This window comes from Bacillus sp. FSL R9-9834 (genome assembly GCF_038006905.1).
Lineage (GTDB): Bacteria > Bacillota > Bacilli > Bacillales > Bacillaceae_G > Bacillus_A > Bacillus_A pacificus.
Map to the genome: position 1 here is coordinate 4437547 of NZ_JBBOWD010000001.1, position 230686 is coordinate 4668232.

Here is a 230686-nt window from a genome sequence, read left to right on the forward strand (position 1 = left end):
ACTTCTTTGCTTTCGCTGAAATTTGAGGTGGGGGTCTTACTGCCCATTAAAGCGGGATAAAGAAGGAGGGCTTTAGCGCCACTCCTTCTTTTCGTTCTAACATATAATTTCTTATTTACAAATCTCACGTAAATCAGCAAATAGACGATCCGCTTCTTCCCAAGAAGATGCTTTTGCACCAGAAGCCATCGGATGTCCTCCACCGTTATATTGCATTGCTAATTTATTTATAACTGGTCCTTTTGAACGAAGGCGAACACGAATCACATCGTCTTCCTCTAAAAATAGAACCCATGCCTTTAATCCATCAATATTACCAAGTGCTCCAACAACGCCAGATGCCTCAGAAGGAAGTACATCAAACTTTTCTAATACTTCTTTCGTTAATTTAATGTAAGCTGCTCCTTCTTCTACCATCGTAAAGTTTTGTAAAATATAACCGTTTAAACGAGCGATTTTTTCTTTTGTTTTATACATTTCATTGTATAAATCTGTGAATTTCACATCCATATCAACAAGCTCACTTACGTAACGAAGTGTTTTCGCTGTTGTATTCGGGAATAAGAAACGACCTGTATCCCCAACAATACCTGCTAAAATAAGACGAGCTGCTTCTTTCGTTATTTGTAATCCTTTATCTTTTCCATAATTATAAAACTCATAAATCATTTCGCTTGTAGAACTCGCTGTCGTATCTACCCACGTAATGTCTCCGTATGGATCTTCATTTGGATGATGATCAATTTTGATTAACATCTTCCCTTTTGTATAGCGTTGATCGTCAACACGTTCTTGATTTGCTGTATCACAAACGATAACAAGCGCATTTTCGTATACACTATCTTCAATCTCATCCATTACTCGTAAATATGCTAATGACGGTTCATTGTACCCAACCGTATAAATATTTTTCTCTGGAAACGATTCTTGTAGAATTGTACTAAGACCGCCTTGTGAACCTAACGCATCTGGATCCGGACGCACATGGCGATGAATAATAATTGTATCAAACTCTTTAATTGCTCCTAAAATTTGCTCATGCATATGTATAATCTCCTTTTTATTCAACTTCTTCACTTCAACGTGCAGTAAAAGCCCAATAAATGTAGGCTAATCATTAGCCCGCGGAAACATCCCCACACTAATGAAAGTCTCACTTTATTCTCCATTATAACGGAAAGTATTTCATACATGCGAACAATTGCTTTATAATAAAAGTTAGAAAGTTTAGATATTTCTTTTTTCTCCACTATTATTTTTCATAAAACGATGGGAGTGTGCATGATGCCAGTATTAGTCTTCTGTATTATCGTCTCATTTATGTTGTATCTCTTCTACAAAACAAAATACTTTCGTACAAACCGCCCAATGGAGAAAGGTTGGCTCTCAGGAAAATCCGCAATGGCACTCGGTTCATTCGTCTTATTCTTCGGGATAAACCAATTCTTTTTAGAACTTTCAACCGCTCGTATTATCGTTGGTGTTTTATTTGTTCTATTTGGTAGTGCAAGTGTATTTAATGGATTTCGCCAATATAAACATTTCTTACCATTAGCAGTTGAAGAAGCCGAAGTCTATGAAACAACGTAAAAAAGCATCAACATTGTGATGCTTTTTTACGTCCCCTAACTTTCAAAATCATATATGCTACAAACGTAGAAGGGATATTGAATGGGTTGCCTTGCACATGAAGGTGTAATTGTTCTTCCCCAAAAGACATTTTTTCATATAGCTCTCGCTGAGATAATCCTGTTTTTTTCTTTTTTTCATGTAAACCTTGTAAGTATAAATATTGAATTGGTATCATCACAACGAAGTAAAATAGTGCGATACTACCAAAAAAGAGTACTGTTGATGACATAATGTATACCACCTTCCAGAAATCCATTTTCTTACAATATAATTATACCATAGTCTAAAATTTAAATGAATTAATATTCTGTTTTTTTATCAGACAATTGTCTCACCGCATAATTCCTCTTCCGCATACTGAATATATCGGCGAATGAAATGATCAGGATTCTTTTTAATAGGTTCAATATCAAGTCTTAATGGTATTTTCCCTGCCATATAAAAGATTCTTGAAGCAGCTCCAAGTCGAATGGCTGATTCTGAAATATTTTCCCCATATCCCATCATGAAGTTTCCCCATGCCTCTTCTAACTGTCCCGAAGCAATTAAATGCAATCTAGGAACACCAATATCAAACTCTTTATACCCAAATCCACATTCATCAAAATCGAGTAAATACCAATCCTCTTTGTCTACAAGAATATTTCCAAAATGCATATCTCCGTGAACAAATTGTTTTTCTCCCAATTGAATTGAGTTTGTAAGTTCTTGTATTCTTTCTGCAATTCTCAAGCATTTATTTTTATCCTCATAAGATAAAAAAGAAGCATGTAATAAACATTGTAAAGGCTCATGAATCATCTTTTTCTCGCTATATATAGGTCTTTCATACCCCCTCCAAGTTTGCGGCACACTTTTAAGCACTCCATTTGTTTTTTCATGAAACTTTCGCATGAATGATCCAAGTTTTTCATAATCTTTATCCTTTGGTTCTATAATTTCATTTCCATTTATAAACCTAAAGACAACAAAATACTGGATACTTCCCTCATCTTTCATAACAGGTGTGACCCAGTCACCATCTTTATTTACAACTACTTCTGGTACTAACATTTGTTTTTGTATTGCTATTAACCAATGTATTTCAGCTTCTATTTGCTCGGCTGTATAACGACCTTCTCTATACTGCCTCACTACAAATTTATTTTTGTCCGATTCAAATATATATGTTTGATTTTCTCCCCCATGCAACAATGAAACTTTCGTAAAACTATTTAAATTATATTGCTTACATAACCATTTTTTAGTGTGAAAATCCATTCCTATCCCCCTAGTTCGTATAGTGAAGCATAGTAATAATTAATAGCTTAAACTTTCTTATCGAGTAATCACCAATTTTCTATCCGTACCGATACATATCCTGCTATTTTTTTACTTCTCTACCCGAGCCCTTACGTAGCTTAAATAATAAATTCAAAACAAAATAAAACAAAATAAAGTTAAAGAAAAAGCCTAAGGGATGAAACGAAATTTCCCATCCGCCATAATAAACAAATGTTTCAGCTGGTACACCAAAGTATAGAAAATCGCCCTTATTTTCTCCAGCTGTAGAGATAAAGGAACAAACAATAGCGAAAATCAAACTTACTACATACAATTTCTTTTTCTTTATATCCATTCTTCTATGTGTTAACACATGAAAAGTTATTGCAAATACTACCCCTAAAAAGAGAATTATTACTCCCATTCGACACCTCCACAATTATTGTTCAAGCATCTTCAAACGATTGCGTGCACATACTTATGAATATGAAACAGAACGCGATAGATTCGATTGCAAACTAAATTTACAAACTCCCTATTGTAGTATTGTAGCGTTCTAAAAAAAATGGAACAAACCAAAGCGGCTTGCTCCATCTTCTTATTTATCAATTAACTGCACCATAAGCAATGCTTTTCCAACAACATTACCTTCATGATGTACTTCTACATCAACCTTACCAAATTTACGTCCAATTTCTAATACTTTCGGATGAACGGATACAACATTGTCAATTTGAACTGGTTTTACGAAATAGATTGTTAAATTCTCAACAATTAAATCACTCTTCTTTTGCGCACGAATAACGCGATTCGTTGCTTCCGTCACAATCGTTGCGAATACACCGTAAGATAGCGTTCCGATTGAATTCGTCATTTGCGGTGTCACTGAAAATTGATATAAGTGTTCATTTTTCGCTTCTTTCGGCGTCATAAATTGATTCGTTACAATATCATCGATTGTTTCGCCGACTTGCGGTTGACGCTGAATCATTTGCAACGCCTGAAGTACATCTTGACGGCTAATAATACCTTGCAACTTATTTCCTTCATCAACAACAGGAAGTAACTCAATACCTTCCCATACCATCATACGCGCCGCAGCTGCGACAGACATTTTTCCATTTACCGTAATCGGATGCTTTGTCATCACTTTATCAATTGGTGTTTCTTTCGCTACACCGATCATATCTTTTGAAGTTACAATACCTAATACCTTTTTATTTTCATCAACAATCGGATATCTTCCGTGCATCGTCTCTTCGTTATACGCATGCCATTGCTGCACTGTATCATCTGGCTTTAAATATAACGTTTCTTCAATTGGCGTTAAAATATCTTCAACGAGTACAATTTCTTTCTTAATAAGCTGATCGTAAATCGCACGGTTAATTAATGTTGCAACTGTAAATGTATCGTAACTACTTGAAATAATCGGCAGTTTTAATTCATCTGCTAATTTCTTCACATGATCTTCCGTATCAAATCCGCCCGTAATTAACACCGCAGCTCCAGTTTCTAACGCTAGTTGATGTGCGTTCGTACGATTACCGACAATAAGTAAGTTTCCAGCTTCTGTATAGCGCATCATCGCTTCTAATTTCATTGCTCCGATTACGAATTTATTTAACGTTTTATGTAGTCCTTCTCTGCCTCCAAGTACTTGACCATCGACAATGTTAACGACTTCTGCATATGTCAGCTTTTCAATATTTTCTTTCTTCTTTTGTTCAATTCGAATTGTTCCGACACGTTCAATCGTACTAACATACCCTTTATTTTCTGCATCTTTAATTGCACGATAAGCTGTACCTTCACTTACACTCAAATCTTTTGCAATTTGCCTTACAGAAATTTTATGCCCTACTGGCAGGCTATTAATATGTTCTAAAATTTGGTTATGCTTGGTAGCCAAATGGTTTCACCATACTTTCTTTTCCCTAAATTCTTCATGTGTTGTATTTTCAGTATACTATATTTTCAAAACTGTTACACTCTCTCTTTATATATCTGTACTATTTTTTTTATAACAAAATACGCCTTACATTACACCACCGCTTCCATTACAACAATGTAATGGTATTGTCATCTCGTTCGATAGTTTGTCCAGCCGCTTCCATATACAATGAAGACAAGAAATAAAACAAAGGAGCGGATACATGATGAAAAAATTATTAGAAGTTGTAGGTGCTGTATTTTTAGCTTTCGTAGACGGGAAAAAAGTTGCAATGGAATTGAATGAAACACCTGAACAGCCACTTCCAAAAAGAAAAGAATCATCAAAACAAGTACAACCTTTACAAGCTGTTCTACACACGTAAAAAACCCTTCACTTGTCTTTTCAAATGAAGGGTTTCTTTTCTATAGTGTAATACTTTCTCCAGCTTCTAATACTTTCCCTGTACAATTTTGTAGCTTTTCTACAAATTGATATGGATCTTGTTCAATTACTGGGAACGTATTGTAATGCATCGGTACAACAGTTTTCGCCTGAACCCATTTTGCTGCTAAAACAGCATCTTCTGGTCCCATTGTGAAATTATCACCAATTGGTAAAAATGCTACATCAATGTTATTTAATTCCCCAATTAATTTCATATCAGAGAATAGAGCGGTATCCCCTGCATGGTACAAAGTCTTCTCTTCTGCTGTAAATAAAATACCCGCTGGCATACCTGTATATGTAATCGTCTTATTTTCTTCATCAATATAACTAGAGCCGTGGAATGCTTGTGTAAACTTCACTTTTCCGAAGTCAAATTCATGTGAACCACCAATATGCATCGGATGTGTTTTTACACCTTGCCAACTTAAAAATGTCGCTAGTTCAAATGGTGCCACTACAACTGCATTATTTTTCTTCGCAAGCTCTACTGTATCTCCAACATGATCACCATGTCCATGCGATAAAAGAATCGCATCTACTTTTACATCTTCAGCCTTTAAATCTGTTTTCGGATTTCCTGTTAAAAACGGATCAATTAAAATTACTTTTCCATTCGTTTCAATCTTTACAACTGAATGCCCATGATAAGATACTTTCATTATTACATTCCTCCCCTTATTACATTCTCACTTTTTATTCTACATGATTTTTCAATTCCCTGTCTTTTCTAACATCGATTTACTTGTCATAACGCTTTCTTCCGAGTTAAAGTTATAGTTGTAATTAAATATCTCGGGGGTGCCAATCGATGAATGCTAGATTAGAAAATTTAATGCAATGGCTAAAAGAAAAAAACGTTGAAGCTGCGTTCTTAACTTCTACACCGAACGTCTTCTACATGACAAACTTCCACTGTGAACCACACGAAAGACTTCTTGGTATGTTTGTATTCCAAGAGAAAGAACCTATTTTAATTTGCCCTAAAATGGAAGAAGGCCAAGCACGTAACGCTGGCTGGGCACATGAAATTATCGGTTTTACTGATACTGACAGACCATGGGATATGATTGCAAAAGCAATTAAAGACCGCGGTATCAATGCAAATGCAGTTGCAATTGAAAAAGAACATTTAAACGTAGAGCGCTACGAAGAATTAACAAAACTATTCCCAAATGCAGCTTTCACGTCAGCTGAGGAAAAAGTTCGTGAACTTCGTTTAATTAAAGACGAAAAAGAACTTTCTATTTTACGCGAAGCAGCTAAAATGGCAGACTATGCTGTTGAAGTTGGTGTAAATGCAATTAAAGAAGATCGTAGCGAACTAGAAGTATTAGCAATTATTGAACACGAATTAAAAACAGAAGGCATACATAAAATGTCATTTGATACGATGGTATTAGCAGGTGCAAACTCTGCCCTTCCACACGGTATTCCAGGTGCAAACAAAATGAAACGCGGCGATTTCGTACTATTTGATTTAGGCGTAATCATTGATGGTTATTGCTCTGACATTACACGTACAGTAGCATTCGGTGACATTTCTGAAGAACAAACTCGCATTTATAACACTGTACTTGCTGGACAACTACAAGCAGTTGAAGCATGTAAACCAGGTGTTACACTTGGCGCAATCGACAACGCTGCTCGTTCTGTTATCGCAGATGCAGGTTACGGCGACTTCTTCCCGCACCGCCTTGGTCACGGACTTGGAATTAGCGTGCACGAATACCCAGATGTAAAAGCTGGTAACGAATCTCCATTAAAAGAAGGTATGGTCTTCACAATCGAGCCAGGTATTTACGTACCAAACGTAGGTGGCGTTCGTATTGAAGATGATATTTACATCACAAAAGACGGATCAGAAATTTTAACGAAATTCCCGAAAGAATTACAATTTGTAAAATAACAAAAAGGCAGCTTGAGTGCTGCCTTTTTCTATTTCCGCTTTAAAACCATCTTCTCCTCATACTTATCATCCCATTTAATCACAATCTCTATCGGTTCATCTTTAGATAGAGGCGCGCAACTTACACAAGAAGATTTCATTTCAACCCTTGCTCCTTTATGAACTTCTGACGTTTGTGTCATTGTACGAAACGCTTCATTAATAGAAATCTCCAAATTTTTGAATTCTGTATTTCCATCTCCGCCCTTATACTGAAATGTAAACATTCCATCTTCACTGTCATCCTTAATATACCCTTTATATTGCCCCGTCCAATTCTTGCTCTCACTAGAAAAAGTAACATACGAAATCGAACAACTTCCTAAAAAGAAAATACTAATAAAAAAGAATAATGCTCTCTTCATCATGCCCCTCCATTCAAATGCACTTATTTATCCCGCATTAACGGGCAGTAAGATCCCGGATTGGTTCAACTAATAATCAGTTTGGGATGCCCCCACTGATTAAAGTTTCACTTTATTGTCTATTTCTTCCTCTTATTATGCTGTAAGGATACAGATTTTTCTAAAATAGGAGATTTATATGTTACAACAACAGTTAGAAGAACTTCGTAATAATAATTACGTAATGGATAATACAATTAACATGGATTCTTTAAATTCCAAAATGCTTAAACATATCGGTGTTACTGATAGCTATTTAAGAGACAAACTTATTTACTCTACTTTTTATCATTTCATCAAAAAGGAATACCTTTTACACACGCAATTACAGAAACTACTATTAGCCCTTCATGAATTAGTGGCTCAATTACCCGTCAAAAAACAAACATTACATATTGAATCATACGAGTTTCTATACGGAAATATAAAATCTTTCTTACGCAGCTTATTTTTCAGACTGCGCAAGCTTTCTATATGTGAAGAAACTGAATGTGAAGTTGAAAAATTGCTACAAGAACTTCCAAAATATTATAAAAAAAAGAAGGCCACTTAAAAAGTGCCTTCTTCTATTTCACTAATATTTAATTGAAATTTCACGATCCAAACTGAGAAAAGGTGGACAAGAAGCGCAAACGCCATACATGCTCCGCTTAAAAAAGTTAGTATAGGATGCGAATACACGTGCCCTAATCCATAAGATATTGCCACGAAAAACATTGTTATGTAAATATAAATTGCTCCATGTATTTGCCTCATATAAACCTCCTTTTCACATAGTATACCATAAATTTTCTGATTATTCACATTAATAGACTGTAATTAATATTTCTCAACTGTTACACCTCTAACAGCAGCCTTAATATATGGTGCTCCTTGTAAACTTTGTAAATCCTCTGTTTTTCCTGTTACGACTACACCGTATATTGGTAGGTCTTTTGGTTTTGTGTTTTTTATTTCTTTATAGTTTGTCCTAAAAGATTCGTGATATCCCCTTTTATTTTCACTTAAAGATATCTAAATACAGCTTTCTAAATGTTTATTATAATAAAAAGCACATCTATTTTGATGTGCTCTACGCATATACTTTAGTAACATATGAATCATTTTTTGAAACAAAAACTCCCACTCATCTCTCCTCACACTATAGTTATGACTTAGTCGCCATAATAATTGAACGAGGATAAAACCCCAGCTTTTCATAAAACGATACAGCTTCATTTCCGTACACTACTGTTAATTCAATTTCATCTATCTTCTTCGCTTTAAACCATTCCACTGCACTATTCATTAATTTCAAACCAAATCCGTTTCTTCGGTATTTTTCATCAACGAATAAAACTTCAATCTTCCCACTTGCTCTTTTACTATACGCTATACAAAATCCTAATATATCATCTGTTTCCGACTCAACTAATAATTCAATTCTATATTCTCCGTACTTTGAATTTTGTTTATAATTTTCAATACGTTCCTCAAATGTCATTCTTGGATAATCACCAGAAAAATATTTTGATTTATTGTTATGATATTCATGCAATTTATTTAAAGGTTCTCTTACTATTTCTATTTCATCGAGAGTGATATATTTATTATTAATTCTCATCCTACAGCATCTCCAATAATATATATTCCAACCAAAAAGATGACCATGTTACGGTTACAAAATACCAATCTATTATTTCATCGCATCCTTCACAACTTCTTGAATCATAACGACTTCTGTTTTCATATCAACAGCGGGTGCTTCTTCATCAATACATTCATACCAAAATTCCAAATGCTTTTTATCAATTTCATGATGAGAATTTTCGACAAGAGCCCCGCCTTCTCCTTGCACAGAATACCAATATAAGTACTCTTCTCCATCTCTTATTTCCCGGAAAATTGTCTCAACGTACATCTTTTCGTCGTTTAATGTCAAAAGTACTTCTTTCATATTGTCATTAAGAAGCTGCATCCATTCATCTACACGATGACTTTTACCAGGCTTTACTTTAAATCTCGTTAATTCCACATTCATTTTTATTCCCCCGTTTTCTTCCGTACAAATAATCTATATTCTATTGGATTATGAAAACTTAATTTGCTAGCTAATTTTCGCGAAGAAATATTGTCTACATAACAATCCCAGCACGGTGTAATATCATTTTGCATGCAATGTTCAATGAACCGTGTTGCAACAGCTTGGGCTAATCCTTTCCCTTGATATGCTTTATGCGTCACAATATCAATTTCAGCGAATCCATTCCCACTAAATATTGAAACACATTCCGCTACAATCATTCCCTCTTGTTCTATACAAAATCCAAAACCACCGTTTAAAAATGTTTCTTTTGATCCCCAATATTCTTTGTAATACTCCTCTGTAAATTCACTGCTTCGTTCTATATCTCTTCTATCAATACGCTTCACTTCATATGTATTTTTGTTACAATCTCGTTTTCTCCCTTCAAAGGTTACACTTTGAAATTTCATTCGCGGAATGTTCCGAAGTACATGACTAAAACGCTCTTCTATCATCATTTCCCACTCGTCACTCGAAGTAAACAATGTAAATCTCTTCTCTGTTTTTTCAATAGACGTTTTTATATACGAAAATAAATCTTCGTTATAATTTTGATCATCCGTATGACCAAATACATAATAAATGCCATTCGCTGTACGAATTAGTCCTGCTGTTAACTTCTCGTTTACAAAAACCTCACCATCTATCATTTGATCACATACCGCATAAGCAAACGTCGTCGTTTTTGTATGACTTTCTAAAATCGGAAGGATTTTTCTATACTCGGCTACAGATAATTTTTTCATAATTGCTCCACTTTAATCGTATCCGCCTCTATATTTTCAAAACAAAGATTTACCGTTCTCTTTAATGCTCTCGTTCTATGAATCGTACATGCCGGAATTAAAATAGAATCATTCGGCTTTAATACCGCTGTTTCTCCATCTTCAAAATCAATAAGTAATTCTCCCTCTAACACAATAAATAATTCATCCGAATTAGAATGATAGTGCCAATCATATTCACCAGTAAATACAGCGATTCGTAAGCAATGACTATTCACATTTGAAACGACGAAGTTTTTATGTTGATCTTGAATGTCTTTTGTTAATTCTAATAAATTCACAGTCTCCATATTTCGTCCCACCCTCTCATTAATCGTTCTTCTGAAAAAACTAATTTAATCTCCACCGCCTCCGCAATCTCCTCCGCCATCACTTGAGCTACTACAATCACTGCTACTGTAGTCACCGAATCCACTTGATGAACTTGAGGCGTATGAAGATTTTTTGCTCATTTTTCTTTGCCTATCTTTCTTACTTTCATGACTAGGCCATACTTTATTAAATAATATAAAGAATAAGATTCCTTCTACTATAACAAGTGTAACGCCAAAAATACCTTCAATAAAATTAGGGGTGATCCCCAAACTTTTAACCATTCCGCATAAAAACACACAAAAAATTACGTACAAGAACATACAAATATACCGAAATGTTTTCTCTATCATAATGACTATTTTTTTAGAAAGAGGTATGTTCTGTTCCTGTTTTTTCTTTATATACTTTTGTCTCTTTGCTTGCTTTTTCCTCCTCTTTTTACTTCCCACCCAATCCCCTCTTTTGACTTTTATTTTTCATTTAATTCCAAATTATCACAAAAAATAACATTATAACAAGCTATATTTCACGTAAAGTTTTATTTACTTTTTGTAAAGTTTTATTTACTTATTACCTAAAAATGGATATAATAAATGTAACAAATTTACAAAAAGGAGACTTTGTATATTTGATTAAAAATAAGGTAAAACAATTCCGCGTCGTTAGAGACATCACCCAAGAACAATTAGCTTCCTCTGTTCAAATCACTAGACAATCCCTCATCGCTATCGAAAAAAACAAATACAACCCAAGTTTAGAATTAGCATTGAAATTATGTGAGTTTTTCAACTGTAAAGTAGAAGATTTATTTCAATTAGATAAAACTGGGGAGGAAAAAGAATGAAAAATACTTTTAATCAAAAGTTCATTTCGCATCTTACCATTTTGCTGTTAGGTTCAGCTCTTCTTTATTTCAATAGTAATGACGAAGAAAAGATTAGTTCTGTCCTTTTATTCGCTGGCGTATATATACTCTTCTCTTTGATAATATTCGTAGTGAAACGAATATTCTTTAAGAAAAAAAAGAACGATGCAGAGAAATATCCCTTACCCGAAATGGATGAAAGAATCGAGAAGATGAGTTTAAAACTTATGGCACAAATTTTCGGTCTCTCTCATTTAGTCGGATCTGCGATACTATTTATTTTATATATCACTGACAAAAACTCGATGATACGAGTTGAGTATGCCTTATATTACTTGTTCGGCATTCTTTTCTTTACAATGATGTTCGGATTGAAAATTGTAAAGAAACTAGACAATTAGCCTCAATAAAAAGCCCCTCCTTGCGTAAGGAGGGGCTTACATGTATTTCTATTATGATAAAGCAGGAGCTTTTTCAAGTAGCTCTTTCGCATCAGCGTATTGTAAGCCGTGAGCTTCTGCAACTGCTTCGAATGTTACATATCCATCTAATGTGTTAATACCTTTTAATAATGCAGTGTTGCCTAGGCAAGCTTCTTTGTAGCCTTTGTTCGCAATTTGTACTGCATATGGTACTGTTACGTTTGTTAATGCAAGAGTTGATGTACGTGGAACCGCACCTGGCATATTAGCAACTGCATAATGAACAACGCCATGTTTTTCGTAAGTCGGGTTGTCATGAGTTGTAATACGGTCAGTTGTTTCAAAAATACCACCTTGGTCAATCGCGATATCTACAACGACAGAACCTGGTTCCATTGATTGAATCATTTCTTCTGTTACAAGTTTTGGCGCTTTTGCACCTGGGATTAATACTGCACCAATAACAAGGTCAGATTCTTTTACAGCTTCTGCGATGTTGTATGGATTAGACATTAACGTTTTTACTTGGTTACCGAAAATGTCATCTAATTGACGAAGACGTTCTGCACTTAAGTCGATGATTGTTACATCTGCACCTAAACCTACTGCAATCTTCGCTGCGTTTGTACCAGCTTGACCACCGCCGATAATTGTTACTTTGCCGCGTTTTACCCCTGGAACGCCTGCCAGTAAAATACCTTTACCACCTTTGTTTTTTTCAAGGAATTGTGCACCAATTTGTGCAGACATACGACCAGCTACTTCACTCATAGGTGCAAGTAATGGCAGTGAACGATTGTCTAATTGTACTGTTTCGTATGCAATTGATACAACTTTGTTATCAATTAATGCTTTCGTTAATTCTGGTTCTGGAGCTAAGTGTAAGTATGTGAATAAAATTAAACCTTCACGGAAATAGCCGTATTCACTTGCAACTGGCTCTTTTACCTTCATAACCATATCTTGATTCCATGCTTCTTCAGCAGTTTCAACAAGTTTTGCACCAGCTTGTACGTATTCTTCATCCGTAAAGCCAGATCCTAAACCTGCTCCTTTTTGAACAAAAACTTCATGACCATTTTGTACTAAATGTACTGCTCCCGCTGGCGTCATTGCCACGCGGTTTTCATTGTTTTTAATTTCTGTTGGAATACCGATACGCATGATTAGTTCCCCCTTGAGTTATGAAATGACCCCTGAATCATTTTTTAAAGCGCTTTCTACGCTCTTATATTTTAACATAATATCTCAATATTTGACAAAAAATAATACAAGTTTTCCGATAGATTTAATCTTACATGAAAGGACAGTATTATCCGCACCTCTTTGCATACAGGATAAACTGTCCAATCATTCGAAACTTCACTTTATTTTTCTCTATCGATGTCTATGAATAACATCTACTGCACCAGTCACTTCAATAATTGTACCGGTAATCATATCGGAATCGTCCTCACATAAAAACGAAATCGTTCTTGCGATATCTTCGCCTGTTCCAGATCTACCAATTGGTGTGTTACGTTCTTTCAACTGACGTGCTTCTTGAATTGTCGCTTCTTTCATATCACCAATAATATCACCAGGACATACCATATTTGCAGTAATTCCATATTCTGCTTCTTCGTAAGCAACTGTTTTCGTTAATGAAACAAGTCCTACTTTCGCTGCGGCAAAAGCTGAACGATAAATCCATCCCGGTGCGCTATCTGCCCCTTGGAATCCGTAATTAATAATACGGCCAAAGTTCTGTTTTCTCATAACTGGAACGACAAGTTTCAACAAATGAAATACCGCTGTTAAATTACCCTGAATCATTTCATTCCATTCATCTTCTTCATAATCGACTAACTTTTTTCGTTCAAATACATATGGACCAGCATTATTAATTAAGAAATCAATTTTGCCAAAACGGCTTATCGCTTCTTCTACTATTTTATGTAAATCTTCCTTTTTCGTGACATCCGCTTGCACGAATTGTAGACGCTCTTCCATATTTTTATATGTTTCTTTCATCTTTTCCATAGCCGTGATATCGCTATGATATGTTACTGTTACTGAATAGCCTTTAGCCAATAATTTTTCTGTTACTTGCTTTCCTAAACCTTTCGTACCGGCTGTAATGAGCGCGTGTCTCACAAAACGGCCCCCTTTTAAATTGCTATAGTTCATATGTAACAAGTTCTCGCGCCAATTACAACTAAAATGAATCAAAACAGAGTTTTCGAAATTCTGTAACGTTTCCGACAAGCACATTACCAAAATTTGTTTTATAATAAAGTTGTAAACGGTAATAAAAATGATTGGGAGGAATTTACTATGAATAATACATATACAAATATTTTAATCGCGGTGGATGGTTCTAAAGAAGCAGAAAAAGCCTTTAAAAAAGCAATTCAAGTCGCAAAACGCAACAATGCAACATTAACTATTGCTCATATCGTTGATGTAAAAGCATACTCAGCAGTAGAAGCTTATAGCCGTGCAATTGCTGAACGTGCAAATCTATTTGCAGAAGACTTATTAGAAGACTACAAAAAAACTGCGCTTGAAGCTGGCCTTGAAAAAATTGAAACTGTATTAGAATTTGGTAATCCTAAATCAAAAATTTCAAAAGAAATTGCTCCAAATCATAAAGTAGATTTAATTATGTGTGGTGCAACTGGTTTAAATGCTGTTGAGCGTTTCCTAATTGGTAGCGTCTCTGAACATATTATTCGCTATGCGAAATGCGATGTCCTTGTTGTTCGTGGTGATGAGGAGCAAGGTGAGCTTTAATTTATAAAAATAAATAGGGTAGATAAGAGGCTTCCTCTTATCTACCCTATTTTCATTTACACTTTAAGAATTCTGTAATCTGGATTATGCTGTTCCCAGCCTCCTTGTGTATTTACACTCGTATCGCCATCACCATCTACCCATATTGTTCTCCCGTCAGGTAAAACTCTTTCATGGGGTGTTACATGATGAGTATTCGGGTTTTCCTCCGCTGCATATTCTACATCCATTGCTTCTGGAGCTGATGCTTGTGCTACACTATCGCCTTCTACTCCGTCGGCGATTCCATCCACACCATCAATTATATCAATAACTCCAACTGAGAAGACGCCTACAGCTGCAACCTTCGCTAATTCTTTTCCTGCTTCTATCGCTTTATCAGTATCTCCCTCCCGTATCGCTTGCACCGTTTCAACTCCCTTTTCTGAAACATGTACAATACCTTTCCCAATTGTCGTTGCCGTATCTTGAACCGTTCCCAGTATTTCTTTGTATCCTCGCTTCGCTTGCTGTTTATCATCTGTAATGAGACCGCCTATAGCATCATACGTCCCATCAGCAAGATTCCCAACGATTTCTCCAGTTTTAACCGTAGCTTTATTAACCCCTTTTCCAACATCCTTTATGAAATTACTGTTCGTAACTTCGCCTACTACTTCTATCGCACCGCCCACTACTTCAGCTGCAGCTTTAGACACTGCTCCAGTTACTGATTTTATTAAACCCATACCGCATCCCCTTTTTTAAATAAATCATTATATAATATTATTACAATTATAATTATATAGCTGTAGTCTATATAACTACAACTTATTTCACATACTTCACTATAAATACAAGACAAACTAGCACACTAATAGCTACTGCCAACACATAAGGCGGAAGAAACTTCAAAGACCACAATGCCATCATAATCGTAGCTACTGTTAAATAAGATTGCCTTGCATCTTCTGTCATTTTTTTACGAAGGCAGAATACATACAAATAACCAATTGGCGGCGTAATAAAGCAAAGAACATATATGATTTTAGATTTCAAATACCATTTTTGTTCCCCTAGTTTCTTTATATCTTCTTCTATTCTCTTATGCTCTTGTTCTCTCGCTTCTTCTACAAGCGGATCTTCCTCTTCTCCTCGCTTTTCTTTCATATAAGGAAGAAAGTGCATGAAAAAATAGTATGCAAATACGAACGCTCCAAAGCCAATATTTAATCTTTCTAATGGAACATGCTCACTAAAAAAGACAGCAGTAAGCGCTAAGGATAAACAGTACGTCATCATCCAAAATGAACGTTTTCTCTTTTTTCGTTCTATCTCTTTTTTATCATGTACATGTTTTCTTTTCGAAAGCCATATCGAAATACAGCAATCTACTACAAATAGAATACAGATAAATATCCCAACGTGTACTGTCTCTACATCCTCAAATGAAAAGATATTTGGGAATGCACTGTGTAATACAATTAATGTGTACAAAATTAAACCTATAAAATAAATACGTCTCATTTTCCATCCCTTTCTTATTTCCTAACATTAGGTTAACATACATTTTTTAGAAATAGACGGACAAAATATATATGTTTAAAAAAGGAGGATGCTATATGGATGATTCTGAACGTATTATTTTAGATGTGAATGGAAAAGAAATCGAAATGTTAGATACGATTCGTACTCATTTTAAAGAGAAACATGGTGTGGAACTAAGTAACGGTGCATTGCTTAGAGATTTGATGGATATTGAGTATATTCGAATTACGGAAGATCGGCATAAGTATGATTAATTTTAGGCTATAAAAATTACAAAAGAAGGTACACTTCCCTCTACTAAGGTTAGCGTACCTTCTTTCTTATCAATCAACTTCCCACAAACTCTCCAACTAACCCCTTCGCCTTCTCCAAAGCCTTTTCAATTTGTTCAAACCCAGTCCCGCCAGCACTGTTACGGCGCTTTACAGCCGCATACGGTGACAGCACTTCATACAAATCTTCTTCAAATAACGAGCTCATTTCTTTATACGTTGCAAGTGGTACATCTACTAAATAAATTCCTTTTTGTGTGCAGTGCAGCACTAGCTTTCCAACAATTTCATGAGCTTGACGGAACGGTAGTCCTTTGTTTGCTAAGTAGTCGGCAATTTCTGTTGCGTTAGAGAAATCTTGCGTTACAGCTTGCCCCATTTTTTCTTTGTTTACAGTCATTGTCTCTAGCATGCCTGCCATAATATGAAGGCATCCTTCTACTGTTTTTACTGTATCAAACATTCCTTCTTTATCTTCTTGCAAGTCTTTATTGTAAGCGAGCGGTAATCCTTTCATTACTGTAAGTAAACTAAATAAATTACCGTATACTCTGCCTGTTTTACCACGGATTAGTTCCGCCATATCTGGATTTTTCTTTTGCGGCATAATGCTGCTTCCCGTTGCGTATTGATCGCTCATTTCAATAAATTGAAACTCTTGGCTACTCCATAAAATAAGTTCTTCGCAAAAGCGTGATAAGTGCATCATAAGCATAGAGGAGTTACTTAGGAACTCCAGTATGAAATCACGATCGCTTACTGCGTCTAAACTATTTTCATACATTCCATTAAATCCAAGAAGCTCCGCACTATATTCTCGGTCAATTGGGAATGTCGTTCCTGCTAACGCTCCTGCTCCTAATGGGGAAATGTTAATACGCTTTAATGAATCTTCATAACGATTCACATCACGCTCTAACATCCAAAAATAAGCGAGAATATGATGCGCAAATGAAATTGGCTGGGCACGCTGCAAGTGCGTATAACCAGGCATAATTGTTTCAATATTATTTTCTGCTTGATGAACAAGAACAGTTTGCAATTGTTTTGTAGCTTTTATAATATGTTCTACTTTTTCTTTTAAATATAAATGCATATCTGTCGCTACTTGATCGTTACGACTTCGGCCAGTATGAAGTTTCCCGCCTACTTCACCGATTTTTTCAATTAACATCTTTTCGATATTTAAATGAATGTCTTCCGCTTCAACGGAAAAATGCAATTTATTTTGTTTCGCTTCTTCTAATAAATATTGAAGACCTATCTTTATTTTCTCTGCTTCTTCTTTCGTAACGATGCCTTGCTTTGCTAGCATCGTTACGTGTGCAATACTTCCGTTTATATCTTGATTTACTAATTGTTGATCGAAGGAGATGGATGCTCCGAACTCTTCAACCCACGCTTCCGCTTCTTCTGTAAAACGTCCGCCCCAAAGTTTGCTCACGCTTCCACCTTCTTTTGATTCACTTGGCTGTATACTTTCGTCGGTAAACCGAATAATGAAATGAATCCAACTGCTGCATCATGATTAAATTCATCCTGAGCAGTATACGTTGCTAATTTTTCATCGTATAAAGAGTACTCAGATTTACGTCCTTCTACAATCGCATGGCCTTTAAATAATTTCACACGCACCATGCCTGTTACATTCTTTTGCGTTTCTTGTAAGAAAGCATTCAGCGCTTGTTTTAAAGGCGAGAACCATAAACCGTTATAAATAAGTTCTGTTATTTTCTGCTCAATCATCGGTTTAAAGTGAGCTACTTCTTTTACGAGTGTTAAATCTTCCAGTTCCTTGTGCGCCGTAATTAATGTCATCGCTGCTGGGCATTCGTATACTTCACGCGATTTAATACCAACAAGGCGATTTTCTACGTGATCGATACGTCCAACACCATGTTTTCCAGCAAGTGCATTTAACGTTTTAATAAGTTCTGAAAGTGGGTATGCAGTACCATTTAAAGTCGTCGGTACGCCTGCTTCAAAGCCGATTTCTACAAACTCTGGTTTATTCGGTGTATCTTCTAATGCTAATGTCATCTCATATGCATCTTCTGGCGGCGCTGCCCATGGATCTTCTAAAATGCCACATTCATTGCTACGTCCCCATAAATTTTGATCGATTGAAAACGGGCTATCTAAATTAATCGGAATTGGTACATCGTTTTCTTTTGCATAGGCAATTTCTTCTTCACGTGACCATTTCCATTCACGTACAGGCGCAATCACTTCTAAGTAAGGATTTAACGCTTGAATAGAAACTTCAAAACGAACTTGATCATTCCCTTTCCCTGTACATCCGTGTGCCACTGCAGTCGCACCTTCTTGTTCTGCAATTTCCACTAATTTCTTCGCGATAAGTGGGCGTGATAACGCTGAAACGAGAGGGTATTTCCCTTCGTATAACGTGTGCGCTTGCATCGCCATCAATGCATATTCATTTGCAAATTCTTCTTGAACATCAATCATATATGATTTAATTGCACCTACTGAAAGTGCCTTTTCTTTTACAAATGCTAAGTCTTTACCTTCCCCTAAGTCTAAACAAAGCGCGATAATATCATAATTCTTCTCTTGTAACCATTTAATTGCAACGGAAGTATCAAGACCTCCGGAATATGCTAATACAACTTTTTTCTTCTCCATTTTGCATCCCCCTAAAGAATAAATATTCATTTTACTTTATAATAATTCACACTTTAACACCTTTTACAAAATGTATCAAGAGTCATTTTCAAATTTTTTCAAACAATTTCGTCGAACTTCTTTCTGTTTTTTTGTACAATATAAGCAGGAAAACGGGGGTGAACTTATGGAAAAGTATTTCTTATACGATGAACATCTCGGAATTGAAATTCCGCATTTACAAGAAGACTGGGAAGATATCCCCGAAAAAATGCAACATGCGATTTTATTAAAATGGGAACAAGTTCGCGGAAAGATTCCTGATCGTATAAAAGAACTCGAACATTATATTAATGCAAAACAGCATCATTTAAATAACGAAGAAGACTTCGAAATTTCTTGCAAACTGAATTCAGAAATTGCCGATCTCGCTTCCATCATTAATGACCTTTGGCTTTGGTATCGACTCACTCAAAATGTATCTGAGGGGAAAGCACACCAATAAAAAAAGCATGCCCCTCAATTACTTTGGGTCATGCTTTTTTGTCGTAACACGATTTACAATATATTTCTTGTGCTGTTTTTGCCAAACACACATCAAATGGACCAACTAATATACTTCTTTCTTTCGGCAACTTTACAAAAGCAACAAGCTCTTCTTCATATTGAATCTTTTTCTGACATGAAACGCATATTAACTCTTTTCTTTTAAACATGTCTTTTAGCATATTCTCACTCTCCTCTTCATCTATCTATATTAATATACTCTCATAATAGCTAAAACTTGTAAAAAAATGACACATTCCAAAGTGAACGATTCATATACTATGTACAAAAGGAGGCCTTACACTTATGCGCGCTTTCGTTATTATCGCTTTAACTTTTTTAAGTGTGATTAGCTGGGATGCGTTTTTTAAAGATAAAAAGGATACAACTGAATAAAACCCATTTTTCTTACTTATTGGACAACCCGTTAAAAACTGTCCAATTCTGCGAAATAACTTAGGCTTTTCTACAAAAATATTTAAACATAACAATTTTTGTAGATTTCCTCCGGTTATTGTCGGTTTCCATCCGCATACATTTTTTGAAAGTATGATATAATAATATAAATCTTGAAGGAAGGGATTTTGATATCATGATCGCTCGAAGGAGCATGTGGCATCGTATTGACGAATCATACACGTAGCGTATTTTCCAGCTCAGATACTTTAGTCTAGCGAAAAAAATACGAGAGTGGGGAAATTATGATTGCCCGAAGGATAATTTGGCAAAAAAAAGACTCTTCTTACACATAGCGTTTTGTTTAGGGCTTAATTGTTACTAGCTAAACAAAACAAAGAAGAGCAGGATTGCTAAATGAAGAATCCTACTCCACGTTTTGTTTAGTCGTTTTAAGACTTAAACTAAAACGAAAGTAGGGAGAATTGATGGACGAGAGGATTATTCGTTATTTCTTCAGCGACATATAGCGTAGTTAGTTTTTTCGTAAACTAACTGAAGCTACATGTGAGCTCGTAGTTAGTTTACAACACAAAAAAGGACTACTAACTACGGAAAGAAGGAATAACGATGAGGAACATCCAAAGTCGACAAATTATTAAAGAAGTTTTTATGGTTTTAATCGGTTCATTTATTTTAGCAGCAGCGCTATATCACATTCACTTCCAAAACCACTTAACAGAAGGTGGCTTTGTAGGTATCGCACTATTCATCCAAAATTTTTATGATATTTCACCATCTATTTCAACTGTAATGATGGATATCCCAATTATTCTACTATGCGCTTCATTGTTAGGTAGAAAAATGGTTGGCTATTCATTCTTAGGTTCAATTTCATTCGGAGTATTTTATTCTCTTATGGAAAATTATTCTCCATTTACGGTCGATTTATCAAACAATTTATTTATAGCTGCAGTAGTTGGCGGTGCGTTAGCTGGTATTGGACTCGGTTTTATATTGCGATTTGGCGGTGCAACCGGTGGAGACGATATTTTAACAATTGTATTAAGTAAAAAAACACGTTTTACAATTGGGCAAATTTTCTTCGTCTTTGACGCGATTGTTCTTGCGCTTTCATTATATTATTTAAATTGGACAGAAATTGCTTTTACTATTCTTTCGATTGCCGTACAGGCAAAAACATTGGATTTAATTTATTATCCAAAAACAGAAAAAGCAGAAGAAAAGCAGCCAGTATCTATTCCAATGTCCAAAAAGCATGCAACAAATTAAAAAAGCGAAAGGCTTCGGCCTCTCGCTTTTTTTATGCTCTTTTTTCCTTCTCGACTATGTGGCGCACTTGATAAAATCTATTTGCAAATTCAGTAACGTTTCTTGTTAAACGATAATTCACTGTAGACCCGATTGCCATTCCAATTACCGGAATACCTTGGAATAATTTACGACGAAGAGCATAAATCGAAAATGTTTTCAAAATTTGTTTTAAAATAATTTCAGTCGAAGCTGGTTGTAACACCGCTTCATCTCCTTCGTAGAAGAAGGAATCTTCTTGTTCTAGCTCTTGCAGTAAATTGTACCATGCGTATTGCTGAAGTCTTCCTGGTAGTAATGACGCATGAAATACTTTTAACGCAAGCATCATTTCATACGGCTTGTTCACATCATGCCCAAATGACGTTGCAATAAGTTGGACAGCCTTCACATTTAACGCAATCATAACCGGAAAATCAGCTGTTAATAATAATAAACCTCCAGCACCCGTTGCTCCGCCTTGTACGAATGAATATAGGCGATGGCGTGCTGTTTGCTGCTCTGCTATGTATGTTAATTGGTCAATAGATAATGCTTTTAAATCCTCTAGTTGCTCAATCGATTCATCAAATAATCTCGATGTTCCTAAAATACGATTACGCGCATCTAACTGTGATTGTGAACTTTGAATCAATGCATGCAAATGAAAGAGCCATCCATCTGCTTTCGTAAAGAAATCTTTTCGTTTTTTCTCAGGTAGTTTCGCAATTGTAGTATGTACCCATTTATCAAACAGTTTTTGAAAATCAGTCGCTTCTTGCTCAACTAATTGCGATTCCCATTCTTTTATATTGTCTAAAATGGCTTGTTCTCGCTTCGATCGCATCGTAACAACCACCTCGTTCGATTTTTTTCTATTGTAACATATTTCTGCTTATTCTTTGCAAATATGCTTGTCTATCTTTATTCACATACCATTTTTAGTGACATAAAATATTAACAAAAAGGATGAGATAAATCACATGAATCTATCCGATATAAAAAAAGAATATCATGCAGTATTCAGTTTAGGACAAAACTGCTGGCCTGCTTGGGCATTATATCAATTCAAATTATCACCATTTTTTGGCGTTATTGATTTTATGCTAAGCCCATCATTAGAAAAAGTGAATATATTATTACAAAATCGATTTGACCGTTTTTTACAGTTAGAAAACTTATCCTTCATCTCATTTTGGGATGATGGTGCGAAATTAAGACTCCGTGACACCCTATATGAAATCGACTCCTGCCACGACTTTAAAACAGATGTAAACACACCAACTTCTTGGCCTTCTTATACAGAAATCAAACTAAATTATGAGCATCGTATTACTCGTTTTCTAAATACAATTGAAACGGCACAATCCATATTGTTTATTCGAACTGGAGGAACATACGAAGAAGCACGTTCCTTAGAACATATTTTATCTCAAATCGTTACACATACATTCTCTGTCCTATTACTCATTCCTGAAGATGTACCAACTGTTACGGAAGAAGATTGGGGATTGCAAAATATTTGCGTTATAAAATGTCCTATTATGGATGTATTTCAGTACAATGAAGCATTTTGGAATGACTTATTTAATGGCATCGTAATTCGACCACATTCTTAAATACACGACACTTTTATTACGCAATACATTATAATCATCCTTATACAAAATAAAGTGAAACTTTAATCAGTGGGGGTTTTGTTCATCCCCCACTGATTATCAGCCCTCACCAATCGGACTTTTACGGACAGTTGATCCCCCACCTAACTTCTTTGCTTCCGCTGAATTTTGAGGTGGGGGTCTTACTGCCCGTTAAAGCGGGATAAATAAGGAGTGATTGTATATGTATCCACGTGCAAAAGCTTTCGGTCTTGCTATACATGACAGTCGCCTTCTTGTACAAGAATATCATACAGGCGATGAAACATATTACCGGCCTCTTGGCGGTTCAATTGAACTTGGTGAAAAATCAGCACATACCGTTATTCGTGAATTTCAAGAAGAGCTTCATACAGAAGTGGAAATCACCGATTATTTAGGTTGCTTAGAAAATATCTTTCATCTTGATGGAGAAATTGCTCATGAAATCATTCAACTATATTCTTTACGCTTATTAGACACATCACTATATGGAATGGAAAAAGTGAAGATACAAGATGAGCAAACAGTGTCATATGCGAAATGGATTCCCATTACAGCATTCATTCAGGAGAAAAAAGCACTATATCCAGATGGAATTTTAAACTATATTCAAAGGAAAAAAGACGAAATCCTATAGGATCTCGTCTTTTTTCTTTTCATATATTAACCAATGTTTCCAAGACGTAGTACGTCACGAGCGATCATAACTTCTTCGTCAGTTGGAATTACAATAATTTTTACTGGAGAATGTGGGAAGTTGATGAATGCTTCCTCACCGAATACGTTATTGCGTTTTGCATCGAAGTATACGCCCATGTATTCAAGGCCTTCTAATACGCGTTCACGAATAATCGCACTGTTTTCACCTACACCAGCTGTGAAGATGATTGCGTCTACACCTTTCATACGAGCAGTGTAAGAACCGATGTATTTGTGGATACGGCTTACGAATACATCAAGTGCTACTTTCGCACGGTGATCGCCTTCTTCTTCTTTCGCAATGATGTCACGTAGGTCACTAGAGTAACCAGTAAGACCTAACATACCACTCTTCTTGTTCAATACGTTAACTACTTCTTCTACTGTTTGGCCTGTTTTTTCCATGATGTATGGAATTAACGCAGGGTCAATGTTACCAGAACGTGTACCCATTGTTACACCAGCAAGTGGAGTGAAGCCCATAGAAGTATCGATAGATTTACCGCCTTCTACTGCTGCGATACTTGCACCGTTACCTAAGTGACAAGAAAGTAAGCTTAAGCTTTCAAGTGGACGACCTAATAGCTCAGCTGCACGCTCAGTTACATATTTATGAGAAGTTCCGTGGAAACCGTATTTACGGATACCGAATTTTTCATAGTACTCATATGGTAAGCTGTATAGGAATGCAGATTCCGGCATTGTTTGGTGGAATGCTGTATCGAATACTGCTACTGCTGGTACGTTTGGTAATACTTCTTGGAATGCTTTAATACCAACAACGTTTGCTGGGTTGTGAAGTGGTGCTAAATCGCTTAATTCTTCGATATCAGCTAATACTTCATCAGTAATTAGAACAGAGTCAGCAAATTTTTCGCCGCCGTGAACAACACGGTGACCGATACCGCCAATCTCGTCTAGAGATTTAACGATTCCGTTTTCAGTTAATTTTTTAAGAAGCATATTAACTGCTACTGCGTGATCTGGAATGTTTGTAATTTCTTTTTGTTTTTCGCCATCTACAGTAATAGTGAAGATACTATCTTCTAAACCGATACGTTCTACTAAACCTTTTGTTAATACTGTTTCACTTGGCATTTCAAATAATTGGAATTTTAAGGAAGAGCTTCCTGCGTTAATCGCGATGATTTTTGACATCTAGTCTTTCGCCCCTTTTTCTCTTGGTAGTTGTGTGGATGTTTCCACAAACCGCTCGATTTTATCTGATCAAATTTACTAAATATGAAAACGTTTCATCATTAGCAAATTTTATACTCACGATTTTAATTTAAACATCGTACGACATATATTTCAAGTGAAAAAATTGTAACACCAAGAAAAAAAATATATTACAGATTTCAAAAAAATTCAGTTAAATCTTGTATATATTTAAAAATATGACATATCATATAAAACTGTACTACATGAATTACTAACCCTGTTACATATACCTGGCCTTATTTATGCGTTGCAAACCAAGTATTTAATTGGTCCATAATGTCCTCCATCGCCTTCATGTTGGAGAATTTAGGTAACTCCACTAATAACGCCTGTTTTGGCATCGTTACACTAGGGCCTTTCTTTTGGAGAACAAATATACTTTTTGCATTTTTCTCGTTTTTAAACATGGAAACAGGTAGCTGTAATAACCCCTGAATAAAGCATGTTTCTTTAATAAATGCATGCAATTTTGGTGCTTGATCACTTTCAAAAATGAAGTTCGGTACTAGGAAGAATAAGTATCCGCCTTCTTTCGTATGCTTCACACTTTGTTCAATAAATAGGTGGTGGGCATATGACATTCCTTCATCTGCTTTTAACTTATATTCACTTGCACCGATTTCATTTGGATAGTAACCAACCGGTAAGTCTGAAACGACTGCATCAACTGGATCGATATAAAGCGGTGCTAGTCCATCTTGATGGAAGAATTCGATTGCATGCTTTTGTAAATTCGCATTTACTAAAGCAAGTTTAATTAGCACTTCGTCCACTTCTACACCAAATCCACTCATCGTAATGTTTTCTTGAGCACTATTGAAAACTGTCGTCATCAAGTTACCCGTTCCAATTGCAGGGTCTAACACAGTAATTTCATTTTGACCCTTCATAAATTTATGGAATAAGTAGCTCATGAACATACCAACTGCATCAGGCGTCATTTCGTGATTCGCTTGTACGCCTTCTTTCATTCCTTTTAAGATGGCTAACTGAAATGCTTTACGAATTTCTTCACCTTTATATGTTTCTTCATTAAACGTACTATATTCACGATCCAGCCTTTCAATTGCTGATTCTGATAATTCCTCTTGTAAAATCGCTCCTTCAAACAAGTTATCCCCTGTTTCTACAAGCGCCTCTAAATATGTTACATCTAATTCTTTACGTAAAACTACCGCAGAAGAATCAAAAATAGAAAATAAAGTTTCTACTGTCTGACTCACGTACATTCCTCCTTCTCTCTTTTACACATAACTTATATCATACCATAATCTGATTTTTTCCCAAAAGAAAAAGCGACCTCTTTTTAAGAGCTCCCTTTTTAGTGATGTATGATGTAACGTCTTCTCTCGTATATCGATTCCATATAGCAATATATGAGAGAAGACGACCTCTTACAAAGAGGTCATCTTCGTTCACATTATTTTGCAGCTTTTGCTGCTTCTAATGCTGCTTCATAGTTTGGATGGCTTGTACCTTCGCTTACGTATTCTACGTAAACTACTTTGTCGTTGCTATCTACTACGAATACCGCACGAGCAAGTAAACGAAGCTCTTTCATTACTAAGCCGTAAGCTTCACCGAATGAAAGGTCACGGTGGTCAGAAAGTGTAACAACATTTTCTAAACCGTTTGCTGCACACCAGCGTTTTTGAGCAAATGGTAAGTCAACGCTAATTGTTAATACTTTCGCGTTTTCAATACCTGCTGCATCTTGGTTAAAACGACGTGTTTGTGCATCACACACACCTGTGTCGATTGAAGGTACAACACTAATTAATTTCACTTCACCTTTGTATGTTTCTAAACTTACTGGAGATAAGTCATTTGCTAACACTTGGAAGTTTGGCGCTTGATCGCCAACTTTAACTTCTGTTCCAACTAAAGTCATTGGGTTACCTTTAAAAGTTACGTTTGCCACTTGAAAATCCTCCCTTATTTAAACAAAATATGTACAATGTAAATGATAGTTTGTCCCTATCGATAATGCAAATAAAATCGCTTTATTTACAAAAAAATTAAAGAAGCTAATCCATTGATTAGCTTCTTTATTCGTTAAATTTGAAATTCCGGATCGTCTTCTTTTCGTTTATCCATCATTTCTTTCACTTTATCAACAGCTTGTGGCGCTAATTCAATTATTTTATCGATGACGTGTGTTTGCTTATCTAAATGTAACACTTTTACGCCTTCTCCATTTATAACGAGAAAAGCAACAGGATTAATAGAAACTCCTCCACCACTTCCCCCGCCAAATGGATGACGGCCTGAATGTTCTATTTTACCAAATTCACTTCCACCTGCAGCAAATCCGAAGCTAACTTTTGAAACGGTAAGAATTACACTTCCATCTGCCGCTTTAATTGGATCGCCTACAATTGTATTTACATCAGTCATTTGTTTTAAATGCTGCATTGCAGTTGTCATTAAACCTTGAATTGGATGGTCCATTCTATATCCCCCCTTATGCTTGAACAGAGTTTTCAGTCGTACCAGATCTTTGTTTTCTCATAAACGCGATTAATTTAATACCTGTTTTTATAGCACGGAATATACGAAAGGATGCTGTTAATTCACATCTTGACGCAAACCCTTTCCCTTGAAAAACAGGAGTAATTTCAAATTCTGGTACGTCGACAATATGCATATATTGTCCTACAACTCCAGCAGCCATTCCTTTTGTCCCCCATGCATATCCGGTAACAATTCCAGTACTAGCTGCATCACCTGCACCAATTTGCGTGTGCCATCTCCAACCATTGATTTTCACTCGTTTGAGAAAATCTTTAACGATAGTATGAACTTCTTGAAGCTTTTTTATCAGTTCCCCGATGCTATCAAGTTGTGCCATAATTTTATTATCGAGCCCGCCATCCTCTTCAGCTTTTTCGATTTTTTGCCCTGTTTTCTTCTGTTGCTTCTCAATTCTTTCCAACACATCAAATGTATAGCGAATCATCCATATTTTCACTTGAAACAAACATTGCTTTTCCATTTCTGAATATAAAAATGTCACTTTAAGCTTTATTTTCGACAATAGTATAAGCAAAATAAAAAGGAGAAGAATTATTATTCCAATTACGAACCACTTCATACGTATCATCCTTTCACTCCGTACCCATTATCGACAACTTTATTCATCATTAAACAGAGTTTCATAAGATTGAATATAAAAATTTTTCTAAAAATAAAAAGGTATTTTGACAATTTATATCGAAATATATTATTTGAACATATCATCAGGGAACGGACTCTAATGATATGTAGCACGAAGCATAGAAAATTTAACTGCAGTGGAGGGATACATAATGGCAGATCGTCGCAATTTATTTTTCTTTTATGGTGATGACAAAGCAAAGCTCGTTGAAAAAATGAAACCAATCTATCGTATTTTAGAAGAGAATGGATTTACCATATTAGATCATCCAAAAAATGCAAACGCTATCGTCAGTGTTGGAGATGATGCAACTTTCTTACAAGCCGTTCGTAAAACTGGTTTTAGGGAAGATTGTTTATACGCAGGGATTTCTACGAAAGATGAAATTTCATTCTACTGCGATTTCCATATTGATCACGTTGATATAGCCCTTCAAGAAATTACAAAAAATGAAATTGAAGTGCGAAAATATCCAACAATTGAGGTAGATGTGGATGGCAGCACATCCTTCCATTGTTTAAATGAGTTCTCATTACGTTCTAGCATTATTAAAACGTTCGTTGTAGACGTTCACGTTGATAATTTATATTTCGAAACATTTAGAGGTGACGGTTTAGTTGTTTCTACCCCAACAGGAAGTACAGCTTATAATAAATCGTTACGTGGTGCAGTTGTTGACCCGCTTATCCCTTGCTTCCAAGCAAGTGAATTAGCATCTTTAAATAACAACACATACCGCACGCTCGGTTCACCGTTCATTTTAAATCACGAACGTACATTAACTTTAAAACTAAGACCAGACGGTAACGATTATCCTGTTATCGGTATGGATAATGAAGCGCTTAGCATTAAACAAGTGGAAAAAGCTGTTGTACGCTTAAGCGATAAACAAATTAAAACAGTTAAATTAAAAAACAACTCTTTCTGGGAAAAAGTACAGAGAACGTTTTTATAGTATTAAAATAACCGTAGAATTATGGTGGCCCATAATTCTACGGTTATTTATTTACCTCGATTGGCGCGAACAACAACTTCTCGCTATCCGGCCGTTATTCTTGTCAGTTTTTGTCGGTAAGTCGATATATTTCGAGTTACCGTCGATATATTCCGATAATCGCTCATATATTTTTACGCATCTTTTCTATAGACGACTTTGCCATCTATTACGGTCATCTCTGCTTGTACTTCTTTTATTTCTTCTGCCTCTATTTCAAAAATATTGCGGTCTAATATCGTAAAGTCCGCTTCATATCCTTTTGTAATTTGCCCTCGCTTCTCTTCTTTTCCAATTGCATAGGCACTTCCTGTTGTAAATAAAGAGACAGCCTCATATGCCGTTAACCTTTCCTCTGGCATATAGCACACATCGTCAATAAAACTTCTACGTGTAACAGCGCTATATATGCCTAGAAACGGATTCACTTGCTCAATCGGAGCATCCGAGCCCCCGTTACAGTGTAATCCCGCTTCCAGTAACGTCTTCCAAGCGTACGCATAACGAAGACGATGCTCGCCTAGTTTTTCAATGACTGATGGAAAATCCGATGAAACAAAGACTGGCTGTATATCAATAATGGCTTGTAATTTTTTCATTCTTTCAATCAACTCTTCACGAGCTAACTGACAATGAATAATGCGGTCACGTAATCCTTCTGCTGGCGGATATAATTCAAGTGCATCAATGACATATTCAAGCGATAAGTCGCCGATAGTATGAATCGCAACTGGCATATGTAAATCTCGTGCTTTCTTCACTAATTCCGCAAGTTCTTCACGTGAGAAAATCGCAACCCCATTCGTTTCCTTCGCATCTTCATACGGTTCACTTAATAATGCTGTTCTTCCGCCAAAAGAACCGTCAGAAAAAATTTTCATTGCCCCAAATTCAATATAATGCTCATTTTCATATTCCTTTCGTTCCTGTGCTACTTCATGATGAACGAGTAAATGTGCTTTAAATGGCATTTCCTTTATAACATGAGAAAACGCATTGTGCGTTTTTCTAAAACCACCGTAATAATTCAAATCTTCCGTATGCCCACCAACGAGACCATATTGCCAGCAATCTTTAATCGCTGTTTGCAGAGCTCTTTGTAAATAGGCTTCATCAATTTCAGGCTGCACATGTTTAATTAACTCTTGTCCTTGTTCATATAAAAGCCCTGTTAACATATTTGATGAATCACGGCCAATTTTTCCGCCTTTTGGATCTTCTGTCGCTTCTGTTATATTCGCTTCTTGCAGTATGTATGAATTCACCCATGTAACGTGACGACAAACTCGCTTTAATAAAATCGGATGGTCTTTCGAAATTTCATCTAAATCACGCGCGTGAACATCTTTCGTATCTGTAAAGTTATTCTCATTCCATCCTTCTCCAATAATCCAAGAACCTTTTGGGGCTTCTTCTACGCGCTTCTGAACGTGAGTAAGCACTTCGCTATACGATGTGCAATTTGATAAATCTAGACGAAGTAATCTCTCCCCGTGACCAATAAGATGCATATGGCTATCAACGAGACCTGGAATCATTGTTTTGCCTTTTAAATCGTGCAATGTAACCGCAGCATATCGGCTTTCTAACTCTTCTTTACTTCCAACATCAACGATCATACCCTTTTCAACGTAAACAGCGTCCACTTTTTCATTTTCTTCTCTCATCGTGTAAATGGTGCCGCCGTACCAAATTTCTCCCATATATCCCATCTCCTTTGTTTTATTGTATAAAAAAAAGCACCATTTCAAAACATGGTGCTTTTCTAAACATTACTTTTGTTCAGTAGTAGACGTTGTAATTTGCCATTCAATATTAAATTTATCTTTTACTTGTCCGTATGCTGGGCTCCAGAATGTTTCTTGAAGTGGCATAATAACTTCGCCACCCTCTTGTAACTTATTGAATACTTCTTTCGCTTTTTCCGCGTTACTAATTTGAATTGCAATTGTTACTTGAGATCCAATTGCATGCCCTTGACCTGGGAATGTATCAGAAATCATAAGATCCGTATTACCAACTTTTAAAGTAGCGTGTAAAACGCGTTCTTTCGCTTCAGCTGGAACCGGGTATTCTGGATTTTCAGGCATATCACCAAACGTTTGCATGACTTCTACTTTTGCATCTAACGCCTCTTTATAAAACTGTACAGCTTCTTGCCCACTACCATCTAAAACTAAGTACGGATTAATACCTAAAATCATACGGACACCTCTTCTTTTTAATTTACAAAACCGAACTTACGTTCGTTTTTATAATATCATATGCTTAATACTTCATTCAACTATTTTTTCACTATTTTCAAAATTATTTTGACGGAATCTCCATCTCTTGTTTTCTAAGTTCAATACGGCGAATTTTTCCGGAAATCGTTTTTGGTAGTTCGTCTACAAATTCAATTTTGCGAGGGTATTTATATGGTGCAGTAAGTTCTTTGACGTGTTGTTGAAGTATTGGAATTAATGTTTCTTCGCTCTTTTCTATATTCTCTCTTAATACGATAAATGCCTTCACGACACTTCCGCGAATTTCATCAGGACTTGCGACAACTGCACATTCTCTTACGTAAGGATGCTTTACGAGCGCATCTTCTACTTCAAACGGCCCGATTGTATAACCAGAGCTAATAATAATATCATCACCGCGCCCTTCAAACCAGAAATAGCCTTCTTCATCTTTCTTCGCTTTATCACCAGTAATATAATAATCACCGCGGAATTGCATCGCTGTACGCTCATCGTCTTTGTAATATTGTTTAAAGAGGGCTGGCGTTTCAATGTGAACTGCAATATCACCAACCTCGCCTACTTTAACCGGAATACCTTCCTCATTTACGATATCAACGTGGTTGCCTGGCGTTGGTTTTCCCATTGATCCTGGTCTAATATCCATCCCTTTCATTACACCAACAAGCAATGTATTTTCCGTTTGCCCATAGCCATCTCTCACTGTAATATGAAAGTGCTTTTGGAACGTTTCAATGACTTCTCTATTTAACGGCTCACCTGCGGATACAGCGCTATGTAACGCTTCTAAATTGTACTCGCTTAAATTTTCTACCTTTGCCATTAATCTATACTCAGTCGGCGTACAACAAAGCACATTCACCTTATTATCGTCTAATAAATTTAAATACGTTTTCGGTTCAAACTTACCGTGGTATACAAATCCTGTTGCCCCTGAGCCTAGAGTTGCTAAAAACGGGCTCCAAATCCACTTTTGCCAGCCTGGACTAGCCGTCGCCCATACAACATCATTCTCTTCAATTCCGAGCCAATTTGGAGCGCTCGTACGTAAATGAGCGTATGCCCACGCATGCGTATGCACAACACCTTTTGGATTTCCTGTCGTTCCTGACGTGTAAGATAAAAAGACCATATCTTCTTTATCTGTCTTCGCCATTTCTAACATATCACTCTCTTTTTCTAACGCTGTTTTTAAGTTAATCCATCCATCTACTGACTGCTCGCTCAGAACGAATTTTTGAAGAGAATCCATCGCTTCTATATCATCAAACTGTCCAATATAGGGCTCATAACTTACGATTGCTTTTACTTCCCCGTGTCCAATGCGGTATTCGATATCCTTTTTACGTAACATTTCTGAACTCGGAATTACGACAAATCCTGCTTTAATCGCAGCGATATACGTCATGTATGCTTCAATTAAGCGAGGCATCATAATGAGGAGCTTGTCCCCTTTTTGCAGACCACTCTTTATAAAAGCGTTTCCAATTTTATTTGCACCTTTCATTAACTCAGCGTATGTAACTTCTCGTCGATTCCCTTTATCATCTTGCCAAATTAAAGCAAGCTTCTCTTTATCACCTGTATATTTCTCTATTTCAGAAACTAAATTATAAGACGGCGGTGCCAACAATTCTTCTCTCTTCATAAACATCCTCCTTTTTCTTTATGCCTCCCTTATATAATAAAGAATTTTCTGTAAATTTTGAACCCTCTTCTTTTGACAAATTTTTCAGTTCTGTCGAATTGGTAAATGAAATTATATCGAGAGTTTTTCAAATACATCGACTTACCGACAAATGGCGACACAACATAAAAAAGAAAGAGCGGGAGAACCCGCTCTTTCTAAGCCATCTTATATGAGATTATTTTTGGAAACCGCCTAATTGTTGCTCAGCTAGTGAAACTAGACGTTTAGTGATTTCACCACCAACAGAACCGTTAGCGCGAGCTGTTGCATCAGCTCCAAGTTGAACACCAAACTCTTGAGCGATTTCGTATTTCATTTGGTCTAATGCTGATTCAGCACCAGGAACCGCTAATTTATTTGTGCTACGTGACATGTTATATCACCTCCTTGTGAGTATAGAGTGTGATAAATAACATGACTTCATACACGGTTTATATATGGTAATTTATGGTTTTAGAAAAGTTCTTCGAATTTTTCTTCTTCCGCCACTACTTCTACCGTTTGCAATACCACTGTTTCTTTGTTTGCTACAGCTTCATCGATTAATGGTGTGAAATCGTATTTCGCTTCAAAACGATTCGCTTTTTCACGCTTCGGCTTCGTCGCTGGGCTTGCTGGTGTAAATACTGTACAGCAATCTTCGTATGGACGAATCGAAATATCATATGTGCCGATTTCTTCAGCGATTTTAATAATCTCTAATTTATCCATCGTAATAAGCGGACGAATAACTGGATAGTTCGTTACTTCGTTAATCGTATGCATACTATCTAATGTTTGACTTGCTACTTGTCCAAGACTTTCACCAGTCGTGATTGCTAGCGCGTTACGCTCCTCTGCGATACGCTCTGTAATACGCATCATCATACGGCGCATAACTGTCATTGAATAGCTAGATGGGATTTCTTTATTAATTGTTTTTTGCACTTCTGTAAATGGAACAAGGTGAAGCGTTACACGTTTACAGTATTTCGTTAACTCTTGTGCTAAATCGATTACTTTTTGTTTCGCGCGCTCACTTGTGAAAGGTGGGCTATGGAAGTGAACTGCTTCCACAGATACGCCGCGTTTCATCGTTAAGTACGCTGCTACTGGGCTATCGATACCACCAGAAAGAAGTACCATTACTTTTCCGCCAACGCCAACTGGTAAACCGCCAGCTCCCATACGCTCATCGCACATAATATAGCTATAACCACTGCGAATTTCTACACGTACATTTACATCTGGATTATGAACATCTACAGTAATATCTTCTGTATTTTCTAGAATGTGTCCACCAATCTCAGGTAATAATTCCATTGTTCTCATTGGGAAATGCTTATAAGAACGGTGTACAGTAATTTTAAATGTTTTCACATCGCCTTTTACTTGTAAGAAAGCTGCTAATGCACCTTTTTTAATATCTTCTAATTCTGATGGTACTTTCATCGCTAAGTTAAACTTATGAATACCAAATACATCTTTTAATCTTTCAGATACCGCTTCATGATCTTCGCCATTTAATTGGATATACATACGGTCATGTGTTGCATCGATTTTAATATTCGGGAATTTTTTCAGTTTAAACTTCACGTTATCTTTTAATGTGCTTACAAATTTAGAACGGTTTTTACCTTTAGTCGTCATCTCTCCATAACGAACTAAAATATATTCATATGTCATCATATTCCTTTACCTCATCACTTCATATAATTTTGGCATCGTCTCTTTCACAATACCTTCAAATTGCTTTACTTCTTCCATCGTGTTTTCTGGCGCCAAACTAATGCGAATAGCACTTGCAGCAGCGGCATGCGGTACTCCCATTGACACTAACACTCTGCTCACTTCATTTGCTTTTGAAGAACAAGCAGATTTCGTTGATACATATACACCGTGCTCTTCTAAAGCATGAACGACCACTTCTGGTTTTAAACCTACAAATGATACATTTAAAATGTGCGGTGCTGCATATGCAAGCGACGTATTAATCGTTACATCTTCCATTTCTTTAAAGAAACGAACAAGCTCTGCTTGTAAACTTTGCAAATGAGCTACCTTTTCTTTCACTTGCTCCATTGTCATGCGAAGTGCTTTCACCATCGCTACAATGCCAGGTAAGTTCTCTGTACCAGAGCGATACTTCAGCTCTTGTTGACCACCTGATAAAATTGGATCTAACCTTACGCCATCACGTACATAAAGAAGACCCGTTCCTTTTACACTGTGGAATTTATGTCCAGATATTGAGCAAAGATCAATATGAGAAGCGTATAAATTAAGCGGTACTTTTCCTATCCCTTGTACATGGTCCACATGAAATCTTATTTTCGGATAATTCGATAATAACGTTCCAATTTCAGCAACAGGCTGAATTGCTCCAGTCTCGTTGTTCACGTGAATAATTGACACAAGAATCGTATCTTCACGAAGCGCTCGTTTTACATCCTCTACCGATACAACACCATGCTCATTAACCGGTAAATATGTTACATCAAAACCGAGATCTTCTAATTGTTTATATGCTTCAAACACAGACGCGTGTTCAATATTTGTTGTAATGATATGTTTACCGCGCGAACGATTCCTCATCGCTATTCCTTTAATCGCAAGGTTATTCCCTTCCGTTCCACCTGATGTGAAAATAATTTCAGAAGGCTTAACGCGAAGAAGCTGCGCTGCAATTGTTCTTGATTGTGTTAATAGACGCTCTGCCTCTCCTCCAAGCGAATGAATAGAAGAAGGATTCCCAAAATATTTCCCCGCAACCGTTACGTACGATTGAAGAGCTTCTGGATATGGCTTTGTCGTCGCACTATTATCAAAATAGATCATCGTTCTTCCCCTTTCAGCGCTGTCACATCATATAATCATATCACAAATACGTGTCATTACGCTAAGACTACTCAAAGGATCCGTTATATTTTAAAACGAATAACCTTACTGTATTCCGCTCTTCATTATAGCAACATCGCCTGCAAAATTACACAAAAAAACAAACCCTTATGAAAGGGTTTGTTCATTGTCTACATATTCAGCTATTTTTTGAACAACGCCAGGCTCAAGTTGCTCTAGTACAGAAGCCGCTTGTTCTAAAGCTGCATCGTATTGATATTCACGGAATAATTTCTCCGCATAATTTAAGCTCTCTGCAAGGTTTTCATCATGACTGCGGTAACGATTACCGTATTGAATTAATTTTTCAACTAAATACGCTTGTCCAATTAACTCTTCTGTCATTTCAGCAACACCATTAACAGTTGTGTAAGCTTCTTCTAAACTGCTATTTACAGCATTCATATTTAACGGCTTCACTTCTAATTGCTCATATACAGCTTGCATTGCCATTTGTCCTCTTTTTAAATCTTCCATAATGCTCTCTGGAAGACCTGGCAAATTCGACTTTTGCATAAAGCGTTTCGTTTCGAAAATAGTATTTCGCATTTCTTGTAACTTCTCACGTGCTTCAAATTCTTCTTTGCGCATCGTTTGCAGCATTTCTTTATATTCTGCATGAAGCACTTTTAATGTTTCACATTGCTCATAAATCTCTTCTAGTTCCTCACGAATAATAGAGAAGGCAATATCTTGTTCCGCAACGCGTAATTGCAGCATTTCAAAACGTTTCATTAAAATGTGCATTTGCTTTTCAATTACTTTTTGAGACTCAATGTCCTTATCTTGCAACTGATAGCTTTGTTTCACAAGCTGTGTTTCTGCTTTTGTTTCAATCGTTTCAGTGCGAATTTCTTCTAAGTCTTCATAAACAGAAAGTGTTTTTTGCTCCACATAATGTCTCGCATGTACTTCTTGTTCTAGTTGATCATAGAAGCTATCTAAACTCGTTTTTAAGTTTTCTACTTTTTCAGCCGCTTCCGTTATGTGAAGCTCCTGTATATCCATTAAACATATTTGTAGTTGTTTCTTCATATCGCGAACTTCTTTAGGGATTTCCAAATACTCTAATACATAACCTTGTCTTACCATATCATTATGTCCGTGTAATAAATCTTCCAGCTGAACTGGTAACGTCGCTTGACACTCTACCAATAAATCTGGAATTTGGTGAATAATGATTTCTAAATCTGCTAAACCTTCTTCCAAACTAATAACAATTTCTCTCGCTTTTAAATAGTCACCATTATTTGTTGCTTCTTCAAAGGTTTTAAATTTCTCAGATTCAACGTCTAGCATCTCTTCAATTTTCTGCTCTGCTGCTCCATACATATGTCTATGAGCAAGAACACTCTTCTTCATACTACGATATGTATCACGTAACCCTTCGATTTCCGAGCTATTTTTTTCATGGCTTTCTAACAATTGCTGTAATTCATTTAAAATGTCTGTAATACGATTATCAGCGTCATCTAAACCACTTATGGATTCATTCATCGCATGCTTTGCTTTTCGGAAGGAGAATTGCGAGGCGAATTTTCGCGCTTGCGCTAAATCTTTTTCAGCTTTCGGAATGGTTGTTGATACAATTTCATCCCATTCTTCACGCCATTTACCAAACAGTTCTTCTGTTTGACCCGTCATATTTAAATCTTTCACCCGTTTTAGTTCATCTGCCACAGGTTTATCTTTTATCTCTTGTTTCCACTGCTCAAGTGCTTCAATATCTTTATATGAACGATTTCTTATCACAAGCTCTATCATGAGCAGCACTAGAATAGAGCTTACTACAATGATAACGATCGTCAGGATAGAATCCATGCAAAAAAGCCTCCTAGTTATATCTCTTTTTTTGTCCGTTCCGTTTATGAAATGGAAGGCATTATGTATAAAAAGGGAATTCCCCTATATTTAACAACTAACAATGTACTAATCATACCATGTAATGGTTTGTTTTTGACCTAGTTTTTTTTAAAATTTCATGTTTCTTTCAATGCAATTGTAATCTTTCTCAATATTCCGTTTGGATTACCTCTCATCATCAAATGAATGCAGCAAAGGGCCTTCTTCCATATGAGATGCGAAATATATTTTACGTACAAGTGGCGGTTCAATAGAAATCGCATGCACATTTCCTTGCCTTACCGCTTGCTCTACTGATATTTCTGGAAGTAATGTGATGCCAAGTCCGGCACTGACCATCGCAAGCATCGGTTCTGCATAAGAAGTTTCAAATGCAATAATCGGTTTCGCACCTATCCCTTGAAACAGATTCGTAATCATTTTTCTAACATCACAGATTTCTGGGTATACGATTAACTTTTCATTTTGCAAATCTTCCATTCGAATTACTGTTTTCTCTTTATAAAGATGATCACTTGAAACGACACACACAATTTTTTCTTCTCGTATTTCTTTTATACACGTAGCACCTTCTACTACTGAATCGATGAACATCGCTTCAATCTTCCGTTCTTTAAAAAGTCCTATCAGTACTTTCGTATGCTCAATTTTCCATTCTATTTCGAACCCGTCACCTAATGTATCTTTACATTTTGATATGTAATGTGCTGCTAAACTTGGCAATATGCCTATTGAAATGTTCCTCTTCTCTTGAAATTTCTTCATTTCGGCTTTCACTTCATGTATGTGTTCCAAAATCGGTAACATTCTTTTTATAAATAACTCTCCAGCCTCTGTTAACTCCACTCCTTGCGCGGAACGCTTCAGTAAAGTAACTTCTAAATCGGCCTCTAACCTTTGAATTTGTTTACTAAGCGCCGGCTGAGAAATATGTAAAATTTTACTCGCCTTTGATAAACTTCGCGTATTTTTCACTTCAATAAACGATCGTACTGCCTCTAAATCCATCGTACACACCTCTAACAAAAAGTTATAACTGTCATAAAAAATCGATATTTCCTTCTATAAACAATTACTCTTTATACTTATTTCATCAACTTACTATAACGAAATGTAAAGGGGAAAGATACTCTTGAACAAAAAACAAATGCTACTCGGATCCCTCCTATGCTTACTTGCCGTAACGGCTTGGGGATTTATGTTTCCTGTCATGGCAAACGCCTTACAGTTTATCGATCCGTTCTTCTTCACAACGATTCGCTATGGATCAGCAGCTATTATTTTTCTTATTCTGTTATTACTTACCGAAGGGACAAAGTCACTCCGCTTAGAAAAGAAAACACTTTCGTTACTTTTTTACGGAACAGTCGGTTTCGCAGGATATGGTTTTCTCGTTTTCTACGGACAACAACTTGCCGGACCGTCTGGAGCCATCCATGCCGCGATGATTCAGTCTCTTATGCCACTCATCGCTTTATTATTGCAGTGGATAACTAAAAACAAACGCCCACAAAACTACACTTTCCTTTGTATGTTCGTTGCACTTATCGGTGTTATGCTTGTCATTTCAAAAGGAAATATTCACTTATTATTTGGAGCTGCCAGTCACCTCTCAACAAATATACTTATGCTGTGCGGCGTTACTTGCTGGGTCATTTATACAAACGGTGGTGCTAGTTTTCAATCTTGGTCACCACTTAGGTATACGACGTTAACTTGTTTATTTGGCTCAATTTCACTCATCACTATCGTCACTTTTTTAACTTATACAAACGTTGTCACTGTACCTTCACTATCTACAATTATGAACGTTCGTTTTGAACTCTTATATATGTCTATTATTGCAGGCGTTATCGCAGTATTTTGCTGGAACGCAGGAAATCGCTATATTTCATCTATTAACGGCATATTATTTATGAATTTAGTTCCTGTGCTTGCACTTATCGGTTCCATCTTTCAAGGTTATACAGTCGACAAAATTGAAATTGCCGGAGCTTCATTAACAATTATCGCGCTATTATGCAACAATTTATGGCAAAGAAAAGAAAGCACAGAAATCCCCACCTCCGTTCGTTAGGTGGGGATTTCTCACATATGAACAGCTCTTGGCCATTCCTGATACATATTCGTTATACATAATGTTTGTTCCATCCATTGTTCAATTTCTTTCGTGTACATTTCTAAGAAAAAGGTCTCAGATGGAAAAGAATGCAGCACTTCTGATATATATTGCGGATATAAAAACGGCATATTCATCATGCCTTTTAATTGCGTCATAAACATTGTAAAAGATACCTTCTTAAACTCTTGTTTCATTTGTCCTTGTCTAATTACTTGCTCTATATAATATCTTTCTTTAGAAAAATAAACGGTCATCACTTCGCGAATTAATGTCGTATCAAGCGACAGCTCTCGGTAAAAGAAACGTGTCAGCTCCCTATTATCAAATTGATATCGTAAAATCCCGCGCACCATTTGTACCATCACATCTTTAGCCGACAAATACTCCCTCTGTTCAAAGGACGTTTCAATCACATGAATATACCCTTCTAAAAAATTAGTAATAAGCTGCTCTAATAGGCCTTGCTTTCCAGCAAAATAATATGAAATATTCGCTACATTCACATCCGCTCGCTTTGCAATGTCTCGCACCGACGTTCCATCATACCCTTTCGTGTTAAACAACGATATTGCCGCATCAATTACTTTTTGTTTCGTCTGTTTCATGCGCTCACTTCCTCTCACTGAACAGCTATAGTGTAAATTTCTTGACTTTTAAGACAAATTCCTTTAATTTTCTATCGACAAAGTCATGTGAAATACATCGTATTTTGCTAATATTTTACACATCTCGATAAAAAAGGAGCTGTTTCCATGTTTACTAAAGAAAGTTATGCAGGATCTCGCGTGCAGCAATATGAGACAGTAATAAAACAACTGGATGCATTATTAACTGGCGAATCAAACGTAGTCGCAAACTTATCAAATGCGTCCGCATTATTAAACCAATTTTTAGATCGCGTTAATTGGGTTGGCTTTTACGTAACAGAAGGAAATCAGCTTGTTCTTGGACCATTCCAAGGAATGCCTGCTTGCGTGCGCATTCCATTTGGACGAGGCGTTTGCGGCGTTGCAGCTGAAACAAAAACAACGCAGCTTGTAGCAGACGTCCACCAATTCCCAGGGCATATCGCTTGCGACAGTGCTTCAAATTCAGAAATTGTCGTACCGATTATTAAGGATGGGAATGTCATTGGTGTACTTGATATTGATAGTCCTGAAAAAAATCGTTTCGACGAAGTAGATCAGCGCTATTTAGAAAAGTTTGTGGAAACACTCCTAAAACATATGTAACAAAAAAGAGCCAGTTATCGATTAAGTACATGACGTACAAAACCGATAGCTGGCTCTTTTTTTATTGATTACTAACAGTAGATATTTTCTTTAACGCTTGCTCTAAATCAGAAACGATATCCTCCCAAGATTCTAAACCGACAGATAAACGTATTAAATTATCATAAATGCCCATTTCTTGTCTTAACGCAGCTGGAATCGCAGCGTGCGTCATCGTTGCCGGATGCTGAATTAACGTTTCTGTATCTCCTAAACTTACCGCAATTGTAATAAAGTGAAGGTCATTAATAAACGCCTGCGTCTCTTCTTTCCCACCTTTAATTGAAAAAGATATAACGCCGCCCCCACGTTTCATTTGGCGAGATGCTAACTCTCCTTCTGGGTACCAAACACCTTCTACCGCATCATGATTTTTTAGAAACGATACAATTTTTTCTGCATTATCACAATGGCGGTCCATTCTTACCGCTAGTGTCTTTAATCCGCGTAACAATAACCACGCATCAAACGGCGCCATAATACCGCCGATATCTTTTCGCATCGGGCGAATCTTTTCAGCTAACGCTTTCGTTTTACAAATTGTTACACCCGCTACAACGTCACCGTGACCCCCAATATATTTTGTCGCACTATGAACAACGGCGTCACAACCAAGTTCAAGAGGTCTTTGTAAATAAGGTGAACAAAACGTATTGTCAACAATGACAAGTAAACCATTTCGCTTCGCAACCCGAATCACTTGTTTTAAATCAATTAATTTCATTGTCGGATTAATCGGTGTTTCAACGAAAATAAGCTTTGTATTTGGGCGAATTTTATTTTCCATATCAGCCTCTGTCTCCATATCACAAAACGAATGCGTAATCATAAATTTTTCTTCCAACACTTCCAAAAAGCCGTACGTGCATCCGTATAATCCATTTGAACAAATAATATGATCTCCAGCTTTTAGAAAACCAATTAAAGTTGCGGAAATAGCTGCCATACCGGATCCGAAAGCAAGCGCTTCTTCTCCTCCTTCTAACACCGCCATACGTTCTTCAAATAATTTCACAGTTGGATTTCCAAGTCTTGAGTAAATATAAGATGGATCCACTCCCGCAAAACTCGCTTCTCCTTGCTGCGCAGTCTCAAATGTAAATGTAGACGTTTGAAATAAAGGCGGTGTTAAACTTCCTTTATGTTCCTCTGATGTATAACCGTGATGAATTAACGCTGTCTCCATATGCTTCTTTTTCATAAAAACATCCCCTTTTATGTTTTTATTGCCGCATATTCACCAACAAAAATTTGATGAACGTTTTTACTACATTTTATGTAAGCGTTTTATTTGTGTTTCTATCTCTTCTTTTATATCGTTTTAAATTCCTTCTTGTTTATTTCCAAAATTTATATGCATAAAACAAAAACGTACTCGCTTGACGAAACTCTGGGTAAAAGATATAATAGCGTTTGTGTAAAATAAAAAGGCAGCCTTGTAATGTGAGTTTATCGTTTGTATTTTGTTCCTCTGCGGAGGTGTATCTCGTAACTCCCTGCTGCTGGAGCGAAGGTACATGAAAACAAAATGCCCGTAAATATCGATTACGTCTGTTTTTATTTTACGTAAATAAAAACATTTTAAAGGAGGAGTCAACTATGGCTCGTTATACAGGTCCAGCTTGGAAACTGTCTCGTCGTCTTGGAATCTCTCTAAGCGGCACAGGAAAAGAATTAGAAAAACGCCCTTACGCACCAGGTCCTCACGGTCCTAACCAACGTAAGAAACTTTCAGAATACGGTTTACAATTACAAGAGAAACAAAAACTTCGTCACATGTACGGCATGACTGAGCGTCAATTCCGTCGCACATTTGACCAAGCAGGTAAAATGCCTGGTAAGCACGGCGAAAACTTCATGATCCTTCTTGAAGCTCGTCTTGACAACTTAGTTTACCGTATGGGCTTAGCTCGCACTCGTCGTGCAGCTCGCCAATTAGTAAACCACGGTCACATCATGGTTGATGGCGCTCGCGTAGATATCCCATCTTACCGTGTAAAACCTGGTCAAACTATCAGCGTTCGCGAAAAATCTAACAACCTTGTTGTTGTTAAAGAAGCGATCGAAGTTAACAACTTCGTACCAGAATACTTAACTTTCGATGCTGACAAATTAGAAGCTACTTACACTCGTCACGCTGAGCGTGCTGAGTTACCAGCTGAAATCAACGAAGCATTAATCGTAGAGTTCTACTCTCGTTAATCTCGGTGCTCTGAAAAGAGTCGTATTAAAAGCCTTAGGAACCTTGTTTATCAAGGGGCCTGGGCTTTTTTTATTGAATATAACCGATTATATGTATAGAAACAGACTAATGTAATAAAATAAAAAAGAACTGCAAGTCTATAGTTAATAAAACTTAACCCTCTCTCTAGAATTTCATTTGTTTTTTATCCACATTAATAAAAACCTCTCCCTTCTTCTAACACTTAAAAACACTACATTCTATCCCATAACTTATTTTTCTTTGCTGTACTCTCCTTTTGTTAACATTATTTTTACAACGTATTTATTTGTACATAATCTATATCTTCCCTTTTTCTATTTACATTCAACCTTAAAAACCTCTTCATCACCCGAGCATCTGAATAAGATTAAAAAAACTTAATGAACAATTATCTCTTTAACTGCCGAATTATTAGAATATTCCATTTACAATCCCTTCCTTAAATTGGTATTATTTTCTTGTAAGAGGAGGGAAAGTTCATGTCTTTAAATATGTATCTCGGTGAAGTACAAGCTCAAACAGAAAGTATGAACTCTTTCTGTAGCACTACTATTCAAGGTATGGAACAAATTATTCATTCTATTGACGCTTTTGCATTGGATACTGTTCTACAAGGACAAACATATAGCAGTGCAAAAGCATATTTCTTACAAACCTTTCGTCCGTTAGCACAAGGAATCATTTACTTATGCGAAGAATTAATCCGTCAAAATGATGCTTTTCCAAGAGACTTTCAATCACAGGTAGCTTCTACAGATGTTATCGAACAGGAGATATTAGAACAAATTCGAGAAATTGACCGAATGATAGCAAGTACGGAAACAATCAATCAAGCTATGCCAATCTCGGGCATGGATGCTATAGTAAATCTATTTGCTGACATGAGGCGTAAACTGCAAGAAAAGCTAGAGCACCTATATGAATTTAATCAAACATCTAGTGATAACTATATTACAGCGATTCAATTAGCCGCTAGTATCACGACAGGTTTAGCTGAAGTACAAAGCGGAAAAGGTTTTAGTCCCGTCAGTGGTACATTTAGTACACAAAGGTTGAATATGGAATGGATAGCCTCTATTCAAAAAATTGCAGAGGAAAGAGTTCAAGAAGCCGAAATAAAAAAAGAAATTGAAGAAAAAATGGCTTTGCAGGAACAAGAAGCTAATAGACCGTGGTACCAAAAAACAGCTATTGGCGCTTGGGAATTCTTCCAAGGAATTTGTAATTCAGCTGCTGAAAACTTTACAGGCGTAGAATTACCAATGGGCAATGAATTAGAAAACAAAACAACCTTTCAAGTCGGAAATCTTGTGGGGAATTTTGTATCAGGGGTAGGATCTATTTTTGAAATTTTGGGCGGTATAGCTATTGTAACAGGATCAAATGTTGGAACCGTATTGTTAGAAGGAGTAACTTTCGGGGCAGCATCACCAATTGTTATCCCAGCTGATTTAGCTCTTACAACCGCTGGAGCAGGTGTTGCTACACATGGTACCTTTGTATGGTATAATACCGTTCAAAATAGTATCGATACTTTGCAAAGGTTTCAGTCTTCTTCTGGGGGTTCCTCTAAAAATCTTTTAAAAGATGGTAAGTTTGTCGAATCTGATTTAGAATTAAAATATGCGGAATATTGCGTTAGAAAAGCAAAAGACGGTAAAGTACCTAAAGATAGATTGAACTGGAAAGAAGCAAGTGATTATTGGACAAAAGATTCACCTATGGCAAGAGGAAATAAGTTTAATAAAACTGCTCAAAAAAACGAATGGTATCCACATGATGAGATTCAACTAAGTAACGGTAAAAGATTAGATTCATATAATCCACGTAAAGGGGAAATCATTTCTAGAAAAGCAACAGATTTAGAAGATATTGATATTAAAACTTTTGAGAAGTATTTAAAAGAAATGAAGGATAAATATGCTATTGGCACTAAGATTCGTTCAAATAAGTATAGAGAAATAGATGGGCAATTACTAAAAGGAAAACATATTTTAGAAATTCCAGTATCTAATAAAAATTTCAGAAAAATAGATGAATATATAAAGCGAGCAAAAGACAAATATGATATCGAGATTAGATTTAGGGAGGAATAATTAATGACATATTCATTGAAACCAGAAATACAGGAAGTACTTGAGAAAATTAATTTTACCGAGAGATACAAGTCCTTATCAAAACAATTTCCAGATAGAGAAAATACATTTGAAAACTATGAAAATGAAAAAGCAATTGAAGTATTTGAGTCTCTTGGCTATAAAGCTCGTTTTATGAAAAAAGAAAACTTTTTTAGAGTAGGAGAAGTAAAAAACAAAGATATCTATACTTTCAGGTTCAATATTAGCTTGAAATATGGACTCGTTGAATTTATTTGGGAGGCATGGCACACTGGTGAAGTTAGAACTGGAACATCTTGGGCTATGTTTGTAGACGTATTATCCAATGATACAGAAAAAATACTTCGTCCATGCTTCCACAGTTACGATGAACTCAAAGAAATCATGAAAATTGCCTTTGAAATGTACGAAGATTTTAAACAAGAATTAATTCCTATTTATTCATGATTTCACCTTAAAGATATATGAAGTAATGACCCAAAAACAAGGATAGACTTAATATTTTAGGGGGAATAACTTTTGCCTTATTCATTACAACCTGAAATACAATCCAGTCTTGCAAAAATTGATTTTATTAAGAGATATAAAGCATTATCAGAAAAATTTTCTGATAGAGAAAATATATTTGAAAACTATGAAAATGAAAAAGCAATTGAAGTATTTGAGTCTCTTGGCTATAAAGCCCGTTTTATGAAAAAAGAAAACTTTTTTATTGTTGGTGAAGTAAAGAACAAGGATTTCTATACTTTCAGATTCAATATCAGCTTAAAATATGGGCTTGTTGAGTTCATTTGGTCTGCAAGGTATAATGGTGAAGTTAGAGTTGGGAATTCATGGGATATGTTTGTAAAAGTATTATCCAATGGTTCTGAAAGATTGCCGGCAGTATGCTTCCACAGTTACGATGAACTCAAAGAAATCATGAAAATTGCCTTTGAAATGTACGAAGATTTTAAGCGAGAATTAATTCCTATTTATTCATAATGTAAAAAGCTACCGAAGACAACTAAAACAGTTATTTCGAGTAGCTTTTATTTATATATATTAAAGTTATTTATTTTCCTCTTTCTGAACATATACATAAGCATCTTTCTGCTCTTTATGTACATCCACCTTCGAATTCTCTGCAAGCTGACCCGCGTTTAGCAAAGAAAAAATAATGAGCGCTTCTAGTGACATTTCGTTTTACCACTCCTTTCTAGTTGTTATACATTTATCATACCGCTTACATGTGATTTCCGTATGAACTCGAAAAGGAGATTACAACAAAATGGTTACAAGTATATGAATGCACGCTATAATAACCATAAAATAGGAGGTTGATTCATTTTGACAATAAACCAAATGGTTCAGTTAGGCAGTGCATGTATGTTGTTTATTACTTCCGCGCTTATTAATTGGTATCAAGGAAGTAATTTAATAGATGATCCTGATGAATGGAAATATAGCGCTAAGTTTACGAATTACTTCAAAGGCACCGTTTCAAATTACGAAGATATTTATCAAATCGATTTCTTTATATATGCAGCAAAATTTTATCCAACAGCATTTATCGTTATGTTAGTTAGTTTACTTTATATGCTCATATTAGTTCTTTATATTCTATTTAAAAGAAAAGATCCGGCGATTTAAATCCATACATAAAAACCCCGAATCATAAAGTGAAACTTTAATCAGTGGGGGTTTTCTTCATCCCCCACTGATTATTAGTTGAACCAATCGGGCTTTTATGAGCAGTTGATCCCCCACCTAACTTCTTTGCTTTCGCTGCATTTTGAGGTGGGGGTCTTACTGCCCATTAAAGCGGGATAAACTTTTCAGTTTACAATTCGGGGCACTATTTGTTTTACATTCGTTTCGGATTAGTAACGAATTAAGAAATATTTCTTTTTACCGCGGCGAATGATTGTGAATTTACCTTCGATGCGGTCTTTTTCTGTTACAACGTAGTCTAATGCTTGTGTACGCTCACCGTTTACGTAGATTGCGCCGTTCGTTACATCTTCACGCGCTTGACGTTTTGATGGAGAGATTTTGCTTTCTACAAGTAAGTCGATTAATACTGTATCTTCTGCAGTACGTTCTACAGATGGTACGTCTTTGAAGCCTTGCTCGATTTCGCTTGCAGTCAGTTCTGCTACAGAACCGCTGAATAATGCAGCTGAAATTTTAATCGCTTGCTCTAATGCTTCTTCGCCGTGAACAAGTTTTGTCATTTCCGCACCTAATGCTTTTTGTGCTGCACGTTTTTCTGGTGCTTCAGCTACTTGTTTCTCAAGCTCAAGAATTTCTTCATGAGATAAGAATGTGAAGTATTTTAAGTATTTAACAACGTCGCGGTCATCTGTGTTAATCCAGAATTGGTAGAACTCGTAAGGAGTTGTTTTCTCTGGGTCTAACCAAATTGCGCCGCCTTCTGTTTTACCAAACTTCGTACCGTCAGATTTCGTAACAAGTGGAATTGTTAAACCGAATGCTTTCGCATCTTCTTCTGATTTACGGATTAATTCAAGACCAGCTGTAATGTTACCCCATTGGTCACTACCACCGATTTGTAGGCGGCAATTATGGTGTTGGTATAAGTTTAAGAAGTCGTATGATTGTAAAATCATGTAACTAAACTCAGTAAATGAAATACCAGTCTCTAAACGAGATGCTACTGTATCTTTTGCTAACATATAGTTTAAACCGAAGTTTTTACCGATATCGCGTAAGAATGAAATGACATCTAAGTTACCAAGCCAGTCATAGTTGTTAGCCATTGTTGCTGGGTTTTCCACGTTTTCGAACTCTAAGAAGTTTGAAAGTTGGTTTTTAATGCTTTCTGTGTAGTAAGCAACTGTATCTTTCGTATTTAATGTACGCTCTGCTTTTTTACCACTTGGATCACCGATCATACCAGTACCACCGCCAACAAGTGCGATTGGTTGGTGACCAGCTAATTGGAAACGACGTAACATTAATACTGGTAACATATGACCGATGTGTAAGCTATCCGCTGTCGGGTCGAAACCACAGTATAATTTAACGCTTTCTTTTTCTAATAATTGCTCAAGGCCCTCAGCATCTGTTTGCTGATTAATTAGACCGCGAAATTCAAGATCTTGTAAAATACCCATATCCTACATACTCTCCTTTAAGTTCATTACTGGCGTGAAGGTTGAAAACATAAAAAAATCGCCCCTTCAAATAAGGGACGATTTTGATTATCGCGTTACCACCCTAGTTGCAGACCAAAAAAGCCTACCACCTTATTTACATAACGGCTTAGCACCGTCTCTTCCCTTTTGAATACAATTCAATCGAAAAAAGATGCTCTAGGGGCGTAATTCGCGATCATCTATGTGCTGATTTTCACCGGCCATCAGCTCTCTAAAACAGGGAAATGATCACTACTTCTCCCTTTCCACGCTCAATTATTCATATACTTTTCTTTATACCATCATTTATATAGGCGTGTCAAATAAGGGTCGGATTTCTCTTCTTGCCAATCCTTTATAACGCCATAAAGAGGAATTTATTAGACATACAAAAAGCCTCCCTCATCTATTCTTTCATAAATGTATACAGACGAGGAAGGTACTTCGTTCAAATATTATTTTAGTTTTTTAACTATAATCTTTTATGCAAGCCAATCTTTTTTTAATAGTACATAATGGTTTTCCAAAAATAGTTCATTGTATTTAAGGAATAAGCGTTTCACTTGTTTCTCTAATTTAAAGCCTATTTGTTCCATAGACCTGCATGAATTGATATTATTATCCCAAGCCTGTGCATGAACCTCATCTACGTCTAAAGTTAAAAATATGTAATTATATATTAAGTTTCTCGCTTCTCGATTGACCCCTGTACGCCAATACTTACGCGCAATCCGCTGAGCTTCCGAAGTTACAATTAATTTTTTATTTTCATTCATTATTGGCATAGAAATCCAATAGGTTCCTATCATTTCCTTTGATTGTTTCATTACGATTGCCCAAGCCATAATATCTTTTAAATTTTTATAAGTATGTAACAAGTCCTTAATTTCATTATTATCTTTTGGAGTCACATTCCCTGTCCAATGGTGCATATCTGGATCTTTCATTACCTCATACCACTGTTTGTAATCTTTTTCCGGTTCCACAGAGCGTAAGCATACTATGTTTCCTTCTAAAACAGGTATCTTCATCTCCATTCCCCCTTTATTATTTACAAAAAGAAAGGCCTGAACATTATTTCGTTCAGACCTTTCTCTCTTAATCTTCCATCGTTGATAAGTCACCTGTTGGTAAGTTTAACTCCCACGCTTTTAATACGCGGCGCATAATTTTACCGCTTCTCGTTTTCGGTAATTTATCTCTAAATTCAATTTGTCTTGGCGCTGCATGAGCTGCTAGACCTTTCTTTACAAATTGACGAATTTCTTCTTTTAATTCTTCAGATGGTTCGTAACCTGCACGAAGCGCGATAAATGCTTTAATAATTTCGCCGCGCACCGGATCAGGAATACCGATTACACCAGCTTCTGCAACGGCAGCATGCTCGATTAATTTGCTTTCTACTTCAAATGGTCCAACGCGCTCACCTGACGTCATAATTACATCGTCAATACGCCCTTGGAACCAGAAGTATCCATCTTCATCCATGTATGCAGAGTCACCTGATACGTACCAATCTCCTGGCATAAAGTAAGATTCATACTTTTGTTTGTTATTCCAAATTCCACGCATCATCGCTGGCCAACCTTTACCAATTGCTAAGTTACCCATTGTGTATGGAGGCACTTCATTTCCTTCATTATCAACAATCGCTGCTTTTACACCTGGAATTGGTTTACCCATTGAACCTGGACGGATTTCCATACAAGGGTAGTTACAAATAACTTGTCCACCTGTTTCTGTCATCCACCACGTATCATGAATACGAAGTCCAAATGCGTTCATACCCCATCGAATTACTTCTGGATTTAACGGTTCACCAACGCTTAACACGTGGCGCACTTGTGATAAATCGTATTTTTTAATTGCATCTTGTCCAGCACCCATTAACATACGGAAAGCTGTTGGTGCGCTATACCAAACTGTTACGCCGTAATCTTGCAGTGCTTCATACCAAGCCTCTGGACTAAAGCGTCCGCCTAAAATAACATTTGATGCTCCGACTAACCACGGTGCGAAAATACCGTAAGCTGTACCAGTTACCCAGCCTGGGTCAGCTGTGCACCAATATACATCGTCTTCTTTTAAATCTAATACCCATTTCGCCGTTTGATAGTGCTGAACCATTGCGTTTTGCGCATGGAGCACACCTTTTGGCTTACCAGTAGAACCAGACGTATAATGTAGAATCAAACCGTCTTCACGGCCTAACCATTCAATATGTAATTCTTTTGAAGCTTGTTCAAATAAAGGATTGAACGCTACCGTCTTACCGCCTTCTTCTACATGATCTCCAACAAGGAAAACTGTTTTTAAAGCTGGTAAATCATTTAATGGTACACGCTCTAACAATTCAGGCGTTGTAATTAACACTTTTGCTTCGCTATCTTCTAAACGATCGCGAACTGCGCCTTCCATAAACGCTTCAAATAGCGGTCCAACGATTGCCCCTAATTTCACTGCACCAAGAAGGGCAAAATATAACTCTGGGGAACGCGGCATAAAAATAAAAACGCGATCGCCTTTTTCTACATCGCCATAATTTTTTAGGACGTTTCCTGCTTTATTAGAAAAATCCTTCATTTCCTTAAATGTATATTTCTCTTTTCGCGATCCATCTTGATAATAAAGGGCTACTTTATTCTTTCGATCGGATTTCGCATGCTTATCAATTGCCTCATACGCCATATTTACTCGGCCTGTTTCATTCCAAGTAAAGTTTTTATTAACCTCTTCCCAGTTAAAATTTGCGTATGCCTCATCATAATTCGGCAAATTATTTTCTCCTTTAATGACAGGAAGCGTTTCTACTTTCATACTTTACATCCCCCTCCTATGTATTCTATTATCTATTATAATGACATTATTTAAAATTTTCAGTATATTTGTTGATTTTTAGACAAATTTTTAATGACAAATTTCGATTCACATCGCATATATTATAAAGTACGATATGAATAGATTCACAAACCCTCAAGGTGGTGAGCAATACATTGATTCATAAAAAAATATATAATGCTAGAAACTTAAAAACAGCGAAAGGCACTTTAATTATTGAAGGGCCTGTCTCTACACATAACTTAGAAATGTATGAGTTTCATCCAGACTTAATTGCGTTTCGTCCTGCCGAGCAGCAATATAAAGCAATTGTCGAAATTTCTAAATTGCCAGAAGCTCGTCTCATTATTGCTAGACATGACCAAACGATTGTTGGGTATGTTACATACTTGTATCCTGATCCACTTGAACGATGGTCAGAAGGAAAAATGGAAAACTTAATTGAACTCGGGGCAATTGAAGTTGTCCCAGCCTTCCGTGGTTGCGCTGTCGGAAAAAACTTATTAGAAGTTTCCATGATGGACGATTATATGGAAGATTACATTATATTGACGACTGAATATTATTGGCACTGGGATTTAAAACAAACAGGCTTAAATGTTTGGGAGTACCGAAAAGTAATGGAAAAGATGATGAATGCTGGCGGGTTACAATGGATGGCTACAGATGATCCTGAAATTTGTTCACATCCTGCTAACTGTTTAATGGTCCGCATCGGTAAACGCGTTGATACAGATTCTATTCAAGCATTTGATCGTCTACGTTTTCACAATCGTTTTATGTACTAATAAAGGGGGCAACTGGAATGATTGTAGAAGAAATTATGAATCAAGATGTAGTGACATTACATCCAAACGATACAATCGAAACAGCAATCCGAACGATACGTACGAAAGGCATTCGGCACATTCCAATTGTCGATCAAAATAATCATGTCGTAGGCATTATTTCTGATCGGGATGTAAGAGATGCAAGTCCGTCTATTTTAGATGAACAAGTTTCACTCGATATGCTGAAGCAACCGCTTGAACTGATTATGAAACATCCTGTTATGACTTGCCATCCTCTCGATTTCGTTGAGGAAATTGCTACTTTATTTTTTGAAAATAAAATTGGCTGTCTTCCTGTTACAAAGGCTGGAAAGTTAGTCGGAATCATTTCTGAATCAACTGTACTGCATACGTTAGTGAAATTAACAGGGGCACATCAACCGAGTTCACAAATTGAAATTCAAGTAAAAAATGAACCTGGTATTCTTGGAAAAGTCGTTGCTATTTTTAGCGATTTACAAATCAATATCGTGAGCGTTCTCGTCTACCCAGCAAAAGATGAGAATGATAAAGTACTCGTTTTCCGCATTCAAACGATGAATCCGCTAAAAGTGATTGATGCACTTGAGGCAGAAGGCTACCGCGTATTATGGCCAAACATTATGGGGATGCAAGCATGAGTAGCGCGTTTATTTATTCGGATGACTTTCGGGGCTATTCATTTAGCCCTGATCATCCTTTTAACCAACTGCGCGTCACACTTACGTATGATTTATTACAAAAGGGTGGTTTCATCTCTCCTTCTCAAATCATCTCACCAAGGATGGCTACAGATGAAGAGATCGCCTACGTTCATACAGAAGAGTACATAAATGCGGTAAAACGTGCTGGAGAAGGTAAGTTAGAAAAATCAATTGCGATGACATATGGACTCGGAACAGAAGATACGCCGATGTTTCCAAATATGCACGAAGCAAGCGCATTACTCGTTGGTGGTACGTTAACAGCTGTCGATGCTGTTCTTTCCGGGAAAGTAAAACACGCGCTTAACTTAGGAGGCGGCTTACATCATGGCTTCCGCGGCAAAGCATCTGGATTTTGTATTTATAACGATAGCTCCATCGCAATGAAATATATTCAAAAGAAATACGGTTTACGCGTTTTATATATTGATACAGATGCTCATCACGGTGATGGTGTACAGTGGTCTTTTTATGACGATCCTAACGTATGCACCATTTCACTACATGAAACTGGTCGATATTTATTCCCTGGAACTGGAGCTGTAAATGAACGCGGACAAGGTAATGGCTACAGTTATTCTTTTAACGTTCCACTCGATGCTTTTACAGAGGACGAATCTTTCTTAGATTCCTATCGAACTGTCGTAAAAGAAGTGGCCGCATACTTTAAACCGGATATTATTTTAACGCAAAATGGCGCTGACGCACATTACTACGATCCACTTACACACCTTTGCGCAACGATGAATATTTACCGTGAAATACCGAAGCTCGCTCGCGAAATCGCTAACGAATATTGCGAAGGTCGTTGGATTGCTGTCGGCGGCGGTGGCTATGACCATTGGCGCGTCGTCCCAAGAGCTTGGGCACTCATTTGGCTCGAAATGAACAACATCCAAAACATCTCAGGTTATCTCCCTCCAGAATGGATTGAAGCTTGGAAAGGACAAGCAGAAACAGAACTTCCCCTCACATGGGAAGATCCAGACAACATGTATAAACCTATCCCCCGCAAACCAGAAATTGAAGAAAAGAATGCATTAACTGTAGCGAAATCCCTTGAAATTATTCGGAATAATATGACAAAATCTTTGTACTAAACGAAAAGGAGGCTCGTTTTTGAATAGCCTCCTTTTATTTATAGCTTGCTATTATTGGCGTTTTTTGTCGGTAAGTCGATATATTTTAATAATCGCTGATATATTTCAAGTTGCGCCGATATATTCTAATAATCGCTGATATATTTTTATGTACTAACGGACTTTATAAGGAAAGGTCGTGATATTATGTGGACACAACAAATGATCCACACGAAACGCGGCACATTCGAGCTTTTTACTAAAGGCAGTGGCGAACCGCTTTGCATTACACATCACTATTCACAATTTAATGAAACTGGTGATTACTTTGCGGATGTTTTCACTTCTACGCATCGTGTATTGCTCATTAATTTACGAGATGCTGGTAACTCCGCAAAAGCCAATTCAGAAAAAGAATTAAGTATGATTGAAACCATTCACGATTTAGAAGCTATACGAGAAGCTTTACAACTTCCAACATGGCATTTCGCTGGTCATTCAACAGGTGGTATGCTTGGACTTTTATATGCAATTACCTATCCAAAATCCTTACAATCGTTAGTACTCGTTGGAGCCGCAGCAAGCAACTACACCGAAACACCTTTTTGCATTTATCATCCAGAACATCCACAATTTCATTATATGCAACATCTCATCGAAAACTTAAAAAGCCCTCACCTTACAAATGAAGAACGGAAAGAACTATCTACTGAGAGAACAAAATTATCATTGCATAAACCAGAAAACTACAACTCTTATTTTTGTAAACCAATCCAAAAAACAATGTCTGCTAGCCGAATGAATGCTTTTTCTCACGAATATCCAGCATTTAATTTACGAGAACATTTACCTTCTATGAAAACAAAGACGCTTATTATATGCGGAAGATACGATGTGCAGTGCCCGATTCAGTATTCTATCGAGATGCATGAGGGCATACGTAATTCTATTTTTGTGACATTTGAAGAGAGTAACCATTATCCCTTTTTGGAAGAAGCTGCTCAGTTTACTTCTACTACTCGAACATTTTATAAATTGTTACATTAGTACCGTTATTATTAAGGAAAGCTCACAGTCTCTGTAAGACTATGAGCTTTTTTCAAAAGAAGTATTTCAACTAGTAACAATTAAAAGAAGAACACACAAAACCACTAAACCTAAATCAATAAATACTGCCTTTTTATCTCCTTCTTTTAAACTTATTAGAAAACTAGAAATGATTTTAATTATAAAAAAGACCATCATAAATAACCCACCGAAATGATTATTTGTAGGGTCTTCATCATAAAACATTTGTATTGCACCGATAATTAATAAAATAAGTATGATATTAGTTCCGATTTTTAAAGCCTTGTGTGATTTATTATCTTTTAATATATCCCCCAAAATGTTGCACGCCCTCTCAAACTATCTTGTGTGTTGGCACAGATGTTTTATCCCCTTTTACATTTTAACATAAATTACCTTATATATACTTTTACTTACAGCTATAGACATGCACGGCAATGATAATGTTCCCTCCATTGCAACGTGCTCATAACTTTGAAGAGATAGAAAAGATTTTGCTAGAAGGACATAAGTAAAAAGCTAATTTTTGCCTTCCTCCCCCGCTCTATGCTACATTTAACCCGTTATATCAATATGAATAGGGTGGGATTACATATGAACAAACCTAAAATTGGGATGATTGGACTTGGAAGTATCGCACAAAAAGCCTATCTTCCAACACTTACAAAAGAAACAGATTGGAATTTTGTAGGGGCTTTTACACCTAATGCAGAGAAAAGGAAACAAGTTTGCCAGCAATACCGCATACAAGACTTCCATTCTATTGAAACGTTAGCTTCAGAATGCAATGCAATCTTCGTTCATAGTTCAACTGCATCGCATTATGAAATCGTTTCTGAACTTCTGAAAAAAGGAATCGATGTTTATGTTGATAAGCCGCTAGCTGCTACAGTAGAACAAGCTGAGAAACTAGTTGAATTGAGCGAAAAGTATAACCGAAAGTTAATGGTTGGATTTAATCGCCGCTTCGTTCCTATGTATGTTGCGGCAAAAGAGCAAGCTCATAATATTTCATGGATTCGAATTGAAAAGCATCGTACAAATAAAGTCGGGCCATATACGTACGACTTTACGATGTTAGATGATTACTTACATATTGTAGATACTGCTCGCTGGTTAGCTAACGATGAGCTTAACGTCGTTCATAATATGATGCAAATCAATGAAAAGAATGAACTTCTTTACGGACATCATACATATACAACTGTAAATGGAATGTTACTTTCTACCGCAATGCACCGCCATGCCGGTACAAATTTAGAACAAATTGAACTTGTCACAGCAGGAAAAATCATTCGCGTAAAAAACATGAACACATTTGAAGTTGAGCAAGAAAATGCAGTTTCTCAAATTGGCTCCCCATCATGGGACACGACGTTAAAACAACGTGGTTTTGAAGATGCTGTTCATCATTTTATTGCATGTGTACAAGGAGATACAAAGCCTGTTGTAGATGGATTAGAAGGATTAAAAACGCAGCAAATGTTGCAATCTCTTCTGAATGATGTAAACAAAAATTAAAACGGATACATTTTTCAGAATTTACTTTCATTCCCATTTCCCCTTTATTTCTCACGCAAATTTCTATAGAATATGTTGATAGGAATTATAAATTTCATAATGAATCGTGGAAAGGATGGGATTAACACATGTGGAACGAGTTTAAAAAGTTCGCTTTCAAAGGGAATGTCGTTGATTTAGCTGTCGGGGTTGTAATCGGTGCGGCATTCGGTAAAATCGTTAGTTCTTTAGTAAAAGATATTATTACACCATTACTTGGTATGGTATTAGGTGGCGTTGACTTTACAAGTTTACACTTTGGATACGGTAAATCTGCTGTTATGTATGGTAACTTCATCCAAACAATTTTTGATTTCTTAATTATTGCAGCTTCTATCTTTATGTTTGTTAAAGTGTTCAACAAACTAACATCTAAAAAAGAAGAAGAAAAAGAGGAAGAAATTCCAGAACCAACAAAAGAAGAAGTTCTTCTTAGCGAAATTCGCGACTTATTAAAACAACAAAATTCTTCTAAAGATAGAGCATAATTGAACGGATAAAAAGGCATGCCCCTTAGGGACATGCCTTTTCTATATGCTATAACGTTTCCGAATTCATATGAATAAATAAAATAATACCAGCAACCATAAGTACCATAATACTACTTGCAAATAGTGTAATACCGATAAACATTAAACTTGTGCTCATGTCCGCCGATACACTTTCAATAAAAATAGAAATTACATACGTGATAAGGGCAATTCCTGCAAGAATACTTCCTGGAACAAATCGCTTTAAACCATTTTGTTTTAACGTCATATATGCAAAAATAGCAGTCATACAAAGCGTAATTATCCAAAGAACGATCATCTCTTCTCCCCCCTCACAAGCCTTTTCTTTCTATTATACATGACATTGCCCTATAATAGTTAAATTTGCACTTATGTGACATATAACAAGGAATTATACAGTCATATAGAGAAGTCTCCCAAATAAGCTATAGAACTCGGGAGGATTTCAATTGGAAGAAGATATTGTAGGATATTTTAAACAAGTAGAGAAATTTGATTATATTACAATTGACTTAGACAAAAAGTTTTTTTATATGGAAATTGTACAACTAGAAACAAATATAACTTTGCTAAAAATATCACTTAACTTAGAAAAAGATGAAACTATTATTGCTGGCAATGTGAAACAATATGATCCTTCTAGGTTAGAACAATTCATACAAAGCTTTAAACACACTGCCCAAACATGCCTTGCACATAATTTACGAAGTCCTGAAGAACTTTTTGCATTTTGGAAAAAGAATTAATCTCCCTTTCGTTAAAAAAAAATGGTTATTTTTTCTATTAATTGATATAATTATCATATACAAATATTCTTTATAAGGGAGTGTTCATAATGATCTGGATTTCACTAATCGTATTAGCCTATTTCATCATTCTCGTCCCAATACAGTATAACTACATTAAAATACTCAAAGAAAAACAGAAGAAAATGAATATGTCACAAAACGAACTATATGACAACATGTCTTATGAAGAATCCCAAATACATTACCATTATCAAAGTAACGTATTTACAATACCCGCTTCGCTTGTCGCAAGTATTATTTATAAAGTGAAACATGCAGCATAATATGTACGCTGTAAAATTATTGTTTGAATCTGTTCATTCTGGTGAGCCTGATCCTCCAAAAATTGATGAGGATTATGAAAAAAAAGGATTGTGATACACTTTTTGAAGAAAGTATTATTCTTGTTAAGGCACACAGCTTGGAAGAGGCCCATGCACTAGGTGAACAAATCGCTATACATTCTGAGCATACGTACGATAATATGTACGGTGAGCAAATAACGTGGACGTTTCGAAAAGTATTGCATGTGTTTGAATTAGACGATACACCATTTGAAACGGGAAAAGAATTATACGCAAGATTTTTACAAGTTAAGAAAAATGAAACAGTGGATACAGTCTTACAAAAATACTATCCTGAATACGAATAAAAGCTCACAGCAATCGCTGTGAGCTTTTTTTATACTTACTTCGTTGAATCTCTAAATTGGATACGGTGAGGTAAGATAACAGTGTGATCTTCCACTTTTTCTTTGTTCATATACTTTGTTAATAGACGCATTGCTACTGCACCGATATCATACATCGGTTGTACAACTGTTGAAAGTTGTGGACGAACCATTAATGCAAGGCGTGTATTATCGAAACCAAGTACTTCTACATCAGTTGGTACATTTAATCCAGCATCTTGTGCTGCGTGAATTACACCTAGTGCCATTTCGTCAGAAGATACGAAGATCGCTGTTGGCTTTTCATCAAGGCCCCAAAGCTTTTCGAATGCTTCGATACCTGAATCATATGTGTAATCTCCATCGATTACAAGATTTTCATCATATGAAATACCTGCTTCTTCTAAAGCTTTTTTATAACCTTGTAACTTCTTCGCGCTTCCCGCTTTATCAATGAAAGGACCAGAGACGAAACCGATACGCTTATGTCCTTGTTCAATAAAGTGCTTCATTGCGTCGTAAGCCGCTTGTGTATAATCAATGTTTACTGATGGCGTTTCATTTTGCTCATCAAATGACGCTGCTAATACGATTGGTACTGGAGACTTTTTAAATTCTTCAACGTGAATATCTGTAATATCTTCACCCATGAAAACAATTCCGTCCACTTGTTTTCCAAGCATCGTATTTAATAAATGGAACTCTTTCTCTTTGTTTTGGTCAGAGTTACTTAAAATGATGTTATATTTGTACATTGTTGCGATATCTTCAATTCCACGAGCAAGTTCTGCATAAAACGTATTTGAGATATCAGGAATAATAACACCTACTGTAGTTGTCTTTTTACTTGCTAGTCCACGTGCTACCGCATTTGGGCGGTATCCTAAACGATCAATTGCTTCTAATACTTTCTTTCTTGTTGTAGGCTTTACATTTGGATTACCGTTCACAACGCGTGATACGGTAGCCATTGAAACGTTCGCTTCACGCGCTACATCATATATTGTTACGTTCATCTCATCGCACACTCCTTCTATTTTTGTTATCTATTTTTATGTATCGGTTACTTGAATGAAAAAAAGACATCAACTCTATTTGCAGATGCCACCAATCGTCCCGAGTTCTTCCTTTTACTAATGATACGATAAAAACGCAGGCTCATACAATATTTTCCCGCAAAAGTTTCGAAAAAATTCGCTTCTTTTCTCGTATTTTCGTATTTTTTATGAAAAAAAGGGCATTTTTTGTAAAAATATAGATGTTTCATAAGTAGAAACCTTATTTTAAGCAGTACGATAGTACATGAAATTTATATCAGCGATTTTTTAAATATATCGACCGCAACTCGAAATATATCAGCGATTTTCCAAATATATCGACCGCAACTTAAAATATATCAGCGATTTTCCAAATATATCGACTTACCAACAAAAATCGACAATGATAGGCATGTGACGCGCTGGACCTAGAATTACTCCACAATTGGCAATAGAAGATCACATCCCCCTGTAGAATACGTTACATCGACAATGCAAGGGGTAAATAGGTTTCTTTCTTTGAAATCAGTACAGCAGAAATATGAAGCATATTACGCGTCGCTCCGTCCCATCGTCCCCTTTCATTTACAGTAAAAAAAGACAGTTTAAACACTGTCTTTTTTTACAAGAAGGAAACAAACGGTTTATCGCTGTTTTTCTCTTTTATAACAATTGCCTCAATTTTATTCTCGGACTTTATCTGCAATTGTACTTTTGCATCTTTTGGTAATTGGTCTAACATACTTTGAGCGGCGAGTTGAGTAAGAGCCATTAATTCTGTTTTACCGTTATATTTAATAACAATATCCATATTTAATGTATCCATTTGATTTTTCTTATAAGAAACTTTAGCATTTACTGGGATAAAGTCTCCAGGAGAAAAACCTTTCATTGCCTCAGCAAATTTATTTATTTTTTCATTATCTTCTCCATGCGCTTGTGTAAATTCGTCAGAAGGATATGAATACGCTTTTTCTTCAATCGCATTCCAATTTCCAAGGTTCGTATCATTCTTTTGAACGGTAGCACTAGCAATATACGTGCCATTTTTTAAAGAACTTGTACTTTCTTGCTTAAAGATAGCAAACGTAATTGGGGATTTATTATACTTGCCATTTTTATGAATAGCTTCTATAAGTTGTCCAGCCACTTCAGTTCCTTTAGAAAGCGCTTCTTCATTTGATACACTTGACGACATTGCTAACCCAATCACAACGCCAGATAAACTTAATTCATTTGAATTCTGCTTCCCGAAATAGTCTTGTTCTATAATATTTGTCAAAACGGGTGCTTCTACTTTTGCGACTAGTTCATCAACTAACTTCTCAGGAACATACTGATTTAATTGAAGCACATGGTTTTCTGTATCAAATTGCTCTTTTGCAATATTCATTAAACCATTTTCATACTCTGCTAAATCTAATTTAGAATTTGTTTTTACATTAGCTGTATTTATAACCTTTTGTTCTTTTAAAGGAATTACAGTTCTATAATAATCTTTAGAAACAGCAGTTCTCGGAATCATGCTTTTTTCTTTCGTATCTTTCTGTATAACTTCATCCTTCTTACTAATCGTATCATTACTACAAGCTCCTAGTAATAAACTTACGACTGCGAAAGATAATGCCATTTTCTTCATTACTTAAAACCTACTTTCAACAATCTAGTTATTTAGTTTGAACTATTAACAGTTTACCATTAAATATATTTCAACAAAAACAAAAAAAAGAAGCAAGCACCTTAAACTGTACCCTATAGAATAGACACTTAAAAAAAGTCTATTCTATAGGGTATTTCTTGTATAATGAGAGAAAAATGAGAATCGGAGAAATTTCAAAATGACGAAAAAATTGCTTACAGAAAAGGAAATTCAAATATTATCAAAAAATCGATACGTAAAATCGGTAAGCCAAAAAGGAATTACCTATACCGATGAATTCAAGCGTATTTTTATTAAGGAAAATGAACAGGGTAAACCACCTCGTATTATTTTTGAAGAATGTGGTTTTGATATAGATATCATCGGTCTACAACGTATTGTGTCATCAGGAAATAGATGGCGTACGTCCTATAAGCAAAACGGTGTATGGGGCTTAAGAGACACACGTAAGGAAAACTCAGGAAGAAAGTCAGAAAGAGAACTTACATTAGAGGAGAAATATGCACGTTTGGAAGCGGAACGAAACTTATTAAAAGCTGAAAATGAACTGTTAAAAAAGATCAAATTTATGGAAGGGAGGATGGGAAAGAAATAACGTTACACGCTAGTCAAAAGTACCTATTAATTCGTTCTATCATTGAAAAATACCGCCTGAAAAATATGGTGAGATATTTGTGTCAGGTCGCAGGCGTTTCACGTTCTGGATACTATAATTATTTTTTAGCCATTTCTCAAAGTCGGCGAGAGAAAAGAATACATCAAGATGAAATAGTGAAAGAGATTATATTAAAGGCATTTCGATTTAAAAACCGAAAAAAGGGGGCTCGTCAGATCAAAATGACATTGGCGGGTCAATTTCAAGTTGTCTACAATTTGAAACGCATCCGTAGAATCATGAAAAAATATGGGATAATCTGTCCTATTCGTAGAGAAAATCCCTATAAAAAAATGTTGAAAGCGACGAAAGAACACTTCGTGGTACCCAATCGATTAAAACGCGAATTTAGGCAAGGTGTACCGGGAAAGGTACTTCTTACAGATATCACATACCTGTTTTATGGTAAGAATCAAAAAGGATATTTATCTACTATTCTAGACGGGTCTACGAATGAAGTTTTGGCGTATCATGTTTCAGAACGACTTACCTTAGATATCGCAACGACGACGCTGCACAAACTAAAGAAGAATAAGAAGGTACGATTAACGCAAGATGCCTATATTCATTCTGATCAAGGTGCTCATTACACAAGTCCTACCTATCAAAAATTAGTCAAAAAATTAAAGCTGGGACAATCTATGTCAAGGCGAGGAAACTGTTGGGATAATGCCCCACAAGAATCTTTTTTCGGGCACTTTAAAGATGAAGCACACATCAAAACTTGTACATCTTTCACACAGTTAAAACAAGAAATTAAAGACTATATGAAATACTATAATCAGCACAGATATCAGTGGAATTTAAAGAAGATGACTCCTGTCGAATACAGAAACCATCTTCTTGATGCCGCCTAACTTTTTTTAAAATGTCCTTTACAAAGGGTACAGATTACCTTTCGCTTGCTTCTTTTTACTTAATATTCTCTTCTAAAGCGTCTTTTTTAATGTTCCAATGAGACGTATTCCATACTACCATCCCATCTTTTATGTATAACACTTGCGGAGATTCATGTTTCATGCTGTACTGTTCTGCAACACGATTCGAAACATCTCTCGCATCTTGTACGTATAAGTAATACGCTGGTACCGCTCTTTCTTCACTACAATAAGCTTGAAATTCTGTATAGGCACCATGACTAATCGGGCATGTCGTACTATGTTTAAAAAGAACATAAGGCTCGTTTTTTTCTATTAATACTTCGAGCTCTTCAATTGTTTCAAGTTTTGTCATATTCATTACGATTCACCTCTCATACGAAGTCTAGAGCGCTTCTCTTTCTTTTCAGCTTTTTTCTCAAGTCTTTCTAATTTACGCTCTTCTTTTTCAACCTTTTTCTCTTGTCTTGTCGCACGATAATGATTGTATACTTCAATTGCTGCACTACTCCACTGTACAACTTGCGCTACTTTATCTGCATTATTTTCAATTTCGTCCGTAACAGACTCTGATACATTACGAAGTTTCGTATTTAAGGAATGGATTGTCGTTCCAATTCCATCTACACCCGATACTACTTTATTTAATGATTGTGACTTCTGTTGAATGTCATCAGCTAACGCATTTGTTTTATGTAATAATTGCTCCGTCTCTACGCTAATTCCTTGCATTTGCTTTTCTAAACCTTCTAACGTGCTTGCAACGTTTTCTAACGTCTTCTGAACCGATAACAACGTTCTGCATACATACACTACTAATACAGCGAAAGCAACCGCGATAATAGCCGCACTTACATATAAAAGAACTTGCATTTCATCACTTCCTTTATCTTTTTCATACTTTCTCCTATTATACAATCATTTTCCGTTTCGTTCTAATCCCTATCTTTTCATTAGAATTTTCATACTTATTCGTTAACTTTAACATAAATGATTCAACAAATTCCACTAAGTAGGTTACAATAGGAGAGGATACATAATTAGTAGGGAGGCTTTACATATGAAAGATCCACGTATTGAAAAGTTAGCATACAATTTAATTAACTACTCTATTCGCTTACAAAAAGGCGAAAAAGTATTAATTGAAAACTTTGGCTTACAAAAAGAACTTGTAACTGCACTTGTAAAAGAAGCATATGCAGCTGGTGGTTTCCCATTCGTTTCTTTAAAAGATCATCAAGTAGATCGCTCTTTATTAATGGGTGCTACTGAAGAACATTTTGAACAAATCGCTGCGTATGAAGCAAGCGTAATGAAGGATATGGACGCTTATATCGGTCTTCGCTCTGGCGATAACATTAACGAACAAGCTGACGTGCCAAGTGAAAGAATGCAAATTCATGGTCAAACAGTTGGTAAGAAAGTTCATAGAGACATTCGCGTTCCAAAAACACGCTGGGTTGTTCTTCGCTACCCAAATGCTTCTATGGCGCAGCTTGCTAAAATGAGCACAGAAGCTTTCGAAGACTTCTACTTCGAAGTTTGTAACTTAGACTACGGTAAAATGGATAAGGCGATGAATAGCCTTGTTACATTAATGAATAAAACAGATAAAGTGCGCCTAACTGGTCCTGGAACTGACTTAACATTCTCTATTAAAGACATTCCAGCAATTAAATGCTCAGGTCATTTAAACATTCCAGACGGTGAAGTATACTCTGCACCAGTTCGTGATTCTGTTAACGGTACAGTTTCTTACAACACGCCATCTCCTTACAACGGTTATACATTTGAAAATGTACAACTTAAGTTCGAGAACGGCCAAATCGTTGAAGCAACTGCAAACGATACAGAGCGCATTAACAAAATCTTCGATACAGACGAAGGCGCACGCTACGTTGGTGAGTTCGCAATTGGCGTAAACCCATACATCTTACATCCAATGGGAGACATCCTATTCGATGAAAAAATCGATGGCAGCTTCCACTTCACTCCTGGACAAGCTTACGACGATGCATGGAACGGCAATAACTCGAACATTCACTGGGATTTAGTGTGCATCCAACGTCCTGAATACGGCGGTGGCGAAATTTACTTCGACGACGTACTAATCCGTAAAGACGGACGATTCGTTGTACCTGAATTAGAAGCTTTAAACCCAGAGAACTTAAAATAATGAAAAACGCTCGGGATTTTTTCCGAGCGTTTTTTTAATACTTTAATAAGTCTTTCGCCACATCTTCTGGCACTTTAAAACTCATTTTCTTATTTTTCATTTCAACTTCAACATACGGGACATCTTTATATACTGTCATCGTACCAATTTCATGTAATTCCTTTTTATCTTTACTCGACTCCGATAATTTTGTTGTACCTTCTTGATACATTTTAAATGTTTTCCCTTGCGGAGTATCTAAAGGAGCTGACTGCATTTCCCACTTATCCATTTTCATGACTTCAAACAGCTTTTCAATTTCTTTCTTATCGGTAATTACTTTCTTTTCACTTGAATCAGTAAGTGATTCAATTTCAACTTTTTGTGCCTTTTCTAAGTTTAGATCCGTCTTTTCCTTCTTCGTACTACATCCTAGTAAAAGAACGGATGCGGTTAGCAGAAGTACAAATAACATAAGGACTTTTTTCATTTCTAATCCTCCTAACTATATAGAGCTACTTTTCTCCCTTTTCGTTTGCTGAAAATGAAAATAATATAAAAGCGCCACTGCGATCGTACCTATTAATATTGGTACATATAAAGGCAGATCCCATTTCATATATACTCTAGTGCAACCAACAAGCACAAATAATATTTCTAAACAAAACAAAGGTTTTACATATTTCATTTCTTCCCTACCATTTCTATTTTCACATTTGGATTCTCTTTCTCAATAAGCGCCAAAAATTCATTCATATGTTGCGGCATCGCAACCATATGTACTTTGTATGCATTGGTCGTAATTTCAAGAGATTTCCCAACTTGACGAATGATTCTTATCTCTTTTAATACGATATCGTCATTTAAAATACCGTACTTTAATACACCATTTTCTACTTTATGCTGTTTAATAAACACTTCCCAAACGAGTGGTACATTAACAAGGAAGCATAAACTCATCCCAATTAACGCTGTCATCCACTGCTCTTTATTTGTGACAATCATGACAAGTGGATACACAAACATAAAAGCTAACGTGAGACAAACGAAAATGACTACTGACTTACTTCTTCGAATCGGAAAATTCATATACGCACCCCCCAACCTAAATTATACCACTTTTTCCATTTTAGTTCATAAAAAAAAGGCCATTTCTACATGACCTTCTTAAACAATATATCTATAAAATTTCTTATCCACCTGCAACACTGGAAAACTTTTTGGCAACTCATCTATACTCACACTTTCAAAACCATTCTTTTCATAAAAGCGATGCGCCGCTAAAAATTTCACTGTCGTTCCTAAGTAAATATCCTTCAGCTTTTTATTCTCAGCCCACAAAATTGCTGTTTGGAGCAACTTATGTGATGCACCCCACTCTTTTCCGCGAAATTCTTTTTTTACGAACATTTTTCTTAACGCTATTTGATGATTCCCAATATCTAATAAAGCTACTGTTCCAACTACTTTACCATCATAAATTGCTACCCAAAAGTTGCCATGATTCCTTTGATAAAATGTTTCTATTTCAAGCAGGTCCGGCTGCTCTTCTTTCGTAATGGGGACATTGTACTCTTTTTTCTGAATATGAACGATAAGATCTACTACTTCATCTTGAAACGTACTTTCATACGGAATAATGCGTATCTTCTCGTTCATCGAATCTCCTTCCACTCTGAAGCTAGTAAACTATATACTGCGAGATCATGAAAATGATCGTATAACCATTCTTCATCTCTTAAAACACCATCTAACTTAAACCCTAAACGTTCTGGAATAGCGCGACTTTTCACATTTTCAATACCGCATCTAATTTCCATTTTATTTAATTTTAAATTCTCAAATGCATAGTGAAGTACAGCCTTCACGCTACGCGTCATAATACCTTTCCCACCAGCATCTTCTGCAAGATAATATCCGAGACTTGCCGCTTTCTTCCCCCAGCTCACTGGATGAATACCTACCATCCCAACGAGCTTTCCTTTATAACGTATGCCACTTTCAAAACCGTCTCCCTCTGCAAACTTCTTTAACCACATCGGACAAATCTCATTATAAGCATCAGCAGATTTCGTCCCATCTACCCAAGGAAGCCATCTTCTTAAATGGTTACGGTTTTGATCTATTAATTGATATAATTCCTCTTTATGATGCTTCTCTAATAATTGTAATTCGATTTCGTCGTCTACCCGGAGTGTGAACATGTTTTTTAGCTCCCCTTTTTATTTTTCTTATTATTCTAACACTTCTAAATAGAAAATGCCCATCTAATATATCAACGATTTTTAAAATATATCGACGATTCGACAAGGGATATCGACTTACCGACTAAATTCGACAACATTACTACACCCTACAACACAACAAAAAAAGACGCACAGCTAAGCTATGCGTCTTTTCTATTACTTCTCTGCAACTTGAACTTCTTTTACGTAAGCTGCTTCGAATTTTTGGATGTCTCCTGCGCCCATGAAAATGAGAACGCCGTTTTTATGTTTCTTTAATACATCCGTTGTTGTATCTGTAATTAATTCTGCACCGTCAATACGCTTTTGCAGATCTTCGATTGTTAATTCACCTTTGTTTTCGCGCGCTGATCCGAAAATATCACATAAGTATACTTGGTCAGCTTTGCTTAGGCTTTCCGCGAACTCATCTAAGAACTTTTCTGTACGTGAGAATGTGTGTGGCTGGAATACAGCGACAATTTCACGCTCTGGATGTTTTTGACGAGCTGCTTCAATCGTTGCATTAATTTCTGTCGGATGGTGTGCATAGTCATCAATAATAACTTGCTCTCCCATTGGCTTTTCATTAAAGCGACGTTTTACGCCTTCAAAAGTTGTTAGCTGATGCTTAACTGCCTCTACATCAACGTTTTCATAATGGCAAAGTGCGATTACTGCTAATGCATTTAATACGCTGTGGTTGCCGTATCCTGTAATTTTGAACGTGTCATAGTACGTATTACGAACGAATACATCGAAAATAGTACCATCTGTTCTCTTTTGAATGTTACGTGCTTGGAAATCATTATCTTCTCCAAATCCATAGAAAATAACAGGTACTTTCGCTTGAATTTTTTGAAGTTCTTCATCATCTCCACATGCAATAATGCCTTTTTTCACTTGCAATGCCATCTCTTGGAATGCACTGAATACATCATTGATATCTGTGAAATAATCCGGATGATCAAAATCAATGTTTGTCATAATCGCATAGTCTGGATTGTAAGACAAGAAATGACGACGATACTCACAAGCTTCAAATACAAAATACTTACTATTTTCTACCCCATGCCCTGTTCCATCTCCAATAAGGTAAGATGTAGGGTGTGCACCTTGCATTACATGGGCTAACAAACCAGTTGTTGATGTTTTTCCATGTGCACCAGTTACAGCAACACTTGTGTATTGATTCATAAGGTCACCTAAGAAGTGATGGTAACGATGTACTGGGATATTTAATTCTTTTGCTGCTACGATTTCTTCATGCGTATCAGGAAATGCATTTCCTGCAATAATCACTTGTCCTTCTTTTACATTACTTTTATCAAAAGGAAGAATCGAGATACTACGCTTTTCCAACGCTGTTTGTGTAAAGAAACGCTTTTCATAATCAGACCCTTGAACAGTATGCTTCATGTCATGAAGAATTTGCGCTAATGAACTCATTCCTGTTCCTTTAATTCCTACAAAATGGTAAACTGTCATCTTAAAGAACCTCCAACATTTCGAACTAATACAACGGCCTATCTATAAGACAGTATATGAATCTTTTCTTATTTTGGTAATCATCATACATTTTTGATGTAGTGAAGTTATTCTTCCCTTCACTTATCAGGATAAACTCGTACGTACTTCTTTTTTATGTCCATAACAAATCCATTATAGCAAAAAAGAAGCCGCTATACTATGATAACAGAAAAACTGATAGGGTCAATCACCTATCAGTTTTTCTCTCTTTTACATATCTTCTCTTTTTTCTAATTGAACACGCTCTAAACGTGGGTTTGGACGATATTTACGACCAGCTTTCGCTTCTGGTTTTCCATTTAATTCTACGTTATCACCAGTAAAGCCAATATTCATTTTTAATAAGCTACTTCCTACTCCGTATATATCAACAGGTACGTTTTGAGCTTCAAATTCACGAATACGCTTCTCATCAAATCCACCAGTTACAACGATGTCTACATGCTGGAATCCTTCTTCATCAAGTGCTTTACGAAGTGCGAATACGAGCGATGGATTTACACCACGTGGATCAAATGTTCCAAGTACTTCTGGGTGGCGAATGAAGTATTGATCAATCATCGTACGGGACGTATCTACACGTACACCTTTTAATGTTGATCCAAATTCACGCGCTACGCGAAGTGCATCTGTAATAACATCATTGTTGTAATCAATTAATACAACTAATTCGTCTTCTGGGAATTTCTTATGATATGCTTTTGCTGCTTCCACAACATCACCATTAAACATTTGAATTAATGCGTGAGGCATCGTCCCCATACCACTTTTGCCCCACCATTCATTCATCGCATGCGTCGCTTGTGCGCTCATACCTCCGATGTATGCTGCATAACCGTCACCAGCTTGTTGTGTATAATGATCATCACGATCTCCCATGAAAATAACTGGTTTTTCTTTATCTACGCTACGCGCAGCTTGGACAACGTTATATACGTTTGTCGCAACCGATGTACGACGAGCTAAAATCCCATCAATGACACCTTCTAAAAATCCGAAATTTTCATAAGGACCATGAATTGTTAACACTGTTTCAAATGGACTAATTTTATCGCCATCTTTTAAAGAGTTAATCTCAAGTTCCTCAGGATTTTTAGCGAATGTTTGTAGCAATGCAATGACTTCGTCTGTTCCGCAAAGAACTGCATTTTCCTTTTGGAAAAATTGCATCGTTACAACACTTTTCGGGCGAAATTCTTCGATGATTTCTCTAGTCTTTAAAAAGTAAACGGCAGAGAACCAACCTTCTCCAACGCGTTCGTCAAATTTAAATGTTTTATTTGTTAGTCTATTTATTTCACCTTTTAATTTTAATTCAATTTCTTTCATGTCGCTTTACTCCCTACTTTACTATCCAACATTTTCTCTTAGTATACAGCAAAACCGTTTACTATACATTTGTTTCCTGCATAGCGGCAAATTCATCCTCAGAAATAAGGACATCTCTTGGCTTCGTACCTCTACCTTCAGAAATAATTCCTTGCGATTCCATCTCTTCAATGAGACGTGCCGCGCGATTATAACCGATGCGGAATTTTCGCTGTACAGAAGATGTGGACGCTCCCCCTTGTTCTACAACAAATTGACATGCATCAAGGAACAATTCGTCTTCCGACTCAGCTTGTTCTGTTTTCGCTAATAAATCCTCTTGCTTAAATAAGTAATTCGGTTTCATTTGCTTTTTCACATGATCAACTGTCTTTTCAATCTCATCATCCGATACATATACACCTTGTACACGAACTGGCTTAGATGTACCGTTCCCTAAGAATAACATATCACCACGGCCAAGTAATTTCTCCGCGCCCCCAATATCAATAATCGTACGCGAATCAACTTGAGATGATACAGTAAACGCAATACGCGTTGGAATGTTTGACTTAATTAAACCTGTAATAACATCTACAGATGGACGCTGCGTCGCTACTAATAAATGAATACCACAAGCACGTGCCTTTTGCGCAATACGACAAATTGCTTCCTCAACATCACCAGGTGCTACCATCATTAAGTCGGCTAACTCGTCAATGACAATAACGATATAAGGCAATGTCTCTCCCGGAATTTCTCGCTCACTTACAATCGTATTGTAACGAGTTAAATCACGAGCTCCTGCGTGCGCAAATAATTCATAACGGCGCTCCATTTCTTCAACTGCCCATTTTAATGCAGCTGTCGCTGCTTTTACATCCGTAATAACAGGTGCTACAAGATGTGGAACAGAATTGTATGGTGCAAGCTCAACCATCTTCGGATCGATTAACATTAACTTCACTTCATGCGGTTTCGCTTTATATAAAATGCTCGTTAAAATGGCGTTAATACACACACTTTTACCAGAACCTGTTGCACCCGCAATAAGTCCGTGTGGCATTTTTCGAATATCCGTTACAATTGGATCACCTGAAATATCAAGTCCAAGCGCAACTGTAAGCGGTGATTCGCTCTTTGTAAACACAGGACTTCTTAAAATTTCACGAAGAAATACTGGCTTGCTTTCTTTATTTGGAACTTCGATTCCAATCGCACTCTTCCCTGGAATCGGTGCTTCAATACGAATATCTTTTGCCGCTAAACTTAGCTTAATATCATCACTTAAGTTTGTAATTTTATTTACTTTCACACCTGGATCTGGCTGTACCTCAAAACGAGTTACTGCTGGACCTTGCGATACATTAATAACATGTGCGCCAACGTGGAAATTATTAAACGTTGTATCTAATAATTCTTTCTGTTCTTCCAACCATTCCGTATTATCTAACGCTGCTTGCTGCGGAATCGATAGCAATGTTAACGACGGAATCGTATACGTCGGTGGTGTTTGCAATACATTTCGCACATCATTCTCTCTTTGATTTACAACATATGCTTTCTCTTCTACTTCCGTACTTGAAATTGGCTTTTGTACTTGTTGAGATTCTGCTACCACTTGCTGCACTGGACGTTCTTCTACTTGTGGTTCTACTACTTGCTGCACTAGTTTCTCTTCCACTTGTGGTTCTACCACCACTTGCTGCATTGGTTGTTCTTCCACTTGTGGTTCTACTACTACTTGTTGCATTGGTTGTTCTTCTGTTTGTGGCTCTACTACTACTTGTTGCATTGGTTGTTCTTCCACTTGTGGTTCTCCTGCCACTTGCTGCATTGGTTGTTCTTCTACTTGGTGTACAGGCTTATTCTCTACTCGTTCTTTCATAGAAGGTTGCATTGCATTCGTTCTAGCTGCATGTCTTTCCACTAATCGCGCTCTATCTTGTTTCAACATAACAACATTGAATGGTACGTGACGCTTTTTCTCACGTTTAGGTTCTTCTTTTTGTACAACTGGTGGCTCTTCTGCGACCGGTGTTTCCTCTGCAACTGGTTGTTCTTCTTCAATCACTGTTTCTTCCACAACTGGTTGTTCTTCTTCAATCACTGTTTCTTCCACAACTGGTTGTTCTTCTACGACCGGTGTTTCTTCTGCAACTGATTGTTCTTCTTCAATCGCTGCTTCTTCTGCAATTAAAACGTCCGCAAAGCTTTGAACATCTTTTTTCGTTTGTTCATCAGCTTCAGCAACATGTATGAATTCATTCTTTTGTTCAATTGCTTCATTTAACACCATTTCTTGCTGCGTTTCCTCAAGTACTACAGGTTCGGCTTCTTCTGGTGCTTTTGTTTCCGCAATTACTTCCACTTCTTCTGACTCTTCTGCTTCCGCAATTACTTCTACTTCTTCTGACTCTTCTGTTTCCGCAATTACTTCCACTTCTTCTGACTCTTCTGTTTCTGCAATTACTTCCACTTCTTCTGATTCTTCTGTTTCTGCAATTACTTCCACTTCTTCTGACTCTTCTGTTTCCGCAATTACTTCCACTTCTTCTGATTCTTCCGCTTCCGCAATTACTTCCACTTCTTCTGACTCTTCTGTTTCTGCAATTACTTCCACTTCTTCTGACTCTTCTGTTTCTGCAATTACTTCCACTTCTTCTGATTCTTCTGCTTCCGCAATTACTTCCACTTCTTCTGATTCTTCTGTTTCTGTAATTACGTCTACCTCTTCAAATTCTTCTGGTATTTCCACAATGATTGTTTCTTCAAGCTTTTCTTCTGCTTTGACAATCACTGATTCTTCTGGAGCTTGCTTTCCTACTTCAATAGTAGGTTGGTCTATTTCTGTATTACGTTTCATTTCTTCTGATAATATTGTATCCTCGTGCTCTACTTTAGAAGCTAATGATTCTGTTTGTAGAACATTTTCTACCACTACATCTTTTTCTTGCTTCGCATCTTCCATACGCTCAGCAATTGTTTCATGAAGTAATTCAGCCGCTGGAACTTCCTGCGGTGCACTCATTTCTTGAGCCACTTCTTTTTCTTCTACTATAGGCTCTTGGCGTTCGATTTCATAACCGTTTTTCTCTAGCCATTGATCGACAACTGACTTTTCTTCCTTTTTACTCTGTTGATCTTGCTCTTCAACTCTTTCATGACTGGAAGAAGTCGGTGCTTGCCCTTCTGAGAAATGAGATAATGTATATCCTTTTTTCTCTAGCCATGCATCAACGACTGATTTGCCCTCTACAGATATTTCAAGGTCTTCTCTTTCCTTTACTTCCTCCTGCTTTTCTTCCTTTTTCTCTACTGAAGGACGATTATATCCGTAAATTGGCGAAATCATTTCTGTTGGACGAAATGGTCTACGGTTACTTTCTTGCGCTGGTGTAGATGCTTTCTTTACGACAGGCTCTCGCTCCGGTTCATATTGCATTTCCGGCTCTTCATATGTAGAAACTACCTTCTCCACATACTGTCGTCTGCTTCTTTCCACTTTAATTCCTCTTTGAATAGGCGACTCTTTATATGTTACAGCTTGAACAGGTTGTTCTTCAAAACGCCCTGTTTCTATAACATCCTCTTCATCGAACCCATTATCCGGTACTAATGGAAAACGGCATTTACCTGCATTCCTACTTGCCATTTGTGCTTCTCTTGCTTCGGTGTAGTGGTTTACACGAGGAATTTTCGGCTGACTTTCAACTTGCTTTTGTACTTCTTTATTCATCGCTGTTTGTTCTTCCTCTTTGTTAAACAGCTTTTTCATCCAATCTAACATGCTTACCACTCTTTCTACTAAATAGTAACATCCTTTATTGTATCAGCATTCGGCAAAAAGTGCAGGTAAAATTAAGCATGTCATATTTATCCATAATATTCTAATTTACGAGTGTTTTCATATAGAAAAACGCATTCTTACATGTAAGAATGCGTTTAAGCTTTACTCTTCCGATATTCATCTACACTATCCGTTACACTTTGCACCGGTCTCAAAGTTTTTTATAATTGTTTTATAATCTCATCCATATTTCCAATATAAACTGGATGCCATTTTTCTGTACCACGTTCTGCAGTATAAACCGGATAAGCGTCATCATCTATATTTACGAAAACTGGATCGCCCATATCCGTTTCATATCCAATTGTAATCCATCCTTCTTGCCACTTTCCGTTTTCTTCACTAATTAATGAATTTTTATGTTTATCATATCGATAACCGATTTGTCCTTTTTCTAATTCATTTTCACTAAACAAATATATCTCATAAGTACCTAACTCGATATCTTGCTGTTTTGAAGTTTCAATTCGTTTCAGAAGTTCTGCGATTTTTGGTTGTTGTTTCATGCGTCTATCCCCTTCTTTTTTTCTAAATTTTAACTATTTTGTTTATAAAACACAATATAGATTTTAAGAAAAAAGGTGACATCCTTATGAATATGAACGATTTTCTACATATATCTATCACAACTCACAATATATCAAAGATTCAATAGAAAAGAGAGGCTGCCCAAAAGGACAACCTCTCTTTTCTTATACCAATTAAAATTTAAACTCTTGTCCAACTTCAAAGCTATCTTCTAATACAAGAATACCTTTTTCTTGTGGAGCATCTGGAAGCTCTAATTCACGTGCTGAACAAATCATTCCAGCAGAAGGAACTCCGCGAAGCTCAGCTGGCTTGATTAACATACCGCTTGGCATTACAGCGCCGATTTTTGCAACGACAACTTTTTGTCCTGCATCAACGTTTGGTGCACCACATACGATTTGTAATGTTTCTGTACCGATTTCTACTTTACAGATGTTTAACTTATCAGCATTTGGATGCTTTTCTTTTTCAACTACATAGCCTACAACAAATTTTGGAGAAAGATCTGCTTCTACTGTTTCTTCAAAGCCGTTCTTCGCTAAAATTTCATTGATTTTTTCTACAAGCTCTTTCGTTAATGTAAGGTTACCTGTTTCTTTTACTTCTAAGTAAGAAGATGCATTAAAAATGTTGAATCCTGCTGTTTCGTTGCTTTCACGGTCATATACGCGTGCAACATCTCCTTTGCGATCAAAAGTACGGTTCTCTAAAGTAATATCTTGTAAGGCAACAATTAGAGTGTCACCAATTCCTTCAAGGTTGTAAAAAACGTTCACTTCGTTCATCCTTTCTCTTTTCCATCTGTCTTCTTCCGATTCTTCGCTAAAATAAAGATTGGTTCAAAGTCCCCATCTTCATATACGAATGAAAGTGATGTAATCGGAACATGCCCTTCGGCAAAAAATTTCATTGTCATTTGTGCAATAATATCATAACCGATTTCGTTGACGATATCAGCAATAATTAACACATCTTGGTGAGGAACAGCAACAACCATGTCACCAGAAATCTTTTCGCGCATCGATTGTAGTAACGATTCGTTTAAAATACGAGTCGCATCATACCCATCATTTGTGTTTAAAAAGTAGAATGTATTACCTGCTACTGTGTCTTGTTTAAATTCATAACCTAATGAGCGAGCGTTGAATAATGCCATTTCACGCACTTGTTGCTCTGTAAGCCCTAATTTTTGTAATAAACGCTCGTCAATGAGACGATATGTTTTATTCGAATCTAGCGCATAGTAAATACGTGTTTCCGCCGTATGATCCGTCATAATAAACGGATTTCCTTCTTCTGCTTGTTTCGGGAAAGAAGTAGAGCGAATAACAGGTAAAATTTTCGCCGCGCTATTTTCTTCCTTATGCATCGCAATTAACGCTTCTTGTACGTAATAGGCAACCTCTTCAATCGCCTTTTCTTTATTCACTTCCCATTTTGCTACAACTCCTGGAAGCGATACGTTAATACCTTTTTTTGAGTCTTTCTGTTCTATACGTAGAACTTCTTTCTCACTATCATACTGAAAGTCCCATTCCGGGCGAGATAATCTCTTCATTAACTCGTCTTTCATCTTTTTACTTGTCATCTTCATCTCTTTTTCCTCCCTTCCAAAAAAATAACCTCCCCCGCGAAGGTAGAGGTTGTTTTACAATTCAATTGGCAAATTGCCTTATTTTAAACCTTCAATGAACTCTTCGATTTGTTCTTGTGTTTTACGATCTTTGTTTACATAGCGACCTGTTTCTTCACCTTTATTGTACGCTACAAAGCTCGGAATGCCAAATACGTCTAATTTTACGCATAGATCAATAAACTCATCACGATCTACATAGTAAAATGAGAAATCACTATATTTCTCTTCTACTTCTGGCATAAATGGATCTACGAAGCGGCAGTCTGGACACCATTCTGCTGAGAACATAAAGATTACATTCTCTTCATTTTTTAACTCTTGGAATTGCTCCATGCTTTCTAATGATTTCATCTATATTTCCTCCTCTAACGAGTGCATTTTTTCATGTTATAATCTTTCTTTTATACTACCATACATCGCGCACGGTGCAAGGTTTATGCTTGCTTTTCATCATACTTATATTGCCCAACAAGTAACTTAACAACGTGTACAAATAATTCCGTACGGTCCACATAATCATCCGTAAAAATACCGATCGCACCTTCATGACTACGAATATCTTTTCTCTGTACAAACTCTTCCATCACTTCACTTAACTCCTTACCACCTTCAAGAGGTGCTAAAAAATCATCTGGTAACGTAATACGTGCCCCGCCGGCAACGAATGTTTTACCATCACTTGTTGCTAGCGCGCCCCAATTACACATAAATAAACCGTGCTCTGTTTTCATTACGCCGCCTTCTAGTCCAATGCCAATTTGAGCTTCCCCTTCCTCTAGTGCTTGCTTCGCTCTATTGATCGCTCCTTGCATCGTCTCTTCATCTGAAAATGGCTGGTTTGCTACCCCTGAAGGAACAGAAAGAGATGTAATTGTAGCACCTTTCCAAACCTTCTCCACAGCTCCAACCTTCGTTTTATTCTTAGATCCAACTACTACTTTCATTTCATTCACCTCTATAAAAATTTATCATTTTCCCTTAATCAAATTGTTCTTTATACACGAATGCACGGCCACCACACATCGCTTGTTTGTCTCTTCACTCTAAAAAGAAGAGTTTTTCTCACAACATTGCGGACCTCGAACCAAAAAGCAACCTTACTCTCACTTCCTACCCGGGGTTTTAATCCCCCGTGCAAGAATCAATTAAGCACTAACCGCTACCATACATCGCTCGAGCATCTATTCAACCTAAAAAAAGAAGGGTTTTTCGCCCTTCTTCTCTACGCGTTATTCTTAATTGTCTCTAACGTCGTTTTATCCGTTGCTCTTACAAGCTTCGTAATTAGCTCTTTTGCTGCCGCATAATCATCCACATGTAAAATAGAAGCATGTGTATGAATGTAACGTGCGCAAACACCAATTACTGCTGATGGGATACCTGAGTTACTTGTATGTACACGGCCCGCATCTGTACCACCTTGCGAAATAAAGTATTGGTACGGAATGTTATGTGTTTCTGCTGTATCTAAAATGAATTCGCGCATTCCTCTATGCGTTACCATCGTACGGTCATAAATACGAAGAAGAGCACCTTTTCCTAATTGACCGAACTGTGTTTTGTCACCAGATGCATCGTTAGCTGGGCTTGCATCAAGCGCATAGAAAATGTCTGGTTGAATCATATTTGCAGCAGTTTGTGCACCGCGAAGACCAACTTCTTCTTGTACAGTCGCACCAGAGTATAATGTGTTTGGTAATGTTTCGTCTTTTAATTCTTTTAATAATTCGATTGCAAGGCCACATCCGTAACGGTTGTCCCAAGCTTTCGCCATAATTTTCTTTTCGTTTGCCATCGGCGTAAACGGGCAGATTGGCACGATTTGTTGTCCTGGTTTTACACCAATCTCAATCGCATCTTCATAGCTATCTGCGCCTATATCAATTAACATATTTTTTATATCCATCGGTTTTGCACGTTGCGCGTCACTTAATAAATGAGGAGGAATAGAACCAACAACCCCAATAACAGGGCCATTCTTCGTCATAACTTGAACGCGCTGAGCTAATAGTACTTGGCTCCACCAGCCGCCTAAAGTTTGAAAACGAAGCATTCCGTTTTTCGTAATTTGCGTAACCATGAAACCTACTTCATCCATATGACCTGCTACAAGAACACGCGGGCCAGTTTCATCCCCTTTTTTCAGACCAAATACGCTACCTAAACCGTCTTGTACAATTTCATCTGCATATTTGCTTAATTCTTGCTTCATAAAACGGCGTACATCATGTTCGAAACCTGATGCACCTTGTAATTCTGTTAACGTACGAAATAATTGTAATGTCTCTTTATTCACGAAGTCCCCTTCTTTCAAACCTTAGTAGAATACCTCTTTTATTGTAACGAAATTTTCGAAATGTTTCTAGTTTCTTCTTTTTTAGCTGTATTTGCTTTATAATTATTATCGGTACACTATTTTTATTTTATAGAATTGAGGTGAATATATGAGCTGGAAAGGTTTAGTAGCAGGTCTTGGCGTTGGGTTCGCAGCTGGTTATTTCGTTGCAAACAAAGTACAAGAACAATCCCATATTTCTTCAGAAAAAGCATTGAAAATGGTAAAACAAGCATTAAGTCATAAAGGTGAAATTACTGGCTCTTGGGTACATATGGTTCCAGAGACATTTGAAAAATATGATGTCGCATACGAAGTGTATCGCGGCGGTCTTACAACGATGTTAAATGATATACAAGAACGATTTGAATTTTTAGTTGATGCTAAAACAGGTACTGTTTTAGAGGTTATAGCAGCATAAACAGGAGGGTTCCCATTAGGTGAACCTCTTATTTTTTAATCGTGGATAGTAATTGAAATTATATCGGCGATTTTTCGAATATATCGACTGCAACTCCAAATATATCAGCGATTTTTCAAATATATCGACCGTAACTCAAATTATATCAGCGATTTTTCAAATATATCGACTTACCGACAAAAAACGACAACAAAAATGAGACTGCTCCAACAGACTGCTGGAACACCCTCCCATTTTTATGCTTCTATACCCGTTTTTCGTTCTATTTTTTCTACGATATGACCTTCCTCATTCCACTTTACTGCGCGATAATACGCGTCATGATAAAAAGTGAACCAAGCATCGTTTTCAGCACCATACTTCATCCACTTTTGCTTATTTTCAATGGATGTCATCGGATAATCATCATACGCCATTACCCATAATACATTTTGATGGGCGTGCGTCGGCAATAAGTCTGCTAAATGCAGCATTGTTTCTCCTTTGCTTTCTAAAGCGATAACTGCATGTCCATCACTATGACCGCCTGTATGTGCCATTTTTATTTCATCTGTAATTTCTATTTCTTGCTGAAACGTAATAACTTGGTCTACAATCGGCTCCCAATTTTCCTTCCAATATGTATTACGGGATCTAATATTTGGATTCCTCATTTCATTCCACTCTGTTTCGCTTACGTAAACTTTCGCATTCGGAAAAGCTGGCACAAGGTGATCCCCTTCCCATTTTGTTAAGCCGGATGCATGATCAAAATGAAGATGCGTCATTAAAACGTAGTGGATATCCTCAGGCTTTAATCCTAGTTTTTCTAATGACTCATAAACCGATGATTCTTCTGTTACACCTTGGTTTCGCTTCATTTTCTCACTCAATTTACCGTTTCCTATTCCGGAATCAATGAGCATGTTGCCATCTTTCGTTTGTAAAAGTAACGGATCTGTTCGTAAATAAATATGATTTGTATCATTATGTTTATATTTACGTGACCAAAGTACTTTCGGCACAACGCCAAACATTGCTCCTCCGTCTAAATGTGTGTTCCCACCTTTTAGCCACGTCACTTTTATATCTCCAACTTGTAACTGTTCCATTTTTCATCCCCCTTTTCTTTTAATACTAACATAAAATTCTGATTATTTTAGATACAAAAAACCTATGCATTACTGCATAGGCTCTGTACGATATTTTGCTTCTACTCGGTAAATACGATGACCTTTACTAGAGAATTTCTCTTCGTACTCAGTCATAATGTTACCTTCAAAGTCGCTGTTATGAAGATCTAAGCTTAAGTAAGTTAGTAACATACCATACTCCGCCATACTCATAAGAGAATATTCAAATAAACCTTGGTTATCTGTTTTGAAATGAATTTCTCCGCCTTCTACTAACACTTCTTCATAATTGCGTAAAAACGTTTTGTACGTTAAACGACGCTTCGTATGACGTTTCTTTGGCCATGGATCTGAGAAGTTTAAATAAACGCGATCAATCTCACCTTTTGCAAAGAAAACTGTTAAATCTTCAGCATCTTTATTAATTAACTTTAAGTTCGGTAATTCTTCTTCAATTAATTTATCCAGTGCATCTACAACAACACTTGTGAATTTTTCAATTCCAATATAATTAATATGTGGATTCGCTTTTGCCATATCATACATAAAGCGGCCACGACCTGTACCTACTTCGATGTGAATGGGTTGCTCATTTCCAAATACTTCTTTCCAGTTACCAGCGCGCTCCTCTGGGTTGCCGATTACGATATGTGAATACTCATTAATTCGATCCATTGCATATGGTTTATGTCTTAAACGCATAGATGTTTCCCTCTCTTTACATAGCTATTTTAAAGGAATAATTCCTTCTTTCTGTTTTTAATCAATCTACCAAACAAAAAACCAAGTACGTACGAGCACTCGGTCCGTTTCTTTCAAGTATAAGATGTACCATTTTGATAAAAACTACATACAGCATTAAACATTCCATGACGAAACAGCTTTTTCTCTTACTTTTCTAAGAAGAGAAAAACAATCGAAAGGATGATCCGTTCATGCCAATTAATCAACAACATCAATTAGAAGTGCTGAAAGATATTTTAGTCAATCACCAAAGTGATTGTTGCGGGACAGTTTCTGAATGCGAGCAATTAGAGCGTCTCATTCAATCGTTACTCGCAAACGATAATATAAGTAGTGACGCTAAAGCAATGCTAAACGATGTATATTCTTATAGTCAATCGGGTAAATCTTCCTCTAATTTGGACAACCACATTTCCAATAATCAAGAACAACTTACTCAGTGGATTGCTGGAATGGACAATTTTTCTTAAGTATTACTCTGAAGCAAGTAGTTGCTGTAAATATTGATGCCAATATTCAGCTTCTGCTTGCTGCTTTTTTGTTGTATGCCATTGAATAGACAAAATCGTTTGTGCTATCACATACCATCTCATACGTTTAAGCAACGATTCATCCATTTCAATATCATAGTAACCGAGCCACTCACTCCATTCTTGGCGCGGAATGTACCAATATAATAACATACCGAGGTCTAGAGCTGGGTCAGCAATTACAGCTCCATCCCAATCAATTAAAAACAACTCATCTTCATCCGACAATAGCCAATTGTTATGGTTTACATCACAATGGCATACAACGAATTCATTGTATTCAATATCTTTTAATGAATCCATTAAATATTGAAGACCTTGCTGAATTGTTTCCTCATCCCTTATATCTCCTCTTAAGACAAGTTGCAGCTGTTGTAATAACTCTTGTGCGTGAAGCGGCTGCTTCCCAAGTCTTTGAATCATCTGCACGAGTGCTTTAGAGGAGTGTATTTTCTTCAAAAGTTTCGCAACACGTTCTAGTTTCATATCCTCTGGCTCTAGCTTCTGTCCCGGAAGCCATTTTTGAGCAGAAATTACATCACCGTTCGTTACCCTTCTTGTCCAAAGTAATTTTGGAACAATTCCTTCTGCTGACAATACCGCTAAAAAGGGCGATGTATTCCGCTTTAAAAATAACTTCTGTTGTCCGTTTTGCGCAATATATGCATCGCCCGTTACTCCACCAGCCGGTACAAGACTCCACTCTTTTCCTAATAATTGTTCCAACCATTCCATATTCATTACCCGTTAACAAATCCTTATCTTTTATAGTTATGAAAAGAAAAACCGCAACATTTCTACACATGTTGTGGATTCATATATATTTTACTGTAAATGAAAAGAAAACTTGGCATAAGCCAAAAACTCTCTATTTTATTTTACAAAACCAGCCATAGAATGACAACTTATCAAAATCGTCACCTTTGTCAATTCTACATTTATTACATTCTCATCGTCAAGTAGCGATTTGTCACATTATCGTCAATATATACGTGCTAATCGGAGCGAGCCTAAGTTCCTTTCCTCTAAATGAAGAAATTGGCTCTATTTTAGCTTGCTTTTCGTTTACTAACACATGCCACGTTTCTTCTTTCGGAAGTTGCACCGTTTTCGCTTCTAAACTGCTATTAAATAAAACAACAATTTCTTTCCACGGTCCAAACGACTCTACATGCTCTAAATGATATGCAAGTACTTCTGGAGATGTTTGCAAAAAAGTCATGTGCTTTTTTATAAGGTCTGCATTTTGTAACCGGAATGCTCCGTGCTCTTTACGAATCGCAATTAAACCTTTTATATAGTTAACGGTCTCTATCTCTTTCTCTTTTCGATCCCAATCTAATTGATTAATTTCATCATTTGCATTATAACTATTTTCATTTCCTTGCTTCGTACGATAAAATTCTTGCCCAGCATGTAAGAAAGGGATGCCTTGCGACAGAATCACCATTGCAGTTGCTAGCACGTGACGTTTTTTCAAAACCTCTTCCGACTCTTCATTACTGCGCATGAGTTTATCCCACATCGTCATATTGTCATGGCATTCTACATAGTTTATGCTTTGCACAGGCTCTAGAAACAAACCTGTTTCTTTCATACTCAAAAGGCTTCCTGATGCAATATATTGCAAATGATTACAGTCTACATACCCACCAAATGCAAAACCACGTTTATTTATATGAAAGGTACTCCCTTTTATCCCATCACGAAATTGATCATTAAATTGCGCAATATGCGGCATTTTCTTTGCATTATTTAACGTTGCCTTTTCCTCTGGAGGAAGTGGTGTTTGTAGATCCCATCCTTCTCCTAATAGCAGTGCATCTCGCTTTATATTTCGCACTTCTTTTTCTATTATATTTATTGTATCAACATCTAAAATTCCCATTAAGTCGAACCGGAATCCATCAACATTGTACTCCGTAAGCCAATATAAAATAGACTCTACAATGAATTTCCTCATCATTTTCCGTTCAGATGCTATGTCATTTCCGACTCCCGTCCCATTAGAAGGCATACCATTTTCACCATGACGAAAATAATATCCTGGGACAAGCTTTTCAAATGATGAGAGCTCTCTTTCATACACATGATTATATACAACATCTATAATCACCCTAATGCCATGCTCATGAAATGTTTCAATCAGCTGTTTACACTCTACGATCCTGTTATACGGGTCAGAGGGATTTGTAGCATAAAATCCCGTTGGCGCATTGTAATATAATGGATTGTAACCCCAATTATAGGCAGAAGAAGGGTTTGCCTCATCTACACCACCGAAACAATATAAAGGTAATAGTTCAACATGTGTAACACCCAAATCTTTTATATGAGACAAACCTGTTAACGTCCCATTTCGCCCTGTCGTTCCTTCTTCCATTAGTCCCTTATATGTTCCTTTTTTACTCACTCCACTGCCCGGATGAATAGTAGCATCACGAATATGCAGTTCATACAATATGGCATCTGTCATTGCTTGTAATGGTGGTAATTGCCCTCGCTTTGCTACATTCGTCTTTTCCAAATCAATAACAACGCCGTACTTCCCATTTACAGTCACTGATTTTGCATAAGGATCCACAGCTTCGTTCCATATTAAATTAATACAAACAAGAAATGTATACTTTTCCCCGGCTAAATCGCCTTGCAATGTATGAGCCCAAACTCCATTTTCTTCTCTGTACATTTCGTAATCTGTATATTCTTTATCACTTTTATAAATTCTTACTTTCGCAAGCCTCGCAGTTGGAGCCCATACTTTAAATGTAGTTGCTTCCTTTTGGTGTACTGCCCCTAAATCTGTACCTTCGTAATAATACTTCTCATCGAAAATCGCTGTTCTTATGACAGCACCTATTTGTAAATCTGTTTCTTCATTCCGTTCATCTCGTACTGTATAATACTTCCCCACATCTAGCGGCTCTTCTATAAAGCACTCATACTTCGTTGCATCAGGAAGCGCAATTGTATGAGCAATCGGTAAATCTTTCACGTTACTTCCTTCTTGCAAACGAAATGTCCGACTTGTTCCATACGCATGTGGGAGCAAAATTGTAATTTTATTCATTTCATCTAAATAGGCATCAAATGGACGTTTTACTTTCAACATAAAAAAATCACCATCATTCTTAAAGTTAAAATGAAACGAGCTGCAAATGATAAGGCTTTTCTTATCAGCGAAGCCCTATACAGTAACACATTGTTCTTTATAGTATATTCACCTGTATAAAAAACGTTTTCATACATTCTATTTTTGTAATTTTATTTCAGCAATTGCTTTATATTTCGGTGTCTCCTTTACGTGAGATTCGTATAAAGTAATCGTATCCGCTTGAAATGATATTTCAGGCACTTCCTTTATATGTTCTAAATCAAACTTTTCTTCTCCTACCCATTTACGTGCAACAGTAATATGCGGATGATATGGGCGCGTTTCTAAAGAAAATCCATTCTCTTCACACATAACGTGTACTTGCTTTTGCAATTGAAACAAATCTTGATTTTCGCTTACCTTTGCCCAAAAAATACGCGGCCTGTCTTCCATACCAAACGTTGAAAACCCTTGTAATGTGAACGATAGTTCTTTCATTTCTATAAGTGTTTGTAATCCATTCTTTATTCCTTCTAATTGTTCCTCTGTCGCACTACCTAAAAACGAAAGGGTAATATGATAGTCTTCTTTATGTACCCATGAACGAAATGGTAATTCCTCTTGCATTTCCTCTTTATAGTTAGACAGCACTTCTTTTATATGATTTGGTAACGTAATTGCGACAAAATAATGCAGTTCCATGTACATCTTCTCCTTCTTTCTATTGTTGCTTTTCTTTCTTATCTCATTCCATTAACTTCCCTACAAGTCTAACCAAGTTCAGGTCGCGTTAATAAAGTGAAACTTTAATCAGCCCTCACCAATCGGACTTTTATGGGCAGTTGATCCCCCCACCTAAATTCTTTGCTTTCGCTGAATTTTGAGATGGGGGTCTTACTGCCCATTAAAGCGGGATAGATGAAATGATATCGACATTTCGACAAGGAACATCTGCTTACCAACAAACGGCACGTAATAGAAAACCGTCCCAAAGTATGTATCGGGACGGTCTTTTATTATTTATATATCCATTACTTTGCTAATTCATAAATTGCTTGTGCGTAAATTGCTGTTGCCTTTAATAAGTCTTCAATTTCAATATACTCATCTTTTTGATGTGCAAGTTCTTCTTTTCCAGGGAACAATGGGCCAAATGCAACACCAGCTTTTAACGAACGAGCGTAAGTACCACCGCCAATTGCTAATAGTTCTGCTTTTTCACCTGTTTGTTCTTCATATACGCGCTGCAACGTACGAATTAATACGTGGTCTTTATCAACGTGATGCGGACGAGAGTTTGAATAATCAGCCACTTCAAATCCATGAGTACCCACATATTCTTTTAACTTTGTAATCATTTCTTCAAAGTTAGTCGTAACTGGGTAACGTACGTTTAATCCTAAATTACCACCATTCTCTTTCGTATAAGAAAGGCGACCAACATTCACTGTTAACGGACCACTAACCTCATCTTTATAAGCGATAGTAGCCTTTTCACCATAAATATCACCAATAAATGTTTCTGCTACAAATGTTGCAAACGAAGCCCCTTTTCCATCAAGAGCAACTTTCGTTAAGAAGTTTGCCAGTAATAAACCTGCATTCTCGCCCTTCTCTGGAGTAGATCCGTGAGCTGAAACCCCTTTAATTTGCAACGTTACTGTATTACCTTCTACAATTGCTTCACCTATTTTTTTAGCAGTTTGTAAATACTCTTCATATGCTACTGTAAGTGCACTTACATCCTCTCCTGTAACAACCGCTTCTGCAAAATCAGGAACCATATTTAAACGGCGACCTGACTCAAATGAAACAAGTTCATATGTACCTTTCTTCTCTTCACTACCATTTTGCACAACTTGTATATCAGAAATTCCTTTTTCTGCATTAATAATTGGAAAGTCCGCGTCTGGCGCAAAACCGATTGTTGGCATTTCTTCGTTTTTAAAGTAGTGATCTACACATTTCCAATTACTTTCCTCATCTGTTCCTAAAATCATACGAACGCGTTTTGAAAGAGGTAATCCTAATTCTTTCAAAATTTTCATCGCATAGTAAGCTGCCATCGTTGGGCCTTTATCGTCAATTGCACCACGTGCAAAAATCTTTCCATCACGAATATCTGCACTATATGCAGGAGTCGTCCAGCCATCGCCTTCTGGTACAACGTCAACGTGACAAAGAATACCTACTAATTCTTCTCCTTGTCCCATTTCAAGATGACCTGCATACCCTTCTAAATTTTTAGAAGTAAAACCTTCCGTTTCTCCTTTATGTAACATGAAAGATAAAGCTTTTTCTACACCTTCACCGAATGGTGCGCCCTCTTTCGCCGATTCTTCTTCCCATACACTTTTAATTTGTAAAAATTGTTGCGTATCACGAATTAAATCATCTTTTCGTTTTGCAACTTCTTCTGTCCAATTAATTGCTGACATCACGCATCCATCCTTCACTATATTGTTTCTTTCATCATAACAAACCGAAATCTCTTATGCCATATACGAAAACCAAATACCGAACAATTGTAATATTTCAGATATTTCTCATTAGTTTTTCTTTTATTTTTCTAAAAAAAATTGCAGGAATTTGGCGTTTTACGTAGAATTTTATGTGTTAGTTGACTGACCATATATACAATGTCAACTACCAATATTTTTCTATATGAATATTTGTTAAATTTCTGTAAAATTTAAGTAGATTAAAGCATGAATTTTATCATGTAGAGTACAATGGTAGTAACGACCTTCTTTCCTGAATGGGGTCAAAAAAACTAGTAGAGGAGTGGTTTTCTCTTGAAACCTACAACTACTCGTATGCTAACACGCATTAAATCAATTTATATGTACATCAATGAAAACGGAACGGTAACGACGAAAGACCTTGTAGATGAGTTCGGGATCACACCGCGAACGATACAACGTGATCTAAATGTGTTGCAGTTTAATGAACTCGTGTATAGCCCTTGCCGCGGTAAGTGGACAACAACAGGAAAGAAAGTGAGAATGACCTCATAACGAAAAATAATTGTATGTAAATAAATACATACCCCTTTCTAACTCATTAGAAAGGGGTCTTTTCTGCGCCTAAAAATAGTACTATTTCTCAGTATCTACTTGATATGTTTTTAACATCTCTACTTCTTCATCTGTTAGCTCTCGATATTGTCCAAGTTCTAGCTCTTCATCTAACACTAACGGCCCCATCTCTGTTCTCTTTAGGTAGACTACTTTTTTCCCTACCGCTTCAAACATACGCTTCACTTGATGGAATTTTCCTTCTGTAATGACAAGCTCGATTTCAGAAATATCATCGCTTTTTAATATTGTAAGTGCACCTGGCTTTGTTTCATAGCCATCATCTAAAATAACACCTTTAGCAAACTCTTTTACATCCTCTTCTGTTACTACGCCTGCAACGTGTGCATAATATTTTTTCGGCACATGCTTTTTCGGAGATAACAATTGATGTGATAACTTCCCGTCATTTGTTATTAATAAGAAACCTTCTGTATCAATATCAAGTCTTCCCACTGGGAACGGATTAAAAATCGCATCTTCTAACTCTAATAAATCTATTACCGTTTCATGATTATCATCTTCTGTCGCTGAAATAACGCCTTGTGGTTTATGCATCATTAAGTAAACAAACTCTTTATATTCCACAACTTCACCGTGAATCATAACTTCTTGTTCTTCTACATTTACATGAACCTTTGCATCTTTCACTGATATGCCATCAATTTTTACAACGCCGTCTTTCAATAATTTCTTTACTTCTTTTCTACTTCCATATCCCATATTTGCTAATAATTTATCTAATCTCACGTTCTTCACCTTCTTTATTTATCATAGAAAAGGGGACGTAATTACGCCCCTTTTGATTTCAACTTTATTTTGAATCTATTGCCAAGTTTATGTTGGATTTTCTCTAACGCTTCTCCGCCGAATACTCTTTCAAGTACTCCTGTGCGAATTGCTAACAATCCGTAAACAAGACCACCAATACTTGCACAAATCGCAACCGTAATAAGAGCGCCCATTCGGCCATCCGGTGAAATCATGAAGGATAGAATCCATTGTGATAATTTCACAGTAACGACCATTACAAGTGTTAATACTGCAATTTGGAATGTTCTCTTATATACAACACCGAATGAATAGTGTGCGTATTTTTTAATTTGTTGATTTGTGTACCAAACAGAGACTAGGAAACCAACAGCTGTTGCTAGAATCGCCCCTACTGTACCGAAATAACGAATAAAGATTACGTTACATACAAATTTCAAAATAACACCCATTATCAGTGCGATAATCGCATGCTTTTGTTGGTTAATACCTTGCAGAATTGCCGCTGTTACTGTAAATAAAGCAAATAACAACGCAACCGGTGCATACCACATTAATACTTGTCCACCTAATGGATCTGAATCGTAAAATGCAGTATAAATCGGATAGGCAAGTGATGAAATACCGACAACCGCTGGCAATGTTAAGAACATATTTGCCTGGAATGTTTGTGTAATCTGTAACTTTAAATAACGGTATTGCTTTTCAGTAAATGATTTTGTAATCGCTGGTACGAGCGTTAAACTAAACGCTGTCGCAAGTGATACAGGAATCATAATTAATTTATGCGTCCACATTGTGAAAATACCGAGCGCTCGCTCTGCAATATCTCCTTGACCAATCGCTTGCATAATTGAGTTAAATGTCAATGTATCGATTTGTTGATATAAAGGAATTGTTAACCCAATTACAACGTAAGGAATCGCATATGCAAATAATTCTTTAAATAATTGAACAGTACTCACTGTCGATTCTGGTGCAGTTTGTTCAATTAAATATTGATCCAAATGTTTTTTACGTTTTAGCCAGTACCAAATGAGTACACCGAGCGCTCCAACTGCTGAAACGAATGCAGCAAATGTCGCTACCCCAACTGCTGTTGCAACTGTACCGCCAAGTACTTTAATAACGATAAAACTACCCGCTAATAAAAAGACGATACGAATAATTTGTTCAATAATTTGCGAGACAGTAGTTGGTCCCATCGATTGGTGACCTTGGAAATAACCACGAATTAAACTCGCTGCCGGTACAACAATAAGCGCAAAACTTACAAGACGAATAATCGTCGTAACTTCTCCTATATTACTGTGTACACTTTGTTTACCAAGCATTGCTTCTGCAAACAACGGCGCCGTCATGTACAGTACTAGGAATGAAAGAACTCCTGTTACTATCATCATAACCATTCCCGAGCGGAACATTCTCCGGCTCGTTTTATAATCGCCAAGCGCATTATATTTGGAAACGAATTTTGAAACAGCAAGCGGCACCCCTGCCGTTGCAATACTTAAAAAGATCGTATATGGAATGTATCCATATGTATAGAGCGTTCCGCCTTCTGTCCCTACTAATGCATGAAACGGAAAGACGTAAATCATGCCTAAGAACTTCACTAAAAATGTCCCTAACGTAACGATAAGCGTTCCGCGCAGAAATTTCGAATCGGACATACAAAAATCCTCCTACATCTACATAAAGTGAAACTTTAATAAATTGAACTATTCGAGCATTCGAGAACTATTAGACTTCCCCTAACTCATAAGGTTTTAGTCCTATGGCCCACAAATAGCAGGATAGTGCTGAACTCTAACTTTTGTATTGTACCACAATTCTCTCCTTAAGCAGTACTTCACTCTATTTTTCTTTTAAGGGAAAACATGCTATTCTTTTAGGCAGGAAATGTAGAAAATGAGGTCGATATATTATGCATTATGATGTTATTGTCATCGGCGGCGGGCCTTCTGGGCTAATGGCTGCAATCGGTGCTGCAGAAGAAGGCGCAAGCGTCTTACTTCTTGATAAAGGAAATAAACTAGGGCGTAAACTTGCGATTTCAGGTGGTGGCCGTTGTAACGTAACGAATCGTCTACCACTTGATGAGATCGTTAAACATATACCAGGAAATGGCCGCTTCTTATACAGCGCTTTTTCTATTTTTAATAATGAAGATATTATTACATTCTTCGAAAATCTTGGTGTAAAACTGAAAGAAGAGGATCATGGCCGCATGTTCCCTGTTTCAAATAAAGCGCAATCGGTAGTAGACGCACTTTTAACACGATTAAAAGATTTAGGTGTAAAGATCCGCACGAATACACCTGTTGAAACGATTGAATATGAAAATGGTCAAACGAAAGCAGTCGTACTAAAGACTGGCGAAGTGCTAGAAACAAATCACGTCGTTATCGCTGTTGGCGGAAAATCTGTTCCTCAGACTGGTTCTACTGGCGACGGATATGCTTGGGCTAAAAAAGCTGGTCATACAATTACAGAATTATTCCCAACAGAAGTACCAATCCTTTCAAACGAACCATTTATTCGAGACCGTTCACTGCAAGGCCTCGCTTTACGAGATGTAAACTTAAGCGTATTAAACCCGAAAGGAAAAGCTATCATTTCTCACAAAATGGACATGCTCTTCACTCATTTCGGCCTATCTGGTCCTGCTGCCCTTCGCTGTAGTCAATTCGTTGTAAAAGCACTGAAGAAGTTCAAAACGAATACAGTGCAAATGAGCATCGATGCATTGCCAGAAGAAAATAGTGAACAACTATTCCAGCGCATGCTAAAACAAATGAAAGAAGATCCAAAAAAAGGAATTAAAAACGTGTTAAAAGGTTATGTTCCTGAACGTTACTTCCTATTCTTATTAGAAAAAAATGAAATTGATGGCAGCGAGCAAGCTGGACAAGTTTCTCATGAGAAAATTCGTGCACTTGTGAAAGACTTTAAAGAATTTACTGTAAATGTAAATGGTACGCAGTCCATTGAAAAAGCATTCGTTACTGGCGGCGGTGTATCCGTTAAAGAAATTAATCCGAAAGAAATGTCGTCTAAATTCACAAACGGCTTATATTTCTGCGGAGAAGTTCTTGATATTCACGGTTATACTGGTGGCTATAATATTACATCTGCTCTCGTTACTGGTAGAATTGCCGGAACGACAGCTGGAGAAAACGCGAAAATGAAGTATTAAAAAAAGAAACAGGGATTCCTGTTTCTTTTTTATAGGTACATGAAATTATATCAGCGATTCTACTACTTATATCGGCGATTTTTCAAATATATCAGCGATTCTGCAACTTATATCGGCGATTTTTCAAATATATCGACTTACCGACAAAAAACGACAAATATCCCCTCCCCTTAACTTCCCATTGCTTTTTTGTTGCTTTATTTACCTTAGTACCTTTATATTTTATATTGTTGAATATTTGAAAAAGGGTAAGGGGAAAACATATGAGAAAAAAAGTCATGATGTCTTTAATGCTAATGACGTTTCTTTCTGCGGTAGAAGGAACGATTGTTAGTACAGCAATCCCTCGTATAACGAGTGATTTATCCGGCGTTGAACTTGTTAGCTGGGTTTACGCAATTTACATGCTTGCCACAGCGGTTTCAACTCCAATATACGGAAAGCTCGCTGATTTATTCGGCCGTAAAAAGGTTTTACTTATCGGAGCTACAATCTTTTTAATCGGTTCTGCACTTTGCGGTGTCGTTACATCGATGGAACAATTAATCTTCTTCCGCGCGCTTCAAGGTATCGGTGCTGGTGCTGTTATGCCGATCACAATGACGATTATTGGAGACTTATATAGCGAAGCGAAAGACCGCGCGAAAGCACAAGGCTGGATGAGTGCCGTTTGGGGTGTATCTGGTGTTATCGGACCGTTAGTAGGTGGATTTTTAGTTGATTCTCTTTCTTGGCGTTATATTTTCTTCTTAAACGTTCCATTTGGAATTATTGCCTGCTTAATGATTGCCATTTACTACAAAGAATCTATTAAGCCTGCTAAACACCATATCGACTATCTTGGTGCAACAGTCTTCTCATTAAGTACGATTGCTCTACTATACGCGTTATTAACAGGTAGCAGTAAGCAAAACTGGGGAGACATAACAATTATCGGCCTATTAATCTTCGCCGTCGTTTCATTCCTTATTTTCTTATTCATCGAGAAAAAATCTCCGGAACCATTAATTCCGCTAGCACTTTTCTCTAACCGTACATTATCTACGATTAATATATTAACGCTTATTGCTGGCGCAATGATTATTAGTATTACAATGTACCTTCCAATTTGGAGCCAAGGAGTATTAGGAAAAAATGCGACAGAAGCTGGACTTATTTTAATGCCAATCCCTGTTATGTGGACATTTGGCGCTATTTTCTCTGGTAACTTAGTAGGAAAATTAAAAACGAAACAAATCATTTTACTTGGGGCTAGCATTTTATCAGTCGCTACATTCTTATTATTTACATTATCAACAAACTCACCATCGTTCCTTATTTATGTGGCAGTCGGATTATTCGGCTTAGGAATGGGGCTTGTGACACCGATTTACATGGTAACAATTCAAGCAGCCGTACCAGCTCATACACGCGGAACAGCCGTTGGTTTAAACACATTTATTAATACATTTAGCCAAACGTTAGGTGCGGCAATATTCGGTACAATCTTCAATACGATGATTCACGCACGTGGTATTAAAAACCTTGATCTTGTATCTGGCGGACATGGAGGTACTACAACAAACGTAGTAACCGAATCGCAATCCGCATTAGCATCAAGTGTACACGTCATTTATATGAGTACTTTTGTATTGGCAGTATGTACATTAATTATCGCTTGGCTTTTATTAAAGCCCGCTATACAAACGAGTGAGCAATAAAAGAGGATGACCATTTCGGTCATCCTCTTTTTACTCCTCATTCTCCACAATATGTTTCAACATGGACAATTTATTATCCCAAAAACGTTCATAATACGAGAGCCACTGTTGTAATTCCTCTAATGGTTCTGGATGCAAGCGATATATTTTCTCTCTTCCGCTTTTTCTTCCGCTTACTAAATTCGCTTCTGAAAGAATATGAAGGTGCTTTACAACCGCAGTACGACTCATCGGAAAATGATCCGTTATTTTGGAAATCGGTAACTCTTTATCACTTAATAACCGTATTACTTCTCGGCGGGTTGGATCAGCAATTGCTTGAAACACATCATATTTCGCTGCTGATGAGGACACTTAGCCTTCGACAACCTTTTTCAGTTTTTCATTTACAATCGCTACCCAGCCTCCGCTCATTCTGTCGCGAATAATAGAGCTCTTCGCATTCGCTTTCGGAAGAATTTCATCAGGGTGTTTCCAGCCGCCGTGAATTAACGTAAATTCTGTTTTATTATCTCCTAGGTCTTTCAGATGAAATGAAACAACCCAGCCATCTGTATCCCATGAGAAAGATAGGTGATTTGGCTCATCGATTTCTAATACTTTACATGGTGATGGTCCAAATGGTGATTGTACATGAAATTCATGTCCTACCTCTAATACGAAATCATTTGGCATAAACCATGAGGCAATCCCTTCTGCAGTTGATACTACATTCCACACCTTTTGAATAGACGCGTTAAAAACGATCGTTTGTTTAATGTCAGTTAATGTATTTTGTTGTTCCATTTTCATTTTCATTCTCCTTTATTCGGCAATCAAATATAACACCTTTTGGTTACACTTCGATAATATAACACCTTTTAGTTTCATGTCAACGCTAACTCTTTTTTACTGTTGAGAAATTCTCAACATTTTTTCAACAGGACAAACACCCTCTGAGCATTCCCTCATAATATACTCACAAAGGCAATAAAAAATAAAAACTTTTCTCAATATGAAACTCCATCATTCATCTTGAAAGAAGCGCCTTACGTATATCATGCGTATTTCGTCTCTCCTCCTTCCCTCAGGGACACTACGCGAGATATGAAAAATCAGAAGGAATATGCCCACCATTTGAGTAGGTAGTTATTTCTCTTCTCCTCAACATTTCCTCAGGAGCGAAATGACTACCGACTCACTTTTTCAAACAAAAATAAAAAGGGGATGAAAGCTATGTTCTATTGCATTAACTGCTCTGACATTCACCATGAAAAACATCCGAATGATAAAGTATTCAAAAACGGTTTTTATATTGATCCATTTTTAGGTGATCGTTATCACCTTGGTATGTGTAAAGATGCCCAAAATCATCAGACAGGGGAGCCTCTTTTAACTACAAAGCAATTAGGCACAACCCAATCTATTATGAACGTATTACCGACACATGTTGTCCCAACATAAAGCATAAAAAAGAGCTGGCTCACCCAGCTCTTTTTTATGCTTTATAAACGATCATTGCTGAAAAACAATAAATTTGGTTTTCGTCATCATTAATAGAAACACCGACTTGGTACTTAATATCTACAAAGTTACTATCATCAATCTTTTTCAAAAAAACATTTACAGCGTCTTCTAAGTCTTTTTCGTGACTTTCATCAAACACTTTCACACGAATCATGTTAACACCATCCTAGATCGCAGCCCTCCGCCGCTTGATTATTGCCACGGTGCGTATCTATGATGCGATAAAACTTTCCGTCTTCATATATATATCCGTCTTCTAACACATATTGTTTACCTTCAGTATAGACATAAAACTTACCTATCATAAATTTACTCGTATATAATTCCAAATAATCTGGCCTAAATTTAGCTACAACTTTATTTGTAATATCAATTTTTATTGTGCGCCCCACCTTCTCTCCCTCCTTTGCAAAGAACGGATTTAGGTATATTGTATTAGCGATTTTACATTTTATGCTTAAAAATAAGTGGATATGCCTCCTTTCTCCGCCTGTACTATTTTTCTAACAAAATCATCAATAAGTAAAAGCAAAAAAATATATATAAAAGGAACTTTTACTTATTGACTCAAATATAATTATTATGGTATTATATAAAATTTGACATTTTCATTCACTTATGCTATCATTAAAGATGGTTACCACATATGGAGGTGGATGATTTGTTTCAAATTGGTGATAAAATCGTTTATCCAATGAACGGCGCAGGAGTCATCGAAGCCATTGAAGAGAAAGAAATATTAGGAACAACACGTCAATATTGTGTAATACGTATCATTAGTAAAGATATGCAAGTAATGCTTCCGATGGATCAATTACAAAAATCAGGTATTCGTTATATCGTAGATAAAGGTACGTTAGATGATATACTTCTTGAATTTCAAAACGGGGAATCAGATACATCACTTTCCTGGAAACAAAGATATACAATGAATATGGAAAAAATGAAAAACGGCAATCTGCAAGATAGTGCAGAAGTTGTTCGAGATTTACTTCGCCGCAATAAAGAGAGAGCTTTAAATGCGAGCGAAAAACAAATGCTAGATAACGCCCGAAAAATGATGATTAGTGAAGTTGCACTCGTACAAAATGTTTCTGAACATCAAGCAACAGAATATCTTCAAGACACTATTAATCACTAAATTTAAAATAGCTGGCCGCTATTTTTTTGTGTAAAAAAAGGACGAAGAGTTTTATCTCTTCGTCCTTTTCTATTACCCACGCCCAGCTTGAAACGATGGATATAACGTCATTCCACCATCTGCAAATAGCGTAATTCCAGTTACATAACTCGCCTCTGAGGAAGCCAGCCACGTTGCTACCGCTGCAATTTCTTCTGGTTTTCCAATATAGCCCATCGGTATCATACTTTCTACGTCAGCACGTTTTTTAGGATCAGCAAACTTTTCTGCATTAATCGGCGTATTAATTGCACCTGGTCCTATATTATTTACTCGAATACCTTTTGGCGCATATTCCATCGCTAACGTTTCTGTCATCAGTTTCATACCGCCCTTACTTGCTGCATAGTGCACGAACAAGGGCCACGGAATTTTCTCATGAACACTAGACATATTAATGACAGACCCTTTAATATCATGTTCTACAAAATATTTAATCGCTTCTCGGCTTCCTAAAAAAGCACCTGTTAAATTTGTGTTAATTACCCGATTCCAATCTTCAAGCGGCATTTCATGCGATGGTACCGCATTTTCTATCCCGGCATTATTAATCATAACGTCAAGCGTACCAAACTCTTTTACAGCAGATTGAATGAGATTCACCACATCTGATTCGACTGTTACATCACCTTTTACAGCAATCGCTTCTCCGCCTACCTTTTTAATTTCTTCTAACACATCATTCGCTTCTGATTCTCGTGAGCGATAGTTAATTACTACTTTTGCTTTCTCCGCAGCAAACCTTACTCCTATCGCTCTTCCAAGACCAGTTGCTGATCCTGTAATAACGACAACCTTTCCTGCTAAATCACTATACATTCCAATACCTCCTTTAACTTTTTGCTATACCTAACATAATTCCGGCTGCAATAATAAAAACGATACCGACAACAATCCCTGTTAATTGGCGTTTCGTTTTTCTTTCACCTAATATAAGAATCCCGCCAAGCGTCGAAATAATAATTCCCATTTGCGATAGCGAAAAACTTGTTGCCACTCCGACACGCGGTTGCGAAATGAATAAAAACATATTTCCAGCTGCCCAAATTAATCCTGGAATAATATTTCGTATTGCATATTTATTAAATGGATGATGTTTAAACGTAAGCAAAATCCCTCCTAACACCATACCAACTGCTTGTGGCAACAAAGCTGACCAACCATCTACGTTAAACAGTCTAATCACTACTACGTAAACTAAATAACCGACTGTTGAAATCAATAAAATGATAATGCCCCTTTTAAAATTCCCCGCTTGCTCTGCATTCTTTTCTTCTTCACTTTGAAGCGATGTTAAAATAACACCGATAATAATACAAACGAGAGCCAATACACCAAGGACGACTGATATTGTTGTGGACCACTCATGAAATACGATGACTCCAAATAAAGTTGTCGCAACTAATTGAAGTCCTGTTGAAATGGGCATCGTCCTTGAAACGCCCATTAAATCAATACTTTTTAATTGATTCGCCTGACCAAGCGCCCAAAATAAACCTGATACAATCCCAACTCCGATAACAGTAGGAGTCAATACTGGTTTCATAAAAATATAAACAACAATTGAGAAAATAAGTGCGCCAAACGTTGTTCCGAGCGTTTGGCTATAAGGCCCTCCGCCCAGTTTCACGTTAAATAGCACAATACTTCCCCAAAATATAGCTGGTAAAATCGCTAAAAATATATCCATCGCTCATTACCTTTCTTTACTAAATGTCATAGGTTATCACTCTGAATCAGTAGAGTGAGCTTTTATTTTTTCTTTTTGACGTTCACAAACCTTTTCTGCAATAGCACCAGAAACATTCTTTTCCCGCTCCACTTTCTTTATCTTTACGTGATCTAAATGATCCTCCAAAGTAAGTGTAACTTTATCATTCGGCGGATTATGCGCACCTTGGAACGTAAGAAATTGTAGCGTAATTTCAAATCTAGGAACGAACTCACCGTTCTTGCCGAGACGCTTTATATTTATAACTGAAGCACATTCATATTGATCTTCTGTCACTTGCCTAATAACTGAATAGTACCTATTCGATAGTGCACTCTCTAAAAGTTGTTCTCTTGATTCTTTTGCGAAAGAATCACTTGGAGAAGAGAAAAAAGCCACACATAGCATTGTTATAACTGCACATATTTTTTTCATAGTTCCCTCCTTGTTCTATACATTAGTGTTCTCAAAACTGCCATAAAAAAACGACTTTCCCTATGTAGGAAAGTCGTTTTAATAAATCCAATATTAACCACCGCTCACTGGTGGGATAAGTGCAACAACATCACCAGATTGAATCGTATCATCTTCATTTGCATATTCTTCATTAATCGCAACCATAATTGGTGTCGATACTAGCACATGATATTCAGTTGCAACAATATCTTTTAACTCTGCAACCGTAATATTTTCTTTCTCTATTTGTAATTCACTTCTTCCTGCTTCTTCTTGCAAGTTCGCAAATAACAATACTCGAATCATACTTATAACTCCTTCCCAGGCTCTCCCGCCGGATATGGCGTTTTTTCTAATTGATCGCCAATCCAAGAGTCTCCATCTTCCCAAAACTCTTTTTTCCAAATCGGAACAATTTGTTTTATGCGTTCCATAATATATTCATTTGCTTCATAAGCCGCTTTACGATGCGGCGTTGAAACAGCCACAACAACCGCGATATCAGAAATTTGCAGTGTACCGATGCGATGTGTAATCGCAACGTGTGTACCTGGCCATTTCTCTTTCACTTCTAATCCGATTTTCTCTAGCATCTTTTCTGCCATCGTTTTATAAGCGACATATTCTAAGTATAATGTACGACGCCCTTTCGTAAACTCTCTAACCGTTCCAATAAATGTTGTAACAGCACCACATTCGCGGCGAATTACTCTCTTCGCTACCTCTTCAATGGAGATTTCTGTATCAATTACTTCATAATACGTATTTGTCATTTCGCACTGCTACTAAAAATATAGACAAATGTATATTCTTAGAGTATTCCTGCTTCTACGTGCCCTGCCTCGCTAATCACTCTTGCTACTACAGTTTGCTGTGACACTCCACAGGCGTAAATTCCGATGTAGCCCACCGTACATATATACAATCTATTTACGTTAGTATTGTATATTTTTTTGCTTGTAAAAGGTTGATTGACGCATTCAAATCTCTATCCATTACATTTCCACAATCACATGTATATACTCGGTCAGACAGCTTTAAATCCGACTTTTTTTGACCGCAACATGAACATATTTTAGAAGATGGATAGAATCTGTCCACTTGCCGTAGTTCAATTCCATATTCCCTACATTTCGTTGATAACCATGTTTTAAAAGCATAAAAACATTGTTGCGCTACAGCTTTAGATAGATGTTTGTTCTTCATCATACCTTTCACATTCAAATCTTCTACTGTAATAAACGTTGGCTTGGTTTTCACCACATCATTTACAATAGACTTTACATACGCTAATCGAATATTTGCTAGCCTAGCATGTAGTTTTTGCACCCTAAGAATATTTTTGTTTATATTCGCTCTTTTATTAGTAACAGGTTGTTCACCTCTCTTTCTTATATTTTCAAATTTGCGTGATAAAGAGCGTTGTTCACGTTTTAACCGTTTTTCTATCTTTTTTACTTGTACTGTTCTATTTATATTTTTGTGAGTTTTTCCATCGCTACGTACAGCGAAGTCTTTAATTCCCAAATCAATTCCTATACCTACTGCATTGAGAATTGAATTTGGTTTTACCTCTTTCACTTCACAGAGTATAGAAACATAGTATCTTCTTCCTTTTGGGTTTCGGTAAGCAGTTAAAGCACCTTGATTGTCCCACCTTCGTAATGTCTTAACAGAAACATTAAGAAGCATTTCTGAAAATTCTTTCGGTTTATATTGTTTCATAAGTACTTTTTTATTATATATGCCTACTTTTGTCTATGTTTTTGTTTACTGTTTCTTTCTCCTTACCGTTTGTACAAACCAATCTATATACAAATCTTCTTCTGTTATATGAAATACTTTATATTCTTCTCGTAAGTGTGCAGGAGCATCATACCACGTAATAACCGCTACTATATTTTCTACTTTATGTAAAAGTTCAACGTCTTCTTCAGAACGAAGTAACACCACTTTCGGATAGCTCTCTTTTTTATAGCCCTCGATTACAATTGTATCTACTTCAAAAAACTCATATAGGCGAATAATTTCTTGCAAAGACCATTCTTCTCTTAATGACGACATGGAAAGTAATCCAGCGCCTTCTACACTACTTACGATCGCACCGGCCTTTCGGTGCCTTTCACTATCTTTTTGCGCTACTTCTGGAAAACCTCCGTGTCCGTGATGTTTAATGGTAGCAACTTTTATTTCACTTTCGGCTAATGCATGCACCAATTTCTCAACAAGTGTTGTTTTCCCACTATTTTGATACCCTACTATTTGTAAGATTGAAGGGGCTTTGCCCATGGCCAATCACATCCCTCAGCGTGCTCTAACAATAATACAGAAACTTTCATCCCTGCCTCAAAGCCTCTCGTTCCTCCAGGTAACACAATAAAAGCATTCGCATCTGCAAGTGAAGATACCGCACTCGATTTATCTAAACCGACCGGCATCGCTTGTAATGCCCCGTCCACGATTGTCACCTTTGCTCTTACAAAACGAGTAAACGGATTCGGCTTTGGAAAATCCTTTTGTAAAATAGCATCTGCTCTATATACGTGAGGTTCTTTCGCATACAAATATGTTTTTATAACCGGATGCACAAATAGCTCAAATCCTACGTAACAAGCTGACGGATTCCCTGATAAACCGAAAAGTAACTTTCCATCAACTTCAGCTACGGTCGTTACACTTCCTGGTCTCATCGCTATTTTATTAAAGAGTACATTCGCTTGTAATCTTTCATAAATAGCTGGCAAGTAGTCATAATCTCCTACCGACACACCGCCTGTCGTAATTAAAATATCAACTTCATCCATCGCTGATTGAACAGCTGTAAAACATGCATCTAACTCGTCGGCAAGTTGGCCATAATACCGAACTTTACCTCCGGCTTTCATAATTTGAGCAGCAATCATATAAGAGTTACTATTTCTAATTTTCCCCGGCTGTAACGACTCATGTACTTCTAACAATTCACTTCCTGTCGTCACAATACCAACAACAGGCTGTTTTACAACTTTCACAGTACTATATCCAAACGTCGCTAATAAGGCCGCAACACCTGGATTAATTGCAACACCTTTCTGAACGAGAACTTGATTTTGCTTTATATCTTCTCCTTTAAATGACACATTGTCACCACTATGAAACGGACGCTTTAACTTCATATATGTTTTTCCGTCCTTCTCAAAACCTTCCGTCAGCTCTAGCATTACGACTGCATTACAATCTGCTGGAATAGCTGCTCCTGTCATAATACGAACCGCCTGAAAAGATCCTACTGCATCTAGAAAAACAGACCCCGCTCCAATTTCTCCTATTACTTCAAACTCAATTGCATTCTCTTGATTTGCTTCTTTCGTATCTTCCGCTCGAATTGCGAAACCATCGTAAGGAGAACGATCAAAATGAGGAACGTCATGATCAGAGACAACATCCTCCCCAAGAATTCTCCCGTAACTTTCCGTAATAGAAATCTCTTCTACTTCACCAATTTTCGCGTATTCCATTACTCTCTCTACTGCCTCAGCAACTTGAATCGGAATTCGTTTTTCTACCATCGTTTCTCACCCCATATTTGCAATTTTTTTTATCTCGATTAAACTTTATATATTAAATAGAAATTACTTCAAGGAGGAATTCCATGTCTTCATTCACACACTTTAATGACCAAGGACGCGCGAAAATGGTTGATATAAGCGACAAAAAAGCAACCGTTCGAACAGCAATTGCGTGCTCTAGCATTGTCGTTACAAAAGAAATTTACGATAAAATCTCTCATAATGAAATTGGGAAAGGTGACGTATTAGCAGTTGCACAAATCGCTGGTATTATGGCTGCAAAACGCACTTCTGACATTATCCCAATGTGCCATCCTTTATTATTAAAAGGTGTTGACGTTTCTTTCGATTGGAAACAATCCGATGAACAATATCGATTACTGATTGAAGTAAAAGTTAAAACAGAAGGTAGCACCGGTGTTGAGATGGAAGCTTTAACAGCTGCTTCCGCTACCGCTCTTACTGTGTACGATATGTGTAAAGCTGTTGATAAAGGTATGATTATTGGCGAAACGTACTTACTTGAAAAAACAGGCGGAAAAAGTGGAGATTATGCGAGAAAGTCTTAACCTTCTTCCTGTTGAACCTAAAGGACTTCCCTTTAGGTTCAACCTATATATCTTGCATATAAACGTTTTGCTACATTTATATCATTCGTCCCATGAATAAAAGCTCTGCCATCTGTAAATAAAACGAAACGAAATTCCTCTACTAGAAAAGATACTAAATACGGAGTAGCCTTTACATCCACACTTCTTTGTAAGCGCTTTTTAATTTCTTCTAAATTAAATTCATTCCGCACACCTGGACGGATTTGTACTGTATTTCGTCCACATAACACTTCTGTTTTCGTTTGTGCTTCAAATGTTAAACTCGGATATGTACGTAATCTTCCGCAAGATAAACACGTTTCTTTTTTCTGCCTATTCACTTTAAATGCCATCTGTTGATTATTCCAGAGATCAAACGATAACATCGTTTCGCGAAGTGCCCCATAGTCTTCTACTAATATTTTCAGCGCTTCCGTTATTTGATGCGCAACTACTAATTGTACTGCCGGCTGTATAATACCAGCCGTATCACATGTTGCTCCGCTCGCCGGATGCTCCATTAAACAGCGGAAACACGGTGTTTTTCCTGGTAAAATTGTATACGTTACTCCGTAGCTCCCAACGCAACCACCATATATCCACGGAATATTATACTTTTGTGAAATATCATTAATAAGAAGACGCGTTTCAAAATTATCTGTCGCATCTAATATTAAATCTACACCCTTCACTAGCTCTTCCATTTCTTGCACTGTTACATCCGTCACAACCGGATTTATTTCCACCTCAGAATTAATCGCTTTTAAATGCTCTGCCGCTGCTACCGCCTTCGGTTTATACTGCGTTGCGTCTTCTTCTGTATATAATTGTTGCCTTTGTAAATTGCTCCACTCTACATAATCACGATCCGCAATTGTTATTTTTCCAACACCTGCTCTAACAATCGCTTCTGCATTTGCTGCGCCAAGAGCTCCCGCACCAATAATAAGCACATGCTTCTCTCTAATTTTTCTCTGTCCTTCTTCTCCAACACCAGAAAATAATATTTGCCTTGAATATCGCTCCTGCATACGATAGCCTCCTTTCTTATCCTCCTATATAAGACATTTCAATTTTCGGACGATTTTTTGCACTTTCTTCCGTCCGTTCATCCGAATACCTATCTTTTCTATTCATCCATACATCTTGTATAACGCTTACTAACTCCTCATCTGAAAGATTTCCTCTAAGAAGTTCCCTTAGGTCGAGTCCCTCTGTCGCAAATAAGCAAGTATAAAACTTTCCATCTGCTGAAATTCTCGCTCTTGTACAAGAGGAACAAAAGGACTCAGAAACAGAAGTAATAAAACCGACTTCAGTATTTGTTCCAACGTAACGATATCGCTTCGCAACTTCACCAAAATAATGTGCTTCAACTGGCTCAAGCGGATACACGCGATGAATCATCTCAATTAACTCTCGTTTCGTAACGACTTGATCAAAGTTCCATCCATTTGTACTACCAACATCCATAAACTCAATAAACCTAAGCGAGATTCCTTGCTCTTTAAAATACGCAGCCATCGGAAGTACTTGATGATCATTCATCCCTTTTTTCACAACCATATTTACCTTTACATCAAGCCCGGCCTCTTTTGCAGCCATAATTCCCTTTATAACAGGTTTCGTATTAATATTCCGGCCATTAATAGCCTTAAATACATCATCATCTATTGCATCCAAACTAACATTTACTCTATGTAATCCAGCTTCTTTTAATACTTTTGCTTGCTTCGTTAAATGAATTGCATTGGTCGTTAACCCTATATCTAATAGCCCGTCAATTTTCATGAGACGTGCAATAAGTTTTGTTAAATCTTTACGAAGTAGTGGCTCGCCACCAGTAAGTCTAATTTTTCGTACACCGATACTAACAAATAATCTTGCCAATCGCTCAATTTCATCAAACGTCAGTAAAAACTCATCTTTCAAAAAAGCATAATCTGGCCCAAACACTTCCGCTGGCATACAATATGTACATCTAAAATTGCAACGATCAATGACAGATATACGTAAATCTTGAAGCGGGCGTCCAAAAAAATCTGTAACCATCTCCTGCATCGCCACCCTCCCTTTCTGCCAAATTTCTCTCTTTTCATTCTATTATAATATATTTTCGAACTGCGATGTTTTTGCTCTAACAAATAAAAAGCCTTGAAGCATAAAAGTTTCAAGGCTCTCCTCTTATCAACTTAAGCGAATAATTGTCAATACAGCCCCCGGTGTAGTCGTTGACAATGTCGCAATAGCAATTAAACCAAATAGCTGCAAACTTATAGTCGCTCCTGCTGGAATACTTGCAATAACCGTAGCGCTAAACGCAGTTGTAGCTACTGCTGGTGAATTAACAGTTCCAGACAAAGCAGCTCCATTAACAATTATTTGCGAACTTACTAATAGCGAAGCAGTTATATTAATTGTATATGAAATATAGTAATTGCCTGCATTTGCAACTGTAAATACCGTATTAGCACCATTTACAGTAATTCCTGGTCCAATATTTTGGTTATTTGGTAAAGGAACATTCGTCCCACCTAAAACAACCGATATAGCTGTTCCCGATGTATTATTAGCAAAAGCATACGTAGCCGTGGTACTAACTCCAGTCGTTCCAGTACTTCCCGTGGCTCCGGTACTTCCTGTCGGGCCGGTGCTTCCCGTTGACCCTGTATTTCCTGTTGCTCCGGTACTTCCCGTGGCTCCGGTTACTCCCGTTGATCCTGTGCTTCCTGTTGGGCCCGTATTTCCGGTGACTCCGGTACTTCCTGTTGCTCCCGTACTTCCCGTTGCTCCCGTACTTCCCGTTGCTCCCGTACTTCCCGTTGCTCCCGTACTTCCCGTTGCTCCCGTACTTCCCGTTGCTCCCGTACTTCCCGTTGCTCCCGTACTTCCCGTTGCTCCCGTACTTCCCGTTGCTCCCGTACTTCCTGTTGGGCCTGTGCTTCCCGTTGATCCTGTTACTCCCGTTGATCCTGTGCTTCCTGTTGGACCCGTATTTCCGGTGACTCCGGTACTTCCTGTTACTCCCGTGCTTCCCGTTGGACCAGTGTCTCCTGTTGGTCCTGTATTTCCCGTTGATCCTGTACTTCCCGTTGGGCCCGTATCTCCCGTGGCTCCGGTTACTCCCGTGGCTCCGGTACTTCCTGTCGGGCCGGTGCTTCCCGTTGACCCTGTATTTCCTGTTGCTCCGGTACTTCCCGTGGCTCCGGTTACTCCCGTTGATCCTGTGCTTCCTGTTGGGCCCGTATTTCCGGTGACTCCGGTACTTCCTGTTGCTCCCGTACTTCCCGTTGCTCCCGTACTTCCCGTTGCTCCCGTACTTCCCGTTGCTCCCGTACTTCCCGTTGCTCCCGTACTTCCCGTTGCTCCCGTACTTCCCGTTGCTCCCGTACTTCCCGTTGCTCCCGTACTTCCCGTTGCTCCCGTACTTCCCGTTGCTCCCGTACTTCCCGTTGCTCCCGTACTTCCCGTTGCTCCCGTACTTCCTGTTGGGCCTGTGCTTCCCGTGGCTCCGGTTACTCCCGTTGATCCTGTGCTTCCTGTTGGACCCGTATTTCCGGTGACTCCGGTACTTCCTGTTACTCCGTGCTTCCCGTTGGACCAGTGTCTCCTGTTGGTCCTGTATTTCCCGTTGATCCTGTACTTCCCGTTGGGCCCGTATCTCCCGTGGCTCCGGTTACTCCCGTGGCTCCGGTACTTCCTGTCGGGCCTGTGCTTCCCGTTGATCCTGTTACTCCCGTTGATCCTGTGCTTCCGGTCGGGCCCGTATTTCCGGTGGCTCCGGTACTTCCGGTTACTCCTGTTACCCCGGTATTTCCTGTTGCTCCCGTACTTCCCGTTGGACCAGTGTCTCCTGTTGGTCCGGTACTTCCCGTAGATCCAGTACTTCCGGTTGGACCCGTATCTCCCGTTGCCCCTGTATTTCCTGTCGCTCCCGTACTTCCCGTTACTCCTGTATTTCCGGTTGGGCCTGTTACTCCCGTTGCTCCCGTACTTCCTGTCGGGCCCGTATCTCCTGTTGCTCCAGTATTTCCTGTTGGACCTGTTACTCCCGTTGAACCCGTGCTTCCAGTCGGACCAGTGTTCCCGGTTGGTCCGGTACTTCCCGTTGGTCCTGTACTTCCCGTTACTCCTGTGCTTCCTGTTGCTCCTGTACTTCCGGTTGGACCCGTATCTCCCGTTGATCCCGTATCTCCCGTTGATCCCGTGTTTCCTGTTGGGCCTGTGCTTCCCGTTGCTCCTGTTACTCCCGTTGCTCCCGTACTTCCTGTTGGACCAGTGTTCCCCGTAGATCCGGTACTTCCGGTTGGACCCGTATCCCCCGTTGCCCCTGTATTTCCTGTCGCTCCCGTACTTCCCGTTACTCCTGTATTTCCGGTTGGGCCTGTTACTCCCGTTGCTCCCGTACTTCCTGTTGGGCCTGTGCTTCCCGTTGCTCCTGTTACTCCCGTTGATCCTGTGCTTCCGGTCGGGCCCGTATTTCCGGTGGCTCCGGTACTTCCGGTTACTCCTGTTACCCCGGTATTTCCTGTTGCTCCAGTATTTCCTGTTGGACCTGTTACTCCCGTTGAACCCGTGCTTCCAGTCGGACCAGTGTTCCCGGTTGGTCCGGTACTTCCCGTTGGTCCTGTACTTCCCGTTACTCCTGTGCTTCCTGTTGCTCCTGTACTTCCGGTTGGACCCGTATCTCCCGTTGATCCCGTATCTCCCGTTGATCCCGTGTTTCCTGTTGGGCCTGTGCTTCCCGTTGCTCCTGTTACTCCCGTTGCTCCCGTACTTCCTGTTGGACCAGTGTTCCCCGTAGATCCGGTACTTCCGGTTGGACCCGTATCCCCCGTTGCCCCTGTATTTCCTGTCGCTCCCGTACTTCCCGTTACTCCTGTATTTCCGGTTGGGCCTGTTACTCCCGTTGCTCCCGTACTTCCTGTTGGGCCTGTGCTTCCCGTTGCTCCTGTTACTCCCGTTGATCCTGTGCTTCCGGTCGGGCCCGTATTTCCGGTGGCTCCGGTACTTCCGGTTACTCCTGTTACCCCGGTATTTCCTGTTGCTCCCGTACTTCCCGTTGGACCAGTGTCTCCTGTTGGTCCGGTACTTCCGGTTGGACCCGTATCTCCCGTTGAACCAGTATTTCCTGTCGCTCCCGTACTTCCTGTTGCTCCCGTACTTCCTGTCGGACCAGTGTTCCCGGTTGGTCCTGTACTTCCCGTTACTCCTGTGCTTCCTGTCGGGCCCGTATCTCCCGTTGCTCCCGTGTTTCCTGTTACTCCTGTACTTCCGGTTGGTCCTGTACTCCCCGTTGCCCCAGTATTTCCGGTTGGTCCTGTACTTCCCGTTACTCCTGTGCTTCCCGTTGCTCCTGTTGCTCCGGTACTTCCCGTTGAACCCGTGCTCCCTGTTGATCCCGTACTTCCCGTTGGACCTGTGTTCCCCGTCGATCCGGTACTTCCGGTTGGACCCGTATCTCCCGTTGCTCCCGTGTTTCCTGTTGGGCCTGTGCTTCCCGTTGCTCCTGTTGCTCCGGTACTTCCTGTCGGGCCCGTTACTCCGGTACTTCCTGTCGGGCCCGTTACTCCGGTACTCCCCGTCGGCCCCGTCGTCCCTGTCATTCCAGTTGGCACTGGAGGAAAAGTAGGACCAACAAGATCTGGTGATAACTTAAAATTAGAATGTATCGACCTTTTTATTTTTAAATTTTCATCATTTCCTTCCACTACTCCCACCACCTTCAACAGCAAAATACAATTACAAAATATGCTTCACATAAAGTGAAACTTTAATCACCCTCACCAATCGAACTTTAATAGGCAACCCGACCCCCACCTAACTTCTTTGCTTCCGCTGAATTTTGAGTGGGAATCTTACTGCCCATTAAAGTGGGATAAAAAATCACCTTCTATTTGAATTGTATTTTCCAAAGAGGTTTCCAATACTATTTTTCAAACAATTACTCTGCTTTTCATGCTACATAAGCTCTTCTTACAAATAAAAAACTCCCCTATGATTTTAGGGGAGTCCAGCAACTGAATCCATATTATCTGTATTAGGGACAGCTTGTGCTATACCCGATGCATTTACACTTTGCCCCATATTTGTTCCTGTTACAGTACCAGCAGGGGTGCCTCTTGTATATGTTGTCGTCACCGAATCACCCGGCTGTAAACAAAGCTTCGTTTCCGTCCCTATTACTGTAACAACGTCAATCCAAGTGCATCCCATTGAACCACTATAGGATTTCGAAGCAGTAAATGACGTATCACTCAAATTATCACCCGTAAATATATTCCCAGTGTTATTCACAATAACAAACTCTTTTATATGTGCTGGCATACTAACACTCTACCTTTCCTTTATTAACCCAATGTACGTGTACTCGTTGATAATGGTGGAAGAAATACTGATGTTCGAATCACCTCTGGTGGCTGCCTTTTTCCATTTAAAAAAATAGCCGCACTTGATCCTCCAGCACCCGCATAAGCTTTCGATACAGCAAAAGGCGCGATATTATAACAGTCGCCAACATTAACGGCTCCTGTATTGTTAATAATTTTCACTTTACGCATATTAATCCCCATTTACCTATCCCCCTTTTGTACACTGTATGCAAAAGAAAAAAACTTGAAACAGACTCGTTTCAAGTTTTTTAAACTACTTATTTCGTTTCTCCTTCATATTGAAGCATGCCGCCTACCATGTTCACTGTTTTAAATCCTTGCTCATTTAAATAATGGCATACATTTTCACTGCGCATTCCCGAACGACAAATAAAGATATATTCATTCTCTTTATCAAAGAAATCTACTTTATTTGGGATATCGCCCATTTTAATATGTACAGCTTCTGGAATTTTTCCTGCCGCTACTTCTTCATCTTCCCTTACGTCTACTAAAAATAACGTTTCTCCTTTTTCTAAACGCTCTTGCACCTCTTCTGTAGTAATTGTTTTAACTTCTGTCATATGTTGTTCCTCCTTATATAAAATAAAACCTTTATTTTCTTTTTTAACGAACATTCTCTATCAATTTTAGCACGCGAAAGAAAGAACGCAAAGAATCGAAAAACTATTTCTCAATTTTCTCGCAAAACTTATTCTTTACAAACATAACCCTTGCATTGTATCCTCAATATACTTGTTTTATGAAAGGAGCCAATGAAAATGACACTTTTCCTTTTCATTATGGGCATCATTTTCTTAATCGCTGCAATTATTGCACTTAGTATGAAAAATAATAGAAAGATAAAATCACCACAAGAAATGTCATTCTTATTTCTATTGCTTAGTATCGCATTCTTCGGTATAGCAATTGCCACATATATTTTTCGCCTACAAATCATGTAAAAAAAGGTGCCTACTACATACATTGCACCTTTTTCACATCATTTATTTTCTACACAAAACTAGACACTTTCCGATTTAAAAATTCATAAACTTTCTTTTCAAATAAATGAATATCAAATGCTCCCGCCATATGTCCATTTATACTTTCTATCTCATACACTTCCGCATACTTCCCTTGTTTTTGCAACATGTCTACCATTTTGTAATTATAACGTGACGGCTGAAGCAAATCTTGTTTACACGGAATCATAAGTACATTTGCTTCTATATTAGACAGTGCCTCTTCTAAAGACGAAAATCCATGCGCAATATCATGTAATAAAACTGCTTTCGCGGTATACATCCATGAATTTGCATCAACTAAAGCTATACTTCTATTTGTCACTTTGTTAATTTCTTTCTCAAATGATGTTAATGCAGAAAATGTTTCATAAGGCTCTTTCTCTATACTATTACGAGGAAATGTCGTTTCGTAAAAATGCTCGTCAAACGCGTTCATAAACATCATTCTATTTGCTAAATGAAGCCCCTTCATTGGCTGCTCTTCTCCATATTTTCCGCCCTTCCAACTTGGATCCAGCTCGATAGCCTCAATTGCATTTTGCGCTACATTTACCGACGTAATAATTGGATTTTGCGGGTTCGTAATAACACCAATCATCCGCTCTACCATATGAGGATAATGAACAGCCCATTGCTGCGCAATCATCCCGCCAGCTGACGGCCCCATTACAGCATGTAGCCTTGCGATTCCCATATCTTTTATTAACTCATATTGCATACGAGCTACATCAAGAAATGTAAAAACCGGAAAATCCATCGCATATTCATCTCCAGTTTTTGGATTAATCGATTTCGGTCCCGTTGTAATTACATACGGGTTCTTCACCTGCACATTACAAAGATTATCAGTACAGATAACAAAGTATTTATTTGTATCAATTGCTTTTCCCGGTCCAATTAAACCGTCCCACCAGCCAGACTCCTCATCATGCGCTGTATATTTTCCTGCTGCGTGACTAGTTGCACTAAAATAATGACAAACCAAAATCGCATTTGACCTTTCTCTATTTAAAGTACCATAAGTCTCATACCCCATTTGAACAGGAATTGTCCTACCATTTTCAAATGTAAACTCCTTTAAAATAAATTTCTCCTTTTTTACAATTTGCACAGACTCGCCCTCTTCTCGTCATAGTATGTACTGCTTACTAAAGGATTTTTTCTATGCAAACCAATCTCCTCCTTCTTTTCATAAATAAATGAATAATATACAAAATTAGCCACAAAATAGCACTATATTACACAATTAAAGAGGGCATACATATGATTTGGAATTGGCTACGTAAGAAAAAAAAATCAAATACAACAGAGAAAAACGAAACAGATAACTCGGAGCAACACGCTAACAATCAAGAGGGTGATAACAAAAAACTGACTAGAAGTATGAAGCATAATAAAGATAACAATGGCGAGCAAAAAAAAGAGGGACATAAGGAGTCTTCTCAAGGTCCGCAACAACATACTAAGCAAAATGAATCCAATCAGGATCAACAACAACGCTCTAAGCAAGATCATTCGGATCAAGAGAAACAGCAACACTCTGAACAAGATGACCGTGATCAAAATAAACAACAACACGCTAAGCAAAACGACTCAAATCAGGATAAACAGCAAAGTTCTAAACAAGACGCATCTTCTCAAGATCAACAGCAAGATTCTAAACAAGATGACTCGAATCAAGATAAACAACAAAACTCTAAACAAGACAACTCTGATCAAGGTAAACAGCAAAACTCTAAACAAGACAACTCTGACCAAGGTAAACAGCAAAACTCTAAACAAGACAACTCTGACCAAGGTAAACAGCAAAACTCTAAACAAGACAACTCAACTCAGGGTAAACAGCAAGATTCTAAACAAAACTACTCAGATCAAGATAAACAACAAAACTCTAAACAAGACAACTCAACTCAGGGTAAACAGCAAGATTCTAAACAAGACTACTCAGATCAAGATAAACAACAAAACTCTAAACAAGACAACTCTGATCAGGATAAACAACAAAGCTCTAAACAAGACAACTCCGATCAAGGTAAACAGCAAAATTCTAAAGGTAATAGTATTTATGATTTTTCGAAACCAGAAAAAGATCGTATTCATTCTCTACAAGATTTAATAGAGAAACTCAAAAAGTCTAGTGATTTCGTTAATTATCACACATCTGACGATGAAACGATGCCTTATTGGATTTCTTACTATCGTCCTTCTCTTGATGGTGAGAAATTGCAAAAGTATTTAATGCCTACTCTTTTAGAACGACCTAATGCTTCACTAGAAGAGCTGAAAGAGCATATTCCGATGAGCGGCATTACAATTACGAACGATTTACAAAAAATTGAGGACATGGTGTTAAAGGGGCATGCGATCGTTCAAGTAAATCAACAAGATCAAAAATGTATGCTCGCAAATATTGCAATTGATAATTATCGTGCACCAACTCCTCCTTTAAACGAATCGACTGTTATTGGTCCGCAAGAAGGTTTTGTAGAGGATATTGATACAAATATTAATTTAGTTCGAAAACGTCTTCCTGTTTTGGATTTACAAACAAAAGAGATGATTGTTGGTGAGTTTTCCAAAACAAAAGTTGTCATGATGTATTTAGACAACCTTGCTGAAAAAGATAATGTTGATTTTCTAGAAGAGTCATTACGCGCTCTTGAATATGATCAAATTAATGATAGTGCTTATATACAAGAATTAATGGGTGAAAAATCGATTTTTCCTCTCTATATCAATACAGAACGCACTGATAGAGTTACAAAAGCACTAATCGATGGGAAAATCGCTATTTTTGTTGATGGTTCTCCAAGTGTTTTACTAACACCTGTATCCTATTTCGATTTTTTCATTTCACCAGAAGACTACAACGTCTCTTGGCTATACGCTACATTTTCAAGAATTTTACGACTTATCGCCGTTCTATTCTCAATATGCGCTACACCGTTATACGTTGCAATTTTAAATTATCATTATGAACTCATTCCGAGTGATTTACTTGAAACTTTAATTTTATCAAGAGCACAAGTACCATTCCCACCTTTAATTGAAGCACTCTTTTTAGAACTAGCAATCGACTTACTGAGAGAAGCTGGCGCGAGGTTACCGATGAAAGTTGGTCAAACGCTTGGGATTGTAGGCGGTATCGTAATCGGACAAGCATCTGTACAAGCTGGTTTAACGAGTAATATTTTATTAATTATCGTTGCTTTATCAGCACTCGCTTCCTTTATTACACCTATTTATAAAATGGGTAATGCGGTTCGATTACTACGTTTCCCGTTTCTCATATTTGCAGAAATAGGTGGTCTCTTCGGGATTTCTCTTGGATTTATCTTTTTATTTACCCATCTATTTAGACTTACTTCTTTACGCAAGCCGTACGCTTTGTTCTACCCAACAAGACAACAATCTGTTAAAGATTCTTGGATTCGTTTCCCTTTAACAATGATTGATACACGTGATGTACAAGCAAGACCACAACATGTAAAAAAAGCAGCAAAAGGCATTTCAACAAAACATAGATCAGACTTTGATGATTAAGAAATGAGGTGCATTCGATGAGTAAAGTTCAAGAAAAATATCAAATATCTCCTATCTTCGTTTTCTTCTTAATTCACGGTGCACAGTTCGGTGCTGGCGTTCTCGGTTTCGCTCGAATCACCGCAAAGGCCGCTGGTTACGACGGATGGATGGGCGTTGTAATCACAGGGCTCTGTATCCATCTTCTTATATGGATGATGTATTTTTTATTAAAAGAAACAAATGGAAATTTAATTGATTTACAAAGGCAAACGTTTGGAAAGTGGATAGGGAATGTCTTTAATATCATCTTTGCAGCTTATTTTTTAATCGTCAGTATTTCGGTTATTCGAACGTATGTTGAAATTATTCAAGTATGGATGTTTCCTACTGCTTCCACCTTTATGTTAACACTCTTTTTGTGCTTAGTTAGCTATTACATTATCTCTTCTGGATTTCGTGTAATTACCGGTATTTGCGTCATCTCTGTTGGTGGTACATTAGGATATTTATTTCTAAGCTTATTCGTTTTGAAATATTCACATTGGGATAATTTACTCCCTATATTCACCCATTCTTTTTCAGACATTTTAAAAACCGCTCAAGTGTCAATCTACAGTATGACCGGTTTTGAGATTTACCTCATGGTGTATCCATTTGTGAAAAAGCCTATGCAATCTCATAAATACGCTCAGCTCGGAGCACTATTTTCAAATCTTCTATATGTATTTAGCACCCTTTTAGCCTTTGCATTTTTTAGTGAAAAACAATTGTTAAAAACGATATGGCCGCAACTTTCTATGACTCAAGTCATTCAATTACCGTTTATAGAAAGACTCGAATATATTGCAATTTCAGGCTATGCACTCGTTATTATTTCAAGTTTTATCCTCCCCTTATGGGCGTCAATGAGAGCAACTCACGAAATATTCCGCGTAAAGCAAAGAGGTGTTTTAATCGCTTTTATCTTTATCACGCTCATTGTTTCGCAACTTTTAACAAACAGACACGATATTAATAACTTTATTAGTAATGCATCGAAGGTTAGTTTTTGGCTCATTTATGTATACATCCCAATTCTATTTATTATTGTGTGGGTGAAAAGAAAATGGAAAAAATCAAAAGCACAAGTAAATTAATACTTATTTCTTGTATAACACTCTTCAGTCTAACTGGGTGTTTACAAAAAAATATTATCGATGATGTACAACTTATTCAAGGAACAGTATTTGATGTTGCAAAAGATAAAAAAGTAAAAGTGACATTCGTTTGTCCCATTCAGAAAAAAGGAAATAAAGTTCAAGTTTTTGAAGGCACCGCAAATGCGGGAAAACAAGTAAAAGCAGACACATCGTTAGAGTCTTCTCAACCGTTTGCTAGTGGGCAAATGCGTGTCGCTCTATATACGATAAAACTTGCCAAAACAGGAATGTCTACTTCATTCGATACATTACTTCGAGATGTAAACATAGGGAACGCTTTATATGTTGGTTTATTAGAGGGGAATGGTACTGAACTTTTAAAAGGCAAATATTCGACTTCATACAACGTTGCAATTTATATAAAAAAGTTGTTAGAACATAATATGGAGACCGGTCCTTTACCAACAGATAATCTGCATGTAGGAGCATTCCGTTATTATCAAGAAGGGCAAGACTACTATATTCCCATTCTAAAGAAGCATGGTGATAAAATAAAAATCAACGGAATTGGTCTTTTTAAAAAGGATAAATATATCGGGAAAATCGCAGAAAAAGATATGTTCATCTTTAAAGGACTATTAGAGAAACATAAATTAGATTCACATGAATTCAAAACGGATTCCGCGTACGTAATGATTAATAATATTCGTTCTGTTCCAACTTACGATATAAAAATTAAAAACGGGAAGCCTTCTTTCTTCATTCACGTTCATCTTGATGCACGTATTCAAGAACTATCGAAGCAAATTAACTTAGAAAATAACAAGAACACAAAAAACATTGAAAAAAACATCCAAAAACAATTAGATAAACAAGCTGCTAAATTAATTAAGCAGTTTAAATCTTTAGGCGTTGATCCTCTCGGGCTAGGAGCTAAATATAAGCAACATTATCGCCCATTCAAATTAGAAAAATGGAGACAGCTGTACAAAGATGTCCCTGTCACTGTAAAATACACCGTAAATATTACAAATTCTGGTGTAATTGAATGAGAAATGATTGAACTCCTCTCTCCAGCATGATACAACGGAAAGAGGAGTTTTTATTTTAGATAGAGAGAGAAGATATTTATGGGGGAGCTTATGTCTAAAAAATTAGTAAAGCCTATTTTAAATGGTATTTTATTTCTCGGCGTCTTTTTATTTGCTCATACATATTTAAAAAATGTTTCCTTCACACGTTATTTACTTGTCGTTATACCAATGTTACTCGTTGGTATATTTGGCATCGATCTTATTTTATCCATTTTAATTAAGAAAGAAGAATAACAGGCGAGCATCTTATTTTCTATAAGATGTTCTTTTCATTTCATAATCACCTTATGTTACAATGAGATTCGGCACTAAGCGAGAAAGGATGAAACAACATGACAAACGAAAAAGGTCTAGATAAAGGGTACGAACTTGTTGCGAAAATGCATGAAGTATTCGGACATCCTGTGACAAATACTCCAACAAAATTAACAGAAGAACGCGCAAAAATCCGTGCGAGTTTTATGCAAGAAGAGCTAGAAGAATTTCTAGAAGCAACGACTGTTGAAGATCAATACGATGCACTGATTGACCTTATTTACTTTGCATTCGGCACGTTTGCCGAAATGGGCGTACGTCCTGATAAAGGATTCGAAATTGTAAATAATGCAAACATGGCAAAACTATTCCCTGATGGGAAACCAAGATTCCGCGAAGGCGACGGCAAAATTCTAAAACCTGAAGGCTGGCAAGCACCAGAGCCACAACTTCGTGCTGAAATCGAACGTCAACGCCAAGAAGCTGAAAAAAACTGCTAGGATTTCCTAGCAGTTTTTTATTATGTCTTTTTTTCTGCAATTCATTAATGACCCACGTGTCCAGCATGCCCTGCTGCTCCACCAATGCTAGCTGCTCCTGCCGCTGCCCCTGCTCCTCCTGCCCCAATTCCACCTGTCCAAGGAGAAGATTGTTGTTGTTGATACTGTTGATACTGTTGATATTGTTGATGTTGTTGATGTTGTTGGTGTTGTTGACCTTGATGACCATGTTGGCCATGATGACCGTGCTGACCTTGATGGTGATGCTGGCCATGGTGACCGTGTTGGCCTTGGTGGTGATGCTGGCCATGGTGACCGTGTTGGCCTTGGTGGTGATGATGACCATGGTGACCGTGTTGGCCTTGGTGATGACCATGGTGACCGTGTTGGTGGCCTTGATGTGTTTGATAAAGAACAGCTTGCGGATGAATGTGGTGTTGACCGTGGTGATGTACTTGTTGTTGGTGATGATGTACATGGTGGCCGTGTTGGCCTTGGTGATGACCATGATGACCGTGCTGACCTTGGTGATGGTGATGACCATGATGACCGTGCTGACCTTGGTGATGGTGATGACCATGATGGCCGTGCTGACCTTGGTGGTGATGATGACCATGATGACCGTGGTGATGGTGATGTACATGATGACCATGAACAGCTTGCGGATAACCACCTACTCCGCCTGCCACAACACCTACTCCCGGTACCGGAAATCCTGTTTGTACCCCTCCAACGAAAGATGGGAATGTAGTTGGTACCCCTACTGGAATTCCTGTCTGTACGCCAGCTACTGATGTTGGAAAGCCTCCTGTTACTGTAGGCATTCCAGCCCCTGATGTCGAAAAGCCCCCCATTAATGTAGGCATTCCAGTTTGCATACCAGCTACCGATGTCGGAAAACCTCCTGCTCCTCCGCCCATCCAGCTCGGAATACCACCGTATCCTTGTTGGCCAGCTCCTCCCATTAACATCATTTGTTCATAACTATCCGAACCACCTCCGAAAAAACCATGTGGTGCATTATTGTCCATCCCTTTCATTCCTTTCACCTCTTCTACTCAATTTAGCCTACCTTTTTTATCATATTTCCTATAGAAAAATAGGTGTTTGTCTGTATGGGAATTCCGCTCCTTTTTCTTCATTCATGGTAAAATTAATTAACTGAATATTTTTTCTAGGGGGTATTTCCATTGAAGAACGTAACAAAAGCTTCTATCGATGATTTAGATTCAATCGTACATATAGATATTGATGTAATCGGAAATGATAGTAGACGAAATTATATTAAGCACTCTATTGATGAGGGACGATGCGTCATCGTAAAAGAAGATAATTCTATTTCCGGTTTTCTAACATACGATACAAATTTCTTTGATTGTACTTTCCTCTCATTAATCATCGTTTCGCCAACAAAAAGAAGGCGAGGCTATGCAAGCTCGTTACTCTCATATATGCTAAGTCATTCTCCTACTCAAAAAATATTTTCTTCAACGAACGAATCAAATGAAAGTATGCAAAAAGTTTTTAATGCGAACGGTTTTATACGTAGTGGAATAGTTGAAAACTTAGATGAAGGGGATCCTGAAATTATTTTCTACACAAAAAAGCTCAGAGCATAAGCGCTCTGAGCTTTTCTTTCATACATTAGTTTGCAACAACGTTAACAAGTTTTCCAGGAACTACAATTACTTTACGAACTGTTTTCCCTTCAATTTGGTCCTTAATTGCTTCAAGTGCAAGTTGTTCCATTTCTTCTTTTGATGCGTCTTTACTCATTGTTAGTTTTGCGCGAACTTTACCCATAACTTGAACAACGATTTCAACTTCATCTTCTACAAGTTTAGACTCATCAAATGTTGGCCAGCTTGCATATGTGATTGTTTCATTGTATCCAAGTTTGCTCCATAGCTCTTCCCCGATGTGAGGTGCAACTGGTGCAATCATTTTTACGAAACCTTCTACATATTCTTTCGGAAGTGTTTCAGCTTTGTATGCATCGTTGATGAATACCATCATTTGAGAAATCGCTGTGTTGAAGCGAAGCTCTGCATAGTCTTCTGTTACTTTCTTCACTGTTTGGTGGTAAGCTTTTTCAAGCTCTTTATTTGGTGCATCAGTAATTTTCTCACTTAATTCACCGTTATCTTGAACGAATAGACGCCATACGCGGTCTAGGAAACGACGAGCTCCGTCAAGACCATTTTCAGACCAAGCGATTGAAGCATCTAATGGTCCCATGAACATTTCGTATAGACGAAGTGTATCTGCACCGTGGCTTGCTACGATATCATCAGGGTTTACAACGTTACCTTTTGATTTACTCATTTTCTCGTTGTTTTCACCTAGAATCATACCTTGGTTGAATAATTGTTGGAACGGCTCTTTCGTTGGAACTACACCGATATCGTATAATACTTTATGCCAGAAACGAGCATATAGTAAGTGAAGTACAGCGTGCTCTGCTCCGCCGATATAAATATCAACTGGAAGCCATTGTTTTACTTTTTCAGGATCTACAAGTGCTTCGCTATTGTTTGGATCGATGTAGCGTAGGTAGTACCAGCAGCTACCAGCCCATTGTGGCATTGTGTTCGTTTCACGACGACCTTTTTTACCAGTCTCAGGATCAACAACATTTACCCACTCGTCAATGTTAGCAAGTGGTGATTCACCTGTACCTGAAGGACGGATGTTGTCTGTTTTCGGAAGAACTAATGGTAATTCTTCTTCTTTTACAGCTGTCATTGTGCCATCTTCCCAGTGAATAACTGGAATTGGCTCACCCCAGTAACGTTGACGGCTGAATAACCAGTCACGTAGACGGTATGTTACTTTTTGATTTCCTGCGCTCGTTACTTCAAGCCATTCAATCATTTTTGCGATTGCTTCTTCTTTATTTAAACCATCAAGGAATGCTGAGTTTACGTGTTCACCATCACCTGTGTATGCTTCTTTCGTAATGTCTCCGCCTTTTACAACTTCCTTCATCGGAAGATTGAACGTTGATGCGAATTCATAGTCACGCTCATCATGAGCTGGAACTGCCATTACAGCACCTGTTCCGTAAGTTGCAAGAACGTAATCAGCGATCCAGATTGGTAATTTCTCACCATTTACTGGGTTAACTGCGTAAGCACCAGTGAATACACCAGTTTTCTCTTTCGCAAGTTCTGTACGCTCTAAATCACTCTTCATTTTTACTGAATTAATGTAAGCTTCTACAGCTTCTTTTTGTTCAGCAGTTGTAATATCAGCAACAAGTGCATGTTCCGGAGCAAGTACACAGTAGCTTGCACCGAATAGTGTATCAGGACGCGTTGTGAAAACTGTGAACTTCTCGTCTGTACCATCGATATTGAAGTGTACTTCGGCACCTTCAGAACGACCGATCCAGTTACGTTGCATATCTTTTAAGCTTTCTGGCCAATCAAGCTCATCTAGATCTTCTAATAGACGATCTCCGTAAGCTGTAATTTTTAACATCCACTGTCTCATCGGACGACGCTCAACTGGATGTCCACCGCGCTCACTCTTACCGTCAATGATTTCTTCGTTTGCAAGTACTGTACCAAGTGCTGGGCACCAGTTTACAGGTACTTCATCAACGTAAGCTAAGCCTTTTTCAAATAGTTTTAGGAAGATCCATTGTGTCCACTTGTAGTAGTTTGGATCTGTTGTATTTACTTCACGGTCCCAATCGTAAGAGAAACCTAATGATTTAATTTGGTTACGGAATGTATTAATATTATGCTCTGTAAATTCAGCTGGGCTGTTTCCAGTATCAAGTGCATATTGCTCTGCTGGAAGACCGAATGCATCCCATCCCATTGGATGAAGAACGTTATATCCTTGCATACGCTTCATACGAGATAAAATATCTGTTGCTGTATAACCTTCTGGATGTCCTACGTGTAAGCCTGCACCTGATGGATATGGGAACATATCTAGTGCATAAAATTTTGGTTTTTCTGTCTCATCTGGCGTACGGAATGTTTTATTCTCTTCCCAGTACCCTTGCCACTTCTTCTCAATTTCTTGATGATTAAAGCTCATGAGATACCCTCCTTGAAATTCTATTTATTTTCACCGCCCAAAATACAAAAAACCTCTCATCCCTAGAAAGGGACGAGAGGTTATAGATTCCCGCGGTACCACCCTAAATTAATGTACAAATATACATTCGCTTAGATCCGTAACGTGGATTAACGGCAATTGCTACTATTAGTTTCACAACTGCAACTCAAAGGCGAGTTCATAACGAAACGTGGATTGACTTGCACCGACCGTCAACTCTCTAAACCAGCTTCTATTACTACTACTCCTTCTCACTGTTATTACACATATGAGTTAATTTGAACTACCCTCCACTCAGTATCTCTAAAGAGCTTACTTAAAGCGGGGCTTCTCGGTTAATCGTTACTTTTAATAACTAACGAATTCGTCTTAAGACAGCCGAGCTATCTCCCTTGTTCTAAAGGTTGTTTTATTTAAATATATTCTAAAACATGTGAACATGTTCCGTCAAACTAAACTGCAATTTTTTCTTCAACTGTTTCTTCTACTTTTACTCGTTTATCATAAATACTCGTTGCGATAAGCGCTACTACAAGCATTACCATGATTGCTATAAACAATACTTCCATATTGTATAAATCCACAATTGCTCCGCCAACGACCGGCCCGAACATTTTCCCTACAGTCGCCGCACTATTTACAACACCTTGATAAAATCCTAACTTATCTTTTGGCGCAAGTATATTTGCAATCGTTGGAACTGCTGGCCATACGAATAACTCACCTATTGTTAATGTTACCATCGCAACGAGGAACATCGTAAATTGCTGCGCTTGACTTAAAATAATGAATGAAGCCGCAAAAATGATGATTCCGATCATAATTTGTTGTTTTAAAGAACGCTTCATCCAGCGAATTAGCATACTAACTAGCGGCTGCGCACAAACGATCATCGCTCCGTTTATCGTCCATAATAAACTATAGTGACGAAGGCTAATGTTTAATTCTTGCATATGTGTTGCAATCGCTCCTTGCCACTGTACGTATGTAACCCAGCATAAAGCATATGCTACACATACGATAAGAAGTGCTTTGAATCCAGGTGTAAGCGACCAACCTTTTTTCGTTTCCACTTCTTTTTGTACTCCTGGCTCTTTCTTGTCTTCCATACCACGGAATCCAATAAAAGCAATTAAGAAGAAAACAAAGTATAAAATAAAGTTCGCTAAGAAAATATAATCAAAACGATACGATGCAACTAATCCACCACACGCTGTTCCAATCGCAATACCAACGTTTTGTCCAACATACATCGCATTAAATGCTCGTCTTCCGCCCTCTGGCCAAACCGTACCAACCATCGCATACATCGATGGGAAGACCATTCCAGAACCAAAACCGATTAACGCTAGCCACACAACGTATAAAGGCCAACCGTGGAAGAACACAAGACCTAAAATCGATACGAGTGTAATGACAATCCCTACTAAAGTTGATTTATAACCGCCCCATTTATCAAATAAAACACCGCCGAGCAAGTTTCCGATTACACCAGTAAGCGAGTTGATCATTAGTACCATTCCGGCCACAGATAAAGATTTTCCTAGGTGATCATGCAAATAAATTGTATTAAAAGGCCATAAAAAAGAAGCACCCGTGACATTAATAATCATCCCAGCTACTAATAGCCATACTTTCCTTGGCATAGTCTCCCCTCCTATTCTATTTTTTCGTTCATCTATAACAGTAAAATTGTAGTCGTTTTTAAATAGGAAGGCAACTGATTAATAGTTGATGAAATTCAGATAATGGTTTGTCGGTAAATGAAATTATATTGATTGCTGTTTGAAAATATATCGGCGATTTTGGAAATATATCAGCGATTATTAAGATATATCGACGATTCTCGAAATATATCAGCGATTATTAAAATATATCGACTTACCGACAAAAAACGACAACAGCAACACTATATAAAGAGGCTGCATGAAGTTCATGCAGCCTCTTTATACTATCCAACTTCCTTTTCTCGCTTTGCACGTTCTTTCGCACTCCATTTAAACACCTTATCTAGTAGCGAGTATATTCTCCCAGACTCTTTCGTTACTAACGGTCCTAACGATGCCAATATTAAAACATATAAAGCAGAGAACGGTTTAATCGCTGCCATTAAGCCACCGGCAATGCCGATATTCGCTACAATAATAGAAAATTCCCCGCGTGACACGAGTGTTAAACCTATATTCGTAGAAGCCTTATGGGATAACCCGGCTTTACGTCCTGCAATCATTCCAGCAGTAAAATTGCCGATTAGAGTAATGAAAACTGCTCCTAATGCCAACCAGACTGCTCCTCCAAGCGAAAAAGGATCTATGCTTAAACCGAAGCTGAAAAAGAATATGGCTCCAAAGAAATCACGGAATGGGACGACAAGCTTCTCAATTCGATCGCTATGCTCTGTTTCAGAAAAGACGAGTCCTAACAATAACGCTCCAATTGCCTCAGCGACATGAATCGTTTCTGAAAATCCTGCTACGAAGAATAAAATAGCGAATATTACGATAATAAAAATTTCATTTGAGGAAATATCTAATATTTTATTTAAAAACGGCGTAGCTTTTCTAGCGATTACAAAGAATAGTAGCATATACCCTACTGCGATTAACACCGATGTAAGAGCACCTACAAATGATGTGGCACCACCGAGTACTAACCCTGAAACGACCGATAAATATACAGCTAAAAAAATATCATCAAACATGATGATTCCTAATATTAATTCAGTCTCTTTATTACCAGATCTTCTTAAATCAACAATTACTTTTGCAACAATTGCACTCGATGAAATTGTAATGATTCCAGCAATAATTAACGTCTCTAATAAGGGGAAGCCCATAACATATCCATAAAGCAAACCTAATATGAAATTAAGTGATATGTGGACAGTCCCCCCAAAAGCAATTGATTTTCCTGATTTAATTAATTTTTTTATTGAGAATTCTAAGCCTAAATAGAATAGGAGGAATATGACGCCAACACGGCCGAGGAAGGAAATAACTTCTCCGCTTTCAATAAACCTTAAATCGATAAGTCCTAAATCGGGGGCATGAGGCCCCACTAACATACCGAGTATAATGAGAAACGGAATAATCGAGAACTTTAACTTCGCAGCGAGGATAGCTGCAAAAGCTACTAATACTAACGCAGTTCCAACTTCAAAGATTAAAGTATCCATCGATTATGAATCACCTCCTGATGAAAGCAATTCATTAATAATTCTTTTCACTTCATGTCTTTCACCCGATAACACGAGCATATCGCCAGCTTCAATAATAGAGTCTGGACCTGGATTAAAGAATTTCTTCATATTCTTTTTTAAAATAGCAATAATCGTTACGTTATATTTTTTTCTGACATGTAAGCTACCAATTGTTTTTTGTACGACTGGTGCATGATTCTCCACCTTAAACCATTCAATTGATAATCCTTCAAAAGCCATCTCAATTGTGTCTAACGCTTGCGGTCTATATACCATTCCGCCTAATATAGCTGCAATTTGTCTCGCTTCAGAATCACGAAGAGAAATGCTTGAAATACTCTCATCATGATCCGCATCAAAATGATACATTTCTCTTCGGCCATCATCATGAATAACGATAACCATTTTTTCATTACCTTTTGTTATAACTTCAAATTTACAGCCAATGCCCGGTAATTCACTCTCTCTAATATTCATAATTTCCGCCTCCTAAAGTTTTTAGTTACGGCTTTTACAAATCTACATCAATCTCTGTTTTAAATTCTTCATCTTTTGAGATTCCCAAATACTTTAATGTCTCTGAAGGTGTCGCGTGATGGAAATGCTTTTGCAATAGCGCAATTGCTATTCCCCTTTTGTACGCGTGAAATCCAAATGTTTTTCTCATTGAGTTCGTTCCAATTTTTCCAACAATCCCAACCGCTTCAGCAGCATTATGAATTACACGATACGCTTGTTGACGCGTAATTGAATTTTTCGTTTTATTAGATTGAAATACGTAGTTTTCTCTTTTCACATCAATAGATTGTACGTACTCTAAAAGTGCTTCTTTTACTTTTGTATTTAAATAAATATCTTGTTTAAACTTTTCATCTTTCACAGGAAGAGAATAAAACTCTTTAACAGTTCCATCTTCATTTAATATCTCTTCAAATTTCATACTAAGTAGCTCAGTAATCTTTAATCCAGTGTTAATTCCAATAACAAATAAAAGATAATCTCGCTGAGAGTGCTCTTTTAAATACTTTTTCATAGCCTCAATTTGGCTTATATCTTTTAATGCCTCTACAACTTCCATACATGTATTCTCCTCATCTTATGAACGGTAATTTTCTCATCATGTTGTCCATTTTACCTTATCACGCTATGAGATTTCCATGTATTATCCATTATTTTTACAATATACTTTTAGGTTTGGAAATTTATAATTGTGCAAATACAGTAGGGGTAGGAATAATAGGGGGGATAAAAGTTCAGCCTCTTTCTACAGATCGGATTCCTCCTTTCATTTTCCAGCTGCTTCTACTTTTATATTATGTTACTTACTTACATTATATTATATATTTCAGTAACATTGAAGTGTTTTTTCTGAAAATAATAAAAACCGAGCGTTTTTGCTCGGTTTTTATTATTAATCTTCTTTCGGAAGAACAATTCCTTTATACAATTGAACTGTAATGAAGTAATAAATCGCATAAATAACTACGAAAATTACGATTGGTACCCAAATACGGAAGTACGGATCAACTAAAATAAATCCGAAAATATTCATACCAACTAATACGTGAGCGATACCTACAATCGCTGGGAATAGGAAGACTAAGAATAACTCTTTATAAATGGATTTTGTTAATAATTCACGGCGCACACCGATTTTACGAAGCATTTGATAACGTGTAATATCTTTTGATGCACCAGAAAGAATTTTAAACATTAGGCAGCTTGCCATCATTGCTAAGAACGCAATTCCAAGGAAGAATCCCATAAATACTGTCCCGCTCGCAAGACCATAGAACATGTCATACATTTGATATTTACTATTCATTTGTTCAGCTTTTACATTTTTATATTTATCTAGCTGCAACTCGTCAAGTTTTTTCCATTCTTTTGTGTATGCTACGAAATCATCTGTTTTTCCAGTAAATACAATTCCTTCTTTACCGTTTACAGTATCGTACATTTTTTGATCTACAATTTTAACGGCATGATCTTTGTATATATAGTATGGTTGAATTGTTCTAAATACCTCTTCCCATTCTTCAGGCATTGCTTTTTCATTTTGATCTTGCACTGCTCCTGCTACTGTACCTACTGGAGCTTCTCCTGAAACTTCTTTATATTTACCGAAACTTTCCTTCCCTACACCATCTCGAATGAATGGTTTATGTTTCTCTAAATCTTCTTTTACATAATAAATATATTTGTCGTCTACTTTATAACGATACTCAGTTTTATTTTTAAATGATATACCATCTAAAATTTTCTTCTCTTCAGCTGTAGGATTATGAATAATCGAATCATAAATTTCAAATCCATCAACCGTTTTTATAACGTTATTTTTAAATGCCATACCACCTGAAATTGCACCGGCTCCAAGAGCAACTAACATTGCTACTGTTGCAAGTACCTTTGTTAAACTATTAATACGGAAGTTTAATTGTGCAAATGTAAAAGCGTTAAGTCCCTTTTCACTACGCTTTTTATTACTTTTTAACTTTTTAATAATGACTGGAAGAAGTGAGCCAAATAGCATGTAAGTACCAGCTGTTGTTGTAATTAATGCAATAAGGATTCCCATTTCTCTTAACGTTTCCATATTTATCATCGATGCATATCCAATACCTAATAAAATAACCGCAAGGAATGCAACTACACCTGTCATTTTTCCTTTTACCGCAACACGTTCTGTTTGTGCATCTGCATGTACAAGTTGCAATACAGAAATACGTGATAACTTAATACTATTCATAATTGCTGATAATACAAATAGTGCGAAGAAGAAGATACAAGTAACAGTCATTGATGGAAGGTAAAATGCTTTATAGCCTTCACCAGCAAATTCTAATTGTTTCATTAATAACTGACCGATACCTTCTGCAAGTCCTACACCAACTGTAATACCGATCGCAAGAGACGCAGCGCCTAATACGATTGTTTCGATAAACATAAGTAATGTAACTTTATGCTTTTTTGCTCCTAACATCATATACATACCAAACTCTTTTTGACGAAGAGATAATAAGAAAGAGTTCGCATATAAAATATAGAAGAACGTTATAATAGCAAGTAAAAATGAACCTGCCTGGAATACAAATCCAATTGATTGAATAACTGAGTTAGATTCAATAAACGCTTTATTTAGAGCTAACGTTTGAAACATATAAAAAATTGAAATCGACATGACAAGGCCGACAAGTAAGACGATGTAATCTTTCAGCTTACTTTTCAGTCCTGACATGGAAAGTTTAAATAACATACTGGAGCCTCCTTTCTTACGCTTTTTGTGTGCCTAAGTCTGCAAGCACATCTAAAATCTCTTTATAAAATTCTTCACGTGTACCACCGCGGTGAATTTCTTTATATAGCTCACCATCTTGAATGAATAAAATACGCTGACAGTAACTTGCACTGTACGGATCATGTGTAACCATCATAATGGATACACCTTGATCTTTATTTAAGTTTGTCATCGCATCAAGTAAACTCGTTGCATTTTTAGAATCAAGCGCTCCTGTTGGCTCGTCCCCTAAAATAATTGCAGGTTCATGCACTAATGCACGCGCCGCTGCTGAACGTTGTTTCTGTCCACCAGATACTTCAGATGGATACTTTTGAAGAATTGCTGAAATGCCTAACATATCTGCTACCTTTTCTACTTTTGGCCCAATATTTCGCGACGAGACACCTTGAAGAGAAAGTGGAAGTGCAATGTTTTCGTAAATAGATAAGTTCTCTAATAAGTTAAAGTCTTGGAAGATGAATCCTAATTTTTGTGAACGGAAATCTGAAAGCTCACCTTGCTTCATTTGTGTAATATCCGTTCCTGCAATTTCAACAACGCCGCCCGTTGCTTTATCTAGCGTTGAAATTACATTTAATAATGTCGTTTTACCAGAACCAGATGGTCCCATAATCCCAACAAACTCACCCTCTTGAATTGAGAATGATACACCTTTTAATGCATGTGATTGATTCTCACCTTTTTTACCGTACACTTTTTGAACGTTTTTCACGTCTACAACTGGTTTCGTCATATATATCCTCCTACGCTTGTTTTTCCATTACCTATTTTGCGCCTTTTGGAGATGAACTGCTATTTGTTAACATTACAATTACCTTACACTTTTGTAATATAACAAAGGTGTACTTGTAAGCTTGGCTATTAATACTAGTGACATATTGAATCGATAAATGAAATTATATCGGCGATTTTTCAAATATATCGACGATTCTCCTACTTTTATCGGCGATTTTCAAAATATATCGACTTATCGACAAAAGCTGACAATAAAAATAAGCTGCTCCACAAAAGGAACAGCCCACTTCTCTCTTTATCCCACTTTATTTCTTTAAAGGTGTTACCGTCCAATACGTAATAACACGCCAAATCCATTCTAATGGACCCATTTTAAAGATTTTCATCCAAATCACACTACACACAATTTGAATTGCATAAATTGCGATACATACATATAACGTCTGCATGTACGTTAAGTTACCTGCAAAGTTAAATACACTTCCTGCGATTAAAATCATTGCAGTTTGTCCAATATAATTCGTTAAAGCCATACGACCATAATATTTCAGTGGCGCTAACAATGTTTGAACTGGTTTTAATTGAAGTAGTAAAATTAATGCTCCAACATAGAAAGCTGAAATAATTGGTCCAACTGTAATACCAATTTTTAAAAATTGGCTTGCAGCATCCATTGTTCCGTCTTCAGTTTCCATTATCCCATTTATAAATGGTTCAGCAGGAACGTGCCCATATTGATACCATACAGCTATTACGCTTAAAACAAACATAATACCTGTAAAAATAGCGACTTTCTTTATGTTCTGCGTAAGATTTTCAAATACACGATATTGTCCTGCAGCAAGCCCTAATAAAATTAAGCCAAGTGGTAATAATTCTTTAACTCCCATTACACTAAAAGCTATTGTCAAAATAAGACCAATGACTAAGTTCACTTGTTTTTTCGCCTTATAAAACGGTAAAACGATTAACCCGCAAATTGCGTATAACGCTAGTGCTTCTCCAGGCTGAAACATTTGATGAATCAAACCGAAAATAAATAGTGCAACTAAACGGCGGAAAAATAAAACATATCCATTTTTCCCCTTTGCAATTGCTCTAGAGATAAAGATATAGAATCCCACTCCAAATAAGAATGAGAAGATTGAGAAGAAACGCCCTTCTACAAATAAGTATAGAAATCTTTGATAACTCGCATCTACTGTATTAGGATCCGGGATTTTAATGTTAAGTAGTGCAAGAATATTTACTAAAATAATCCCCAGTAATGCGAAGCCACGAATGTAATCTAACTCATCAATTCGTTTGTTTGTCATATTGTTCCCCATAAAGCAACTCCTTGTCCAAAATTTAATCCTCCCCTACTCTACTGGAAATGTAGTCTTACAACTATCGACAAACCTTACAAAAATCTTACATTATTGTCATATAGCAAAAATAAAACCAGGTCATATTGCGACCTGGTTTACTCTGATTGTTTCGATTTTTGAGGTTGTCCTTTTTTACTATTACGCTGCTTCACTTGCACAATCGGATCAAGTTCATTTGAAAACTCAGCGTTATGTCCATTTTGCGTTTTTTGTTCTGGATTATTTTGATCTGAACGTTTCGCCATTACATTCACTCCTTATTAGTGCGGTGTAATAATCATTTGATGTTGCAATTGGCGAATTGCCATACGTGCTCTATTTAATTGCTCACGTTGCTCATCATTCGCATGTTGTTGCATCGTTTGTAAATCGTTATATGCTTGTTCTAATTGTAACTGCGCATCTGAATACTCCATCGTATTATAATGCTCTTGTCTCATACCAAGATTTAGTTGTTCTTTCGCATATTCCACAGCTTGTTCCGCTTGTGTAATATACGATTCAAGTGATTGACGCTCTGCCATAATTGTCCCTCCTTGCTTCAATTCCCCTTTAGTGTGTCCCTTCCATATGAACCTTATGAGTATGTTATAATGGATTTTGTTTCATTTTGACTCGGCTTAGGAGGGAAAGTAATGAAGGTTCAAAACCCTTTTCCATATACAAACGACAATAAACGTTATCATACGTGGAATTACCATTTACGAAATGAATTTGGTGAAAAAATCTTTAAAGTTTCATTAGATGCTGGCTTCGATTGTCCGAACCGTGACGGTACAGTTGCTTATGGCGGTTGTACATTTTGCAGTGCTGCTGGATCTGGTGACTTCGCTGGCGATCGCCGCGATGATGTTATAACGCAATATCATGAAATGAAAGAAAAAATGCGCTCAAAGTGGAAAGATGGAAAATGTATCGCTTATTTTCAGGCTTACACAAATACACATGCACCACTTGAAGTATTAAAAGAAAAATTCGAACCGCTTCTAGCTGAAAAAGACGTTGTCGGTCTTTCTATCGCAACTCGTCCAGATTGTTTACCAGACGATGTCGTTGAATATTTAGCGGACTTAAATAAACGCACATATCTTTGGGTTGAACTCGGATTACAAACTGTTCATGAACGTACTGCAAATCTTATTAATCGTGCTCACGATTATCCGTCTTATGTGGAAGGCGTAAATAAATTACGTAAGCACGGCATTCGAGTTTGTTCTCATATTATTAACGGTCTTCCTCTTGAAGATTACGACATGATGATGGAAACAGCTCGTGAAGTAGCGAAGCTTGATGTACAAGGAATTAAAATCCACTTACTTCACTTATTAAAAGGAACGCCAATGGTGAAGCAATATGAAAAAGGACAACTAGAATTCCTTTCTCTTGAGGATTACGTAAGTCTCGTTGTTGACCAACTTGAAATAATTCCAGAGGACGTAATTGTGCACCGCATCACAGGTGACGGTCCACCTGATTTAATGATTGGTCCAATGTGGAGCTTAAATAAATGGGAAGTATTAAATTCCATCGATGCAGAATTTGTACGCCGCGGAAGCTGGCAAGGAAAATATGCAAATGAGGAGAAACAAAAATGAAATTAGAACGTGTATTACCGTTTGCTCGCACTCTCTTGCAAACGGCAGTAAAAGAAGGCGATTACGCTGTAGATGCAACTTTAGGAAACGGTCATGACACTTGCTTCCTAGCTGAAATCGTTGGCGATAACGGAAAAGTATTTGGATTTGATATTCAAAAAGAAGCAATTGAAAGCTCGACGACTCGTCTAAAAGAAAAAGAACTTTTCGAACGCACTGTTTTAGTTCACGATAGTCACGATACACTTCTATCCGTATTACCAGAAGATGCAAAAGGAAAAGTAACAGGCGCAATTTTCAACTTAGGTTATCTTCCAGGCGGAGACAAGCATATCGTTACAAAACCGAACTCAACAATTTCAGCGATCGGACAATTACTAGAAGTAATGGCCCCTGAAGGAATCATCGTCCTTGTTATTTACCACGGACATCCAGAAGGACAAGTAGAACGCGACGCTGTTCTCAAATTTGCCGAAGAATTAGACCAAAAACAAGCACACGTACTGCGCTACGGCTTCATTAACCAACAAAATAACCCGCCATTTATTGTGGCGATTGAGAAGCGCTAAATATATCGACGATTCGACACACTACATCGACTTATCGACAAAACATAACAAAAAAAGACGTGCACTTATTGCACGTCTTTTTGTTATTCTCCTATATAATGGATATATACACTGTATAGGAGGATAGAACTTTGCTAGTAGAACTAAGGGGAATTCAAAAGAAGTACGGCAAATCACTTATACTAGACAACATTGATTTATCCATTCCAGAAGGAGAAGCACTCGCCATTGTTGGCGGGAACGGGACTGGAAAAAGTACTCTACTCAAAATAATTGCAGGCTTTATTTCACATACGGCAGGGACAATTCAAAGGAAAGAACATATACAAATCGGTTATGTACCTGAACATTTTCCTGAAGGGATTCGTTTTACATTAGAAGATTATCTATATCATCTCGGTCACATTCACGGTTTATCAACAAAATATGTAAAAGATAAAATCCCGCTGCTTCTTGAAAGGTTTCATTTACTTCATGCAAGGCATTCCGTTGTACGAAACTTTTCAAAAGGTATGAAACAAAAAACAGGCATTATGCAAGCGTTACTTACGGACGTACATTTATTAATTTTAGACGAACCGCTTTCTGGGCTCGATCCTAACTCTCAGCAAGAATTAGAACATATTTTACTCTCATTAAAACAACAAGGTATATCCGTGCTATTTACATGTCACGAAAAACAACTATTAGAAAACTTCGCTGATAGAATTGTGACGTTAGCAAATCATACAATCACAGAAAATATCTCTGCACAAAAAGGAGCAGAACAAGTCTATATTGAAGCAATTGTTCACGAAACATTTTCAGCGATAGAACTACAAAAACAATCCGGTTTTATACACGTTGCACACAATTCAAATCAAAACCTTATTCAATTGCACATCGAAAAAGAATATACAAATGACATACTTCAGTTTTTATTACATAAAAAAGCATCTATCACACTGCTACAACCTAACTTTTAAATCGAAAGAAGGTTTATTATGTTTGCTCTTATTCGTTATCACTTTCTCGACTATACAAAATCGTATAAGTACGTCCCTCCTATTGCGATGTACTTCATGAGCTTACTTTTTGTATATGCATATAAACCGACTCCTATTGTACCGACATACTTAGAAACAGCTCTCGCGCTTTATTTATTATCTGCCTGGATTACGGTCACGATTTTTCATACCGAAGATCCTGTACAAGAGCAAATCACTATTTCACATACAAATAACATTTCCGCATTATACGTTGGGAAATATATTACGGCTCTTCTCATTTGTACTGTATTATCTTTTATATCCGTAATCTATCCCATTATTTTGCAAATGTTTAATGAAAAAATGACAGTTTCTTTATTTTTAGTCGGATTTCTCGCTCATATGTCTTTCTCTATACTAGGAATTTCAATCGCAACATTATTTACTAGAAATACGATTCAAAAAGCAGGCACTGCTTGGCTTAGCCTTACATTTATATTGCTTATAACGATTGCATCTATCCGGTTTAAAAAAGAGTTACTATGGTTTTTACCACCTGTCGAAAGCTTTCTCATGCTTGGACAATACAAATATAATATACTGACTCACACGCTATGGCTCACAGCTTGGGCTATCGTATATTCATTTTTATTATTTACCTTATTTCTGTTTATCGTTCGCAAAAAACGTTTTTAATTACATATTAAAGGAGACAAAACAATGATCGGAATACTAGCAGGAATGGGACCAAAATCAACTGGGCCATTCGTCGATACAGTTGTAGCAAAGTGCCAAACAATATACGGAGCAAAGCATGATATGGACTTTCCTCATATGATGATTTACTCGTGCCCAACACCGTTTTATATGGATCGCCCTATTGATCACGAAGCGATGAAAAAAGCGATTATTAAAGGCGCACAAAAACTTGAAAGTACTGGCGTAGACTTTATCGCTATGCCGTGTAATACAGCGCATCTTTATTTTGAAGAATTACAGCAATCTCTTTCTATCCCGATTTTAAATATAGTCGATGAAACGTTACAAGCAATTCCTAAAAACGTAAAAAGAGTCGCTCTTCTTGCAACGGAAGCAACTGTTCAAGCTGGGATTTACCAAGATAGGATTACAAAACGTGATATAGAGTACATTCATCATGAAACATGGCAGGAAATGATTAATCAAATCATTACTTATATTAAATCTGGAGAGGTTGAAGAAGCTCGCGAATTGTGGAATGCGCTCGTTTTACAATTGAGAGAGGTAGTTGATACGGCAATTATCGCATGTACCGATTTGAATGTGGTGGCGAGTGAGGATTTTGTTGATTCTTCTCAATGTCTTGCGAAAGCGGTTGTTAGGATGTATGTAGGAAATATAAGGAGGCCCCAGTGAATATACCTTTTGAAATGGGATACACATTTGACGAAAACCTTAGAGAAAAACCTATATCCCTTGCTGAAATGAAGCAAGGGATTGTATTTTTGAAAGAACATTTACATAAAGAATCGTTATACGGAAAAAACTGCGGATTAATCGGTGTTTATGAACGAATCGTTGGCAACCTTTCTGACAGTAAGTATTACTTACAGGAGGCCATTGAATATTACACACAAACAGACAACATCCAAGGGATTTTTATTAACAAACTTCGTCTCGCACATACATATCATTGGGAACAAAATTTCCATACGGCAAATACACTTTTTACCGAGCTTCAACATATGTTGCCGAACGTTCCTACTTATAAAGACTTCTTCTACCAACATTATGGAAAAAGCAAATTAGATGAGGGTGACTTCCACACCGCGCTTACTTATTTTCAAAAAGCGCTTCAAATCAGGCTACAAAAAGGAGATGAAGAGCTAATTCATTCAACTACACTTTGCATAGAACATTGTATGTCTCGCCAATAAAAATCCTTAAAAACTTTTAACTTTCTTCACAATTCTTTCAAAGTAATCACACTTAATCTCGCTATATTAAATAAGTAGTTATTCATATAGGGAAGGTTAGGGGAACTGAAAGTATGAAAGTAAATCGTTCGCTTCATTACATTTTTTGGCGTTGGCATTTTTATGCTGGGCTTTTTATTACACCGCTTCTTATTACGTTGTCACTGAGCGGAATTGGGTATTTATTTCGGGAAGAGGTTGAGGATTTCATCTATAAAGATTTATATTTTGGGAAGAGTGCTCAAACAGAATCTATTTCGATGGCTGATTCTATTTCCTTAACAGAGAAAAAATATCCACATTATAGTGTGGCGAAAATTAGTGAGTTTAATGGGGATTACAATACGAGACTTACGATTGCAAATGAGTATACTGGACAACAAAAGTATGTGTATTTAGATAGTAATAATCAAATTGTCGGAGATCAAAACGCAAGTGAAACGTTTGCCAATGTCATGCGAGAATTACATAGTTCTCTTTTAGTTGGTGGCACTGTTGTCAACTATACTGTAGAACTTGCGGCATGTTGGACAATCTTCTTAATTGCTACTGGGCTCTATATGAGTATACGCCAATTCAAAAACACACCGGCATCCAATAAGCGAGAAAAAGCAAAACGACGTCATTCTATTATCGGTATTATATTTACAATTCCTCTCGTTTTGTTAGTTGCATCTGGATTGCCATGGTCAGGATTTATGGGTAACCAAATTTATAAAATTGCATCGTCGAATGAATCGATTGGATATCCAAAGTTGTATATGGCACCGCCTGAATCAAAGGTAAAAGAATTGCCGTGGGCAACTAGAAAAGAAGCTCCCCCTGAATCGAATTCGAATGAGCCAAAAGCAATTTCAGTTGATACATTACAAAAAGGAATTGAAATAAAGAAGCCATACGTTATTTCACTACCAACTGATCCGAAAGGTGTATTCACCGTTTCGAAATCAAGCGGTTCTGGTATTACGGGCATGGATGTGGCACCAAATGAAGAAATAACAGCTTACTTTGATCAATATAGCGGAGAACTTATTTCCAAAACGGACTATCGTGATTATGGCTTATTTGCACAATGGTTCACTTACGGTATCCCGCTTCACGAAGGTCATTTATTCGGATGGCCCAATAAAATATTATGCTTACTAACGACATTATCTTTATTACTTCTCATTTATTACGGAGTAAAAATGTGGTTAGCAAGAAAACCGAAAGGAAAATTAGCAGCACCGCCAAAGCAAAGAGATAAGAAAAGCATAATCGTTTTCTTTATCATAATGGTTATACTAGGCGCTGTCATGCCTTTATTTGGACTATCTGTGTTAGTTATTTTTACGATTGAACTTCTTATATATGTATTTTCAAAAATACGCTCATAATGAAAAAGCATTTGTACTACCGTGTACAAATGCTTTTTATTTACTATTTTCTTTTTTTCTACCACTTATTAAAAAGACAATATCTACTATAATAATCAATGCAATAATAACTTGGGCTACATAATCCATCATAGTAGGACCACTTGGCCTATTCATCATCATATACATTCCAGTTACAAATGAAACGGAAAGTAGCACGAGTAATGTTATTTCAATATGGTCATATAGCTTTTGAAACAATTGCTTCATTTCGCCACCACCTTTACCATATTATAACAAAAAACCACTCTACATGAGTGGTTTTCTTCATCACTGCGCTGTTTTCTTTCGGTACATCTTCCCGTTCCAATAGAAGAATCTTGAAGTGAGGCCCCCGTATTTTACAATGCGCCGTGCCATTTTGTGCATATTCTTTTGTGCTGATACTTTTTGATCTGATAAATAAATACCAAGTAATCCTCGGCTTATAAGGCGATGAAACTTCGCATGAGGCAAATCACCAATGCTTTTCTCTGCTTCTTCTACAAAATGTTTCATACGATCTAATATAGCTTGCTCGTTTTCGTAATAACTACAGAAATTTAAATCTCCACCTATACGGTCTTCTTCCTGATCAATGAAATAATCAAGTAAAATATGAAGTCCTTGTACGTAAGGGAAATATCCTTGTCTAATTTTCGCAATATCTTCATCATGTAATTCATCATGAAAAGCATATGCGACAAGACAGAAGATTCCAAGTGTAGAACCGGCACATGCTGAAAATTCAAACCAACTCATCTCCGGTAAGTTTTCTTTATGCGCTTCAAACCACGTTTGTAATCGTGGTTCTCTTTCTTCTAATTTTACATGTTTATGAATTTGCAAATCACAATAATAACAAGCAAGTTCATGAAGAATAGGAGCAATTTTGTCATAGTGCTTCGTTTTCTTTAAAACATCTTGGCATGTTTCAACAAGTTCGTCTAAATAACCACCATCATCTTGATCATCACGATAGCGATAATAATTACCGCCACCTTCTACTTCAGGTGATAATGCCATTAACATAGATTCATGCAACGCGGCAAAATCATTTGGATCAAGTGATGTACTGCGATCACATAAATTATCTAAATAGTCGCTGATCGTTTGATACGCTACGATAAAACGAATACATTCCTCTCGGTGTTCATTTGCTAATAGCGCTAAAATACCACCGCCTTCGCAATGAAACGTTTTATGCTCAATACTTGCGATTGCCTGACTATGAAGCTCATCATTCGGAATATGGTAGGCACGCTCTTTCCACATCGCTAGCTCATGGTGTACAACCGGAAACACATCACGGTATACTTTCGCCATGAGCGTTATGGGATTACTCGGTACGTTCACTTCTTCCTTCATCTCCTCTATTCAATGTACAAATAATTTACTTATTTGTTTCTATTATGTTATTGATGCGTATTTCAGTAAATGCCTGAATATAATTCAAAATTTCATCACGCTCATACTCATTTAATAACTCATGATAACAATTCGGCCATTCTTTAAAAGCCTTATCACTTATTTTAACATTATCAAACCAAGTGCGGACACGTGTTTTATCTACAAGTTTATCCTCACATGCTTGCATTAGCAAGAGCGGAACATCTGGAAAATCATCTATTTTCTTATGGGCAATTTCGATAGACTTAATCAATTCACTATACCAACGTACTGATACTTTGCGCAAGAACAATGAATCATTCTCCATCGCATCTCTCACTTCATGATTACGAGTTGACATTTCCACTGTAAGATTCGTTGCAAATTGCAATTTTGGTGCGATAATATTTAATATTTTTGAGGCAGCTTGCAGCGGTGCAGAAGGTCCAGCTAATACGCCTAAACATGGCGAACTTAAAATAATACCGTCTACATCTTCTCTCTTCGTTTCTTGCATCATACGAATGACGATAAGACCACCCATACTATGACCAAATAAAAAGATAGGCAACCTATACTTTCTTGCCTCTTTCACCCATAATTTAACTTCCTCTATGTATTCATCAAATGAATCAATATGTCCTCTATTTCTTGAAGTCGTTCCATGTGACGGAAGGTCTCCCATCACAACGTGGTAGCCGTTATGATTCCACATTTCCGCAACGGCTTCATAACGTCCGTGATATTCCATCGCTCCATGCACAATAACGATTACAGCCTTTGCTTCCTCCGCTTCGTAATTCCACATACGAACCTCCTCCATTTCACTCTTTTTCATAATTTGATACACTGAAACTAGTCTCTAGGAAAGGAAGGCTTTACATGATATATCCTTATAAAGAAAAAAATCCGAAAATTGCGAGTAGTGCTTTTATCGCTGACTACGTTACCATTACAGGTGATGTTTCCGTTGGCGAAGAATCAAGTATTTGGTTTAATACAGTCATACGCGGCGATGTTTCACCAACAATCATCGGAGACCGGGTAAATGTACAAGATCAATGTACACTCCACCAAAGCCCACAGTATCCTCTTATTTTAGAAGATGACGTTACAGTTGGGCATCAAGTTATTTTACATAGCTGTCATATTAAAAAAGATGCTTTAATTGGAATGGGATCTATTATATTAGATGGTGCTGAAATTGGCGAAGGAGCCTTTATCGGTGCTGGCAGCCTCGTTTCACAAGGAAAGAAAATCCCGCCGAACACGTTAGCTTTCGGTCGTCCAGCGAAAGTCGTTCGTGAATTAACAGAGGAAGACCGTAAAGACATGGAGCGAATTCGCACGCAATACGTTGAAAAAGGTCAATATTATAAATCACTACAAAAATGATTTTACTGCTGCCATAACACTGGCAGCTTTTTTATATAAAATCTAACTTTTTCTTTACAAAACATTATTACTCCCTCAACAAAATCTTATTAAAATAAAAGCTAATATCTCCATATATATGTAAACGAGGGAGGAGAATTTTCATGAAGGTCAGTGGACTGTATAAAATAGAATGTTACATTTTCAAAGGAATTAACCGATACTTTGATCAAAAAACGTTAAACGTCTTTTTCAGCAATATTACTCATATCGGTGGCGCGACTTTCTCCATCGCACTCACACTGTTCTTTTTAATTTTCGCAGATGGAACTTTGCACCAAGCTGCAATTGCAACTGCTATTTCGTTAGCAATTAGCCATGTCCCTGTGCAAATATTAAAAAGATGGTATCCACGAAAACGTCCTTATTTAACAATTCAGGATGCAAAATATCCAGTCCATCCATTACAAGACCACTCTTTCCCGTCTGGTCACACAACAGCTGTTTTCTCTGTCTTTATTCCATTTATTTGCTATAATCCAAGCTTACTTATTTTCCTATTACCGTTAGCATTATGCGTTGGTATTTCGCGCATTTATTTAGGGCTTCACTATCCGTCTGATGTATTCGTCGGTATGTGCCTCGGCACTTGCTCTGGCATCATCTCTTTTTATCAATTCATCCCACTTTTCACATAAAGGAGTGATATGATGAGAGTCGCCATTTTTACCGATACTTTTACCCCACAAGTGAACGGGGTTGCGAAAACGTTAGAGCGGTTAACACGATATTTTCAGAAAGAAAAAATCGCCTATTCTGTTTTCGCTCCTCAGCATACAGCTGAAGATAATTTCGTAGCGAATGTGAACAAGATGAGAAGTATCCCGTTAACAATATTATATCCAGAATGTCGCTTTTCTTTTCCTACTCCGCGCATTAAACGAGAACTTCTTTCCTTTAAACCTGACATGATTCACATTGCTACACCTTTCAACATGGGACTTTGTGGATTGTATTATGCAAAAAAGTTAAACATACCAGTTGTCGGTTCTTATCATACTGATTTCGATGCTTATTTACGTTATTACAAAATCGAATTTCTCTCCAATATGCTTTGGAACTATTTAAAATGGTTTCATAGTCATATGCAAAAAAATTTCGTTCCATCCCCTGAAACATTACATCAATTAAAACATAAAGGCTTTCAGGCCCTCTCCATATGGGGACGTGGTGTAGATTGCAATCTCTTTCATCCAGCTTACAATACAGACCTATTCCGAAAAAAATATAATATTACAGCGAAGTACGTCCTTTCCTATATTGGACGGATTGCTCCTGAGAAAGATATTGATACGTTGCAAAATCTTATCGTTAAATCAACGCATACTCGAAACGATATTCATTGGCTCATTGCAGGAGACGGTCCTCTAGCAACAAATTTGCGTGAAGCTGTTCCGAAAACAAATGTCACGTTTACTGGCTATTTACAAGGGGCCGATTTAGCTGAAGCATATGCTTGTTCTAACTTGATGGTATTTCCATCAACTACTGAAACATTTGGAAATGTCGTACTTGAATCGCTTGCATGCGGCACACCTGTCATCGGTGCAAATAGTGGCGGGGTTAAAAATATTATTACAGATGGAAAAACGGGGGTTCTTTGTCCGCCCAAAAATGAGGACGCATTTCTATCATCCATTTATTCTTTATTACAAAGTGAAGAAAAACTGGAGCAGATGGGAATAGCAGCTTCATCTTATGCGAAATCAAAAAGCTGGGATGAGATCTTTCGTGACTTGCTTAACCAATATGAAGAAGTCCTTCAACATAACGCATCAGAGTTACTTGCTTAAATAGAAAAACTCCCTTCAAAAAACGAAGGGAGTTTATTACACAGTTGTAAACTTTAATCAGTGGGGGTTTTCTTCATCCCCCACTGATTATTAGTTGAACCAATCGGACTTTTATGGGCAGCCCGACCCCCACCTAACTTCTTTGCTTTTCCTGAATTTTGAGGTGGGGGTCTTACTGCCCATTAAAGTCGGATAAATAATACACAAGGTGAAGTATCACATTATTCCTATATTCATTATAACAAAAATAAACATAACTAAATAGACTTGTAATAAAAACCCATAAAAATTAAAATATGGTTATACGGTATTTTAACTGTATAGTGATTTTAAGAAATTCCCCTTAAAATCAACTTACTCACATACCTTTATACAGTAATTGTTCCCCAATTTCTGTATACCAAAAAACCTTTCATTCATTTGAAAGGTCTTTTTGAGCCTGCACATATTCTTCTTTCGTATTCACATTTATAAACCAATCCGCATTTGCTTGTACATCTTCACCAGCAATATATTTCACATTACATTGTGATAAAAGCTGACCCATACTTCTTTTTTCTTCCTGAAGCAAAGCATAAATCTTTTCTTTCACGCGGTTATGATACGCCGCAAGTAACGGTTGTTTCCTTCCATTAATAATAGGTACAACCGCATCGTATTCCTTGCTCGTTTGCTCGAGCAAAATGGTAAACCATTCTTGCGAAACATTTGGCGCATCACATGGCATAATAGCGTACCAATCTGCTTCTATATATTCCATTCCTGATACAATTCCAGCAAGTGGGCCGTTTCCTTTATAATGCGGAATATCTTCGATAACAGGAACTTGTACGAATTGCTCTACTCGCTCTTTTATATGAGAATGACTAATGACTACAACTTCTTGGAGCGCACTTGTCATCACTTTCAAAATATGCTCAATAAACGTACTCCCTTGCCAGCTTGCTAATGCTTTCGGCTCACCGAATCTACTCGACATACCGCCCGCTAATACAATTCCAGCCCACTTACTCATTGGCGATGCAACTCAAATGTAATATGACCTAATTCTGGTAAAATTAATTTATTCATCGCAAGACGAACTGCGCCGCTAGATCCTGGCATCGAGAAGACTACTTTGCGCCCAATTGTACCACCAATCGCTCTACTTAACATTGCGCTGCTTCCGATATCTTCTAAATAACTAATCATGCGGAACAACTCACCAAATCCAACAATTTCTTTATGTAATAACGCTGATACTGCTTCAATCGTCACATCGCGTTTCGTAATGCCAGTACCGCCATTTGTTAATACAACATCTACATCTTCTCTATGATAACCATCTAAAACTGCTTGCTGAATACTTTCTTTATCATCTTTTACAATTTCATAAGAAGTCACTGTATGCCCTGCTTCTTTTAACAATTCATGTAATAGTTGTCCGCTCTTATCTGTCTCTTCTGTACGTGTATCGGAAATCGTTATGATCTTACAACGCACTTCTTTTGGTGCTTGTTTTTTATGTTCGGTTACGCTCATTTTTTTATCTTTCCTTTCATTCCATTGTAAAATTATGTATGAATCAAAGAATTCAACATGATACAATATAAGTATATTTATCCATATAAAGGAGCTTTTCATGATTCAAAATATAAAACGATACGTACCCATTATACCATTCTTAATTATATTATCCCTTTTTCAATGCATCGCTTACGGGTTCGATATTAACTTTTTAAAATTGTATGCTATTATGCCTGATGGTGGTATTACTCACTCTACAGGAATAGTTTCCACATATGTATCAGATAGATGACACTATATACTTCTTAAAAAGGAGATTCATTATGGAACTATACAAAAAATTAACAACAACATTCATCCTCTTATTCGTCGCTTCCATCACTGTCGGCTTTTCCTTAAAAGGAGCAATCCCATACGCGACATTGGTGAGCATTATATTTGCAACACTATTTTTACTAAGCAGTGCTTTTTGCGCGGGCAAAGCACGTCAAATGAAAGGCTGATTATATATAATCCTTTGTAAATCATGCGGGAAAGAAATAAAAACGTATGAAAAAGCGTGGATTCATATGCCATTTCCGCCAAGTGGTATGACTAATATAAGAAAGTATATTGAACTAGAAGGACACATTTATTGTAGCTCGTGTATTGAAATAATGAACAAAAACTAGTAAATACAAAAGGTGGGCTTATATTGTTTGAATCAAACCGTATCCAGTTACGAAAGTTTTCCGAAGATGATATTCTAACGTATTATAAATGGCATAATGATATAGACGTTATGAGTTCAACTACACTTAACCTTGATAAATATTCCTTTCAAGATACAGAAAAACTTTGCCAGCAATTTATTCATTCTCCAAACGCTAAGAGCTATATCATTGAAGAAAAAGCTACGAACCTTCCAATTGGCATTACTTCTTTAATTCATATTGATTCGTATAATCGAAACGCTGAATGCATTATTGATATTGGTAAAAAGGATTACTGGGGGCAAGGTTATGGGAAGGAAGCTTTCACCTTATTATTGAATTATGCATTTTTAGAATTAAATTTACATCGCCTTTCTTTACGAGTATTTTCTTTTAACGATAGAGCAATTAAATTATATAAATCACTCGGTTTTCAACATGAAGGAACTTGTAAAGAAGCTATATTCCGCAACGGCACTTGGCATGACATTGAACTCTTCGCTTTATTCCAACGTAATTATAAATAAAAAAAGCTTTGCGCTCACCGCGCAAAGCTTTTTTTCATATATTATAGACCAGCTTGCTCTTTTAAAGCTGCAGCTTTGTCTGTACGTTCCCATGATAAATCTACATCAGTACGTCCGAAGTGGCCGTAAGCTGCTGTTTGTTTGTAAATTGGGCGACGTAAGTCTAGCATTTTAATAATACCAGCTGGGCGAAGATCGAAGTTGTTACGAACTAGTTCTACTAATACGTCTTCAGATACTTTACCAGTGCCGAATGTATCAACTGAAATTGATACTGGTTGTGCTACACCGATTGCGTATGCAAGTTGTACTTCTGCTTTTTCAGCAAGACCAGCTGCTACGATGTTTTTCGCAACATAACGAGCTGCATATGCTGCAGAACGGTCAACTTTTGTTGCATCTTTACCAGAGAATGCACCGCCACCGTGGCGAGCGTATCCACCGTAAGTATCAACGATGATTTTACGTCCTGTTAAACCAGCATCACCTTGTGGTCCACCAATTACGAAGCGGCCAGTTGGGTTAATGAAGAATTTTGTTTCTCCATCGATTAATTCTGCTGGTACTACAGCTTTAATTACGTGCTCTTTTAAGTCGCGATCGATTTCTTCCCATGTAACATCTGGGTGATGTTGTGTAGAAATTACGATAGTATCAACACGTACTGGTTTACCATTTTCATCATACTCAACTGTAACTTGCGTTTTTCCATCCGGACGTAGGTATGATAATGTATCATCTTTACGTACTTCAGTTAAACGGCGAGCTAATTTGTGAGCAAGCGAGATTGGAAGTGGCATTAACTCTTGTGTTTCATTACATGCGAAACCAAACATTAAACCTTGGTCTCCTGCACCAATTGCCTCAATCTCAGCGTCAGTCATTTGACCTTCGCGTGCTTCTAGCGCTTGGTCAACACCCATAGCGATGTCAGCAGATTGCTCATCGATAGATGTTAAAACTGCACAAGTTTCTGCATCGAATCCGTATTTTGCGCGTGTGTAACCAATGCCTTGAATTGTTTCACGAACGATTTTTGGAATATCTACGTAAGTAGAAGTCGTAATTTCCCCCGCTACCAATACTAAACCAGTTGTTACAGTTGTTTCACAAGCTACACGTGCATTTGCGTCTTTTGATAATATCGCATCTAAAATTGAATCAGAAATTTGGTCACAAATTTTATCTGGATGTCCTTCAGTTACAGACTCAGATGTGAACAGATGACGTTTTTTTGTCATGTGGTAAACCTCCCTACAGTAATTGTATATATTGTACGGAACTCATCCTTAATTTGCCACAGATTGCGACATACATTTATTCTCCCACACAAGCATACAGAAAAACCTTTCCTACATAATAGAGAGGAAAGGTTTAATTTGCTACTTGCATACTGCTTTTTGCCCTTCGCTCTTATCGTTCGAGACCTGTAGCCTCGCACAGGTTTTAGCACCTATTCACTTGTGTTTACCAATACAAGTGAGGTTGCTGGGCTTCATCGGGCCTGTCCCTCCGCCAGCTCGGGATAAGAGAGTATCCGTCCCAACCTATACTAAAGAAATGATATTCATTTGTCAATTAATATTCACATTTTCCTGAAAGTTTTTCTCAGTGCGCCTGAAATGAAATATTAATAAGGAAATAATGCATTCACACAAACAAAAAGAAATAAATAGTATACATTATTTATATAATTGTGTTATACTCTTGTTGGGGATTACGAGAAATATTTCATTAAATGAAAAGGATGGTATATAAATATGAGTACTGTGAATGTCCAAATTGGTTTACACGAATTATTGAACGGAAGCAATGCACAGATTCAACTAAGTGTTCCGCAATTAGTGGAAAAAGTATTAATGCGAAATGAAGGGAAATTAACTTCGACTGGTGCCGTTTCTGCTTCAACTGGAAAATATACAGGACGTTCTCCTAAAGATAAATTTATTGTGAAAGAAGCATCGGTTGCTGACAAAATTGCTTGGGGAGCAGTGAACCAACCGATTTCTGAAGAACATTTTAATAAATTATATACGAAAGTTTTAGAATACTTAAAAGAGAAAGAAGAGTTATTCGTCTTCAAAGGATTTGCAGGCGCTGACCGCAATTACCGCCTACCAATTCAAGTTATTAATGAATATGCATGGCACAATCTATTTGTACATCAATTATTCATTCGTCCAACTGAAGAAGAATTAACAACTCATGAATCAGAGTTCACAATTGTTTCTGCACCGAATTTCAAGGCTGATCCAGCTGTTGACGGCACAAACTCTGAAGCATTTATTATGGTTTCATTCGAAAAACGTATCGTACTAATTGGTGGTACAGAATACGCTGGAGAAATGAAAAAATCAATCTTCTCTATTATGAACTTCTTATTACCTGAACAAGATATTCTTTCTATGCATTGCTCTGCAAACGTAGGTGAAGAAGGCGATGTAGCACTATTCTTCGGTTTATCTGGAACAGGTAAAACAACATTATCTGCTGATCCAAACCGTAAATTAATCGGTGATGATGAGCACGGTTGGTCTGATAACGGTGTATTCAATATTGAAGGCGGTTGCTACGCGAAATGTGTAAACCTTTCTCACGAGAAAGAACCACAAATTTTCGATGCAATCACATTTGGATCTGTTTTAGAAAACGTTATCATTAATGACCAAACGCGTATCGCAGACTATAACGATACTACTTTAACAGAAAATACTCGTGCTGCATACCCTATGCATGCGATCGACAATATCGTACTGCCAAGTGTTGCAGGACACCCAAATACAATTATCTTCTTAACTGCTGATGCATCTGGCGTATTGCCTCCAATCAGTAAGTTATCAAAAGAACAAGCTATGTACCACTTCTTAAGTGGTTACACTAGTAAACTAGCAGGAACAGAGCGCGGTGTTACATCTCCGCAAGCAACATTCTCAACTTGCTTCGGTTCACCATTCTTACCACTTGATGCATCTCGCTATGCTGAAATGCTTGGTGAAAAAATCGAGAAACACGATGCGAAAGTATTCTTAGTAAACACTGGCTGGACTGGTGGCGAATACGGCGTTGGTAAACGTATGAACTTAGGTTACACTCGTGCAATGATTCAAGCAGCATTAAACGGTGAACTTGCGAAAACTGAAACAGCTAAACATGACATCTTCGGTCTTGAAGTTCCACTTCACGTACCAGGTGTACCTGACGAAGTGTTAATGCCTGAACAAACTTGGGCTGATAAAGCTGCTTACAAAGCAAAAGCAATCGAACTTGCAAATGAATTCAAAGCTAACTTCAAAAAGTTCGACAGCGTATCTGAAGACATTATTAACTTAGGCGGCCCAATCGCTTAAGTACAAACTTTCTGTTGGAATCACCCTTTACTCATATGAATAAGTGTCGTGTAACCGTAAAGTTTCGCGTACTCACCGACAAAACCCAATGCGGCTTAACGGTTACACACACTTACATAAAAAAGAAGCTTACGTTTTTTACGTAAGCTTCTTTCTATATCTTATATAGTGACTTAGCTCATAAATCACTTACCGTCACCTATAAAATTACAGAAAATTCATTTTATAATCATTCGTTTTTAGTTTCCTATGCTATAATTTACATATACAGGAAAGGGTGAAGCTTATGAAAAATTTTTCTCGTACAGGAAAAATTTTATTCAGTTACGGAGCGATTCAAATGTTTTGGGGACTTGTAATGCTTAACGTTAATGTATTTGAGCATACAAGCGAAACAATAAAATATATTATTCTAATTATCGGAATAGTTTTTTGTATTATATTCAACTTTTTTAAAGAACATAAAAGTCATACTATTACGTGATTTTATGTTAACTTATTGGAAGCAGAAACCTGTATTTTATGAAAAGTTTCGCTTCCTATTGTACTATTCATCGCCGGATCCCTTATTCCAGGGTAAATTCATTTTTACACATATAACTTACGGATATATCCCTCGCTAGATCCTCTATTCCATCTAAAAAGAGGCTTTTTATCTTTTGGTTAGTTCCTTTTCATCTTTCATACTATAATAACCTAAGTTAACGACGATTAAAAAATAACCGCCCATAATCCCTACTGCAAATGCCCACATAACCATATGGTGCTCAATTTCGTACATAATAATAGCGCCCAAAATAGCAGCCGCAAAACGATTAAACATACCGAGCGTCGGTGCTTTCGTTTTCTTTACGATACTATCTCCAAGCTTCTCAATTCGTCTCCCTAAAAGCCACACGCAATACATACTTACAATAAGTCCAATTCCTGCACCTAAAAAATGTGCTGAAAACGGTGTTACCATCCAGCCTAGCAAAAGAAAACCTAGTATATAATACGATTGAATTTTAAACGACCTTAACGACATACTAATCATGCTGTTCTCCTCTTCTTCAGTAATTTTTATCTATCCAACGAAAGACTTCTTTCAAGTTCATACTACTTAAACCCATTTCACTCAAATTAAAAAACAACATAAACACAATGTTTATGTTGTTTAAATGTTTTTAGAAAATAATATTATACAAGATTTCCAACATCATATTTTCATAATTTGTGACGTTTTTTCAAACATTTTTCGTCCATTTATGAAAAAATTGATATCAATCTATGAACATACGGATATGATGTAATAAGTACACAAATAAAGGGGGCGTCTAATGATTTATTTTTTAATGGCTCTCATTCACCTCATTATCCCTGCACTTATTGGACTTTCATTGTATTGGTACACGAAAAACCATAGTATTTTCTACGCTGTCCTCGGTGTCCTTCTTCCAGGTATTATTCTTATCACACTCTTCCGTATTCCATTTTTAAACTTAATTCCTCTTGTTACTGCTATCTTATTTCTCATATTCTTACCAAAAATAAAAAAATAGGAAAGCAGATCATAGGTGATCTGTTTTCCTATTTTGATATAGGTTCCCCCGCAGTAGAATGCACTTTTACTTTCTCCGATTTCACAAACCATAAACCGAAGAAAATAATAATTCCACCGATTATTTGTTGAAACGATACATCTTCATTTGCCCATACAGCTGCAAATAAAACAGCTACAAGTGGCGTTATATACATATATACCATCGTATGTGACGCTCCAATTTTTTGAACACCAACATACCACATCACTAAACCGAACACTGTTACAAAGAAAATAGAATATAGTAAAGCGAATAGTGTTATTCCATGTGTAATGTGAAATGGCATTATAAATACGTATGGTCCACTTAAAAGCAAGAGTGGAATCGCGCCAACTAGTGCTGACCATGCGGTAACACGTAGCGCTGAATATTTTTTAATTAATGGGCTTGCTAAAACAGGATAAAGCCCCCAGCATATTGATGTAATGAGTCCAATCCCATTTCCATAAAAAGAACTAGCAAGTGAATTCCCAGCTACTAAAACTAAGGCTGCACCACAAAAGGCAATGATTGAACCGATAAGCTTTCGAGAAGAAAACTTTTCTTGTTTTAAGATAATCGCAAATACAGTTGTAAAAATAGGTGAAATAGAAATGAGTAAAGAGGCATTTGTAGCGGATGTATATTTTACAGTTTCCATAAATAACGTTTGATACAGTACAATACCTACAACGCTAACGATAATTAATCTAGGTATATCCTTGCGCTCCATATAAACCGACTTTTCAATAAAAAATGTAAGGAGTAACATAAGCGGTGCCGCTGATATCATCCGAAGTGCAGTAAATTCAATTGCTGTAAATTCTAAAAGTCCATATTTCGCAATCGTAAAATTAATCCCCCAAATAATAACGACTGCTAAAATTAATAATTCAATTCCCCATCTTCTCATGCGTATCCCCTCCGCAAATATGATTATACAGAAAATTCAATCATATGTACATTTCATTATGTGAAAAAACCTTTGTATTGTCTGAAACGTTTTGGTACATGAAATTATATCGGCGATTTTCTGAATATATCAGCATAACTCCGATTATATCGGCGATTTTTCGAATATATCAGCGCAACTCGAATTATATCAGCGATTTTTTAAATATATCGACTTATCAACAAAAAACGACAAAAATAGCAGCTTATTCAATAAAAAAAGTGGTTCCAAAATACATTTTGGAACCACCTTTCCTTTACTACACTCGAACATGTAACTTCATATTTGGATTATAAAATTGGCTCGGGCTCTTCAGTTGAAAAGTCCCTCCACCTTCATGCCAATCAACTGTTAACTTATCATCCATAAATACAAGCTTTGTGCGATCTGCGATAAAGCTAAACTTGCTTGATTCAATATCCACATCGCGCTCATCTTTTTCTGCTACAGCTACTAAATCGATAATTCCGCTCATTACACAACCGCAACCTTCATTATCGTAAAATAACTTTATATATTTCGCTTCATTTGGAATCGTATCCACAATCTTTTTATATGCTGCTTCTGTTACAGTAACGTACATACTCTAATCTTCATCCTCTCTTCTCGTATCCTTCATATATTGTACCATCATTTTTTTCAAAAGATATATACAGAAAATTATGAACAATATACAATGTATGTAGTAAAGGAGGTTGTATCACTCATGCTCAAATTACTACGATACCCCATCTTCCTAGGTCTACTCGGTAGCTTTTTTATTTCTAGCAGTATAGTATTACACCATATATTTCCCTATACTCCTTCTATTGGTTGGATTTTAGGTTTTATTTGTTTTCTATCCGCTTCTTATTTTGCTATGAAAAACAAAAACATCTAATTAATTCAAGGAGGATAACATGCCAACTTTAAAAGAAATAGAACAATCACTCAATCATTTATTCGAAATAGAAAAATACGGAAAAGACAGTGCCTTTAGTCGATTTATCCCGGCCGTATATGATCCTATCCCATTTCCATGGCAAAATTTTTTTGAAGCCAATTTTATTGAGCTATTTAACGGTCTTATGATACGAGGAGCTGAAACTGTAAATAAAGTATTTTTAGCTGTTTTTCCTACAAATGACGTTCTTGAAACATTCATTTCACAATCCACATCTGGTGATTTACTTTTTATGCACCACCCACTTGTAATGGAATGCGGTGATCCGCTTGGAAAATCAGGTCGTGGTTTTATTCCAATACCTGAAAAATATTTGCAAGCGATAAAAGAAAAACAACTTTCTATATATACATGTCACGGACCAATGGATATTCATCAAACGCATGGAACGAGCATTTCAATTGCAAAAGTCTTACATGCTCACGTAGTTGACGGCTTTGCATATGAAGGCCCAGAACAAGAGCCAGTTGGCCTTATTTGTGAAATAGATGAAACATCCACAGAAGCACTCCAAAAGCGTCTAAAAAATCTCTTCCATATTCCTTATACAGACTTCGAAGGTAAACAACATGATTCTATCAAAAAAATTGCAATTATTGCGGGATGTGGCGATGTCGTTTCTCTCATGAAACAAGCAGAAGCAAAAGGTGCTGAAGCATATATTACTGGGGAAATCCATTGCCATATCGACAATAATTACGGTAAACAGAAATACTCGCTCATTATGGATTACGTAAAAGAAACGAATATGTCACTCATCGGTGTATCACACTCTGCCTCTGAATATTTAGTGAAAGAAACATTGATGTATGATTGGTTTAAAGAGAATTTTGAAGTGGATGTTACTTTGGTTCCACAGGAAAAATGGTGGTTATAAATTTTTAAAGAGATAGCTAATTTAGCTATCTCTTTTTACTAAACTTAAAATAGAAAAAATTCGATATACAATACACTTTCACCCTACTGTTAAAATCTAAACACACAATACAATCAACCACACAAAAATATAGAATTCCTAATATACATATAGTAGTTCTATTTTAAAAACTAGATTTTCAAAATATAGAAAGGAGAACATACATGTACCCACGTAATTGTTTTAGTTGCGATGGCAGACGCCCCAGTGGTTCTAACGGGAATACTGGACCCACTGGTAACACCGGATCTACCGGTATCACCGGACCCACTGGAAGCACCGGACCTACCGGCATCACTGGACCTTCTGGCATCACCGGACCTACCGGCATCACTGGGCCCACTGGAGCTACCGGCGCTACTGGGGGTACAGGAGCTGGCTTACAAAGTACTACCGCCTTTAGTCTTGCAGCCGCTCCCAACTATAAAGCCGGACAAGTTGTTACTTATACGAGCAGCGGCTATGTTGTAAAAAAGGATGCACCTCAAGGATTTCCTAATGTATCTCCAGATTATATCGTATTAGTAGAAAGTGGGCCTACTGGACCCACTGGTATTACTGGATCTAACGGGAACACTGGACCCACTGGCATCACCGGACCTACCGGCATCACTGGACCTTCTGGCATCACTGGACCTTCTGGCATCACCGGACCTACCGGCATCACTGGACCTTCTGGCATCACCGGACCCACTGGAAGCACTGGTAACACCGGCATCACCGGACCTACCGGCATCACTGGACCCACTGGAGCTACCGGCGCTACTGGGGGTACAGGAGCTGGCTTACAAAGTACTACCGCCTTTAGTCTTGCAGCCGCTCCCAACTATAAAGCCGGACAAGTTGTTACTTATACGAGCAGCGGCTATGTTGTAAAAAAGGATGCACCTCAAGGATTTCCTAATGTCTCTTCAGATTATATCGTATTAGTAGAAAGTGGGGCTACTGGACCCACTGGTATCACTGGATCTACCGGGAATACTGGGCCTGCCGGGATTACTGGATCTACCGGGAACACTGGACCTACTGGGAGTACCGGACCCACTGGCATCACTGGACCCACCGGCAGCACCGGACCTACCGGCATCACTGGACCCACTGGAAGCACCGGATTCACTGGTATCACTGGACCTGCCGGCAGCACCGGACCCACTGGTAACACCGGATCTACCGGAAGCACCGGACCTGCTGGTAACACCGGATCTACTGGAAGCACTGGACCCACTGGAAGCACCGGATCTACCGGAAGCACCGGACCCACTGGAAGCACCGGATCCACTGGCATCACCGGATCTACCGGGAACACTGGACCTACTGGGAGTACCGGACCCACTGGCATCACTGGACCCACCGGCAGCACCGGACCTACCGGCATCACTGGACCCACTGGAAGCACCGGATTCACTGGTATCACTGGACCTGCCGGCAGCACCGGACCCACTGGCATCACCGGATCTACCGGAAGCACCGGATTCACTGGACCCACCGGAAGCACCGGACCTTCTGGCATCACTGGGTCCACTGGAAGCACCGGACCCACTGGTAACACCGGATCTACCGGCATCACTGGACCCACTGGTAACACCGGACCCACCGGCATCACTGGACCCACTGGTAACACCGGACCCACCGGCATCACTGGAAGTACTGGACCCACCGGCTCCGCTGGTAGTGCTTCAGCAAAAAGTATTGTGTTTCAAGGAACAAATGCTGGTTTTCAACGTATAGCGGGATCTCCTGGAATTGACTCCAATGTTATTCCGTATGTCACTGCTGGATCTGGTAGTATAGTTGGTTTTACGGCGTCTATAAATGTAAATAACTTACCTGCTGCTGTTTATACAATTGATATTTGCAGGAATGTCCCTACAAACCTCACCGCTCCTACTTCCAGTTACATTCTAACTACTATTACTTTAACTACCACAGACAAAATTACCGGAACTATAGTATTTTCCATTAAACCGACGGATACTGGTTCCGGACAAATTCAAGTATTTAATCCTACTCCCGCAGTAGGTCCCGCTACTGTAACTTGGACTAGTATTACAACTGGAAATCCCGTTTCAAGAGGGGATGCTATATCCCTTTATATTAACCCTGGAATTACTGCGAGTGCTGTATATTCTATTTTCCTAATCACTGATCTATAAACTCACACTTAAAACTATTTATTCCACAAAAAAGACCCGAGATTCGGGTTAACAAATAACAGACAAGTTCATTATATACTTTCACTGCAAAATAAACATATTTCGGATTTTATTTTCCGTATACTGCACTAATAGTGTGAACAATTTTGAATTTTCATTCAAAAAAAAGGGAGTTCACTCTCAAATAAGTGATCTCCCTTTTTAAAATAACTTTTCATGATATCGGCAATACAACCTTCACCGTCGTTCCAACCCCAACTTCACTTTCAAAACTTATTTTACCGTTGTGATCTTTAATAATTTTTTCTGTAACTACTAAGCCTAAACCTGTTCCCGTTTCTTTTGTTGTGTAAAAGGCTTCATTTAGCTTCGGGATTTTGTCTTTTGGAATGCCGCAACCTTCATCCTTAACTTGAACAATGATTGCATCTTCTACAGTCACTTTAATCGTAATCGTTCCGCCAACTGACATTGCTTCAATCGCATTTTTAATTAGATTAAAAAACACTTGTTTTAATCGTTTTTCATCGCATGTAATCGATGGTATGTCTTTACTATAAATACCTTGTATGTGCACACCTTGATTTAAAGCAGGCTTCCCCATAACTCGAATAACATAAGCGATAATTTCTTCTATATTATGAACTTCTGATTCTATTGATTTAGATTTCTCAAATCCACTAAGTTCTGTAGCGATTGTATGAATTCGTTCTACTTCTTGTTTCATAATATCACTATATATTTTATCCTCTGGATATTTAACCGCTTGCTTATTTACAAATTTATCTAAATTAGCTAAAGGTCTTTTAATTTTGGAACCAATAACTGTAGCCATTTTCCCAACAGTTGCTAATTTTTCTGTTTGTTGTATTTCTTTATTCATCATCTCAAACGTACGAACGTAAGATTGGAACCTTAAAAACATAATCCAACATATGATAGTAAATACGCTATATAATGCCATCGGGATTAAAACGAGTGATGAGTGAATCATGATTCCTATAAGAGCATATTTTCCAACAAGTATGCTCGGAACTAACCAAAAATATCTTTTATTCACAAAAAGTGGGGCAAATAAAATAAAAAATCCTTCTACTATATTCCCACCATCAAACTCAGCATCACTACCGTAGTAAATCATAATATTATGGATAAAATCTAATAGATTATACCCAATTAGAATAATATACTTTACTGCAAATGGATTTTTCCATTTCATAAAGTATATTCCAATGCAAAATAAAAACACCATCAGAAAATAAAGCCATAAACCTAAACCATCTTCAAATTGTCCTACTCCTTCTTGCTCTCCTCCTATTAAAGGTACAATAAATTCGTAGGCAAGATCGTATACAAAAAATATAATGAAAAATAAACTTAAATATATTTTCAGCGCCTTCATTTCTTCATTTTTAAATATACCGTCTTTATTCATATGGTAACTCCTAGCTTTTCTCCCACTTGTATTTCATTATTTCCACACTTTTTTGGAAGAATAATATCTATTCTCGTTCCCTTATCTCTTTCACTTGAAATATGTAACGTACCAAGGTGTTCGTTGACAATTCGATCTGCTACCGTAAGTCCCAAACCAATTTTATCTTGTTTTGTTGTATAAAAAGCTTCTGTAACACGAGCCACATTTTCTTTCTTAATACCGTAACCATTATCGATTACACTTAATATTACATAATCTTGTCCTTTATTTTCTAATCGTAACTCTAATGTGCCACCTTGCTCCATTGCCTCCAGAGCATTTTTTATGACATATAGAAAGACCCCTCTTATTTTTCGCTCATCACATTCAACTTCTATTATCTTTTCTTCGATATTAGACATAAGCTGGACAGTAGATTCATTCATTTTTTCTCGAAGAATTGCTACTGCTTGTAATGCAATTTCACCTATATTATGTTTTTTATAAATAGAGGGTTTACATGTAGCAACTTCCATCAATTCACTTATCATATTATTCATATTTTCTATTTCAAAAATCATCTGTTTATAAATAGGGTCCTCTTCATGCTTCTCTCGTTGTAATTGCGTAAACCCTTTTAATGAAGCAAGTGGATTTTTAATTTCATGTCCCACTGTCGCTGCCATCTTTCCGATTACTGCTAATTTTTGTGATTCACTAGCAATCTTAATACTTTCCTTTACTGCTGAAAGGTATTGTATAAATCGATTTAAAATGATATATGCCGCTATTAATATGAGTGTATACATAATGAGGTACATAAATCCTTTTACTTCCTTTAATACAAATAAGTAAATTACATATTTCCCTACAATAGTTGAAAGTACAAACACAAAATATTTTTTATTTAAAAATATAGGTACAAAGAAGATGAGAATAATTTCTATTATATTTACCCCATCAAATGCCGCCTCATTATAAAGCATATACGAAAGTATGTTAGCAATTTCTATTCCTATGTATGCAAATACACATGCATATTTCACAAAATTCACTTTCTCTTTTTTTATTAAATATACATTTACACCGAGTATTGCAGTTCCGCAAATAACTTGCCATAGTATGCTATGTCCCTTATCCGTTAGTGATTTATTTTCTAATACGATTGCATAGAGAATTTGGTATGAAACAACAATAACGTATAGCACCCACAAAAAGATTTTGGCATTCCTTTCTTCTTCTTTATATGATAGAAAACTTTCTTTCACTTCAACACCCCTTCAACATAATATCTCGAAGAATACCATTTATTATAATAAATGATTTTCTTATACAAACAAAGATAAATCGAACATTTGAGGAAAATCATCCCAACGTTTTAATACTTTCAGACGATATGTAATCATAAAAATTATAAACAATAATACGTATATTATGTGGGAGAGATTTTATATAAATGGTAAAAAATGAAGGAAAGTTTGGTGTCTTAATAGAACGAAAACCTACGCTCCTGGCGTAGGAATAGGAGGCTCATTCATGTTTGTTACCGTCGAGAAAGATGTGCATATTTTTGTGCAAGATGTTAATCCCGGTCCCAGTAGTAAAACCGTGTTCTTCGTTCACGGTTGGCCTTTAAATCATCAAATGTACCAATATCAGCTCAACGTATTACCACAGCACGGTTTCCGCTGCATCGCTATGGATATACGCGGAAATGGGCAATCCGATAAACCATGGACTGGTTACACATACGATCGTTTAGCAGACGATATCGCCATTGTCCTAGAAGCACTTCAAGTCGAAAATGCTACATTAGTCGGTTTCTCAGTAGGCGGTGCTCTTTCCATTCGGTACATGTCTCGCTATAATGGTCAACGTATTTCTAAACTTGTATTAATCGATGCCGTTTCCCCCTCTTTCGTTAAAAATCAAGAATCTCCCTATGGTGTCCCAAAAGAACAAGCAGATACTCTCATTAATCAAATGTATGCTAATCTACCTAAATTTTTAAATGATGTGTCTTTATCATTTTTTAATAGAAACTTAGGATCCGCTACGTTAGAATGGTTTTCTTATCTCGGTATGCAGTCTGCTTCCTATGCTCTCATCAAAATATTGCAAGCAGCCGCAAATGAAGATGTAACGAAAGATTTAAGTAAAATTAACGTGCCAACAAAAATATTCCACGGTATTCACGATCAACTTATCCCATACAAAAGCGCTGAACTTACGCAAAAGCGTATTAAAAATTCTCAGTTACATCCTCTCACCAATAGTGGTCACGGCTCCCCAATCGATCAAGCGGATGAATTAAACGAAGAACTTATAAAGTTTTTGCATTCATAAAAACCTATGCCAAATCGTATCGATAGGAACGTAGTTTTCAAAAACGTTAAAATTCACACATTTCTCACAAATCAATTGATAAAACGATTACATTTTCATTTATACTAAATGTACAAGTAATACTCCCTAAACCCAGCTTGTCTGGTTACCCCGTTAAATACTATAAAAAAGAACTTGTATCGTTATACAAGTTCTTTTTGTTTCTTTTATCCCGCTTTAACGGGCAGTAAGACCCCCACCTCAAAATTCAGTAAAGCAAAGAAATTAGGTGGGGGTCGGGCTGCCCATAAAAGTCCAATTGGTGAGGGCTGATAATCAGTGGGGGATGAAGAAAACCCCCACTGATTAAAGTTTTACTTTATTTAAAGAGGATATCTTTACTATATTGATTTCCGACGAGTAAGTCATATTGGAGCATTTTATATTGCTCTAACATTTCTTTTTGTTTCTTTGTTAAATCATTGATTACTTCTCCATTTTTATCAACTTTTAATTCATCTCTAAGTACCGGTATTTCCTTGTAAAATGCCGATAAAAATTGATAAAATAAGGATTTATTTAATCCTGCATAATCAAAAATAAGATTGGAAAAATAAATTGGACTTACTACACCTAAATTATCATTTGGCATATCAAAGTTTGCATACATTAATAGCGGCGTTTGGGCCATCGCTAAACGTTCGCTCGGTGTTTTTTCATTCGTTATATACCCATTTTCTTTATAAAAAGATTTATTTGTTCCTAATGATGGAAGATGATCTCCAAAGAATACTAATAATGTAGGTCTATCTAAATTATCTAGTTTTTCTATTAAATATTGAAGGGCCTCATCTGAACGTCTTAACCCTTCTGTATACGTCTCTAATTCTCCCTTTGATTCTTCATTTTCTAGCCCGCTAATTTCTATTAGGTTTTCACCAAATCGGCCTTCTGTAAATGGAAAATGATTTTGCATCGTAACTGCATGAATAAATGTAGGTTGTTTTTGCTTCTCTAACTCAGCAATTATCTCTTTACTCATCGCTAAATCACTAATATAATCTCCATCAATATCGACATTTTCCATCGTATCAGCTGCATTAAACTTATCAAACCCTAACACCCTGTATACGTCATCGCGTTTGAAAAATGAGCGACCAAATGAATGAATTGCACTTGTGTAATACCCTTCTTTTTTCAACGCCGTAGGGATTGATGGAATTTCTTTCTTATTTGTAATAACCTGCTGATATGGTATAGAACCTGGCTTTAACAAACTCATTGAATAACTCGTTAATGCCTCAAATTCAACGTTCGCCGTATTTCCCCCAAATGTAGGAGAAATAGTTTGTCCACCAGGAAAGTTTTCTATATAATGATGCAAATTTGGTACAGGATCTTCACTAAAAGAAAGGTTAGTTGCTTTCGTCGGATCCCAAAACGATTCACTCATTACAAAAATAATATTCGGTTTCTCTTTTTTCTTTTGGCTCCCTATATTTCCACTATATTGTTTTTTTATATCGTTTGCTATTTGAAGCATATTTTCTTTAGAATAATTTTTTGGTTTTTCCATAACTGTTGTATCTAAATTGCTAATAAACCCAAGTACAAAACCATTTGAAGCATAGTTCTCATTTTGATCCCACAAAACAAAATCTACACCTGATTTTTGAAATACTTTATTCATAAATGTGTTCGCAAAATTACCGTACGCATATAGAACAAAAATAGATCCTACTACTAATAAAGCTCTTATTCCTAGATGAGTCTTTACATTTTGAATATATCTTCTCATATATATCCCTGCTACAATACAAGCCACGATACTTAAGATAATGACAAAAATATAACTCCAGCTAAAATAGTCCATCACCATCGGTATAACAGATTGCATATGCATAATTTGTGTGAAATCAGAAGGATACAGCGGATCACCTCTAAAAATAAGCTTTAAATAATTCACAATACCTAAAATGACTAACGTACAGCTCGTTAAAATCATACTTAGAAAAACCTTGCCTATTACATTATAAACAAGAATGTATATTGCATAAATTGCTACAAAACTTAATATAAACTGCATGTTATACAAGTAAATCCAATTCATTGCCTCTATGAAACTCATATTAACTTGCATGACAATATAAAATAACGCTACTGTATGAGCTAGTAAAAATAATATAAAATGCACTCGTAGGGATGCCCTAAGTGTAGACATCTCTTTTTTATTAAAATGTGAAATATAAAATGTTATGCCCCATATGAAAATCATCATGACAATTAAAACAAGATTTTGATTTAATTGAGCTTTCATTATGTCTAAATTAAAAACCTTTAAAATCATAAACAGCATAGTTATTACTAATAAAGTCACCATACTACTTATAATGCTAGAAATTAATATATTTCTTTTTGGAAGATCAAAAAGTGTAAAACCATAATTCAATTCATTCCCTCGTTTCTATGTCTTAATTTCCCCCGCATCGAAAGAACTATTTCTATTAAAATAACATATATGACATATTTCGTCTGCATACTTGCTTCTATCATAAATGTATTGTCTTAATATTCCCTTAATCACCAGTTAATACTCATTCTTGAAAAACTTAATTTCAGCATTCCACTTTATGATATAATAACTATGTTTTGGAAATCCTTAATACTATTAAAGATTTCACATGAAAATACGAAAGAATTAATAAAAAAGGAGTTGCTCATTTTTGCTTACTAAGTTTAAGAGTTTGCCTAAAGCGGTATATGCAATTTTGGCGCTTTCTTTCCTGTTGCACGTTTTTTGTTTAGTAAAACAGCCAGGATTAGATGGAGAGTTAGTCAAAGTAACATATGGTGCAAATGATGCCTTTAACTATTCGTTAACAGCTGAACAACTATTAAAACATGGTGTATTTGGTTATGTGTATTTAGAACCTAGTGAAGTTCCAGGGAAAAATGCATATATTACACCAGGTCAGCCATTACTATTAGCTGGCGCTATGATTATTTCTGATATTACATCAATTCCTTACTATTACGTAGCAACTGTTATTAACATGATTATGAACCTATGCACAGTGCTATTAGTATTCTTAATAGGAAAAGAATTGTTCGAAAAAAACATTTATGGAATTGTTGCAAGTATTTTATATGCTATTTATCCAAGTAACTATACATACTTCCGTACATTGCTAACAGAAGTTCCATCCATATTCTTATTAGCGTTATGTGTATATGTATTTGTTCTCGCATGGAAATACAATAAAGTGAAATTCCATATATGGTTTGGAATTGTCGTTTCAATTTTACTTATGTTCCGTCCAAATCCAGCTCCAATGATGCTCATTCCTGTTCTTGTTGTGTTATTTACATATGGATTTAAAGACTCCATTCGAATCGGATTGTTATGGTTTATCGGACCTTTCTTTATTATTGGTGCATGGGTTGTTCGTAACTATTTAGCACTCAACCAATTTATTTTATTCTCAACCCAAGGTGCTGACCCACTAATTGCGGGTGCTGATCCATTTAATAAAATTGGATATGAAAATATAGTAAATGAAATGAGAGCCAAAGGCTTAGATGACAAAGGGGCATACGCAAAAGAATTAATCAAGAACGGCTTTAAGACGGACTTCACTTATTGGTTCTCTTGGTTCACTGTCGGTAAAACAATTGAATTATTCAAAACAGCTCCTGCTGTAGACCAATACCGTATTCATAACTTTATGCAACTATGTCATAGAGTGTTTATTATCGGCACATTCTTGAGCAGCTTCTGCTTCATGCTAAATTCATTTAAACATAAACGCGTTATGATGCTAGTAGCAAGTTCTATTATTTACATTATCTTCTCAAACTTATTCTTAGCAATTAATCGCTATGGATTTTTCATTAATCCCCTTATGTGCTTAATTCTTGCATACGGATTAATTCACATTGTGCAGAAGCTTCCATTCTTCCGCACTAACCAAGCATAATAAGAAAGAGGTCGTCCAACGGTGGACGACCTCTTTCTTATTACCCCACACTTTGCACACAGCCAATTTGTCCATTCTGTAATCACACTTTAATTCCGCATGTATGTGTTTCTGTATTTGTCAAAATATCTTTCACAACACTACTCACTATTTCACTTATAACTTCAAGTTTTTTACAACTATTACTATAACAAAAGAACCCGCCCCACCTAACTTCTTTGCTTTCGCTCAATTTTGAGGTGCGGGGCGGGCTGCCCGTTAATGCGGGATAAAGTATTATATAAAAGGAAACAGCCATATTTTCCATACGATACATACGAGTACAATAACTACAAAATCAAAAAAATCTAATCTCGGTCCTTTTTTCATATTCATCTCTAGCCATAAATGAAGCCATTTTATTTTTGTGTATTTTTGGATGTTTTTCTTTGCAAATCGGTAAATGAGCACTTGCATAATAAAAAACCCGACTACAAAAATAAACAAGAAAATAAGAAAATCGACCACAAAATTCCTCCTTATTTTTGCAGCGATTTTTCTACGATATGATTTTTCAAAACCCACTCTTCAAATTGAGCACTTCCAAATTCCCAACTAAGATCACGAGCATGTACAGAAAAAACGTAATAACCAGCATATTCGTCCATAAATTTCCCCGTCTCAATCCCATCTTTCTGAAGACCATATGCTCCAAAATTAAAATATACATCCCACACGTCTTCATTCTTCCGTTTATAAGCAATCGATTCCATATCGCATTCTGTTCCGAAATAATCAAGATGTAAATGTACGCTATCATCATATTCGTACTCCATTTTATCACCCCTTATATTTGTACTTCTTTATCCCCAAAAAAATTCCTGCTATCTACACTCACATATGGGCACTTACCTACATATCATGCTTGTAGAGTGACTTCTAGGAGGTGTTATATAGTGAAAAAATTAATAGCTGTTTTTTGTATCATGTTACTAGCTGTCTTCACATTTGCTGCTTGCAGTAGTAAAAAAGAAGATACGAAAGAACAAACTCAAAATGTTCGCGTCGGCGAAGTTACCCATTCTCTCTTCTATGCCCCGTTATATGTCGGGATTGAAAAAAGATTTTTTAAAGATGAAGGATTGCATGTTGACCTCCAAACAACAGCTGGTGGAGATAAAACGATGACCGCCCTATTATCTGGCGGGATTGATATTGCTCTCGTCGGTTCTGAAACATCTATTTACGTTCATCAACAAGGCGCAAAGGACCCAGTCATTAACTTCGCACAACTTACACAAACAGATGGAACATTTTTAGTTTCGCGTAAAAAATTAGACTCTTTTAATTGGAATGACGTAAAAGGTGTTACGTTTTTAGGACAGCGTAAAGGCGGCATGCCACAAATGGTTGGAGAATACGTTTTAAAGAAAAATGGCATTGATCCTCACAAAGATACAAATTTAATCCAAAACATCGAATTCGCTAACATTGCAAATGCCTTTGCATCTGGTACCGGAGAATTTGTACAGCTCTTTGAACCGACTGCAAGTATATTTGAAAAAGAAGGTAAAGGTTATATCGTCGCTTCGTTCGGAAATGAATCTGGTACTGTTCCGTATACAACGTTCATGGCAAAAGAAAGTTTCTTAAAGAAAGATAAAGCTGCTGCTGAAAAATTCACACGGGCGCTCTATAAAGCACAACAATGGGTTGATACTCATAGCCCAGAAGAAATTGCCGATGCCGTTTCTCCGTTATTTAAAGACACTTCAAAAGACATTACAGTAAAAGTAATTGAACGGTATAAAAAGCAACATTCTTATGCGACAAATCCACTATTAGATGCTGAAGAATGGAAACAGCTCCAAACGATTATGAAAGACGCTGGCGAATTACAAAAAGAAGTTCCACATGAAGCGCTCGTCAATACGAAAATTGCCGAAAGCGTTATTAAGAAATAGAGGCGAAGTGTATGAGTTTTTTACAAATACGTAACGTTTCTCACTGCTTTTTCGCAAAAGAGAATGCCAAATTGATTCTCGAAGATATGAGCTTACAAGTGGAAGAAGGCGAATTCATTTCGATACTCGGCCCAAGTGGTTGTGGCAAAACGACACTCCTCTCCATTATTGCCGGGCTGCTTGATCCAATTGAGGGTATCGTCTTTTTAGATGGCGAGCCCATTACAACGAAAACTTCATCTATGGGGTATATGTTGCAGCAAGACTACTTGTTTCCTTGGAAGACAATTGAAGAAAATATTATGCTCGGACTTCATATCCGAAACATTTACGATGAACAGACGAAAGAACATACTTTACAGCTTTTAAAGCAAGTCGGTCTACATGATGTAGAGCAGCAATATCCTCGTGAACTATCCGGTGGTATGCGTCAACGTGCCGCCCTCGTTCGAACGTTAGCGACCGACCCAAAAATTTTATTGCTAGATGAACCTTTTTCGGCGCTCGATTATCAAACGAAATTGAAACTAGAAGATCTCGTTTTCAGCTTACTACACAAATATAAGAAAACTTCACTACTCGTGACACATGATATTGAAGAAGCCATTGCGATGAGTGATCGTATTTATTTACTGCAAGCGAATCCTGGAAAAATTGCAAAAACATTTATCGTCCCAGAAAGCATCCGTTCCCTATCACCGTTAGAATCACGCCACCACCATGACTTCCCATCCCTCTTCCAAAATATATGGAAGGAGCTGGAGCGTCTTGGATAATATAAAACAACTACATGAACGGTTTCGGAAGAAAGAACGCAGGCGCGCATGGTTAGCACGCTCTTTGCAGCTTTTACTACTCATTCTTTTCTTTGCACTATGGGAAATCGCTAGCAAAAAAGAATGGATTGATCCTTTACTCTTTAGCTCTCCTTCAAGCATTTGGGAGCTCTTCCTTAGTAAATGGATGGATGGTTCGCTTTGGGTTCACATATGGACGACATTACTTGAAACGGGAGTAGGCTTCATTCTTGGAACAGTGCTCGGAGCTATTATCGCTACTTTCCTTTGGTGGCTACCACTTCTCGCCCGCGTACTCGATCCATACCTCGTCGTCCTAAACGCCATGCCAAAAGTAGCACTTGGTCCGATTATCATTGTAATCTTCGGTCCAAATATTTCTTCGTCAATTGCAATGGGAGTAATCATTTCCATCATCATTACCATTCTCGTTATTTACAGCGCATTTCAAGAAGTCGATTCTAACTATATAAAAGTGATGGACACATTTGGCGCAAATAAATGGCAATGCTATAAACAAGTCGTTCTCCCTGCATCTTTCCCAGCCATTATTTCAACGTTAAAAGTGAACGTTGGATTATCTTGGGTCGGTGTTATATTCGGCGAACTTCTCGTCTCTAAACAAGGCCTTGGCTACTTAATTAGCTACGGATTCCAAGTATTTAATTTCACACTTGTTTTACTGAGCGTACTACTCACGTGCGTCCTCGCAACACTTATGTATGTGTTTGTTGAGGCATTTGAAAAACTTCTAATTGGGAAACGAAAAAGAAGCTGACTTAGAGCGATAGACTATAGTCAGCTTCTTTCTTTTACTTTTTATCACACATCTTTGTTTCGTTTTTAACATTTCCATCCGCAACCGTAACTGTATGGAAACAATCTTTCACACGTACTGTAACGACATTATCTTTTCGATCTATCACATGATAATCATTAAACTTTTTATCCAATGCACTACGAATTTGCTCCCCTTCAAAAATCGGAAAACCGTGAGACATTACCCAAATGAGACCAGCGACAGCAAGAATCGTTTTCATACGTTTCATTACCTCCTCGAGAGTAAACTTATAGTCCCTATAACACGCGCATTATAATTGTGTCTAAATTGTGACATTTTTATACTAATTCTATTTTATAGTGATAGTTCCTTCTTCTTTTTGATAAAAATACAGAATTTTCAATTTTATCAACATAAAAAACGTAAAGAACTACAATTCTTTACGTTTTCTTAGCTAACATATATAACTCGCATTAGTTACCACTTTGTTGTTCTATCGTTTTCGAAACATCATATAATCCTGCCAACACTTCCGCTCTCATTTTTACAAGCTCAGGGAATTGATAGAAAAAGGCGATTTTTTTATACTTTAACTCCGATCCTTCTTTCACCTTTTTGGAATCTTGTAAAATAAATGCTGTAAACGTATCTGCAATATCTTCCGCTACATTTGTCGTTCCATACTGTGATACAAACTCATCATGCTTTTCTTTAAAAAATGCAATTTGCGTTTCTTCACTTTCTTCTACTTTCTTTTCTGTCCACTCCTGCTCAATAGGCTTCCAGAAAGAATTATAAAATTGATTAATATAAGAGTTTTCCTTCGCGCATCCCTCTTGTAAGAAAAGAGTTCCACATTTATTTCGGTACGTCGAAATATCTTTATCCTCTTCAAAATCCTTTACATAGTTTTCATCTACTGGTATTTGCTTATGCCCGAGCGTTAACACGTGAGCCGTCTCATGAATTAATGTTTTCATCACTTCATCAATATTTACCGCAGAATCAAGCGTATCTAAGCTAAGAGTCCAGTCTTTCGGATTCTCTATACTAGGCATAACGTGAGCAACAACACCGTCATAACCATCCGTTATTAGATCAAATTCCGTTATATTCCCGCGATATTTTGCTGGAATGAGCGTGCGATACATATCCCATAAATCTTCATGATACCCTCTATCTTGACGTTGTTGTAGCACCTCTTCTTTCGCTTCTTTATCATTAGCAAATACTTTATTTAAACGTTTCCGTTCTATTTTTTCAAAATAAGGATCTACAATTTCATCACCATCAATATAATAAGAAGCTAAAAAGAAGTAATTTTCATCATCATCTTCTTTTTTCCGCTCTGCCTTTTTCATATCTGCACTTTCATGCTCTTCTATTTCATAATCTTCTACTGCTTCAAGCTCAGATAATCCATCTATTTTTTCATATACCTTTTGAAGTTTCTTATCTCCTATTTCCACGCATTCTTTTTCTGTTTTACAAACTTCTTTTTCTTTCACACTCTTCATAGAACTCTCGCACCCTGCTAGTAAGCCGATTGCAACGATAACCCCTACTAACTTGCCATACAGTCTCTTCATACAGTCCTCCATCAATACATTCTACAAAAATATCATAATCATTTTTTAATGAATATGCGATAATAAATTATAAAAATTGTAAGGAGGTTTCCTATGATTCGGGCAGTCTTCTAGAAAGTTTATCAGCGACTTTTCGGATATATCGACCGTAACTTGAAATATATCGACTTACCGACAAAAATTGACAAACAAAAAAGAAGCCGTTTGTTCAAAAACGCCTCCTCTTCCTTTATGACTCATATACAGTAAACTGCGGTTTACTTGGATGATCTATCACTAGCGCATCATCTGGAAACTTTGAAACTTTTTGATATAAGGCAATGTCACCCATGCAACCTGCTGTTAGTAGAATTCCTAAAAATGAGAGTGGCTCCAGATTCATAGCTAATCCCAATACAATTGGCAAAATTCCAGTCGGTAGAAATGGTAACATTAACACTTTCTTCATTTGCTTTACTGTAATTTCTTTTTTAGAATGCGCATATGCAACACCTAATTTCCAATTGACGCCCCATTTTAGTTCACTCCACGGCACGCCTCCGATATAATGAAATCCTATTAGATGTATCGCTTCATGAATACAAACGAGAACAAGCAACGCGATAATAAAAAGAAACATAGTTAGTAATGTAATTTCAATTCGAACCCCGCCTGAAAGAAATATATGCAAATAACCAATTCCAAACGCCAAAGCGAATATTATAAGAAATACATAGATATTTAATTTAACCATCGAAACAGTAACAGTCGTTTCTTTCCTTTTATCCATCTTCTCCCTCCTAAAATGTAAATATATCTTTACAAAAAAATTGTATAATATATCCAAATAAATGTAAAGATATATTTACATTTATTCTTACACACAAAAAAAGAAACCGGCTACTTTACTTCGTAAAACAGCCGATTTCTTCTATATGTTTCATCGTACGCGCCAATACATCGTCGCGCATTATAAAGCTAAATTTTCTATCTGTTTTAATGTTGTCAGGAATGTCTGTTAATAAAACAGATCCTTTCGTTTCTTCGTAATGCGTATGTTGTTCTACCGCACTAATTGTTGCAAAATAAATGTTTTTAATGATTATTTTGTCTTTTCCAGATACTTTATATTGTCCTAAGTAAGTTAAATCAGAAACTATGCCGCCGGTTTCTTCATGAACTTCTCGAACTGCCGCTTCTTCCGGTGTTTCCCCTAGTTCTACTTTTCCACCTGGAAATTCAAGACCGCGACGTAAATGATGCGTTAATAACCATTGATCCCCGTACCGGCATACAACCCAAACATGCTTTGGCTCAGGAGAAAATGGATAACGTTCAAACGATAATTGTACAGTGTTGTGGTAATAATCTTTAAATTTGTACATGCCATTACTCCCCTATTGATGGTTACAAGTTTTTCCTACCACAAATTGTAGCATATTCTCGCTTTTCTGCATAATATTATCCAATTATAATCCATTGATTATTCCCATTTGCGCGACTAATTCTTTCGTCTCATGATTTCCTAAATCGTAAATCATTTTATATGCTTTTTGTAGTTGTTCATCATATCGGTCATTATTTGAATCATGATGATACTCAACAAATGGAACGTGGGAGCGTACAAATGAACCCAAATCCTCTACATACGCTTGATCAAAGTACTCTCTTAACTCCGTAATTTCCTCATCATTTGCGGAAATCTCAAAATTATACGTATCCGCCGTCTTCACTTGTGAAATTTGACCGTTTCCTATTGATATATAATATGTTTTTTTCTGCTCCATGTAACACCCTTCTTTCATCCTTTTTATTTCTATTGTTTTCATCAATTACAAAATTATGTAAAATAAAGAAAAGGAGGGATTCCATGTTTAAAATATTAATTATCGGTATTATCATCGTCCTAGTCATACTAGTACTCTCCGTCATGACGATTAATAAAGGCTATGCATATAAACATTCTGTTGATAAGCCAGAAGATAATCCTTATACAAAAAATAATAAGGAGAATTCATAATATGTTTCGTATACTTCGCATTGGAATCGCACTCACTGTAATTATTATGTCAGCAATCGGACTCTATACGGGGCAAAATACCTTTCTCCCCCTTTCACAATTTCTATTAGGAGCTTTAATGTTTCTCATTGCTATTGAACAAATAAAGAAAAAGGATTCCAGAACAGGATTTATTTGTATTGTTGCTGGAGCTTTCATCTGGATTGTTCTCATCATTAGCCATATAAAATAGTAGGGGGAATGTACATGTTAAAAGGATTACGAATTACTTTTGCATTCATTGCATTACGTATAGTAATTTATGGATATTTTACTGGTAATAGAGAAATAATGCCTTACATGTTCATTTTCTTAGGGGTAATGGCTTTCACTATAGGACTAGGGGAAATAAAACAAGACAGAAAATCTAGTGGTATATTTGCTTTTCTCGCTGGATCTGGTGCTTTATTTCTTAGCTTCTCAGAACTATTTCGGTAAATAATCTATTTAAGGGGACATTACATGCTAATTGGATTACGGATTGTTTTAGGACTTTTCACGCTTCTCATACTCTTTCTTTGCACTTATATCCAGATTACCGATCATTTCTCACTTCTCCCATACGTACAATTTATTCTCAGTTGTTTCTTTATTCTTGTCGGAATTAACGAATTTATATCTGGACGAAAATCCATGAGCATTCCGTTTTTTTCGTGTCTATTCTTACGCTCTTCGTTCTCATATCAAACTACCTTCGCTACGTATAGAATGAAATCTTGAGCATTTTCGCATTTACAAGCAAGTAGTAAAATAGGGATGATTTTTTGTCAGTTTTTGTCGGTAAGTCGATATTCCATATCGAAACGTCGATATATAAAAAAAATCGTCGATATAATTTTATTTATTATCATGACACAAAAAAACTGCCCTTTCACAGGCAGTTTTTCTTCTTATCCAAATACTTTCTCAAGTTCATCTTTATCTTGGCTTAACCAGAAGTTCATTAAGCGTTTTGCTCCTTCTAAATCGTGAAGCTTCGCTTGACCACATTGCGTTTCATTTGCAGCTGGAATTTCTGTAATTTGAACCGCATCTTTTAATGTTAATTCTAATAAATCAATAATTTCTCGAACTGTCGGTGTTCCGCTTACTACAAGGTAGTATCCTGTTTGGCAGCCCATCGGCGAAATATCGATAATATCGAAATGCGGATAACGATCAATATATTTACGTAAATTAAATGCTAATAAATGTTCTAACGTATGAATAACATCTGGCTTCATCGCTTGTTTATTCGGTTGGCAAAAACGAATATCAAATTTATTTACAATACCGTCACTACCTACATTGTGAACTCCGCAATGTCTTACATAAGGCGCCTTTACAATCGTATGATCTAATTCAAAGCTTTCTACTGATGGCATACAACATCTCTCCCGCTTTTAATTTAATTCCATTATATCCAATATGATATAACGGAAATGCACATTAGTAAAGTATTATGTACAGTCGTGCTATAATACTTTAAGAATATGCTGAAAAGGAGATCGTTATGAAACAGATTTTTATTGGTATTATACGCTTTTATCAAAAGTTCATTTCTCCGATGACACCACCAACTTGCCGCTTTTATCCAACTTGTTCTCATTACGGATTAGAGGCGTTTCAAAAGCATGGCGCATTCAAAGGTTTTTGGCTTACTTGTAAGCGTATATTAAAATGTCACCCTTTCCATCCAGGAGGATTTGATCCTGTCCCAGATAAAAAGGATGACAAAGTACATTCTTAATTTTCGTAACCATTCACAACTAAATCTAATTTTCCTGTATCAGGATCGATAACAAGACCGTGAACAGGTACTTCTTCCGGAAGTAATGGGTGGTTGCGAAGTACTGATACGCTATGTTCTACACTTTCTTCCACACTAGAGAAACCGCGCAAGAATTGTTCTAAATCGATTCCAGAATAACGAAGCATATCTAATTTCTCTTCTGTTATACCGCGTTCTTTCATTTTCTCAATCGTACTGCTTGCTTGAATTTTTGCCATACCACAATCATGGTGACCAACTACACATACTTCATCAGCGCCAAGCTCATATACAGCGACTAAAATACTACGCATAATACTTCCAAATGGATGTGAAATAACAGCGCCTGCTACTTTAATAATTTTCACATCGCCGTTACGCATATTCATCGCTTTCGGCAATAGTTCAACAAGTCTTGTATCCATACAAGAAATAATTACCATCTTTTTGTTTGGAAATTTCCCCGCTACAAACTCTTCATACTTTTTCTCTTCAACAAATTTCTCATTGTATTGCAAAATCTCTTCTAATGACTTCATAGTAAGGAACCCTCTTTTCTCTCATTTACACTACATAAATAGTGTACCAAAATATGAAAAACTCAAAAAGGATATCGCTTTATAGTAAAAATAAGATATTTTCAGATAATCGACATAATTCTTTCAAAATATACACACAGCTTTGTAACAAGTCTCACATACTTTAAACGCATTTTCACTATAAACTGATTGTAGATAATGTAAAAAAGGAGTGAATATTTATTATGTCCGACGTTCTGTTACTGAGTCGTTTTCAATTTGCAATTACTGTTTTTTATCATTTTTTATTTGTACCTTTGACAATCGGACTTGTGATTTTAGTAGCGTGTATGGAGACTCAATACGCCCGCACATTGAATCCAACATACCGCAAAATGGCAAATTTCTGGGGTAAATTATTTACAATTAACTTCGTAATGGGGATTATAACCGGGATTACGATGGAATTCCAATTTGGAACAAACTGGTCTGAGTACTCCAAATATATGGGAGATATTTTCGGATCACCTCTCGCAATCGAAGCACTCGTTGCCTTCTTCTTAGAATCTACTTTCATGGGAATATGGTTATTCGGTAAAGACAAAATTTCACCAAAGTTCCGTGCCTTCTGTATGTGGATGGTTGCACTTGGAACAAATATTTCGGCCCTTTGGATTATTACAGCAAACGGCTTTATGCAAAACCCTGTTGGCTACGTCGTACGTAACGGCCGCGCTGAATTAAATGATTTCTGGGCACTCGTTACGAATCCATACGCTTGGAATATGTTCTTCCATACTGTAGTTGGTTGTTATATTGTTGGTGCTTTCTTCGTCATGGCAATTAGTGCCTATCACTTATTACGTAAAAATGAAGTTGAATTCTTCAAAAAATCATTTAAGTTTGGCTTAATGTTAGGCTTATTCGCCGCAACAATTACACCGTTTATGGGACATCAATCTGGTGTATCAGCGGCTAAATATCAACCTGCTAAAGGTGCTGCAATGGAAGCTGTTTGGGAAACTGGAAAAGGACAAGGCTTCTCAATTGTGCAAATTCCTGATGTCAAAAACGAAAAGAACTTTGAATTCTTAACGATTCCAAAGTTAGGAAGCTTCTTCTATACAAATTCATTTGATGGGGAAATTGTTGGTTTAAAAGATATTCCAAAAGAAGATCGTCCAAATGTTAACCTCGTGTACTATAGCTTCCGCTTAATGGTTGCACTTGGTATGTTCTTTATGGCATTAACTTGGTACGGTTTCTACTTAAACCGAAAAGGAAAACTAGAAAACTCAAAACGTTACTTAAAAATTACAATATGGTCTGTTTTACTACCATATATCGCAATTAATGCTGGTTGGATTGTTGCCGAAGTAGGTCGTCAACCATGGACAGTATATAAACTAATGCGTACCGCAGAATCTGTATCACCTATATCTGTCCCGCAAATTTGGTTCTCATTAATTAGTTTAATCTTGTTCTACACTTTACTTTTAATCGCAGACGTATACTTAATGCTGAAGTTTGCAAAAAAAGGACCAGCAGCATTAGAGGAACCTGCTACTGAGGGAGGTGCAGCTCATGTCTCATGATATGCTTGCGATTATCTGGTTTGGTTTATGGGGCGTGATTTGGACAGTTTACTTTATTCTTGATGGATATGCACTTGGTAACGGAATGATTTTTCCTTTCGTTACGAAAGACCGACAAGAACGAAATCAATTACAAGAAGCAATTGGCCCGTTCTGGGGCGGTAATGAAGTGTGGTTAATTACAGCTGGTGGCGCAACATTTGCTGCCTTCCCAGTCACATACGCAAATATGTTTAGTTATTTATATACACCGTTATTCTTAGTATTACTTGCACTATTTGCTCGTGCTGCTGGACTTGAGTTCATGCATAAAGATGATTCACCAATTTGGCAAAAAACTTGTAAATGGGCATTTGCAATTGGTAGTTTCTTAATTGCTTTCCTATTCGGTGTTACATTTGCTAATCTTTATTACGGGCTACAAATCGGAAAAAATGGCTATGAAGGAAATTTACTTAGCTTACTAAATCATTACGGTATTTTAGGAGGTCTGTTCTTCACTGCTATATTCGTCGTATCTGGTGCACTTTGGGTTATGATTAAAACGACTGGTGAAGTATCTGACCGTGCTTATAAAATCGCTAGACCATTTTCAATGGCAGCTGCTATCATTTTAGCTATTTTCTATGTAGCAACTGCAAATCGTACAAATTTATTCCAAAACTTCACAGAATATCCAGTACTATTCATTCTTCCAGTACTTGCAATGTTAATGAGTGTACTCGCACTAATTATGGTGTACAAACATAAAATTGGTCTTGCATTCACATTCGTTTGCTTAACAATCGCAATGTTTATGACAACTGGCTTTGCGGGTATGTTCCCAAGAATGTTACCATCTCGTATTAATGATGCTTATAGTACAACGTTATACAACGCAGCTGGTAGTCAATTAAACTTAAAAATTATGTTCTTCGTTGCAATGGTTATGGTACCAATTGTTATTGGCTATCAACTTTGGAGCTACAGTATCTTTAAAAATAAAATTCATAAAGACTCTGCTAAAGGGTATCACTAAAATGAAAAAAGACACTTCGTTTGAAGTGTCTTTTTTATACGTATGATTTTCGATAAGATGTTATATTTCTAATCTAACAACTATAATACAGAAGAATCATTAACAGCTCACAGCTAGATTGTAGCACAGGACAAGTTCATCATTTTATGCAATTTTACATATTTCTCTATAAAGTAAACTGTATTCCTTGATCATTCACGTCGCTATCCCCTACATCTGCTGTACTAATACCACTAAATGTTTGTACTTTCATTCCTGTATTCGATGATCCTGATCCATTATACGCTTTCGTTTTTTCAATCGGCTGCACGTTATATTTATCTCCTAAATTAATCGTTCCATTGCAGTTTTCAATAATAACGCCTTCCACAACTGACGGCATTTTGTCACCTACTTTCATTTCCTTACTTTCATTTTATGAAAAGTGCCTAAAAAAATAGCATGTTTCCATAAGAAAAAGCACTCAATTTGAGTGCTTTTTCTTATTTACCTTTTTTCTTTTTCTCACAAGCAATTCCATCGCCATCACGGTCTAAATGCTTACCGTAATATGGACTATCTCTTGTAATGTCATAATATCCCGCATCGTTTGCTTCTTTGCAATTAGCAAAACGTTAATGTATTTTTCCATATTCTGTCGAACACAAAAAAGAATCCTGCAGGATTCTTTTTTGCTAAGCATGAATGGCAATTTTGGAGACAGTTGACTTCTTCAAAAATTTATTAGGGGTAATATTTTGAAAAAGAAAGCCTTTCATATGTAGGTTAACACCACTGGAATATATAGTAAATTGATAATGTTTATACGGAAGATTGCTAATGTTTAGTATAGATAGTTTCCACTATGCAAACAGTAAAAACATTCTATACTAAATAAAAAAAGGGCCTTCAAAGAAGACACCTTCCATAAACAGACACTATAAAACAGAATTATTTATTGTTATACGATTGTTAGATACAAAAAGTAGAGGGAAATGTTTGTATTAAATTCTGCTTTATAAAGTATGTCTACCACTTATATTTTAATCCTCTTCACTTGAAAATAAATATAATATGCATAATTACATACAAAAAAGAAAAGACACTCCATAGAGTGCCTCTTCAACCATTTTACTTTTAATATATCGCTTTACATACATTGTAACATATGTATCCATATATTTTATTGAGAAAATTCAAAATCCTTTTTCTTTCATTTCCAATTATAAAATCATGTAATATAAAAGGTATGTCAAATTCTTATACAAGTCGAGGTGTACTATATTTATGCTGTATTTCGGAATTATCCCTCTTATACTGTTTATTATTTTTCTTATCTCTTACTTAAAGGATCCGCGAAAAATAATAAATGGGTTTTTATTTAATACCTTTATCTGTTTTTTCCTTCTTTTTTGTGTGATTATATCTGTGAATTCAAGTAGTGATGTCTTACGCTATATTATAATTTTACCTATTTTAGCACTTCTCATTATGCTTCCTTTCGGTATTATTGCCTTAATGTTTGGGCTGTTTCTGAATGCTAGAATTTTAATGAAGCGAGAAGGACGACGTTTCACTAACTGTTTAACACTCCTTGCTGCTTTTGGGATATTATTCTTTATGCTATTGCCTATTATAAGTCCAGCAAGTTTGTTCTCATCACATTTCCAGCCTATTTTCGCTGGTATTTCTCTTATAACAGTATATTTCTTTATACACTTATCTAACTTCTTAAGCGCGTATTTTTTATACCAATTCAACAGACCAAGACGTAATCAAGATTTCATTATCGTTCTTGGTAGCGGCTTAATTAATGATAAAGTACCGCCTTTACTTGCAAGTCGTATTCATAAAGCAATCGACTTTTACTGGAAACAAGCCGCTTTAAATACGCCACCAACAATTATTTTCTCTGGTGGACAAGGTCCAGATGAAGGTCTTCCTGAAGCAGAAGCGATGCAAAAGTACGCTGTTGAAAAAGGAATTCCGCTTGAACATACAGTGCAAGAAAATCGCTCTGTAAACACATATCAAAATATGTTGTTCTCTAAAGAAATTATGGATTCTTTAAAGCCTGAAGGTAAGTATAATAGTATCTTTACAACGAACAACTTCCACCTATTCCGCGCTGGTATATATGCAAGACAAGCAGGTCTTAATAGCCAAGGAATCGGATCAAAAACTGCATTTTATTACTGGCCTAATGCAATGATTCGTGAGTATGTTGCGATTGTCGTGATGGGACGTAAACGCCATATGAAAATATGTGGAACTATTTTAGGCTTCGCTTTATTCCTAACCGTGCTTAGTTTTATCATTTCTTAATAGCATCCCATCCTTTGAAAGGATGGGATTTCTTATACTCATTTCAAAAATATTTTAAAGTTAATATGGTCATAATATTCCCTGCATACATCCATTAAAGGAGAATTTTTTCAAATTAAATGTTAAAATAAAATTTAGGTGTGAATGATGTAACAAACAAGAAACTAGTTTGAAACGAGGAAATTACATGGAGAAAATTATCAAAAACAAGCCCAATAAGCTAAGAATTGCTTCTAAAGCTTTGATGATTATTATTGGGGCATTTATCACAGCGTACGGATTAGAAGCAGTATTAATTCCAAATAACGTATCAGACGGTGGTGTAACTGGTTTAAGTATCGTTAGTTCAACATTATTTGGATTGCCATTAGGAGCTCTAATCGCAATTATTAACATTCCTTTCGTTTGGTTAGGATATAAGCAAATCGGTAAAAGCTTTGCGATTTATTCCATTATCGGAATTGCTTCATTAGCAATAGGTACCGTTGTCATGCATGATATACCAGCTATTATTGAAGGCGATACATTATTAGTTACAGTTGTTGGTGGTATTATCATCGGTTTCGGTATGGGACTAGCATTGCGTAATGGCGGGGCATTAGATGGAATCGATATGCTAGCTGTATTGCTTTCTCGTAAGTTACCATTTGGAACGAGTGACCTTATTCTATTCTTAAACATGTTCGTATTTATTTTCGTATCAACAGTATTCGGTCTTCAAGGAGCTATCCTTTCAGCAATTGCTTACTTTATTGCTTCGAAAGTGATTCATATCGTTGAAGTTGGTTTAAGTGGTTCGAAAGCATTTAAAATCATTACGAAAGAGCCTGAATTGATGGTAGAAACCATTCGCGATCGCTTAGGCCGAAGTGCAACATATAACGAAGTATACGGTGGTTATTCTAAAGAGAAATTCAAAGAAATCTCTTGTGTAATTAACCGTTTAGAAGAAAGTAAAATGAAAGAACTTATTAATGAAATCGATCCACACGCCTTTATTACAGTTTATGACGTAGCAGAAGTAAAAGGCGGTAACTTTAAGAAACGTGATATTCATTAATCATTATGAAAGAAGAGGGTGTGCCAATATGTTGGCACACCCTCTTCTGTTATTGTTGTCAGTTTTTTTCGGTAAGTCGATATATTCCAATAATCGCTGATATATTTTTACTCCCCCCATCTTCCTCCACTTTTAATCCATGCCACGTATTTTTGAAAGGCTGGCACTTCTTGTTGGAAACGAAGCGGAACATACAGAAAAAGAGTACATGTACATAGTATCCATAGAATACCTACTACAAAGTGAAATTTCATCGTTGTGCTAATGAATAAACTTAAGAATAAGACGAGGAACATAATTACACTAAATCTTTTATACATAGTCATAATAATCTCCTCCTTATAAATTCATTGTACCAGCTATAAGGAATTAATTCCCACAAAAAAGACCGAAAAGCAAATTCCACTTTTCAGTCTCTCTACTATCTTCTCTTCGTAATCTTTCCTGAACCACCGACCCTCGTTTTCGGAGGAGATGTATTCCTTGGCGGCGTTTTAATAGATGATTTCGGCTTCACATCTGATCCGCTCGAACCACCTGGTGTTTTCGTTATTTTCCCTTTGCTTCCAGTAGAAGGCGGAGGCGTGCTGCTTCCTTTTTTCGTAATACTTCCTGTATCTCCTACAGAAGATTTTGAATCTACATTATCGCCACGCTTAATGATAGATCCTTTCCCTTCCTTCGTAATTGGAGGCGGGGTTTTCTTTTCTTCTTTCGTAGGCGGTCTCTCTGGAATAACTGGTTTATGATTTTGTCGGTCATTATATCCGCGATAATCACCGTACGATGATTTTCGCGAACCGAATATATCATTTAATATACTACCCATAATATATCCTTGCAGGAAGGACGGTTGGTAATTTTGACGGACAAACTCTTTATTACTTATTTCAATTAACGTATCAGATGGCTTCTCTTTATCCTTTTGCAGATTATAAATCTTATCAGAATAAACGAGGAACATTTGATTTTCGTCTTCTTTAGATGCTTGCTTCGGTTCTCTTTCATTCATGAGTTCCTTTGCGACTTCAGGAACTGACCGATTGGCGGCCCTATACACGTAAGATTCTTGTTTACCTTCCTTTGCGACAGATTCAAACGGATAACGGTCTTGAATCGACTTTGTCTGCCCGCCCTGACAACCTGATAAGGCATATCCAGCAACAACAAGTAATGTAACGATAGCAAGTATAGGGATCACGAACGATTTAATCATGGTAAACAATCGGTTTGACATGATTACGCCCCCTTACGTTGCTCTTATAATTTGTACATCAGCAGGAATAATTGCTTCTCCCTCATACATCATTGTGCGACCATTTTGCCATTCAATACGTAATAATTTTCGATTATCCGATTGGAATTCCCATACATACTGTTCTTCTGAAGCTGAGAATGGTGTTTTCCCCATCACAACAACACGTCCGTTATATTGCTCTTCCATATGGTACTCTGTATCATCCATTTCAATTGTCGTCGGAATTTCATCAATCGAATCTAAACGACCATCAATTGGTGTATATAATTTGTAATACGTATTTTCACGATCTTCAATTTTTAAATAACGAATATCTTTCCCGTCTTGCAGTGTTAAAACAATTTCTTTACGAGAATGCATACTCGTTTTCCCAATTAATTCATACATGACTAATGAAACTTCAACCATATCGCCAGGAGCTAACGTTAACAAACTTTTCTCTGGTTTCGGCGGTTCTGGGCTTTTCATTATATTTTTAATTCGTTTAAATAAACTCATAAGCTATCCCTCCTTCTCTCTTTATAAACAAGCACCTAAAATAAGTGCACCAACAATATGTAATGATCCGGCCAACATCGCGTGCGCAACACTGCCTTCTTTCGTACCTTCTTCTAAATCTAAACCAGCCATTTTCTTTAACACAAATTCGATAAACATTTCTACCACTAATAAAATAACGAAAGAAACTGCTGATGCAAGTAGCGCTTGCCATAAGTCATTTGCTTTCGTTATCGATTGAGATAAAATGTACCCTTGTGCGAATAATTTCATAACGAAACGAGTTGTTACAGCTGTATTCCCATTTTTTATTTCTTTTAAATCATTGTATTTTGTAAAAATCGAATCAACCCACATAATTGCAAATAAAAGTACTGCACTCGCTCCAGTCCATACAAGCATGGCTAATACATTTGTCCATGTCATTGCAAAACCTCCTCTAAAAAGTAATAGAAAACCGACATGAATTTATTTAGACATGTCGGTTCATTTGTCTCTATTCTATATTATTTCTCATACTGCTTCATAATACGAGCTAATTCATCGTCAACAGCAGAATTTTTGTTTAAGCTTGCGAATTCATCATCTAATGATTTTTCTTTTTTGTACACTTCACCGCTTGCTTCTGCTTCAGCCTCTAATTGAAGAGCTTTCTCTTCCATACGGCTTAAACCAGCTTTCGCTGAGTTTGAATCAAATCCAGACATCGCCTGATTAATATTCTTTTGTGCTTTCGCCGCATTTACACGTGCTACAAGTGTCTCACGTTTATTTTTCAGCTCAGTTAATTGCTTACGCATCTCTTCTAGCTTCAGGCGAAGATTATCAGCAGCAACTTTATTTTGCTCATAGCTTGCTTTATACTCATTCATCTTTTGCTCTGCATTTTGTTTTTCTTCTAATGCACGGCGCGCAAGATCTAAGTTGTTAGCTTGAACAGCCATATGAGCTTGCTCTTCACGTTTTTTCACAAGTGCTTCTTGCTCTTCAAATAATATTTTGAATTTCTTCTCAAGCGCAATTTGAGCTGCTACACTTTTCTCAGCTTCTTGTACATCCGCTTGCATATCGCGTAAATATTGATCCGTCATCTTAACTGGATCTTCCGCTTTTTCAATTAATGAATATACATTCGACATTGTTAAATCTCTTAATCGTTTAAATACAGACATCTAAATTCCTCCTATGATATACCTCATATTTCAAATTCACTACTTGGAAACCTTAAGAATCTCCCTTTACAGTAAAGAATATTCATTTTTACAGCCTATGTGTTTATTATAACAAAACTAATATGTCCTTACATGTTATTTCCAAAATACAGCCAATATAATATGACATTACCTACAAAACATTGTATTCCTAATATATTCTCATTAATTCTCTTCAAAATTGACTCATTTTTATGTACTTTCACTAAATTACATTATTGTAATGTTACTGTAAGCTAACTCGATAGTTACGTCTCCCTATTTCTTATACACTAATACCAGAAGCGACAAACAAGCTTCTCATCATTTCAAGACTAATACAAAAATTGTATTGACTATAAAACATATAAAAGGAGAAATCATCATGAAAAAATTAGTAGGAATCGGATTAGCAGCAGCAATTTCATTCGGAGCATTATCAGGTTGTTCTTTATTAGGAGAGAAAGCAAACGGCTTTGTACTATACGGATCAGAAGAACAAGTTCAGCAAATTACGGATAAAAATAAAAAAGAAGTGAAAGAAAAAGACTTCTATAAAATGAAAATGACAACATTAGATGGCAAAAAAGTTCTTGTCATGGATAAGAAAACTGGTGAAGAACTAGTGAAAAAAGAGTTACTTAGCAAAGTTGATGAAAAAGACGACACGAAACCACTCGATAAATTACCGGCTGTAACAGCAGAGCAAGGTGTATTATTTGCTAAAGAAAAAGTAGAAAATGCTACACTTGATGGGGCAAAATTAAAATATGAAGGCAACACAATTATCGGAAGTGGCCGTGCATACACAGATATGTATGCAATTGTTGATGACGCAACTTACAGTAATGTAAAAGGTGATGAAAAATCTGTTGGGGTATTAAAATTCGATAAAGATCCAAGTAAAGAATTCCCTGGAAAAAATGGTGTAGAAGCTTCTCAACTTGTAAAAATTAAAAAGTAATAAAAAAAGCTTTGCGACATTCGCAAAGCTTTCTTCTATTTATGAGCAATTTGCTCCATATCCGGACTACAAGTATTCGACTGACATGACTTATTTAAAGAACATGCCGCGCATTTTCCTTTTTTACTTCTCTTTACAAAATGAACTAACGTGTATGCTGCATAACCAAAAATGATAGCTCCAATTATAATATTGACCATCATCACAATACATCTCCTTCTAGAATCCGAGTAAGGATCCAACTTGGTATATAATGAACGTTAATACATAAGCAACAACGAGTGGATACACGACAGAGAAAATCGTCCACTTCGCTGATCCTGTTTCACGTTTAATAACAGCTACTGTCGCTAAACACGGAACATATAATAAAATAAAGAACATAAATGCATAAGCTGATAATGCTGTATAATGTGCTCCCATTACATTTCCAAGCACATCTTCTTTCACCGCATAAATAATGGCCATTGTAGAAACGACCACTTCCTTCGCTAAAAATCCTGTTAAAAGGGATGCTGCAGCTTGCCACGTTCCAAAGCCAAGCGGTGCAAATAGTGGTGCGATAAATCCACCAATCATTGCTAAGAAACTGTCTCCCATATCAACACCAAATCCTGATGGACCTGCATAATTTAATAGCCAAATGACAACAGAACCACCGAAGATAAATGTACCTGCTTTGCGAACAAATCCCTTCCCTTTCTCCCACGTACTTAACCATAATGTTTTCGCTTGTGGCACGCGGTAAGGAGGTAGTTCAATAACGAAAATAGATTTTTCCGCTTTTAAAATGGTAAGAGACATAATTTTTGTAACTAATAACGCAAGGACAATACCTGCAACATATAAGGAGAACACAACAGTTGCCTGACTATGAGGGAAGAATACACCCGCAAATAATGCATATACAGGTAAACGTGCCGAACAAGACATAAACGGTGTTACAAGAACTGTAAGTAAACGTTCTTTTTCTTGTTCAATCGTTCTCGCTGCCATAATACCTGGAACATTACATCCAAAACCGATAATCATCGGAATGAACGCTTTTCCGTTTAAACCGAAGAACTCCATAATTCGATCCATAACAACTGCAATTCGCGCCATATATCCTGAGTCTTCTAATAATGAAATGAAAAAGAATAGTGCAAAGATTTGTGGAACGAATACTAATACGGCACCAACACCAGCAATAATACCTTCTGTAACGAGTGCTTGAATAAAATCAGAAGCTCCAACACTTGTAAGCCCAGCTGTCACCCAACCCGTAAGCTGTCCACCAAAAAACTCATCTAACATATCCGATAAAGGTGTCCCAATCCACGTAAACGTAACCTGAAAAATAAAAAACATAACTGCTAAAAAGATTGGAAGTCCTAAAATTTTATGTGTAATTAATCTATCAATTTTTTCTGAAAAAGGAATTTTTCCTTCTTTCTCATGCTTCATAACATTTGTTTTTAACTTTTCAATATACGCTTCACGAGTTTTGTAAATATGCTCTTCCAACGTACAATCAAGTTTTTCTTCTAAGCGAGATCGAATGGCTATGAGTTCCTTATAGATTGGTAATGCTTTCATTTCTTTTTCTACTACTTCGTTATTACTTAGAAATTGAAGGGCTAACCATCTTGGATGCTCATAATTCGCTTTCTCTAAAAGAGAAATTACTTCTCCAATTCCTTCATCCATTCGTACACCATATGAAATAATGAATGGCTTTTTCTCGTTTTTGTCATTTTCTTTAAGAGTCGCAAGTAATTCTTCACAGCCTTTTCCACTTCTTGCAACGACAGGAACGACTGTTACACCTAATAGTTCTGATAATCGTTTTACATCAATGACAATTCCTCTTTGCTTCGCCACATCAATCATATTTAAACCAATTGAAACGGGCTTACCAAATTCAAGTAATTGCAACGTTAAATGCATATTTCGTTCAAACTGCGAAGAATCCACAATATTTAACATATGATGAAATTCTTCTGTTAATAGAAATTTGGTTACAACACCTTCATCACGTGAAACTGGATTTAAATCATACACACCTGGTAAATCAATTAATGTTCCTTGCTTATCTTTTAATTTACCAACCTTCTTTTCTACTGTTACACCGCTCCAGTTTCCTACATATTCATAAGAACCAGTAAGTGCATTAAATAATGATGTTTTCCCTGTATTCGGATTCCCTAGCAAAGCTACCTTATTCACGCTAATTCCACCTTTATCATTTTCGCGTCACAATGACGAATACTAATTAACTGTCCACGACACTCCAATGTACAAGGACCTTTGAACATCGCTTTCTGCTTCATACGAAGTTCGCTTCCTTCAGAAAGACCAAAAGCAGCTAGTCTACGCTTTAATAGCTGATCTAAAGACTGAATACTTTTTACTAACACTTTCTCGCCAATTTTAATATCTACTAAGCTCATAACCTTCCCCCTCAGAAGAGAATGATAATTATTTTCAAAAAAATTATACCACACCCAATTTCTCTTGTACTATACCCTTTTGCTTCATATTTATTAACATTTCACTACAATTCTATTTCAATCATTGTCATAACAGATTCATTTGCCATTCTCATCCATTTCACTTACAATAAACAGTAGCAAATAAAGAATCTCGTTATCACAGGGGGAGCCATGCCGCTGAGAGGGAACACTTCGTTCCGACCCTTCGAACCTGTTAGTTAATGCTAACGCAGGGATTGTGCAAACGTCCGAAATACATACCTCTTTTTATTTACGTATTTCGTATCCTCCTATGATATCTATTCTTTTTTGTACAACTTGGATTTAGGGGGAGACAACATGCGTAACACCAATTTACAAGCGATGATCGAATCTGCTATTCTTGCAGCCTTCGCCTTGGTCATCGACATTTTACCATTATCAATCAAACTTCCAACAGGCGGTTCCATTTCATTTGCTATGATTCCTATTTTTATTATTGCATACCGCTGGGGCTTTAAATCGGCTTTCTTAGGTGGTTTAGTTTGGGGACTATTACAAATTGTCGTGGGAGATGCTTACATTTTAACACCTGTTCAAGCATTCATTGAGTACTTCATTGCCTTTGCTTTTATCGGATTTGCTGGCTTATTCTATCGTCCAATTCAAAAAGCACTTTTAACGTCTAATGAAAATAACTTAGAACAACCCAGTTTAGGTAGCCGTAAAGACAAACCTTCATCAAAACAAAACGAAGGTAAGAAAGTCCTTGCTTATATTATCCTTGCTACATTTATCGGTAGCTTTGCTCGCTATTTCTGCCACTTTATTGCTGGTATTATTTTCTGGGGACAATATGCACCGAAAGGTCAATCAGCTGTGCTATATTCATTAATCGTAAATGGTAGTACAATGATTGGTTCCTATATTCTATGTACCGTTTTACTTATCTTTTTATTCCTTACTTCACCACGCTTATTTAAGAGCATCAGTGCTTATCAACTAAATGCAAACAAAAAGGGCGCTTAATGAGCGCTCTTTTTTCATATCGTAATATCAATTAAAAATACAATAAATGCACAAAAGAAAATAAATACCATTATACTTAGCCAATTGCTATGCACGGTTCATCGACTCCTTACATAACCTCATTTTCTAACCAGATTATATCGTTTAAAAATAAAGATTAGGTAAAGATTATATGAAAATAATTAAAAAAAGCGTAGATCATATTGTCTACACTTTTTTCGGTAAATAAAAGTAAAATAACACACCATCTTCTGTATTTTCTGCCCCATATTCAGCATCATGTAGTTCTAAAATATTCTTTGAAATGGCAAGTCCAAGCCCCGTCCCACCTTGTGAACGCTGACGAGCTGCATCCACGCGATAAAAACGATCCCAAATTTTATCTAATTGCTCTTCTTCAATGTGAGTACCTTTATTTTCAATGCATACTTTTATACGATCTTTTTCATCTATTGTAGAAATAATAATATCTTCTTTATTTGATGTATAACGTATTGCATTCGTAATGAAGTTCACGATGACTTGTTCAATGCGGCCTTGATTTGCGACTACTTCAAATGGACCTATATTTTTATGAACATGAAGTTCTTTTTTCTCTATTTCTACAGAAAGGTGTTCACATATATCATCCATTACTGTATCGATATAAAATGGATCCTTTTTCATTTTATATGTGCCTGACTCAAATTTAGCTAACTCCAGCATATCCAAAATTAACGTATCCATTTTATCTACTTCTCGTTCCATCGCCCCAAAATAGTATTCTTTTTTATGCTCAGCTACTCCATCTTTTAAAATAGAAATACAGCTTTTCATAATACTGAGCGGTGTTTTTAGTTCATGCGAAACACCAGAAATGAATTCTTTCCGCGTATTTTCTAATTTTCTTTCCTTTTCAATATCTTGTTCTAGCTGTCCAATATGGGAATGGAGTTTATTTGATAATACATTAATATTTTTTGATAAATCACCAATTTCATCTTTTGAAGTAATCGGTATTTGTTCTGTGAAATCTAAATGTGCTATTTTCTTCGTTGTATCATTTATTTTTAATAGCGGCTTTGCAATTTGTTTTGAATAATAGAATGACGCTAGAAAAATAAGAACAACTACAAATGCAATGATGTAAATGTAGTAATCTTGCACCATTTGTACAGCTTCATCTACAGGCTGTAAAGAAGCCATCGCATATATATAAGTTACCGATCCATCTTTTTCTTTTATTGGTTTCATTAATAATTTATATTTTATATCATTTTTTTCATAGTCCATTGTCTTTGTTGAATATTCGATTTGATTACTCTCTTTTAATACTACATCTGTTTGAAATTCTTTTATACTATCCAAAAATAAAGTGTTTTTATAAATTGGATTTATGGGTCCTTTTACATCAGGGAATTGTACTTTCGTAATACGTCCGCCTATGATAGCATCTAGTTCTTGAGCAGCTGGTTCCTGAACGGCCGGCCTCTTTTCTTTACCAACTTGTTCCCCAACTGCTTTCATCTTCTCCTTAAATGCTTTTTCTAACGGTTTATTCAATCCATTTAAATTCTCCTTAGATAGAGAGAAAGAAAATGGAATAAAACGATCTTCTTTTTTCACTCCAGAAAAATAAATTTCTTGGCCTAAAAACTGATTTGATGGTTTATTATCAATCTCCTCTATATTGACGAGATTGTATAGGGGAATTTTGAATATTTGTTGTCCAAATCTCTTTTGTTGCCAACGATTTATCGTTACCTCAAAATAAAAATCATCTGCATGTTTTAAATTCCCGTTCTGATCTAATGTCGTAATCCACGTATTATTTTCTCTTAAAAAGTCTTGCTCCAGCTTCTGAATTCCTTCTACACTTCCTGCATAGTTCAAATAATTTTTTTCGAAGGAATTTAAATTCAATTTAATATCTTCCACTTTTCTATTCGCATAATATTGTTTAAAAAATATCGTTTGTCCAATAAATATCGTCGCTAAAATTAACATACATAATGCTGTTGTGAGGATAAATAATTTTAGTACAATCCCTTTTCTCATACATTCCCCTCAAATTTATAACCTGTTCGTACTACAGTTGTAATGTACTTTGCTTTCTCTCCTAATTTATTTCTTAAATTACGAATATGGCTATTAACGGTTCGGTCATCACCAGCAAATTCATATCCCCAAATTCTTGAAATGAGTTGCTCTCTTGTTAAAACGATCCCTTGGTTTTTCATAAAGTACGCTAATATTTCAAATTCTGTATGTGTTAAATTAATATCTGTTTTATCTACCATAACAGTACGCGACGGAAAATGGACATGGATACCATGAATCGATAATGTATCATCTTCATTCTCTAAAAGTTGCTTTGTCACTTTTCTACTCTCTAACAACCTTTTTGCTCTTGCTAATAAAATTGGTGGGCTATATGGCTTCGTCACATAGTCGTCCGCCCCAAGTTCAAATCCAAGTAACGTATCATCTTCATCTACACGTGCCGTCAACATAATGATAGGAACCTCGGATGTTTTACGGATTCTTCGGCAAACGGACCACCCATCGAGTTCCGGCAACATAATATCTAAAATAACTAAATCAACCTCTTCTTCCTCAAATACAACTAAAGCTTCTTTCCCGTCTCTTGCTTCAAACACTATATACTGCTCACTTAAAAAATAATCTTTTAATATTTCACGTAATATATCTTCATCTTCCACAATTAAAATATTTTTTGACATAACTTATATATCTCCCTCCCGCCTTCATAAACTATAATTTCACTTTGAATAACTAGCAGTTAACTTCGCCTCGATAATATATCTATCTGGCGCATCCCCTATATAATTAAATGGGTAACAAGTTGTCAGTGTTAGTATCGGTTCTTCTTTTTTTATAATAACAGTACGATCATCTGCATCGGTAATCCATATCTTTTGAATTTCATATGTGTACGTTTTATTATCATACTCTAAAACAAGGGTGTCTTTTTCTTTTAACTCTCCTAAATCTGTAAATACAGTATCCCGGTGCCCACTTAGTACAGTATGGCCCCCTCCAGATGGCGTTGTCGTTACATCACTAACAAACATTCCTACTCCTTTTTTCAACGTTGCCTCACTTGCTCCCCAATATATAGAAAACTTCTTCTTTATTTTCGGTATATTTAATAGTGCGACCTTTTCCCCTTCTTTATGTTCTGTTTGAGAAGAAGGCTCTTGAGAAGTTACGAGAGTTTCATGTGAAATTTGATTACGTTGTATGTTGTTAAGGCTCTTTATTTCTTCTTTCGTTAGTTGCCCGGCAGAGCTTTTTCCTTTATACCATTCCATAGCATAATATGATCCCATACATAGTCCTATAGCCATCAATATGATACCGATATAATTGAGTAACTTCATGTTTTATCCCTCCATGCCAAAAATGGTAGGAATAACCTACCATTTTTAATATATGAAATTATCCCATTCTTTATAGGACAATATTTTATTTACGCCTTAACTTTATTACGACGATTCAAACCAAATAATGTCCCTATCCCTACAAGACATGCGCTTAGTGCCATCATTGCTACATGATTAGATGCTGTATTTGGTAATTTTTCACCTTGTACCGCTGGCTTTGCTACTTCTTTTTTCGCTGCAGCATTTGTTTGTTGTACTTGCGCTGCTTCTTTTTTGGCTATATCATTTTTTAACTGTTCTTGTGCAATTCTCTTTTTCTCTTCCTCACTCTTTGGTGCAGCCTTTATCGCTTCCTCTTTTTTAGCCATGTCACTTTTTTCTTGTGCTTGTGCTGCTTGTTTTTTCTCTTCTTCTTTTTTAGCCTTATCTTGCTGCTGTTGCACCACTTCTTCCTTCGTTACTGTTCCAGTATCCGCGCTTGCTACTGAAGAATATCCTACTGTTAAAAGTGCCATTGCACAGATTGGTAATAGTTTCTTTTTCATTTCATTTCTCTCCTTCTATACGTTTTACATCACTTCGCATCGGATGTATCACTAGAATAAACAAGAGATATAAATATAAGATGCAGATGAAATATATTTCATTTAAAGATTTCATTGTAAAAAAGGTTATCCGAAATCATCTTCGGATAACCTTTTAAAATTAATCTACACTTAAAGCCTTCTTGCCCATTTGATTATAAATACTTGCAAACCGGCTCTTACTCACTTTTACATTTTTCGTCCCATAGAACGGATCATTATAGTATACATAATTATCATCCACACCTGTTAAAACAACCGCATGCGTATTCATTCTTGCATAAATTATTTTTCCGCCTGGTGTTTTCCACGTTGTAACCGCTCTTGGATTATTTAAAGCGACCGTTACCCACGTCACTACTGGCTTCCCATTTCTCACATAGTCTTCTAAAACAGAAAGATCATTTCCAGTTAAATTCGTTCCTCTCGCATATTTATCTAACAAACGTTTTAATGGTTCTGGATTAATAGAATATCCTGGCGTATTTCCCGTCACATCACCTACAAACCCTACATCTGGATCTCCCCAAATTTGTGATGATGTTTTATAGTTCTTTAATTTTGCTTGATCAAAAGGCATTTCAAAAGCAAATGCTACTTTATTTAATGAGCGACCAATTTGATGTTCTACAAGCATTTGTAAAGAAACGACTTCACAGCCATTATGCAATTCTGGGAATTGATACAGTGACGGTACGTTCAGTATAACTTGACTGCGATTAATATTTCCTTCATTAACCCACTTTAACCCATTACTAGTTTGAATTTGAATCCAACCACCCTCTCTTTCACCATAAACTTCGACTGTCTGTGGTGCATACTTTCCTGATACACGAGATACAAAACTTGGACTATCATAAGCAAAGAACACTTTAGATAAATACTTCGCTTCTTTTTTCGTATCTAACCATTGATAGCCTGCATATGTACGTATACGAAGCCAAGTTCCTCTTTCCTCTACAACCGTTACTGCTTGAGGACCATAATAATCTAGTATATTCGCAGATCTGAAAGGAGCATCATAAGTAGTAAAGTCTCTATCAATCTGAACTTTTTTGTCTATTAAACAGACCCACTTATAGCCTAAGTCCGTATAAACTTTAATCCAATTTCCTTCTCTTTCTTCAATAACCGTTACAATTTGCGGAGCATACTCACCTGAAATCTCTGAAGATAAGGATGCCTCATTATACGTCAAAAAGTTTTTATTCATATTCACTTTCTTTTCAACTAAACAAACCCACTTAAAACCAGTATCCGTATGAATTCTAATCCAGCCACCATCTCGCTCTTCATACACTGTTACTTCCCTAGGGCCATATTCCTTTGAAATTCCAGATGATAAAGATGGTCCGTTATACGTAAAGAATTTTTTCGAAATGCTTACCTTCTTCATCTTCAACTCATTGTCTTTAGACTTATCTGTAACTGCGACGAGCTGTGCTGCCTCTGCACGTGTAATGGATCTATCTGGTTGCCAACGTCTTCCATCAACACCACTTGATATACCCATGCCAACTAAAATATTAATGAATTTCTCACCCCAATGATCTTTTACATCAGGAAATAATGTTGGTAATTCTTCATGAACCTTTTTCTCTAATTGATAGGCTTGGACTAACATCGTTGCCATAGCAGCTCTTGTCATTTGACCATTCGGATTGAATTTCCCGTTGCCTTCCCCTTTAATGACTCCTGCCTTTTCCACAGCAGCAATATAAGGAGTTGCCCAATGATCTTGAGAGTCTGTAAAAGTTGGTTTCTCACCTTCACTGACTTCTAATTCTAAAATTTTCGCCATAATTGTAGCTGCTTCAGCTCTGCTTAATACTTTGCTTGGTGAAAATGTTCCATCTGGCATCCCAGAAATAACTTTTTTATGAACTAAATAATAAACAGACTCTTGTGCCCATCCTGGAACGTCAGGAAATGATTGCGGCGCTGCCTGTATCGAACTTACAGCTTGTTTTAATTCTCTTTCTCCCTTTTCCTGTTCTTCTTTTTGCTTTAATTCAAGCTCTTGCTTCTTCTGTTCTTCTTTCTGTTTTAATTCAAGCTCTTGTTTCTTCTGTTCTTCTTTCTGTTTTAATTCAAGCTCTTGCTTCACCTGTTCTTCTTTCTGTTTTAATTCAAGCTCTTGCTTCGCCTGTTCTTCCTGCTGTTTTCGTTCAAGTTCTTGCTTTATTCGTTGCTCCAGCTCTAGTCGTTGCTTCTTCAATTCTTCCTGCTGTTTTCGCAATTCATCTTGTTGCTTCTTTAACTCTTCCTTCTTTTTTTGTTCTTCAAATTCTTCATGAGCTTTTTCTTCTTGGCCATTGTTTTCTTTTACTTCTACTCCATCCTTTTCTTTAAGTTCTTCTTGGCTTTTTAATTCATTCGTTTTTTTCTCTTGATCATTGCTCTTTACCTGTAATGGATTCTTCTCTTCAAGTTCTTCTTGCTGCTTTTTCAGCTCATTTAATTCCTGATACACTTCTTCTATCTGTACGTTATGTTCACCAGCTTGTTCCAGTAACTCTTCTTTTTTCTGTTTTAAATCATCTATTTTAATAAATAATTCTTCCTGCTGTTTTAAAATTTCTTCTCTTTTTTCTAATTTCATTTCTCGTTCTTTTGCAGCTTCTAATTGTTTTTGTAATTCACTTTTCTCATTGCTCTGCATATGCGATACAGCTTCTATACTATTTCTCGTTTTATTTTCAATTTCAGCTAGAGAGCTAGAAGGAAATGTTAATAGATTTGTCGCTAACAAACTCGCTACTGCAATTACACTATATGTTTTCATCATACACACACCTTTTCAAATTTTATTACGTTCATATTTTCATACTAAATGTAAAATGTAAGATTCCTCCATAATCATAACAAATTTTTCCTCAAACAAAAGACTTTTTGCAAAAAAGAAAAAGAGCACTGTATCAATGCTCTTTTCGGGTGTGTGTCTCAATTATTTACATGTTACTTTCGCGTAATTTAGAAGTAGAACGGGCCGGAGCGATAACTAATTGTCTCGGCTCAGTTTTCTTTAAGTGATTTTTGACGTTACACTTACGACGTTGAACAACCCACGCTTTAATAGGGTTTGTCAAAATAATTTTTTGCTCTTCGTTAGGGGCCTCTTCTTCCAACCTACAACTTTCGCTCCATTTATTCCATTTCATTGTAAATTTAGAAGAAGAATGATCGTCTTCTCGATCAAACAAGTGCAAAAAATCCATTTCGCCAGCTAGCATTACGGTGTTGCTAGTTGCTAAAAAAGAAAAGGTCGTCCAACGTTTCTCCATGCCCTCCTACTCCTTTTTCACATATAGAGTGCCTAAAACTGAATTTACCTAAAATATGCTTGCCTTTTACCTTACACCCATAGTTTATCCAAAACACTACTATGCAACTATCGATTTCCCTTACAACTACCTTACATTTTTGTAAGAAACAAAAAAACCTTCACTATGCATATGTGAAGGTCTCTTATTTCTTATCTATATGATCTTTCATATCATCAAGTCCAGCTTCTTGTAGCTGCGACATCATACCATGAGAAATTGCGCCTAATACTAAAGTCATTCCAATTAGTGAAATCCGAATCGCTGGTACATCAATTATGTAAGCTAACAAGCCAAGAACAATTGTTAAAAGTAATGCTTTTATAAATGTTGCACTTGTATACTCTTTCTTTTTCATCATAATCACCCTTTATGGAAGCGTTTTCTTTATTATAATCAGTATATCATATCATCTGACTATTTTGTGGGTATTTTTGTAAAAAACTTATATCTTCTTTGACTTTTTCCTTTCTATCCTTTACAGTCGAAATGTTCGCAAGTTTTACACTGTAGGAGGACTCCAATGAATATTGAAATAAAAGACACTTTAATTTCTGAAGAACAATTACAAGAAAAAGTAAAAGAACTAGCACTTCAAATCGAACGTGATTTTGAAGGAGAAGAAATCGTAGTCATCGCTGTATTAAAAGGATCTTTCGTATTCGCTGCTGATTTAATTCGTCACATTAAAAACGATGTGACAATCGACTTTATTTCTGCATCTAGCTACGGAAATCAAACAGAAACAACTGGCAAAGTAAAACTATTAAAAGATATCGATGTAAACATTACTGGAAAAAATGTAATTGTTGTAGAAGACATTATCGATTCTGGTTTAACACTTCACTTCTTAAAAGATCACTTCTTTATGCATAAACCGAAGGCACTCAAATTCTGTACGTTACTCGATAAACCTGAGCGTCGTAAAGTAGACTTAAAAGCTGAATATGTTGGCTTCCAAATTCCAGACGAATTTATCGTTGGCTACGGTATCGACTGTGCAGAAAAATATCGTAACTTACCATTTATCGCTTCAGTTGTAACGGAATAATCGTATAACTTAAAAAATCGATAGTACATGAAATTTATATCGGCGATTTTTCAAATATATCGACCGTAACTCAAATTATATCGGCGATTTTTTAAATATATCGACCATAACTCAAATTATATCGGCGATTTTTTAAATATATCGACTTACCGACAATAACTGACAATCTTAGCACCCTATTAAATAGGAAGAAGCTGTTCTGAAATACATGAGGACAGCTCCTTTCTTTCCATTACAAAAAACAGGGAGAGATGAAATATGACAAAGACAAAATTTGAAAAAGTACTCCTCATCGTAAATCCAAAAGCTGGACAAGGCGACTTACATACAAATTTGGCGAAAATCGTACCACCTCTTGCGGCTACTTTTCCTGACTTACATATCCTTCATACGAAAAAGCAAGGTGATGCAACGAAATATTGCCAAGAGTTTGCTAATAAAGTAGATTTAATTATCGTCTTTGGTGGTGACGGCACTGTATTTGAATGCACAAATGGCTTAGCGCCTCTTGAAACGAGACCTACACTTGCAATCATTCCAGGGGGAACTTGCAATGACTTCTCTCGCACACTCGGCATTCCGCAAAACATTGCAGAAGCAGCAAAACTTATCACACAGGAACATGTAAAACCAATTGATGTTGCAAAAGCAAACGGACAATATTTCTTAAACTTCTGGGGCATTGGACTCGTATCTGAAGTATCAAACAATATCGATGCAGAAGAGAAAGCAAAGCTTGGTAAAATTGGTTACTACTTAAGCACTATTCGAACTGTTAAAAATGCTGAAACATTCCCAGTTAAAATCACGTACGACGGACAAGTATATGAAGACGAAGCTGTCCTTGTTATGGTTGGAAACGGTGAATATCTTGGCGGTATTCCTTCCTTTATTCCGAACGTAAAATGTGATGACGGAACACTTGATATTTTCGTCGTAAAATCAACAGGCATTCAAGCATTTAAAGATTATATCGGAAAGAAACTATTTGAAGACTCAAATGAAAATGACATCTTCCACGTAAAAGCGAAATCCATTCATATTGAAACAGAAGAAGAAAAAGAAGTAGATACAGATGGAGAAAGCTCACTGCATACACCTTGTCATATTGAAGTATTACAAGGGCACTTTACGATGATTTATAACCCTGCGGTTGTGTAATAAAAAAACGAGTGCTAGCACTCGTTTTTTTCTCTTCTAATTTAGTTATATCGTTGAATCATTTCCTCTATTTCTTTCACTCTCTCTAAAGTAATTCCATTTCTTTGTTCGATCGCTAAAGGATGCTCAGTTGGCTCTAATTCAACATACGGTGCCATTCCAACTTCTCTTATATGTACATTTGTTTTTAAATTTAATGTTTCTGGATAAATTGGTATTTCTACAGATAACCACCCAAAATAAGGATTACTATTTTCTCTGCCTCTCTCGTCCCACTTTTCTAATACTTCATCATAACTTTCTTTACTAAGTGATACCCACACAGTCCATATGAAATTTTCGTGGTAATCAATGATAGGAAGTTCTAAACATCCCCTAATAAAGTAATGTTCATCGTCCATTACGCAAAGATCTGATGTTAAATGGAAGCGTTCCTCTCTTTCATGAGGTGCTACCTCGTAATAATAATATGGTGCTTCACTTCCGTAGCATAAAGGAAGTGTAAAGCGATTCATTTGTATTTTTTCTCCGGATTTTCTTCTTCTTTTCATCTGTTATTCTTTCTCCTATTCTTTTCAGCCACAATCAAACTCTATCTAATTTCTCCAATGCGTATTATAAACCTTATTCATAATAATTGAACTACTCATATACTCACACTACCCTAACAAAGAGGCATTTACCTACTTCCATCATATATAGGCCGCACACCGCTTCCATTCCTCTTACTTACGCATATATTGGAATGTTGTTTCTAATGCAGTGTATTTTATTTTTGCTGGGAGGTGTTATAAATCATGTTCGAATGTAAGAACGAACTAAGTCTTTCTAATATAAAAAACTTAAAATATAATTCCAACATTCCTATAATAGTGATAGCCTTCAATAATGTCACTTATGTAAAAAATATGTTAAAACAATTAGAAAACAAAAAGATAAAAAATGAAGATATATGGATTTGGGATAATAATTCAACCGCTCCTGCTCTGCTTGCTTTTTATGAGCAAATATCAACTAAATATAATTTAGTAAAGAATGCAGAGAACTATGGGCCACGTTTTTTTGTAATTCCCTATTTTTTCGATTTACTTCCAGATTTCTTTGCTGTAACTGATCCTGATTTATCTTTTAATGAAAAAATGCCAGATAACTTTTTAGAGTATTTAAAGCAATTAACAATTGAGCTTTCACTCTTTAAAGCCGGACTTGCTTTAGACATTATACCTACGCCTAATTTCAACTGGGACCTCATGTCAAACGAGGAATGTACAGTAACAGAATGGGAAATGCAGTATTGGCTTTTTCCTATAACTAAATACAATAACCCTAAAGTTTTCAACGCTGGGATTGATACGACTTTTGCTGTTTACAATAAAAAATTTATTAGTAACGGTTTTTATAATGCCGTAAGGGTAGCTGATAATTTTACATGTAAACATCTGCCCTGGTATAAAGACAATATAATTTCAGAAGAAGAAAAAAATATGTTAAATACTAAATGGGCTAACTGGCACGAATAAAGTGAAACTTTATTCAGTGGTTTTTTTCTTCATCCCCCACCTAACTTCTTTGCTTCCGCTGCATTTTGAGGTGGGGGTCTTACTGCCCATTAAAGTCGGATAAACTTTTCAATTTCGCTAGAGTATAACATAGATATGCTTGCCTGTGACATTCTAACAATACTACTCAAAAATAGAAGAATGGCTTGTTTGCATACTCTAGTTATTATTAGATACAATGAAGAAAAAGTAAATCCGTGGAAAGATCCATTTGTTCGTTGGCTTTTATTGCTTTCAGCAAATGAGGATGAACACTTAACTAAAACATTGGAGGATATTGCTATGAACCGAGATCCTATTTTACAAAAAGCAATAAACAAGTGGGAACGTATGAGTCAAGATTCCTCTTTCCGACAAGCCTATGACGCAAGGGAGAAAGTTTTAATGGATGAGGCCGCAAAATTCGCCCATGCAGAGACAGAAGGTATGAAAAGGGGTATGGAAAAGGGCTTAGCAAAGGGCTTAGAACAAGGTATAGAAAAAGGGCGAAAAGAAGGGGTTCAACAAGGAAAAATTCAAATGATTAAAAGTATGTATGATCTTGGTATACCACTTGAAACGATTGCTAAGGCAAGTAAATTAAGTTTGCATGAGATTGAGCATATTTTAGGACATAAATAATGATAAAAAAGCGTAAAAGAACATCATTTACACTATGTTCTCTTACGCTTTTTTTAGTTTGAATCCATTTTTTATTTACTAACAATCCTAAAATAAGAACAAATCGTTACGTAATAATAACCAATGTAAATAACACTATACACACCGATGCTAATTAATAACGGAACTGCAATTTCATATGGAATAACTGTCGCTAATCCTTTCAGCGCAAATAAAGTGTGTAATATACCAACTACTAAAGGAATGAAGAAGTTAAATCTCATTTGTTTTGCAATTGCCTTTTTCATTTCTTTTCTCGTGACACCGAGTTTTCGAAGAACGATGTAACGCTCACGATCTGCATATGCTTCTGTTAATTGTTTGAAGTAAATGATAGATCCTGTTGCAAGTAAAAATACAAGTCCTAAGAACATACCACTAAACATCATTAAACCTGATATTTCAATGCCTTCACGGAAAATAGTGTAGAAATCACTAAATTGTTCTTTACCTTCTGCATCTTCTTCCGGTATTACTTTCTTTAATTTCTCTGTTAATACTTTACTATTTCTTTCGTCCTTCACATCAATATTTTTCACGGTATGAGAGCCAATTGTCTTCTTTGCTAGCTCATATACTTCGTCTGGAACAACAACTAGAAGTTCATATAAGTTTGTAATGTTTTGTGCTTGTACATCTTTCACTTGTACTGGTGCTACTTCTCCAATTGGGAATGTAGCTTTTCGATTTTTATATACGCCACTATCTCTCTTACCTTCACTGTACATGCCATCAAATGCATACAACTCGTTCTTCTTTAAATCTACAGTTTCTTCATTTAAATATTTTGCGATTGTATTAAATGATGATTGTGCGATAATTTCTGTTGTTCTTGATTGTAATGAAGTTCCATCACCATATTCTCCTATTACTTTTACCGTCTCTAACTCATATTGATGAATGACTTCAGTCTTTTCTTCTTTTAAAATCTTATTTACTTTACGATCCACATGAGTATCTTTCAGTTCATATGAATAACTAACTGGTTTATATTTCTTTGCCTGTATATACGTGTTGTAATACATTGTTACAGAAGTTCCAACCGCTGTTAACGTTACTGCACTTAATACTGCAATTGTCGCTAACGATTTTGCATTTCCTTTAATGCGGTATAGTAATTGAGATGTTGTCACCATTTTCATTCCGTTATAGAATGAAGATTTTTTGTTTCGCCCTCTTTTTAATACAAAGACTGTAAAGAACATAAATAATAAATACGTTCCAAGTACTGTTGCTAATAAAATGTAAAGTGCAAGTGGCATAAAGTTATCATTGTTCGAATTTTTAATAGCCGTTACTGACAAGAAATAACCTGATCCAATTAATAATAAAGAAATGATAGCCATTATTTTAGAACCTTTCGGCATGACTTCGCCTTCGTTATCTGCACGGAATAGCTCGATTAACTTAAATTGATAAATAACGCGGTATCCTTTAAACGACGTGTATAAAATAATAAAACAAAAAATAGCTGCTGTATCTATAACCGCTCCAATTGGCACTTCAAAATGAACATTTACATGTAGCTCTAACATATTTAAAAATAACTCTAGGAACCCTTTTGAAAGTAAACTACCAATTACAATTCCGATTACTAACGATAATAAACCCATTAACATATTTTCATAAAAAAGCATTTTACCTATTTCTTTCTTTCGAATACCGAGTAAAGAATAAAGACCTATCTCTTTCTTTCGCTTTCGTGTAAAGAAACCATTGGAATATATAATAAATATCGCAGCGAAAATAATAAGCATGACACTCGCAAGTTGGAATCCTCGTCCGATGTTATCTCCGGCTTTACTTATTTGTGAATTGTATTGCAGCGCCTTAAACGTAAAATAAATGACAATACTAAAAATCATAGAGGCAAAGTATATAAAATAATCCTTAAAATTTCGTTTTATATTACGAAGTGCAATGCTAGATAAGCTCATTTGTCGCACCTCCAGATATGGAAGACATCATATCCATAATTTGCTGGAAGAACTGTTTTCGTGTCATCCCTTTACGATGTAATTCTTTATATAACTTTCCATCTTTAATAAATACAACTCGTTTACAATAACTTGCCGCAAACGCATCGTGCGTTACCATTAAAATCGTCACAAAATCTTTTTCATTCAATGTCTTCATACTTTCTAATAAATCTGTCGCTGACTTGGAATCAAGCGCACCGGTTGGCTCATCTCCAAAAATCATACTTGGATTTGTTACAAGCGCTCTTGATGCTGCGCAGCGTTGTTTTTGTCCACCTGACACTTCATACGGATACTGATTTAAAATATGATCTATTCCAAAATTTTTCGCAATCGTCTCAACGCGAGATTCTACTTCTTTCGCCTTCACCTTTGATAAAGCGAGCGGCAGAGCAATATTTTCTCGCACTGTTAACGTATCTAATAAGTTATAATCTTGAAAAATGAATCCTAAATGATTACGGCGAAATAGTGCCAATTCATCATCATTCATCTTCACAATATCTTTTCCGTCAATTAAAATCTCACCCTTTGAAGCCGTATCAATAGTAGAAAGGACATTCAAAAGCGTCGTCTTACCAGAACCAGACGGTCCCATAATCCCGACAAACTCTCCTTCTTTCACCTGCAGATGAATATCTTTCAACGCTTCAAACGTATTTCCGCCTGTATCATATATTTTCGAAATCCCTTTCGCTTCTAACATTATTTTCATCTATCTGTACCTCCTGTTATAAGTCGTGATGTTCTCTTTAAGCAACAGAATTCAGTATAAATACATTTTCTTAACAAATAGTAATGGGGTTTCTTAATATTTTCTTAAAAAGAAAAATCCAAAATCAATTCTTATGATTTTGGATTTAATATAGTTAAAATATTAAATTACATTTCGAACAAAAAGGAGCAGAATTCCCTTTTCTAATTTTCGTATCACATTTTGGACAATATACATATCGTTCTTCTATTTTTTGGCGTTCTATCATATGTAAAGATACTATCCTCATACTACACATAATCCCAATTAATATAAGACTAACAATGAGTAGCATCACTCCCACTCCTCCCCTCTCTATTTTACTATAAAATAACAAACCCGATTCTCTCATCAAGAATCGGGTTTATACTTACAATCCTAACTTTACCTTCGCACCATCAGGAATTTTATCTATCGTTACTTGCACTTTATCATGTAAAAACTTCCCTCTTGTAATTACGTGCCAATACGAACCTTTCGGTAACTCATCAACCTCACTAATCGTAACTTCTTTTGACTCGCCTTTCTCATCATAGGCTTTCACTGTATACTCACGGCCTTTATTTCCGCCTAATTCTTTTCCATCATTATCAATAATTGCGTAATGATTCTCTAAATCAATAAACGGATTCATTCGATCAATTGCAGCACTCCCATTTAATAAATATGCCGCTCCTGCTACAATAACAATCATTGCTCCAAAAATGAATCTTTTCATCTATATTCCGCCTTTCATTATGTTTTTATTTATGACATTTCTAAGTATAGAGCGCATTTCTTAATAAAAACTCGTACAGTTTCTTAACTTTTTCTTAATGCAGAAGAAATTTGGCATCACATCTAGGTACATGAAATTATATCGAACACAACTCAAAATATATCAACGATTTTTTCAATATATCGACGTTTCGACAAGGAATATCGACTTACCGACAAAAACTGACAGTAGAAACAACAAAAGAGGCCATCCAAAAATGTATTTTGGAACAGCCCCTCTATTTACTAACTACTGCACTTCTTTTTACATAAAACAAACTGACAACCAAAACGACAACTACGCCAAAATACACACCATACTCTATCGCAACTGCGACAATACTTTCAATATGTTGTCCAAATAAAGAACCTAGCATAAAGTAAACGAGTGTCCAAACAAATCCTGTCGTATAAGAATACAAAGCATACATCTTAAATGACATATTATTCATCCCAACTACATACGGTACGATATGTCTTACAACTGGTATGAAGTAACTTGTAACTAACGCATAATGACCATATTTCTCTACCATTTGTTGAGATTTCAAAAGATATTTCGCCTTTTTCTTTTTCATTAGCTTATGAAGTACTTTTGTACCAAATATTTTCCCTAATATATAACCTAGCGATAGCCCAGATACAACGCCTAAATATGTTAATAAGAATGCAGGAATGCCACTTAATATCCCTAGTGAAGAGACAAAGCCACCACTCATTACGATCATTTCGTCTGGAATTGGCATACCGATAATACCTAACCATAAACAGAAAAATAAAGCCCAATAACCGTATTGTTCAATATAAGATAATAATTCATGTAATTCCATTATGCATATGCTCTCCTTAGCTCTTTTTTACAGCTAAAGACGTAAGCTGGTGGGAAATTGAGCCACACTTTTTCTAGTGTAATTTCAGGGAAGAAATGCTGTATAAATCCTTTTTTCACAAGTGAATATTGAAATGTAATAAATTCACCGTTTTCTTGTATCGATTCCATTACATTGTTTAAAATACGTTTTGAAACTTCTTCTGGTAAAGAGGTAAAAGGTAATCCCGATAAGACGTAATCCACGCATTCTATATGGAACTCTTCCATATACTTCTTTATATTTTCAGCTGAACCGTGTACAACAATGACGTTCTGCTCATCTTTAAACTTTCTCTGTAACTCTTTGCAAAACACTTCATTAATTTCAATAAGAAGAAATATTGTTTCCTTCTTTTTTCTCTTCATAATCTCCTTCGTAAAAACCCCTGTACCAGGCCCTAACTCTACGATGCATTTCGCTCTATGAAAATCAATTACATCTACCATTTTTCTTGCTAATATTTTTGAACTTGGCGCAATTGCACCAGTATGTTTCGGATGTTTAATAAATTCGTGTAAGAATGTTATGAGTTGCATGTAACCATCTCCCCATTCGTTCAATAGTTTTTAACTTGTTTCTAAGTATAACTATCGTTTCTTAACAAAAATTGAGGAGATTTCTTAAGATTTTATGAAGAATAAAAAACAGCTATCGCCTATAGCGATAGCTGCTCCTTTATTACTTCGCACTCACAATCTTATAATAAGAACGAACCGTTAAGAAGTAATATCCAATATAAATAACACCGTATACTCCGATACTCATTAGAAGCGGAATCATAATTTCAAATTGTATTAGTGTTGCTAAACCTTTTAGTGCAAATAAGCTGTGCAAAATTCCAATCACTAACGGAATTGCAAAGATAAAACTTACTTGTTTGGCGATAGCTTTTTTCATTTCTTGTTTTGTGACCCCTATTTTGTGAAGTACAACATAACGCTCACGATCAGCATTTGCTTCTGTTAATTGTTTAAAGTAAATGATAGAACCTGTTGCTAGTAAGAATACAAGACCTAAGAACATTCCAATAAACATCATTAGTCCTGTTCCTTCAAGCCCCATATGGAAACCAGTGTAGAAATCTCTAAATGATAGTACCATTTCTGATTCACCAGCTGGCATCACTTTTGTTAATTTTTCTGTTAACACTTTACTATCTTTTTCATCTTTTACATCAATATTTTTTACAACGCGTGTTCCAAATGCTTGCTTCGCTTGTTCATACATTTCATCTGAAACGACAACAACTAGTTCACCTAAGTTTGTAATTGCAGTATTATTTGCATCCTTGATTGTTAATGTCTTCGTTTCATTTCCAATTTGGAATACCGTTTTATTTCCTTTATATGTTGGACTAAACTCATGCCCTTCCATATACGAACTATCATATATAAATGCTTCACCAGCAGCTACATTCACTGTTTCTGCGTCGATTTTTTTAGCAAATTTATTAAATTCTGACTGAGACATAAACTGATATTTCTCTGAAATCCTATAGTTCATGTTAAGAATGAAATCAACTTTGTCTCCTTCAAACTTCCCTTTTACAGGAACTGTCTCAATTTCAAATTGATCTTTGATCGGGTGATCTTTCTTCTCTTCTGCAAAAATCGCATTTACTTTCTTATCAAGCTCTGCATCTTTTTTCTCATAAGAGTAACTGTAAGGCGCAACTGCTTTTGACTGTGTAAATGTGTTGTAATACATCGTAACTGATGTACCAACTGCCGTTAATGTTACCGCGCTTAAAATAGAAATTGTCGCAAGTGACTTTGCATTTCCTTTAATACGATATAGTAGCTGTGACGTCGTTACCATATTCATACCGTTATAAAACGATGATTTATTCGTTCTTGCACGTTTCAATACGAATACTGTAAAGAACATAAATAGTAAGTACGTACCTAATACTGTTGCTAGTAAAATATAAAGTGCAACTGCCATAAAGTCTGCATATTTAACTGCCTTCATGAACATTAATGCTAAGAAATAACCTGAACCGATTAAGACAACTGAAATGAATGCCATAATGACAGATCCTTTTGGCATTGCTTCTCCTTCACGTTCTGCACGGAAAAGTTCAATTAACTTAAAGCGATAAATTAAACGATATCCTTGAAGTGATGTATACAAAATAATCACAAAGAAAATAAGTGCTGTATCAATAATGGCAGCTATCGGTACTTCAAAATGAACGTTTAAGTTTAATCCCATCATGCTTACTAGCAGTTCAAGGAATAATTTCGAAAGGACGCTACCAATCGCAATTCCGATAATTAAAGACATTAATCCCATTAACATATTTTCATAAAAGAGCATTTTACCAATCTGTCTTTTACGAATACCTAATAAGGAATATAATCCAACTTCTTTTTTACGTTTCCTTGTAAAGAAACCGTTTGAATATATAATGAACACCGCTACGAATATAATTAGCATGACACTGGAAACTTGGAAAGCTCCACTAATTTTTTTAGAAGCTTCCGCAGCTTTTTCCATTTGTGAATTATATTGCAGTGCTTTAAATGTAAAGTAAATAACGATACTAAAAATCATAGATGCAAAATATACAAAGTAGTCTTTAAAGTTCCGCTGTATGTTGCGGAGGGCAATGCTAGATAAGGTCATCAGCCATACCTCCGGAAATAGAAGACATTACGTCAACGACTTGTTGGAAGAACTGTTTACGCGTTAATTCACCACGGTGCAATTCTTTATATAACTCACCATCTTTAATGAAAATAACTCGTTTACAGTAACTTGCCGCAAACGCATCGTGCGTTACCATTAAAATTGTAGAGTTGTCATATTCATTTAGCGACTTCATACTTTCAAGTAAATCTGTTGCTGATTTAGAATCAAGCGCTCCAGTCGGCTCGTCCCCGAAAATCATACTTGGATTTGTAACGATTGCACGTGATGCCGCACATCTTTGCTTCTGTCCACCAGATACTTGATATGGGAACTGACTTAAAATATGATCAATACCGAATTTCTTTGAGATTTCAAGAACGCGGCGATCAATCTCACTCGCTTTCACTTTTGATAACGCAAGAGGTAACGCAATGTTCTCTTTTACAGTTAACGTATCTAATAAGTTATAATCTTGGAAAATGAAACCTAAATGATCGCGGCGGAATAACGCTAACTTATCATCATTCATTTTCACGATATCTTTTCCATCAATTAAAATTTCACCGTTCGTCGCATTATCAATTGTAGAAAGAACGTTTAGTAAAGTCGTCTTACCAGAACCAGAAGGTCCCATAATTCCAACGAACTCACCTTCTTTTACTTGTAAGTTAATACCTTTTAACGCTGCAAATTTATTACCACCTGTGTCATACACTTTTTCAATATTTTTTGCTTCTAACACTGTTTTCATCTCGACATCCCTCATTTCATCTATTCTCTATTTTCACTATATACATTCTCTACTTTTTCCACTATCGATGTTTCTTACACAAACATGACAGTTACGTAAGACCGGTAAGCAAAGAAATCAAAATTTAACCTAATGAATCAAAGTACTTTGTTACTATAACATTGGGATATCATGCCATCCATTCATTCTCCTTACAGGAACATTACAATTTTGTAAGGTACAAAATGTACCCTACAAAATTGTGCACGAAATGTCGGGTGGAGCTATTTCGTTCCTGCTATTCTATGTACAGAGGAGGTCATAATATGGATTCACTTAAAAATATGAATGCTGCAATGCGCTATATTGAAAACAACTTAACAAATGAAATTAATTTTAAAGAAGTTGCGAAGCTAGCTTACTGCTCGGAATATCATTTCAAAAGAATGTTTTCTTTCCTAGCTGGCATATCACTATCAGAATACATTCGTTGTAGACGTCTTACTCTCGCTACTTTTGAACTAAAAAATAGCGATGCAAAAGTCATTGATGTCGCTATCAAATATGGATACAACTCACCAGATTCATTCTCTCGCGCCTTTCAAAACTTACACGGCATAACACCTTCAGAGGCCCGAAATAGTAGTCATTCCTTAAAAGCCTATTCACCAATGACCTTCCAATTATCCATCCAAGGAGGAAACGAAATGAACTATCGAATTGAAGAAAAAGAACCATTTCGAATTATAGGTATTACAAAACGAGTACCGATTGTATTTAACGGTGTAAATGAAGAAATCGCTTCTATGTGGAAAAGTTTAAATCCAAAGTCCATTCAAACGTTAAAGTCACTTTCAAACATGGCACCGAATGGAATCATTAGTGCTTCTACTAACTTTTCTGAAGGCAGAATGGAGGAAAAAGGCGAACTCGATCACTACATTGGAGTAGCCACAACGAAAGATTGTCCAGAGCAATTCGCGCAACTTGAAGTCGCAGCTTCAACGTGGGCTATATTTGAAGCTGTCGGCCCATTTCCTGAAACATTACAAAACGTATGGGGACGTATTTATTCTGAATGGTTCCCTTCTTCGAACTATGAACTAGCGGAAGGACCGGAGATATTGTGGAATGAACAGAAAGATACATCCTCTCCAAACTTTAAAAGTGAAATTTGGATACCTGTTTTGAGGAAATAAAAAATAAAGCTGCTCTTCCTTAAAAGGAAAAGCAGCTTTGTCTTACATTTTTAGTTCTTTTTTATAAGCGATATAGGAATATCCCATCGTTAACCCTACTGCACCAATAATAATTCCAACCATTACGAAAGATTTCCACGTTACTGGTACAAAAACACTTAAAATCATAATAATCCCTAATGCAACAAACACTTTCCGCTAAAACGGTGCGTTTTTCTCCACACTTCTTCGTTGCTTAACGTCCACGGTGTTTTTATACCTACAAAGTAATTTGGTTTACATTGTGGTAAATAGTTGCCGATGACTATAAATAAAAGACCAACTAATAATTCTGGCACTCGATTGATGAGTACGTTATATCCTAATCCACTTGTAATAATATCTATATTTCCTATAAATAGTAGCAACAGTACCCCATTATTCATCATCATAAAAGCTTTAGAAAATTTCTCGTAATTCGCTTTCTTTGGGTCAATCTTTGGTAACACATTTAGAAATATATATAATACGATCATAATTCCAACCATTGAAATCATTCCATAAAGTTTAGAAGAATATCCATCTACTTTACCGCCGCTCCAATGAGTTGCAATTGTATCCGGCAAATGTGGCCAAGCAAACGCCCAAGCTAAACCAGTTATAACAATTAATAAGATTGCAAAAAGATGCTTTCTCATTTCCCCTCTTCCCCCTTATTCGTAAACGTAAACACCCAAGTTAGCAAATCTTGAAATACCGTTGTGTTTAAAGAGTACACAACGAATTGCCCTTTCTTTTCATCTTGAATAAGTTCAGCATTTTTAAGTGCGTTTAAGTGGTGTGAAATACTTGGTTTTGTCATATTGAAATGTTCAGCAATCTCACCAGCGGTTAGATCACCTTCTTTTAATAAGTCTAAAATTTTTCGCCTTGTTGGGTCTGCTAATGCTTTGAACGCTTGATTCAATGTCTTTCTTCCTTTCGATAATTAGACATTTAGATATTTACCTAAATATTAAACTGATTACCGCTATTTGTCAATTGTATCCAGCTCCCTTTTTACTTTTCACACTTTTGACCTATACTGTTTACTAGCTTATATTTCAACATAATGAAAAGACGTCAAACACATGATACACTATAGCTACAATTGTTTTTTTAGGAGGAATATACATATGTATAAAATTTTAATCGTTGAAGACGATCCAAATATTTCATCATTACTACAATCTCACATTCAAAAATATGGCTATGAAGCTGTTGTTGCGGAGAACTTCGATGATATTATGGAATCGTTTAACGCTGTAAAGCCACATCTTGTTTTACTTGATGTAAACTTACCGAAATTCGATGGATTCTACTGGTGCCGCCAAATTCGTCATGAATCTACTTGTCCTATTATTTTCATTTCAGCTCGTGCTGGTGAAATGGAACAAATTATGGCGATTGAAAGCGGTGCGGATGATTATATTACAAAACCGTTCCACTATGACGTTGTAATGGCGAAAATTAAAGGACAATTACGCCGTATTTACGGTGATTATGCACCAAATATTTCTGAACGTATCGTTGAAGTAGAAGGTTTAAAACTATTCCCAGAGCGTCCAGAAATTCATTTTGGATCTGAGCAAGTTCTTTTAACGAAGAAAGAAGCTATTTTAGCAGAAATGTTATTATCTAAATTCCCTCGTACGGCGAGCCGTGAAGATTTATTAGCTGCTCTATGGGATGACGAAAGTTTCGTTGAGGAAAATACATTAAACGTAAACATTACACGTCTTCGTAAAAAGTTTAATGAGCTTGGCATTGAGAACTCTATTGAAACAGTACGTGGACTTGGATATCGCTTTAACGCAACTTGGAGTGAATAAGCATGAAGCTATTTTTACGTGATCATTTTGCATTTTTTCTACTGTACGTATTAAACTTCGGTATCATTTTCGTTCTTTATGATGCAGTAGATGGATTTCAAAATAATAAATTTTACTTCGTCGTTTTAAGTTTATACTTATTTATTTGTTTCCTCGCTTACCGTTACGTCCGCAATCGTAGAATGTACCATAGATTAAGTGAGCAACCAGAAAAAATGGAAGATGCGTTTATTGAAAGAGCAACTGCTCCGATGCCTCACGGTGTAAATGAACTCGTGCGCACGCAGTATCGTCTATTCCAAAAAGAGCTACAATCGTACGAAGTAAAACAACAAGAACATCAATTATTTATTAACCACTGGGTGCATCAAATGAAAACACCCGTTTCTGTTATGCAGCTTATGGTTCTCGAAATGGAAGATGAACATTTGATTCCGAAATTCAAAAAAGAATTAGAACGTCTAAACCAAGGGCTTGATATGGCTTTATACATGGCAAGGTTAAATAACTTCCATGAAGACTTCCATGTTGAGACGATTTCATTAAAAGACACGGTAACAAAAAATATTAATGGATTAAAAGAGCTATTCATTCGTAATGGAGTCTTCCCTGTTTTAGAAGTTCATTCTGATTTAAAGGTTGCTTCTGATGCGAAATGGCTAAAATTTATCATCTATCAGTTAATGACAAATGCTGTTCGTTACTCTGGTGAGCGCGGAAAGAAAGTATTCTTATCCGCTTACCGAAATGGAAAAGATATTATTTTAGAAGTTCGTGATGAAGGTGTTGGTATTCCGCAAGAAGATATTCGAAGAGTATTCGAACCGTTTTACACTGGGAAAAACGGCCGTACATTCGGAGAATCTACTGGTATGGGACTTTATATCGTAAGTAAAATTTGTGATTATTTAGGTCACTCTGTCAAACTAGATTCTGAAGTTGGTAAAGGAACGACGATTAAAATCATCTTCCACAACGCTGCAAATAATCAAGCAGAACATACGGAGAAGGTGACCGAAGCATGATCGCAACATATGCTAGCAAAATGTATGAGAACTTACTCTCATACATTTTTTGCAATAAAACTACATATTTGTCTTCTAGCGGGAGGTACGTATTATGACATTTTGGCAGTTTGCCTTTAAAAATGTAACACGTAATTCCAGAGCTTATTTTGCTTATTTCGTAAGCAGTTCTTTTTCCATTGCTGTTTTCTTTTCGTTTGCTGTTTATTTATTTCATCCTAAATTACAAAATTTCAGTATGATCTCAGAAATTTCAGGATTAATGATTTTTTCAGAAGTTATCATTGTCTTGTTCTCGTTCTTCTTTCTACTTTATTCAATCGGATCGTTTTTAAAAGTTCGGAAAAAGCAATTTGGTGTGTTAACCGTTTTAGGTATATCAAAAAAGCAATTACATCGACTCATTTTCACTGAAAATATGTTAATTGATATTTTATCTATCTTTTTCGGCATGCAGTTTGGACTTGTCTTTTCGCAATTTTTCTTATTAGTAACAGCGAAAATTACGCATGTACCAGGACTATATTTATATTGGCCAACGAATGCTTTTATTTTAACAACAATTGTATTTCTGAGTCTCTTTATTGCAGTATCTTCATTTACACCAATGCTAATTCGTACGAAAAGAGCGGTAAACCTTTTAAAAACGAATAATAGTGGGAAACAAAAAGAAAGAAAACCATCCATATTCATCTCTCTATTTGGTGCGATTTGTTTATTAGGTGGTTATATTTTAGCTGCAAATCCTAAATATTTCTTCTCAATAAACCCGCAAGTAGGCGTTATATATATGGTTTCAAGTATTTTTGTGATTCCATCACTTGTGACAATTGGGACATATTTTTTCTTTTCTCAAATTAGTTTCTTACTTATTTATATTTTAAAGAAAAGAAGAAAGTTTTATATGAAACGAATTAATATGCTGTGGATTTCGGATTTAGCAAGCCGCATCCGAACGAATATTAATATGCTGTTTATTGTAGCGATGCTATCTACAATTGCTTTTACAATGATTACGTTCCTATATGGAGTCGGAAAGTTTACAAAGCTAGAGGTTACGCGAAGTTCACCGTTTCCATTCTCTTATTTTTCTTATGACGCAAATCCTTTTGTGGACGATCATTTAAATTGGCTTGAACAACAATTAAAAAAAGAGAATTTCTCTTATAAAAAAATAAAGGCTGATTTATATGAAACACCACTAAAAGAAGATGAAGGTATAACAGCTTATAATGACATATATGCAATAAAACAAAGTGACTATAATAAACTCGCAGCTTCCCTGCGAATGAAACAACTATTCATGAACGAAAATGAAGCATATGTCTTAACAGGTAACGCTTATGTAACCTTATTCAGCGAATTTGAGCCAAGCTACAATAGAAAGTCTATTACACTTTCTAGCACGAATACGCAATTACAAGTAAAGGGCTATGAACAAGCAGGGGCCATTCCATCTAATTTTTCATACCAAACTTTAATTTTACCTGATACTGTTGTAAATAACTTGCCACATACAACAAAGCATGTAGCAGCGTACAATTATAAAGTACAAAACTGGGAAAAGACGTATAAAATTGCTGATGATTTTATACGAAAAATACAAAAAGATCTACAAGAATTCCAGCACGAAGGGGCCCTTATATACTCCTATGAATCAGCAGGTTCATTATACAGAATCACATCTGGTAGTGCCACGTACTTCCTAATCGGGACATTTCTAGGAGTCATTTTCTTTATTGGAGCGGGGAGCGTTCTTTATTTTAGAATGTATACAGATTTGACGAACGAACAAGAGAAATATATAACGATTTCTAAGATCGGTGTAACAGATAAAGAGATGAAACGATCTGCAACCATTCAACTTAGTATTTTATTTTTCGTCCCTTACATTATGGCATCCATTCATACAATGTTCGCAACGAAAATGCTCCAAGATGTAATTGATCTATCACTATTCAAAGAAATTTCAGCTGTTCTTATTATTTTTGGCGTAGTTGAAATCGTCTTTTTCTTATTCATTCGTTCCTTTTACATGCAAAAGTTATCAGAGTATACGAATGGTTAAATTTTATGAATGTATTTAGTAGAGGAAAAGGGTATCTCTTATATCCTTTTCTTCTTCACCCTACTAGGAGGCTAGGCAAATGACATTTTGGCAGTTTGCATTTAAAAACGTCACACGAAACGCCAGAGCTTATTTCGCCTATTTTGTAAGCAGTGCGTTCTCTATCGCAATCTTTTTCTCGTTTGCGGTTTATTTATTTCATCCTAAACTACATATGACAGGCGTAAATGCTGCTCTGAACATATTAATGACAATTTCAGAAATTGTCATTGTATTCTTTTCATTTTTCTTTTTACTATATTCAATCGGTACTTTCTTAAAAGTACGAAAAAAGCAATTTGGGATTTTAACAGTACTTGGCATATCCCAAAAACAATTAAAGAGACTCGTATTTCTAGAAAACATGCTAATTGGTGTTCTTTCCATCTTTTTCGGCATTCAGCTTGGACTTGTCTTCTCGCAGTTCTTTTTATTAGTTACTGCCAAGATTACACATGTTCCTGGTTTATATTTATATTGGCCAACAGCTGCCATTATTTTAACTATGATCATTTTTCTAGGACTCTTCATTCTCGTCTCATCGTTTACGCCGATGCTCATTCGGACGAGAAAGGCTGTACGTCTTTTAAAAGAAGGAACAAAACAAAAAGAAAGAAAAGCATCTGTGCTCATCTCTCTATTTGGTGCAACATGTTTAATATCTGGATACGTACTAGCAGCCAATCCGCTATATTTCATGTCGCTCGGCGACGTAGTTGGGCTCTTGTACGCCGCCACCAGTATATTTCTCATTCCGTCACTTGTTACAGCTGGAACATACTTTTTCTTTTCACAAATTAGTTTTTTACTCATTCGTATATTAAAAACGCGCAGAACATTTTATATGAAGCGAATTAATATGCTTTGGATTTCTGATTTAGCAGCGCGCATTCGGACAAACATTAACATGCTCTTTATTGTAGCGATGCTATCAACCCTTGCTTTTACTATGATTACATTCTTATATGGTTTTGGTAAATTTATGAAGTTCGATACAGTAAGAGAAAATCCTTTTCCTTTTACATATTTATCACATACTGAAAATACGTTGGCGGATGAACATTTAAACTGGTTAAAACAAAGATTTAATGAAGAGCAATTTACTTATAAACAATTTAAAACGGATATATATGAAGTATCTTCAGCGGAAGAAAATTCGCAGCTCTATTATGCAATTAAACAAAGTGACTATAATGTACTTGCTAAGGCTTTAAATCGGGAAACACTCAAGGTAAATAAGAATGAATCTTATATTCTTATGAAAGACTTAGATGATCAAGTTATTGGAACGCTTCATAATAAAGACAAGAAAAATACTCTTACACTTACGCAAAACAATTTACAACTACAAGTGAAAGAATATAAAAGTTATAACCCATTCCCAAATCGCTTAATATACCAATTGCTCATACTATCTGATGAAAATGTAGAAGCATTATCCACTGTTTCAAAACAGATGAGTGTATATAGCTTTAAAGTTAAGGACTGGGAAAAAGCTAATAACATCGGCGCGGTATTCATAGACAAAATTAATACTGACGGGAACAACATTCAAGCAGAGCACCCGCCTTTCCATGCAAGTGAAGCGAGCGATTCTCTATACACAACAAAACAAAATGTCGCTTCGTTCTTCTTAATTGGTACTTTCTTAGGTGTTATTTTCTTTATTGGTGCTGGCAGTGTTCTTTACTTCAGGATGCATACAGATTTAACAAATGAACAAGAAAAGTATGTAACGATTACAAAAATTGGTTTAACAGAAGCCGAAATGAAACGATCTGCTACAATTCAACTTGCGATTCTTTTCTTTGTTCCGTACATTATGGCATCAATTCATACGATGTTTGCGACAAAGATGCTGCAAGAAGTTTTACATCTCTCGTTCTTCGCTGAGATTACAGTCGTACTGGTGATTTTTGGAACAGTTGAAATTTTATTTTTCCTTTTAATTCGTTCCTTCTATATGCAAAAATTATCACAACACATTAAGTTTTAAAATTAGAAAGGTGATTATTATGGAAGAAGTATTACACATTAAAAATGTCTCAAAAGTGTATGAAGGAAAGGTCCCTCATACTGCTTTAAAAAATATAAATTTACATGTAGATAAAGGTGAATTCGTTGCGATTATGGGACCATCTGGTAGCGGTAAATCTACGTTTTTAAATGTTATTTCTACCATTGATTCTCCGACTGCTGGTGATGTCGTGATTAATGGAAAAAAACCGCACACATTTCGTAGAGAGAAGTTAGCTATTTTCCGCCGCCAAGAGCTAGGATTTGTTTTCCAAAACTTTAACCTACTAGATACATTAACAATCGGTGAAAATATCGTACTACCTTTAACATTAGATAATGTTCCTTTAAAAGAAATGGATGAAAAGCTTGATAACATTTCAAAAAAACTTGGAATTGATCATATTTTAGACAAGCGTATCTTTGAAGTGTCAGGAGGACAAGCACAACGTACCGCAGTAGCACGTGCTGTTATTCATCATCCGTCACTTTTACTTGCCGATGAACCGACAGGAAATTTAGATTCAAAAGCGGCTATTGACGTAATGGAGCTATTTACGAAATTGAACAAAGAAGAAGATGCAACAATTTTAATGGTTACGCACGATCCATTCGCAGCAAGTTATTGTAACCGCGTCATTTTCATTAAAGATGGCGAACTTTACAATGAACTACACCGCGGATTGTACCGAGAGAAATTTTATCAAGAAATATTGGATGTTCTAGCATTACTAGGAGGAAGACGTGGATGACATTTTGGCAATTTGCATTTAAAAATGTCTCGCGTAATTCTAAAGCATATTTCGCTTATTTTGTAAGTAGTGCGTTCTCTATCATGGTTTTCTTTTCATTTACTGTATACGCGTATCATCCACGCTTACAAATTATAAATAAATTACAGGAACAAGATCCGCTCATGAACTTGGCTGGCATGGCACAGTTTGTTATCGTTTTGTTCTCGTTCTTCTTTCTCTTATATTCTATTGGGACGTTTTTAAATGTACGGAAACAACAATTTGGCGTTTTAACTGTTCTCGGTATATCTCAAAAACAATTAAAACGTCTTTTGTTTACTGAAAATATGATTATTGGAATACTAGCTATCTTTGCTGGTATTCAAGGCGGTCTTGTGTTCTCTAACTTTTTCTTACTCGTTACTTCTAAATTAACAAATGCAAAAGGTCTCTATTTATATTGGCCAACAGAAGCTATTATCGTAACAACAGTAACTTTTATTATTTTATTTTTCATCGTTTCTACATTTACACCGATGTTCATTCGTACTCGGAAAACAACACGATTAATTAAAAATAATAAAAATAAAAAAGATGAAAAAAGGCCATCTATACTCATTTCATTGTTTGCCTTAATTTGTTTAGGCCTGTGCTATTATATCGCTGGTTATCCGCAAGGCTACGTAACAGAAAAAAACGTACAAAATGGATCTGTATACCTTATCATGTTATCTATTTTACCGCTCGTAATAGTCGGAACATATTTATTCTTTTCACAGACGTTTCTCCTCTTTATCTTTATCTTAAAAAAGCGGAGAAAGTTTTATATGAAACAAATAAACATGTTATGGATTTCAGATTTAGCTAGCCGTACACGTAGTAATATTAATGTGCTCTTTATCGTTTCTATGTTGTCAGCACTGGCATTTACAATTATTACTGGGCTATTTGCTGCTAATAATAATACAAAAGCATCAACATTAGAACGATATCCTTTCCCCTTCACGTATACGTCCAAAGGTGAAAATCAATTGGAACAAAAACACATTGCTACAATTGAAACGGAGCTTACAAAGGCTAATTTTCAATACAATAAGCATAAGTTTACAGTATTACAAGATACTGCTTTAAAAGAAAACATTACTCTTATGAAAATGAGTGACTATAATTCACTTGCGAAACAGTTAAAGAGGCCGGAAATAACCCTTGATTCTACACAAGTTTATATTATTTCTCGTTACTCGCCAGAACTCGTAAATCTTGTATCCAATCCATTTGCAAAACAAAATACAATTACACTGGGATCAAATAAAACGGAATTTCATATTAAAGGATTTATTAATAAAGGGATCTTACCAGCCTTTAAATTTCCGCATGTAATTGTTGTACAAGATTATGTATTTGATAATATGATTCCTCATATTGAAACGACCATAGTGTATAACTACTTCGTTGAGAATTGGGAAAATACAGTTGTTCCGACGAAAAATATGTTAAAACATATTCAGAAGGATACAGCTATCTTCTATGAAGCATATAAAGATACAGAACTGGCTCCTTCTCCCCCGTTTGATATTGATACAGCTGCGGTTGATCTAAACTACAGTAAAGGGAATTCAATTGCCACTTTCTTTATTTGGACATTTCTCGGCTTTATTTTCTTTATCGGAGCAGCTAGTGTTTTATACTTCCGTATGTATAATGACTTAACAACTGAAAGACAAAAGTATATTACGATTACAAAGCTTGGATTAACTGAGTCAGAAATGTTTCGCTCCGCAACGATTCAATTAGGAATTTTATTTTTCGTTCCTTACATCGTTGCTGGTGTTCACACATTATTTGCCGTTAAGTTTTTACAAAGTATGTTTTCTTTCTCATTACTAAAAGAGACATGTATCGTACTCACCTTTTTCGGGATGATCGAGATTACTTTCTTCTTAATTCGTTCCCTGTACATTAATAAATTATCACAGCAGATCAAAATATGAATAAAATGGCCTTGTGCGTATTGCACAAGGCCATTTTCAATAGTTTTTAATTAGCAGCAATATCCGCCGTAGCCACCATATCCGTAGCCGCCGTAACCGCCATAACCACAACCGCCTCCGCCGAAGCAGCTAGCACCGATGATGATTAATAAAATAAACAATACGATTAGAAGCGCAAAACCGCCGCCGCACCCATGTCTGCGGTTACAATCATCATGTCTGTGTTCACACTTTTCGCTCATTACTCTATTCCTCCTTTAGTATCATTCATAACAAGTTCACCTTGCTCTAAATGAGGGGATTCCATTTATATTATGTTTTCAGGGCGAATCGGAAGCTTGGCTTACTTAAAAACGGGCTTGTTTTAGGAATTGGGCTTGATCAATAGGCGAATTACCCTTATCAAGATGTAAGCATAAAGCATTTGACATACTTCTAATTTCTTACTAAAATTTAATTGAACAACCAATCAATTTTTTGATTATACATTCAAATTATAAAAATCAGGAGTTGAATAGCGTGACTGATTCTTTTATTGCAGAGGCTAGACGTGAACAAATTATTCTTGCATGTATTGATACATTAGAAGAAGTTGGATATAACAACTTAAGCTTAACGAAGGTAGCAAAAAAAGCTAAGATTAGCACTGGACTTATTTCTTATCATTTTAACGATAAGCTTTATCTCATGAATCGGACATTACAATTTTTAGTTGATAAACAACATGAATTTATTAGCAATCGAGTACTATTAGCCCAATCTGAAATAAACAAACTAGAGGCTTTTATTGAAGCACATTTGGCTTATCAAGAAACTCATTACAAAAATAATATTGCCTTAATTGAGATTGTCTTTAATGCAAGAAATGAAGAGAATGTTCCTTATTACAGAATCGAAGACGACGAAGAAGATGATGTTATTAGAACGATGTTATTAGATATTTTGAAGACTGGTCAACAAAATAGAGTCTTTTCTAACTCTTTCCGAATTGACACATTGGCTTCATTTATTTTAGGAGCAATCGAAGAAAGAATGCTAAAGGCGAATTCATCTATATCTATAGAAAATTACTCAGATGAGCTCATAAAAATGGTGAAGAAACTCACTATTTAAATGCCCTGATTTTGAAAAAATATAGATTTAGAAAGGATGAACTACAAATGAAAAAGGTATCTGTTATTGGACTAGGTTTTTTAGAAAAATTACTTGCTATAGTAAGTCCAATCCTTTTAGGCGTTATTGGATATTTTTCACCTAAATTAATAGAGATTATAAAAAAGATTCCTCTCTTTTCTGATTCAAAAATTATAGAACTTTTACATTCTATTAACCCTTTCTGGCTTCCAATTATCCTCATGTCAATTGGCGCTATTGCAGGGATTTTATTTTCTTTCATTATTTATAGTGAAGCTTTAAAGATGAAAATCAATTCAGAAGGTATTCATATGAGTAAAGATGAGCAAGAAAAACAAATTACAAAGGCGAATGTAAAAGTCGTTTTTGTAGAGAATCGTCAAGTGGTGGTCATTGATCAAGAAGACCGAGAATGGCTACGTGAAACATCTGATATAAATCCACGTAAAATTAAAGATATTTTCTTGCTGCACGGTTTTCCATGGGTGGAACAAGATCCTTATAAACAGGACTATAGTCTATGGAAATTAGAGGATGAGCGATTTAGTAAAAGTGTAAATACGATTTTATATAAAAGACGAAATGCCCTTCGAGAAGGAAACTCGAAAAAAAAGAAGCATTTACGCAAAGATTTGAATGAGCTAGGAGTCTTTGTCAAAGACGATGGAGAAGATCAGTATGTCCGTTCCATTAAGTAATAGAGCGATAGAAAGCACAAAAAAACGAATAAAGCACACAGAGAAATTACATTTTCTCTGTGTGCTCTATTCGTTTAAATCGGCTCTTCTAAATAAACATATTCAATAAAAGCGCAAAACCAAATGCAATAAATGATAACAATGTCTCGAGTACCGTCCACGTTTTAAACGTTTCCTTCACCGTCAAACCTAAATACTCTTTTACAAGCCAGAACCCTGCATCATTTACGTGAGAAAACATTAATGAACCTGCTCCGGTTGCAATAACAAGCAACTCTAAATTCACACCAGACATGTGCTGAATAACTGGTGAAACAATCCCTGCTGCTGTCGTTAATGCTACTGTCGCTGAACCTGTTGCAATTCGAATTAATCCAGCTACCATGAAAGCTAATACGATTGGTGATAACGATATATGTTCTGCCATTTGCGCGATCGCCGTTCCAACGCCGCTTTCAATTAATATTTGTTTAAATCCACCGCCTGCACCGATAATTAAAATAATGGAACCGACCGGTAATAAACTTTCGTCTGTTAATTTTTTAATCATCTTTTTATTAATTCCTTGTCTTATTCCAAGTAAATAAAATGCTGCGAAACATGAAATAAGTAAAGCAATTACTGGACTTCCAATAAATACAAAAAATTCAGTCATCTTTTTCGGTAATGAAATATATGGTGCAACGACCGATAAAATCATCAATACAACTGGTAATAAAATAATAAAGAATGAAACTTTACGACTCGGTAAATCAGTTGAGACAGTCGTAACCCGAATAAGCTCTGGTTCATTTTCAGGTATAACCCTTTTATGTACCCACTTTGCAAAGATCGGTCCTGCGATAATGGCTGTTGGTAACGCGATAAGTAATGAATATAAAAGTACCTTTCCTAAGTTCGCGTTATAAATACCGATTGCTGTCATCGCCCCTGGATGTGGTGGCACGAGCCCGTGAACAATAGATAACCCAGCAATAACAGGTAAAGCAATTAATAATATGTTTTGCTTCGTTGTTTTTCGAATTGAAATAACAAGTGGCAATAAAATGACAATCCCTACTTCAAAAAAGACGGGAATCCCTATAACAAACCCTGCAAATAACATAGCCCACGGTAATTTTTTTACGCCGAAAAATCGAATAAAGAAATCTGCAACTTGCATGCCTGCCCCTGAATCAGACATCATTTTCCCTAATATAGTTCCAAGTGCCAAAATACCAACTAAATGCCCTAGTACACTACCAACACCAGTTTCATAGGCAGCCACTATTTTCGTTAAGTTCAGTCCAGACATAATAGCTAAAAATAAACTCGCAACTGTTAAACTAATAAATGCATGCCATTTCCACCATGATACCCCTAAAATAACAATCGCAATTGCAAGTAACGTGACGATTAATAAGTATATATCCATCTCTCATTCCCCTTACTTTATAAAAAAAGAGGGAACATCCCCTCTTTTTTATACGTCATAATTCACTACATAATGCTGCATTTCTGTATTGTAGTAGCCTTCGCTATATTCAATTACTTCTCCAACTTCATCGTAAGAATAGCGCATGCGTTTTAATAGCGCTGTCCCCTCTTTTTCACCTAACGCTTCGGCAACGAAACTAGGCGCAAGACCAACAGCGAATTCATCTCTGAAGTTTTCTAAATGTATACCTCGGTCTTCTACTAAATCGTAAAGCGATTGCAAATCAAAGTCCGATAAATCTGTACTTGCCATTTTCGCTGAGAAATAGTGCGTATAATGAATGTACGGTGCATCATTTAACGTATATAAACGTTCAATACGAAAACTCTCTTTACCGAATAATTGAAATGGCACTGTTCCTTCTTCATTCTGAACGATTTCTGCTTTTAGCAATTTCTTCTGTACTTTATATCCTTCTTCCACTAACACTTCAGTAAACTTCTTACCCTTTGACAGTTTTGTCGCAGAAGTATTACGAATCACTTTCGTTCCTTTGCCGCTCTTCTTTTCTAAATATCCTTCTTGAGCGAGTTCTTTAATGGCATTTCGTACTGTAATCTTGCTAACTTTGAACTCTTCCTCTAACTGCGGTTCGGAAGGAATATTCGTATGAATCGCATATACACCATGCAATATTCGATCACGAATAATGTTTTTTATTTGTAAATATAATGGTCCTTTTTTCCTCGTTACGTTCACCGTTACACCCACTACCTTTCTACATCACCTACTGATGCCGTCATTGCCCGAAGTATATCCTTCTCTGATGACATTGGCGTATCACCGACGATTGTATGTGCAAGCATTCCAGCTGCTGACGCAAATGAAACAGCTTTCTCTGGTGCAAACTCTTCTATCTCGCCATGAATAATCCCGCTCGTATAAGCATCTCCAGCACCTATTCTATCATATACAGAAAACGTAAGTGTTTTTGCAAAAGTGAACGCACCATCTTTACATATAAATCCGCGCAGCGAGTGTGTGTTATCGCTATTAATAGAGCGATGTGTACCAGCAATTGTAGTGATATGATACGTTTCAGCTACTTGTGGAATAAGATCAACAAGTTGAGCTTCTCGCTCTGTCTCTTCTGTTTTCATTCCTAGAACGAACATCGCATCTTTTTCATTCATCATTACAATATCAGCTAGCCCTAACATTTCTTCATAATGCGGTTTCGCCTGTTCATATCCATCTTCTCCCCAAAGCGATGGACGATAATTGCAATCAAAAACAACCGTGCCTCCGTTTTCTTTCACTGCTTTCGCTAAAGATTTCATATGATGGCGCACCGTGTCATTCATCGCAAGTGTAATTCCGCAAAAATGAACGATATCAATTTCCTTTGCGATTTCTTCAAATTGATACATTTCTTCACATGCCGTATTGAAACTACTTTCTAATCGATTCGAATATGTAACGCGGCTTGCACGTGCCCCAAATCCATTTTCTAAAAAGTACATGCCGACATATTTTCCGCCTCGTGAAATGAACGAAGGGCGAATACCTAATTTTTGAATGTGCGATACCGCAGCATCCCCAACCGAATTTTCCGGTAAAGTTGAAATAAGAAGCCCTTCATGCCCGAGATGAGAAAGTGCTGCTGCCACGTTCACACCTGTACCAGAAAATGAGTAATTTAATGTATTAGCTTGCGATAGCAATTCATATCCTGGTACTTGCAGGCGCATCATTACTTCGCCAAATGCTGCAATTTTCTTACGCATATTGATCAACTAACTTCTTCACGACTGCTAATAATTCACGAACATCTTCTACTTTGGTATTGCCAGTTTCTTTATCAATAATAGAAGAGTACACGTGCGGAATAACTTGCTCTACATTTGCTTCAAGCGCGATACGTAAAATTGTTTCAAAGTTTTCTTTATCAATTCCGCCTGTTGGCTCTAATGCGAATCCCTCTTCCGCACAAGCTTTCGCAACTGCGCGATATTCTTCTTCATGGGCTAGCCCTTTCATTGGGAAGTATTTCAATGAATTTCCACCCATATCACGTACAAGTGCGATCGCTGTTTTAATTGGAACGATTGCTTTCTCTTCTCCAGCAGCACTAATTGGACCAGTAGAAATATTTACGTACCCTACTTTTCCTGTTGGGGATACTAAACTATTAATCCAGCTATCTTTTCCATCAAGATTTGCACGTGTCGCTCCAACTGAAGGGAACACTTGATTAATATGGCTACCAGGGTAATGCTTCGCAATTTCAGCTACAACTGCTGCTTGGCGATTATCTCCTGCTCCTAGTCCGATCGATACAGCGTCATCAATTTCTTTTCCGTATGCTTTCATCGCTGTAACTGCTTCTTCTACTGTTGGATAGTCTTTTGATAAAACACCTACTACTACATAACCTTCTGCTGCTTCAAAAATATCTTTCGCATTTTCGATATTATTCGCTAATACATTTAATGCTACGCGGCCTTTATAAAAACGTTTTTGAATGTTTGTCATTTTAGTTTCCCCCTACAATTTCTCTCAATTTTTCTTCAATTACATGTATGTCATCACCTTGAAGTGGACGTGGATCGATATCAAAGAATCCTTGTCTTACTCCGTAATCACGTGTATAAATCGCGATTTCCCCTTCGCGTAATGCTGTTACAACATCTTTTGCTGATTTATTTAACTCTTTCTCGTTAATATGAATGCGTGCTCTAAAGATTGCTCTTCCTGCTTCATCTTGAACGATTTTTACATTTACGCCGTTTAATTCTTTTAGCGGCATAAGTACTTGTAATAACTCTTTTTCTTGCTCGCTCTTATCTTCTTTTACTCCGTACTCATCAAGCGCTTGAAGTAAACCGAAAGTCGTTTCTTTCCCAACTTTCATACTTCTTCCGATGCAATGTAATTGCACTTTCAGCCACTCAATATATTTTCGTTTCCCGCCAACAATACCAGAAGTAGGCCCTTCAATCGCCTTTGAACCGCTATAAATGGCAAGGTCTGAATACTTCACATATTTTTGAATATCTTCTTCAGCTGCCGCATCGACGATAAGTGGTACGTTATTTCGCTGCGCAACTTCCCATGCTTCTTCAACAGAAATCATATTTTTTTGAACTGCATGATGGGATTTCACATAAAGAATGGCCGCTGTATTTTCACCAATTGCATCTTCAATATGCTCTGCTTTCCCTTCATTTGCGTAGCCAACTTCTACAAGTTTTCCTCCGCCTAAGTAAATCATCGTTTCAACAGGAGCACCGTATTGAACGTTATGACCTTTTAACATTATTACTTCGTTTTTCGCGATTACTTCTTGATGAAGTCTTTCACTTTTACGACGATTTCCTTCCGTCACGATACCAGCGATAGAAAGCGCAATTCCACTCGATGCTGAGTTCACAACAACCGCTGCTTCTGCATCTAGAATTCTCGCAATATGGTCTCCTGCTTTATCTACTAAATCAGCAATTTCCACATAATTTTGTCCCCCATGTTTCATTGCATCCATAACTGTATCTGTCGGAGCGGATACACCTAAAATACTCATTCTACCGCTCGCATTAATTACTCTTTTTAATCCGTACTTAGCATTCAATGAATGACCCATTGATTACAACCCCTTTCGTATCAATCCTTCTTTCAGCAATGCGCTGATCCCCTTCTGAATCAATTAACGTAATCTTCTCATCTTTCACCGTAAATAAAGTTAAATTTGCAATATCGCCTTCTTGAATACGGCCAAGCTCTGGTTTTTTTAGCCACTCTGCTGCATTTTTCGTAACCGCATCAATTACTTCTTCTAGCGGATAACCTAAGTAAAGGAATTTCGAAAGAACGTGAGCCATACTATACACTGGACCGTGCACGCGATTCTTCCGGTAAATATCTGTACTAATCGTATTAAAGATGATATCGTGACGCTTCGCCGCCTCTGCTACTTTAAAAGAAAAACTAGCATTACCGTGACCAACATCTAAATGTACGCCGCGATTCACTGCATCTAGTAACACAGGTAGCGGTTTGCCTTCTTCATCAAATAAATTATTTTCTTTCCCGTTTAAGTAATGTGTAATGACATCATCTTTTTCTAAAAGAGGTACAACTTCCTCAATGTGAGGGGGCGCTGAACCGATATGTACCATAATTGGTAATGATGTTTCACGGGATAAAGAGCGTGCTACATGCAGCGGTTCAATTCCACTATCACAAACGACACTTTTACTCATTCTCGCTTTTAATCCAACGATTACATTTTTATATTTTTCTACTGCTTCTATTACTTTCTCTTTATCGATCCATTCCATATTGGATAATTCATCAATTCGTTTCAAACCGATGCGAGAAATATTTAAAAAGGCAAATAAATTCGTTTTTGCCTGCTCTCTACTTTTTACTAAATCTGCAATACGATCAGCTCCGCAGCTACCCGCATCAACAATTGTCGTTACCCCTTGCTTAACGCCAATTTCATCCACCTCATCGCCATACGGATCAAACTCTGGAAAAGCATGAACGTGCAAATCAATCCAACCACTCGATACGTAAGTACCTGAGTAATCAAGAACCTTTCCACCCTCACCAGCACCAGCTTTCGTCACCTGTGCGATTTTATTATTTTCAATTACAATGTCAATCTCTTCCCCGTTCACACGTTTCACATTACGTAGTACGAATCGTTCTGTCATTGTATTTCCACCCTTTTCTATAAGAAGCCATAAGAATACGCTTACATTAAAGTTTCATTTTATATGTCTTTCACACGTTTAGCGTAACACAAAAAAAGGGAGAAGTAAATATAACGTTATAATGTTTAATTTTATATTACTTTCTTCACTACTTTTAAAATGAGAGTTTTCATTACATATTCGGACAACCTATAAGTAGGAGGGATATTCTTGAGATTTCGAATTTTATTATTTATAACCTTAGTCACTTTGTATGTACCAACAACGGTTAGCGCAGCCCCTCCATCACTCACGGCTGCATTTATCCGGGATCATCAGCTATGGATAAAGAAAGGAAATCAAGAAATACAAATCACAAAGAATCGATATGTGTATTCTCCAAAATGGTCTTATGATGGTAGGTTTATTGGTTATATTGATAGTGATGAAAAGGGTAAAAAATCTAATCTATTCATCTATGATACGAAGGAGAAAATAAACTATCAGCCTTATGTAAGAGTCGTAACATCTGACTTTAAGTGGTCGCCAAACAAAAATCAATTGGCTTACACTGATCAAGGTTTATTAAACGTTACAAAAATAAAAAATGGTCGCCCGCACGGTTTTGAAAATGTATCACTTGGGGTTAGTGATTTCGAATGGTTCCCGAACGGAAAGGAATTTATCGTTTCCTCACAATCCTGCTTACGTCCGACTGGATGGGGCAAGGTTCCACTTTATAAAATTCCAGTCGATGCAAATCTTGCTAAAGATAAAATAAAGCCTTTTTATACGATTCAAACAAATGAAACTGATTTATTTGCGGTGCATGCTAACTATTTCAAGTGGAGTTTTGATGGAAAGTGGATTAGTTTTTTGGCCAGTCCTACTGCCTCCTTGGCAATGGATAGCAATACATTATGTGTTATCTCATCAAAAGGGACACACTTTCGAACGCTTGGTAACATGCTATGGTTCAAAGACTGGATGAAGTGGGCTCCATCAGCCAATCAACTGGCCTATATTTCAGGAGAAGGAAGGTTTTTTGTAGAAAATAAAAAACTCACAATTGCAGACATGGTAACAGCAAAACAACAAAAGGAATACACACCTATAGGTTATGTAGACCTTGATTTAGAATGGCTTTCACCAAACAAAGTCGTTGTGGCTCGCGCAAAAGAAAACAAGGTATGGAAAGAAGGTCCTGTTCCGACGCTGTTTACAACACTTTATATGATTAATATAAAAACAGAAGAACAGCGACAAATCTCATTCCCAAAACAGAATGAACGTGATGAAGACCCTCAAGTTATTGGACCTTATCTTACTTGGCTTCGCAAGAGAACAAATGTATATAAAGGCGATGTCTGGATGAAGGATAGCTTACATAGTCAGGAGTATATATGGCTGAAAAATGTTGATGAAGCTCCGACTTTTTTTACTCTGAATAAAAGTAATTGAAAATGTACGAATTACAATCCTCGTCATATAAAGGTTACTTCTTCTATTATTCAGGATTGTACTTGTTCTTCTATTTTGATTCCCCCACGATAGAGCACTATTATGGGGGAATCAAGATTATCTATTCCTGAACCGTCACAATAACCCCATCCATATTATTCCCCGAAACTTCATACTGCTTATTCACCGGAACATTCACTTTCATGTTCCCGGATACTTTATAATAAGAAACCGTATATTTCTTACCTTCCACATCGGTTGTGATTTCTTTTTTCTCTTTCAAGAAGTCTAAGTATTCCTCTAATGTCATTTTCTTTTTTTGCATAATCGCACTATGAGGTAAACCGACATAACGAATGTGCCACGGCTCATATTGAATGCCTGTAATATTGCTTTTATTTTTCGGATAACGTAAAACAAAGCCATGCTTCCATACGTTCTCTTCAATCCATTTTCCTTCAGGTGCTTTTTCCATTTTCTTTTGCGTCGATCCAACGTCTAGTGATAATCCTAAATTATGCTCACTGTATCCTGCTGGGAGTGCATAATTAGATCCCATGTCTTTATATAATTTACTTTGTTCTTTAAAATCTCTATACCCGCTATTCATTAAGAAATGTTGTACACCATCTTTTCCAGCCGCATCGACAACGTTCAAAAACTTTTTTACAACCTCCTTTGATAAACGAAGATTTCTATCAAATATTACGTAGCCTCTCACTAATTCACTACTGTGATTTACATTTATAATGTCAGACCTAATACTATCTTTTTTCACTGGGTAGTCTTTGTTAACTAATAATAGATCCCCTTTATAAATTTCTTCTTTTGTAACCTCTACCTTTTTCATATTTTCATTCTTTACTGCACTATTTTCCCCGCCGATTTTCACATCAATTTCTTTTTGAAATAACGGTGATATATAAACGCCTACACAGATTGTGCATGCGATAAAAAAAGAAATAAATACCCACTTTTTCATTTCTAGTTCCTCCTTAACGTAACTTACGTCTAGAATAGAAAAAACTATTAAAATAAAAAGTGGGATAAAGTTTAAATTTTTATTAAATTGTTACGTTCTCGTCTTTTGGCAATCGCACTTCAAACATTGTTCTAACTACATTACTTTCAGCAGAAATCGTACCGTTATGCTGCTCGATAATATTTTTCGCAATAAATAGCCCAAGGCCTGTCCCGCCACGATTCTCAGTTCTCGATTTATCACCTGTATAAAACATATCAAAAACATACGGTAAATCTTCTTCTGGAATGCTATCTCCGTAATTTATAACTTGTACGACAACTTCTCCATTATCGATATACCCATTCAGATCAACAAATTGCCCATCATATCCGTAACGAACAGCATTTGTTAACAAGTTTTCAAATACTCTAGCTAACAATTTTCCATCACCGTTAATCGGCAAATGAGAATCAACATTCAACCTAGCTTCTAAATGATGTTTTTCTAATAACGGATACAATTCCTCATCTAACTGTATAAGTAACTCACTTATATCAATCGGCTTTTTATCCAGCTTTAGCATGCCATAATTCATACGTGTAATTTCAAATAGCTCATCAATTAAACTTTCGAGCCTTTGCGATTTCGTATATGCAATTGTAGAGAAATGTTTAATTTGTTCCTTCGTTAAATTTTCATCTTTAAGAATTAAATCTAAATATCCTAACACGGATGTTAATGGAGTTCTTAAATCATGAGCTAAATTCACAACGAGCTGATCTTTACTACTTTCCGCAAAGTCTCCTCGTTCCACTGCTTCCCTTAATTTTTCACTCGCTACATTAATCTCACTTGCAATATATCCAAACTCATCATTTGATGAAACGCGCACTTCATTTGTAAAATCTCCGTTCGCCAAATGATGAATTCCATTTGAAATCTCATCAAAATATTTTAAATACGGCCTAGTAAGGAAGAAGAAAAACATAATGGACAGAGGTATGAAGATAATTAAAAAGAAATTAACATCCCCAATTTGTCTTATTATCGACCGGACTTGAGCTAACGGATCCTCAAAACGAACGACTAATTTATAATAGATCCGTAACCCTTCATAAATGATATACGTTACGCCAGCAGCACATATCATACTTAACGCAAATAGCATAACCATTTTCGAGCGAAAACTTCTCATCTTGTTAGCCATTGAAAGTATAACCTACTCCCCACACTGTTTTTATTAACTTATTCTTTCTTTTATCTTCCCCAAGTTTTTTCCGCAATGTGCGAATATGTACCATAACTGTATTTCCGCCTTCAAAATAATCATCGGCCCATACTTGCTGAAAAATATTTTCCACATTGTACACTTTCTTCGGGTGACTCGCTAATAAATATAAAATATCAAACTCTTTCGGTGTTAATTCAACTTGTTCTCCGTACACATTTACCGTTCTTCGCTCAGGATCAATAACGACTCCGCCTACCTCTAAAGCAGATTTATTCTCCTCTACTTTCGGCTGATTTAACGTAAGAAATCGGCGTAATTGTGCATTTACACGTGCGACTAATTCAATCGGTGTAAAAGGTTTCGTCATATAATCATCTGCGCCTAGCACAAGACCTGTCACCTTATCAAAATCAGACGTTTTCGCACTTAAGAAAATGATTGGCATATGATGCTTCGCGCGAATTTGGCGCGTCACTTCATACCCATCCATTTTTGGCATCATAATATCTAAAACCACTAAGTCGATTGGCTGCGTTTCAATAATATGAATTGCCTCTTCTCCATCAGCTGCTTTCACGACGTGGTACCCTTCTTTTTCTAAATGTATCTCAATTAAATCAGCAATTTCTGCCTCATCATCCGCTATTAAAATTGAAATGCGCTTCATTTTACTCCCCCTTTTATACGCTCGATTGTAAACTAGTCTATCCAATTTGTACAATACGAAAAGGTTACCCGTTAGAGTAACCTTTGTAAATAAAATTATATCAGCGATTTTCCAAATATATCGACCATAACTGGAATTATATCGGCGATTTTTCAATTATATCGATCGTAACTCGAATTATATCGGCGATTATTAAAATATATCGACTTACCGACAATTAACGACAAAATCCTCTCGCTATTTTAAAGACTCCACTTACCGCTCAAAAACAATCCGCTGCTTCGTGATTTCCGCCAGCCTTCCGCGATCTACTTCATACTCAGTATCAACGCTTTGCGGCACCATCACTTTCCCTCCCTCAAGCATCACTTCCGGTGAAATAATATCCTTCTCCCAATGTCTGCTAGAAGCGGATATATCGCCTGGAATCGTAAAGTTCGGCAAAGAAGCAAGCGCAACATTTTGCGCTCGTGAAATCCCCATCTCTACCATACCGCCGCACCAAACTGGTATGTTATGCTCCATACAATAATTATGAATTTGGATTGATTCTGTTAATCCGCCCACTCGCCCTGGTTTAATGTTAACGATTTGGCAGCTGCCAAGCGTAATCGCAACGCGTGCGTCTTCTAAACTATGGATACTTTCGTCTAAACAAATCGGCGTTTCAATCTTCTTCTGCAGCTGTGCATGATCAAGAAAATCGTAATCCGCTAACGGTTGCTCAATCATCATCAATTGGAATTCATCTAGTCGTTTCAGACTCTCCGTATCCGCTAATGTATACGCTGAATTGGCATCAGCCATTAACGGGATATGCGGAAACTCTTTACGTATTTCTTTTAATAACTCATAATCATGCCCTGGCTTTATTTTCACTTTAAAACGCTCGTAGCCTTCTTCAGCGTACTTCTCGATTTGTTTTAACATAACCGGAATCGTATTAAGCCCAATTACAACACCGACTTCAATTTCAGACTTCGTTCCGCCAAGCACTGTCGCTAACGATTTCTTTTGACGCTTCGCATATAAATCCCAAATAGCCCCTTCAATTCCCGCCTTTGCCATTCGGTTTCTTTTTATATGCTGGAACAAACTCGGCACTTCATTCGGATGAAAAATGTCAGCCTTTAATAAATCCGGTATTAAAAAATCTTGCAGTACATGCAGCGCGGTTTTCACTGTTTCTTCCGTATACCACGGTTCAGAAAACGCAACGACTTCGCCAAAACCAATGCACCCGTCCGTATCTTCTAATTCAATGACGATACTTTCACGCTTTTCATACGTTCCGTAGCTTGCAGCAAACGGGATGACGAGTGGCATTTCCGTTATATGAAGTGTCGCTTTTTTTATCTCCACTTACATCTCCTCCACTAATTGTCTTAACTCTCGTCTTAACAATTTTTTCGAAGCATTTCGTGGTAACTCCTCTAAGAAACAAGCTTTTTTCGGCACTTTATATTTCGCTAATTTCTCCTCGCAAAAGTGAATAATTTCTTCTTCTGTTACTTCTCCATTTTTTACAACAAAAGCAGCGGGTACTTGTCCCCATTTATCGTCAGTCATGCCGACAACACCAGCTTCCGCTACCGCCGGATGAGAAAGTAACACTTCTTCAATTTGAGCCGGATATATATTCTCTCCGCCAGAAATAATTAAATCACTGCGGCGATCTAATACGTATAAAAATCCTTCTTCGTCTAAATAACCGAGGTCGCCAGTATGAAGCCATCCGTTTTGAATTGTTTCGCGCGTCGCATCTTCACGGTTAAAGTAACCACCTGTTACGTTCGGTCCTTTTACTACGATTTCGCCTTCTGTAAATGCCGGCACTACGACGCCATCTTTTTCAATACGAAGTTGGCACTGAAATAGTGGTTTTCCAGCTGATCCTACTTTCGTTAACATATAATCTGCGGACAACGTACAAATTTGCGACGACGTTTCTGTCATACCGTACGTTTGATATACAGGAATTCCTTTTTCTACACACGTTTCTAATAATGGTTTCGGTGCTGGTCCTCCGCCAAGTAACATGCATCGTAAAGAAGATGGGTATGTCTCTGCCCCAAGTCGCTCTAATAAATCAGTTAACATTTTAGAAACGACAGAAATAATCGTTACACCTCTCGTTTGAAGTGCTTTATGAATAAAATCAGCATCATATTTCGGAACGAGTAAAATGCGCATGCCGTACATAATGTTTTTCATTAAAAGAGATAACCCGCCAACGTGGAACATCGGCATACAAGCTAACCAGCAATCATCATCACGAAGGCCTAAATTAAGCGAAGAGCCAACCGCGCTTGCCCAATGATTGCCGTACGTTAAAATAACGCCTTTCGGTTTGCCTGTCGTCCCAGACGTATAAATAATTGTCATTGCTTCTTCTAAAGAAAACTCTTCTTGTATAGAGGCTTCCTCTTTTGATCCATTCATCACTTCAGCGAATGAATATACAGGAATATCTTTAGCATCAAAGTCTTGATCTGTCACTAAACAAATAACTTCAGCATCATCCATTTGCCAAAGTAGCTCTTCTCTTGAAAGACGCGTATTTAAAAGCACAGCTACTGCACCTACGTAAGATAGGGCGTGAATAACTGTAATCATCTCCATACCATTTTTCATCAGAACAGCCACCTTTTGCCCACGTTTCACTCCTATATGTGTGAGGTGTTCACAAACAGATACTACTTTTTCATGCAGCTGCATAAAAGTAACTTTCTCTTCCTCTATTTCAATTGCAGTGCGATCTGGTGTTAAAAATGCACGTTGCATTAACCAATTTGGCATCGTCTCCATCACTCATTCTCCTTTCATGAAAGAAAGAGACTTGATATGACATCAAGTCTCTTAGTTGTTTTGTTTCCGGTTTGATCATTTGGTTGCGACTCACTTTGTGGGCGAGCTGCTTCCGTCTAAGAACCTTAGCCAACGAGGCTAAACAGTCGGCTCCGCTTTTGATCACGGGAAACGAGGGAATTGACCGAAGTCTGGACGGCGTTTTTCTTTGAACGCGTCGCGACCTTCTTTTGCTTCGTCAGTTGTGTAGTACAATAACGTTGCATCTCCAGCTAGTTGTTGAATACCAGCTAGACCGTCTGTGTCTGCGTTGAATGCAGCTTTTAGGAAACGAAGTGCCATTGGGCTGTTTGCTAAAATTTCTTCTGCCCATTGTACTGTTTCTGCTTCAAGTTGTTCTAATGGTACTACTGTATTTACTAATCCCATATCAAGTGCTTCTTGCGCGTTGTATTGACGGCATAGGTACCAAATTTCGCGTGCTTTCTTGTGGCCTACCATACGAGCTAAGTAACCAGCTCCGTATCCACCGTCAAAGCTTCCTACTTTAGGACCTGTTTGTCCGAATACAGCGTTGTCTGCAGCAATTGTTAAGTCACATACGATATGAAGTACGTGTCCACCACCGATTGCATAACCTGCTACCATTGCGATAACTGGTTTAGGAATTGCGCGAATTAGACGTTGTAAGTCTAATACATTTAGACGCGGGATCTGGTCGTCACCTACATATCCGCCATGACCGCGAACTTTTTGGTCGCCGCCTGAACAGAATGCACGTCCACCTTCACCTGTTAAAATGATAACGCCAACATTTGCATCATCACGAGCATGTGCAAAAGCGTCGATTAACTCCATTACCGTTTTAGGACGGAATGCGTTATGTACTTCAGGGCGGTTAATCGAAATCTTTGCGATACCATTGTATGTTGAATAAATAATATCTTCGTAATTGCCTTCTTTTACCCATTCAATAGCCATTACAACTACCTCCTTGTATATTTCTGATCTCCTCTATAAGTGCAACTTCATTCTTAACTGAAAAAAGCATCACTGCATAGTTTTTAGAAATCCCTTTACTATTGTATCAAACTTTTCCGGTTGTTCCACATGAATTGCATGGCCAGCGCCATCAATTTTGACAAATTTCGCGTCAGAGACGCATTTTTCGATATTTTTTAATATGCGAAAGAACTTTTCATCATGCTCACCGTTCATTAAAAGAACAGGCATTTTTAAGTTTTGCAGCTCATTCCACCATGAAGGCTGAGCCCCTGTTCCCATGCCGCGCAAGCTATTTGCAAGCCCTTTTGGATTGTTAGCGAGTCGTTCTTTTCGCACTGCTTCTTGTACGTTTTGTGCTAAACTTTTTTGCGTTTCAAACAGCGGAATATTTTCCCACATCGATACAAAACTTTCGATGCCTTCTCGCTCAATTTTTTGAGCAAGTCGCTCATCTTTTTCACAGCGTTCTTTTCGCTCATCTTCACTTTCAAGCCCAGCTGTACAGTTTTCTAATAAAAGAGAACGTACATATTCTGGATATAGACACGCCATCGTAATCGCCAGTCTACCGCCCATTGAATAGCCGAGTATGTGCGCCTTTTCAATATGAAGATAATCTAGTAGTTCTTTCATTTGCAATGCCGCATTTCGAATATCATAATGCGTCACATCTTCAGGACTTTCCGTTTTTCCGTGCCCAACAATATCTACTAAAATGACTTGAAACTGCTCGCTCCAAGAAGGAATGAAGGAACGCCACGTTTCCATACTTCCCGTAAAACCATGAAGAAGTAGAAGTGGTTCTCCGCTTCCGACTACTTCATATTCATACGATAAACCTTGCAGCGTTACTTTCACTTTGATTCACCTTGCAACGATGTAGTAATTATGTCCTGTGTTTTTGCCCATAACGTACGGTGCAATGTTAAGTTTTCATCACGGTTCGTACAAATTTCCACAACGTGTAAACCTTCTGTCGTCGTTCCTTTTTGTACCTCTTCACGGAATTGCTCCCAACCATTTACACGGCTAAATGAACCACCGTACATGTTGACAACATGCTCATAGTCAAGCCCAATTGGAGTTCCAAATAATGATTCGAAATGTTCCTTTTTCTCATATTGTGGTAAGAATGAGAAAATACCACCACCGTCATTATTTACAACAACAATCGTTATATTTAA

At 36.7% G+C, this 230686-nt stretch carries 255 protein-coding genes, 6 pseudogenes, 2 riboswitches and 2 other annotated features (1 of these 265 cut by a window edge); of the genes and pseudogenes, 94 read left to right on the forward strand and 167 right to left on the reverse strand.

Annotation, left to right across the window (positions count from 1 at the left end; translation table 11 throughout):
* Positions 1-111: 111 nt before the first annotated feature.
* Positions 112-1044, reverse strand: coding sequence for a DHH family phosphoesterase (locus tag MKY00_RS23190; RefSeq protein ID WP_000545151.1), 933 nt, complete (start codon positions 1042-1044; stop codon positions 112-114).
* A gap of 240 nt (positions 1045-1284) precedes the next feature.
* Here MKY00_RS23190 and MKY00_RS23195 point away from each other — a divergent pair, with 240 nt between their 5' ends.
* Positions 1285-1590, forward strand: coding sequence for a YtpI family protein (locus tag MKY00_RS23195; protein ID WP_001144773.1), 306 nt, complete (start codon positions 1285-1287; stop codon positions 1588-1590).
* Between the two features lie 7 nt (positions 1591-1597).
* Here MKY00_RS23195 and MKY00_RS23200 read toward each other — a convergent pair whose 3' ends face one another.
* The 4 genes from MKY00_RS23200 to MKY00_RS23215 form a co-directional block, all read right to left on the reverse strand.
* Positions 1598-1861 (reverse strand): DUF3949 domain-containing protein, encoded by a 264-nt coding sequence (locus tag MKY00_RS23200; protein WP_016718649.1) that lies wholly within the window; start codon positions 1859-1861, stop codon positions 1598-1600.
* 89 nt (positions 1862-1950) lie between these two features.
* Positions 1951-2892, reverse strand: a complete 942-nt coding sequence (locus tag MKY00_RS23205; protein ID WP_016718650.1) for a phosphotransferase enzyme family protein — start codon at positions 2890-2892, stop codon at positions 1951-1953.
* Between the two features lie 103 nt (positions 2893-2995).
* The gene (locus tag MKY00_RS23210) at positions 2996-3319 is read right to left on the reverse strand and encodes a hypothetical protein (protein ID WP_016718651.1); all 324 of its coding nucleotides are present in this window, start codon (positions 3317-3319) and stop codon (positions 2996-2998) included.
* Between the two features lie 174 nt (positions 3320-3493).
* Positions 3494-4807: a CBS domain-containing protein gene (locus tag MKY00_RS23215; protein ID WP_000201583.1), complete on the reverse strand. Its 1314-nt coding sequence runs from the start codon at positions 4805-4807 to the stop codon at positions 3494-3496.
* 244 nt (positions 4808-5051) lie between these two features.
* On the opposite strand from MKY00_RS23215, the gene MKY00_RS23220 reads away from it, so the two are divergent.
* On the forward strand, positions 5052-5213 hold the full coding sequence (locus MKY00_RS23220) for a hypothetical protein (RefSeq protein WP_000976302.1): 162 nt from the start codon (positions 5052-5054) through the stop codon (positions 5211-5213).
* Between the two features lie 40 nt (positions 5214-5253).
* Here the strand turns inward: MKY00_RS23220 and MKY00_RS23225 are convergent, their stop codons facing one another.
* On the reverse strand, positions 5254-5937 hold the full coding sequence (locus MKY00_RS23225; RefSeq protein ID WP_000868938.1) for a metal-dependent hydrolase: 684 nt from the start codon (positions 5935-5937) through the stop codon (positions 5254-5256).
* Between the two features lie 149 nt (positions 5938-6086).
* Between MKY00_RS23225 and pepQ the strand changes: the two genes are divergently transcribed.
* Complete coding sequence (gene pepQ, locus MKY00_RS23230; RefSeq protein WP_000994041.1) at positions 6087-7184, forward strand: Xaa-Pro dipeptidase; 1098 nt, start codon at positions 6087-6089, stop codon at positions 7182-7184.
* A gap of 29 nt (positions 7185-7213) precedes the next feature.
* Here pepQ and MKY00_RS23235 read toward each other — a convergent pair whose 3' ends face one another.
* Positions 7214-7588, reverse strand: coding sequence for a hypothetical protein (locus MKY00_RS23235; protein WP_016718652.1), 375 nt, complete (start codon positions 7586-7588; stop codon positions 7214-7216).
* A 178-nt stretch (positions 7589-7766) separates the two neighbouring features.
* On the opposite strand from MKY00_RS23235, the gene MKY00_RS23240 reads away from it, so the two are divergent.
* A complete protein-coding gene (locus tag MKY00_RS23240) occupies positions 7767-8180 on the forward strand; it encodes a hypothetical protein (RefSeq protein WP_016718653.1) in 414 nt (137 codons plus the stop codon).
* On the opposite strand, the gene MKY00_RS23245 is transcribed toward MKY00_RS23240, so the two are convergent.
* The 7 genes and pseudogenes from MKY00_RS23245 to MKY00_RS23275 all read right to left on the reverse strand — a co-directional run bounded on the left by MKY00_RS23245 (position 8177) and on the right by MKY00_RS23275 (position 11241).
* Positions 8177-8383 (reverse strand): hypothetical protein, encoded by a 207-nt coding sequence (locus MKY00_RS23245; protein WP_001248905.1) that lies wholly within the window; start codon positions 8381-8383, stop codon positions 8177-8179. The two genes, MKY00_RS23240 and MKY00_RS23245, sit on opposite strands and share 4 nt — an antisense overlap.
* Before the next feature lie 63 nt (positions 8384-8446).
* Positions 8447-8638, reverse strand: a pseudogene (locus tag MKY00_RS23250) (anti sigma factor C-terminal domain-containing protein); the annotation flags it as partial.
* Positions 8639-8774: 136 nt separating this feature from the next.
* On the reverse strand, positions 8775-9230 hold the full coding sequence (locus tag MKY00_RS23255; protein WP_001222303.1) for a GNAT family N-acetyltransferase: 456 nt from the start codon (positions 9228-9230) through the stop codon (positions 8775-8777).
* Between the two features lie 72 nt (positions 9231-9302).
* Positions 9303-9647: a DUF6176 family protein gene (locus MKY00_RS23260; RefSeq protein WP_016718654.1), complete on the reverse strand. Its 345-nt coding sequence runs from the start codon at positions 9645-9647 to the stop codon at positions 9303-9305.
* Positions 9648-9649: 2 nt separating this feature from the next.
* Positions 9650-10438: a GNAT family N-acetyltransferase gene (locus tag MKY00_RS23265; RefSeq protein WP_000736737.1), complete on the reverse strand. Its 789-nt coding sequence runs from the start codon at positions 10436-10438 to the stop codon at positions 9650-9652.
* The gene (locus MKY00_RS23270) at positions 10435-10767 is read right to left on the reverse strand and encodes a cupin domain-containing protein (protein WP_000450952.1); all 333 of its coding nucleotides are present in this window, start codon (positions 10765-10767) and stop codon (positions 10435-10437) included. Before MKY00_RS23270 ends, MKY00_RS23265 begins: the two co-directional genes overlap by 4 nt.
* Before the next feature lie 45 nt (positions 10768-10812).
* The gene (locus MKY00_RS23275; RefSeq protein ID WP_016718655.1) at positions 10813-11241 is read right to left on the reverse strand and encodes a hypothetical protein; all 429 of its coding nucleotides are present in this window, start codon (positions 11239-11241) and stop codon (positions 10813-10815) included.
* A gap of 131 nt (positions 11242-11372) precedes the next feature.
* On the opposite strand from MKY00_RS23275, the gene MKY00_RS23280 reads away from it, so the two are divergent.
* Positions 11373-11636, forward strand: a complete 264-nt coding sequence (locus tag MKY00_RS23280) for a helix-turn-helix transcriptional regulator (RefSeq protein WP_002003636.1) — start codon at positions 11373-11375, stop codon at positions 11634-11636.
* Positions 11633-12058 (forward strand): hypothetical protein, encoded by a 426-nt coding sequence (locus tag MKY00_RS23285; protein ID WP_016718656.1) that lies wholly within the window; start codon positions 11633-11635, stop codon positions 12056-12058. The genes MKY00_RS23280 and MKY00_RS23285 overlap by 4 nt, the downstream gene beginning before the upstream one ends.
* A gap of 51 nt (positions 12059-12109) precedes the next feature.
* Here MKY00_RS23285 and ald read toward each other — a convergent pair whose 3' ends face one another.
* Together ald and MKY00_RS23295 are read right to left on the reverse strand one after the other, a co-directional pair.
* Positions 12110-13243, reverse strand: a complete 1134-nt coding sequence (gene ald, locus MKY00_RS23290; RefSeq protein ID WP_016718657.1) for an alanine dehydrogenase — start codon at positions 13241-13243, stop codon at positions 12110-12112.
* Positions 13244-13456: 213 nt separating this feature from the next.
* Positions 13457-14248, reverse strand: a complete 792-nt coding sequence (locus MKY00_RS23295; protein WP_016718658.1) for an SDR family oxidoreductase — start codon at positions 14246-14248, stop codon at positions 13457-13459.
* Between the two features lie 147 nt (positions 14249-14395).
* On the opposite strand from MKY00_RS23295, the gene MKY00_RS23300 reads away from it, so the two are divergent.
* Positions 14396-14854, forward strand: a complete 459-nt coding sequence (locus tag MKY00_RS23300) for a universal stress protein (protein ID WP_001066673.1) — start codon at positions 14396-14398, stop codon at positions 14852-14854.
* 56 nt (positions 14855-14910) lie between these two features.
* Here MKY00_RS23300 and MKY00_RS23305 read toward each other — a convergent pair whose 3' ends face one another.
* Positions 14911-15582, reverse strand: coding sequence for a hypothetical protein (locus tag MKY00_RS23305; RefSeq protein ID WP_016718659.1), 672 nt, complete (start codon positions 15580-15582; stop codon positions 14911-14913).
* A gap of 82 nt (positions 15583-15664) precedes the next feature.
* On the reverse strand, positions 15665-16360 hold the full coding sequence (locus MKY00_RS23310; protein ID WP_016718660.1) for a hypothetical protein: 696 nt from the start codon (positions 16358-16360) through the stop codon (positions 15665-15667).
* 95 nt (positions 16361-16455) lie between these two features.
* Between MKY00_RS23310 and MKY00_RS23315 the strand changes: the two genes are divergently transcribed.
* Positions 16456-16635 carry a hypothetical protein gene (locus MKY00_RS23315; RefSeq protein ID WP_000342760.1) on the forward strand — a complete coding sequence of 60 codons (180 nt, stop codon included), beginning with the start codon at positions 16456-16458 and terminating at the stop codon, positions 16633-16635.
* Between the two features lie 73 nt (positions 16636-16708).
* On the opposite strand, the gene argH is transcribed toward MKY00_RS23315, so the two are convergent.
* Together argH and MKY00_RS23325 are read right to left on the reverse strand one after the other, a co-directional pair.
* Positions 16709-18097, reverse strand: a complete 1389-nt coding sequence (gene argH / locus MKY00_RS23320; RefSeq protein ID WP_016718661.1) for an argininosuccinate lyase — start codon at positions 18095-18097, stop codon at positions 16709-16711.
* Positions 18094-19299 carry an argininosuccinate synthase gene (locus MKY00_RS23325; RefSeq protein ID WP_000412314.1) on the reverse strand — a complete coding sequence of 402 codons (1206 nt, stop codon included), beginning with the start codon at positions 19297-19299 and terminating at the stop codon, positions 18094-18096. The genes argH and MKY00_RS23325 overlap by 4 nt, the downstream gene beginning before the upstream one ends.
* A gap of 166 nt (positions 19300-19465) precedes the next feature.
* On the opposite strand from MKY00_RS23325, the gene MKY00_RS23330 reads away from it, so the two are divergent.
* Positions 19466-19783: a hypothetical protein gene (locus MKY00_RS23330; RefSeq protein ID WP_000417212.1), complete on the forward strand. Its 318-nt coding sequence runs from the start codon at positions 19466-19468 to the stop codon at positions 19781-19783.
* A gap of 28 nt (positions 19784-19811) precedes the next feature.
* Here the strand turns inward: MKY00_RS23330 and MKY00_RS23335 are convergent, their stop codons facing one another.
* Positions 19812-20006, reverse strand: a complete 195-nt coding sequence (locus MKY00_RS23335; RefSeq protein ID WP_000910278.1) for a hypothetical protein — start codon at positions 20004-20006, stop codon at positions 19812-19814.
* 844 nt (positions 20007-20850) lie between these two features.
* Between MKY00_RS23335 and MKY00_RS23340 the strand changes: the two genes are divergently transcribed.
* On the forward strand, positions 20851-21513 hold the full coding sequence (locus MKY00_RS23340) for a YitT family protein (protein ID WP_001244531.1): 663 nt from the start codon (positions 20851-20853) through the stop codon (positions 21511-21513).
* A 31-nt stretch (positions 21514-21544) separates the two neighbouring features.
* Here MKY00_RS23340 and MKY00_RS23345 read toward each other — a convergent pair whose 3' ends face one another.
* Positions 21545-22378, reverse strand: coding sequence for an EcsC family protein (locus MKY00_RS23345; RefSeq protein WP_001256870.1), 834 nt, complete (start codon positions 22376-22378; stop codon positions 21545-21547).
* A gap of 136 nt (positions 22379-22514) precedes the next feature.
* Here MKY00_RS23345 and MKY00_RS23350 point away from each other — a divergent pair, with 136 nt between their 5' ends.
* Together MKY00_RS23350 and MKY00_RS23355 are read left to right on the forward strand one after the other, a co-directional pair.
* Entirely contained in the window at positions 22515-23150 is a 636-nt protein-coding gene (locus tag MKY00_RS23350; RefSeq protein ID WP_016718662.1) for a DUF1796 family putative cysteine peptidase, read from the forward strand.
* Positions 23151-23373: 223 nt separating this feature from the next.
* The gene (locus MKY00_RS23355; protein WP_016718663.1) at positions 23374-23808 is read left to right on the forward strand and encodes an NUDIX hydrolase; all 435 of its coding nucleotides are present in this window, start codon (positions 23374-23376) and stop codon (positions 23806-23808) included.
* Between the two features lie 26 nt (positions 23809-23834).
* On the opposite strand, the gene ackA is transcribed toward MKY00_RS23355, so the two are convergent.
* The 5 genes from ackA to MKY00_RS23380 all read right to left on the reverse strand — a co-directional run bounded on the left by ackA (position 23835) and on the right by MKY00_RS23380 (position 28194).
* Positions 23835-25028, reverse strand: a complete 1194-nt coding sequence (ackA, locus tag MKY00_RS23360; RefSeq protein WP_000034576.1) for an acetate kinase — start codon at positions 25026-25028, stop codon at positions 23835-23837.
* 299 nt (positions 25029-25327) lie between these two features.
* A complete protein-coding gene (locus MKY00_RS23365) occupies positions 25328-26314 on the reverse strand; it encodes a class I SAM-dependent methyltransferase (RefSeq protein WP_016718664.1) in 987 nt (328 codons plus the stop codon).
* Between the two features lie 197 nt (positions 26315-26511).
* Positions 26512-27012 (reverse strand): thiol peroxidase, encoded by a 501-nt coding sequence (gene tpx, locus MKY00_RS23370; protein ID WP_000024530.1) that lies wholly within the window; start codon positions 27010-27012, stop codon positions 26512-26514.
* 134 nt (positions 27013-27146) lie between these two features.
* Positions 27147-27542 carry a GerW family sporulation protein gene (gene ytfJ, locus MKY00_RS23375; protein ID WP_000350002.1) on the reverse strand — a complete coding sequence of 132 codons (396 nt, stop codon included), beginning with the start codon at positions 27540-27542 and terminating at the stop codon, positions 27147-27149.
* Positions 27543-27555: 13 nt separating this feature from the next.
* Positions 27556-28194 (reverse strand): DUF2953 domain-containing protein, encoded by a 639-nt coding sequence (locus MKY00_RS23380; RefSeq protein WP_014893477.1) that lies wholly within the window; start codon positions 28192-28194, stop codon positions 27556-27558.
* Between the two features lie 205 nt (positions 28195-28399).
* Here MKY00_RS23380 and MKY00_RS23385 point away from each other — a divergent pair, with 205 nt between their 5' ends.
* Positions 28400-29203 carry an NAD kinase gene (locus MKY00_RS23385; protein WP_341035278.1) on the forward strand — a complete coding sequence of 268 codons (804 nt, stop codon included), beginning with the start codon at positions 28400-28402 and terminating at the stop codon, positions 29201-29203.
* Positions 29204-29376: 173 nt separating this feature from the next.
* Here the strand turns inward: MKY00_RS23385 and MKY00_RS23390 are convergent, their stop codons facing one another.
* The 8 genes from MKY00_RS23390 to MKY00_RS23425 all read right to left on the reverse strand — a co-directional run bounded on the left by MKY00_RS23390 (position 29377) and on the right by MKY00_RS23425 (position 38926).
* Positions 29377-30945 (reverse strand): amidohydrolase, encoded by a 1569-nt coding sequence (locus tag MKY00_RS23390; protein WP_016718665.1) that lies wholly within the window; start codon positions 30943-30945, stop codon positions 29377-29379.
* A gap of 69 nt (positions 30946-31014) precedes the next feature.
* Positions 31015-31446, reverse strand: coding sequence for a VOC family protein (locus MKY00_RS23395; RefSeq protein WP_016718666.1), 432 nt, complete (start codon positions 31444-31446; stop codon positions 31015-31017).
* A 103-nt stretch (positions 31447-31549) separates the two neighbouring features.
* Positions 31550-33136 carry an acyl-CoA synthetase MbcS gene (mbcS, locus tag MKY00_RS23400; RefSeq protein ID WP_016718667.1) on the reverse strand — a complete coding sequence of 529 codons (1587 nt, stop codon included), beginning with the start codon at positions 33134-33136 and terminating at the stop codon, positions 31550-31552.
* 217 nt (positions 33137-33353) lie between these two features.
* Complete coding sequence (locus MKY00_RS23405; RefSeq protein WP_000091639.1) at positions 33354-33551, reverse strand: alpha/beta-type small acid-soluble spore protein; 198 nt, start codon at positions 33549-33551, stop codon at positions 33354-33356.
* Positions 33552-33631: 80 nt separating this feature from the next.
* Complete coding sequence (gene thiI / locus MKY00_RS23410; protein WP_000989284.1) at positions 33632-34846, reverse strand: tRNA uracil 4-sulfurtransferase ThiI; 1215 nt, start codon at positions 34844-34846, stop codon at positions 33632-33634.
* Between the two features lie 6 nt (positions 34847-34852).
* A complete protein-coding gene (locus MKY00_RS23415; protein ID WP_016718668.1) occupies positions 34853-35995 on the reverse strand; it encodes a cysteine desulfurase family protein in 1143 nt (380 codons plus the stop codon).
* A 168-nt stretch (positions 35996-36163) separates the two neighbouring features.
* Positions 36164-37876: a septation ring formation regulator EzrA gene (ezrA, locus tag MKY00_RS23420; RefSeq protein ID WP_016718669.1), complete on the reverse strand. Its 1713-nt coding sequence runs from the start codon at positions 37874-37876 to the stop codon at positions 36164-36166.
* 207 nt (positions 37877-38083) lie between these two features.
* On the reverse strand, positions 38084-38926 hold the full coding sequence (locus tag MKY00_RS23425; protein ID WP_016718670.1) for a LysR family transcriptional regulator: 843 nt from the start codon (positions 38924-38926) through the stop codon (positions 38084-38086).
* A 124-nt stretch (positions 38927-39050) separates the two neighbouring features.
* Here MKY00_RS23425 and MKY00_RS23430 point away from each other — a divergent pair, with 124 nt between their 5' ends.
* On the forward strand, positions 39051-39995 hold the full coding sequence (locus MKY00_RS23430; protein WP_016718671.1) for a DMT family transporter: 945 nt from the start codon (positions 39051-39053) through the stop codon (positions 39993-39995).
* Between the two features lie 11 nt (positions 39996-40006).
* Here the strand turns inward: MKY00_RS23430 and refZ are convergent, their stop codons facing one another.
* On the reverse strand, positions 40007-40645 hold the full coding sequence (gene refZ, locus MKY00_RS23435; RefSeq protein ID WP_000814933.1) for a forespore capture DNA-binding protein RefZ: 639 nt from the start codon (positions 40643-40645) through the stop codon (positions 40007-40009).
* A 147-nt stretch (positions 40646-40792) separates the two neighbouring features.
* Between refZ and MKY00_RS23440 the strand changes: the two genes are divergently transcribed.
* Entirely contained in the window at positions 40793-41272 is a 480-nt protein-coding gene (locus MKY00_RS23440) for a GAF domain-containing protein (RefSeq protein ID WP_000494335.1), read from the forward strand.
* A 61-nt stretch (positions 41273-41333) separates the two neighbouring features.
* On the opposite strand, the gene megL is transcribed toward MKY00_RS23440, so the two are convergent.
* The gene (gene megL, locus MKY00_RS23445) at positions 41334-42512 is read right to left on the reverse strand and encodes a methionine gamma-lyase (protein WP_000726590.1); all 1179 of its coding nucleotides are present in this window, start codon (positions 42510-42512) and stop codon (positions 41334-41336) included.
* Between the two features lie 398 nt (positions 42513-42910).
* Here megL and rpsD point away from each other — a divergent pair, with 398 nt between their 5' ends.
* The 4 genes from rpsD to MKY00_RS23465 all read left to right on the forward strand — a co-directional run bounded on the left by rpsD (position 42911) and on the right by MKY00_RS23465 (position 46636).
* A complete protein-coding gene (gene rpsD, locus MKY00_RS23450; protein ID WP_000135311.1) occupies positions 42911-43513 on the forward strand; it encodes a 30S ribosomal protein S4 in 603 nt (200 codons plus the stop codon).
* Between the two features lie 501 nt (positions 43514-44014).
* Positions 44015-45631, forward strand: a complete 1617-nt coding sequence (locus MKY00_RS23455; RefSeq protein WP_016718672.1) for a T7SS effector LXG polymorphic toxin — start codon at positions 44015-44017, stop codon at positions 45629-45631.
* 3 nt (positions 45632-45634) lie between these two features.
* Positions 45635-46099, forward strand: a complete 465-nt coding sequence (locus MKY00_RS23460) for a hypothetical protein (RefSeq protein ID WP_016718673.1) — start codon at positions 45635-45637, stop codon at positions 46097-46099.
* A 72-nt stretch (positions 46100-46171) separates the two neighbouring features.
* Entirely contained in the window at positions 46172-46636 is a 465-nt protein-coding gene (locus MKY00_RS23465; protein WP_016718674.1) for a hypothetical protein, read from the forward strand.
* Between the two features lie 66 nt (positions 46637-46702).
* Here MKY00_RS23465 and MKY00_RS23470 read toward each other — a convergent pair whose 3' ends face one another.
* Positions 46703-46831, reverse strand: coding sequence for a hypothetical protein (locus MKY00_RS23470; RefSeq protein ID WP_000050944.1), 129 nt, complete (start codon positions 46829-46831; stop codon positions 46703-46705).
* Positions 46832-46981: 150 nt separating this feature from the next.
* Here MKY00_RS23470 and MKY00_RS23475 point away from each other — a divergent pair, with 150 nt between their 5' ends.
* Positions 46982-47284, forward strand: coding sequence for a YjdJ family protein (locus MKY00_RS23475; protein ID WP_016718675.1), 303 nt, complete (start codon positions 46982-46984; stop codon positions 47282-47284).
* A gap of 230 nt (positions 47285-47514) precedes the next feature.
* Here MKY00_RS23475 and tyrS read toward each other — a convergent pair whose 3' ends face one another.
* The 3 genes from tyrS to acsA all read right to left on the reverse strand — a co-directional run bounded on the left by tyrS (position 47515) and on the right by acsA (position 51609).
* Positions 47515-48771 carry a tyrosine--tRNA ligase gene (tyrS, locus tag MKY00_RS23480; protein WP_000512096.1) on the reverse strand — a complete coding sequence of 419 codons (1257 nt, stop codon included), beginning with the start codon at positions 48769-48771 and terminating at the stop codon, positions 47515-47517.
* A 70-nt stretch (positions 48772-48841) separates the two neighbouring features.
* Positions 48842-49070: a binding site (T-box leader), on the reverse strand.
* Between the two features lie 204 nt (positions 49071-49274).
* Positions 49275-49823 carry a GNAT family N-acetyltransferase gene (locus MKY00_RS23485; RefSeq protein ID WP_016718676.1) on the reverse strand — a complete coding sequence of 183 codons (549 nt, stop codon included), beginning with the start codon at positions 49821-49823 and terminating at the stop codon, positions 49275-49277.
* 67 nt (positions 49824-49890) lie between these two features.
* Positions 49891-51609 carry an acetate--CoA ligase gene (gene acsA / locus MKY00_RS23490; protein ID WP_000862042.1) on the reverse strand — a complete coding sequence of 573 codons (1719 nt, stop codon included), beginning with the start codon at positions 51607-51609 and terminating at the stop codon, positions 49891-49893.
* Between the two features lie 176 nt (positions 51610-51785).
* Here acsA and acuA point away from each other — a divergent pair, with 176 nt between their 5' ends.
* The 4 genes from acuA (at position 51786) to MKY00_RS23510 (ending at position 55269) form a co-directional block, all read left to right on the forward strand.
* Positions 51786-52418, forward strand: a complete 633-nt coding sequence (gene acuA / locus MKY00_RS23495) for an acetoin utilization protein acetyltransferase AcuA (protein ID WP_000581384.1) — start codon at positions 51786-51788, stop codon at positions 52416-52418.
* A gap of 17 nt (positions 52419-52435) precedes the next feature.
* Positions 52436-53080: an acetoin utilization AcuB family protein gene (locus MKY00_RS23500; RefSeq protein ID WP_000634566.1), complete on the forward strand. Its 645-nt coding sequence runs from the start codon at positions 52436-52438 to the stop codon at positions 53078-53080.
* Complete coding sequence (acuC, locus tag MKY00_RS23505; protein WP_016718677.1) at positions 53077-54243, forward strand: acetoin utilization protein AcuC; 1167 nt, start codon at positions 53077-53079, stop codon at positions 54241-54243. The genes MKY00_RS23500 and acuC overlap by 4 nt, the downstream gene beginning before the upstream one ends.
* A 165-nt stretch (positions 54244-54408) precedes the next feature.
* A complete protein-coding gene (locus MKY00_RS23510) occupies positions 54409-55269 on the forward strand; it encodes an alpha/beta fold hydrolase (RefSeq protein ID WP_141114897.1) in 861 nt (286 codons plus the stop codon).
* Positions 55270-55335: 66 nt separating this feature from the next.
* On the opposite strand, the gene MKY00_RS23515 is transcribed toward MKY00_RS23510, so the two are convergent.
* Positions 55336-55608, reverse strand: coding sequence for a hypothetical protein (locus tag MKY00_RS23515; protein WP_016718679.1), 273 nt, complete (start codon positions 55606-55608; stop codon positions 55336-55338).
* A gap of 276 nt (positions 55609-55884) precedes the next feature.
* Here MKY00_RS23515 and MKY00_RS23520 point away from each other — a divergent pair, with 276 nt between their 5' ends.
* Positions 55885-56811, forward strand: coding sequence for a Gfo/Idh/MocA family protein (locus tag MKY00_RS23520; RefSeq protein WP_001039706.1), 927 nt, complete (start codon positions 55885-55887; stop codon positions 56809-56811).
* Between the two features lie 128 nt (positions 56812-56939).
* Entirely contained in the window at positions 56940-57338 is a 399-nt protein-coding gene (mscL, locus tag MKY00_RS23525; RefSeq protein ID WP_000267012.1) for a large conductance mechanosensitive channel protein MscL, read from the forward strand.
* Between the two features lie 49 nt (positions 57339-57387).
* On the opposite strand, the gene MKY00_RS23530 is transcribed toward mscL, so the two are convergent.
* Positions 57388-57660 (reverse strand): DUF3917 domain-containing protein, encoded by a 273-nt coding sequence (locus tag MKY00_RS23530; protein ID WP_016718680.1) that lies wholly within the window; start codon positions 57658-57660, stop codon positions 57388-57390.
* A gap of 151 nt (positions 57661-57811) precedes the next feature.
* On the opposite strand from MKY00_RS23530, the gene dhp61 reads away from it, so the two are divergent.
* The 3 genes and pseudogenes from dhp61 (at position 57812) to MKY00_RS23545 (ending at position 58802) form a co-directional block, all read left to right on the forward strand.
* Positions 57812-58108 carry a protein Dhp61 gene (dhp61, locus tag MKY00_RS23535; protein ID WP_000390665.1) on the forward strand — a complete coding sequence of 99 codons (297 nt, stop codon included), beginning with the start codon at positions 57812-57814 and terminating at the stop codon, positions 58106-58108.
* Positions 58109-58197: 89 nt separating this feature from the next.
* A complete protein-coding gene (locus MKY00_RS23540; protein ID WP_000637879.1) occupies positions 58198-58434 on the forward strand; it encodes a DUF3949 domain-containing protein in 237 nt (78 codons plus the stop codon).
* Position 58435: 1 nt separating this feature from the next.
* Positions 58436-58802, forward strand: a pseudogene (locus MKY00_RS23545) (DUF4288 domain-containing protein).
* 35 nt (positions 58803-58837) lie between these two features.
* Here the strand turns inward: MKY00_RS23545 and ccpA are convergent.
* Both ccpA and MKY00_RS23555 read right to left on the reverse strand, forming a co-directional pair.
* Positions 58838-59836, reverse strand: a complete 999-nt coding sequence (gene ccpA, locus MKY00_RS23550) for a catabolite control protein A (protein ID WP_001103311.1) — start codon at positions 59834-59836, stop codon at positions 58838-58840.
* A gap of 643 nt (positions 59837-60479) precedes the next feature.
* Entirely contained in the window at positions 60480-61496 is a 1017-nt protein-coding gene (locus MKY00_RS23555) for a CamS family sex pheromone protein (protein ID WP_016718682.1), read from the reverse strand.
* A gap of 199 nt (positions 61497-61695) precedes the next feature.
* Between MKY00_RS23555 and MKY00_RS23560 the strand changes: the two genes are divergently transcribed.
* Positions 61696-63029, forward strand: a protein-coding gene (locus MKY00_RS23560; protein ID WP_085966774.1) for an IS3 family transposase whose coding sequence is annotated in 2 segments (ribosomal slippage) — positions 61696-62083 and positions 62083-63029 — 1335 coding nt in all. Because the reading frame shifts where the segments join, the coding sequence is not laid out codon by codon here.
* A gap of 55 nt (positions 63030-63084) precedes the next feature.
* On the opposite strand, the gene ytxJ is transcribed toward MKY00_RS23560, so the two are convergent.
* Positions 63085-63411 (reverse strand): bacillithiol system redox-active protein YtxJ, encoded by a 327-nt coding sequence (gene ytxJ, locus MKY00_RS23565; RefSeq protein ID WP_016718683.1) that lies wholly within the window; start codon positions 63409-63411, stop codon positions 63085-63087.
* The gene (locus tag MKY00_RS23570) at positions 63411-63923 is read right to left on the reverse strand and encodes a DUF948 domain-containing protein (protein WP_001197726.1); all 513 of its coding nucleotides are present in this window, start codon (positions 63921-63923) and stop codon (positions 63411-63413) included. Before MKY00_RS23570 ends, ytxJ begins: the two co-directional genes overlap by 1 nt.
* Before the next feature lie 187 nt (positions 63924-64110).
* On the opposite strand from MKY00_RS23570, the gene MKY00_RS23575 reads away from it, so the two are divergent.
* Positions 64111-65226 carry an aminopeptidase gene (locus MKY00_RS23575; protein ID WP_016718684.1) on the forward strand — a complete coding sequence of 372 codons (1116 nt, stop codon included), beginning with the start codon at positions 64111-64113 and terminating at the stop codon, positions 65224-65226.
* A 34-nt stretch (positions 65227-65260) separates the two neighbouring features.
* Here MKY00_RS23575 and MKY00_RS23580 read toward each other — a convergent pair whose 3' ends face one another.
* The 14 genes from MKY00_RS23580 to MKY00_RS23645 form a co-directional block, all read right to left on the reverse strand.
* Positions 65261-65695 (reverse strand): hypothetical protein, encoded by a 435-nt coding sequence (locus MKY00_RS23580; protein WP_016718685.1) that lies wholly within the window; start codon positions 65693-65695, stop codon positions 65261-65263.
* A 15-nt stretch (positions 65696-65710) separates the two neighbouring features.
* Positions 65711-65893, reverse strand: a complete 183-nt coding sequence (locus tag MKY00_RS23585) for a hypothetical protein (protein WP_016718686.1) — start codon at positions 65891-65893, stop codon at positions 65711-65713.
* Positions 65890-66294, reverse strand: coding sequence for a PH domain-containing protein (locus MKY00_RS23590; protein ID WP_016718687.1), 405 nt, complete (start codon positions 66292-66294; stop codon positions 65890-65892). The genes MKY00_RS23585 and MKY00_RS23590 overlap by 4 nt, the downstream gene beginning before the upstream one ends.
* A gap of 78 nt (positions 66295-66372) precedes the next feature.
* Positions 66373-66864, reverse strand: coding sequence for a GNAT family N-acetyltransferase (locus MKY00_RS23595; protein ID WP_016718688.1), 492 nt, complete (start codon positions 66862-66864; stop codon positions 66373-66375).
* Positions 66861-67409 carry a GNAT family N-acetyltransferase gene (locus MKY00_RS23600; RefSeq protein WP_016718689.1) on the reverse strand — a complete coding sequence of 183 codons (549 nt, stop codon included), beginning with the start codon at positions 67407-67409 and terminating at the stop codon, positions 66861-66863. Before MKY00_RS23600 ends, MKY00_RS23595 begins: the two co-directional genes overlap by 4 nt.
* A 198-nt stretch (positions 67410-67607) precedes the next feature.
* A complete protein-coding gene (murC, locus tag MKY00_RS23605; RefSeq protein ID WP_000219470.1) occupies positions 67608-68918 on the reverse strand; it encodes a UDP-N-acetylmuramate--L-alanine ligase in 1311 nt (436 codons plus the stop codon).
* Positions 68919-69170: 252 nt separating this feature from the next.
* Positions 69171-70289, reverse strand: a complete 1119-nt coding sequence (locus MKY00_RS23610; protein ID WP_000658369.1) for a nicotinate phosphoribosyltransferase — start codon at positions 70287-70289, stop codon at positions 69171-69173.
* 61 nt (positions 70290-70350) lie between these two features.
* Entirely contained in the window at positions 70351-74058 is a 3708-nt protein-coding gene (locus MKY00_RS23615; protein WP_262731347.1) for a DNA translocase FtsK, read from the reverse strand.
* 221 nt (positions 74059-74279) lie between these two features.
* Positions 74280-74624, reverse strand: a complete 345-nt coding sequence (locus MKY00_RS23620) for a hypothetical protein (protein ID WP_016718691.1) — start codon at positions 74622-74624, stop codon at positions 74280-74282.
* A gap of 195 nt (positions 74625-74819) precedes the next feature.
* Positions 74820-75434 (reverse strand): YtpR family tRNA-binding protein, encoded by a 615-nt coding sequence (ytpR, locus tag MKY00_RS23625; RefSeq protein ID WP_016718692.1) that lies wholly within the window; start codon positions 75432-75434, stop codon positions 74820-74822.
* On the reverse strand, positions 75431-76243 hold the full coding sequence (locus MKY00_RS23630; RefSeq protein WP_000784613.1) for a DUF1444 domain-containing protein: 813 nt from the start codon (positions 76241-76243) through the stop codon (positions 75431-75433). The genes ytpR and MKY00_RS23630 overlap by 4 nt, the downstream gene beginning before the upstream one ends.
* Before the next feature lie 78 nt (positions 76244-76321).
* Positions 76322-76636 carry a thioredoxin family protein gene (locus MKY00_RS23635; RefSeq protein WP_000838188.1) on the reverse strand — a complete coding sequence of 105 codons (315 nt, stop codon included), beginning with the start codon at positions 76634-76636 and terminating at the stop codon, positions 76322-76324.
* An 83-nt stretch (positions 76637-76719) separates the two neighbouring features.
* A complete protein-coding gene (locus MKY00_RS23640; RefSeq protein ID WP_016718693.1) occupies positions 76720-77229 on the reverse strand; it encodes a DUF84 family protein in 510 nt (169 codons plus the stop codon).
* Between the two features lie 278 nt (positions 77230-77507).
* A complete protein-coding gene (locus MKY00_RS23645; RefSeq protein ID WP_001031515.1) occupies positions 77508-78581 on the reverse strand; it encodes a M42 family metallopeptidase in 1074 nt (357 codons plus the stop codon).
* Between the two features lie 148 nt (positions 78582-78729).
* Here MKY00_RS23645 and MKY00_RS23650 point away from each other — a divergent pair, with 148 nt between their 5' ends.
* Positions 78730-79041, forward strand: coding sequence for a PepSY domain-containing protein (locus MKY00_RS23650; RefSeq protein ID WP_000118540.1), 312 nt, complete (start codon positions 78730-78732; stop codon positions 79039-79041).
* Between the two features lie 236 nt (positions 79042-79277).
* Here MKY00_RS23650 and MKY00_RS23655 read toward each other — a convergent pair whose 3' ends face one another.
* Positions 79278-80132, reverse strand: coding sequence for a YtnP family quorum-quenching lactonase (locus tag MKY00_RS23655; RefSeq protein ID WP_016718694.1), 855 nt, complete (start codon positions 80130-80132; stop codon positions 79278-79280).
* Positions 80133-80201: 69 nt separating this feature from the next.
* Positions 80202-80855 (reverse strand): tRNA (guanosine(46)-N7)-methyltransferase TrmB, encoded by a 654-nt coding sequence (trmB, locus tag MKY00_RS23660; RefSeq protein WP_001239380.1) that lies wholly within the window; start codon positions 80853-80855, stop codon positions 80202-80204.
* A 233-nt stretch (positions 80856-81088) separates the two neighbouring features.
* Here trmB and MKY00_RS23665 point away from each other — a divergent pair, with 233 nt between their 5' ends.
* The gene (locus MKY00_RS23665; RefSeq protein WP_001122234.1) at positions 81089-81367 is read left to right on the forward strand and encodes a YtzH-like family protein; all 279 of its coding nucleotides are present in this window, start codon (positions 81089-81091) and stop codon (positions 81365-81367) included.
* Between the two features lie 3 nt (positions 81368-81370).
* Here MKY00_RS23665 and MKY00_RS23670 read toward each other — a convergent pair whose 3' ends face one another.
* The 4 genes from MKY00_RS23670 to pepV form a co-directional block, all read right to left on the reverse strand.
* A complete protein-coding gene (locus MKY00_RS23670) occupies positions 81371-82168 on the reverse strand; it encodes a phosphotransferase family protein (protein WP_001055736.1) in 798 nt (265 codons plus the stop codon).
* 229 nt (positions 82169-82397) lie between these two features.
* Positions 82398-84539, reverse strand: a complete 2142-nt coding sequence (pulA, locus tag MKY00_RS23675; RefSeq protein WP_016718696.1) for a type I pullulanase — start codon at positions 84537-84539, stop codon at positions 82398-82400.
* Positions 84540-84677: 138 nt separating this feature from the next.
* Complete coding sequence (thpR, locus tag MKY00_RS23680) at positions 84678-85223, reverse strand: RNA 2',3'-cyclic phosphodiesterase (RefSeq protein WP_000419001.1); 546 nt, start codon at positions 85221-85223, stop codon at positions 84678-84680.
* Positions 85224-85552: 329 nt separating this feature from the next.
* Positions 85553-86959: a dipeptidase PepV gene (pepV, locus tag MKY00_RS23685; RefSeq protein WP_016718697.1), complete on the reverse strand. Its 1407-nt coding sequence runs from the start codon at positions 86957-86959 to the stop codon at positions 85553-85555.
* A 357-nt stretch (positions 86960-87316) separates the two neighbouring features.
* On the opposite strand from pepV, the gene MKY00_RS23690 reads away from it, so the two are divergent.
* Positions 87317-87538 carry a DeoR family transcriptional regulator gene (locus MKY00_RS23690; protein WP_000805512.1) on the forward strand — a complete coding sequence of 74 codons (222 nt, stop codon included), beginning with the start codon at positions 87317-87319 and terminating at the stop codon, positions 87536-87538.
* 81 nt (positions 87539-87619) lie between these two features.
* Here the strand turns inward: MKY00_RS23690 and MKY00_RS23695 are convergent, their stop codons facing one another.
* Positions 87620-88348 carry a pseudouridine synthase gene (locus MKY00_RS23695; RefSeq protein WP_001234935.1) on the reverse strand — a complete coding sequence of 243 codons (729 nt, stop codon included), beginning with the start codon at positions 88346-88348 and terminating at the stop codon, positions 87620-87622.
* Positions 88349-88389: 41 nt separating this feature from the next.
* Positions 88390-90042: a putative polysaccharide biosynthesis protein gene (locus MKY00_RS23700; RefSeq protein WP_016718698.1), complete on the reverse strand. Its 1653-nt coding sequence runs from the start codon at positions 90040-90042 to the stop codon at positions 88390-88392.
* 254 nt (positions 90043-90296) lie between these two features.
* On the opposite strand from MKY00_RS23700, the gene MKY00_RS23705 reads away from it, so the two are divergent.
* Both MKY00_RS23705 and MKY00_RS23710 read left to right on the forward strand, forming a co-directional pair.
* Entirely contained in the window at positions 90297-91568 is a 1272-nt protein-coding gene (locus MKY00_RS23705; RefSeq protein ID WP_016718699.1) for a BaiN/RdsA family NAD(P)/FAD-dependent oxidoreductase, read from the forward strand.
* A 263-nt stretch (positions 91569-91831) separates the two neighbouring features.
* A complete protein-coding gene (locus MKY00_RS23710) occupies positions 91832-93268 on the forward strand; it encodes an MDR family MFS transporter (RefSeq protein ID WP_016718700.1) in 1437 nt (478 codons plus the stop codon).
* Between the two features lie 30 nt (positions 93269-93298).
* On the opposite strand, the gene MKY00_RS23715 is transcribed toward MKY00_RS23710, so the two are convergent.
* Together MKY00_RS23715 and MKY00_RS23720 are read right to left on the reverse strand one after the other, a co-directional pair.
* Positions 93299-93622 carry an ArsR/SmtB family transcription factor gene (locus MKY00_RS23715; protein ID WP_000098837.1) on the reverse strand — a complete coding sequence of 108 codons (324 nt, stop codon included), beginning with the start codon at positions 93620-93622 and terminating at the stop codon, positions 93299-93301.
* Positions 93623-94054 (reverse strand): SRPBCC family protein, encoded by a 432-nt coding sequence (locus MKY00_RS23720; protein WP_000437775.1) that lies wholly within the window; start codon positions 94052-94054, stop codon positions 93623-93625. It lies immediately after the preceding gene.
* A gap of 429 nt (positions 94055-94483) precedes the next feature.
* Here MKY00_RS23720 and MKY00_RS23725 point away from each other — a divergent pair, with 429 nt between their 5' ends.
* Positions 94484-94711, forward strand: coding sequence for a DUF3973 domain-containing protein (locus tag MKY00_RS23725; RefSeq protein ID WP_000498992.1), 228 nt, complete (start codon positions 94484-94486; stop codon positions 94709-94711).
* 34 nt (positions 94712-94745) lie between these two features.
* Here the strand turns inward: MKY00_RS23725 and MKY00_RS23730 are convergent, their stop codons facing one another.
* Both MKY00_RS23730 and MKY00_RS23735 read right to left on the reverse strand, forming a co-directional pair.
* The gene (locus MKY00_RS23730) at positions 94746-94928 is read right to left on the reverse strand and encodes a sporulation protein Cse60 (protein ID WP_000621751.1); all 183 of its coding nucleotides are present in this window, start codon (positions 94926-94928) and stop codon (positions 94746-94748) included.
* Between the two features lies 1 nt (position 94929).
* Positions 94930-95166 carry a DUF2553 family protein gene (locus MKY00_RS23735; protein ID WP_000533800.1) on the reverse strand — a complete coding sequence of 79 codons (237 nt, stop codon included), beginning with the start codon at positions 95164-95166 and terminating at the stop codon, positions 94930-94932.
* Positions 95167-95420: 254 nt separating this feature from the next.
* Here MKY00_RS23735 and MKY00_RS23740 point away from each other — a divergent pair, with 254 nt between their 5' ends.
* Positions 95421-95915, forward strand: a complete 495-nt coding sequence (locus tag MKY00_RS23740) for a CarD family transcriptional regulator (protein WP_001993652.1) — start codon at positions 95421-95423, stop codon at positions 95913-95915.
* Between the two features lie 72 nt (positions 95916-95987).
* Here the strand turns inward: MKY00_RS23740 and MKY00_RS23745 are convergent, their stop codons facing one another.
* From MKY00_RS23745 to moeA, 8 genes are all read right to left on the reverse strand, one after another.
* Entirely contained in the window at positions 95988-96773 is a 786-nt protein-coding gene (locus MKY00_RS23745) for a glucose 1-dehydrogenase (RefSeq protein WP_000286661.1), read from the reverse strand.
* A gap of 13 nt (positions 96774-96786) precedes the next feature.
* On the reverse strand, positions 96787-97644 hold the full coding sequence (gene glcU, locus MKY00_RS23750) for a glucose uptake protein GlcU (RefSeq protein ID WP_000350851.1): 858 nt from the start codon (positions 97642-97644) through the stop codon (positions 96787-96789).
* Between the two features lie 36 nt (positions 97645-97680).
* The gene (locus tag MKY00_RS23755) at positions 97681-98100 is read right to left on the reverse strand and encodes a DUF3888 domain-containing protein (protein ID WP_000717592.1); all 420 of its coding nucleotides are present in this window, start codon (positions 98098-98100) and stop codon (positions 97681-97683) included.
* A 93-nt stretch (positions 98101-98193) separates the two neighbouring features.
* A complete protein-coding gene (gene moaD, locus MKY00_RS23760; protein WP_016718701.1) occupies positions 98194-98427 on the reverse strand; it encodes a molybdopterin converting factor subunit 1 in 234 nt (77 codons plus the stop codon).
* A 2-nt stretch (positions 98428-98429) separates the two neighbouring features.
* On the reverse strand, positions 98430-98894 hold the full coding sequence (moaE, locus tag MKY00_RS23765; RefSeq protein WP_000185933.1) for a molybdopterin synthase catalytic subunit MoaE: 465 nt from the start codon (positions 98892-98894) through the stop codon (positions 98430-98432).
* Positions 98895-99051: 157 nt separating this feature from the next.
* Complete coding sequence (locus MKY00_RS23770; RefSeq protein ID WP_016718702.1) at positions 99052-99846, reverse strand: RNA-guided endonuclease TnpB family protein; 795 nt, start codon at positions 99844-99846, stop codon at positions 99052-99054.
* Positions 99847-99891: 45 nt separating this feature from the next.
* Entirely contained in the window at positions 99892-100410 is a 519-nt protein-coding gene (mobB, locus tag MKY00_RS23775; protein WP_016718703.1) for a molybdopterin-guanine dinucleotide biosynthesis protein B, read from the reverse strand.
* Complete coding sequence (gene moeA, locus MKY00_RS23780; protein ID WP_016718704.1) at positions 100380-101669, reverse strand: molybdopterin molybdotransferase MoeA; 1290 nt, start codon at positions 101667-101669, stop codon at positions 100380-100382. Before moeA ends, mobB begins: the two co-directional genes overlap by 31 nt.
* Positions 101670-101752: 83 nt before the next feature.
* On the opposite strand from moeA, the gene moaC reads away from it, so the two are divergent.
* On the forward strand, positions 101753-102238 hold the full coding sequence (moaC, locus tag MKY00_RS23785; protein WP_000094140.1) for a cyclic pyranopterin monophosphate synthase MoaC: 486 nt from the start codon (positions 101753-101755) through the stop codon (positions 102236-102238).
* 38 nt (positions 102239-102276) lie between these two features.
* On the opposite strand, the gene MKY00_RS23790 is transcribed toward moaC, so the two are convergent.
* The 7 genes from MKY00_RS23790 to MKY00_RS23820 form a co-directional block, all read right to left on the reverse strand.
* Positions 102277-103290, reverse strand: coding sequence for a molybdopterin-synthase adenylyltransferase MoeB (locus MKY00_RS23790; RefSeq protein WP_016718705.1), 1014 nt, complete (start codon positions 103288-103290; stop codon positions 102277-102279).
* Positions 103291-103306: 16 nt separating this feature from the next.
* Positions 103307-104320 (reverse strand): GTP 3',8-cyclase MoaA, encoded by a 1014-nt coding sequence (gene moaA, locus MKY00_RS23795; RefSeq protein ID WP_001157146.1) that lies wholly within the window; start codon positions 104318-104320, stop codon positions 103307-103309.
* Between the two features lie 126 nt (positions 104321-104446).
* Positions 104447-105895 (reverse strand): BclA C-terminal domain-containing protein, encoded by a 1449-nt coding sequence (locus tag MKY00_RS23800; protein ID WP_341035456.1) that lies wholly within the window; start codon positions 105893-105895, stop codon positions 104447-104449.
* Complete coding sequence (locus tag MKY00_RS23805) at positions 105838-107970, reverse strand: beta strand repeat-containing protein (protein WP_341035288.1); 2133 nt, start codon at positions 107968-107970, stop codon at positions 105838-105840. The genes MKY00_RS23800 and MKY00_RS23805 overlap by 58 nt, the downstream gene beginning before the upstream one ends.
* A 292-nt stretch (positions 107971-108262) precedes the next feature.
* Positions 108263-108586, reverse strand: a complete 324-nt coding sequence (locus MKY00_RS23810; protein ID WP_001110853.1) for a hypothetical protein — start codon at positions 108584-108586, stop codon at positions 108263-108265.
* Positions 108587-108609: 23 nt separating this feature from the next.
* The gene (locus MKY00_RS23815) at positions 108610-108831 is read right to left on the reverse strand and encodes a spore germination protein (RefSeq protein WP_000512597.1); all 222 of its coding nucleotides are present in this window, start codon (positions 108829-108831) and stop codon (positions 108610-108612) included.
* A gap of 77 nt (positions 108832-108908) precedes the next feature.
* The gene (locus MKY00_RS23820; RefSeq protein ID WP_000141203.1) at positions 108909-109214 is read right to left on the reverse strand and encodes a rhodanese-like domain-containing protein; all 306 of its coding nucleotides are present in this window, start codon (positions 109212-109214) and stop codon (positions 108909-108911) included.
* A gap of 198 nt (positions 109215-109412) precedes the next feature.
* Between MKY00_RS23820 and MKY00_RS23825 the strand changes: the two genes are divergently transcribed.
* Entirely contained in the window at positions 109413-109595 is a 183-nt protein-coding gene (locus tag MKY00_RS23825; protein WP_000171883.1) for a hypothetical protein, read from the forward strand.
* Positions 109596-109644: 49 nt separating this feature from the next.
* On the opposite strand, the gene MKY00_RS23830 is transcribed toward MKY00_RS23825, so the two are convergent.
* A complete protein-coding gene (locus MKY00_RS23830) occupies positions 109645-110769 on the reverse strand; it encodes an alpha/beta fold hydrolase (protein ID WP_016718707.1) in 1125 nt (374 codons plus the stop codon).
* A gap of 152 nt (positions 110770-110921) precedes the next feature.
* On the opposite strand from MKY00_RS23830, the gene MKY00_RS23835 reads away from it, so the two are divergent.
* The 5 genes from MKY00_RS23835 to MKY00_RS23855 all read left to right on the forward strand — a co-directional run bounded on the left by MKY00_RS23835 (position 110922) and on the right by MKY00_RS23855 (position 116171).
* Positions 110922-113201 carry a spore germination protein gene (locus MKY00_RS23835; RefSeq protein ID WP_341035290.1) on the forward strand — a complete coding sequence of 760 codons (2280 nt, stop codon included), beginning with the start codon at positions 110922-110924 and terminating at the stop codon, positions 113199-113201.
* 17 nt (positions 113202-113218) lie between these two features.
* The gene (locus tag MKY00_RS23840) at positions 113219-114319 is read left to right on the forward strand and encodes a spore germination protein (protein WP_016718708.1); all 1101 of its coding nucleotides are present in this window, start codon (positions 113219-113221) and stop codon (positions 114317-114319) included.
* Positions 114289-115374: a spore germination protein GerHC gene (gene gerHC / locus MKY00_RS23845; RefSeq protein WP_341035291.1), complete on the forward strand. Its 1086-nt coding sequence runs from the start codon at positions 114289-114291 to the stop codon at positions 115372-115374. The genes MKY00_RS23840 and gerHC overlap by 31 nt, the downstream gene beginning before the upstream one ends.
* Before the next feature lie 90 nt (positions 115375-115464).
* Positions 115465-115650 (forward strand): hypothetical protein, encoded by a 186-nt coding sequence (locus MKY00_RS23850; protein ID WP_000038779.1) that lies wholly within the window; start codon positions 115465-115467, stop codon positions 115648-115650.
* Positions 115651-115748: 98 nt separating this feature from the next.
* Complete coding sequence (locus MKY00_RS23855; protein ID WP_000180554.1) at positions 115749-116171, forward strand: hypothetical protein; 423 nt, start codon at positions 115749-115751, stop codon at positions 116169-116171.
* Between the two features lie 44 nt (positions 116172-116215).
* Here MKY00_RS23855 and MKY00_RS23860 read toward each other — a convergent pair whose 3' ends face one another.
* Complete coding sequence (locus MKY00_RS23860; RefSeq protein WP_074585812.1) at positions 116216-117211, reverse strand: hypothetical protein; 996 nt, start codon at positions 117209-117211, stop codon at positions 116216-116218.
* Between the two features lie 150 nt (positions 117212-117361).
* Here MKY00_RS23860 and MKY00_RS23865 point away from each other — a divergent pair, with 150 nt between their 5' ends.
* Entirely contained in the window at positions 117362-117790 is a 429-nt protein-coding gene (locus tag MKY00_RS23865; RefSeq protein WP_000800320.1) for a GNAT family N-acetyltransferase, read from the forward strand.
* A gap of 25 nt (positions 117791-117815) precedes the next feature.
* Here the strand turns inward: MKY00_RS23865 and leuS are convergent, their stop codons facing one another.
* The 10 genes from leuS to MKY00_RS23915 form a co-directional block, all read right to left on the reverse strand.
* The gene (gene leuS, locus MKY00_RS23870; protein WP_000009457.1) at positions 117816-120224 is read right to left on the reverse strand and encodes a leucine--tRNA ligase; all 2409 of its coding nucleotides are present in this window, start codon (positions 120222-120224) and stop codon (positions 117816-117818) included.
* 65 nt (positions 120225-120289) lie between these two features.
* Positions 120290-120509: a binding site (T-box leader), on the reverse strand.
* 188 nt (positions 120510-120697) lie between these two features.
* A complete protein-coding gene (locus tag MKY00_RS23875) occupies positions 120698-121891 on the reverse strand; it encodes an MDR family MFS transporter (RefSeq protein WP_016718712.1) in 1194 nt (397 codons plus the stop codon).
* 305 nt (positions 121892-122196) lie between these two features.
* A complete protein-coding gene (locus MKY00_RS23880; protein WP_016718713.1) occupies positions 122197-123420 on the reverse strand; it encodes a cation:proton antiporter in 1224 nt (407 codons plus the stop codon).
* A gap of 3 nt (positions 123421-123423) precedes the next feature.
* Entirely contained in the window at positions 123424-123921 is a 498-nt protein-coding gene (locus tag MKY00_RS23885) for a cation:proton antiporter regulatory subunit (RefSeq protein ID WP_016718714.1), read from the reverse strand.
* A gap of 34 nt (positions 123922-123955) precedes the next feature.
* Complete coding sequence (locus MKY00_RS23890) at positions 123956-124522, reverse strand: tyrosine-type recombinase/integrase (RefSeq protein ID WP_000454214.1); 567 nt, start codon at positions 124520-124522, stop codon at positions 123956-123958.
* Positions 124523-124855: 333 nt separating this feature from the next.
* Positions 124856-126700: an FtsX-like permease family protein gene (locus MKY00_RS23895; protein ID WP_016718715.1), complete on the reverse strand. Its 1845-nt coding sequence runs from the start codon at positions 126698-126700 to the stop codon at positions 124856-124858.
* 16 nt (positions 126701-126716) lie between these two features.
* Entirely contained in the window at positions 126717-127478 is a 762-nt protein-coding gene (locus MKY00_RS23900) for an ABC transporter ATP-binding protein (protein ID WP_000165859.1), read from the reverse strand.
* Between the two features lie 307 nt (positions 127479-127785).
* Positions 127786-128808, reverse strand: a complete 1023-nt coding sequence (locus MKY00_RS23905) for a DUF418 domain-containing protein (protein WP_016718716.1) — start codon at positions 128806-128808, stop codon at positions 127786-127788.
* 137 nt (positions 128809-128945) lie between these two features.
* Entirely contained in the window at positions 128946-129095 is a 150-nt protein-coding gene (locus MKY00_RS23910) for a hypothetical protein (RefSeq protein ID WP_001129340.1), read from the reverse strand.
* Positions 129096-129110: 15 nt separating this feature from the next.
* Entirely contained in the window at positions 129111-129374 is a 264-nt protein-coding gene (locus MKY00_RS23915; protein ID WP_000840873.1) for a YtzC family protein, read from the reverse strand.
* 111 nt (positions 129375-129485) lie between these two features.
* Here MKY00_RS23915 and MKY00_RS23920 point away from each other — a divergent pair, with 111 nt between their 5' ends.
* From MKY00_RS23920 to MKY00_RS23950, 7 genes are all read left to right on the forward strand, one after another.
* Positions 129486-130445 (forward strand): TIGR01212 family radical SAM protein, encoded by a 960-nt coding sequence (locus tag MKY00_RS23920; RefSeq protein WP_000868033.1) that lies wholly within the window; start codon positions 129486-129488, stop codon positions 130443-130445.
* Complete coding sequence (locus tag MKY00_RS23925; protein ID WP_016718717.1) at positions 130442-131014, forward strand: class I SAM-dependent methyltransferase; 573 nt, start codon at positions 130442-130444, stop codon at positions 131012-131014. Before MKY00_RS23920 ends, MKY00_RS23925 begins: the two co-directional genes overlap by 4 nt.
* Positions 131015-131145: 131 nt before the next feature.
* The gene (locus MKY00_RS23930) at positions 131146-131979 is read left to right on the forward strand and encodes an ABC transporter ATP-binding protein (protein WP_016718718.1); all 834 of its coding nucleotides are present in this window, start codon (positions 131146-131148) and stop codon (positions 131977-131979) included.
* An 18-nt stretch (positions 131980-131997) separates the two neighbouring features.
* Positions 131998-132678 carry a hypothetical protein gene (locus MKY00_RS23935; protein WP_000457756.1) on the forward strand — a complete coding sequence of 227 codons (681 nt, stop codon included), beginning with the start codon at positions 131998-132000 and terminating at the stop codon, positions 132676-132678.
* 24 nt (positions 132679-132702) lie between these two features.
* The gene (locus tag MKY00_RS23940; RefSeq protein ID WP_016718719.1) at positions 132703-133377 is read left to right on the forward strand and encodes an aspartate/glutamate racemase family protein; all 675 of its coding nucleotides are present in this window, start codon (positions 132703-132705) and stop codon (positions 133375-133377) included.
* Entirely contained in the window at positions 133374-133898 is a 525-nt protein-coding gene (locus MKY00_RS23945; protein ID WP_016718720.1) for a hypothetical protein, read from the forward strand. Before MKY00_RS23940 ends, MKY00_RS23945 begins: the two co-directional genes overlap by 4 nt.
* Positions 133899-134011: 113 nt before the next feature.
* The gene (locus MKY00_RS23950) at positions 134012-135313 is read left to right on the forward strand and encodes a PepSY-associated TM helix domain-containing protein (RefSeq protein WP_016718721.1); all 1302 of its coding nucleotides are present in this window, start codon (positions 134012-134014) and stop codon (positions 135311-135313) included.
* Positions 135314-135349: 36 nt separating this feature from the next.
* Here MKY00_RS23950 and MKY00_RS23955 read toward each other — a convergent pair whose 3' ends face one another.
* Genes MKY00_RS23955 through MKY00_RS23965 form a run of 3 tightly spaced genes read right to left on the reverse strand, consistent with a single transcriptional unit; the run spans position 135350 to position 137528 of the window.
* Positions 135350-135562 (reverse strand): hypothetical protein, encoded by a 213-nt coding sequence (locus MKY00_RS23955; RefSeq protein ID WP_016718722.1) that lies wholly within the window; start codon positions 135560-135562, stop codon positions 135350-135352.
* Between the two features lie 60 nt (positions 135563-135622).
* Positions 135623-136687: a tetraprenyl-beta-curcumene synthase family protein gene (locus MKY00_RS23960; RefSeq protein ID WP_001102455.1), complete on the reverse strand. Its 1065-nt coding sequence runs from the start codon at positions 136685-136687 to the stop codon at positions 135623-135625.
* 37 nt (positions 136688-136724) lie between these two features.
* Positions 136725-137528, reverse strand: coding sequence for an alpha/beta hydrolase (locus MKY00_RS23965; protein ID WP_016718723.1), 804 nt, complete (start codon positions 137526-137528; stop codon positions 136725-136727).
* Between the two features lie 74 nt (positions 137529-137602).
* Between MKY00_RS23965 and MKY00_RS23970 the strand changes: the two genes are divergently transcribed.
* The 3 genes from MKY00_RS23970 to MKY00_RS23980 all read left to right on the forward strand — a co-directional run bounded on the left by MKY00_RS23970 (position 137603) and on the right by MKY00_RS23980 (position 139947).
* On the forward strand, positions 137603-138115 hold the full coding sequence (locus MKY00_RS23970) for a gamma carbonic anhydrase (protein WP_000640209.1): 513 nt from the start codon (positions 137603-137605) through the stop codon (positions 138113-138115).
* A 143-nt stretch (positions 138116-138258) separates the two neighbouring features.
* The gene (locus tag MKY00_RS23975) at positions 138259-138792 is read left to right on the forward strand and encodes a phosphatase PAP2 family protein (protein ID WP_016718724.1); all 534 of its coding nucleotides are present in this window, start codon (positions 138259-138261) and stop codon (positions 138790-138792) included.
* 12 nt (positions 138793-138804) lie between these two features.
* Entirely contained in the window at positions 138805-139947 is a 1143-nt protein-coding gene (locus MKY00_RS23980) for a glycosyltransferase family 4 protein (protein ID WP_016718725.1), read from the forward strand.
* Between the two features lie 412 nt (positions 139948-140359).
* On the opposite strand, the gene MKY00_RS23985 is transcribed toward MKY00_RS23980, so the two are convergent.
* A complete protein-coding gene (locus MKY00_RS23985) occupies positions 140360-140962 on the reverse strand; it encodes a molybdenum cofactor guanylyltransferase (protein WP_016718726.1) in 603 nt (200 codons plus the stop codon).
* Positions 140959-141468, reverse strand: coding sequence for a MogA/MoaB family molybdenum cofactor biosynthesis protein (locus MKY00_RS23990; RefSeq protein ID WP_016718727.1), 510 nt, complete (start codon positions 141466-141468; stop codon positions 140959-140961). The genes MKY00_RS23985 and MKY00_RS23990 overlap by 4 nt, the downstream gene beginning before the upstream one ends.
* A 308-nt stretch (positions 141469-141776) precedes the next feature.
* Here MKY00_RS23990 and MKY00_RS23995 point away from each other — a divergent pair, with 308 nt between their 5' ends.
* Together MKY00_RS23995 and MKY00_RS24000 are read left to right on the forward strand one after the other, a co-directional pair.
* Positions 141777-141956 carry a hypothetical protein gene (locus MKY00_RS23995; protein ID WP_000424805.1) on the forward strand — a complete coding sequence of 60 codons (180 nt, stop codon included), beginning with the start codon at positions 141777-141779 and terminating at the stop codon, positions 141954-141956.
* 191 nt (positions 141957-142147) lie between these two features.
* Positions 142148-142672 carry a GNAT family N-acetyltransferase gene (locus MKY00_RS24000; protein ID WP_000464115.1) on the forward strand — a complete coding sequence of 175 codons (525 nt, stop codon included), beginning with the start codon at positions 142148-142150 and terminating at the stop codon, positions 142670-142672.
* 41 nt (positions 142673-142713) lie between these two features.
* On the opposite strand, the gene metK is transcribed toward MKY00_RS24000, so the two are convergent.
* Positions 142714-143913, reverse strand: a complete 1200-nt coding sequence (metK, locus tag MKY00_RS24005; protein ID WP_000163115.1) for a methionine adenosyltransferase — start codon at positions 143911-143913, stop codon at positions 142714-142716.
* Between the two features lie 169 nt (positions 143914-144082).
* Positions 144083-144204: riboswitch (SAM riboswitch) on the reverse strand.
* A 228-nt stretch (positions 144205-144432) separates the two neighbouring features.
* Between metK and pckA the strand changes: the two genes are divergently transcribed.
* The gene (pckA, locus tag MKY00_RS24010; protein ID WP_000108802.1) at positions 144433-146019 is read left to right on the forward strand and encodes a phosphoenolpyruvate carboxykinase (ATP); all 1587 of its coding nucleotides are present in this window, start codon (positions 144433-144435) and stop codon (positions 146017-146019) included.
* Between the two features lie 286 nt (positions 146020-146305).
* Positions 146306-146503 (forward strand): hypothetical protein, encoded by a 198-nt coding sequence (locus tag MKY00_RS24015; protein ID WP_016718730.1) that lies wholly within the window; start codon positions 146306-146308, stop codon positions 146501-146503.
* 168 nt (positions 146504-146671) lie between these two features.
* Here MKY00_RS24015 and MKY00_RS24020 read toward each other — a convergent pair whose 3' ends face one another.
* Positions 146672-147055 (reverse strand): ATP synthase subunit I, encoded by a 384-nt coding sequence (locus MKY00_RS24020; RefSeq protein ID WP_000624920.1) that lies wholly within the window; start codon positions 147053-147055, stop codon positions 146672-146674.
* A 283-nt stretch (positions 147056-147338) separates the two neighbouring features.
* Here MKY00_RS24020 and MKY00_RS24025 point away from each other — a divergent pair, with 283 nt between their 5' ends.
* Positions 147339-147560: a hypothetical protein gene (locus MKY00_RS24025; protein WP_000639044.1), complete on the forward strand. Its 222-nt coding sequence runs from the start codon at positions 147339-147341 to the stop codon at positions 147558-147560.
* Between the two features lie 28 nt (positions 147561-147588).
* Here the strand turns inward: MKY00_RS24025 and MKY00_RS24030 are convergent, their stop codons facing one another.
* Together MKY00_RS24030 and MKY00_RS24035 are read right to left on the reverse strand one after the other, a co-directional pair.
* Positions 147589-148494 carry a DMT family transporter gene (locus tag MKY00_RS24030; protein WP_016718731.1) on the reverse strand — a complete coding sequence of 302 codons (906 nt, stop codon included), beginning with the start codon at positions 148492-148494 and terminating at the stop codon, positions 147589-147591.
* Positions 148495-148792: 298 nt separating this feature from the next.
* Positions 148793-149116: an iron-sulfur cluster biosynthesis family protein gene (locus tag MKY00_RS24035; RefSeq protein WP_000289576.1), complete on the reverse strand. Its 324-nt coding sequence runs from the start codon at positions 149114-149116 to the stop codon at positions 148793-148795.
* Between the two features lie 93 nt (positions 149117-149209).
* Between MKY00_RS24035 and MKY00_RS24040 the strand changes: the two genes are divergently transcribed.
* Together MKY00_RS24040 and MKY00_RS24045 are read left to right on the forward strand one after the other, a co-directional pair.
* Complete coding sequence (locus MKY00_RS24040; RefSeq protein WP_074585845.1) at positions 149210-149413, forward strand: hypothetical protein; 204 nt, start codon at positions 149210-149212, stop codon at positions 149411-149413.
* A 19-nt stretch (positions 149414-149432) separates the two neighbouring features.
* Positions 149433-150353 (forward strand): Nif3-like dinuclear metal center hexameric protein, encoded by a 921-nt coding sequence (locus tag MKY00_RS24045; RefSeq protein WP_016718732.1) that lies wholly within the window; start codon positions 149433-149435, stop codon positions 150351-150353.
* Positions 150354-150531: 178 nt separating this feature from the next.
* On the opposite strand, the gene MKY00_RS24050 is transcribed toward MKY00_RS24045, so the two are convergent.
* Positions 150532-150723 (reverse strand): hypothetical protein, encoded by a 192-nt coding sequence (locus MKY00_RS24050; RefSeq protein ID WP_229147255.1) that lies wholly within the window; start codon positions 150721-150723, stop codon positions 150532-150534.
* On the opposite strand from MKY00_RS24050, the pseudogene MKY00_RS30250 reads away from it, so the two are divergent.
* Positions 150722-151171 (forward strand): annotated as a pseudogene (locus MKY00_RS30250) (collagen-like protein); the annotation flags it as partial. The gene MKY00_RS24050 and the pseudogene MKY00_RS30250 overlap by 2 nt on opposite strands.
* A 137-nt stretch (positions 151172-151308) precedes the next feature.
* Here the strand turns inward: MKY00_RS30250 and MKY00_RS24060 are convergent.
* Positions 151309-151479 carry a hypothetical protein gene (locus MKY00_RS24060; RefSeq protein ID WP_341035296.1) on the reverse strand — a complete coding sequence of 57 codons (171 nt, stop codon included), beginning with the start codon at positions 151477-151479 and terminating at the stop codon, positions 151309-151311.
* 34 nt (positions 151480-151513) lie between these two features.
* On the opposite strand from MKY00_RS24060, the gene MKY00_RS30255 reads away from it, so the two are divergent.
* Complete coding sequence (locus MKY00_RS30255; RefSeq protein WP_316250869.1) at positions 151514-152545, forward strand: collagen-like protein; 1032 nt, start codon at positions 151514-151516, stop codon at positions 152543-152545.
* Between the two features lie 214 nt (positions 152546-152759).
* Here MKY00_RS30255 and MKY00_RS24070 read toward each other — a convergent pair whose 3' ends face one another.
* Together MKY00_RS24070 and MKY00_RS24075 are read right to left on the reverse strand one after the other, a co-directional pair.
* Complete coding sequence (locus MKY00_RS24070; protein WP_016718735.1) at positions 152760-153980, reverse strand: ATP-binding protein; 1221 nt, start codon at positions 153978-153980, stop codon at positions 152760-152762.
* Positions 153977-155230, reverse strand: a complete 1254-nt coding sequence (locus tag MKY00_RS24075; RefSeq protein ID WP_016718736.1) for an ATP-binding protein — start codon at positions 155228-155230, stop codon at positions 153977-153979. The genes MKY00_RS24070 and MKY00_RS24075 overlap by 4 nt, the downstream gene beginning before the upstream one ends.
* A gap of 268 nt (positions 155231-155498) precedes the next feature.
* Between MKY00_RS24075 and MKY00_RS24080 the strand changes: the two genes are divergently transcribed.
* Positions 155499-156308, forward strand: a complete 810-nt coding sequence (locus MKY00_RS24080) for an alpha/beta fold hydrolase (RefSeq protein ID WP_016718737.1) — start codon at positions 155499-155501, stop codon at positions 156306-156308.
* A gap of 358 nt (positions 156309-156666) precedes the next feature.
* On the opposite strand, the gene MKY00_RS24085 is transcribed toward MKY00_RS24080, so the two are convergent.
* A complete protein-coding gene (locus MKY00_RS24085) occupies positions 156667-158736 on the reverse strand; it encodes an LTA synthase family protein (RefSeq protein ID WP_016718738.1) in 2070 nt (689 codons plus the stop codon).
* A 274-nt stretch (positions 158737-159010) separates the two neighbouring features.
* Between MKY00_RS24085 and MKY00_RS24090 the strand changes: the two genes are divergently transcribed.
* Positions 159011-160264 carry a glycosyltransferase family 39 protein gene (locus tag MKY00_RS24090; RefSeq protein WP_000956217.1) on the forward strand — a complete coding sequence of 418 codons (1254 nt, stop codon included), beginning with the start codon at positions 159011-159013 and terminating at the stop codon, positions 160262-160264.
* 82 nt (positions 160265-160346) lie between these two features.
* On the opposite strand, the pseudogene MKY00_RS30260 reads toward MKY00_RS24090, so the two are convergent.
* From MKY00_RS30260 to MKY00_RS24100, 3 genes and pseudogenes are all read right to left on the reverse strand, one after another.
* Positions 160347-160421: pseudogene (locus MKY00_RS30260) on the reverse strand (DUF2196 domain-containing protein); the annotation flags it as partial.
* 119 nt (positions 160422-160540) lie between these two features.
* The gene (locus MKY00_RS24095) at positions 160541-160771 is read right to left on the reverse strand and encodes a hypothetical protein (RefSeq protein WP_000227423.1); all 231 of its coding nucleotides are present in this window, start codon (positions 160769-160771) and stop codon (positions 160541-160543) included.
* 11 nt (positions 160772-160782) lie between these two features.
* A complete protein-coding gene (locus MKY00_RS24100) occupies positions 160783-161079 on the reverse strand; it encodes a DUF3986 family protein (protein ID WP_000455572.1) in 297 nt (98 codons plus the stop codon).
* A 120-nt stretch (positions 161080-161199) separates the two neighbouring features.
* Between MKY00_RS24100 and MKY00_RS24105 the strand changes: the two genes are divergently transcribed.
* The 3 genes from MKY00_RS24105 to MKY00_RS24115 are packed head-to-tail and all read left to right on the forward strand — an operon-like array spanning position 161200 to position 163782.
* On the forward strand, positions 161200-162207 hold the full coding sequence (locus tag MKY00_RS24105; protein ID WP_000733207.1) for an ABC transporter substrate-binding protein: 1008 nt from the start codon (positions 161200-161202) through the stop codon (positions 162205-162207).
* Positions 162208-162218: 11 nt separating this feature from the next.
* Positions 162219-162983 carry an ABC transporter ATP-binding protein gene (locus MKY00_RS24110; protein ID WP_000009047.1) on the forward strand — a complete coding sequence of 255 codons (765 nt, stop codon included), beginning with the start codon at positions 162219-162221 and terminating at the stop codon, positions 162981-162983.
* Positions 162976-163782, forward strand: coding sequence for an ABC transporter permease (locus MKY00_RS24115; protein ID WP_016718739.1), 807 nt, complete (start codon positions 162976-162978; stop codon positions 163780-163782). Before MKY00_RS24110 ends, MKY00_RS24115 begins: the two co-directional genes overlap by 8 nt.
* Positions 163783-163816: 34 nt before the next feature.
* On the opposite strand, the gene MKY00_RS24120 is transcribed toward MKY00_RS24115, so the two are convergent.
* The 5 genes from MKY00_RS24120 to MKY00_RS24140 all read right to left on the reverse strand — a co-directional run bounded on the left by MKY00_RS24120 (position 163817) and on the right by MKY00_RS24140 (position 167140).
* Complete coding sequence (locus MKY00_RS24120) at positions 163817-164044, reverse strand: hypothetical protein (protein ID WP_000849109.1); 228 nt, start codon at positions 164042-164044, stop codon at positions 163817-163819.
* A 214-nt stretch (positions 164045-164258) separates the two neighbouring features.
* The gene (locus MKY00_RS24125) at positions 164259-165374 is read right to left on the reverse strand and encodes a hypothetical protein (protein WP_016718740.1); all 1116 of its coding nucleotides are present in this window, start codon (positions 165372-165374) and stop codon (positions 164259-164261) included.
* Positions 165375-165603: 229 nt separating this feature from the next.
* On the reverse strand, positions 165604-166143 hold the full coding sequence (locus MKY00_RS24130; RefSeq protein ID WP_016718741.1) for a DUF3267 domain-containing protein: 540 nt from the start codon (positions 166141-166143) through the stop codon (positions 165604-165606).
* Positions 166144-166258: 115 nt separating this feature from the next.
* The gene (gene mutTA, locus MKY00_RS24135) at positions 166259-166738 is read right to left on the reverse strand and encodes an antimutator 8-oxo-(dGTP/GTP)ase (RefSeq protein WP_000276389.1); all 480 of its coding nucleotides are present in this window, start codon (positions 166736-166738) and stop codon (positions 166259-166261) included.
* A gap of 84 nt (positions 166739-166822) precedes the next feature.
* Positions 166823-167140 carry a hypothetical protein gene (locus tag MKY00_RS24140; protein WP_000435820.1) on the reverse strand — a complete coding sequence of 106 codons (318 nt, stop codon included), beginning with the start codon at positions 167138-167140 and terminating at the stop codon, positions 166823-166825.
* An 83-nt stretch (positions 167141-167223) separates the two neighbouring features.
* On the opposite strand from MKY00_RS24140, the gene ytzI reads away from it, so the two are divergent.
* Genes ytzI through MKY00_RS24155 form a run of 3 tightly spaced genes read left to right on the forward strand, consistent with a single transcriptional unit; the run spans position 167224 to position 167850 of the window.
* Entirely contained in the window at positions 167224-167373 is a 150-nt protein-coding gene (gene ytzI / locus MKY00_RS24145) for a YtzI protein (protein ID WP_016718742.1), read from the forward strand.
* 1 nt (position 167374) lies between these two features.
* A complete protein-coding gene (locus MKY00_RS24150) occupies positions 167375-167605 on the forward strand; it encodes a DUF3953 domain-containing protein (RefSeq protein ID WP_016718743.1) in 231 nt (76 codons plus the stop codon).
* A 14-nt stretch (positions 167606-167619) separates the two neighbouring features.
* The gene (locus MKY00_RS24155; RefSeq protein WP_016718744.1) at positions 167620-167850 is read left to right on the forward strand and encodes a YczI family protein; all 231 of its coding nucleotides are present in this window, start codon (positions 167620-167622) and stop codon (positions 167848-167850) included.
* Positions 167851-168302: 452 nt separating this feature from the next.
* On the opposite strand, the gene luxS is transcribed toward MKY00_RS24155, so the two are convergent.
* Positions 168303-168776, reverse strand: a complete 474-nt coding sequence (gene luxS / locus MKY00_RS24160; RefSeq protein WP_001141369.1) for an S-ribosylhomocysteine lyase LuxS — start codon at positions 168774-168776, stop codon at positions 168303-168305.
* Between the two features lie 128 nt (positions 168777-168904).
* On the opposite strand from luxS, the gene yidD reads away from it, so the two are divergent.
* Entirely contained in the window at positions 168905-169141 is a 237-nt protein-coding gene (yidD, locus tag MKY00_RS24165) for a membrane protein insertion efficiency factor YidD (protein ID WP_000809329.1), read from the forward strand.
* Here the strand turns inward: yidD and MKY00_RS24170 are convergent.
* Complete coding sequence (locus MKY00_RS24170; protein WP_000838160.1) at positions 169138-169701, reverse strand: beta-class carbonic anhydrase; 564 nt, start codon at positions 169699-169701, stop codon at positions 169138-169140. The two genes, yidD and MKY00_RS24170, sit on opposite strands and share 4 nt — an antisense overlap.
* 224 nt (positions 169702-169925) lie before the next feature.
* On the opposite strand from MKY00_RS24170, the gene cydA reads away from it, so the two are divergent.
* Both cydA and cydB read left to right on the forward strand, forming a co-directional pair.
* The gene (gene cydA, locus MKY00_RS24175) at positions 169926-171275 is read left to right on the forward strand and encodes a cytochrome ubiquinol oxidase subunit I (RefSeq protein WP_001286198.1); all 1350 of its coding nucleotides are present in this window, start codon (positions 169926-169928) and stop codon (positions 171273-171275) included.
* Entirely contained in the window at positions 171265-172293 is a 1029-nt protein-coding gene (cydB, locus tag MKY00_RS24180) for a cytochrome d ubiquinol oxidase subunit II (protein ID WP_000017662.1), read from the forward strand. Before cydA ends, cydB begins: the two co-directional genes overlap by 11 nt.
* Before the next feature lie 166 nt (positions 172294-172459).
* Here the strand turns inward: cydB and MKY00_RS24185 are convergent, their stop codons facing one another.
* Entirely contained in the window at positions 172460-172693 is a 234-nt protein-coding gene (locus MKY00_RS24185; protein WP_011040784.1) for a spore germination protein, read from the reverse strand.
* A gap of 82 nt (positions 172694-172775) precedes the next feature.
* Positions 172776-172907, reverse strand: a pseudogene (locus MKY00_RS24190) (excalibur calcium-binding domain-containing protein); the annotation flags it as partial.
* Between the two features lie 652 nt (positions 172908-173559).
* Here MKY00_RS24190 and MKY00_RS24195 point away from each other — a divergent pair.
* Positions 173560-174597, forward strand: coding sequence for a YdcF family protein (locus MKY00_RS24195; RefSeq protein ID WP_016718745.1), 1038 nt, complete (start codon positions 173560-173562; stop codon positions 174595-174597).
* Between the two features lie 187 nt (positions 174598-174784).
* Complete coding sequence (locus MKY00_RS24200; protein WP_016718746.1) at positions 174785-175657, forward strand: YitT family protein; 873 nt, start codon at positions 174785-174787, stop codon at positions 175655-175657.
* 107 nt (positions 175658-175764) lie between these two features.
* Here the strand turns inward: MKY00_RS24200 and MKY00_RS24205 are convergent, their stop codons facing one another.
* The 5 genes from MKY00_RS24205 to MKY00_RS24225 all read right to left on the reverse strand — a co-directional run bounded on the left by MKY00_RS24205 (position 175765) and on the right by MKY00_RS24225 (position 178585).
* The gene (locus MKY00_RS24205) at positions 175765-175983 is read right to left on the reverse strand and encodes a hypothetical protein (RefSeq protein WP_000180098.1); all 219 of its coding nucleotides are present in this window, start codon (positions 175981-175983) and stop codon (positions 175765-175767) included.
* Between the two features lie 95 nt (positions 175984-176078).
* A complete protein-coding gene (locus MKY00_RS24210) occupies positions 176079-176894 on the reverse strand; it encodes a DUF4247 domain-containing protein (RefSeq protein WP_016718747.1) in 816 nt (271 codons plus the stop codon).
* Positions 176895-176906: 12 nt separating this feature from the next.
* A complete protein-coding gene (locus MKY00_RS24215) occupies positions 176907-177413 on the reverse strand; it encodes a DUF4178 domain-containing protein (protein WP_000051759.1) in 507 nt (168 codons plus the stop codon).
* 21 nt (positions 177414-177434) lie between these two features.
* The gene (locus MKY00_RS24220; RefSeq protein WP_000220322.1) at positions 177435-177839 is read right to left on the reverse strand and encodes a DUF350 domain-containing protein; all 405 of its coding nucleotides are present in this window, start codon (positions 177837-177839) and stop codon (positions 177435-177437) included.
* A gap of 80 nt (positions 177840-177919) precedes the next feature.
* Positions 177920-178585: a PspA/IM30 family protein gene (locus tag MKY00_RS24225; protein WP_000110282.1), complete on the reverse strand. Its 666-nt coding sequence runs from the start codon at positions 178583-178585 to the stop codon at positions 177920-177922.
* Between the two features lie 403 nt (positions 178586-178988).
* On the opposite strand from MKY00_RS24225, the gene MKY00_RS24230 reads away from it, so the two are divergent.
* Positions 178989-179567: a lipoprotein BA_5634 family protein gene (locus MKY00_RS24230; RefSeq protein WP_000737465.1), complete on the forward strand. Its 579-nt coding sequence runs from the start codon at positions 178989-178991 to the stop codon at positions 179565-179567.
* A gap of 35 nt (positions 179568-179602) precedes the next feature.
* Here the strand turns inward: MKY00_RS24230 and MKY00_RS24235 are convergent, their stop codons facing one another.
* The 3 genes from MKY00_RS24235 to MKY00_RS24245 are packed head-to-tail and all read right to left on the reverse strand — an operon-like array spanning position 179603 to position 181999.
* Positions 179603-179770 carry a FeoB-associated Cys-rich membrane protein gene (locus MKY00_RS24235; protein ID WP_000989581.1) on the reverse strand — a complete coding sequence of 56 codons (168 nt, stop codon included), beginning with the start codon at positions 179768-179770 and terminating at the stop codon, positions 179603-179605.
* 16 nt (positions 179771-179786) lie between these two features.
* Positions 179787-181775: a ferrous iron transport protein B gene (gene feoB / locus MKY00_RS24240; RefSeq protein ID WP_016718748.1), complete on the reverse strand. Its 1989-nt coding sequence runs from the start codon at positions 181773-181775 to the stop codon at positions 179787-179789.
* Positions 181772-181999: a FeoA family protein gene (locus tag MKY00_RS24245; protein WP_000060514.1), complete on the reverse strand. Its 228-nt coding sequence runs from the start codon at positions 181997-181999 to the stop codon at positions 181772-181774. The genes feoB and MKY00_RS24245 overlap by 4 nt, the downstream gene beginning before the upstream one ends.
* A 194-nt stretch (positions 182000-182193) precedes the next feature.
* A riboswitch (TPP riboswitch) is annotated at positions 182194-182295 on the forward strand.
* An 85-nt stretch (positions 182296-182380) separates the two neighbouring features.
* On the opposite strand from MKY00_RS24245, the gene thiT reads away from it, so the two are divergent.
* Positions 182381-183049, forward strand: a complete 669-nt coding sequence (gene thiT, locus MKY00_RS24250; RefSeq protein ID WP_016718749.1) for an energy-coupled thiamine transporter ThiT — start codon at positions 182381-182383, stop codon at positions 183047-183049.
* A 207-nt stretch (positions 183050-183256) separates the two neighbouring features.
* Here thiT and MKY00_RS24255 read toward each other — a convergent pair whose 3' ends face one another.
* From MKY00_RS24255 to MKY00_RS24285, 7 genes are all read right to left on the reverse strand, one after another.
* Positions 183257-185086, reverse strand: a complete 1830-nt coding sequence (locus MKY00_RS24255; protein ID WP_016718750.1) for a sensor histidine kinase — start codon at positions 185084-185086, stop codon at positions 183257-183259.
* Complete coding sequence (locus tag MKY00_RS24260; protein WP_000041839.1) at positions 185083-185772, reverse strand: response regulator transcription factor; 690 nt, start codon at positions 185770-185772, stop codon at positions 185083-185085. The genes MKY00_RS24255 and MKY00_RS24260 overlap by 4 nt, the downstream gene beginning before the upstream one ends.
* A 39-nt stretch (positions 185773-185811) precedes the next feature.
* On the reverse strand, positions 185812-186432 hold the full coding sequence (locus MKY00_RS24265) for a class D sortase (protein ID WP_016718751.1): 621 nt from the start codon (positions 186430-186432) through the stop codon (positions 185812-185814).
* 89 nt (positions 186433-186521) lie between these two features.
* Positions 186522-186980 (reverse strand): LPXTG cell wall anchor domain-containing protein, encoded by a 459-nt coding sequence (locus MKY00_RS24270; protein ID WP_016718752.1) that lies wholly within the window; start codon positions 186978-186980, stop codon positions 186522-186524.
* A 160-nt stretch (positions 186981-187140) separates the two neighbouring features.
* Positions 187141-189807 (reverse strand): S-layer homology domain-containing protein, encoded by a 2667-nt coding sequence (locus tag MKY00_RS24275; protein WP_029141216.1) that lies wholly within the window; start codon positions 189805-189807, stop codon positions 187141-187143.
* 163 nt (positions 189808-189970) lie between these two features.
* On the reverse strand, positions 189971-190303 hold the full coding sequence (locus MKY00_RS24280) for a hypothetical protein (protein WP_016718754.1): 333 nt from the start codon (positions 190301-190303) through the stop codon (positions 189971-189973).
* A 184-nt stretch (positions 190304-190487) separates the two neighbouring features.
* A complete protein-coding gene (locus MKY00_RS24285) occupies positions 190488-190703 on the reverse strand; it encodes a hypothetical protein (protein ID WP_029141217.1) in 216 nt (71 codons plus the stop codon).
* 162 nt (positions 190704-190865) lie between these two features.
* On the opposite strand from MKY00_RS24285, the gene hpt reads away from it, so the two are divergent.
* Positions 190866-191393: a hypoxanthine phosphoribosyltransferase gene (gene hpt / locus MKY00_RS24290; RefSeq protein WP_001019304.1), complete on the forward strand. Its 528-nt coding sequence runs from the start codon at positions 190866-190868 to the stop codon at positions 191391-191393.
* A 258-nt stretch (positions 191394-191651) separates the two neighbouring features.
* Positions 191652-192554 carry a diacylglycerol/lipid kinase family protein gene (locus tag MKY00_RS24295; RefSeq protein ID WP_016718755.1) on the forward strand — a complete coding sequence of 301 codons (903 nt, stop codon included), beginning with the start codon at positions 191652-191654 and terminating at the stop codon, positions 192552-192554.
* A 41-nt stretch (positions 192555-192595) separates the two neighbouring features.
* On the opposite strand, the gene MKY00_RS24300 is transcribed toward MKY00_RS24295, so the two are convergent.
* Entirely contained in the window at positions 192596-193105 is a 510-nt protein-coding gene (locus tag MKY00_RS24300; RefSeq protein WP_016718756.1) for a DUF2199 domain-containing protein, read from the reverse strand.
* Positions 193106-193351: 246 nt separating this feature from the next.
* Here MKY00_RS24300 and MKY00_RS24305 point away from each other — a divergent pair, with 246 nt between their 5' ends.
* Together MKY00_RS24305 and MKY00_RS24310 are read left to right on the forward strand one after the other, a co-directional pair.
* The gene (locus MKY00_RS24305) at positions 193352-194074 is read left to right on the forward strand and encodes a hypothetical protein (RefSeq protein ID WP_016718757.1); all 723 of its coding nucleotides are present in this window, start codon (positions 193352-193354) and stop codon (positions 194072-194074) included.
* A gap of 180 nt (positions 194075-194254) precedes the next feature.
* On the forward strand, positions 194255-194734 hold the full coding sequence (locus MKY00_RS24310; protein ID WP_257790258.1) for an Rpn family recombination-promoting nuclease/putative transposase: 480 nt from the start codon (positions 194255-194257) through the stop codon (positions 194732-194734).
* Positions 194735-194805: 71 nt separating this feature from the next.
* Here the strand turns inward: MKY00_RS24310 and MKY00_RS24315 are convergent, their stop codons facing one another.
* From MKY00_RS24315 to MKY00_RS24350, 8 genes are all read right to left on the reverse strand, one after another.
* Positions 194806-196710 (reverse strand): ABC transporter permease, encoded by a 1905-nt coding sequence (locus MKY00_RS24315; RefSeq protein WP_016718759.1) that lies wholly within the window; start codon positions 196708-196710, stop codon positions 194806-194808.
* Positions 196697-197467 (reverse strand): ABC transporter ATP-binding protein, encoded by a 771-nt coding sequence (locus MKY00_RS24320; protein WP_016718760.1) that lies wholly within the window; start codon positions 197465-197467, stop codon positions 196697-196699. The genes MKY00_RS24315 and MKY00_RS24320 overlap by 14 nt, the downstream gene beginning before the upstream one ends.
* Positions 197468-197621: 154 nt before the next feature.
* The gene (locus MKY00_RS24325; RefSeq protein WP_000924675.1) at positions 197622-197801 is read right to left on the reverse strand and encodes a hypothetical protein; all 180 of its coding nucleotides are present in this window, start codon (positions 197799-197801) and stop codon (positions 197622-197624) included.
* A gap of 75 nt (positions 197802-197876) precedes the next feature.
* The gene (locus tag MKY00_RS24330; protein WP_016718761.1) at positions 197877-198224 is read right to left on the reverse strand and encodes a YxeA family protein; all 348 of its coding nucleotides are present in this window, start codon (positions 198222-198224) and stop codon (positions 197877-197879) included.
* 277 nt (positions 198225-198501) lie between these two features.
* On the reverse strand, positions 198502-199092 hold the full coding sequence (locus tag MKY00_RS24335) for a DedA family protein (protein WP_016718762.1): 591 nt from the start codon (positions 199090-199092) through the stop codon (positions 198502-198504).
* Positions 199092-199670 (reverse strand): class I SAM-dependent methyltransferase, encoded by a 579-nt coding sequence (locus tag MKY00_RS24340; RefSeq protein ID WP_016718763.1) that lies wholly within the window; start codon positions 199668-199670, stop codon positions 199092-199094. The genes MKY00_RS24335 and MKY00_RS24340 overlap by 1 nt, the downstream gene beginning before the upstream one ends.
* A gap of 142 nt (positions 199671-199812) precedes the next feature.
* Positions 199813-201762 (reverse strand): ABC transporter permease, encoded by a 1950-nt coding sequence (locus MKY00_RS24345; RefSeq protein ID WP_016718764.1) that lies wholly within the window; start codon positions 201760-201762, stop codon positions 199813-199815.
* Positions 201749-202519, reverse strand: coding sequence for an ABC transporter ATP-binding protein (locus MKY00_RS24350; RefSeq protein WP_000859654.1), 771 nt, complete (start codon positions 202517-202519; stop codon positions 201749-201751). Before MKY00_RS24350 ends, MKY00_RS24345 begins: the two co-directional genes overlap by 14 nt.
* A gap of 305 nt (positions 202520-202824) precedes the next feature.
* Between MKY00_RS24350 and MKY00_RS24355 the strand changes: the two genes are divergently transcribed.
* The gene (locus MKY00_RS24355; protein ID WP_016718765.1) at positions 202825-203697 is read left to right on the forward strand and encodes an AraC family transcriptional regulator; all 873 of its coding nucleotides are present in this window, start codon (positions 202825-202827) and stop codon (positions 203695-203697) included.
* A gap of 42 nt (positions 203698-203739) precedes the next feature.
* Here the strand turns inward: MKY00_RS24355 and MKY00_RS24360 are convergent.
* Positions 203740-204374: pseudogene (locus MKY00_RS24360) on the reverse strand (SdpI family protein).
* On the reverse strand, positions 204371-204643 hold the full coding sequence (locus MKY00_RS24365; protein ID WP_001070526.1) for an autorepressor SdpR family transcription factor: 273 nt from the start codon (positions 204641-204643) through the stop codon (positions 204371-204373). Before MKY00_RS24365 ends, MKY00_RS24360 begins: the two are co-directional and overlap by 4 nt.
* Before the next feature lie 208 nt (positions 204644-204851).
* On the opposite strand from MKY00_RS24365, the gene MKY00_RS24370 reads away from it, so the two are divergent.
* The 6 genes from MKY00_RS24370 to MKY00_RS24395 all read left to right on the forward strand — a co-directional run bounded on the left by MKY00_RS24370 (position 204852) and on the right by MKY00_RS24395 (position 213420).
* The gene (locus MKY00_RS24370) at positions 204852-205547 is read left to right on the forward strand and encodes a response regulator transcription factor (RefSeq protein WP_000276738.1); all 696 of its coding nucleotides are present in this window, start codon (positions 204852-204854) and stop codon (positions 205545-205547) included.
* A gap of 2 nt (positions 205548-205549) precedes the next feature.
* On the forward strand, positions 205550-206572 hold the full coding sequence (locus MKY00_RS24375; protein ID WP_000765345.1) for a sensor histidine kinase: 1023 nt from the start codon (positions 205550-205552) through the stop codon (positions 206570-206572).
* 94 nt (positions 206573-206666) lie between these two features.
* A complete protein-coding gene (locus MKY00_RS24380; RefSeq protein ID WP_016718766.1) occupies positions 206667-208640 on the forward strand; it encodes an FtsX-like permease family protein in 1974 nt (657 codons plus the stop codon).
* Positions 208641-208719: 79 nt separating this feature from the next.
* Positions 208720-210675, forward strand: coding sequence for an ABC transporter permease (locus MKY00_RS24385; protein ID WP_016718767.1), 1956 nt, complete (start codon positions 208720-208722; stop codon positions 210673-210675).
* A 19-nt stretch (positions 210676-210694) separates the two neighbouring features.
* Entirely contained in the window at positions 210695-211447 is a 753-nt protein-coding gene (locus MKY00_RS24390) for an ABC transporter ATP-binding protein (protein WP_000393244.1), read from the forward strand.
* Entirely contained in the window at positions 211444-213420 is a 1977-nt protein-coding gene (locus MKY00_RS24395) for an ABC transporter permease (protein WP_341035305.1), read from the forward strand. Before MKY00_RS24390 ends, MKY00_RS24395 begins: the two co-directional genes overlap by 4 nt.
* A gap of 50 nt (positions 213421-213470) precedes the next feature.
* On the opposite strand, the gene MKY00_RS24400 is transcribed toward MKY00_RS24395, so the two are convergent.
* Positions 213471-213662, reverse strand: a complete 192-nt coding sequence (locus MKY00_RS24400) for a YjcZ family sporulation protein (RefSeq protein WP_001290390.1) — start codon at positions 213660-213662, stop codon at positions 213471-213473.
* 277 nt (positions 213663-213939) lie between these two features.
* Here MKY00_RS24400 and MKY00_RS24405 point away from each other — a divergent pair, with 277 nt between their 5' ends.
* Positions 213940-214533, forward strand: coding sequence for a TetR/AcrR family transcriptional regulator (locus MKY00_RS24405; RefSeq protein WP_016718769.1), 594 nt, complete (start codon positions 213940-213942; stop codon positions 214531-214533).
* Positions 214534-214580: 47 nt separating this feature from the next.
* Positions 214581-215252 (forward strand): YqeB family protein, encoded by a 672-nt coding sequence (locus MKY00_RS24410; protein WP_016718770.1) that lies wholly within the window; start codon positions 214581-214583, stop codon positions 215250-215252.
* An 88-nt stretch (positions 215253-215340) separates the two neighbouring features.
* Here the strand turns inward: MKY00_RS24410 and gntP are convergent, their stop codons facing one another.
* The 6 genes from gntP to MKY00_RS24440 are packed head-to-tail and all read right to left on the reverse strand — an operon-like array spanning position 215341 to position 221387.
* Positions 215341-216666 (reverse strand): gluconate permease GntP, encoded by a 1326-nt coding sequence (gene gntP, locus MKY00_RS24415; RefSeq protein WP_000356148.1) that lies wholly within the window; start codon positions 216664-216666, stop codon positions 215341-215343.
* A gap of 48 nt (positions 216667-216714) precedes the next feature.
* On the reverse strand, positions 216715-217440 hold the full coding sequence (locus MKY00_RS24420) for a GntR family transcriptional regulator (RefSeq protein WP_000539272.1): 726 nt from the start codon (positions 217438-217440) through the stop codon (positions 216715-216717).
* Positions 217440-218456 carry a sugar kinase gene (locus MKY00_RS24425; RefSeq protein ID WP_016718771.1) on the reverse strand — a complete coding sequence of 339 codons (1017 nt, stop codon included), beginning with the start codon at positions 218454-218456 and terminating at the stop codon, positions 217440-217442. Before MKY00_RS24425 ends, MKY00_RS24420 begins: the two co-directional genes overlap by 1 nt.
* Entirely contained in the window at positions 218449-219204 is a 756-nt protein-coding gene (gene dagF / locus MKY00_RS24430; RefSeq protein ID WP_074585689.1) for a 2-dehydro-3-deoxy-phosphogluconate aldolase, read from the reverse strand. The genes MKY00_RS24425 and dagF overlap by 8 nt, the downstream gene beginning before the upstream one ends.
* Before the next feature lies 1 nt (position 219205).
* On the reverse strand, positions 219206-220309 hold the full coding sequence (locus MKY00_RS24435) for a DgaE family pyridoxal phosphate-dependent ammonia lyase (RefSeq protein ID WP_016718772.1): 1104 nt from the start codon (positions 220307-220309) through the stop codon (positions 219206-219208).
* Positions 220287-221387, reverse strand: coding sequence for an amidohydrolase/deacetylase family metallohydrolase (locus MKY00_RS24440; RefSeq protein WP_016718773.1), 1101 nt, complete (start codon positions 221385-221387; stop codon positions 220287-220289). The genes MKY00_RS24435 and MKY00_RS24440 overlap by 23 nt, the downstream gene beginning before the upstream one ends.
* 210 nt (positions 221388-221597) lie before the next feature.
* Here MKY00_RS24440 and MKY00_RS24445 point away from each other — a divergent pair, with 210 nt between their 5' ends.
* Positions 221598-222827, forward strand: coding sequence for a hypothetical protein (locus tag MKY00_RS24445; protein ID WP_016718774.1), 1230 nt, complete (start codon positions 221598-221600; stop codon positions 222825-222827).
* Between the two features lie 121 nt (positions 222828-222948).
* Here MKY00_RS24445 and MKY00_RS24450 read toward each other — a convergent pair whose 3' ends face one another.
* The 8 genes from MKY00_RS24450 to menD all read right to left on the reverse strand — a co-directional run.
* Positions 222949-223809, reverse strand: coding sequence for a M15 family metallopeptidase (locus MKY00_RS24450; RefSeq protein ID WP_016718775.1), 861 nt, complete (start codon positions 223807-223809; stop codon positions 222949-222951).
* An 82-nt stretch (positions 223810-223891) separates the two neighbouring features.
* Positions 223892-224998: a HAMP domain-containing sensor histidine kinase gene (locus tag MKY00_RS24455; RefSeq protein WP_001284574.1), complete on the reverse strand. Its 1107-nt coding sequence runs from the start codon at positions 224996-224998 to the stop codon at positions 223892-223894.
* Positions 224991-225689: a response regulator transcription factor gene (locus MKY00_RS24460; RefSeq protein ID WP_016718776.1), complete on the reverse strand. Its 699-nt coding sequence runs from the start codon at positions 225687-225689 to the stop codon at positions 224991-224993. Before MKY00_RS24460 ends, MKY00_RS24455 begins: the two co-directional genes overlap by 8 nt.
* Positions 225690-225944: 255 nt before the next feature.
* On the reverse strand, positions 225945-227051 hold the full coding sequence (gene menC, locus MKY00_RS24465) for an o-succinylbenzoate synthase (RefSeq protein ID WP_016718777.1): 1107 nt from the start codon (positions 227049-227051) through the stop codon (positions 225945-225947).
* Positions 227052-228497, reverse strand: coding sequence for an o-succinylbenzoate--CoA ligase (locus MKY00_RS24470; protein WP_029141218.1), 1446 nt, complete (start codon positions 228495-228497; stop codon positions 227052-227054).
* 162 nt (positions 228498-228659) lie between these two features.
* Positions 228660-229478, reverse strand: coding sequence for a 1,4-dihydroxy-2-naphthoyl-CoA synthase (gene menB / locus MKY00_RS24475; protein ID WP_000963874.1), 819 nt, complete (start codon positions 229476-229478; stop codon positions 228660-228662).
* 69 nt (positions 229479-229547) lie between these two features.
* Entirely contained in the window at positions 229548-230360 is an 813-nt protein-coding gene (gene menH, locus MKY00_RS24480) for a 2-succinyl-6-hydroxy-2,4-cyclohexadiene-1-carboxylate synthase (protein ID WP_016718779.1), read from the reverse strand.
* Positions 230357-230686 carry the end of a 2-succinyl-5-enolpyruvyl-6-hydroxy-3-cyclohexene-1-carboxylic-acid synthase gene (gene menD / locus MKY00_RS24485; RefSeq protein ID WP_016718780.1) on the reverse strand. 1425 nt of this gene lie beyond the right edge of the window, so only the last 330 of its 1755 coding nucleotides appear in the window; its start codon lies off the right edge, out of view; it ends in the stop codon at positions 230357-230359. Before menD ends, menH begins: the two co-directional genes overlap by 4 nt.

What these genes read in the sequence shown, in the direction of transcription:
- MKY00_RS23190 (WP_000545151.1), bottom strand. Translation starts at nt 1,044, where the DNA reads ATGCATGAGCAAATTTTAGGAGCAATTAAAGAGTTTGATACAATTATT.
- MKY00_RS23195 (WP_001144773.1), top strand. Translation starts at nt 1,285, where the DNA reads ATGCCAGTATTAGTCTTCTGTATTATCGTCTCATTTATGTTGTATCTC.
- MKY00_RS23200 (WP_016718649.1), bottom strand. Translation starts at nt 1,861, where the DNA reads ATGTCATCAACAGTACTCTTTTTTGGTAGTATCGCACTATTTTACTTC.
- MKY00_RS23205 (WP_016718650.1), bottom strand. Translation starts at nt 2,892, where the DNA reads ATGGATTTTCACACTAAAAAATGGTTATGTAAGCAATATAATTTAAAT.
- MKY00_RS23210 (WP_016718651.1), bottom strand. Translation starts at nt 3,319, where the DNA reads ATGGGAGTAATAATTCTCTTTTTAGGGGTAGTATTTGCAATAACTTTT.
- MKY00_RS23220 (WP_000976302.1), top strand. Translation starts at nt 5,052, where the DNA reads ATGATGAAAAAATTATTAGAAGTTGTAGGTGCTGTATTTTTAGCTTTC.
- MKY00_RS23225 (WP_000868938.1), bottom strand. Translation starts at nt 5,937, where the DNA reads ATGAAAGTATCTTATCATGGGCATTCAGTTGTAAAGATTGAAACGAAT.
- pepQ (WP_000994041.1), top strand. Translation starts at nt 6,087, where the DNA reads ATGAATGCTAGATTAGAAAATTTAATGCAATGGCTAAAAGAAAAAAAC.
- MKY00_RS23235 (WP_016718652.1), bottom strand. Translation starts at nt 7,588, where the DNA reads ATGAAGAGAGCATTATTCTTTTTTATTAGTATTTTCTTTTTAGGAAGT.
- MKY00_RS23240 (WP_016718653.1), top strand. Translation starts at nt 7,767, where the DNA reads ATGTTACAACAACAGTTAGAAGAACTTCGTAATAATAATTACGTAATG.
- MKY00_RS23245 (WP_001248905.1), bottom strand. Translation starts at nt 8,383, where the DNA reads ATGAGGCAAATACATGGAGCAATTTATATTTACATAACAATGTTTTTC.
- MKY00_RS23255 (WP_001222303.1), bottom strand. Translation starts at nt 9,230, where the DNA reads ATGAGAATTAATAATAAATATATCACTCTCGATGAAATAGAAATAGTA.
- MKY00_RS23260 (WP_016718654.1), bottom strand. Translation starts at nt 9,647, where the DNA reads ATGAATGTGGAATTAACGAGATTTAAAGTAAAGCCTGGTAAAAGTCAT.
- MKY00_RS23265 (WP_000736737.1), bottom strand. Translation starts at nt 10,438, where the DNA reads ATGAAAAAATTATCTGTAGCCGAGTATAGAAAAATCCTTCCGATTTTA.
- MKY00_RS23270 (WP_000450952.1), bottom strand. Translation starts at nt 10,767, where the DNA reads ATGGAGACTGTGAATTTATTAGAATTAACAAAAGACATTCAAGATCAA.
- MKY00_RS23280 (WP_002003636.1), top strand. Translation starts at nt 11,373, where the DNA reads ATGGATATAATAAATGTAACAAATTTACAAAAAGGAGACTTTGTATAT.
- MKY00_RS23285 (WP_016718656.1), top strand. Translation starts at nt 11,633, where the DNA reads ATGAAAAATACTTTTAATCAAAAGTTCATTTCGCATCTTACCATTTTG.
- ald (WP_016718657.1), bottom strand. Translation starts at nt 13,243, where the DNA reads ATGCGTATCGGTATTCCAACAGAAATTAAAAACAATGAAAACCGCGTG.
- MKY00_RS23295 (WP_016718658.1), bottom strand. Translation starts at nt 14,248, where the DNA reads ATGAACTATAGCAATTTAAAAGGGGGCCGTTTTGTGAGACACGCGCTC.
- MKY00_RS23300 (WP_001066673.1), top strand. Translation starts at nt 14,396, where the DNA reads ATGAATAATACATATACAAATATTTTAATCGCGGTGGATGGTTCTAAA.
- MKY00_RS23305 (WP_016718659.1), bottom strand. Translation starts at nt 15,582, where the DNA reads ATGGGTTTAATAAAATCAGTAACTGGAGCAGTGTCTAAAGCTGCAGCT.
- MKY00_RS23310 (WP_016718660.1), bottom strand. Translation starts at nt 16,360, where the DNA reads ATGAGACGTATTTATTTTATAGGTTTAATTTTGTACACATTAATTGTA.
- MKY00_RS23315 (WP_000342760.1), top strand. Translation starts at nt 16,456, where the DNA reads ATGGATGATTCTGAACGTATTATTTTAGATGTGAATGGAAAAGAAATC.
- MKY00_RS23325 (WP_000412314.1), bottom strand. Translation starts at nt 19,299, where the DNA reads ATGGAGAAGAAAAAAGTTGTATTAGCATATTCCGGAGGTCTTGATACT.
- MKY00_RS23330 (WP_000417212.1), top strand. Translation starts at nt 19,466, where the DNA reads ATGGAAAAGTATTTCTTATACGATGAACATCTCGGAATTGAAATTCCG.
- MKY00_RS23335 (WP_000910278.1), bottom strand. Translation starts at nt 20,006, where the DNA reads ATGCTAAAAGACATGTTTAAAAGAAAAGAGTTAATATGCGTTTCATGT.
- MKY00_RS23340 (WP_001244531.1), top strand. Translation starts at nt 20,851, where the DNA reads ATGAGGAACATCCAAAGTCGACAAATTATTAAAGAAGTTTTTATGGTT.
- MKY00_RS23345 (WP_001256870.1), bottom strand. Translation starts at nt 22,378, where the DNA reads ATGCGATCGAAGCGAGAACAAGCCATTTTAGACAATATAAAAGAATGG.
- MKY00_RS23350 (WP_016718662.1), top strand. Translation starts at nt 22,515, where the DNA reads ATGAATCTATCCGATATAAAAAAAGAATATCATGCAGTATTCAGTTTA.
- MKY00_RS23355 (WP_016718663.1), top strand. Translation starts at nt 23,374, where the DNA reads ATGTATCCACGTGCAAAAGCTTTCGGTCTTGCTATACATGACAGTCGC.
- ackA (WP_000034576.1), bottom strand. Translation starts at nt 25,028, where the DNA reads ATGTCAAAAATCATCGCGATTAACGCAGGAAGCTCTTCCTTAAAATTC.
- ytfJ (WP_000350002.1), bottom strand. Translation starts at nt 27,542, where the DNA reads ATGGACCATCCAATTCAAGGTTTAATGACAACTGCAATGCAGCATTTA.
- MKY00_RS23380 (WP_014893477.1), bottom strand. Translation starts at nt 28,194, where the DNA reads ATGATACGTATGAAGTGGTTCGTAATTGGAATAATAATTCTTCTCCTT.
- MKY00_RS23385 (WP_341035278.1), top strand. Translation starts at nt 28,400, where the DNA reads ATGGCAGATCGTCGCAATTTATTTTTCTTTTATGGTGATGACAAAGCA.
- MKY00_RS23390 (WP_016718665.1), bottom strand. Translation starts at nt 30,945, where the DNA reads ATGGGAGAAATTTGGTACGGCGGCACCATTTACACGATGAGAGAAGAA.
- MKY00_RS23395 (WP_016718666.1), bottom strand. Translation starts at nt 31,446, where the DNA reads ATGATTTTAGGTATTAATCCGTACTTAGTTTTAGATGGTAGTGGGCAA.
- mbcS (WP_016718667.1), bottom strand. Translation starts at nt 33,136, where the DNA reads ATGAAGAGAGAAGAATTGTTGGCACCGCCGTCTTATAATTTAGTTTCT.
- MKY00_RS23405 (WP_000091639.1), bottom strand. Translation starts at nt 33,551, where the DNA reads ATGTCACGTAGCACAAATAAATTAGCGGTTCCTGGTGCTGAATCAGCA.
- thiI (WP_000989284.1), bottom strand. Translation starts at nt 34,846, where the DNA reads ATGATGACATATGAATATATTTTAGTTCGTTATGGAGAGATGACGACT.
- MKY00_RS23415 (WP_016718668.1), bottom strand. Translation starts at nt 35,995, where the DNA reads ATGATCTATTTTGATAATAGTGCGACGACAAAGCCATATCCAGAAGCT.
- ezrA (WP_016718669.1), bottom strand. Translation starts at nt 37,876, where the DNA reads ATGGATTCTATCCTGACGATCGTTATCATTGTAGTAAGCTCTATTCTA.
- MKY00_RS23425 (WP_016718670.1), bottom strand. Translation starts at nt 38,926, where the DNA reads ATGGATTTAGAGGCAGTACGATCGTTTATTGAAGTGAAAAATACGCGA.
- refZ (WP_000814933.1), bottom strand. Translation starts at nt 40,645, where the DNA reads ATGAAACAGACGAAACAAAAAGTAATTGATGCGGCAATATCGTTGTTT.
- MKY00_RS23440 (WP_000494335.1), top strand. Translation starts at nt 40,793, where the DNA reads ATGTTTACTAAAGAAAGTTATGCAGGATCTCGCGTGCAGCAATATGAG.
- megL (WP_000726590.1), bottom strand. Translation starts at nt 42,512, where the DNA reads ATGAAAAAGAAGCATATGGAGACAGCGTTAATTCATCACGGTTATACA.
- rpsD (WP_000135311.1), top strand. Translation starts at nt 42,911, where the DNA reads ATGGCTCGTTATACAGGTCCAGCTTGGAAACTGTCTCGTCGTCTTGGA.
- MKY00_RS23455 (WP_016718672.1), top strand. Translation starts at nt 44,015, where the DNA reads ATGTCTTTAAATATGTATCTCGGTGAAGTACAAGCTCAAACAGAAAGT.
- MKY00_RS23460 (WP_016718673.1), top strand. Translation starts at nt 45,635, where the DNA reads ATGACATATTCATTGAAACCAGAAATACAGGAAGTACTTGAGAAAATT.
- MKY00_RS23470 (WP_000050944.1), bottom strand. Translation starts at nt 46,831, where the DNA reads ATGTCACTAGAAGCGCTCATTATTTTTTCTTTGCTAAACGCGGGTCAG.
- tyrS (WP_000512096.1), bottom strand. Translation starts at nt 48,771, where the DNA reads ATGGGTATTTTACAAGATCTTGAATTTCGCGGTCTAATTAATCAGCAA.
- MKY00_RS23485 (WP_016718676.1), bottom strand. Translation starts at nt 49,823, where the DNA reads ATGAAGATACCTGTTTTAGAAGGAAACATAGTATGCTTACGCTCTGTG.
- acsA (WP_000862042.1), bottom strand. Translation starts at nt 51,609, where the DNA reads ATGAAAGTAGAAACGCTTCCTGTCATTAAAGGAGAAAATAATTTGCCG.
- MKY00_RS23500 (WP_000634566.1), top strand. Translation starts at nt 52,436, where the DNA reads ATGATTGTAGAAGAAATTATGAATCAAGATGTAGTGACATTACATCCA.
- acuC (WP_016718677.1), top strand. Translation starts at nt 53,077, where the DNA reads ATGAGTAGCGCGTTTATTTATTCGGATGACTTTCGGGGCTATTCATTT.
- MKY00_RS23520 (WP_001039706.1), top strand. Translation starts at nt 55,885, where the DNA reads ATGAACAAACCTAAAATTGGGATGATTGGACTTGGAAGTATCGCACAA.
- mscL (WP_000267012.1), top strand. Translation starts at nt 56,940, where the DNA reads ATGTGGAACGAGTTTAAAAAGTTCGCTTTCAAAGGGAATGTCGTTGAT.
- MKY00_RS23530 (WP_016718680.1), bottom strand. Translation starts at nt 57,660, where the DNA reads ATGATCGTTCTTTGGATAATTACGCTTTGTATGACTGCTATTTTTGCA.
- MKY00_RS23540 (WP_000637879.1), top strand. Translation starts at nt 58,198, where the DNA reads ATGATCTGGATTTCACTAATCGTATTAGCCTATTTCATCATTCTCGTC.
- ccpA (WP_001103311.1), bottom strand. Translation starts at nt 59,836, where the DNA reads ATGAACGTAACAATATATGATGTAGCGCGTGAAGCGAACGTTTCAATG.
- MKY00_RS23555 (WP_016718682.1), bottom strand. Translation starts at nt 61,496, where the DNA reads ATGAAGAAAATGGCATTATCTTTCGCAGTCGTAAGTTTATTACTAGGA.
- ytxJ (WP_016718683.1), bottom strand. Translation starts at nt 63,411, where the DNA reads ATGAATATGACAAAACTTGAAACAATTGAAGAGCTCGAAGTATTAATA.
- MKY00_RS23570 (WP_001197726.1), bottom strand. Translation starts at nt 63,923, where the DNA reads ATGCAAGTTCTTTTATATGTAAGTGCGGCTATTATCGCGGTTGCTTTC.
- MKY00_RS23575 (WP_016718684.1), top strand. Translation starts at nt 64,111, where the DNA reads ATGAAAGATCCACGTATTGAAAAGTTAGCATACAATTTAATTAACTAC.
- MKY00_RS23580 (WP_016718685.1), bottom strand. Translation starts at nt 65,695, where the DNA reads ATGAAAAAAGTCCTTATGTTATTTGTACTTCTGCTAACCGCATCCGTT.
- MKY00_RS23585 (WP_016718686.1), bottom strand. Translation starts at nt 65,893, where the DNA reads ATGAAATATGTAAAACCTTTGTTTTGTTTAGAAATATTATTTGTGCTT.
- MKY00_RS23590 (WP_016718687.1), bottom strand. Translation starts at nt 66,294, where the DNA reads ATGAATTTTCCGATTCGAAGAAGTAAGTCAGTAGTCATTTTCGTTTGT.
- MKY00_RS23595 (WP_016718688.1), bottom strand. Translation starts at nt 66,864, where the DNA reads ATGAACGAGAAGATACGCATTATTCCGTATGAAAGTACGTTTCAAGAT.
- MKY00_RS23600 (WP_016718689.1), bottom strand. Translation starts at nt 67,409, where the DNA reads ATGTTCACACTCCGGGTAGACGACGAAATCGAATTACAATTATTAGAG.
- murC (WP_000219470.1), bottom strand. Translation starts at nt 68,918, where the DNA reads ATGACAGTTTACCATTTTGTAGGAATTAAAGGAACAGGAATGAGTTCA.
- MKY00_RS23610 (WP_000658369.1), bottom strand. Translation starts at nt 70,289, where the DNA reads ATGAAAGAAATTGAATTAAAATTAAAAGGTGAAATAAATAGACTAACA.
- MKY00_RS23615 (WP_262731347.1), bottom strand. Translation starts at nt 74,058, where the DNA reads ATGTTAGATTGGATGAAAAAGCTGTTTAACAAAGAGGAAGAACAAACA.
- MKY00_RS23620 (WP_016718691.1), bottom strand. Translation starts at nt 74,624, where the DNA reads ATGAAACAACAACCAAAAATCGCAGAACTTCTGAAACGAATTGAAACT.
- ytpR (WP_016718692.1), bottom strand. Translation starts at nt 75,434, where the DNA reads ATGAACGAAGTGAACGTTTTTTACAACCTTGAAGGAATTGGTGACACT.
- MKY00_RS23630 (WP_000784613.1), bottom strand. Translation starts at nt 76,243, where the DNA reads ATGAAGATGACAAGTAAAAAGATGAAAGACGAGTTAATGAAGAGATTA.
- MKY00_RS23635 (WP_000838188.1), bottom strand. Translation starts at nt 76,636, where the DNA reads ATGAAATCATTAGAAAGCATGGAGCAATTCCAAGAGTTAAAAAATGAA.
- MKY00_RS23640 (WP_016718693.1), bottom strand. Translation starts at nt 77,229, where the DNA reads ATGAAAGTAGTAGTTGGATCTAAGAATAAAACGAAGGTTGGAGCTGTG.
- MKY00_RS23650 (WP_000118540.1), top strand. Translation starts at nt 78,730, where the DNA reads ATGAGCTGGAAAGGTTTAGTAGCAGGTCTTGGCGTTGGGTTCGCAGCT.
- MKY00_RS23655 (WP_016718694.1), bottom strand. Translation starts at nt 80,132, where the DNA reads ATGGAACAGTTACAAGTTGGAGATATAAAAGTGACGTGGCTAAAAGGT.
- trmB (WP_001239380.1), bottom strand. Translation starts at nt 80,855, where the DNA reads ATGCGTTTAAGACATAAACCATATGCAATGGATCGAATTAATGAGTAT.
- MKY00_RS23665 (WP_001122234.1), top strand. Translation starts at nt 81,089, where the DNA reads ATGCCAATTAATCAACAACATCAATTAGAAGTGCTGAAAGATATTTTA.
- MKY00_RS23670 (WP_001055736.1), bottom strand. Translation starts at nt 82,168, where the DNA reads ATGAATATGGAATGGTTGGAACAATTATTAGGAAAAGAGTGGAGTCTT.
- pulA (WP_016718696.1), bottom strand. Translation starts at nt 84,539, where the DNA reads ATGTTGAAAGTAAAACGTCCATTTGATGCCTATTTAGATGAAATGAAT.
- thpR (WP_000419001.1), bottom strand. Translation starts at nt 85,223, where the DNA reads ATGGAACTGCATTATTTTGTCGCAATTACGTTACCAAATCATATAAAA.
- pepV (WP_016718697.1), bottom strand. Translation starts at nt 86,959, where the DNA reads ATGTCAGCAATTAATTGGACAGAAGAAGTTGCAAAACGAAAAGATGAT.
- MKY00_RS23700 (WP_016718698.1), bottom strand. Translation starts at nt 90,042, where the DNA reads ATGTCCGATTCGAAATTTCTGCGCGGAACGCTTATCGTTACGTTAGGG.
- MKY00_RS23705 (WP_016718699.1), top strand. Translation starts at nt 90,297, where the DNA reads ATGCATTATGATGTTATTGTCATCGGCGGCGGGCCTTCTGGGCTAATG.
- MKY00_RS23710 (WP_016718700.1), top strand. Translation starts at nt 91,832, where the DNA reads ATGAGAAAAAAAGTCATGATGTCTTTAATGCTAATGACGTTTCTTTCT.
- MKY00_RS23720 (WP_000437775.1), bottom strand. Translation starts at nt 94,054, where the DNA reads ATGGAACAACAAAATACATTAACTGACATTAAACAAACGATCGTTTTT.
- MKY00_RS23725 (WP_000498992.1), top strand. Translation starts at nt 94,484, where the DNA reads ATGTTCTATTGCATTAACTGCTCTGACATTCACCATGAAAAACATCCG.
- MKY00_RS23730 (WP_000621751.1), bottom strand. Translation starts at nt 94,928, where the DNA reads ATGATTCGTGTGAAAGTGTTTGATGAAAGTCACGAAAAAGACTTAGAA.
- MKY00_RS23740 (WP_001993652.1), top strand. Translation starts at nt 95,421, where the DNA reads ATGGAGGTGGATGATTTGTTTCAAATTGGTGATAAAATCGTTTATCCA.
- MKY00_RS23745 (WP_000286661.1), bottom strand. Translation starts at nt 96,773, where the DNA reads ATGTATAGTGATTTAGCAGGAAAGGTTGTCGTTATTACAGGATCAGCA.
- glcU (WP_000350851.1), bottom strand. Translation starts at nt 97,644, where the DNA reads ATGGATATATTTTTAGCGATTTTACCAGCTATATTTTGGGGAAGTATT.
- MKY00_RS23755 (WP_000717592.1), bottom strand. Translation starts at nt 98,100, where the DNA reads ATGAAAAAAATATGTGCAGTTATAACAATGCTATGTGTGGCTTTTTTC.
- moaD (WP_016718701.1), bottom strand. Translation starts at nt 98,427, where the DNA reads ATGATTCGAGTATTGTTATTTGCGAACTTGCAAGAAGAAGCAGGAAGA.
- moaE (WP_000185933.1), bottom strand. Translation starts at nt 98,894, where the DNA reads ATGACAAATACGTATTATGAAGTAATTGATACAGAAATCTCCATTGAA.
- MKY00_RS23770 (WP_016718702.1), bottom strand. Translation starts at nt 99,846, where the DNA reads ATGAAACAATATAAACCGAAAGAATTTTCAGAAATGCTTCTTAATGTT.
- mobB (WP_016718703.1), bottom strand. Translation starts at nt 100,410, where the DNA reads ATGGGCAAAGCCCCTTCAATCTTACAAATAGTAGGGTATCAAAATAGT.
- moeA (WP_016718704.1), bottom strand. Translation starts at nt 101,669, where the DNA reads ATGGTAGAAAAACGAATTCCGATTCAAGTTGCTGAGGCAGTAGAGAGA.
- moaC (WP_000094140.1), top strand. Translation starts at nt 101,753, where the DNA reads ATGTCTTCATTCACACACTTTAATGACCAAGGACGCGCGAAAATGGTT.
- MKY00_RS23790 (WP_016718705.1), bottom strand. Translation starts at nt 103,290, where the DNA reads ATGCAGGAGCGATATTCAAGGCAAATATTATTTTCTGGTGTTGGAGAA.
- moaA (WP_001157146.1), bottom strand. Translation starts at nt 104,320, where the DNA reads ATGCAGGAGATGGTTACAGATTTTTTTGGACGCCCGCTTCAAGATTTA.
- MKY00_RS23810 (WP_001110853.1), bottom strand. Translation starts at nt 108,586, where the DNA reads ATGCCAGCACATATAAAAGAGTTTGTTATTGTGAATAACACTGGGAAT.
- MKY00_RS23815 (WP_000512597.1), bottom strand. Translation starts at nt 108,831, where the DNA reads ATGGGGATTAATATGCGTAAAGTGAAAATTATTAACAATACAGGAGCC.
- MKY00_RS23820 (WP_000141203.1), bottom strand. Translation starts at nt 109,214, where the DNA reads ATGACAGAAGTTAAAACAATTACTACAGAAGAGGTGCAAGAGCGTTTA.
- MKY00_RS23825 (WP_000171883.1), top strand. Translation starts at nt 109,413, where the DNA reads ATGACACTTTTCCTTTTCATTATGGGCATCATTTTCTTAATCGCTGCA.
- MKY00_RS23835 (WP_341035290.1), top strand. Translation starts at nt 110,922, where the DNA reads ATGATTTGGAATTGGCTACGTAAGAAAAAAAAATCAAATACAACAGAG.
- MKY00_RS23840 (WP_016718708.1), top strand. Translation starts at nt 113,219, where the DNA reads ATGAGTAAAGTTCAAGAAAAATATCAAATATCTCCTATCTTCGTTTTC.
- gerHC (WP_341035291.1), top strand. Translation starts at nt 114,289, where the DNA reads ATGGAAAAAATCAAAAGCACAAGTAAATTAATACTTATTTCTTGTATA.
- MKY00_RS23850 (WP_000038779.1), top strand. Translation starts at nt 115,465, where the DNA reads ATGTCTAAAAAATTAGTAAAGCCTATTTTAAATGGTATTTTATTTCTC.
- MKY00_RS23855 (WP_000180554.1), top strand. Translation starts at nt 115,749, where the DNA reads ATGACAAACGAAAAAGGTCTAGATAAAGGGTACGAACTTGTTGCGAAA.
- MKY00_RS23860 (WP_074585812.1), bottom strand. Translation starts at nt 117,211, where the DNA reads ATGAAAGGGATGGACAATAATGCACCACATGGTTTTTTCGGAGGTGGT.
- leuS (WP_000009457.1), bottom strand. Translation starts at nt 120,224, where the DNA reads ATGAGCTTTAATCATCAAGAAATTGAGAAGAAGTGGCAAGGGTACTGG.
- MKY00_RS23875 (WP_016718712.1), bottom strand. Translation starts at nt 121,891, where the DNA reads ATGCCAAGGAAAGTATGGCTATTAGTAGCTGGGATGATTATTAATGTC.
- MKY00_RS23880 (WP_016718713.1), bottom strand. Translation starts at nt 123,420, where the DNA reads ATGGATACTTTAATCTTTGAAGTTGGAACTGCGTTAGTATTAGTAGCT.
- MKY00_RS23885 (WP_016718714.1), bottom strand. Translation starts at nt 123,921, where the DNA reads ATGAATATTAGAGAGAGTGAATTACCGGGCATTGGCTGTAAATTTGAA.
- MKY00_RS23890 (WP_000454214.1), bottom strand. Translation starts at nt 124,522, where the DNA reads ATGGAAGTTGTAGAGGCATTAAAAGATATAAGCCAAATTGAGGCTATG.
- MKY00_RS23895 (WP_016718715.1), bottom strand. Translation starts at nt 126,700, where the DNA reads ATGTTATTTAAACTTTCCATGTCAGGACTGAAAAGTAAGCTGAAAGAT.
- MKY00_RS23900 (WP_000165859.1), bottom strand. Translation starts at nt 127,478, where the DNA reads ATGACGAAACCAGTTGTAGACGTGAAAAACGTTCAAAAAGTGTACGGT.
- MKY00_RS23905 (WP_016718716.1), bottom strand. Translation starts at nt 128,808, where the DNA reads ATGGGGAACAATATGACAAACAAACGAATTGATGAGTTAGATTACATT.
- MKY00_RS23910 (WP_001129340.1), bottom strand. Translation starts at nt 129,095, where the DNA reads ATGGCGAAACGTTCAGATCAAAATAATCCAGAACAAAAAACGCAAAAT.
- MKY00_RS23915 (WP_000840873.1), bottom strand. Translation starts at nt 129,374, where the DNA reads ATGGCAGAGCGTCAATCACTTGAATCGTATATTACACAAGCGGAACAA.
- MKY00_RS23920 (WP_000868033.1), top strand. Translation starts at nt 129,486, where the DNA reads ATGAAGGTTCAAAACCCTTTTCCATATACAAACGACAATAAACGTTAT.
- MKY00_RS23925 (WP_016718717.1), top strand. Translation starts at nt 130,442, where the DNA reads ATGAAATTAGAACGTGTATTACCGTTTGCTCGCACTCTCTTGCAAACG.
- MKY00_RS23935 (WP_000457756.1), top strand. Translation starts at nt 131,998, where the DNA reads ATGTTTGCTCTTATTCGTTATCACTTTCTCGACTATACAAAATCGTAT.
- MKY00_RS23940 (WP_016718719.1), top strand. Translation starts at nt 132,703, where the DNA reads ATGATCGGAATACTAGCAGGAATGGGACCAAAATCAACTGGGCCATTC.
- MKY00_RS23950 (WP_016718721.1), top strand. Translation starts at nt 134,012, where the DNA reads ATGAAAGTAAATCGTTCGCTTCATTACATTTTTTGGCGTTGGCATTTT.
- MKY00_RS23955 (WP_016718722.1), bottom strand. Translation starts at nt 135,562, where the DNA reads ATGAAGCAATTGTTTCAAAAGCTATATGACCATATTGAAATAACATTA.
- MKY00_RS23965 (WP_016718723.1), bottom strand. Translation starts at nt 137,528, where the DNA reads ATGTGGAATTACGAAGCGGAGGAAGCAAAGGCTGTAATCGTTATTGTG.
- MKY00_RS23970 (WP_000640209.1), top strand. Translation starts at nt 137,603, where the DNA reads ATGATATATCCTTATAAAGAAAAAAATCCGAAAATTGCGAGTAGTGCT.
- MKY00_RS23975 (WP_016718724.1), top strand. Translation starts at nt 138,259, where the DNA reads ATGAAGGTCAGTGGACTGTATAAAATAGAATGTTACATTTTCAAAGGA.
- MKY00_RS23980 (WP_016718725.1), top strand. Translation starts at nt 138,805, where the DNA reads ATGAGAGTCGCCATTTTTACCGATACTTTTACCCCACAAGTGAACGGG.
- MKY00_RS23985 (WP_016718726.1), bottom strand. Translation starts at nt 140,962, where the DNA reads ATGAGTAAGTGGGCTGGAATTGTATTAGCGGGCGGTATGTCGAGTAGA.
- MKY00_RS23990 (WP_016718727.1), bottom strand. Translation starts at nt 141,468, where the DNA reads ATGAGCGTAACCGAACATAAAAAACAAGCACCAAAAGAAGTGCGTTGT.
- MKY00_RS23995 (WP_000424805.1), top strand. Translation starts at nt 141,777, where the DNA reads ATGGAACTATACAAAAAATTAACAACAACATTCATCCTCTTATTCGTC.
- metK (WP_000163115.1), bottom strand. Translation starts at nt 143,913, where the DNA reads ATGACAAAAAAACGTCATCTGTTCACATCTGAGTCTGTAACTGAAGGA.
- pckA (WP_000108802.1), top strand. Translation starts at nt 144,433, where the DNA reads ATGAGTACTGTGAATGTCCAAATTGGTTTACACGAATTATTGAACGGA.
- MKY00_RS24015 (WP_016718730.1), top strand. Translation starts at nt 146,306, where the DNA reads ATGAAAAATTTTTCTCGTACAGGAAAAATTTTATTCAGTTACGGAGCG.
- MKY00_RS24020 (WP_000624920.1), bottom strand. Translation starts at nt 147,055, where the DNA reads ATGATTAGTATGTCGTTAAGGTCGTTTAAAATTCAATCGTATTATATA.
- MKY00_RS24025 (WP_000639044.1), top strand. Translation starts at nt 147,339, where the DNA reads ATGATTTATTTTTTAATGGCTCTCATTCACCTCATTATCCCTGCACTT.
- MKY00_RS24030 (WP_016718731.1), bottom strand. Translation starts at nt 148,494, where the DNA reads ATGAGAAGATGGGGAATTGAATTATTAATTTTAGCAGTCGTTATTATT.
- MKY00_RS24035 (WP_000289576.1), bottom strand. Translation starts at nt 149,116, where the DNA reads ATGTACGTTACTGTAACAGAAGCAGCATATAAAAAGATTGTGGATACG.
- MKY00_RS24040 (WP_074585845.1), top strand. Translation starts at nt 149,210, where the DNA reads ATGTATGTAGTAAAGGAGGTTGTATCACTCATGCTCAAATTACTACGA.
- MKY00_RS24045 (WP_016718732.1), top strand. Translation starts at nt 149,433, where the DNA reads ATGCCAACTTTAAAAGAAATAGAACAATCACTCAATCATTTATTCGAA.
- MKY00_RS24050 (WP_229147255.1), bottom strand. Translation starts at nt 150,723, where the DNA reads ATGCCGGTAGGTCCGGTGATGCCAGAAGGTCCAGTGATGCCGGTAGGT.
- MKY00_RS24060 (WP_341035296.1), bottom strand. Translation starts at nt 151,479, where the DNA reads ATGCCGGTAGGTCCGGTGCTGCCGGTGGGTCCAGTGATGCCAGTGGGT.
- MKY00_RS24070 (WP_016718735.1), bottom strand. Translation starts at nt 153,980, where the DNA reads ATGAATAAAGACGGTATATTTAAAAATGAAGAAATGAAGGCGCTGAAA.
- MKY00_RS24080 (WP_016718737.1), top strand. Translation starts at nt 155,499, where the DNA reads ATGTTTGTTACCGTCGAGAAAGATGTGCATATTTTTGTGCAAGATGTT.
- MKY00_RS24100 (WP_000455572.1), bottom strand. Translation starts at nt 161,079, where the DNA reads ATGGAGTACGAATATGATGATAGCGTACATTTACATCTTGATTATTTC.
- MKY00_RS24110 (WP_000009047.1), top strand. Translation starts at nt 162,219, where the DNA reads ATGAGTTTTTTACAAATACGTAACGTTTCTCACTGCTTTTTCGCAAAA.
- MKY00_RS24120 (WP_000849109.1), bottom strand. Translation starts at nt 164,044, where the DNA reads ATGAAAACGATTCTTGCTGTCGCTGGTCTCATTTGGGTAATGTCTCAC.
- MKY00_RS24125 (WP_016718740.1), bottom strand. Translation starts at nt 165,374, where the DNA reads ATGAAGAGACTGTATGGCAAGTTAGTAGGGGTTATCGTTGCAATCGGC.
- MKY00_RS24130 (WP_016718741.1), bottom strand. Translation starts at nt 166,143, where the DNA reads ATGGATAAAAGGAAAGAAACGACTGTTACTGTTTCGATGGTTAAATTA.
- mutTA (WP_000276389.1), bottom strand. Translation starts at nt 166,738, where the DNA reads ATGTACAAATTTAAAGATTATTACCACAACACTGTACAATTATCGTTT.
- MKY00_RS24140 (WP_000435820.1), bottom strand. Translation starts at nt 167,140, where the DNA reads ATGGAGCAGAAAAAAACATATTATATATCAATAGGAAACGGTCAAATT.
- ytzI (WP_016718742.1), top strand. Translation starts at nt 167,224, where the DNA reads ATGTTTAAAATATTAATTATCGGTATTATCATCGTCCTAGTCATACTA.
- MKY00_RS24150 (WP_016718743.1), top strand. Translation starts at nt 167,375, where the DNA reads ATGTTTCGTATACTTCGCATTGGAATCGCACTCACTGTAATTATTATG.
- MKY00_RS24155 (WP_016718744.1), top strand. Translation starts at nt 167,620, where the DNA reads ATGTTAAAAGGATTACGAATTACTTTTGCATTCATTGCATTACGTATA.
- luxS (WP_001141369.1), bottom strand. Translation starts at nt 168,776, where the DNA reads ATGCCATCAGTAGAAAGCTTTGAATTAGATCATACGATTGTAAAGGCG.
- yidD (WP_000809329.1), top strand. Translation starts at nt 168,905, where the DNA reads ATGAAACAGATTTTTATTGGTATTATACGCTTTTATCAAAAGTTCATT.
- MKY00_RS24170 (WP_000838160.1), bottom strand. Translation starts at nt 169,701, where the DNA reads ATGAAGTCATTAGAAGAGATTTTGCAATACAATGAGAAATTTGTTGAA.
- cydA (WP_001286198.1), top strand. Translation starts at nt 169,926, where the DNA reads ATGTCCGACGTTCTGTTACTGAGTCGTTTTCAATTTGCAATTACTGTT.
- cydB (WP_000017662.1), top strand. Translation starts at nt 171,265, where the DNA reads ATGTCTCATGATATGCTTGCGATTATCTGGTTTGGTTTATGGGGCGTG.
- MKY00_RS24185 (WP_011040784.1), bottom strand. Translation starts at nt 172,693, where the DNA reads ATGAAAGTAGGTGACAAAATGCCGTCAGTTGTGGAAGGCGTTATTATT.
- MKY00_RS24195 (WP_016718745.1), top strand. Translation starts at nt 173,560, where the DNA reads ATGCTGTATTTCGGAATTATCCCTCTTATACTGTTTATTATTTTTCTT.
- MKY00_RS24200 (WP_016718746.1), top strand. Translation starts at nt 174,785, where the DNA reads ATGGAGAAAATTATCAAAAACAAGCCCAATAAGCTAAGAATTGCTTCT.
- MKY00_RS24205 (WP_000180098.1), bottom strand. Translation starts at nt 175,983, where the DNA reads ATGACTATGTATAAAAGATTTAGTGTAATTATGTTCCTCGTCTTATTC.
- MKY00_RS24210 (WP_016718747.1), bottom strand. Translation starts at nt 176,894, where the DNA reads ATGTCAAACCGATTGTTTACCATGATTAAATCGTTCGTGATCCCTATA.
- MKY00_RS24215 (WP_000051759.1), bottom strand. Translation starts at nt 177,413, where the DNA reads ATGAGTTTATTTAAACGAATTAAAAATATAATGAAAAGCCCAGAACCG.
- MKY00_RS24220 (WP_000220322.1), bottom strand. Translation starts at nt 177,839, where the DNA reads ATGACATGGACAAATGTATTAGCCATGCTTGTATGGACTGGAGCGAGT.
- MKY00_RS24225 (WP_000110282.1), bottom strand. Translation starts at nt 178,585, where the DNA reads ATGTCTGTATTTAAACGATTAAGAGATTTAACAATGTCGAATGTATAT.
- MKY00_RS24230 (WP_000737465.1), top strand. Translation starts at nt 178,989, where the DNA reads ATGAAAAAATTAGTAGGAATCGGATTAGCAGCAGCAATTTCATTCGGA.
- MKY00_RS24235 (WP_000989581.1), bottom strand. Translation starts at nt 179,770, where the DNA reads ATGATGGTCAATATTATAATTGGAGCTATCATTTTTGGTTATGCAGCA.
- MKY00_RS24245 (WP_000060514.1), bottom strand. Translation starts at nt 181,999, where the DNA reads ATGAGCTTAGTAGATATTAAAATTGGCGAGAAAGTGTTAGTAAAAAGT.
- thiT (WP_016718749.1), top strand. Translation starts at nt 182,381, where the DNA reads ATGCGTAACACCAATTTACAAGCGATGATCGAATCTGCTATTCTTGCA.
- MKY00_RS24255 (WP_016718750.1), bottom strand. Translation starts at nt 185,086, where the DNA reads ATGAGAAAAGGGATTGTACTAAAATTATTTATCCTCACAACAGCATTA.
- MKY00_RS24260 (WP_000041839.1), bottom strand. Translation starts at nt 185,772, where the DNA reads ATGTCAAAAAATATTTTAATTGTGGAAGATGAAGATATATTACGTGAA.
- MKY00_RS24265 (WP_016718751.1), bottom strand. Translation starts at nt 186,432, where the DNA reads ATGAAGTTACTCAATTATATCGGTATCATATTGATGGCTATAGGACTA.
- MKY00_RS24270 (WP_016718752.1), bottom strand. Translation starts at nt 186,980, where the DNA reads ATGAAAAAGAAACTATTACCAATCTGTGCAATGGCACTTTTAACAGTA.
- MKY00_RS24275 (WP_029141216.1), bottom strand. Translation starts at nt 189,807, where the DNA reads ATGATGAAAACATATAGTGTAATTGCAGTAGCGAGTTTGTTAGCGACA.
- MKY00_RS24280 (WP_016718754.1), bottom strand. Translation starts at nt 190,303, where the DNA reads ATGGAGAAACGTTGGACGACCTTTTCTTTTTTAGCAACTAGCAACACC.
- MKY00_RS24285 (WP_029141217.1), bottom strand. Translation starts at nt 190,703, where the DNA reads ATGATGAAAAAGAAAGAGTATACAAGTGCAACATTTATAAAAGCATTA.
- hpt (WP_001019304.1), top strand. Translation starts at nt 190,866, where the DNA reads ATGAATATTGAAATAAAAGACACTTTAATTTCTGAAGAACAATTACAA.
- MKY00_RS24295 (WP_016718755.1), top strand. Translation starts at nt 191,652, where the DNA reads ATGACAAAGACAAAATTTGAAAAAGTACTCCTCATCGTAAATCCAAAA.
- MKY00_RS24300 (WP_016718756.1), bottom strand. Translation starts at nt 193,105, where the DNA reads ATGAAAAGAAGAAGAAAATCCGGAGAAAAAATACAAATGAATCGCTTT.
- MKY00_RS24305 (WP_016718757.1), top strand. Translation starts at nt 193,352, where the DNA reads ATGTTCGAATGTAAGAACGAACTAAGTCTTTCTAATATAAAAAACTTA.
- MKY00_RS24310 (WP_257790258.1), top strand. Translation starts at nt 194,255, where the DNA reads ATGGCTTGTTTGCATACTCTAGTTATTATTAGATACAATGAAGAAAAA.
- MKY00_RS24315 (WP_016718759.1), bottom strand. Translation starts at nt 196,710, where the DNA reads ATGAGCTTATCTAGCATTGCACTTCGTAATATAAAACGAAATTTTAAG.
- MKY00_RS24320 (WP_016718760.1), bottom strand. Translation starts at nt 197,467, where the DNA reads ATGAAAATAATGTTAGAAGCGAAAGGGATTTCGAAAATATATGATACA.
- MKY00_RS24325 (WP_000924675.1), bottom strand. Translation starts at nt 197,801, where the DNA reads ATGCTACTCATTGTTAGTCTTATATTAATTGGGATTATGTGTAGTATG.
- MKY00_RS24330 (WP_016718761.1), bottom strand. Translation starts at nt 198,224, where the DNA reads ATGAAAAGATTCATTTTTGGAGCAATGATTGTTATTGTAGCAGGAGCG.
- MKY00_RS24335 (WP_016718762.1), bottom strand. Translation starts at nt 199,092, where the DNA reads ATGGAATTACATGAATTATTATCTTATATTGAACAATACGGTTATTGG.
- MKY00_RS24340 (WP_016718763.1), bottom strand. Translation starts at nt 199,670, where the DNA reads ATGCAACTCATAACATTCTTACACGAATTTATTAAACATCCGAAACAT.
- MKY00_RS24345 (WP_016718764.1), bottom strand. Translation starts at nt 201,762, where the DNA reads ATGACCTTATCTAGCATTGCCCTCCGCAACATACAGCGGAACTTTAAA.
- MKY00_RS24350 (WP_000859654.1), bottom strand. Translation starts at nt 202,519, where the DNA reads ATGAAAACAGTGTTAGAAGCAAAAAATATTGAAAAAGTGTATGACACA.
- MKY00_RS24355 (WP_016718765.1), top strand. Translation starts at nt 202,825, where the DNA reads ATGGATTCACTTAAAAATATGAATGCTGCAATGCGCTATATTGAAAAC.
- MKY00_RS24370 (WP_000276738.1), top strand. Translation starts at nt 204,852, where the DNA reads ATGTATAAAATTTTAATCGTTGAAGACGATCCAAATATTTCATCATTA.
- MKY00_RS24375 (WP_000765345.1), top strand. Translation starts at nt 205,550, where the DNA reads ATGAAGCTATTTTTACGTGATCATTTTGCATTTTTTCTACTGTACGTA.
- MKY00_RS24380 (WP_016718766.1), top strand. Translation starts at nt 206,667, where the DNA reads ATGACATTTTGGCAGTTTGCCTTTAAAAATGTAACACGTAATTCCAGA.
- MKY00_RS24385 (WP_016718767.1), top strand. Translation starts at nt 208,720, where the DNA reads ATGACATTTTGGCAGTTTGCATTTAAAAACGTCACACGAAACGCCAGA.
- MKY00_RS24390 (WP_000393244.1), top strand. Translation starts at nt 210,695, where the DNA reads ATGGAAGAAGTATTACACATTAAAAATGTCTCAAAAGTGTATGAAGGA.
- MKY00_RS24395 (WP_341035305.1), top strand. Translation starts at nt 211,444, where the DNA reads ATGACATTTTGGCAATTTGCATTTAAAAATGTCTCGCGTAATTCTAAA.
- MKY00_RS24400 (WP_001290390.1), bottom strand. Translation starts at nt 213,662, where the DNA reads ATGAGCGAAAAGTGTGAACACAGACATGATGATTGTAACCGCAGACAT.
- MKY00_RS24410 (WP_016718770.1), top strand. Translation starts at nt 214,581, where the DNA reads ATGAAAAAGGTATCTGTTATTGGACTAGGTTTTTTAGAAAAATTACTT.
- gntP (WP_000356148.1), bottom strand. Translation starts at nt 216,666, where the DNA reads ATGGATATATACTTATTAATCGTCACGTTACTTGCAATTGCGATTGTT.
- MKY00_RS24425 (WP_016718771.1), bottom strand. Translation starts at nt 218,456, where the DNA reads ATGCGTAAGAAAATTGCAGCATTTGGCGAAGTAATGATGCGCCTGCAA.
- dagF (WP_074585689.1), bottom strand. Translation starts at nt 219,204, where the DNA reads ATGACAAACATTCAAAAACGTTTTTATAAAGGCCGCGTAGCATTAAAT.
- MKY00_RS24435 (WP_016718772.1), bottom strand. Translation starts at nt 220,309, where the DNA reads ATGGGTCATTCATTGAATGCTAAGTACGGATTAAAAAGAGTAATTAAT.
- MKY00_RS24440 (WP_016718773.1), bottom strand. Translation starts at nt 221,387, where the DNA reads ATGACAGAACGATTCGTACTACGTAATGTGAAACGTGTGAACGGGGAA.
- MKY00_RS24450 (WP_016718775.1), bottom strand. Translation starts at nt 223,809, where the DNA reads ATGAAAAAGTGGGTATTTATTTCTTTTTTTATCGCATGCACAATCTGT.
- MKY00_RS24455 (WP_001284574.1), bottom strand. Translation starts at nt 224,998, where the DNA reads ATGGCTAACAAGATGAGAAGTTTTCGCTCGAAAATGGTTATGCTATTT.
- MKY00_RS24460 (WP_016718776.1), bottom strand. Translation starts at nt 225,689, where the DNA reads ATGAAGCGCATTTCAATTTTAATAGCGGATGATGAGGCAGAAATTGCT.
- MKY00_RS24470 (WP_029141218.1), bottom strand. Translation starts at nt 228,497, where the DNA reads ATGGAGACGATGCCAAATTGGTTAATGCAACGTGCATTTTTAACACCA.
- menB (WP_000963874.1), bottom strand. Translation starts at nt 229,478, where the DNA reads ATGGCTATTGAATGGGTAAAAGAAGGCAATTACGAAGATATTATTTAT.